The organism is Sphingobium boeckii (assembly GCF_014199215.1).
In the GTDB taxonomy this organism is placed as follows: Bacteria; Pseudomonadota; Alphaproteobacteria; order Sphingomonadales; family Sphingomonadaceae; genus Sphingobium_A; species Sphingobium_A boeckii.
Window position 1 is genome coordinate 1 of sequence record NZ_JACIJC010000001.1, and the last position, 222,271, is coordinate 222,271.

Annotated in this window: 234 protein-coding genes and 2 tRNA genes (1 of these 236 cut by a window edge); 120 read left to right on the forward strand and 116 right to left on the reverse strand. The window is 62.8% G+C overall.

The genetic code is table 11. The features are described from left to right. On the reverse strand, window positions 1-733 hold a 733-nt coding region (locus tag FHS49_RS00005), incomplete at its 3' end, for an ArdC family protein (protein ID WP_184014197.1). A gap of 595 nt (window positions 734-1,328) precedes the next feature. On the opposite strand from FHS49_RS00005, the gene FHS49_RS00010 reads away from it, so the two are divergent. After that, window positions 1,329-1,538: a helix-turn-helix transcriptional regulator gene (locus FHS49_RS00010; RefSeq protein ID WP_184014199.1), complete on the forward strand. Its 210-nt coding sequence runs from the start codon at window positions 1,329-1,331 to the stop codon at window positions 1,536-1,538. Window positions 1,539-1,732: 194 nt separating this feature from the next. Here FHS49_RS00010 and FHS49_RS00015 read toward each other — a convergent pair whose 3' ends face one another. From FHS49_RS00015 to FHS49_RS00030, 4 genes are all read right to left on the reverse strand, one after another. Beyond that, a complete protein-coding gene (locus FHS49_RS00015) occupies window positions 1,733-2,785 on the reverse strand; it encodes a nucleotidyl transferase AbiEii/AbiGii toxin family protein (protein WP_184014201.1) in 1,053 nt (350 codons plus the stop codon). After that, window positions 2,778-3,386 (reverse strand): DUF6088 family protein, encoded by a 609-nt coding sequence (locus tag FHS49_RS00020; protein ID WP_184014203.1) that lies wholly within the window; start codon window positions 3,384-3,386, stop codon window positions 2,778-2,780. The genes FHS49_RS00015 and FHS49_RS00020 overlap by 8 nt, the downstream gene beginning before the upstream one ends. Window positions 3,387-3,877: 491 nt before the next feature. Further along, on the reverse strand, window positions 3,878-5,077 hold the full coding sequence (locus FHS49_RS00025; RefSeq protein ID WP_425502665.1) for a tyrosine-type recombinase/integrase: 1,200 nt from the start codon (window positions 5,075-5,077) through the stop codon (window positions 3,878-3,880). A 233-nt stretch (window positions 5,078-5,310) separates the two neighbouring features. After that, window positions 5,311-5,397 (reverse strand) — tRNA-Leu (locus tag FHS49_RS00030). A 105-nt stretch (window positions 5,398-5,502) separates the two neighbouring features. Here FHS49_RS00030 and FHS49_RS00035 point away from each other — a divergent pair. The 5 genes from FHS49_RS00035 to gltB all read left to right on the forward strand — a co-directional run bounded on the left by FHS49_RS00035 (window position 5,503) and on the right by gltB (window position 14,166). Next, window positions 5,503-6,432, forward strand: a complete 930-nt coding sequence (locus tag FHS49_RS00035) for a complex I NDUFA9 subunit family protein (RefSeq protein WP_184014206.1) — start codon at window positions 5,503-5,505, stop codon at window positions 6,430-6,432. Window positions 6,433-6,465: 33 nt separating this feature from the next. Then, window positions 6,466-7,266 (forward strand): undecaprenyl-diphosphate phosphatase, encoded by an 801-nt coding sequence (locus FHS49_RS00040; RefSeq protein WP_184014208.1) that lies wholly within the window; start codon window positions 6,466-6,468, stop codon window positions 7,264-7,266. 167 nt (window positions 7,267-7,433) lie between these two features. Next, window positions 7,434-8,879 (forward strand): NAD(P)-dependent oxidoreductase, encoded by a 1,446-nt coding sequence (locus FHS49_RS00045; RefSeq protein ID WP_184014210.1) that lies wholly within the window; start codon window positions 7,434-7,436, stop codon window positions 8,877-8,879. Further along, a complete protein-coding gene (locus FHS49_RS00050) occupies window positions 8,876-9,640 on the forward strand; it encodes a DUF2059 domain-containing protein (RefSeq protein WP_184014212.1) in 765 nt (254 codons plus the stop codon). The genes FHS49_RS00045 and FHS49_RS00050 overlap by 4 nt, the downstream gene beginning before the upstream one ends. Beyond that, complete coding sequence (gltB, locus tag FHS49_RS00055; RefSeq protein WP_184014215.1) at window positions 9,637-14,166, forward strand: glutamate synthase large subunit; 4,530 nt, start codon at window positions 9,637-9,639, stop codon at window positions 14,164-14,166. The genes FHS49_RS00050 and gltB overlap by 4 nt, the downstream gene beginning before the upstream one ends. Window positions 14,167-14,265: 99 nt before the next feature. Here gltB and FHS49_RS00060 read toward each other — a convergent pair whose 3' ends face one another. Next, entirely contained in the window at window positions 14,266-15,108 is an 843-nt protein-coding gene (locus FHS49_RS00060; protein ID WP_184014217.1) for a hypothetical protein, read from the reverse strand. A gap of 136 nt (window positions 15,109-15,244) precedes the next feature. Here FHS49_RS00060 and FHS49_RS00065 point away from each other — a divergent pair, with 136 nt between their 5' ends. Together FHS49_RS00065 and FHS49_RS00070 are read left to right on the forward strand one after the other, a co-directional pair. Then, window positions 15,245-15,673, forward strand: a complete 429-nt coding sequence (locus tag FHS49_RS00065) for a hypothetical protein (protein ID WP_184014219.1) — start codon at window positions 15,245-15,247, stop codon at window positions 15,671-15,673. Between the two features lie 77 nt (window positions 15,674-15,750). Further along, window positions 15,751-16,422 carry a glutathione S-transferase family protein gene (locus tag FHS49_RS00070; protein WP_184014221.1) on the forward strand — a complete coding sequence of 224 codons (672 nt, stop codon included), beginning with the start codon at window positions 15,751-15,753 and terminating at the stop codon, window positions 16,420-16,422. 115 nt (window positions 16,423-16,537) lie between these two features. Here the strand turns inward: FHS49_RS00070 and ubiG are convergent, their stop codons facing one another. After that, entirely contained in the window at window positions 16,538-17,263 is a 726-nt protein-coding gene (gene ubiG, locus FHS49_RS00075) for a bifunctional 2-polyprenyl-6-hydroxyphenol methylase/3-demethylubiquinol 3-O-methyltransferase UbiG (RefSeq protein WP_184014223.1), read from the reverse strand. 79 nt (window positions 17,264-17,342) lie between these two features. Between ubiG and FHS49_RS00080 the strand changes: the two genes are divergently transcribed. The 9 genes from FHS49_RS00080 (at window position 17,343) to FHS49_RS00120 (ending at window position 28,721) form a co-directional block, all read left to right on the forward strand. Then, a complete protein-coding gene (locus FHS49_RS00080) occupies window positions 17,343-18,605 on the forward strand; it encodes an aspartate kinase (RefSeq protein WP_184014225.1) in 1,263 nt (420 codons plus the stop codon). 29 nt (window positions 18,606-18,634) lie between these two features. Then, window positions 18,635-19,624, forward strand: coding sequence for an NAD(P)H-dependent flavin oxidoreductase (locus FHS49_RS00085; protein ID WP_184015847.1), 990 nt, complete (start codon window positions 18,635-18,637; stop codon window positions 19,622-19,624). Between the two features lie 141 nt (window positions 19,625-19,765). Further along, window positions 19,766-20,569 (forward strand): PEPxxWA-CTERM sorting domain-containing protein, encoded by an 804-nt coding sequence (locus FHS49_RS19500; protein WP_246350158.1) that lies wholly within the window; start codon window positions 19,766-19,768, stop codon window positions 20,567-20,569. Between the two features lie 112 nt (window positions 20,570-20,681). Beyond that, window positions 20,682-22,958, forward strand: a complete 2,277-nt coding sequence (gene ptsP, locus FHS49_RS00095; RefSeq protein WP_184014227.1) for a phosphoenolpyruvate--protein phosphotransferase — start codon at window positions 20,682-20,684, stop codon at window positions 22,956-22,958. 109 nt (window positions 22,959-23,067) lie between these two features. Beyond that, entirely contained in the window at window positions 23,068-23,967 is a 900-nt protein-coding gene (locus FHS49_RS00100; protein ID WP_184014229.1) for a helix-turn-helix domain-containing protein, read from the forward strand. Between the two features lie 46 nt (window positions 23,968-24,013). After that, window positions 24,014-24,889, forward strand: a complete 876-nt coding sequence (locus tag FHS49_RS00105) for a tol-pal system YbgF family protein (protein WP_184014231.1) — start codon at window positions 24,014-24,016, stop codon at window positions 24,887-24,889. 227 nt (window positions 24,890-25,116) lie between these two features. Continuing rightward, entirely contained in the window at window positions 25,117-26,064 is a 948-nt protein-coding gene (gene tilS / locus FHS49_RS00110) for a tRNA lysidine(34) synthetase TilS (RefSeq protein WP_184014240.1), read from the forward strand. Between the two features lie 89 nt (window positions 26,065-26,153). Then, window positions 26,154-28,100, forward strand: a complete 1,947-nt coding sequence (ftsH, locus tag FHS49_RS00115) for an ATP-dependent zinc metalloprotease FtsH (RefSeq protein ID WP_184015849.1) — start codon at window positions 26,154-26,156, stop codon at window positions 28,098-28,100. Window positions 28,101-28,130: 30 nt separating this feature from the next. After that, entirely contained in the window at window positions 28,131-28,721 is a 591-nt protein-coding gene (locus tag FHS49_RS00120) for a DUF3800 domain-containing protein (RefSeq protein ID WP_184014242.1), read from the forward strand. 6 nt (window positions 28,722-28,727) lie between these two features. On the opposite strand, the gene FHS49_RS00125 is transcribed toward FHS49_RS00120, so the two are convergent. Then, on the reverse strand, window positions 28,728-29,279 hold the full coding sequence (locus tag FHS49_RS00125) for a hypothetical protein (RefSeq protein WP_184014244.1): 552 nt from the start codon (window positions 29,277-29,279) through the stop codon (window positions 28,728-28,730). Window positions 29,280-29,484: 205 nt separating this feature from the next. Next, window positions 29,485-29,715 carry a hypothetical protein gene (locus FHS49_RS00130; protein WP_184014246.1) on the reverse strand — a complete coding sequence of 77 codons (231 nt, stop codon included), beginning with the start codon at window positions 29,713-29,715 and terminating at the stop codon, window positions 29,485-29,487. 147 nt (window positions 29,716-29,862) lie between these two features. Between FHS49_RS00130 and FHS49_RS00135 the strand changes: the two genes are divergently transcribed. Beyond that, a complete protein-coding gene (locus FHS49_RS00135; protein ID WP_184014247.1) occupies window positions 29,863-30,978 on the forward strand; it encodes a sensor histidine kinase in 1,116 nt (371 codons plus the stop codon). A 22-nt stretch (window positions 30,979-31,000) separates the two neighbouring features. Further along, entirely contained in the window at window positions 31,001-31,735 is a 735-nt protein-coding gene (locus tag FHS49_RS00140) for a LytR/AlgR family response regulator transcription factor (RefSeq protein ID WP_184014249.1), read from the forward strand. A 94-nt stretch (window positions 31,736-31,829) separates the two neighbouring features. Here the strand turns inward: FHS49_RS00140 and FHS49_RS00145 are convergent, their stop codons facing one another. Then, the gene (locus tag FHS49_RS00145) at window positions 31,830-32,210 is read right to left on the reverse strand and encodes a UrcA family protein (protein WP_184014251.1); all 381 of its coding nucleotides are present in this window, start codon (window positions 32,208-32,210) and stop codon (window positions 31,830-31,832) included. Window positions 32,211-32,507: 297 nt separating this feature from the next. Further along, window positions 32,508-33,287: a transglutaminase-like domain-containing protein gene (locus FHS49_RS00150; protein ID WP_184014253.1), complete on the reverse strand. Its 780-nt coding sequence runs from the start codon at window positions 33,285-33,287 to the stop codon at window positions 32,508-32,510. An 87-nt stretch (window positions 33,288-33,374) separates the two neighbouring features. Between FHS49_RS00150 and FHS49_RS00155 the strand changes: the two genes are divergently transcribed. Both FHS49_RS00155 and FHS49_RS00160 read left to right on the forward strand, forming a co-directional pair. Then, on the forward strand, window positions 33,375-34,397 hold the full coding sequence (locus tag FHS49_RS00155) for a cupin-like domain-containing protein (RefSeq protein ID WP_184014255.1): 1,023 nt from the start codon (window positions 33,375-33,377) through the stop codon (window positions 34,395-34,397). A gap of 105 nt (window positions 34,398-34,502) precedes the next feature. After that, window positions 34,503-35,513, forward strand: a complete 1,011-nt coding sequence (locus tag FHS49_RS00160) for a cell wall hydrolase (RefSeq protein ID WP_184014256.1) — start codon at window positions 34,503-34,505, stop codon at window positions 35,511-35,513. An 18-nt stretch (window positions 35,514-35,531) separates the two neighbouring features. Here the strand turns inward: FHS49_RS00160 and gltX are convergent, their stop codons facing one another. Both gltX and FHS49_RS00170 read right to left on the reverse strand, forming a co-directional pair. Beyond that, complete coding sequence (gltX, locus tag FHS49_RS00165) at window positions 35,532-36,839, reverse strand: glutamate--tRNA ligase (protein ID WP_184014258.1); 1,308 nt, start codon at window positions 36,837-36,839, stop codon at window positions 35,532-35,534. Continuing rightward, the gene (locus FHS49_RS00170; protein ID WP_184014260.1) at window positions 36,836-38,491 is read right to left on the reverse strand and encodes an NAD+ synthase; all 1,656 of its coding nucleotides are present in this window, start codon (window positions 38,489-38,491) and stop codon (window positions 36,836-36,838) included. The genes gltX and FHS49_RS00170 overlap by 4 nt, the downstream gene beginning before the upstream one ends. Window positions 38,492-38,601: 110 nt before the next feature. On the opposite strand from FHS49_RS00170, the gene FHS49_RS00175 reads away from it, so the two are divergent. After that, window positions 38,602-39,537 carry a ribose-phosphate pyrophosphokinase gene (locus FHS49_RS00175; RefSeq protein ID WP_184014262.1) on the forward strand — a complete coding sequence of 312 codons (936 nt, stop codon included), beginning with the start codon at window positions 38,602-38,604 and terminating at the stop codon, window positions 39,535-39,537. Here FHS49_RS00175 and FHS49_RS00180 read toward each other — a convergent pair whose 3' ends face one another. After that, window positions 39,538-39,972, reverse strand: coding sequence for a VOC family protein (locus tag FHS49_RS00180; protein ID WP_184014263.1), 435 nt, complete (start codon window positions 39,970-39,972; stop codon window positions 39,538-39,540). 59 nt (window positions 39,973-40,031) lie between these two features. Here FHS49_RS00180 and hisN point away from each other — a divergent pair, with 59 nt between their 5' ends. Next, the gene (gene hisN, locus FHS49_RS00185) at window positions 40,032-40,808 is read left to right on the forward strand and encodes a histidinol-phosphatase (RefSeq protein WP_184015852.1); all 777 of its coding nucleotides are present in this window, start codon (window positions 40,032-40,034) and stop codon (window positions 40,806-40,808) included. A 108-nt stretch (window positions 40,809-40,916) separates the two neighbouring features. Here hisN and FHS49_RS00190 read toward each other — a convergent pair whose 3' ends face one another. Continuing rightward, a complete protein-coding gene (locus FHS49_RS00190) occupies window positions 40,917-43,052 on the reverse strand; it encodes an AsmA family protein (RefSeq protein ID WP_184014265.1) in 2,136 nt (711 codons plus the stop codon). A 169-nt stretch (window positions 43,053-43,221) separates the two neighbouring features. Between FHS49_RS00190 and rpmI the strand changes: the two genes are divergently transcribed. The 8 genes from rpmI (at window position 43,222) to FHS49_RS00230 (ending at window position 51,304) form a co-directional block, all read left to right on the forward strand. Further along, window positions 43,222-43,425, forward strand: coding sequence for a 50S ribosomal protein L35 (gene rpmI / locus FHS49_RS00195; protein ID WP_184014267.1), 204 nt, complete (start codon window positions 43,222-43,224; stop codon window positions 43,423-43,425). Between the two features lie 11 nt (window positions 43,426-43,436). Beyond that, complete coding sequence (gene rplT / locus FHS49_RS00200; protein WP_184014269.1) at window positions 43,437-43,802, forward strand: 50S ribosomal protein L20; 366 nt, start codon at window positions 43,437-43,439, stop codon at window positions 43,800-43,802. Window positions 43,803-43,949: 147 nt separating this feature from the next. Then, window positions 43,950-44,264, forward strand: coding sequence for a GIY-YIG nuclease family protein (locus FHS49_RS00205; protein WP_184014271.1), 315 nt, complete (start codon window positions 43,950-43,952; stop codon window positions 44,262-44,264). A gap of 130 nt (window positions 44,265-44,394) precedes the next feature. Continuing rightward, window positions 44,395-45,471: a phenylalanine--tRNA ligase subunit alpha gene (gene pheS / locus FHS49_RS00210; RefSeq protein WP_184014273.1), complete on the forward strand. Its 1,077-nt coding sequence runs from the start codon at window positions 44,395-44,397 to the stop codon at window positions 45,469-45,471. After that, window positions 45,468-47,831, forward strand: a complete 2,364-nt coding sequence (gene pheT, locus FHS49_RS00215) for a phenylalanine--tRNA ligase subunit beta (protein WP_184014274.1) — start codon at window positions 45,468-45,470, stop codon at window positions 47,829-47,831. Before pheS ends, pheT begins: the two co-directional genes overlap by 4 nt. Further along, on the forward strand, window positions 47,824-48,804 hold the full coding sequence (locus FHS49_RS00220) for a hypothetical protein (RefSeq protein WP_184014276.1): 981 nt from the start codon (window positions 47,824-47,826) through the stop codon (window positions 48,802-48,804). The genes pheT and FHS49_RS00220 overlap by 8 nt, the downstream gene beginning before the upstream one ends. Beyond that, window positions 48,797-49,678 (forward strand): aldose epimerase family protein, encoded by an 882-nt coding sequence (locus tag FHS49_RS00225; protein WP_184014278.1) that lies wholly within the window; start codon window positions 48,797-48,799, stop codon window positions 49,676-49,678. The genes FHS49_RS00220 and FHS49_RS00225 overlap by 8 nt, the downstream gene beginning before the upstream one ends. Window positions 49,679-49,732: 54 nt before the next feature. Continuing rightward, window positions 49,733-51,304 carry a peptide chain release factor 3 gene (locus FHS49_RS00230; protein WP_184014280.1) on the forward strand — a complete coding sequence of 524 codons (1,572 nt, stop codon included), beginning with the start codon at window positions 49,733-49,735 and terminating at the stop codon, window positions 51,302-51,304. Here FHS49_RS00230 and FHS49_RS00235 read toward each other — a convergent pair. Beyond that, window positions 51,301-52,503, reverse strand: a complete 1,203-nt coding sequence (locus FHS49_RS00235; protein WP_184015854.1) for a spinster family MFS transporter — start codon at window positions 52,501-52,503, stop codon at window positions 51,301-51,303. The two genes, FHS49_RS00230 and FHS49_RS00235, sit on opposite strands and share 4 nt — an antisense overlap. Window positions 52,504-52,612: 109 nt before the next feature. Further along, window positions 52,613-54,961, reverse strand: coding sequence for a TonB-dependent receptor (locus tag FHS49_RS00240; protein ID WP_425502666.1), 2,349 nt, complete (start codon window positions 54,959-54,961; stop codon window positions 52,613-52,615). A 116-nt stretch (window positions 54,962-55,077) separates the two neighbouring features. Here FHS49_RS00240 and FHS49_RS00245 point away from each other — a divergent pair, with 116 nt between their 5' ends. Continuing rightward, a complete protein-coding gene (locus tag FHS49_RS00245; RefSeq protein ID WP_184014284.1) occupies window positions 55,078-55,716 on the forward strand; it encodes a TetR family transcriptional regulator in 639 nt (212 codons plus the stop codon). Here the strand turns inward: FHS49_RS00245 and metW are convergent, their stop codons facing one another. Together metW and metX are read right to left on the reverse strand one after the other, a co-directional pair. Then, window positions 55,717-56,307: a methionine biosynthesis protein MetW gene (metW, locus tag FHS49_RS00250; protein WP_184014286.1), complete on the reverse strand. Its 591-nt coding sequence runs from the start codon at window positions 56,305-56,307 to the stop codon at window positions 55,717-55,719. Further along, window positions 56,304-57,428 (reverse strand): homoserine O-acetyltransferase MetX, encoded by a 1,125-nt coding sequence (gene metX, locus FHS49_RS00255; protein ID WP_184014288.1) that lies wholly within the window; start codon window positions 57,426-57,428, stop codon window positions 56,304-56,306. Before metX ends, metW begins: the two co-directional genes overlap by 4 nt. A 111-nt stretch (window positions 57,429-57,539) precedes the next feature. On the opposite strand from metX, the gene hisC reads away from it, so the two are divergent. Together hisC and FHS49_RS00265 are read left to right on the forward strand one after the other, a co-directional pair. Then, on the forward strand, window positions 57,540-58,652 hold the full coding sequence (hisC, locus tag FHS49_RS00260; RefSeq protein WP_184014290.1) for a histidinol-phosphate transaminase: 1,113 nt from the start codon (window positions 57,540-57,542) through the stop codon (window positions 58,650-58,652). Further along, window positions 58,652-59,560, forward strand: a complete 909-nt coding sequence (locus FHS49_RS00265) for a prephenate/arogenate dehydrogenase family protein (RefSeq protein ID WP_184014292.1) — start codon at window positions 58,652-58,654, stop codon at window positions 59,558-59,560. The genes hisC and FHS49_RS00265 overlap by 1 nt, the downstream gene beginning before the upstream one ends. A gap of 6 nt (window positions 59,561-59,566) precedes the next feature. Here the strand turns inward: FHS49_RS00265 and FHS49_RS00270 are convergent, their stop codons facing one another. From FHS49_RS00270 to ftsE, 4 genes are read right to left on the reverse strand one after another with little or no spacing between them, the layout of a single operon-like run. Continuing rightward, window positions 59,567-60,256, reverse strand: a complete 690-nt coding sequence (locus FHS49_RS00270) for a lysophospholipid acyltransferase family protein (RefSeq protein WP_343052860.1) — start codon at window positions 60,254-60,256, stop codon at window positions 59,567-59,569. A 10-nt stretch (window positions 60,257-60,266) separates the two neighbouring features. Further along, window positions 60,267-60,797, reverse strand: a complete 531-nt coding sequence (locus tag FHS49_RS00275) for an ElyC/SanA/YdcF family protein (RefSeq protein WP_184014296.1) — start codon at window positions 60,795-60,797, stop codon at window positions 60,267-60,269. After that, window positions 60,794-61,690, reverse strand: a complete 897-nt coding sequence (locus FHS49_RS00280; protein WP_184014298.1) for a cell division protein FtsX — start codon at window positions 61,688-61,690, stop codon at window positions 60,794-60,796. The genes FHS49_RS00275 and FHS49_RS00280 overlap by 4 nt, the downstream gene beginning before the upstream one ends. Then, the gene (gene ftsE, locus FHS49_RS00285) at window positions 61,687-62,406 is read right to left on the reverse strand and encodes a cell division ATP-binding protein FtsE (protein ID WP_184014300.1); all 720 of its coding nucleotides are present in this window, start codon (window positions 62,404-62,406) and stop codon (window positions 61,687-61,689) included. The genes FHS49_RS00280 and ftsE overlap by 4 nt, the downstream gene beginning before the upstream one ends. Window positions 62,407-62,598: 192 nt before the next feature. Here ftsE and FHS49_RS00290 point away from each other — a divergent pair, with 192 nt between their 5' ends. Next, window positions 62,599-63,354: a zinc-ribbon domain-containing protein gene (locus FHS49_RS00290; protein WP_184014302.1), complete on the forward strand. Its 756-nt coding sequence runs from the start codon at window positions 62,599-62,601 to the stop codon at window positions 63,352-63,354. Window positions 63,355-63,485: 131 nt separating this feature from the next. Beyond that, a tRNA-Leu gene (locus tag FHS49_RS00295) sits at window positions 63,486-63,572 on the forward strand. A 47-nt stretch (window positions 63,573-63,619) separates the two neighbouring features. Here FHS49_RS00295 and FHS49_RS00300 read toward each other — a convergent pair. The 4 genes from FHS49_RS00300 to FHS49_RS00315 all read right to left on the reverse strand — a co-directional run bounded on the left by FHS49_RS00300 (window position 63,620) and on the right by FHS49_RS00315 (window position 68,480). Beyond that, window positions 63,620-66,325 carry an MSCRAMM family protein gene (locus FHS49_RS00300; RefSeq protein ID WP_184014304.1) on the reverse strand — a complete coding sequence of 902 codons (2,706 nt, stop codon included), beginning with the start codon at window positions 66,323-66,325 and terminating at the stop codon, window positions 63,620-63,622. Between the two features lie 11 nt (window positions 66,326-66,336). After that, window positions 66,337-67,170, reverse strand: coding sequence for a fimbrial biogenesis chaperone (locus tag FHS49_RS00305; protein ID WP_184014306.1), 834 nt, complete (start codon window positions 67,168-67,170; stop codon window positions 66,337-66,339). A 204-nt stretch (window positions 67,171-67,374) separates the two neighbouring features. Further along, window positions 67,375-67,866 (reverse strand): DUF4402 domain-containing protein, encoded by a 492-nt coding sequence (locus FHS49_RS00310; RefSeq protein WP_184014308.1) that lies wholly within the window; start codon window positions 67,864-67,866, stop codon window positions 67,375-67,377. Between the two features lie 137 nt (window positions 67,867-68,003). Next, window positions 68,004-68,480, reverse strand: a complete 477-nt coding sequence (locus tag FHS49_RS00315) for a DUF4402 domain-containing protein (RefSeq protein ID WP_184014310.1) — start codon at window positions 68,478-68,480, stop codon at window positions 68,004-68,006. A 137-nt stretch (window positions 68,481-68,617) separates the two neighbouring features. Here FHS49_RS00315 and FHS49_RS00320 point away from each other — a divergent pair, with 137 nt between their 5' ends. The 4 genes from FHS49_RS00320 (at window position 68,618) to FHS49_RS00335 (ending at window position 73,663) form a co-directional block, all read left to right on the forward strand. After that, window positions 68,618-69,685 carry a type III polyketide synthase gene (locus tag FHS49_RS00320; protein ID WP_343052861.1) on the forward strand — a complete coding sequence of 356 codons (1,068 nt, stop codon included), beginning with the start codon at window positions 68,618-68,620 and terminating at the stop codon, window positions 69,683-69,685. Further along, window positions 69,682-70,374 carry a methyltransferase domain-containing protein gene (locus FHS49_RS00325; RefSeq protein WP_184014314.1) on the forward strand — a complete coding sequence of 231 codons (693 nt, stop codon included), beginning with the start codon at window positions 69,682-69,684 and terminating at the stop codon, window positions 70,372-70,374. Before FHS49_RS00320 ends, FHS49_RS00325 begins: the two co-directional genes overlap by 4 nt. After that, window positions 70,353-71,447, forward strand: a complete 1,095-nt coding sequence (locus FHS49_RS00330; protein WP_184014316.1) for an NAD(P)/FAD-dependent oxidoreductase — start codon at window positions 70,353-70,355, stop codon at window positions 71,445-71,447. Before FHS49_RS00325 ends, FHS49_RS00330 begins: the two co-directional genes overlap by 22 nt. A gap of 113 nt (window positions 71,448-71,560) precedes the next feature. Beyond that, window positions 71,561-73,663 carry a transglycosylase domain-containing protein gene (locus FHS49_RS00335; RefSeq protein WP_184014318.1) on the forward strand — a complete coding sequence of 701 codons (2,103 nt, stop codon included), beginning with the start codon at window positions 71,561-71,563 and terminating at the stop codon, window positions 73,661-73,663. On the opposite strand, the gene FHS49_RS00340 is transcribed toward FHS49_RS00335, so the two are convergent. Genes FHS49_RS00340 through FHS49_RS00350 form a run of 3 tightly spaced genes read right to left on the reverse strand, consistent with a single transcriptional unit; the run spans window position 73,639 to window position 75,390 of the window. Beyond that, window positions 73,639-74,355, reverse strand: a complete 717-nt coding sequence (locus FHS49_RS00340; RefSeq protein ID WP_246350160.1) for a M48 family metallopeptidase — start codon at window positions 74,353-74,355, stop codon at window positions 73,639-73,641. The genes FHS49_RS00335 and FHS49_RS00340 overlap by 25 nt on opposite strands. After that, window positions 74,336-74,779, reverse strand: coding sequence for a YcgN family cysteine cluster protein (locus FHS49_RS00345; RefSeq protein WP_184014322.1), 444 nt, complete (start codon window positions 74,777-74,779; stop codon window positions 74,336-74,338). The genes FHS49_RS00340 and FHS49_RS00345 overlap by 20 nt, the downstream gene beginning before the upstream one ends. Then, window positions 74,767-75,390, reverse strand: coding sequence for an SCO family protein (locus tag FHS49_RS00350; RefSeq protein WP_184014324.1), 624 nt, complete (start codon window positions 75,388-75,390; stop codon window positions 74,767-74,769). The genes FHS49_RS00345 and FHS49_RS00350 overlap by 13 nt, the downstream gene beginning before the upstream one ends. Before the next feature lie 47 nt (window positions 75,391-75,437). On the opposite strand from FHS49_RS00350, the gene FHS49_RS00355 reads away from it, so the two are divergent. Continuing rightward, the gene (locus FHS49_RS00355; protein WP_184014326.1) at window positions 75,438-76,070 is read left to right on the forward strand and encodes an ankyrin repeat domain-containing protein; all 633 of its coding nucleotides are present in this window, start codon (window positions 75,438-75,440) and stop codon (window positions 76,068-76,070) included. A gap of 9 nt (window positions 76,071-76,079) precedes the next feature. Here FHS49_RS00355 and FHS49_RS00360 read toward each other — a convergent pair whose 3' ends face one another. The 11 genes from FHS49_RS00360 to FHS49_RS00410 all read right to left on the reverse strand — a co-directional run bounded on the left by FHS49_RS00360 (window position 76,080) and on the right by FHS49_RS00410 (window position 83,005). Continuing rightward, window positions 76,080-76,565, reverse strand: coding sequence for an MmcB family DNA repair protein (locus tag FHS49_RS00360; protein ID WP_184014328.1), 486 nt, complete (start codon window positions 76,563-76,565; stop codon window positions 76,080-76,082). Window positions 76,566-76,654: 89 nt separating this feature from the next. After that, entirely contained in the window at window positions 76,655-77,281 is a 627-nt protein-coding gene (locus tag FHS49_RS00365; RefSeq protein ID WP_184014330.1) for a cell wall hydrolase, read from the reverse strand. 166 nt (window positions 77,282-77,447) lie between these two features. Further along, window positions 77,448-77,783, reverse strand: a complete 336-nt coding sequence (locus FHS49_RS00370; RefSeq protein WP_246350163.1) for a DUF1491 family protein — start codon at window positions 77,781-77,783, stop codon at window positions 77,448-77,450. Further along, a complete protein-coding gene (locus FHS49_RS00375; RefSeq protein ID WP_246350165.1) occupies window positions 77,783-78,283 on the reverse strand; it encodes a PaaI family thioesterase in 501 nt (166 codons plus the stop codon). The genes FHS49_RS00370 and FHS49_RS00375 overlap by 1 nt, the downstream gene beginning before the upstream one ends. Continuing rightward, complete coding sequence (ptsN, locus tag FHS49_RS00380) at window positions 78,273-78,740, reverse strand: PTS IIA-like nitrogen regulatory protein PtsN (protein WP_184014334.1); 468 nt, start codon at window positions 78,738-78,740, stop codon at window positions 78,273-78,275. Before ptsN ends, FHS49_RS00375 begins: the two co-directional genes overlap by 11 nt. A gap of 77 nt (window positions 78,741-78,817) precedes the next feature. Beyond that, the gene (gene hpf, locus FHS49_RS00385) at window positions 78,818-79,411 is read right to left on the reverse strand and encodes a ribosome hibernation-promoting factor, HPF/YfiA family (protein WP_184014336.1); all 594 of its coding nucleotides are present in this window, start codon (window positions 79,409-79,411) and stop codon (window positions 78,818-78,820) included. Window positions 79,412-79,466: 55 nt separating this feature from the next. Then, entirely contained in the window at window positions 79,467-80,177 is a 711-nt protein-coding gene (gene dnaQ / locus FHS49_RS00390) for a DNA polymerase III subunit epsilon (RefSeq protein WP_184014338.1), read from the reverse strand. An 8-nt stretch (window positions 80,178-80,185) separates the two neighbouring features. Next, a complete protein-coding gene (gene coaE / locus FHS49_RS00395; RefSeq protein WP_184014340.1) occupies window positions 80,186-80,779 on the reverse strand; it encodes a dephospho-CoA kinase in 594 nt (197 codons plus the stop codon). Next, a complete protein-coding gene (locus tag FHS49_RS00400; RefSeq protein WP_184014342.1) occupies window positions 80,776-81,591 on the reverse strand; it encodes a shikimate dehydrogenase family protein in 816 nt (271 codons plus the stop codon). The genes coaE and FHS49_RS00400 overlap by 4 nt, the downstream gene beginning before the upstream one ends. Next, window positions 81,588-82,184 (reverse strand): Maf family protein, encoded by a 597-nt coding sequence (locus FHS49_RS00405; RefSeq protein WP_184014344.1) that lies wholly within the window; start codon window positions 82,182-82,184, stop codon window positions 81,588-81,590. Before FHS49_RS00405 ends, FHS49_RS00400 begins: the two co-directional genes overlap by 4 nt. Further along, window positions 82,181-83,005 carry a pyruvate, water dikinase regulatory protein gene (locus tag FHS49_RS00410; RefSeq protein ID WP_184014346.1) on the reverse strand — a complete coding sequence of 275 codons (825 nt, stop codon included), beginning with the start codon at window positions 83,003-83,005 and terminating at the stop codon, window positions 82,181-82,183. Before FHS49_RS00410 ends, FHS49_RS00405 begins: the two co-directional genes overlap by 4 nt. A 307-nt stretch (window positions 83,006-83,312) precedes the next feature. Between FHS49_RS00410 and hemE the strand changes: the two genes are divergently transcribed. The 5 genes from hemE to FHS49_RS00435 all read left to right on the forward strand — a co-directional run bounded on the left by hemE (window position 83,313) and on the right by FHS49_RS00435 (window position 88,020). Further along, on the forward strand, window positions 83,313-84,329 hold the full coding sequence (gene hemE, locus FHS49_RS00415; protein ID WP_184014348.1) for a uroporphyrinogen decarboxylase: 1,017 nt from the start codon (window positions 83,313-83,315) through the stop codon (window positions 84,327-84,329). Window positions 84,330-84,335: 6 nt separating this feature from the next. Then, complete coding sequence (locus tag FHS49_RS00420) at window positions 84,336-84,776, forward strand: CopD family protein (RefSeq protein ID WP_184015858.1); 441 nt, start codon at window positions 84,336-84,338, stop codon at window positions 84,774-84,776. 148 nt (window positions 84,777-84,924) lie between these two features. Then, window positions 84,925-86,181, forward strand: a complete 1,257-nt coding sequence (gene rho, locus FHS49_RS00425) for a transcription termination factor Rho (protein WP_184014350.1) — start codon at window positions 84,925-84,927, stop codon at window positions 86,179-86,181. Window positions 86,182-86,203: 22 nt separating this feature from the next. After that, window positions 86,204-86,929, forward strand: a complete 726-nt coding sequence (locus FHS49_RS00430) for a YjbE family putative metal transport protein (RefSeq protein ID WP_184014352.1) — start codon at window positions 86,204-86,206, stop codon at window positions 86,927-86,929. A gap of 32 nt (window positions 86,930-86,961) precedes the next feature. Then, window positions 86,962-88,020 (forward strand): AI-2E family transporter, encoded by a 1,059-nt coding sequence (locus tag FHS49_RS00435; RefSeq protein ID WP_184014354.1) that lies wholly within the window; start codon window positions 86,962-86,964, stop codon window positions 88,018-88,020. A gap of 40 nt (window positions 88,021-88,060) precedes the next feature. Here the strand turns inward: FHS49_RS00435 and FHS49_RS00440 are convergent, their stop codons facing one another. Continuing rightward, window positions 88,061-88,759 (reverse strand): dienelactone hydrolase family protein, encoded by a 699-nt coding sequence (locus tag FHS49_RS00440; protein WP_184014355.1) that lies wholly within the window; start codon window positions 88,757-88,759, stop codon window positions 88,061-88,063. Window positions 88,760-88,769: 10 nt separating this feature from the next. Beyond that, window positions 88,770-89,243 carry a methylated-DNA--[protein]-cysteine S-methyltransferase gene (locus tag FHS49_RS00445; RefSeq protein ID WP_184014356.1) on the reverse strand — a complete coding sequence of 158 codons (474 nt, stop codon included), beginning with the start codon at window positions 89,241-89,243 and terminating at the stop codon, window positions 88,770-88,772. Window positions 89,244-89,292: 49 nt separating this feature from the next. Here FHS49_RS00445 and FHS49_RS00450 point away from each other — a divergent pair, with 49 nt between their 5' ends. The 6 genes from FHS49_RS00450 to FHS49_RS00475 are packed head-to-tail and all read left to right on the forward strand — an operon-like array spanning window position 89,293 to window position 95,051. Then, window positions 89,293-89,523, forward strand: a complete 231-nt coding sequence (locus FHS49_RS00450; RefSeq protein WP_184014357.1) for a DUF6489 family protein — start codon at window positions 89,293-89,295, stop codon at window positions 89,521-89,523. Window positions 89,524-89,539: 16 nt separating this feature from the next. Next, the gene (gene mnmE, locus FHS49_RS00455) at window positions 89,540-90,829 is read left to right on the forward strand and encodes a tRNA uridine-5-carboxymethylaminomethyl(34) synthesis GTPase MnmE (protein WP_184014358.1); all 1,290 of its coding nucleotides are present in this window, start codon (window positions 89,540-89,542) and stop codon (window positions 90,827-90,829) included. Between the two features lie 58 nt (window positions 90,830-90,887). Then, a complete protein-coding gene (mnmG, locus tag FHS49_RS00460) occupies window positions 90,888-92,744 on the forward strand; it encodes a tRNA uridine-5-carboxymethylaminomethyl(34) synthesis enzyme MnmG (protein ID WP_184014359.1) in 1,857 nt (618 codons plus the stop codon). Beyond that, window positions 92,744-93,379 carry a 16S rRNA (guanine(527)-N(7))-methyltransferase RsmG gene (locus FHS49_RS00465; RefSeq protein WP_184015865.1) on the forward strand — a complete coding sequence of 212 codons (636 nt, stop codon included), beginning with the start codon at window positions 92,744-92,746 and terminating at the stop codon, window positions 93,377-93,379. The genes mnmG and FHS49_RS00465 overlap by 1 nt, the downstream gene beginning before the upstream one ends. Further along, a complete protein-coding gene (locus FHS49_RS00470; RefSeq protein ID WP_184014360.1) occupies window positions 93,376-94,158 on the forward strand; it encodes a ParA family protein in 783 nt (260 codons plus the stop codon). Before FHS49_RS00465 ends, FHS49_RS00470 begins: the two co-directional genes overlap by 4 nt. Then, window positions 94,155-95,051, forward strand: a complete 897-nt coding sequence (locus FHS49_RS00475; protein ID WP_184014361.1) for a ParB/RepB/Spo0J family partition protein — start codon at window positions 94,155-94,157, stop codon at window positions 95,049-95,051. The genes FHS49_RS00470 and FHS49_RS00475 overlap by 4 nt, the downstream gene beginning before the upstream one ends. A 1-nt stretch (window position 95,052) precedes the next feature. Here FHS49_RS00475 and holA read toward each other — a convergent pair whose 3' ends face one another. Genes holA through FHS49_RS00495 form a run of 4 tightly spaced genes read right to left on the reverse strand, consistent with a single transcriptional unit; the run spans window position 95,053 to window position 99,651 of the window. After that, on the reverse strand, window positions 95,053-96,084 hold the full coding sequence (holA, locus tag FHS49_RS00480) for a DNA polymerase III subunit delta (RefSeq protein WP_184014362.1): 1,032 nt from the start codon (window positions 96,082-96,084) through the stop codon (window positions 95,053-95,055). Continuing rightward, the gene (lptE, locus tag FHS49_RS00485) at window positions 96,071-96,589 is read right to left on the reverse strand and encodes an LPS assembly lipoprotein LptE (protein ID WP_184014363.1); all 519 of its coding nucleotides are present in this window, start codon (window positions 96,587-96,589) and stop codon (window positions 96,071-96,073) included. Before lptE ends, holA begins: the two co-directional genes overlap by 14 nt. A 46-nt stretch (window positions 96,590-96,635) precedes the next feature. Next, window positions 96,636-99,158, reverse strand: a complete 2,523-nt coding sequence (gene leuS, locus FHS49_RS00490) for a leucine--tRNA ligase (protein ID WP_184014364.1) — start codon at window positions 99,156-99,158, stop codon at window positions 96,636-96,638. Between the two features lie 4 nt (window positions 99,159-99,162). Continuing rightward, window positions 99,163-99,651, reverse strand: a complete 489-nt coding sequence (locus FHS49_RS00495) for a DUF3576 domain-containing protein (protein ID WP_184014365.1) — start codon at window positions 99,649-99,651, stop codon at window positions 99,163-99,165. Between the two features lie 244 nt (window positions 99,652-99,895). Here FHS49_RS00495 and FHS49_RS00500 point away from each other — a divergent pair, with 244 nt between their 5' ends. Beyond that, complete coding sequence (locus tag FHS49_RS00500) at window positions 99,896-100,582, forward strand: porin (protein WP_343052862.1); 687 nt, start codon at window positions 99,896-99,898, stop codon at window positions 100,580-100,582. On the opposite strand, the gene FHS49_RS00505 is transcribed toward FHS49_RS00500, so the two are convergent. Beyond that, entirely contained in the window at window positions 100,572-101,096 is a 525-nt protein-coding gene (locus FHS49_RS00505) for a thiamine phosphate synthase (RefSeq protein ID WP_246350169.1), read from the reverse strand. The two genes, FHS49_RS00500 and FHS49_RS00505, sit on opposite strands and share 11 nt — an antisense overlap. A gap of 52 nt (window positions 101,097-101,148) precedes the next feature. Between FHS49_RS00505 and FHS49_RS00510 the strand changes: the two genes are divergently transcribed. Continuing rightward, window positions 101,149-101,829 carry a YggS family pyridoxal phosphate-dependent enzyme gene (locus tag FHS49_RS00510; protein WP_184015869.1) on the forward strand — a complete coding sequence of 227 codons (681 nt, stop codon included), beginning with the start codon at window positions 101,149-101,151 and terminating at the stop codon, window positions 101,827-101,829. Then, complete coding sequence (locus FHS49_RS00515) at window positions 101,826-102,488, forward strand: HAD family hydrolase (RefSeq protein ID WP_184014367.1); 663 nt, start codon at window positions 101,826-101,828, stop codon at window positions 102,486-102,488. The genes FHS49_RS00510 and FHS49_RS00515 overlap by 4 nt, the downstream gene beginning before the upstream one ends. Before the next feature lie 161 nt (window positions 102,489-102,649). Here the strand turns inward: FHS49_RS00515 and ribA are convergent, their stop codons facing one another. The 4 genes from ribA to FHS49_RS00535 all read right to left on the reverse strand — a co-directional run bounded on the left by ribA (window position 102,650) and on the right by FHS49_RS00535 (window position 107,781). Continuing rightward, the gene (gene ribA, locus FHS49_RS00520; protein WP_184014368.1) at window positions 102,650-103,708 is read right to left on the reverse strand and encodes a GTP cyclohydrolase II; all 1,059 of its coding nucleotides are present in this window, start codon (window positions 103,706-103,708) and stop codon (window positions 102,650-102,652) included. Next, window positions 103,705-104,499 carry an exodeoxyribonuclease III gene (locus FHS49_RS00525; protein ID WP_184014369.1) on the reverse strand — a complete coding sequence of 265 codons (795 nt, stop codon included), beginning with the start codon at window positions 104,497-104,499 and terminating at the stop codon, window positions 103,705-103,707. The genes ribA and FHS49_RS00525 overlap by 4 nt, the downstream gene beginning before the upstream one ends. Window positions 104,500-104,718: 219 nt before the next feature. Continuing rightward, window positions 104,719-105,348, reverse strand: coding sequence for a LolA family protein (locus FHS49_RS00530; protein WP_184014370.1), 630 nt, complete (start codon window positions 105,346-105,348; stop codon window positions 104,719-104,721). 99 nt (window positions 105,349-105,447) lie between these two features. Then, window positions 105,448-107,781 carry a DNA translocase FtsK gene (locus FHS49_RS00535; protein WP_184014371.1) on the reverse strand — a complete coding sequence of 778 codons (2,334 nt, stop codon included), beginning with the start codon at window positions 107,779-107,781 and terminating at the stop codon, window positions 105,448-105,450. A 151-nt stretch (window positions 107,782-107,932) separates the two neighbouring features. Here FHS49_RS00535 and FHS49_RS00540 point away from each other — a divergent pair, with 151 nt between their 5' ends. The 8 genes from FHS49_RS00540 (at window position 107,933) to FHS49_RS00575 (ending at window position 114,034) form a co-directional block, all read left to right on the forward strand. Further along, window positions 107,933-109,153: an FAD-dependent monooxygenase gene (locus tag FHS49_RS00540; protein WP_184014372.1), complete on the forward strand. Its 1,221-nt coding sequence runs from the start codon at window positions 107,933-107,935 to the stop codon at window positions 109,151-109,153. 56 nt (window positions 109,154-109,209) lie between these two features. After that, entirely contained in the window at window positions 109,210-110,079 is an 870-nt protein-coding gene (locus FHS49_RS00545; protein WP_184014373.1) for a 3-hydroxybutyryl-CoA dehydrogenase, read from the forward strand. A 245-nt stretch (window positions 110,080-110,324) separates the two neighbouring features. Beyond that, complete coding sequence (locus FHS49_RS00550; RefSeq protein ID WP_184014374.1) at window positions 110,325-110,963, forward strand: queuosine precursor transporter; 639 nt, start codon at window positions 110,325-110,327, stop codon at window positions 110,961-110,963. Beyond that, the gene (gene argB / locus FHS49_RS00555; protein WP_184014375.1) at window positions 110,960-111,862 is read left to right on the forward strand and encodes an acetylglutamate kinase; all 903 of its coding nucleotides are present in this window, start codon (window positions 110,960-110,962) and stop codon (window positions 111,860-111,862) included. The genes FHS49_RS00550 and argB overlap by 4 nt, the downstream gene beginning before the upstream one ends. Before the next feature lie 59 nt (window positions 111,863-111,921). After that, window positions 111,922-112,227 (forward strand): YggT family protein, encoded by a 306-nt coding sequence (locus FHS49_RS00560; protein ID WP_184014376.1) that lies wholly within the window; start codon window positions 111,922-111,924, stop codon window positions 112,225-112,227. A gap of 3 nt (window positions 112,228-112,230) precedes the next feature. Next, window positions 112,231-112,530 carry a DUF167 domain-containing protein gene (locus FHS49_RS00565; RefSeq protein WP_184014377.1) on the forward strand — a complete coding sequence of 100 codons (300 nt, stop codon included), beginning with the start codon at window positions 112,231-112,233 and terminating at the stop codon, window positions 112,528-112,530. Further along, window positions 112,527-113,417: a bifunctional methylenetetrahydrofolate dehydrogenase/methenyltetrahydrofolate cyclohydrolase FolD gene (gene folD, locus FHS49_RS00570; protein WP_184014378.1), complete on the forward strand. Its 891-nt coding sequence runs from the start codon at window positions 112,527-112,529 to the stop codon at window positions 113,415-113,417. The genes FHS49_RS00565 and folD overlap by 4 nt, the downstream gene beginning before the upstream one ends. Beyond that, window positions 113,414-114,034 (forward strand): MarC family protein, encoded by a 621-nt coding sequence (locus tag FHS49_RS00575; protein WP_184014379.1) that lies wholly within the window; start codon window positions 113,414-113,416, stop codon window positions 114,032-114,034. Before folD ends, FHS49_RS00575 begins: the two co-directional genes overlap by 4 nt. Here the strand turns inward: FHS49_RS00575 and FHS49_RS00580 are convergent. Further along, on the reverse strand, window positions 114,027-115,793 hold the full coding sequence (locus tag FHS49_RS00580) for an AcrB/AcrD/AcrF family protein (RefSeq protein WP_343052863.1): 1,767 nt from the start codon (window positions 115,791-115,793) through the stop codon (window positions 114,027-114,029). The two genes, FHS49_RS00575 and FHS49_RS00580, sit on opposite strands and share 8 nt — an antisense overlap. A 94-nt stretch (window positions 115,794-115,887) precedes the next feature. On the opposite strand from FHS49_RS00580, the gene FHS49_RS00585 reads away from it, so the two are divergent. From FHS49_RS00585 to FHS49_RS00600, 4 genes are read left to right on the forward strand one after another with little or no spacing between them, the layout of a single operon-like run. Beyond that, on the forward strand, window positions 115,888-116,292 hold the full coding sequence (locus FHS49_RS00585) for a GtrA family protein (RefSeq protein ID WP_184014380.1): 405 nt from the start codon (window positions 115,888-115,890) through the stop codon (window positions 116,290-116,292). 13 nt (window positions 116,293-116,305) lie between these two features. Continuing rightward, complete coding sequence (locus FHS49_RS00590) at window positions 116,306-117,004, forward strand: class I SAM-dependent methyltransferase (RefSeq protein WP_184014381.1); 699 nt, start codon at window positions 116,306-116,308, stop codon at window positions 117,002-117,004. A 5-nt stretch (window positions 117,005-117,009) separates the two neighbouring features. Continuing rightward, on the forward strand, window positions 117,010-118,209 hold the full coding sequence (locus tag FHS49_RS00595; protein WP_184014382.1) for a glycosyltransferase family 87 protein: 1,200 nt from the start codon (window positions 117,010-117,012) through the stop codon (window positions 118,207-118,209). Continuing rightward, window positions 118,131-119,420 (forward strand): glycosyltransferase family 87 protein, encoded by a 1,290-nt coding sequence (locus FHS49_RS00600; protein ID WP_184014383.1) that lies wholly within the window; start codon window positions 118,131-118,133, stop codon window positions 119,418-119,420. The genes FHS49_RS00595 and FHS49_RS00600 overlap by 79 nt, the downstream gene beginning before the upstream one ends. Here FHS49_RS00600 and FHS49_RS00605 read toward each other — a convergent pair. Continuing rightward, window positions 119,382-120,602 (reverse strand): argininosuccinate synthase, encoded by a 1,221-nt coding sequence (locus FHS49_RS00605; protein ID WP_184014384.1) that lies wholly within the window; start codon window positions 120,600-120,602, stop codon window positions 119,382-119,384. The genes FHS49_RS00600 and FHS49_RS00605 overlap by 39 nt on opposite strands. Before the next feature lie 38 nt (window positions 120,603-120,640). Beyond that, window positions 120,641-121,246 carry a TetR/AcrR family transcriptional regulator gene (locus tag FHS49_RS00610; protein ID WP_184014385.1) on the reverse strand — a complete coding sequence of 202 codons (606 nt, stop codon included), beginning with the start codon at window positions 121,244-121,246 and terminating at the stop codon, window positions 120,641-120,643. A 74-nt stretch (window positions 121,247-121,320) separates the two neighbouring features. Between FHS49_RS00610 and bdcA the strand changes: the two genes are divergently transcribed. After that, on the forward strand, window positions 121,321-122,034 hold the full coding sequence (bdcA, locus tag FHS49_RS00615) for an SDR family oxidoreductase (protein ID WP_184014386.1): 714 nt from the start codon (window positions 121,321-121,323) through the stop codon (window positions 122,032-122,034). A gap of 3 nt (window positions 122,035-122,037) precedes the next feature. Here the strand turns inward: bdcA and FHS49_RS00620 are convergent, their stop codons facing one another. The 4 genes from FHS49_RS00620 to FHS49_RS00635 form a co-directional block, all read right to left on the reverse strand. Beyond that, entirely contained in the window at window positions 122,038-123,270 is a 1,233-nt protein-coding gene (locus FHS49_RS00620) for an SAM-dependent methyltransferase (RefSeq protein WP_184014387.1), read from the reverse strand. 75 nt (window positions 123,271-123,345) lie between these two features. Continuing rightward, window positions 123,346-124,110, reverse strand: coding sequence for a molybdopterin-binding protein (locus tag FHS49_RS00625; RefSeq protein WP_184014388.1), 765 nt, complete (start codon window positions 124,108-124,110; stop codon window positions 123,346-123,348). After that, window positions 124,107-124,922 carry a cytochrome b/b6 domain-containing protein gene (locus FHS49_RS00630; RefSeq protein ID WP_184014389.1) on the reverse strand — a complete coding sequence of 272 codons (816 nt, stop codon included), beginning with the start codon at window positions 124,920-124,922 and terminating at the stop codon, window positions 124,107-124,109. Before FHS49_RS00630 ends, FHS49_RS00625 begins: the two co-directional genes overlap by 4 nt. 45 nt (window positions 124,923-124,967) lie before the next feature. Next, on the reverse strand, window positions 124,968-125,753 hold the full coding sequence (locus FHS49_RS00635) for a TSUP family transporter (RefSeq protein ID WP_184014390.1): 786 nt from the start codon (window positions 125,751-125,753) through the stop codon (window positions 124,968-124,970). Window positions 125,754-125,859: 106 nt separating this feature from the next. Here FHS49_RS00635 and FHS49_RS00640 point away from each other — a divergent pair, with 106 nt between their 5' ends. Next, window positions 125,860-126,636: an SDR family NAD(P)-dependent oxidoreductase gene (locus FHS49_RS00640; protein ID WP_184014391.1), complete on the forward strand. Its 777-nt coding sequence runs from the start codon at window positions 125,860-125,862 to the stop codon at window positions 126,634-126,636. Window positions 126,637-126,692: 56 nt separating this feature from the next. Here the strand turns inward: FHS49_RS00640 and rlmN are convergent, their stop codons facing one another. Next, window positions 126,693-127,877 (reverse strand): dual-specificity RNA methyltransferase RlmN, encoded by a 1,185-nt coding sequence (gene rlmN, locus FHS49_RS00645; protein WP_184015873.1) that lies wholly within the window; start codon window positions 127,875-127,877, stop codon window positions 126,693-126,695. A gap of 212 nt (window positions 127,878-128,089) precedes the next feature. On the opposite strand from rlmN, the gene FHS49_RS19780 reads away from it, so the two are divergent. After that, a complete protein-coding gene (locus tag FHS49_RS19780) occupies window positions 128,090-128,212 on the forward strand; it encodes a hypothetical protein (RefSeq protein WP_281397014.1) in 123 nt (40 codons plus the stop codon). A 30-nt stretch (window positions 128,213-128,242) separates the two neighbouring features. On the opposite strand, the gene FHS49_RS00650 is transcribed toward FHS49_RS19780, so the two are convergent. Genes FHS49_RS00650 through FHS49_RS00660 form a run of 3 tightly spaced genes read right to left on the reverse strand, consistent with a single transcriptional unit; the run spans window position 128,243 to window position 129,611 of the window. Beyond that, entirely contained in the window at window positions 128,243-128,482 is a 240-nt protein-coding gene (locus FHS49_RS00650) for a hypothetical protein (RefSeq protein WP_184014392.1), read from the reverse strand. Further along, window positions 128,479-128,967 carry an invasion associated locus B family protein gene (locus FHS49_RS00655; protein WP_184014393.1) on the reverse strand — a complete coding sequence of 163 codons (489 nt, stop codon included), beginning with the start codon at window positions 128,965-128,967 and terminating at the stop codon, window positions 128,479-128,481. Before FHS49_RS00655 ends, FHS49_RS00650 begins: the two co-directional genes overlap by 4 nt. After that, window positions 128,964-129,611, reverse strand: coding sequence for a histidine phosphatase family protein (locus FHS49_RS00660; protein ID WP_184014394.1), 648 nt, complete (start codon window positions 129,609-129,611; stop codon window positions 128,964-128,966). The genes FHS49_RS00655 and FHS49_RS00660 overlap by 4 nt, the downstream gene beginning before the upstream one ends. Window positions 129,612-129,745: 134 nt before the next feature. Between FHS49_RS00660 and FHS49_RS00665 the strand changes: the two genes are divergently transcribed. Further along, window positions 129,746-130,321 carry an outer membrane protein gene (locus FHS49_RS00665; protein WP_184014395.1) on the forward strand — a complete coding sequence of 192 codons (576 nt, stop codon included), beginning with the start codon at window positions 129,746-129,748 and terminating at the stop codon, window positions 130,319-130,321. Between the two features lie 201 nt (window positions 130,322-130,522). Beyond that, window positions 130,523-131,635, forward strand: coding sequence for a DNA polymerase III subunit beta (gene dnaN, locus FHS49_RS00670; protein ID WP_184014396.1), 1,113 nt, complete (start codon window positions 130,523-130,525; stop codon window positions 131,633-131,635). Between the two features lie 24 nt (window positions 131,636-131,659). On the opposite strand, the gene FHS49_RS00675 is transcribed toward dnaN, so the two are convergent. Beyond that, complete coding sequence (locus FHS49_RS00675) at window positions 131,660-132,556, reverse strand: hypothetical protein (RefSeq protein WP_184014397.1); 897 nt, start codon at window positions 132,554-132,556, stop codon at window positions 131,660-131,662. A gap of 65 nt (window positions 132,557-132,621) precedes the next feature. After that, on the reverse strand, window positions 132,622-133,080 hold the full coding sequence (locus FHS49_RS00680; protein ID WP_184014398.1) for a hypothetical protein: 459 nt from the start codon (window positions 133,078-133,080) through the stop codon (window positions 132,622-132,624). Between the two features lie 76 nt (window positions 133,081-133,156). On the opposite strand from FHS49_RS00680, the gene recF reads away from it, so the two are divergent. Both recF and FHS49_RS00690 read left to right on the forward strand, forming a co-directional pair. Further along, window positions 133,157-134,221, forward strand: coding sequence for a DNA replication/repair protein RecF (gene recF, locus FHS49_RS00685; protein ID WP_184014399.1), 1,065 nt, complete (start codon window positions 133,157-133,159; stop codon window positions 134,219-134,221). A gap of 215 nt (window positions 134,222-134,436) precedes the next feature. Beyond that, window positions 134,437-135,819 carry a methyl-accepting chemotaxis protein gene (locus tag FHS49_RS00690; protein ID WP_184014400.1) on the forward strand — a complete coding sequence of 461 codons (1,383 nt, stop codon included), beginning with the start codon at window positions 134,437-134,439 and terminating at the stop codon, window positions 135,817-135,819. Here FHS49_RS00690 and gluQRS read toward each other — a convergent pair. After that, window positions 135,730-136,584 (reverse strand): tRNA glutamyl-Q(34) synthetase GluQRS, encoded by an 855-nt coding sequence (gene gluQRS / locus FHS49_RS00695; RefSeq protein WP_184014401.1) that lies wholly within the window; start codon window positions 136,582-136,584, stop codon window positions 135,730-135,732. The genes FHS49_RS00690 and gluQRS overlap by 90 nt on opposite strands. Before the next feature lie 101 nt (window positions 136,585-136,685). Between gluQRS and FHS49_RS00700 the strand changes: the two genes are divergently transcribed. Then, complete coding sequence (locus tag FHS49_RS00700) at window positions 136,686-137,252, forward strand: HNH endonuclease (RefSeq protein ID WP_184015875.1); 567 nt, start codon at window positions 136,686-136,688, stop codon at window positions 137,250-137,252. Between the two features lie 93 nt (window positions 137,253-137,345). Further along, complete coding sequence (gene ppc / locus FHS49_RS00705) at window positions 137,346-140,021, forward strand: phosphoenolpyruvate carboxylase (protein WP_184014402.1); 2,676 nt, start codon at window positions 137,346-137,348, stop codon at window positions 140,019-140,021. Between the two features lie 133 nt (window positions 140,022-140,154). Here the strand turns inward: ppc and FHS49_RS00710 are convergent, their stop codons facing one another. The 6 genes from FHS49_RS00710 to FHS49_RS00735 all read right to left on the reverse strand — a co-directional run bounded on the left by FHS49_RS00710 (window position 140,155) and on the right by FHS49_RS00735 (window position 145,765). Next, on the reverse strand, window positions 140,155-140,850 hold the full coding sequence (locus tag FHS49_RS00710; protein ID WP_184014403.1) for a head GIN domain-containing protein: 696 nt from the start codon (window positions 140,848-140,850) through the stop codon (window positions 140,155-140,157). Between the two features lie 48 nt (window positions 140,851-140,898). Then, window positions 140,899-141,618: a head GIN domain-containing protein gene (locus FHS49_RS00715; protein ID WP_184014404.1), complete on the reverse strand. Its 720-nt coding sequence runs from the start codon at window positions 141,616-141,618 to the stop codon at window positions 140,899-140,901. Between the two features lie 122 nt (window positions 141,619-141,740). After that, window positions 141,741-142,271 carry a CarD family transcriptional regulator gene (locus FHS49_RS00720; protein ID WP_184014405.1) on the reverse strand — a complete coding sequence of 177 codons (531 nt, stop codon included), beginning with the start codon at window positions 142,269-142,271 and terminating at the stop codon, window positions 141,741-141,743. A 230-nt stretch (window positions 142,272-142,501) separates the two neighbouring features. Further along, window positions 142,502-142,840, reverse strand: a complete 339-nt coding sequence (fdxA, locus tag FHS49_RS00725; protein WP_184014406.1) for a ferredoxin FdxA — start codon at window positions 142,838-142,840, stop codon at window positions 142,502-142,504. 107 nt (window positions 142,841-142,947) lie between these two features. Continuing rightward, the gene (locus FHS49_RS00730; protein WP_184014407.1) at window positions 142,948-143,250 is read right to left on the reverse strand and encodes an RNA-binding S4 domain-containing protein; all 303 of its coding nucleotides are present in this window, start codon (window positions 143,248-143,250) and stop codon (window positions 142,948-142,950) included. Then, window positions 143,240-145,765, reverse strand: a complete 2,526-nt coding sequence (locus tag FHS49_RS00735; RefSeq protein WP_184014408.1) for a helicase-related protein — start codon at window positions 145,763-145,765, stop codon at window positions 143,240-143,242. The genes FHS49_RS00730 and FHS49_RS00735 overlap by 11 nt, the downstream gene beginning before the upstream one ends. Window positions 145,766-146,041: 276 nt before the next feature. On the opposite strand from FHS49_RS00735, the gene FHS49_RS00740 reads away from it, so the two are divergent. Beyond that, window positions 146,042-147,541: a M23 family metallopeptidase gene (locus FHS49_RS00740; protein ID WP_184014409.1), complete on the forward strand. Its 1,500-nt coding sequence runs from the start codon at window positions 146,042-146,044 to the stop codon at window positions 147,539-147,541. 87 nt (window positions 147,542-147,628) lie between these two features. Beyond that, window positions 147,629-148,441, forward strand: coding sequence for a pyrroline-5-carboxylate reductase family protein (locus tag FHS49_RS00745; protein WP_184014410.1), 813 nt, complete (start codon window positions 147,629-147,631; stop codon window positions 148,439-148,441). A 28-nt stretch (window positions 148,442-148,469) separates the two neighbouring features. Here the strand turns inward: FHS49_RS00745 and FHS49_RS00750 are convergent, their stop codons facing one another. The 3 genes from FHS49_RS00750 to FHS49_RS00760 form a co-directional block, all read right to left on the reverse strand. Beyond that, window positions 148,470-148,664, reverse strand: a complete 195-nt coding sequence (locus FHS49_RS00750) for a hypothetical protein (RefSeq protein ID WP_184014411.1) — start codon at window positions 148,662-148,664, stop codon at window positions 148,470-148,472. A gap of 26 nt (window positions 148,665-148,690) precedes the next feature. Continuing rightward, window positions 148,691-150,082, reverse strand: a complete 1,392-nt coding sequence (fumC, locus tag FHS49_RS00755; RefSeq protein WP_184014412.1) for a class II fumarate hydratase — start codon at window positions 150,080-150,082, stop codon at window positions 148,691-148,693. Window positions 150,083-150,243: 161 nt separating this feature from the next. Continuing rightward, complete coding sequence (locus tag FHS49_RS00760) at window positions 150,244-150,720, reverse strand: SspB family protein (RefSeq protein ID WP_184014413.1); 477 nt, start codon at window positions 150,718-150,720, stop codon at window positions 150,244-150,246. Between the two features lie 75 nt (window positions 150,721-150,795). Between FHS49_RS00760 and hisB the strand changes: the two genes are divergently transcribed. From hisB to FHS49_RS00800, 8 genes are all read left to right on the forward strand, one after another. Then, window positions 150,796-151,404: an imidazoleglycerol-phosphate dehydratase HisB gene (gene hisB, locus FHS49_RS00765; protein WP_184014414.1), complete on the forward strand. Its 609-nt coding sequence runs from the start codon at window positions 150,796-150,798 to the stop codon at window positions 151,402-151,404. Then, window positions 151,397-152,008, forward strand: a complete 612-nt coding sequence (gene hisH, locus FHS49_RS00770; RefSeq protein WP_184014415.1) for an imidazole glycerol phosphate synthase subunit HisH — start codon at window positions 151,397-151,399, stop codon at window positions 152,006-152,008. The genes hisB and hisH overlap by 8 nt, the downstream gene beginning before the upstream one ends. Next, window positions 152,005-152,736 (forward strand): 1-(5-phosphoribosyl)-5-[(5-phosphoribosylamino)methylideneamino]imidazole-4-carboxamide isomerase, encoded by a 732-nt coding sequence (hisA, locus tag FHS49_RS00775; protein WP_184014416.1) that lies wholly within the window; start codon window positions 152,005-152,007, stop codon window positions 152,734-152,736. The genes hisH and hisA overlap by 4 nt, the downstream gene beginning before the upstream one ends. A gap of 109 nt (window positions 152,737-152,845) precedes the next feature. After that, window positions 152,846-153,619, forward strand: coding sequence for an imidazole glycerol phosphate synthase subunit HisF (hisF, locus tag FHS49_RS00780; RefSeq protein WP_184014417.1), 774 nt, complete (start codon window positions 152,846-152,848; stop codon window positions 153,617-153,619). A gap of 155 nt (window positions 153,620-153,774) precedes the next feature. Beyond that, the gene (locus FHS49_RS00785; protein ID WP_184014418.1) at window positions 153,775-153,984 is read left to right on the forward strand and encodes a hypothetical protein; all 210 of its coding nucleotides are present in this window, start codon (window positions 153,775-153,777) and stop codon (window positions 153,982-153,984) included. Window positions 153,985-154,015: 31 nt separating this feature from the next. Then, a complete protein-coding gene (locus tag FHS49_RS00790; RefSeq protein WP_184014419.1) occupies window positions 154,016-154,336 on the forward strand; it encodes a phosphoribosyl-ATP diphosphatase in 321 nt (106 codons plus the stop codon). 4 nt (window positions 154,337-154,340) lie between these two features. Then, window positions 154,341-154,718 (forward strand): histidine triad nucleotide-binding protein, encoded by a 378-nt coding sequence (locus tag FHS49_RS00795; RefSeq protein ID WP_184014420.1) that lies wholly within the window; start codon window positions 154,341-154,343, stop codon window positions 154,716-154,718. Between the two features lie 93 nt (window positions 154,719-154,811). After that, window positions 154,812-156,353, forward strand: a complete 1,542-nt coding sequence (locus FHS49_RS00800; protein WP_184014421.1) for an amino acid permease — start codon at window positions 154,812-154,814, stop codon at window positions 156,351-156,353. 73 nt (window positions 156,354-156,426) lie between these two features. On the opposite strand, the gene FHS49_RS00805 is transcribed toward FHS49_RS00800, so the two are convergent. Then, window positions 156,427-157,428, reverse strand: coding sequence for an adenosine kinase (locus FHS49_RS00805; RefSeq protein ID WP_184014422.1), 1,002 nt, complete (start codon window positions 157,426-157,428; stop codon window positions 156,427-156,429). A gap of 106 nt (window positions 157,429-157,534) precedes the next feature. On the opposite strand from FHS49_RS00805, the gene FHS49_RS00810 reads away from it, so the two are divergent. Both FHS49_RS00810 and FHS49_RS00815 read left to right on the forward strand, forming a co-directional pair. Then, the gene (locus tag FHS49_RS00810) at window positions 157,535-158,215 is read left to right on the forward strand and encodes an EI24 domain-containing protein (protein ID WP_184014423.1); all 681 of its coding nucleotides are present in this window, start codon (window positions 157,535-157,537) and stop codon (window positions 158,213-158,215) included. Continuing rightward, entirely contained in the window at window positions 158,212-158,583 is a 372-nt protein-coding gene (locus FHS49_RS00815) for a YajG family lipoprotein (RefSeq protein ID WP_184014424.1), read from the forward strand. Before FHS49_RS00810 ends, FHS49_RS00815 begins: the two co-directional genes overlap by 4 nt. 108 nt (window positions 158,584-158,691) lie before the next feature. Here FHS49_RS00815 and queG read toward each other — a convergent pair whose 3' ends face one another. Then, window positions 158,692-159,738: a tRNA epoxyqueuosine(34) reductase QueG gene (gene queG / locus FHS49_RS00820; protein WP_184014425.1), complete on the reverse strand. Its 1,047-nt coding sequence runs from the start codon at window positions 159,736-159,738 to the stop codon at window positions 158,692-158,694. A gap of 97 nt (window positions 159,739-159,835) precedes the next feature. On the opposite strand from queG, the gene FHS49_RS00825 reads away from it, so the two are divergent. From FHS49_RS00825 to msrB, 4 genes are all read left to right on the forward strand, one after another. Next, a complete protein-coding gene (locus FHS49_RS00825) occupies window positions 159,836-160,753 on the forward strand; it encodes an ABC transporter ATP-binding protein (RefSeq protein WP_184014426.1) in 918 nt (305 codons plus the stop codon). Next, entirely contained in the window at window positions 160,750-162,006 is a 1,257-nt protein-coding gene (locus tag FHS49_RS00830; protein ID WP_184014427.1) for an ABC transporter permease, read from the forward strand. The genes FHS49_RS00825 and FHS49_RS00830 overlap by 4 nt, the downstream gene beginning before the upstream one ends. Before the next feature lie 75 nt (window positions 162,007-162,081). After that, complete coding sequence (locus FHS49_RS00835; protein ID WP_184014428.1) at window positions 162,082-163,329, forward strand: cytochrome P450; 1,248 nt, start codon at window positions 162,082-162,084, stop codon at window positions 163,327-163,329. Between the two features lie 54 nt (window positions 163,330-163,383). Beyond that, a complete protein-coding gene (gene msrB / locus FHS49_RS00840; RefSeq protein WP_184014429.1) occupies window positions 163,384-163,887 on the forward strand; it encodes a peptide-methionine (R)-S-oxide reductase MsrB in 504 nt (167 codons plus the stop codon). 21 nt (window positions 163,888-163,908) lie between these two features. On the opposite strand, the gene FHS49_RS00845 is transcribed toward msrB, so the two are convergent. Then, a complete protein-coding gene (locus FHS49_RS00845) occupies window positions 163,909-165,456 on the reverse strand; it encodes an ABC transporter permease/substrate-binding protein (RefSeq protein WP_184014430.1) in 1,548 nt (515 codons plus the stop codon). Then, a complete protein-coding gene (locus FHS49_RS00850) occupies window positions 165,453-166,214 on the reverse strand; it encodes an ATP-binding cassette domain-containing protein (protein WP_184014431.1) in 762 nt (253 codons plus the stop codon). Before FHS49_RS00850 ends, FHS49_RS00845 begins: the two co-directional genes overlap by 4 nt. Before the next feature lie 97 nt (window positions 166,215-166,311). Between FHS49_RS00850 and FHS49_RS00855 the strand changes: the two genes are divergently transcribed. Beyond that, a complete protein-coding gene (locus FHS49_RS00855; RefSeq protein WP_184014432.1) occupies window positions 166,312-167,109 on the forward strand; it encodes an SDR family oxidoreductase in 798 nt (265 codons plus the stop codon). Between the two features lie 6 nt (window positions 167,110-167,115). Here the strand turns inward: FHS49_RS00855 and FHS49_RS00860 are convergent, their stop codons facing one another. Further along, window positions 167,116-167,406, reverse strand: coding sequence for a 4a-hydroxytetrahydrobiopterin dehydratase (locus FHS49_RS00860; RefSeq protein ID WP_184014433.1), 291 nt, complete (start codon window positions 167,404-167,406; stop codon window positions 167,116-167,118). Between the two features lie 53 nt (window positions 167,407-167,459). Here FHS49_RS00860 and FHS49_RS00865 point away from each other — a divergent pair, with 53 nt between their 5' ends. From FHS49_RS00865 to ccmB, 3 genes are read left to right on the forward strand one after another with little or no spacing between them, the layout of a single operon-like run. Continuing rightward, window positions 167,460-167,864 carry a metallopeptidase family protein gene (locus tag FHS49_RS00865; protein ID WP_184014434.1) on the forward strand — a complete coding sequence of 135 codons (405 nt, stop codon included), beginning with the start codon at window positions 167,460-167,462 and terminating at the stop codon, window positions 167,862-167,864. After that, window positions 167,861-168,511, forward strand: coding sequence for a heme ABC exporter ATP-binding protein CcmA (gene ccmA / locus FHS49_RS00870; protein ID WP_184016037.1), 651 nt, complete (start codon window positions 167,861-167,863; stop codon window positions 168,509-168,511). The genes FHS49_RS00865 and ccmA overlap by 4 nt, the downstream gene beginning before the upstream one ends. Next, the gene (gene ccmB / locus FHS49_RS00875; RefSeq protein ID WP_184014435.1) at window positions 168,508-169,155 is read left to right on the forward strand and encodes a heme exporter protein CcmB; all 648 of its coding nucleotides are present in this window, start codon (window positions 168,508-168,510) and stop codon (window positions 169,153-169,155) included. Before ccmA ends, ccmB begins: the two co-directional genes overlap by 4 nt. Here ccmB and FHS49_RS00880 read toward each other — a convergent pair whose 3' ends face one another. The 10 genes from FHS49_RS00880 to coxB all read right to left on the reverse strand — a co-directional run bounded on the left by FHS49_RS00880 (window position 169,156) and on the right by coxB (window position 177,814). Continuing rightward, window positions 169,156-170,025 carry a class I SAM-dependent methyltransferase gene (locus FHS49_RS00880; protein WP_184014436.1) on the reverse strand — a complete coding sequence of 290 codons (870 nt, stop codon included), beginning with the start codon at window positions 170,023-170,025 and terminating at the stop codon, window positions 169,156-169,158. After that, window positions 170,022-171,425: a threonine synthase gene (gene thrC / locus FHS49_RS00885; protein ID WP_184014437.1), complete on the reverse strand. Its 1,404-nt coding sequence runs from the start codon at window positions 171,423-171,425 to the stop codon at window positions 170,022-170,024. Before thrC ends, FHS49_RS00880 begins: the two co-directional genes overlap by 4 nt. A gap of 41 nt (window positions 171,426-171,466) precedes the next feature. Continuing rightward, the gene (locus FHS49_RS00890) at window positions 171,467-172,087 is read right to left on the reverse strand and encodes an SURF1 family cytochrome oxidase biogenesis protein (protein WP_184014438.1); all 621 of its coding nucleotides are present in this window, start codon (window positions 172,085-172,087) and stop codon (window positions 171,467-171,469) included. Further along, window positions 172,084-172,455, reverse strand: coding sequence for a DUF983 domain-containing protein (locus FHS49_RS00895; RefSeq protein WP_184014439.1), 372 nt, complete (start codon window positions 172,453-172,455; stop codon window positions 172,084-172,086). Before FHS49_RS00895 ends, FHS49_RS00890 begins: the two co-directional genes overlap by 4 nt. Further along, window positions 172,455-173,333: a cytochrome c oxidase subunit 3 gene (locus FHS49_RS00900; RefSeq protein WP_184014440.1), complete on the reverse strand. Its 879-nt coding sequence runs from the start codon at window positions 173,331-173,333 to the stop codon at window positions 172,455-172,457. The genes FHS49_RS00895 and FHS49_RS00900 overlap by 1 nt, the downstream gene beginning before the upstream one ends. 39 nt (window positions 173,334-173,372) lie before the next feature. After that, window positions 173,373-173,936: a cytochrome c oxidase assembly protein gene (locus FHS49_RS00905; RefSeq protein WP_184014441.1), complete on the reverse strand. Its 564-nt coding sequence runs from the start codon at window positions 173,934-173,936 to the stop codon at window positions 173,373-173,375. Then, window positions 173,933-174,064, reverse strand: a complete 132-nt coding sequence (locus FHS49_RS19785) for a hypothetical protein (RefSeq protein ID WP_281397015.1) — start codon at window positions 174,062-174,064, stop codon at window positions 173,933-173,935. The genes FHS49_RS00905 and FHS49_RS19785 overlap by 4 nt, the downstream gene beginning before the upstream one ends. Further along, window positions 174,061-174,975, reverse strand: coding sequence for a heme o synthase (locus tag FHS49_RS00910; RefSeq protein ID WP_425502651.1), 915 nt, complete (start codon window positions 174,973-174,975; stop codon window positions 174,061-174,063). Before FHS49_RS00910 ends, FHS49_RS19785 begins: the two co-directional genes overlap by 4 nt. 117 nt (window positions 174,976-175,092) lie before the next feature. Beyond that, window positions 175,093-176,754, reverse strand: a complete 1,662-nt coding sequence (gene ctaD / locus FHS49_RS00915; RefSeq protein WP_184014443.1) for a cytochrome c oxidase subunit I — start codon at window positions 176,752-176,754, stop codon at window positions 175,093-175,095. A 4-nt stretch (window positions 176,755-176,758) separates the two neighbouring features. Beyond that, window positions 176,759-177,814 (reverse strand): cytochrome c oxidase subunit II, encoded by a 1,056-nt coding sequence (gene coxB / locus FHS49_RS00920; RefSeq protein WP_184014444.1) that lies wholly within the window; start codon window positions 177,812-177,814, stop codon window positions 176,759-176,761. Between the two features lie 190 nt (window positions 177,815-178,004). On the opposite strand from coxB, the gene pyrE reads away from it, so the two are divergent. From pyrE to FHS49_RS00945, 5 genes are read left to right on the forward strand one after another with little or no spacing between them, the layout of a single operon-like run. Continuing rightward, complete coding sequence (gene pyrE / locus FHS49_RS00925) at window positions 178,005-178,592, forward strand: orotate phosphoribosyltransferase (protein ID WP_184014445.1); 588 nt, start codon at window positions 178,005-178,007, stop codon at window positions 178,590-178,592. Next, a complete protein-coding gene (locus FHS49_RS00930) occupies window positions 178,589-179,335 on the forward strand; it encodes a pyridoxine 5'-phosphate synthase (protein WP_184014446.1) in 747 nt (248 codons plus the stop codon). The genes pyrE and FHS49_RS00930 overlap by 4 nt, the downstream gene beginning before the upstream one ends. Then, window positions 179,332-179,748: a holo-ACP synthase gene (gene acpS, locus FHS49_RS00935; RefSeq protein WP_184014447.1), complete on the forward strand. Its 417-nt coding sequence runs from the start codon at window positions 179,332-179,334 to the stop codon at window positions 179,746-179,748. Before FHS49_RS00930 ends, acpS begins: the two co-directional genes overlap by 4 nt. Beyond that, complete coding sequence (gene lepB, locus FHS49_RS00940; protein WP_184014448.1) at window positions 179,745-180,629, forward strand: signal peptidase I; 885 nt, start codon at window positions 179,745-179,747, stop codon at window positions 180,627-180,629. The genes acpS and lepB overlap by 4 nt, the downstream gene beginning before the upstream one ends. Beyond that, complete coding sequence (locus FHS49_RS00945; RefSeq protein ID WP_425502652.1) at window positions 180,626-181,711, forward strand: AI-2E family transporter; 1,086 nt, start codon at window positions 180,626-180,628, stop codon at window positions 181,709-181,711. The genes lepB and FHS49_RS00945 overlap by 4 nt, the downstream gene beginning before the upstream one ends. 141 nt (window positions 181,712-181,852) lie before the next feature. Here the strand turns inward: FHS49_RS00945 and FHS49_RS00950 are convergent, their stop codons facing one another. Continuing rightward, the gene (locus FHS49_RS00950) at window positions 181,853-182,479 is read right to left on the reverse strand and encodes an FKBP-type peptidyl-prolyl cis-trans isomerase (protein WP_184014449.1); all 627 of its coding nucleotides are present in this window, start codon (window positions 182,477-182,479) and stop codon (window positions 181,853-181,855) included. A gap of 45 nt (window positions 182,480-182,524) precedes the next feature. Further along, window positions 182,525-182,731: a 30S ribosomal protein S21 gene (rpsU, locus tag FHS49_RS00955; protein WP_184015879.1), complete on the reverse strand. Its 207-nt coding sequence runs from the start codon at window positions 182,729-182,731 to the stop codon at window positions 182,525-182,527. Window positions 182,732-182,974: 243 nt separating this feature from the next. Between rpsU and FHS49_RS00960 the strand changes: the two genes are divergently transcribed. After that, window positions 182,975-183,997: a hypothetical protein gene (locus tag FHS49_RS00960; protein WP_184014450.1), complete on the forward strand. Its 1,023-nt coding sequence runs from the start codon at window positions 182,975-182,977 to the stop codon at window positions 183,995-183,997. Between the two features lie 74 nt (window positions 183,998-184,071). Next, window positions 184,072-184,833, forward strand: a complete 762-nt coding sequence (locus tag FHS49_RS00965; protein WP_184014451.1) for a class II aldolase/adducin family protein — start codon at window positions 184,072-184,074, stop codon at window positions 184,831-184,833. Window positions 184,834-184,846: 13 nt separating this feature from the next. Here the strand turns inward: FHS49_RS00965 and FHS49_RS00970 are convergent, their stop codons facing one another. After that, the gene (locus tag FHS49_RS00970; RefSeq protein WP_184014452.1) at window positions 184,847-185,644 is read right to left on the reverse strand and encodes a DODA-type extradiol aromatic ring-opening family dioxygenase; all 798 of its coding nucleotides are present in this window, start codon (window positions 185,642-185,644) and stop codon (window positions 184,847-184,849) included. 80 nt (window positions 185,645-185,724) lie between these two features. Here FHS49_RS00970 and FHS49_RS00975 point away from each other — a divergent pair, with 80 nt between their 5' ends. Beyond that, a complete protein-coding gene (locus FHS49_RS00975; RefSeq protein ID WP_184014453.1) occupies window positions 185,725-186,279 on the forward strand; it encodes a (2Fe-2S)-binding protein in 555 nt (184 codons plus the stop codon). 112 nt (window positions 186,280-186,391) lie between these two features. After that, window positions 186,392-187,309, forward strand: a complete 918-nt coding sequence (locus tag FHS49_RS00980) for an RcnB family protein (RefSeq protein ID WP_184014454.1) — start codon at window positions 186,392-186,394, stop codon at window positions 187,307-187,309. Between the two features lie 254 nt (window positions 187,310-187,563). Here FHS49_RS00980 and FHS49_RS00985 read toward each other — a convergent pair whose 3' ends face one another. From FHS49_RS00985 to FHS49_RS00995, 3 genes are read right to left on the reverse strand one after another with little or no spacing between them, the layout of a single operon-like run. Next, complete coding sequence (locus FHS49_RS00985; RefSeq protein WP_184014455.1) at window positions 187,564-188,970, reverse strand: efflux transporter outer membrane subunit; 1,407 nt, start codon at window positions 188,968-188,970, stop codon at window positions 187,564-187,566. Then, complete coding sequence (locus FHS49_RS00990) at window positions 188,963-192,139, reverse strand: efflux RND transporter permease subunit (protein ID WP_184014456.1); 3,177 nt, start codon at window positions 192,137-192,139, stop codon at window positions 188,963-188,965. Before FHS49_RS00990 ends, FHS49_RS00985 begins: the two co-directional genes overlap by 8 nt. A 12-nt stretch (window positions 192,140-192,151) precedes the next feature. Then, window positions 192,152-193,306: an efflux RND transporter periplasmic adaptor subunit gene (locus FHS49_RS00995; RefSeq protein ID WP_184014457.1), complete on the reverse strand. Its 1,155-nt coding sequence runs from the start codon at window positions 193,304-193,306 to the stop codon at window positions 192,152-192,154. A 141-nt stretch (window positions 193,307-193,447) separates the two neighbouring features. Between FHS49_RS00995 and FHS49_RS01000 the strand changes: the two genes are divergently transcribed. Then, window positions 193,448-194,071: a TetR/AcrR family transcriptional regulator gene (locus FHS49_RS01000; RefSeq protein WP_184014458.1), complete on the forward strand. Its 624-nt coding sequence runs from the start codon at window positions 193,448-193,450 to the stop codon at window positions 194,069-194,071. Between the two features lie 6 nt (window positions 194,072-194,077). Here the strand turns inward: FHS49_RS01000 and dapD are convergent, their stop codons facing one another. Next, complete coding sequence (gene dapD, locus FHS49_RS01005) at window positions 194,078-194,917, reverse strand: 2,3,4,5-tetrahydropyridine-2,6-dicarboxylate N-succinyltransferase (RefSeq protein WP_184014459.1); 840 nt, start codon at window positions 194,915-194,917, stop codon at window positions 194,078-194,080. Beyond that, complete coding sequence (locus FHS49_RS01010) at window positions 194,914-195,588, reverse strand: pyrimidine 5'-nucleotidase (RefSeq protein ID WP_184014460.1); 675 nt, start codon at window positions 195,586-195,588, stop codon at window positions 194,914-194,916. The genes dapD and FHS49_RS01010 overlap by 4 nt, the downstream gene beginning before the upstream one ends. A 105-nt stretch (window positions 195,589-195,693) precedes the next feature. On the opposite strand from FHS49_RS01010, the gene FHS49_RS01015 reads away from it, so the two are divergent. After that, window positions 195,694-197,982 (forward strand): S8 family peptidase, encoded by a 2,289-nt coding sequence (locus FHS49_RS01015; protein WP_184014461.1) that lies wholly within the window; start codon window positions 195,694-195,696, stop codon window positions 197,980-197,982. Here the strand turns inward: FHS49_RS01015 and FHS49_RS01020 are convergent. The 9 genes from FHS49_RS01020 to FHS49_RS01060 form a co-directional block, all read right to left on the reverse strand. Then, entirely contained in the window at window positions 197,979-198,332 is a 354-nt protein-coding gene (locus FHS49_RS01020) for a HesB/IscA family protein (protein ID WP_184014462.1), read from the reverse strand. The genes FHS49_RS01015 and FHS49_RS01020 overlap by 4 nt on opposite strands. 112 nt (window positions 198,333-198,444) lie before the next feature. Then, the gene (locus FHS49_RS01025; protein WP_184014463.1) at window positions 198,445-198,921 is read right to left on the reverse strand and encodes an SUF system Fe-S cluster assembly protein; all 477 of its coding nucleotides are present in this window, start codon (window positions 198,919-198,921) and stop codon (window positions 198,445-198,447) included. After that, the gene (locus FHS49_RS01030) at window positions 198,918-200,129 is read right to left on the reverse strand and encodes a cysteine desulfurase (RefSeq protein WP_184015881.1); all 1,212 of its coding nucleotides are present in this window, start codon (window positions 200,127-200,129) and stop codon (window positions 198,918-198,920) included. The genes FHS49_RS01025 and FHS49_RS01030 overlap by 4 nt, the downstream gene beginning before the upstream one ends. A 97-nt stretch (window positions 200,130-200,226) precedes the next feature. Beyond that, window positions 200,227-200,979, reverse strand: a complete 753-nt coding sequence (locus FHS49_RS01035; RefSeq protein ID WP_184014464.1) for a SufD family Fe-S cluster assembly protein — start codon at window positions 200,977-200,979, stop codon at window positions 200,227-200,229. A gap of 118 nt (window positions 200,980-201,097) precedes the next feature. Beyond that, complete coding sequence (gene sufC / locus FHS49_RS01040; RefSeq protein WP_184014465.1) at window positions 201,098-201,841, reverse strand: Fe-S cluster assembly ATPase SufC; 744 nt, start codon at window positions 201,839-201,841, stop codon at window positions 201,098-201,100. Between the two features lie 97 nt (window positions 201,842-201,938). Continuing rightward, the gene (gene sufB, locus FHS49_RS01045) at window positions 201,939-203,420 is read right to left on the reverse strand and encodes a Fe-S cluster assembly protein SufB (protein ID WP_184014466.1); all 1,482 of its coding nucleotides are present in this window, start codon (window positions 203,418-203,420) and stop codon (window positions 201,939-201,941) included. Then, complete coding sequence (locus FHS49_RS01050; RefSeq protein ID WP_184014467.1) at window positions 203,420-203,827, reverse strand: RrF2 family transcriptional regulator; 408 nt, start codon at window positions 203,825-203,827, stop codon at window positions 203,420-203,422. Before FHS49_RS01050 ends, sufB begins: the two co-directional genes overlap by 1 nt. 168 nt (window positions 203,828-203,995) lie before the next feature. Beyond that, window positions 203,996-205,069, reverse strand: a complete 1,074-nt coding sequence (locus tag FHS49_RS01055) for an alkene reductase (RefSeq protein ID WP_184014468.1) — start codon at window positions 205,067-205,069, stop codon at window positions 203,996-203,998. A gap of 151 nt (window positions 205,070-205,220) precedes the next feature. Beyond that, entirely contained in the window at window positions 205,221-205,790 is a 570-nt protein-coding gene (locus FHS49_RS01060) for a urate hydroxylase PuuD (protein ID WP_184014469.1), read from the reverse strand. 158 nt (window positions 205,791-205,948) lie between these two features. On the opposite strand from FHS49_RS01060, the gene FHS49_RS01065 reads away from it, so the two are divergent. The 4 genes from FHS49_RS01065 to ssb all read left to right on the forward strand — a co-directional run bounded on the left by FHS49_RS01065 (window position 205,949) and on the right by ssb (window position 209,335). Beyond that, on the forward strand, window positions 205,949-206,611 hold the full coding sequence (locus FHS49_RS01065) for a COQ9 family protein (RefSeq protein WP_184015889.1): 663 nt from the start codon (window positions 205,949-205,951) through the stop codon (window positions 206,609-206,611). An 85-nt stretch (window positions 206,612-206,696) separates the two neighbouring features. Beyond that, entirely contained in the window at window positions 206,697-206,936 is a 240-nt protein-coding gene (locus FHS49_RS01070) for a FeoA domain-containing protein (RefSeq protein ID WP_184014470.1), read from the forward strand. Then, complete coding sequence (gene feoB / locus FHS49_RS01075; protein ID WP_184014471.1) at window positions 206,933-208,789, forward strand: FeoB small GTPase domain-containing protein; 1,857 nt, start codon at window positions 206,933-206,935, stop codon at window positions 208,787-208,789. Before FHS49_RS01070 ends, feoB begins: the two co-directional genes overlap by 4 nt. A 15-nt stretch (window positions 208,790-208,804) precedes the next feature. Further along, the gene (gene ssb, locus FHS49_RS01080) at window positions 208,805-209,335 is read left to right on the forward strand and encodes a single-stranded DNA-binding protein (protein WP_184014472.1); all 531 of its coding nucleotides are present in this window, start codon (window positions 208,805-208,807) and stop codon (window positions 209,333-209,335) included. Between the two features lie 150 nt (window positions 209,336-209,485). Here the strand turns inward: ssb and FHS49_RS01085 are convergent, their stop codons facing one another. Then, on the reverse strand, window positions 209,486-210,019 hold the full coding sequence (locus tag FHS49_RS01085) for a DUF177 domain-containing protein (RefSeq protein ID WP_184014473.1): 534 nt from the start codon (window positions 210,017-210,019) through the stop codon (window positions 209,486-209,488). After that, the gene (locus tag FHS49_RS01090) at window positions 210,016-210,594 is read right to left on the reverse strand and encodes a ubiquinol-cytochrome C chaperone family protein (protein WP_184014474.1); all 579 of its coding nucleotides are present in this window, start codon (window positions 210,592-210,594) and stop codon (window positions 210,016-210,018) included. The genes FHS49_RS01085 and FHS49_RS01090 overlap by 4 nt, the downstream gene beginning before the upstream one ends. A gap of 96 nt (window positions 210,595-210,690) precedes the next feature. Between FHS49_RS01090 and FHS49_RS01095 the strand changes: the two genes are divergently transcribed. Beyond that, window positions 210,691-211,161, forward strand: a complete 471-nt coding sequence (locus FHS49_RS01095; RefSeq protein ID WP_184014475.1) for an outer membrane protein assembly factor BamE — start codon at window positions 210,691-210,693, stop codon at window positions 211,159-211,161. A 148-nt stretch (window positions 211,162-211,309) separates the two neighbouring features. After that, the gene (locus FHS49_RS01100; RefSeq protein ID WP_184014476.1) at window positions 211,310-212,044 is read left to right on the forward strand and encodes a DUF72 domain-containing protein; all 735 of its coding nucleotides are present in this window, start codon (window positions 211,310-211,312) and stop codon (window positions 212,042-212,044) included. A gap of 3 nt (window positions 212,045-212,047) precedes the next feature. Here the strand turns inward: FHS49_RS01100 and FHS49_RS01105 are convergent, their stop codons facing one another. Further along, window positions 212,048-213,379: a dicarboxylate/amino acid:cation symporter gene (locus tag FHS49_RS01105; RefSeq protein WP_184014477.1), complete on the reverse strand. Its 1,332-nt coding sequence runs from the start codon at window positions 213,377-213,379 to the stop codon at window positions 212,048-212,050. Window positions 213,380-213,523: 144 nt separating this feature from the next. On the opposite strand from FHS49_RS01105, the gene FHS49_RS01110 reads away from it, so the two are divergent. The 5 genes from FHS49_RS01110 (at window position 213,524) to FHS49_RS01130 (ending at window position 216,430) form a co-directional block, all read left to right on the forward strand. Beyond that, complete coding sequence (locus FHS49_RS01110; protein WP_184014478.1) at window positions 213,524-214,372, forward strand: helix-turn-helix domain-containing protein; 849 nt, start codon at window positions 213,524-213,526, stop codon at window positions 214,370-214,372. A gap of 3 nt (window positions 214,373-214,375) precedes the next feature. Further along, complete coding sequence (locus tag FHS49_RS01115; protein ID WP_343052867.1) at window positions 214,376-214,813, forward strand: gamma-glutamylcyclotransferase family protein; 438 nt, start codon at window positions 214,376-214,378, stop codon at window positions 214,811-214,813. A 73-nt stretch (window positions 214,814-214,886) separates the two neighbouring features. Further along, window positions 214,887-215,462: a peptidase gene (locus tag FHS49_RS01120; RefSeq protein WP_184014479.1), complete on the forward strand. Its 576-nt coding sequence runs from the start codon at window positions 214,887-214,889 to the stop codon at window positions 215,460-215,462. Between the two features lie 116 nt (window positions 215,463-215,578). Beyond that, on the forward strand, window positions 215,579-216,031 hold the full coding sequence (locus tag FHS49_RS01125) for a hypothetical protein (protein WP_184014480.1): 453 nt from the start codon (window positions 215,579-215,581) through the stop codon (window positions 216,029-216,031). Window positions 216,032-216,082: 51 nt separating this feature from the next. After that, window positions 216,083-216,430, forward strand: coding sequence for a GFA family protein (locus FHS49_RS01130; protein ID WP_184014481.1), 348 nt, complete (start codon window positions 216,083-216,085; stop codon window positions 216,428-216,430). Here the strand turns inward: FHS49_RS01130 and FHS49_RS01135 are convergent. From FHS49_RS01135 to FHS49_RS01145, 4 genes are all read right to left on the reverse strand, one after another. Beyond that, window positions 216,427-216,963 (reverse strand): peroxiredoxin, encoded by a 537-nt coding sequence (locus tag FHS49_RS01135; RefSeq protein WP_184014482.1) that lies wholly within the window; start codon window positions 216,961-216,963, stop codon window positions 216,427-216,429. The two genes, FHS49_RS01130 and FHS49_RS01135, sit on opposite strands and share 4 nt — an antisense overlap. Before the next feature lie 70 nt (window positions 216,964-217,033). After that, window positions 217,034-217,219 carry a PspC domain-containing protein gene (locus FHS49_RS01140; RefSeq protein ID WP_184014483.1) on the reverse strand — a complete coding sequence of 62 codons (186 nt, stop codon included), beginning with the start codon at window positions 217,217-217,219 and terminating at the stop codon, window positions 217,034-217,036. Window positions 217,220-217,263: 44 nt separating this feature from the next. Continuing rightward, the gene (locus FHS49_RS19790; protein ID WP_281397016.1) at window positions 217,264-217,395 is read right to left on the reverse strand and encodes a hypothetical protein; all 132 of its coding nucleotides are present in this window, start codon (window positions 217,393-217,395) and stop codon (window positions 217,264-217,266) included. Window positions 217,396-217,597: 202 nt separating this feature from the next. Beyond that, a complete protein-coding gene (locus FHS49_RS01145) occupies window positions 217,598-217,834 on the reverse strand; it encodes a hypothetical protein (protein ID WP_184014484.1) in 237 nt (78 codons plus the stop codon). 128 nt (window positions 217,835-217,962) lie between these two features. On the opposite strand from FHS49_RS01145, the gene FHS49_RS01150 reads away from it, so the two are divergent. Then, a complete protein-coding gene (locus FHS49_RS01150; RefSeq protein ID WP_184014485.1) occupies window positions 217,963-218,913 on the forward strand; it encodes an isopenicillin N synthase family dioxygenase in 951 nt (316 codons plus the stop codon). 9 nt (window positions 218,914-218,922) lie between these two features. Here the strand turns inward: FHS49_RS01150 and FHS49_RS01155 are convergent, their stop codons facing one another. Further along, window positions 218,923-219,672, reverse strand: a complete 750-nt coding sequence (locus tag FHS49_RS01155; RefSeq protein ID WP_184015893.1) for a sulfite exporter TauE/SafE family protein — start codon at window positions 219,670-219,672, stop codon at window positions 218,923-218,925. A gap of 173 nt (window positions 219,673-219,845) precedes the next feature. Between FHS49_RS01155 and FHS49_RS01160 the strand changes: the two genes are divergently transcribed. After that, a complete protein-coding gene (locus tag FHS49_RS01160) occupies window positions 219,846-221,903 on the forward strand; it encodes a TonB-dependent receptor plug domain-containing protein (RefSeq protein WP_184014486.1) in 2,058 nt (685 codons plus the stop codon). Between the two features lies 1 nt (window position 221,904). Here the strand turns inward: FHS49_RS01160 and FHS49_RS01165 are convergent, their stop codons facing one another. Continuing rightward, window positions 221,905-222,271: the final stretch of a tetratricopeptide repeat protein gene (locus tag FHS49_RS01165; RefSeq protein WP_184014487.1), read on the reverse strand. It continues 1,388 nt past the right edge of the window; the window shows 367 of its 1,755 coding nt (coding positions 1,389-1,755); the start codon falls outside the window, past its right edge; its stop codon occupies window positions 221,905-221,907.

The following is a 222,271-nucleotide window of genomic DNA, read 5'->3' on the forward strand; positions in this document are numbered from 1 at the left end:
CTCTGATTATGCCGAACCGTCGCGCGGCCGATGGCCGGAAAACCAACCTCAACCAGAGACCGCGCGGCATAATCCGGGTCCCGGCATTATGCCCCAACTCATGGAAAGCCGTGCGATACCAATTGATCGGATCGGCAAAGGCAGCCTGTGGCGGCACGCGGATCAGATCGAGGTCGGGCATGTAAAAGGCTTCACTACCCCCGATCCGGAAATCCGCCTGTGTGGCAGTGATCAGGGCATCGGCTTCAGGGATGATGGTTTCATGCGGCCGTGGCGGCGGTGACAGCCGCACATCGTCGGGCAGATACTCGCATTGATCGACGTTGAAGACGGTAAATCGCTTCAGAAAGGCAAAGCGCCGGGCCTCATCACCGCTATCAGATGCCCGTTCCTGTTCCGAATTCGGCGTGAAGCGATCGGTATAGCAGATGATCGTGCCACGCTCTCCAGCCCGGACATTGCCACCCAGCGCCAAAGCCTGACGGTAAGTGAGCCAGCGCTGGCTGGAAAAGCGCCGCGCAATGACCGCGCTCCACAGGATCAGAATATTGATCCCCGAATAGCGGCGTTCCGTGCTCGCATTGAGCGGCATCCCGCAAGCACACGCCGAACTATCCCAGGGCTGAACCCAGGGCACGATCCCGGATTCCAGATCCGATATAATCCGCTGCGTCACCTCGCTGTAAAGGCTTACACGCGGAGTCTGATGATGTGATGCTGATGTCTTTCCCATGGCTCTTTCTCCCTTCACACCGCACCCCGGGCAGGCGGGGTGGGCGGCAAGAGCGAGACCGGCAGGCCCGCCATCAGTGGCGGGACGCATCCGAAGGACCGGAACAAGGAGGAGGACCTGAAGCGCAGCGCACAGGTTGCGGCACGCCGCGGCGGGCCTAGAGGAAGAGCGACGCCCGCACCGCTTGACCGGGGCTCTTCAACCAAATTCAGCGCATCAGCGCTGACCGCTTTCAGGCTGGCCGAAGACCGGCCGCGTCAGGGATCGTCATGGCAAAGCCGACGAGACGGCAAAGCGACAGCGCAATAGACCGCCATCGGCGAAGCCGTCGGACGTCAAATGCCAGAGATTTGAGATGAGATGCGCAGTCATGGTCCAGAGCGAGACGCCTTGAGACAAATCGACACCATTTCCGGTACCAAAAAATAAATTTGAACGCGCTAAGTGTACGCTGATGGACGCCGGAGCACGCTATGGGACGCCAAGATATCACATAGTTAAATGGCACTGTTTTGGCACCATCTTGCGAAAGGCGATCAAGATATCAAATATAGCTGAGTGCACCAACTGTCCTCATATAGCTGGAGTTCTTGATATGCCTGAAAACCACGATCGCATCATCCGCATTCGTACAGTTCTCGATCGCACGGGCCTGAGCCGTGCGACACTCTATCGCAAGATCGACAACGGTACTTTCCCCAAACAGTTCAAGATCAGCGACCGTTGCGCGGGGTGGCGGGAGTCAGCCGTCAGCGCCTGGATGCAAAACCCGATGTTTTACCATATCGATGATGACCTGATCTGATCGGGCCATGCCTTGCGTCCATTCCGTTCGATCACTGACGACTGGCCGTCGCAATGCCCCCGTGGGATTGGCCGGGTCGTTCCATTGCTCAGAAACTGAATTTCGTCGCGACGCCCCCTGGGAGGCGTCCGTCGATCATTGGCGAGAGACATTCAGGGTAAGACCCTTCACGCCGTTTTGGCGGTGGTCTCAAGCTATGCGATGTTGTTGATTGTCGCCTCGATCGCCGTCAGCCCATCCAGAAGACCCTCGAAGGCAGGCGGGGCGGTCATGAACATTTCACGCATAGCGCCATAGTCTTGTTCGAGCTGGTCGCGGATCGCGGCCGTTACAATCAGGCGCAGTGAGCCCTGAATGGCGGTTTCATAGGACGCCGTTTTGTCCGCGAACATGAGGCTCTTGTTGTGCACGACCTGGACGAGCAGTTCCGGTCTTGCCAGCGCTTGGTTTGTGATGCCCGCCTGGTCGAGCATCAACACATCATAATAGTGGCGCGACATACCATCGCGCAGCTTTCCATTGTGATGGATCGCATGAAGGATGGTGATCTTTTCCCAGAATGTGCGCTCGACCGCGAGCGTTGACACCTCGGCGACTGCATCGGGTAATTCCAGGGGAAAATCTTCTCCAAGGTAAGAAATGATTGGCCGCATTTCGAACGGTTCAGTGTCTCCCCGGGCGCCAAATTCGAGTTTTATGCGAGGCTTGACGTAGCCATTCTCCGCCGCGCCGCCATAGTTATTGCCATAGTCAAAGCCGTAGCCTGAGGTGCGTGGATAGTTAAAGAGCAGCGTCTGCTCCTCCTTGTCCTCGGGATCAAGGGTCAGATTCCAGCCGTCGACCGTACCGAGAGCTGCTTCGATCTCCCGTGCAAGCGTCGGCATCGCGACCGTGTCGACATAGGCTTTCGCTGCGGCCTTGAGCGTTTTGATGCGGCGCTCCCGTTCTTTACCGCTGATATCGTCGTCCATGGGTGAGGCGACATCCTTTAGAAGCGGTGCTGAACGGCTGATGGTGAGGTCAATATCTTCGGAGAAACGCTCGATGATACCATAAGCCTTCGACAGCGACGTGCCGCCCTTGAACGTCAGATGGCCAGCAAGATCGGCACACATCATCAGGCGGCGCAACGTCCAGCAGACCCAGAAATCCTTCTCGATGATGACTGGCGTCAGGTCGCGCCTCGCAGCTGATTCACCGATATAGGCCCGCCGGTCGTCGGCCAGCCTGCGCGCGAACTCATCCATAGCGCGCTGCGCCTATTTTGAGCACAATATCGCTCATCCATCCCGACATCTCTGGCCTGGCGTGGGTGAGTATCTTCATATCGCGATCGTCGAGGCGAGCCGCGAAGCGCATGATCTTGTCGCTATCGATATTGCCCTTTCCCAGATGCGCGAGCGCCTGCAGCACCGCGTTTACGGACTCCGGCGCATTGTCGATCACAGGTGCGCGGCTATGCCTGAGCGTGAGGCTGCGCCCGCCCGCCTTCTTGACCCGGGAGCGACCCGTCGTGGCATAGCTGGTCTTGGCCGGTACCTGCGTCGAAATTCCAAGGCTGTTCGCGGCCGCTGCACCCGAAGGCGCAAACCTGTCCCCGCTTTGCGTGGAGAGAGCTTTCGCGATGTTTGCCGGATCGGGGCTGAGGGCGCCAAGTTTCTCGTGCTGACGCGGATAGTCATAAAGTCCGCGACCGATGCGGCGAATATGGCCGGCCTGGGCCAGGCGAGACAGCGCCATATCAACCGATCCGCGCGTGCCGAAGTCGATGAAATGTTTGGGCGTGAAGACCCAGCCACGCCCTTTCCCCCGCACACGCTTCATAATTTGATCGACTACAGCAGACATTTCAATACGCTCCTATCTGTTAGATAATAGCATGTATTTTTCTAACAACCTATAGCCCCGAAAATTCATTAAGAAGCCTACAAATTATGGATAAATATGACCTTTCCGGATAGGCCTGCCTGTTACGTTCTGCGATTAATTATAAGTTCGCGGACAACCGAACTTCCGCTCCGGGGAAATCAGCTTTCAGAACCTCGGCCATTCCTGGTGCGATCCCTCGCGTCAGCGTGGAACTGACCTGGACCTGAAAGCTAGGCACCGATACCTTACACTGAGCTTCCCGATAGGTAAGTTTAAGGCCGATGGATGCCGCAAACAGAATATTACTTACCGTTTGGTAAGATCTCGCGAGGAAGGGCATCCTCACCCGCGACCAGGGCAGAGGTCGCAACACGGGTGTGCTGGTCCGCTAACGGACAGCGGGCCATGCCGAAACGCGAGGCGAGGACAATTGCAACTTTAGCAGACCAGCGCGTGGGACGTTCTGGCAGTTAACGGCAAGCAGTCGCGTTTTCGCGCAGGCTATCCAGATAATCGCTCCACCATTGGTGCATAGCGACACGTTCATCCCAATAGCGTCCACGATTATAGATTCCTCTGATTGGATCCTTGTCGGCATGCGCGAGCGAACGCTCGATCGCATCCGCACTCCATTTGCCGCTTTCGTTCAATAATGTGGACGCTGTTGTCCGCAAGCCATGCGCGGTGATTTCCCCAACGACATAACCCATGCGGCGAAAGGCCTGGTTGATCGTATTCTCGCTCTGCGGTCTCTTCGAGGTGTGGAAGGCGGGGAAGACGAAACCATCAGGCCCCGTCAAAGGCCGGAGTTCGGCCAGATAGGCCAGCACCTGTCGCGACAAGGGCACTTCGTGCGGACGACGCATCTTCATGCGCTCGGCAGGGATTCTCCACACGGCGTTGGCGAGGTCGATCTCCGACCACTCCGCCTTTCTGAGCTCTCCGGGACGGGCCATGAGATGCGGCGCAACCTGCATGGCGGTTCGCGTGAGAACATTTCCGCTATAGGCATCGATGGCCCTCAACAGTTCACCGACCGCGTCGGGCTCGAGCAAGGCGCTATGATGTTTTGCCTTGGGCGTGATGAGCGCGCCGCGCAGTACCGCGGTAGGGTCGGCTTCCGCGCGGCCGGTTGCAACGGCATAACGGAACACGCGGCTGGAAAACGATCGACACCGGCGCGCCGTCTCATGCTTCCCTTTTGCTTCAATGCGCTTGAGCGCCGCTAACACTTCGATTGGTTTCAAATCCGCCACCGCATTATTGGCGATTGGCCCGAGCTGCTCCAGAAGCCAATTGGCCTTGGTGGTTGTCGCATCGGCCCGGCCTTCGGCAACCATCTTATCGATATATTCTTTTGCAACCTCCCCGAACGTGTTTGCCGCCTTGTAGATTGCGATGAGTTTGTCGCGCTTGCGTTCGGCGAGAGGATCGACGCCCTCATGGAGCTTTCTCTTTGCGTCATCGCGTTTGCGCCTCGCTTCGGCGAGTCCGACTTCCGGATAACGCCCGAGCGCAATCCGCTTGTCCTTTCCCAGATGGCTGTATTTGTAGCGCCAGAGCTTGGAGCCGCTCGGATGCACCTCCAGGTAGAGACCACGATCATCGGTCCGCTTATAAACTTTGTCCGCCGCCTGAAGGGCGCGGATATCGAGGTCTTTCAGAGCCACCGCCATTCTCCTCACTGGATTCGGCTTCGGCTCCTGGCGTTGGCGGGTTTTTAGAGGCCATCTTCGGTCAAACGGGCCATGAAAAACGAGGGGCCATCAATGGCCCTCGTCATGGCCCGTTTTGCTGTGAGATGGCCCGAAATCTCCTCGGACGTCACGAAACAAAACCAAGGACAGAATGGCAGATTTCTGCCACTTTGTCGATGATTTTGGGATGTTCTGAAGAGAACAAATGGTGCCCAGAAGAGGACTCGAACCTCCACGCCCTTGCGAGCGCCAGCACCTGAAGCTGGTGCGTCTACCAATTCCGCCATCTGGGCACGGGGTAGGTGGGCGCGGATAGGTGGGGTGGGGGCGCTTGTCAACGCCGCTTGTCATCGGAGGCGCGGATTGGCATGGCGGGGCACACAACTTTTTAGGAATGTATGATGGACCGGCTGGTGGTGATGTTTGGCGGCAGCGGCTTTGTGGGCCGCTATATAGCGCAGGCGCTGCTGGCCCAAGGCGCGCGGGTGCGCTTTGCCGAGCGCGATCCCAAGCGCGCGTGGTTTCTGAAACCTCAGGGCAATCTCGGGCAGACGCAGTTCGTGGCTGCGGATATCGCCAAGCCGGACAGCGTGGCGCGTGCGGTGCAGGGTGCCGACGCGGTGATCAATCTGGTGGGCGTGCTCAAGGGCAATTTTCAGAAGCTTCATGTGGACGGCGCGCGCAATGTGGCGGAAGCCGCCGCGGCGGCGGGGGTGCCCGTGATGGTGCACATGTCCGCGATCGGGGCCGATCCGGCGTCGCCCTCGGTTTATGGCCGCTCCAAGGGCGAAGGCGAGGCCGCGGTGCGCAAGGCCTTTCCGGCAGCGACGATCCTGCGCCCCTCGATCATCTTCGGGCGCGAGGATCAGTTCGTGAACCGCTTCGCAGGCATGATCCGCGCAATGCCATTGCTGCCCGTGATCCGCAGCGATGTGAAATTCCAGCCCGTCTATGTGGGCGATGTAGCGCAGGCCGCGGTCAAGGCGCTGCTCGATCCGCAAGCCCATACCGGCAAGACCTATGAACTGGGCGGGCCGCAGATCCTGAGCATGGGGGCTCTCAACCAGTGGATCGCCACCGAGACGGGCCGCGCGCCCGCCATCGTGCCCGTGCCGGACGCTTTTGCGAAAATCCTCGCGCGGCTGCCCGGCGGCCCGATCACCTGGTATCAGTGGCTGATGCTCCAGCGCGACAATGTGGTAGCGAACGGCGCGGACGGCTTTGCAGCCTTGGGCATCATGCCCACCGCGCTCGCGGCGGTCGCGCCGGGCTGGCTGGTGCAATATCGTCGCCATGGGCGCTTCGGCGCTGTCGGCAAGACCGCCTGAATTCTCCGTTTCCTGTTATAAAGGCGTGCCTTCATGAGCACCGGTATCCTCACCTATATCCTCCTCGGTATCATCGAGGGGCTGACGGAATTCCTGCCGGTGTCATCGACGGGCCACCTCATCCTGGCCAGCGCGCTGCTGGGTTTCGAAGGCGATTCCTCGGTTGCATTCAAGATTGCCATCCAACTCGGGGCGATCCTCGCGGTGCTGGTGGCCTATTGGGACCGGTTCTGGAATGTGGGCAAGGGGCTGCTGGTGCGCGACACGGGTGCGATCGCCTTTACGCGCAATATCATCCTGGGTTTCCTGCCCGCCATGGTGATCGGCGTTTTGGCCTATGATGCGATCCGCGCGGCGATCCAGACTCCGATGATCGTGGCGTTCATGCTCGTGGCGGGCGGCGTCGTTATCCTGGTGATCGAGCGGATGGTGAAGCATGTGCGCTATGACAGCGCCGAGACCATCCCCACCAAGACCGCGCTCGGCATCGGCCTGGTACAGTGCCTGGCGATGGTGCCGGGCGTCAGCCGCTCTGGCGCGACGATCATGGGCGCGTTGCTGATGGGCGTGGAGCGCAAGACCGCGGCTGAGTTCAGCTTCTTTCTGGCCGTGCCGACGATGACGGCGGCCACCGCTTATGCGCTGTGGAAGGATCGCGCGCTGCTCAGCATGGACGATCTGGGCGCGATCGCCATCGGCTTCGTAACCGCTTTCATCGTGGCGCTGCTGATCGTGAAGGCGTTCGTCGCCGTGGTATCGCGTTATGGTTTTGCACCCTTTGCCTGGTATCGGATCGTGATCGGCACGATCGCCATCGCATGCCTGCTGGCATAAAAGACCGCATCGGACTTAATAATCAATCGCAATAAGGTTTGGCAGCCCGATCGCGCAACGATCCGGCCCGTAATAGGTCAGTTTAGCTGTCTTATATGCCAGAATCCCCGTGACTTCGGGGAAAATTCCGCTATGGGATTTTTCCGCTATCCGGAGAAGGGGATCCCATGGCCGATTCGCCAATGCTGAAATTCGTCGCACGGGATCAATCCTATCCCGAAAAACGTGCACCTGCTCTTCGCGCCGAGGATTTCCAGGAAATCTCCAACCGCTTCCCCGTGGAGAAGGCGGAGGATCAGGCCGGGCGCTGCTCACAATGCGGCGTGCCTTATTGCTCGGTGCATTGCCCGCTGCACAATCACATTCCGGACTGGTTGCGGCTAACCGCCGAAGGCCGGCTGCGCGAGGCTTATGAGCTGTCCAACAGCACCTCGACCATGCCCGAAATCTGCGGCCGCATCTGTCCGCAAGACCGCCTGTGCGAAGGCAATTGCGTGATCGAATTTTCCGGCCATGGCGCGGTCACCATCGGATCGGTGGAAAAGTTCATCACCGACACCGCCTGGGAAAATGGCTGGGTGGAGCCGCTTCATGTGGGCGCGCCGCGCGGTCAGTCGGTGGGTATCATCGGTGCCGGCCCTGCGGGCCTGACCGCGGCTGAATATCTCCGCGCGGGCGGCTATGACGTGCACATCTATGACCGGCATGACCGCGCGGGCGGCTTGCTGACCTATGGCATCCCCGGCTTCAAGCTGGAAAAGCCCGTGGTCATGCGCCGCGTGCAGCGCCTGAAGGATGGCGGGATCGTCTTCCATGAGGGCTTCGAAGTGGGCCGCGATGCCACGCTTGAAGACTTGCGCACCAGGCATGATGCGCTGCTGATCGCGACGGGAGTCTACAAGCCGCGCGAGATCAAGGCGCCCGGCGTCGGTGCGCCCGGCGTGGTCGAGGCGCTCGACTATCTCATCACGTCGAACCGCAAGAGCTTTGGCGACGCCGTGCCCGCGTTCGAGGATGGCAGCCTGAATGCCGAGGGCAAGAATGTGGTCGTGATCGGCGGCGGGGATACCGCGATGGATTGCGTGCGCACCGCGATCCGCCAGGGCGCGGCTTCGGTCAAATGCCTCTATCGCCGCGACAAGGCCAATATGCCCGGATCGCAGAATGAGGTGAAGAATGCCGAGGAAGAGGGCGTCGATTTCGTCTGGCTCTCCGCCCCCGAGGCTTTCGACGGCACCGAAAAGGTATCGGGCGTGCGCGCCGCCAAGATGCGGCTGGGCCAGCCCGATGCGTCGGGCCGCCGCGCGCCAGAGCCTGATCCCGGCAGCGAATTCCGCTTGGACGCCGATCTGGTGATCAAGGCCCTGGGCTATGATGCGGAAGATTTGCCGCACATGTTCGGCGCGGACGATCTCTCGGTCACGCGCTGGGGCACGTTGCGTGTGGATCATAAATCCATGCAGACCAATATCGAGGGCGTGTTTGCCGCAGGCGATATCGTGCGCGGCGCAAGCCTGGTCGTCTGGGCGATCCGCGACGGCCGCGACGTGGCCGATCATATGCACAAATTCCTGAAGACCAAGGCACGCGCCAAGCTGCTGGAGGCCGCATGACCATGAAACTGATCCGTGCCGCTTTGCTCGCCGTGACATGCGCTTTGACTACGCCTGCTTTGGCGCAGCCTGCTGTGCTCGTTCCGGCCCCTATCGCGCCCGCGCAGCTCGAGGCGGCCACGGTCGTCGTCGCCAAGGTGTTTCCCGATGGCACCTACAAAAGGATGTTGGGCGAGAATCTCAGCAAGATGATGGATGGTATGCTGGATGGCGCGGCCAAATTGCCGATGCGCAGCATCGCCGCCATGGGCAATCTGGATGAAGACCAGATCGCCGCGCTGGGCGACGCCACGCTGGCCGAGGTGATGGTGATCTACGATCCGCATTTCCGCGAACGTCTGCAGATCGGCACCCGCGCGATGATGGATTCGATGACGGATATGATGACCAGCATGGAGCCGCGCGTGCGCAGCGGGCTGAGCCGCGCTTATGCCCGTCGCTTCACCGCGCAGCAGCTTGGCGAATTGAACGCCTTCTTCTCCACGCCCACGGGCGGTGCCTATGCCGCCGAATCCATGTCGCTGTTCATGGACCCGGAAGTGATGACCGAAATGACGGCGATGATGCCGGAACTGATGACCAGGATGCCCGAGTTCATCAAGGCGATGGAAACCTCCACCGCCGGCCTGCCCAAGCCGCGCAAGATCGATGAACTGAGCAAGGCTGACAGGACGAAGCTCGCCAAATTGCTGGGCGTGAAGGAAAAGGATCTGCGCGATCCGCCGGCCGCCCCCACATTCGAACAGGAGAGCGGACTATGAACCGCATGGCATCTGAAGCCGAACGCGCCCGCATCGCCGAAGTCGGCATGTATCGCCCCGATATGGAATCCGATGCCTGTGGCGTCGGTCTGGTGGCGGCGACCGATGGCAAGGCGTCGCGGCGCGTGGTCGCCTCCGCAATCGATGCGCTGAAGGCGGTGTGGCATCGCGGCGCTGTGGATGCGGATGGCAAGACCGGCGATGGCGCGGGCATCCATGTCGATCTGCCCGCACGCTTCTTCGATGATGCGATTGCGGATTCGGGCCATCGCCCGATGCCGAACCGGCTGGCCGTGGGCATGATCTTCCTGCCGCGCACCGATCTGGGCGCGCAGGAGAATTGCCGCACGATCGTGGAAAGCGAAGTGATCGAGGCGGGCTACACCATCTATGGCTGGCGCCAGGTGCCGGTGGACGTCTCCGTGATCGGACCCAAGGCGCAGGAAACGCGCCCGGAAATCGAGCAGATCATGATCGCCGGCCCGATGCCGGACGATCTGGACGCCGCCGAGTTTGAAAAAGAACTCTATCTCGTCCGCCGCCGGATCGAGAAGAAGGTGATCGAAGCCCAGATATCGGGCTTCTACATCTGTTCGCTGTCCTGCCGGTCGATCATCTACAAGGGTCTGTTCCTCGCGGAATCGCTTTCGGTCTTCTATCCCGATCTGGTGGACGAACGGTTCGAGAGCCGCGTCGCGATGTTCCATCAGCGCTATTCGACCAACACTTTCCCGCAATGGTGGCTGGCCCAGCCCTTCCGCACGCTGGCTCACAATGGCGAGATCAACACGATCCGCGGCAATAAGAACTGGATGAAGAGCCACGAGATCAAGATGGCCTCGTTGGCCTTTGGCGAGCATTCGGAGGACATCAAGCCCGTGATCCCGGCGGGCGCTTCGGATACCGCCGCGCTCGATGCCGTGTTCGAAGCGATCTGTCGTTCGGGCCGCGACGCGCCGACCGCCAAGCTGATGCTTGTCCCCGAAGCGTGGCAGGACAATGAGGAAATGCCCGCATCGCACGATGCGATGTACCAATATTTCGCCTCCATGATGGAGCCGTGGGACGGCCCCGCCGCGCTGGCGATGACCGATGGCCGCTGGGTGGTCGCGGGCGTCGATCGCAATGCGCTCCGCCCGCTGCGCTACACGCGCACCGTGGACAATCTGCTGATCGTGGGTTCGGAAACGGGCATGGTCGTGGTGCCTGAATCCACCGTGCTGCAAAAGGGTCGCCTCGGGCCGGGCCAGATGATCGCGGTCGATCTGGACAGTGGCACGCTCTATGATGATCGCGGGATCAAGGATCGCATCGCCGCCGAGCGCCCTTATAAGGAGATGATCGGCAACTTTCTGACGCTGGACGATCTCGCGCCTGTCCAAGGCGATGCGATGCCGCTTTATGACCGTCGCGAACTGATGCTGCGCCAGATCGCCGCCGGGCAGACCATGGAGGATATGGAGTTGATCCTGTCGCCCATGGTGGAAGACGCCAAGGAAGCGATCGGATCGATGGGCGATGATACGCCGCTGGCGGTCATTTCGGACAAGCCCCGCCTGATCAGCCATTTCTTCCGCCAGAATTTCAGCCAGGTGACCAACCCGCCGATCGATTCCCTGCGCGAATCGCAGGTGATGAGCCTCAAGACCCGGTTCAGCAATCTCTCCAACATCCTGGACACTGGTGCCCAGAGCGACGGCGTGCTCGTGCTCGAATCGCCGGTGCTCACCTGTGCGCAATGGGCGCGGCTGAAAGCGCATTTCGCGTCTCAGGCGGCCGAGATCGATTGCACCTTCGACACCGGCGGCGGGCAGGAGAATCTGCGCGCCGCGATCCAGCGCATCCGCGCGGAGGCCGAACAGGCCGTGCGCGAGGGGCGTTCGGAACTGTTCCTGACCGACGAGCGCTCCGGCCCCGACCGCATCGCGATCGCCGGCGTGCTGGCGGCGGCCGCCGTGCACACGCATCTCGTGCGCAAGGGGCTGCGCTCCTACGCATCGGTGAACATCCGCACCGCGGAATGCCTCGACACGCATTATTTCGCCGTGCTGATCGGCGTCGGCGCCACCACGGTGAACGCCTATCTCGCCGAAGCGTCGATTGCGGACCGCCATGCGCGCGGCCTGTTTGGCGATCTTTCGCTCGCAGAATGCCTCAAGCGGCACAGCAAGGCGGTGAACGACGGTTTGCTCAAGATCATGAGCAAAATGGGAATCGCCGTGATCTCCAGCTATCGCGGCGGCTATAATTTCGAAGCCGTGGGCCTGTCGCGCGCGCTGGTGAACGATTTCTTCCCCGGTATGCCCGCCAAGATTTCCGGCGAAGGCTATAGCTCGCTCCATCTGAACGCGGCGCTGCGCCATGAAGCGGCCTATGACGCGCCGGTCAACAGTCTGCCGATCGGCGGCTTCTATCGCCAGCGGCATGGCGGCGAAGTTCACGCTTATTCCGCGCAGCTCATGCACCTGCTGCAGAATGCGGTCGCAACCGATAGCTATTCCTCTTATCTGCAATTCGCGCGCGGCGTGCGCGATCTGCCGCCGGTCTATCTGCGCGATCTGCTCGAATTCAATTATGCCCGCGAAGCGATCCCGATCGACAGCGTCGAGGCGATCACCGAGATCCGCAAGCGATTCGTGACGCCCGGCATGTCGCTGGGCGCGCTCAGCCCCGAAGCGCATGAGACGCTGGCGATCGCGATGAACCGGATCGGCGCGAAAGCCGTGTCAGGCGAAGGCGGCGAGGATTCGATCCGCTACACGCCCTATGAGAATGGCGACAATGCCAACTCAGTTATCAAGCAGATCGCCTCGGGCCGCTTCGGCGTGACCGCGGAATATCTGAACGCCTGCGAAGAGGTGGAGATCAAGGTCGCGCAGGGCGCCAAGCCCGGCGAGGGCGGACAATTGCCCGGCTTCAAGGTGACCGAGATGATCGCGCGGCTGCGGCATTCGACGCCGGGCGTGATGCTCATCTCCCCCCCGCCGCATCACGACATCTATTCGATCGAGGATCTGGCGCAGCTCATCTATGATCTGAAACAGATCAATCCGCGCGCGCGGGTCTGCGTGAAGCTGGTCTCCTCCGCCGGCATCGGCACGGTGGCGGCGGGCGTCGCCAAGGCTCATGCGGATGTGATCCTGGTCGCTGGCCATGTCGGCGGCACGGGCGCGTCTCCCCAGACGTCGGTCAAATATGCAGGCACACCATGGGAAATGGGGCTGACCGAGGTCAATCAGGTGCTCACGCTGAACGGCCTGCGTCACCGCGTGAAGCTGCGCACCGACGGCGGCCTCAAGACCGGGCGCGACATCGTCATCGCCGCGATCCTGGGTGCCGAGGAATTCGGCATCGGCACGCTCTCGCTCGTGGCCATGGGCTGCATCATGGTGCGCCAATGCCATTCGAACACCTGCCCGGTGGGCGTTTGCACACAGGACGATGCGCTTCGTCAGAAGTTCGTCGGCACGCCAGAGAAGGTGATCAATCTGATGACCTTCATCGCGGAGGAAGTGCGCGAGATCCTGGCGCGACTGGGCTATCGCTCGCTCGACGAGATCGTGGGCCGCACCGAGCTGCTCCGTCAGGTCAGCCGCGGCGCGGAGCATCTCGACGATCTCGATCTCAACCCGATCCTGGCGAAGGTGGATGCCGACGACGACAAGCGGCGTTTCAACATCGAGGGCTTCCGTAACGAAGTGCCGGACAGTCTAGACGCGCAGATGATCGCGGACGCGCAGGCGGTGTTCGAGCGCGGCGAGAAGATGCAACTCACCTATACCGTGCGCAATACGCACCGTGCGGTGGGAACGCGCCTCTCCTCCAAGATCACGCGCAAGTTCGGCATGTCCAAGCTGAATGACGGCCATGTGCAGGTGCGCCTGCGCGGATCGGCAGGGCAATCGCTCGGCGCGTTCCTGTGCAAGGGCGTGACGCTCGAAGTGTTCGGCGATGCGAATGATTATGTCGGCAAGGGCTTGTCTGGCGGGATCATCACCGTGCGTCCGATGGTCAGCTCGCCGCTCGATTCCAAGGCGAATACGATCATCGGCAATACGGTGCTTTACGGTGCAACCTCGGGGAAATTGTTCGCCGCGGGTCAGGCGGGCGAGCGGTTCGCGGTGCGCAATTCGGGCGCGACGGTGGTGGTCGAGGGCTGCGGCGCGAATGGCTGCGAATATATGACCGGCGGCACCGCGGTGATCCTAGGCGAAGTCGGCCAGAATTTCGGCGCTGGCATGACCGGCGGCATGGCCTTCATCTATGATGAGGCGGGCACCTTCGCCCGCCGCGCCAATCCGGACAGCATCGTGTGGCAGCGGATCGATTCGGCTTATTGGGAAGCGCGCGTGAAAGCGCTGATCGCCGAACATGCGGTGGCAACGGACAGCAAATGGTCCAATGCGATCTTGGATGACTGGGACCGGACCAGGGGCGCTTTCTGGCAGATATGCCCGAAGGAGATGCTCACGCGCCTCAGCCACCCCTTGAGCGATGCGGAAGCGGAGATGGTGGCGGCTGAGTGAATTTTCATTCCGTTTGTGTCGAGCGCCGTCGAGACACGGAGTGCCAGGCTCCAACGTCCCTCGACCTCGCTCGGGACAAACGGTTAGAGAAAGAGCGCGCTACCTGGCCGACAGATCTGCCAGCCTGGTCATATCGCTTTCCGACCAATCTTCCGGCATCAGCATCAAACTGCGCAGCGGCGGCATATACCAGAACAGCCGCTGCATCGCGTCCGCCACGTCCTGTTCGGATTCGTACTGGCTGCGTCTGATGCCGATCACCAGATTGCGCGTGGGGCGCAGCTTGGCATCCACCAGAAGTTGCACTCGGGGATCGGTGATCCCCAGCGTCCCGGTCATATAGCCGGCCAAGGCTTGCGCCACCGGCGGCGGCAGGAAGTCTGCCGACGGCGCGCCGGTCATGATGCGATGCGCCTCGGTCAAGATCGTCGCCCGATGTCCGCCCTGCAGGCCGGCGGACTCGGCCTCGTCGACGGGATCGCCATTCCAGCTATCATAGCGCAGCAGACTGTCGAGCTTGCCCAGCGAGAATACATATTGCGCGGCATCTGCGGGATCGTCGGGAGACGCGAAAAACGCGGCACCCGATCCGCGCTCAACACAGATGCGTGCCAGATTGGCAAGAGACTGCGACTCGAAAGGCGCATCGGGACGCGGCACGTTCAGCCGGAGATAGCGAAAGCCGTCCGGCCCCGTGAATTCCTGGGGATCGGCCAATTCCACCGAGGCATTCCACATCGTATCGAAAAAATCATCATGCCAGCCATCATCGCGCTGCGGCGCCGGAATATGGAACAGCGCCTCCAGCCTGCGGGTAAGCGACAGATCGAACATGCGTTCGCGCACAACGGGAAAGCGCGGACCATCGCTGCGCGGCGCACGGGGCGGCAGGGACGGGGGGACCGCAACCGTCTTGGGCCGCAGAAAATCGAACAATCCCATGGCATATCCCCCGATAACGCATCCGCCTTTTTGTTAAGCCCTGGAACGGGGCAGCGCAAATGGCGTTCAGCCAAGGATCAGACTCGCTTCTTTACGGATGGCGTGTTGCCCGCATTTCATGGGGCCGGAGATTGCTATGCGCCTGCTCATTCTCTCGCTTGCCGCCTTGTCGATGGCCACGCCCGCCTTGGCGCGTGAACCTCTGCCGGAGCAGCGTGTGGCGGATCGCATGAACGATCCGGCAGTGCAGAACCGCATCGAAAGCGGCGTTTCCGCAGCCCTCGCCGCGATCCTCGATCTGCGCATCGGCGCGATGGAGCGCGCGATTGATCCCCATTCGCGCGCGCATCCCGATGATACGCTGCGCGATCGCGCCGAGCGCGACGATCCCTATTTCGAAGACCGGATTGCAGATCAGACCCAACGCTCGACGCGGCAATTGGGCGCGATGGCGGGCGCGTTCGCGGTGGTGATGCCGCAATTGCGGACCATGGTGGCGGAGATGGAACGCCACATCGGGGATATCGGAATGCACGCTGATGGCGATGACGGCTGGAGCGATTGATATTGCCTGCAAGAAATCCGCGCTTGCCCCCCGCTAAGGGTGGACGCACCGGCGCGCGCCGCTAAAGTCGCCGCCGCATGTGGCAGCTCTTTCAATTCCCCCTTTGTCCCTTTTCACGCAAGGTCCGGCTTTTGCTGGGCGAGAAGGGCGTGGGCTATGAATTGGTGCGCGAATCGCCCTGGGAGCGGCGCGACGAGTTCATCGACATGAATCCCGCCGGGCAAACCCCGGTGATGGCGGAAACCGCCAAGGGGCTGTTGTTCATGGATTCGTCTGCGATCTGCGAATATTTCGAAGAGACGGTGGATAAAGCGCCGATGATCGGCGGCACGGCGGTTAACCGCGCCGAAGTGCGCCGGCTGGTGGCATGGCTTGATCAGCAATTCTATGGCGATGTCGTGGCGCCGCTGATGCACGAGCGGATGCGCAAGCGCCTCGTGCATCGCGCCACGCCCGACGCCAGCATGTTGCGCGAGGCAATGAAGAATGCGCACAGCCATTTCGATTATCTGGATTATCTGCTCGATCACCGGAGCTGGCTGGCCGGCCCGACGCTGAGCCTGGCCGATCTGACCGCGGCGGCGCATATCTCGGTGGCGGATTATCTCGGCGGGATCGATTTCAAGGGGCATGAGCCGATGAAGCGCTGGTATGCCGGGCTGAAATCGCGTCCCAGCTTCCGGCCCTTGCTTTCGGAGCGCATGGAAGTGATCAGCCCGCCCGAACATTATGACCGGGTGGATTTTTAGTTCGGTCTCCATGCGTCATGCTGAACTTGTTTCAGCATCTATTCGTCCGCCCGCACATGGGTCGCGACTTTGAAATGGACCCTGAAACGAGTTCAGGGTGACGGTTATTTCGCAATTATTGCGCCACCGCCGTCACCAGATAATTCAGCGCGCGATTCTCGCTCAGCGCAAAGCCGTGACCGACTGAAAAGCTGAGCCCCGTTACATCAGTCACCACCATTCCGGCGCCTTCCAGCAAAGCGGTCAGTTCCTCCGGTGTCAGGAATTTGTCCCAGTCATGCGTGCCCCTGGGGATCCGCCCCAGCCCTTCGCCGACCGTGATCATCGCAAGCCGCGAGACCGCCGTGCGGTTGGGCGTGGAGAGGATCATCAAGCCGCCGGGTGCGAGCGACGAAGCCAGCGCGCGCACGAACGCCGCAGGATCGGCGACATGCTCGATCACCTCCATGCTGGTGACCAGATCGAAGCGCTGACCCACCAGTTGCTCCACTTCGCCCGCGCGATAGTCGATCGCCAACCCTTGGCCCGCCGCATGAATCCGTGCGGCCGCGATATTTTCGGGCGCGGCATCCACACCCGTCACCGTGGCGCCAAGTCGCGCCAGCGGCTCGCACAGCAGCCCCGCGCCGCAGCCTAGATCAAGCGCGCTCTTGCCCGCCAGAGGCCGGCGCGCGGCGATGTCCGTATGCCAATGCCCATCGATCGCGGCGCGGATATAGCCGAGCCGCACCGGATTAAGGCGATGAAGCATCGCCGAACTGCCCTTGGGATCCCACCATTCCGCCGCCATTTTTCCGAAATGCGCTGCTTCTTTGGGGTCGATGGTTATTGCGTTTGCCATACCCCCTCTCTATCAGGGCCGCGCCCGCCGCCATAGTCCTTTGGCAGCAGGCTTTTCAGGGAATTTCCAAGGCGTTTCCATGGCCCGTATCGTGATGAAATTCGGCGGCACTTCAATGGCCGGCATCGAGCGCATTCGCAACGTCGCAGAGCGCGTCAAACGCGAGACCGAGCGCGGCAACGAGGTGGCCGTGGTCGTCTCCGCCATGGCGGGCGACACCGACCGGCTCGTCAACTTCTGCCGCGAAGCGAGTTCGCTTTACGATCCGCGCGAATATGACGTGGTGGTCGCGACCGGCGAACAGGTGACATCCGGGCTGCTGGCGATCGCGCTGCAATCGCTGGGCGTGAAGGCGCGTTCATGGCTGGGCTGGCAATTGCCGATCCGCACCAATGACGCTCATGCCTCCGCCCGCATCCAGGATATCGACACCGAAGCGCTGATCGCGGCGATGGCGGCGGGCGAAGTGGCGGTGATCCCCGGATTTCAGGGCATGGCGGAGAGCGGCCGGGTGACCACTCTGGGTCGCGGTGGTTCGGATACGTCTGCGGTGGCGATTGCGGCGGCGGTGAAGGCAGATCGCTGCGACATCTATACCGATGTGGACGGGGTTTATACCACCGACCCCCGCATCGTCCCGCGCGCGCGCAAGCTCGCCAAGGTGACCTATGAAGAGATGCTCGAACTGGCGAGCGTTGGAGCCAAGGTGCTTCAGACGCGCTCGGTGGGGCTGGCGATGAAGGAAGGTGTGCGCGTTCAAGTGCTCTCCTCCTTCGATGCGCCGACGGATGACGAAACGCCCGGCACGATGATCGTGGGCGACAATGAGATCGAGGAAAGCGAAATGGAACGGCAACGCATCACCGGCATCGCGCTGGACAAGAATGAGGCGAAGATCACGCTGACGGAAGTGCCCGATCGCCCCGGCGCGGTGGCCTCCATCTTTGCGCCGCTGGCCGACGCCAATATCAATGTGGACGTGATCGTGCAGAACATCGCACATGACACCGGATCGACCGACGTGACGTTTACCGTGCCCGGTGCCGAACTGGCGCGCGCGATCGACGTGCTTGAAAAGGCGCAGGGCAGCATCGGCTATGGCAATCTTCGCCATGACACGAAAATCTGCAAGGTCTCGGTGGTCGGCGTCGGGATGCGCAGCCATGCAGGTGTCGCCTCCACCATGTTTACCGCGCTGGCCGGCCGCGGCATCAATATTCAGGCGATCGCCACGTCGGAGATCAAGGTCTCCGTGCTGATCGAGGAAGATTATGCCGAACTCGCCGTGCGTGTGCTCCACACGGCTTACGGGCTGGACGCCCCCGAAGCGCTGGAAGCGTGACCATCGGACAAGAACGCCTCGCCCGCCGGATGGCGCGGGGCGCTGCATTCCTGGGCAGCGAGGTCGCCATATTGGGCGGCGCGATGAGCTGGATTTCCGAGCGCCATCTGGTCTCGGCCATTTCCAATGCGGGCGGCTTCGGCGTGATCGCGTGCGGCGCGATGTCGCCCGAATTGCTGGACGCCGAGATCGCCGCGACCAAGACACTGACGGCGAAGCCCTTCGGTGTGAATCTGATCACAATGCACCCGCAGTTGTTCGATCTGATCGCGGTCTGCACCCGGCATCAGGTGACCCATGTCGTTCTCGCCGGTGGCCTGCCGCCGACGGGTGCGCTCGACGCGATCAAGGCGGGTGGCGCGAAGGTGATCTGCTTTGCGCCGGCTCTCTCTTTGGCGAAGAAACTGATCCGGTCGGGGGTCGATGCGCTGGTGATCGAGGGGATGGAAGCGGGCGGCCATATCGGCCCCGTCTCCACCTCCGTTCTCGCGCAGGAAATCCTCCCCGAAATCGCCGATCAGGTGCCCGTGTTCATCGCGGGCGGGATCGGCAAGGGCCAGGCGATCGCCGGCTATCTCGATATGGGGGCGGCCGGGGTCCAGCTTGGTACGCGCTTCGTCTGCGCCACCGAGTGCATCGCGCATCCCCTGTTCAAGAAAGCCTTTATCCGCGCTTCGGCGCGCGATGCGATCACCAGCATCCAGGTCGATCCGCGCCTGCCCGTCATCCCGGTGCGCGCGCTGAAGAACAAGGAAACCGAGGCTTTTTCGGCAAAACAGCGCGATGTGGCGGCGCAGCTTGACGCGGGCACGATCGAAATGGGCGAGGCGCAGCTCCAGATCGAGCATTATTGGGCCGGCGCCTTGCGCCGCGCGGTGATCGACGGCGATGTGGAGAATGGGTCGGTGATGGCCGGGCAATCCGTGGGCATGGTGAAGGCCGAAGAACCCGTGGCGGATATTATTGCAACATTGATGGATGAGGCAGCGCAAGCGTTGAAAGCGCGGTTCGAAGGCTAAATCGCGGCCCTTGGTCACACGTTAATACATTCTTACATTTTGTCCCTCCGCGGGACGGTCATTTTTAACCCAAATTTCACACTTGAGGCCCGTCAGGATTCGCTGCACTGCAATAGGCGAAGAGTAATTCGGGGAAACATCATGACGATAGCACGCAAGGCCAAGGCGCTTCTGGCATCCGCCATTCTGACATGCGGGTTGGCGACAGGCGCAAATGCGGCGACGACGATCAATCTAAACTCAACTGCCCAGGGAAGCGTCTCCAGCAACGTAGGCACGTTTACCCAAGATGGCGTCACCGTGAAGATTACAGCTTGGACGCTTGGCCTCGATGGCAAAATCAGCCGGTCAGCCCTCGGCCAGTGGACCGGAGCCACCGCCGGTCTGGGCGTTACCTCCACCAGTGAGGACGGCAGCCTCAACACGCACACGGCCGACAACAACGCCGGCAAAGACTTCTTCATCTTCCAATTCAGCACGCTTGTAGACGTCACCTCGGCGCAATTGAACACCTACAGCGTTCTCAACAAGACCGCCGATAGCGATGCCACGGTTGGTTTTGGAAACAGCGGACTGGCCTATGGAACATTGCCCACCCTGACCAACCAAAGCTTGAGCGATCTTACCACGCTGATCAACGGCGGAGCGCTGTGGGATTCGGAAGGCGGGCCTTCCAGTCGCCCGCTATCGCTCGATCAGTCGCTTGCAACCGCTGGCAAGATTGGTGACATGTTGCTGATCGGCGCGGATTTTGATGGCTCTGATGGCAAGCTCAAAAACATCACCAGCATTGATGGCTTCAAGCTTGGCAGCATCACCTTCAACAAGGTGACGCCGCCCATTCCCGAGCCCGCCACCTGGGCGATGATGATCACCGGCTTCGGTTTCGTGGGCGGCTCGATGCGTCGTCGCCGCAACGCCGACGCGGCTGCGCAGACCGCCTGAACCCGGATTATTTTGCCCTGAGCGGGGCGTGAGCGGCAATGGATGAAACAATTCCCGCCTTTCGGGGCAGAATTGTGGAATCCGTTGCCGCTTTCTGTTAGCCGCTTGCACTATGGTTTCCTCCACCACCGCTTCCGCCCGCGAAATCCTGACCGGCCTTCACGATGTGATGGCATCGCGCACCAATGCGCAGGCCAAACTCAACAAGGTCGTCAACATCATTGGCGGGGCGCTCGATTCCGAAGTCTGCTCCATCTATCTGCTCCGCGATGGCGTGCTAGAACTGTTCGCGACCCGCGGGCTGAAGCAGGAAGCCGTCCATGTGACCAAGCTGGCGCTGGGCGAGGGCCTGGTCGGCACGATCGCCGAACATGTCGAGACGCTCAATCTGGACGAAGCCGCCAGCCACCCCGATTTCGCCTATAAACCCGAAACGGGCGAGGAACTGTTCCACAGCTTCGCCGGTGTCCCGATCGTGCGGCGCGAGGAAGCCGTGGGTGTGCTCTCGATCCAACATGCCGAGCCGCGCAAATATGATGATGTCGTCATCGAAGCGCTGCAGACCGTGGCCATGGTGCTGTCCGAATTGATCTCCAACGCCGGGCTGATCGACGAGACCGCCACCGCGGTCGGCCGTGTGAACAATACCGCGCCGATGCGCCTCACCGGGCTAAAACTGGTGGACGGCATGGCGCGCGGCCACGCCGTCTATCACCAGCCCCGCGTGACGATCGAACACACCGTGGCAGAAGATACCGAAGCCGAGCGCCACCGCGTCTATTCGGCGTTCGACAAGATGCGCGAACAGATCGAACGGATGGCGAGCCAGGCGGAGTTCGGCGGCGGCGGCGAGCATCAGGAGGTGCTCGAAATGTACCGGATGTTCGCTTACGATGAAGGCTGGAGCCGCCGGATCAACGAAGCGATCGACAGCGGCCTCACCGCGGAAGCCGCGATCGAGCGCGTGCAGCAGCGCACCCGGATGCGGATGCGCCAGATCGACGATCCCTTGCTGGCGGACCGGATGCACGATCTGGAGGATCTCTCCAACCGCTTGCTCCGCATCGTTTCGGGCCAGCTCGGCTCGGCGGCGCAATTGGGCCTGCGGCAGGATACGATCCTGATCGCGCGCAATCTGGGCCCGGCCGAACTGCTCGAATATGATCGTCGCCGCCTGAAGGGCGTGATCCTGGAGGAGGGATCGCTCACCTCGCACGTCACCATCGTCGCGCGCGCCATGGGGGTGCCGGTGCTCGGCCGCGTCGCGCATGTCCGCCGGATGATCGGCGAGGGCGATCTGCTGCTGCTGGATGGCAATGAAAGCACGGTCTATGTGCGCCCGAGCGATCCGATGGAGGAGAGCTTCGAGGGCAAATTGGCGATCAGCCAGAAGCGCCGCGCCGCTTTTGCGGCCTCGAAGAACGAACCGTCGATCACCAGGGACGGCACGAAGATCACGCTGATGGTGAACGCCGGCCTGCGCGATGACGTCAGCGCGCTCGACGTGACGGGCGCGGACGGCATTGGCCTGTTCCGCACCGAATTTCAGTTTCTCGTCTCCGCCACGTTGCCGCAGCGCGAAAAGCAGCAGCGGCTGTACCGCGAAGTGATGGAGGCCGCGGGCGATCGCCCCGTGGTGTTCCGCACCGTCGATATCGGTGGCGACAAGGCGCTGCCCTATATGCGGCTGGACGAAGAGGGGCAGGAGGAAAATCCGGCCATGGGCTGGCGCGCGCTCCGCGTGGCGCTGGAGCGCGAAGGCCTGATGAAGGCGCAGGCGCGCGCACTGATCGAAGCCGCCGCGGGACGCACGCTCAACGTGATGTTTCCCATGGTCTCCGAACCGTGGGAATTCGATCAGGCCAAGGCACTGTTCGAAGCACAGCGGGCGTGGCTGGCGTCGCGCAACCGGATGCCGCCGACTGCGATCCGCTATGGCGCGATGCTCGAAGTGCCCGCGCTGGCCGAATGCCTCGATATCCTGCTGCCCAATCTCGATTTTCTCTCGGTCGGCACCAATGATCTGACGCAATTCCTGTTCGCCGCCGACCGCGCACATCCCAAGCTGGCCGAACGCTATGACTGGCTTTCGCCCGCCATATTGCGCTTTCTGCGCCGCCTGGTCGCGCCGGTGCACGATGCCGGGGTTCAGCTTGCGGTCTGCGGTGAAATGGGCGGGCGTCCGCTGGAGGCGATGGCGCTGATCGGGCTGGGTATCAACCGGCTTTCGATCACGCCGGTGGCGATCGGCCCGGTCAAGGCGATGCTCCGTTCGCTCGACCGCGCGGCGCTCGCGCCCGTCATAAACGGGCTGCTGGATCGGCCCCCGGCGGACATGCGCGCAGCGCTACGCGACTGGGCGGTCCAAAATGGCGTCGAAATCGCATAATCTCTGTCTTTTCCAACGCATCCCGGCGAGACTGATCATTGACAGGCCGGTGCATCGGGTGAGACAAAGCCGCTCGACGTGTCGCCAAATCAGAAAGCCAGCATAGCGGATGACGGACCCTATTGAAGGCGCAGGCATGTTCCCCAAAAGCGTGGGAGAACGGCTGGCTGAGGCCCGCAAAAAGGCGAAGATCGATCTCGCCGATGTATCGTCGCGCACACGCATTCCCTTGCGTCATCTGGAAGCGATCGAAACCGGGCGTTACGCCGACCTTCCCTCCGCCACTTATGCGACGGGCTTCACCAAGGCCTATGCCCGTACTTTGGGGATGGATGAGGTCGAGATCGGCCGCGACGTGCGCGCAGAGCTTCAGGCGATCGGCGCCGGCTATAGCCAGCCGGACTATTTTGAACCCGCCGATCCCGCGCGCGTTCCACCGCGGGCGCTGGCCTGGACCGCAGCACTGGTCGCGATCCTGATCATCGGCGGCTTTGCCCTCTGGCGATCCGGGGTGATCGACGGGCTGGGCGGACGCGATCCCGCCGCCATCGCCGCCGGCACGGATGTGACAGAACAAGGCGGACCGGCGAGCGAAGCGACGATCAATCTTGCCGCCCCCGCGGCGACGCCTGCCGCCCCCCCCAGTGGCCAGGTGGTGCTCACCGCCAATGACGAAGTGTGGGTGCGCATTTATGACGCCGCCAACCAGCGTCTGCTGGAAAGCACGATGAAGCCGGGCGACCGCTTCGAAGTGCCCGCCGACGCCAATAATCCGCAGATCAACGTGGGCCGCCCCGAGGCGCTGACCGTCACGGTGGGCGGACAGCCTGTGCCCGCGCTCGGCATACCCGGTCGACCGATCCGTGATGTGGGCGTAAGCGCCGCGGCGCTGGCCGCCCGCCCGGCCCCTGCGCCCGATCCGTCCGCGCCGCCCACAGCGGCCACAGTCACACCGGCCGCAGCAGCGCCCGCCGCAAGCAACGCGGCCACACCGGCCGGGCAGCCCTGAACTTTCAAAAGAAATCGGTCCCGCAACAGACGGGAATGGAGAGATAATGCGTAAATTCCTGATCTTATCCCTGCTGCTTGCCGGCGGCGGTGCCGCGCCCCTGGCGGCGCAGGACAGCAGCGTCACGGGCCGGGTGACCAAGCTGGAAAAGGAAATGAAGGCCGTCCAGCGCAAGGTGTTTCCTGGCGGCACCGCGCAATTTGCTGAACCCGACATTCGCGCACCGGTCATCCCGCCGCCGGTGATCGGCGATCCAGCCTCCAATCCGGTTGCCGACCTTTCCGAGCGGGTGAGCGCACTGGAATCGCAGGTGCGCGAACTGACCGGGCAGAGCGAACAGAATGCGTTCAAATTGCGCCAGATCGAAGACGCCCAGACCCGCCTGGATGCCCGCCTGAAAGCCATCGAGATTCCCCAGGTTCAGCCACCCGCGATGGTGGAGGCACCCGGCGTCGGGGCCGCGCCCACACCGGGCGCGACATCCGATACGCGCAAGACAGAACTGGCGGCGATCCAGAAGCCCAAGACCGCCGATCCGGCTGATGACAGCTACACCTATGGCTATCGTCTGTGGGCCGCGAAATTCTATCCCGAGGCGCAGACCCAGCTTCGCCAGACGGTCGAAAAATATCCCAAATATAAGAAGATCAGCTCCGCGCGCTTCTGGCTGGGCCGCGCGCTGCTCGAAGACGGCAAGCCTGCCGCCGCCGCCAAGGAATTGGCCGCGAATTATGACCTTTCCCCCCAAGGGGAGCGTGCGCCCGATAGCGTCTATTATCTCGGCATCGCGCTGACCCGCTATGGCAGCCAGGCCGGTGCCTGCAAGGCATTCGCCACCTTCAACGACGTTTATGGCGCAACCGCGACCCCCACGCTGAAAGCCAGCGTCGCCAAGGGCCGCGCCGACGCCAAGTGCAAATGATGGTTTGCACGGCCTGTTGAACCCGTCTGCCCTACAGGGATTCATATGCTTGGCTGTACGCGGGCTCTCCCACATGGTTGAGCGGCGAGACCGGGTATGGCGTCCGGCATGAGCCAGACCGTTTTGGCAAGGCGGGACGATATGCGAATCCACTGTGAACTTTCGCCGAAATCCGCCGGTTCTGATCGCGCCATTTCCGCGAAATGAGATTGGCGGTAAGGCAGCCCATGCCTGTCGCCATCTCCCCCGATCTGATCGAACGCTTTCGTTCACCTTTGGCATGGATCGACGCCGCGACGGCGCGGATCGGTGTGGCGGTTTCTGGCGGACCTGACAGTCTTGCGCTGCTGATGCTGGCGCACGGGGCGTGGCCGGGTCGGGTGCACGCCGCCACCGTTGATCACGGGCTGCGTCCGGAGGCGGCCCATGAAGCCGCGTTCGTGGCCGGCCTGTGCGCCGCGCAGGGGATTGCGCATAGCACGCTCTCACCCACTTGCCCCATTACCGGATCGGTCCAGCAGGCGGCCCGCAGGGCGCGCTACGCGCTGCTCGAAGAATGGCGGACGACCCACGGCCTGATGTGCATCATGACCGCGCATCATGCCGATGATCAGGCTGAAACGCTGTTGATGCGACTCAACCGTGGCGCGGGTGTCGGCGGCCTCGCCGGCATCCGCGCGGAAAACGGCCATGTGATCCGCCCCCTGCTGGCGTGGCGGCGCGAAGACCTGGCCGCGATCGTGTCGAACTGCGGGCTGCATCATGTGAACGATCCCTCCAATGCCGACAGCCGGTTCGATCGCGTGCGGATGCGCACGGCGCTGCGCACTGCAGAGTGGATCGATATCCCGGCGCTCGCGCGAAGCGCAGCGCATCTGGCCGATGCCGAAGCCGCGCTCTCATGGGCGGCGGACCGGCTGGAAAGCGAGCATATTATCGAAGAAGAACAGCGACTTGTCTTTGATCCGGCGTCGCTTCCCGAAGAGCTGGTGCGGCGGCTCCTGTTGCGGGCCATCGCGCGGCTCGATCCATCTGCGGAGCCATCCGGTCCCGAACTGGATCGCGCGCTTGCGGCCCTGCGTTCAGGGAGGAAGACAAGCCTGGGTGCGCTGGTGCTGAGCGGCGGCAAACGCTGGCGGATCGCCCCTGCACCCCCGCGCCGCGCGGCGCATTAATCTGTTTCCGTCGCAAATGCGGCGAGCACACATTGTCTTTAAGCTTTTCCGGCCTATCTTGAAACGAATCCAGCATAGCGGAACCGATGATGAACGACGACGACAAGCAGCCTGAAGGCAATCCATGGATGAAGAGCCTGCTCATCTGGGTGGGCATCCTCGTGGGGCTGGCGTTGTTCGTCGCCTTGTTCGACGGCCCGACGCGCGCCACCGCGGGCGAAGGCATTGCATATTCCGAGTTCATCCAGAAGGTGGACGAGGGTGCCGTGCGCAAGGTGGATATCGCGGGCAAGGTTGCCACCGGCACCGTGGACGGGGACAAGACCTTCCGCGTCTATCTGCCCGATGATCCCTCGCTGTCGCAGCGCTTGCTCGAAAAGGGCGTCGTCCTGACGGTGAAGCCCGAGGAACAGCCGAGCATCTGGCAATATATTCTCGTTCAGTCGCTTCCGTTCCTGCTGATCATTGGCGTCGCCTTCTTCGTGATGCGCCAGATGCAGAAAAATGCCGGATCCGGCGCGATGGGCTTTGGCAAATCACGCGCCAAGATGCTGACGCAAAAGGAAGGCCGGATCACGTTCGCCGATGTGGCCGGCATCGATGAGGCGCGGGAAGAGCTTGAGGAAATCGTCGAATTTCTGAAGGATCCTTCCAAATTCGCGCGTCTGGGTGGCAAGATTCCCAAGGGCGCTTTGCTGGTCGGTTCGCCTGGCACCGGCAAGACTTTGCTCGCTCGTGCGATCGCCGGCGAAGCGGGCGTGCCCTTCTTCACCATTTCCGGCTCCGACTTCGTCGAAATGTTCGTCGGCGTCGGCGCGAGTCGTGTGCGTGACATGTTCGAACAGGCGAAGAAATCCGCACCCTGCATCGTCTTCATCGATGAAATCGACGCCGTGGGCCGCCATCGCGGCGCTGGCCTCGGCAACGGCAATGACGAGCGCGAACAGACGTTGAACCAGCTCCTGGTGGAGATGGACGGCTTTGAAGCCAATGAAGGCATCATCATCATCGCGGCCACCAACCGGCCCGATGTTCTCGATCCGGCTCTGCTGCGTCCTGGCCGTTTCGATCGCCAGGTCGTTGTGCCCCGTCCCGATATCGAGGGTCGTGTGAAAATTCTCGAAGTCCATATGAAAAAGGTGCCGCTGGCCCCTGACGTGGATCCGCGCACCATCGCGCGCGGCACACCCGGCTTTTCCGGTGCCGATCTCGCCAATCTGGTGAATGAAGCGGCGCTGACCGCGGCGCGCAAGGGCAAGCGGCTCGTGGCCAATGCCGAATTCGAGGAAGCCAAGGACAAGGTGATGATGGGGGCCGAACGCCGCTCCATGGTCATGACCGATGACGAGAAGAAGATGACCGCCTATCACGAGGCCGGCCATGCTATCGTCTCGGTTCACGAGGCGGCCTCCGATCCGATCCACAAGGCCACGATCATCCCGCGTGGCCGGGCGCTGGGCATGGTCATGCGTCTGCCGGAGCGGGATAATTACAGCTATCACCGTGACAAGATGTACGCGAACCTCTCCGTTTCGATGGGCGGGCGCGTCGCCGAGGAACTCATCTTCGGCTATGACAAGGTGTCTTCCGGCGCATCGTCGGACATCAGCTACGCCTCCGGTCTGGCGCGCGACATGGTGACCCGCTGGGGCATGTCCGAAGCGCTCGGTCCGCTGGAATATTCGGAGCCGGATGGCGAGACCTTCCTCGGCTATTCGTCCGCGCGCCCGATCCGCATGTCCAACCAGACCGCACAGCTCATCGATGATGAAGTGAAGCGCATCGTGCTGGGCGCGCATGAACGGGCGAAGGATGTGCTGACCGAGAATATCGATCAGCTTCATATCCTGGCCAAGGCGCTGCTAGAATATGAAACGCTGACCGGCGACGAGATCAAGCGCCTTATCGCGGGCGATGATATTGGCCGCGATCAGCCCAAGGGCGCACGGCCCGTGCCGCTGGGCACCGGTGGATCCTCGATCCCCAAGACCAAGCGTGGCGGCTTTTCCGGGGATCCCGCGCCGCAGGGCGCCTGATCACCTGAACCCGAATAGCCACCGCTCTTCATGCCGATTTATTGCGATGAGAGCGGTGGCCTTTCAGCCGGCGCGATGATCTTCGCCGCGGTGAAGATCGAGGCGGATGCGGCCGACGCCCTGCTGATGCGCTTCAAGGCGGTGGCCGGCCTGCGCGGCGAAATGAAGGGCAGCCGGATTTCGCTGGTCGAGCGCGGGCTATTCTTTGAATTTCTCGAACGCTTTGGCGGCCGCGCCATCATCGGCGAAGCGCGGCGGGAGCGGTTGGCCCCCGGCGTCCGCCCGGAAAAAGATCTCGATCTGAAAACCTATGCCGCCTTGCTGGAGCATGTGGTGGAGGCGTGGCTGCCCGAAGTGAACGGTTGCGCCGAAGTGGTGATCGACGATGGCCGCTATGATGCGGCCCGGCTCAGCTTGGTACGCCAGGATATCGCCGCCATGCTTGGCACCTGCGGACGGGCACGTCTCGAAGACAGCAAGAGATCGGCCGGCGTGCAGATCGCCGACGTGATCGCCAACTCGATGTTCAATCTGGCGATATCCTCGCCGCGAACCGAGCGTATCCGCCGCATCGCCGCGCCGTTCATCGACGCTTCCATTCTGCGGATCCGCCCGATCTGATCCCGCTCAGTTGGGCAGCGCGTCCGCGTCCACCTTTTCCACCCATTGCGGATAGAAGATCGGTTCGCGATTCGACCAGCCATGCGCGGTCGCCGCGGCCTCGCTGATCGATTGCAGCAACAGGCGGCGCTTTTCGGGATGCAGATGCGGCAGCGCCGCCGCCGCGCAGAAAGCACCCGGCAGCCAAGGCCGCGCCCCCGCGCCGATCAGCCGTTCATAGAGAAAGCGATAGGCGCCGAAGCTGACCAGCCGGTCCTGTCCGAGATCGAAAGCCGATACCGTGACCAGCGGGGCCATGAATGGCTCCATGGCGTCAAGACCGCTGTCGTCGGGCACCATCGCGCGGATTTCGTGCAACCGCTCGTAGACGCGGGTCTGGGCGTTGATGCTGGCGGCTTCCACCACGTCGCGGGACCAAAGGTCCATCGCGTCGATTCGATCCAGCCCGATATCGAGCGATCTGCGGATATAGCGCTGCGTCCCCGCCGGAAAACTCGCGAATTCCTTCATTTCCGCCAGCGTCAATGCGCCTTCTGCTGGCCGTGCACTTATGCCCATAACCCAGTCTCCAGACTTTTGTCCCGAAGCAGACCGTGCGCCCATTGTGGTTAGCAAAGGCTTAAGCTCGCGTTCGGCCCCGATTAAGCTATGGAATCAGTTTTAGGGTCGCAGCGCAACCGGCTTGCGACGAAATTATTGCGCTGCACAAAAAGCCGCGCAAACAGTGTCCGCGCGGCAACAGTGGGAGGCTGTAAATCAGGGTTTATTTGCAGCGCTGGCGCTCTTCCTCCGCATCATAACCCGAGGAGGGTGCAGGATCCGTGCCGTTGCCCGGCTGCGCGATCGAAGGTGGATCGGAGGCGTCCATCGATTCGTCTAGCCCATGATCGAGCTTGGCGTCCTCGTCGGCCGGATCCTGATCAAGCCGCTCTGCGATATCGGTATCGCGGCCTGCGTCGCCGCGCCTAGCCTTGGTTTCGGCTGAATTTGTCATGGCATCTCTCCCTTGAGCGGAGTCGATTCCGCAACCGAAACAACGGACGACACCGGATACGGGTTCCATTCGACCAAGCAGGGCCGCATTTCGACCAACGGCATAAGGGTTATGGCGTCTTTGGGACTTTGGCCGCTAAATGGCGTGATGGATTTCGAACAACACGAACCGGAACGGCATCGCGCGGTTAGGCCGATCGTCGCATTTTATTCGATCATCGGCTTCTGGCTTTTCTACACCGTAATCGTCACGGCGAGGGCGGCGGTCATGGATTTCCCTTCGCAGGGCGAAATGATCCAGCGACGCGTGTTCGTGACAGCGGCCGGCATCGTGCTGACGTGGCTGCTCTATCTGCTGCTGAGGCGATTCGACCGGCAACCCTTGTGGTTGCGGATCACGACCGCGTTCATTGGCGCGATGCCGTGTGCGATCGCGGTGGCACTGGTGAATTATTATGTGTTCAACATTTACGATCCGTCCAACCTGTTTGACGAGCATGATCTCAAGCAGAAGCAGGAAGAGATGAGCATGATGAAGGAGATTGCCGAACTGGCGATCTCCCGCTTTTTCTTTTTTGCGGCCTGGGCTGCGCTCTATCTCGCCATTTCCTATGCCGGGGAAGTCCGCGCCGCCGAGCGCCGCGCCGCCCAATATGCGCGCGCGGCGCAGCAGGCCGAGCTGCGGTCGCTGCGCTATCAGGTGAATCCGCATTTCCTGTTCAACACGCTGAACTCCCTCAGCTCGCTCGTGATGAAGGGCCAGCCGGTGGAAGCGGAGGCGATGATCATGAACCTCTCCACATTCTATCGCACATCGCTGTCCGGCGATCCGCTGGACGATGTCACATTGGAAGAAGAGGTGAAGCTCCAGCGGCTTTATCTCGATATCGAGGCCGTGCGCTTTCCCCAAAGGCTCAAGACCCGGTTCGAAATCCCGGACAAATTGCTCAAGGCGTGCGTGCCGGGCCTGATCCTTCAGCCGCTGGTGGAAAACGCGATCAAATACGGCGTCTCGCGCGCCAAAAAGCCGGTGACGATCGCGATCATGGCGCGCAGCGAATCGGGCCGGCTGATCGTGACGGTGACGGACAATGGCAATCCGATCGAAGACGCCTGCGAACATGGCAGCGGCATCGGGCTGGCCAATGTGCGGGACAGGCTGGCCGCGCGGTTCGGCGCTCAAGCCTCGATCGAATGGCTTGCGCCCGAAGGCGGCGGCTTCGTCGTCCGCCTGATCATGCCTGAAGTCTATCGTGGCTGCTGAAGACACGATACCATGCTGCGCCATGCGCACTTTGATCGTCGACGATGAACCGCTGGCGATCGAAAGGCTCCAGCTCATCTGCGCCAAGGAGCCGATGATCGAAGTGGTGGGCACGGCCTCGGACGGGGCCGCGGCGCTGCGGCTGGTCGAGGCGCTTCAACCCGATTTGCTGCTGCTGGATATCTCCATGCCCGAACTGGATGGCATCGGAGTGGCCCGCGCGCTCGTCCGTCGCCCCGGTCCGCGCCCCGCAATCATCTTCGTCACAGCCTTTGACGGCTTCGCGGTGGAGGCGTTCGATATCGAGGCGGTGGATTATGTGCTCAAGCCGGTCTCGCCCGAAAGGCTGGTGCGGGCCGTAGCGCGCGTTGCCGAGCGCAGCAGTCAGCAGGGAGATATAGACGCGCCGCCCGTCGTTGAATCGGCTTATGCCGATGAATTTTGGGTGCCGCACCGGGCCGAACTGATCCGGATCGCATCCCAGGATATCGAGCGGATCGAGGCGGAACGCGATTATATGCGGCTTCATGTGGGTGGCCGCAGCTTTCTGCTCCACCATACCATCGCATCGCTGGAGCAACGGCTTGATCCGGCCCGATTCATCCGGCTGCATCGCTCGCTGATCGTCAGACGCGATCGCATCCGCAAGCTGCGCCATGACGGCAGCGGGGTGTGGTTCGCCGATCTCGGCGATGATGGCGAAGTTCGGATCGGGCGCACGTATCTGACAGCCGCCAAATCCATCGCGGGTCGCTAGATAAAGAAACGCCTCCGGCCCAAGGGTAGGCCGGAGGCGTTTCCGTCATGAGCCGGTGTGGGGAAAACCGCTTAACCCCGCATCGGCTACGGGATCAGCGTTTGCTGACCCCGATGGCTTCGGTCGCGCCAAGGCTGGCCAGGCGGCTTCCGCTCGCCCGCTCTGCAATGGCGACCTGGATATCGGCACCGGCCTTTTCCAAGGCAGCGATCCGGCACGTCCGCGCATTCTGCATCGCACGCAGATCCCGGCTGTCGCGAACGCCGCAAATGCGGTTTGCGGCCGATTTCACACGCTGGTTGAGACGGCTTACGCCCTCGGCGGTGGAAAGGTTGAGATCGCGGAACGACACCTGCGTCGAGACCGATTCCTTGATAGTGCCGGCATGGGCCGGCGCCATGGCGGCGATCAGCGAGAGGCTGGCGGCGGTTGCGAATATGGCCGAATAAACGGCGCGTGCCTTGTGAGCATACATGGGACTATCCTTCCTGAAACAATGGGTCGCTTTGGCAGCCCCCTTAAGGGAAGGAGCAGCCGGGGTGCGGGCGGGCCGTTTCGGGTCTGGGAACACCGTCCGACCCGCCGCGCATCGTTCATCTACAAGCGACGTGAGACAGTTTCGCGTCCGCTTCGACCGGCGTCAGGCGCGGGTCTGCAAACGGAAAATAGCCCGACGAACAGCATAGAGCGTTCGACGAGCGGTTTTGCTTTATGAATGTTTCGTCAGGAAGGGCGCGTTTGTTTCAATAACATGACCCGAACACGAAACGAATCACGCGGTGCGTTTTACGTTCACGCTCTGGGCCATCATCTCCGCGGTGCCGAATATCGTCATGAAGGCGATATCGGTGGCATCGCGTCCCGTCGCGATCCTGGCGATCTCTCCTGGCAGCGCCATGTTCGTGGGGTCTACCAGATGCCAGCCATCCGCGAGCCAGATTTCCACCACGGCATGAAAATCCTGGGGCGTCACATCGGGTGCGTAAGCGGAGACCATCCTGGCAGGAATGCGCGCCGCCCGCGCCAGCGCGATAAGCAGATGCGCATAATCCCGACACACGCCCTGGCGCTGGACGAAGGTTGCCATAGCACTCGTCTCGCTATCGCTGGATCCGGGCACATACGCCATTTCACGGTTCATCCAATCCAGCATGGCCATAATCTTCTGGCCACCCATCGCATCGCCGAACCGCGATTCGACGAACGGCTCAAACCGATCCGCCTCCACATAGCGGCTGGGCATGATATAGGGCAGCACGAGCGAAGGCAGATCGCGCGGATCGGCCGCTTCCAGCCCATCCAGCGCGATGAGCGGACGATCGATATCCACCAGCGCGCTGTAAACCGCGTGAAACGTGCCTTGGCCGACAGCCCAGGTGCGCTGCCCGATCGATTCCTCGCCGGCCACCGGACGCAGCTTTTCGGGAGAGCTGACCGTCAATTTGTCGCCTATCAGACGCTGGTCCGCCATTTGCGCGACCTCGATCTGCAAAAGAACGTCCGCCGCTTCGGCAAACTGGTAATCGAGCATAACGTCTATTTCGAGCTGCATGTGACTGCCCTAGTCTTGTGGAGAACGCCCCGCCAGCGGGAAAGATTGTCATGGGAATGAAGCATTTGAATTCTAACCGGAGCGCATATGGCCAGCGGCAAACATAAATTCGCACGCAACGCGGCCCCAACGATCAATGATGATCTTCGGTTGCGGATCGCCGAAGATTTGTTGCTGGGCGCGGATCGCGACCTCGTGATCCAGCGGCTGGCATCCATGGGCATCAGCGGCCAACTGGCGCAGAGCGAAGTCGAGCGGGCCGAAAAAAGCCCCTATTTCAAGGCCGCAGGGCGACTATCCGCGCGGCTGAAGAAGCGGGACTGGCTGCTGGCCAATCAGGCGAAATTGGCAATGGGCGTGACCGAAGTGCCGCGCAGACATAAGCTGGCGGCCGCCGACTTCTTTCGCGATTTCTACCACGCGCACCGCCCAGTGCTGCTGAGCGGATTGATCGATCACTGGCCCGCGCGCGAAAAATGGTCGCTGGATCATTTGCACGCCCAACACGGCTTTGCGCTGATCCGCGCGCAATGGGAGCGGGAACGCGACCCTGATTACGAAGTGAATTCCACAGCGCATGGCGAGACGCGGCCTTTCGCGGAATTCCTGGCCAGGCTGCGCACGCCCAACAATGATGTCTATATGACTGCGAACAATCATGATCATAACCGGCAGGCGCTGGCGGCCTTATGGGAGGATGTGGGCGGCATCCCCGGCTATCTGTCCGATGAACCGGGCCGCGACGGCTTTCTGTGGATCGGCCCCAAGGGCACGATCACGCCCTGGCATCATGATCTGACCAACAATTTGCTCTTGCAGATTTCAGGCACCAAACGCGTCCTGCTCGCCGCCAGCCACGATATCGCACTGATGCGCAACAGCCGTCATTGCTTCAGCGACTGGGGCGGCGAGGCGTTGCCGCCCGGCCCCGCAACGGGTCAACGCCCTGCGATCCTGAGTGTGGATATCGCACCGGGCGACATCCTGTTCATCCCCGTGGGCTGGTGGCATCATGTAGAAGCATTGGATGTAACGATCGGCATGTCTTTCACCAATTTTGCCGCCGACAATGATTTCTACAGTCATTACGATAGCTATGGGGCGCATTGAGGCGCTGGGTTAACCAGTTAACATCCGGTTTCGGCACTGTGCCACGGCGGAACAGCGCAAAATCGGGGGCAGAAGCAATGCCCGAAGCGCGATAGACGCACACACATGAGCGCTCTGAATGCCATCATCCGCTGGAAAAAGGCGATCGTTCTCGGCGCTCTTCTGCTGGGCATAGCTTCCGGTCACGCAGGGCTTGACGCAGTGGCGGAGCGCGCGGGGCAAAAGCGTGCGATCGCTCCCATCATCGCCCAACGCTATGAAGCGCAACAGCATTTTCCCGGCAGCGCCACATTGTATATGGCCGAAGACGATGCCGCGCCTGCGCCCGGCGTGACGGGCACTGCCACGCTGCCGCCCTTGCCGGCGTTCGCAACGCTGCCATCGGGCGGCGATGGCAGCGTGATCGCGGCGGCATCCACGGTGTTTCACGGCCGCACCGCACTGGACGCCGCCCGCGCGCTCACCTGCCTGACGGCCGGCATCTATTATGAAGCCGCGAGCGAGAGCGACGAAGGGCAGCGCGCCGTGGCCCAGGTGATCCTCAATCGCGTGCGGCACCCCGCTTTTCCCGATAGCGTTTGCGGCGTGGTGTATCAGGGATCGGAGCGGCTCAGCGGCTGCCAGTTCAGCTTCAGTTGCGATGGCGCGATGGCGCGTGCCCCTTCACGCGCGGGATGGGCACGCGCGCAGCGGATTGCAGCGCACGCTTTGGCTGGATCGGTCTACGCGCCGGTTGGCCTGGCGACGCATTATCATACCTTTGCAGTCCGCCCGGCCTGGAACAGGAGCCTGGTGATGACCGATGCGATCGGCGCGCATTTCTTTCATCGCTGGCAAGGCTATTGGGGCACGCCCGCGGCCTTTGCCCAAGCCTATTCGGGGATGGAACCGGTGCCCGGCCCCAAGCGCCCCGTCGCTTTGCGCGCGGCGGCGATAGCGCCGGACGAAACCAGGCCGGTGACTATAGGCGTCACGTCTCCCGCCTTTGCGCGCATACAGCCTGAATACAGCACGAGCGGCGAAGCGCTTTCGGGCATGGCAACGGGCGATCCGGACTCGCAGATCGTGGAGAAATATCGCGATAGCGGGACGTGGATCGGCAGCCATAGCCAATAGTCTACGCCGCTTGGTTGACTAAGCGCGCAGCCTTTCAAGCGCCCGATCCCGGCCGATCAGCGGCAGCATCGCCGCCATATCCGGGCCATGCTCTAGTCCCGTCAGCGCGAGGCGAAGCGGCAGGAACAGCGCCTTGCCCTTGCGGCCAGTCCGTTCTTTCAAAGCGGCCGTGAGCGCCAGCCAGGGAGCGCTTGCCCAGTCGATTCCGGCCGCGATCTCCGCCGCCTCGGCCAGATAGGCGCGATCCTCGTCGGATAGCGTGGCGCGCGCGATCGGGCCTTCGACCACCGCCCACCAATCCGCCGCCTGGGCCACGGTCTCTAGATTGGGACGGATCGCTTCCCATCCCTTGTCATCCATCCCCGCGGGCAGACGATCCACGACATCGGCAAAGGGCAATTGATGGATGATGCGCGCATTGAGCGCCGCCAGTTCGGCCTCATCGAACCGCGCGGGTGCGCGACCGAATCGGGCGAAATCAAAGCTCTCGATCAGCGGCGCGGGATCGATCAGCGCTTCCACCGGATCACTGGTGCCGATCCGCGCCAGCTTGGCGATGACCGTGGCGGGTTCGATCCCCTGTTCGCGGAAATGCGCGACGCCGAGCGAACCAAGCCGTTTGGAGAGCTTGCCCTCGCTGCCCGTGAGCAGCGCCTCATGCGCAAAGGCGGGCGCGGGCGCGCCGAGCGCGGCGAACATCTGAAGTTGCGTGGCGGTGTTGGACACATGATCCTCCCCGCGCACGACATGGGTGATCCCCATATCCACATCGTCGATCGCGGACGGCAGCATATAGAGCCAGCTCCCGTCAGCGCGGCGGATGACGGGATCGGACAGCAGCTTCGGATCGAAACGCTGTTCACCGCGGATCAGATCGGTCCACACGATCGGCGCATCATGATCCAGCCTGAAACGCCAGTGCGGCGTGCGACCTTCCGGCACCGGCGCATCAACCGGCTGGCGCTCATAGACCGGCGGCAGGCCGCGCCCGAGCAATATCTTCCGGCGCAAATCCAGTTCTTCGGGCGTTTCGTAACAAGCATAAACCCGGCCCGCGGCCTTGAGCAGCTCGAACTTCGCTTCATAGAGCGCAAAGCGTTCGGACTGGCGCGCTTCACCATCCCAGTTCAGCCCCAGCCACGCCAGATCAGCGCGGATCGAGACGACATTTTCCTCCGTCGAGCGCTCGGCGTCGGTATCGTCGATCCGCAGCAGGAAGCGGCCGCCCTTCTTTTGCGCCCACATCCAATTGTGAAGTGCGGCGCGGATATTGCCGACATGAAGCCGCCCGGTGGGCGACGGCGCGAAGCGGGTGATGACTGTCATGATGTCCGGAAAGCGTTGGTGATGGGATAGCGACGGTCGCGGCCGAAATTGCGTTTGCCCAGTTTCACGCCGGGCGGTGCCTGACGCCTTTTATATTCGGCAAGATACAGCAGCCGTTCGATGCGAACGACCATCTCGCGGTCCAACCCCTGATCGACCAGCGCGGCGACGGACAATTCTTCCTCCACCAGGCCGTGCAGGATCCTGTCCAGCACCTCATAAGGCGGCAACGAATCCGAATCCTTCTGATCGTCGCGCAGTTCAGCGCTGGGGGGCTTGGTGATGATCCGTTCGGGCATCACCGGGCCGTCGGGGCCGAGGCCGATGCGTGGCCGGTGTTCATTGCGCCAGCGCGAGATCGCAAAGACGGTCATCTTATAGGCGTCCTTCAGCGGATTGTAGCCACCCGCCATATCGCCGTAGATCGTGGCATAGCCCACGGACATCTCGCTCTTGTTGCCGGTGGTCAGCAGCATCGGCCCGAATTTGTTGCTCAGTGCCATCAGCGTGACGCCGCGGATGCGCGACTGGATATTCTCTTCGGTGATATCGACATTCTTGTCGGCGAAACTGTCTGACAGCATGACGTCGAACGCCTCCACCGCAGGCGCGATCGCAATGGTATCGAGCCTGCACCCGATCATCCGCGCGCATTCCGCCGCATCGTCGAGGCTTTCCTGGCTGGTGAAGCGTGAAGGCATCATCACGCACCAGACGCGATCGGGGCCAAGCGCATCGGCGGCGATCGCGGCGCAGATCGCGGAATCGATGCCGCCGGACAGCCCCAGCACGACCCCGGGAAAGCGATTGCTGTCCACATAATCGCGCAGCCCCATCACCATCGCATGATAGACGTCGGACGGATTGGGTTCGAGCGTGGCGATCACCCCGGGTTCGCAACGCCAGCCCTTGTCACCCCGAGTCCAAACCGTCTGCACCAGCGCTTCTTCCCAATCGGGAAGCTGGTGCGCCAGGCCGCCATCGGCGTTGAGCACGAAACTGGCACCGTCGAACACCAGCTCATCCTGCCCGCCCACGCGATTGAGATAAGCGAGTGGCAGGCCCGTCTCGCTTACGCGGGCCGCGGCGATCGTGCTGCTGCGCAGATCGTCCTTGTCGATCTCATACGGGCTGCCATTGGGCGAGAGCAGGATTTCCGCACCCCGCGCCTTCAGATGCGCGCACACCGCGGGGAACCAGATATCCTCGCAGATCGGCAGGCCGAGTTTGACCCCGCGAAAATCCACCGGATCAGGCGCGGGTCCGGAGGCGAACAGCCGCTTCTCATCGAAGGTGCCATAATTGGGCAATTCATGTTTGCGCGTGATCGCGGCGATCTTGCCGCCATCGAGCAAGGCCAGCACATTATAGAGCCGCCCGGCTTCAAGCATCACACTGCCCACCAGCATCGCTGCGCCGCCATCCGCCGTGGCGGCGGCGAGGCGCTGCAATTCCATCCCGGCGCGTTCGATCAGCGCCGGCTTGAGCACCAGATCCTCCGGCGGATAACCGATGAGTTGAAGCTCCGGATACATGATCAGATCGGCATTTTTCGCTTTTGTCCGCCAAGCGAGCATGGCATCGGCATTGCCGGCCAGATCGCCAACCCTCTGGGAAAGCTGCGCGAGCGCGATTTTGAGACGGTCTGTCATGATGCTCAATCCATTAGGCAGCGGGGCCGCACGGGGCAATGCCCCCTTTACGAATGCGCACTGGGCACTAAAGGCAAGCGCACTGCGCACGATCAGCGGGAATGGCACACATGAAATTGATGACCGGCAATTCGAATCTGCCGCTGGCCAAGGCGATCGCGGAATATCTGGAAATTCCGTTGACCGATGCAAGCGTCCGCCGCTTTGCCGATGAAGAAGTTTTCGTGGAAATCCACGAGAATGTCCGCGGCGAAGATGTGTTCGTGCTGCAATCGACGGGCTTTCCCGCCAATGACAATCTGATGGAATTGCTGATCTGCATCGACGCGCTGAAACGCGCCTCGGCCAAGCGCATCACCGCCGTCATCCCTTATTTCGGGTATGCCCGCCAGGATCGCAAACCGGGGCCGCGCACGCCGATTTCCGCCAAATTGGTCGCCAATCTGATCACCGTCGCTGGCGCCGACCGCGTGCTTTCGATCGACCTGCACGCCGGGCAGATCCAGGGCTTTTTCGATATCCCGACAGACAATCTCTATGGCGCGCCCGTGATGTCAGCCGACATACAGGCGCGGTTCGGCGACAAGAAGATCATGGTCGTCTCGCCCGACGTGGGCGGCGTGGTGCGGGCTCGCGCGTTGGCCAAGCGGCTGGACAACGCCCCTCTGGCGATCGTCGACAAGCGCCGCGAGCGCGCGGGCGAAAGCGAAGTGATGAACATCATCGGCGATGTCGAAGGCCGCTTCTGCATCCTGATCGACGATATCGTCGATTCGGCCGGCACGCTATGCAACGCTGCCGCTGCGCTAAAGGCGGCGGGCGCTGAAGATGTGGTTGCCTATTGCACCCACGGCGTACTGTCCGGCGGTGCCGTCGCGCGCGTCGAGGGATCGGAACTGGCCGAACTGGTGATCACCGATTCGATCGGCAGCCACGATGTGATCAAAGACGCCAAGAAGATCCGCCACCTGACGATCGCCCCGCTCCTGGCCGAAGCCATCCGCCGCATCGCGGACGAAAGCTCGGTCTCCAGCCTGTTCGATTGATTACGGCTGGGTTTCGGCAAACGGATCGTAATTGCCGAAATTCCAGACATTGCCCTCGCTATCCCACACATCATAGGCACGGCCGGGATAGCCTTCATTGTCATACGGCCCCTTGATGATCCGCGCGCCGGCGGCCTTGGCGCGGGCGGCGTGGCTGTCGGGATCGTCGATCACGGCGCAGATGCTCATCGTGATGCCGCCCGCCTCGGCCGGGGTCTTCCATTGGTAGAGCCGCGCCGATTCGGAGCCGTTATTCGTGCTGCCGAGCATGATCATATTGCCGTCCAGCGTGAGCTGGGCGTGATGGACGATCGCGGGATTCATGTCGTCGGCATAAACGACATGCGGCACGAAGCCGAAGGCGTCGCCAAGGAAACGGATCGCGGCGGGCGCATCCTTATAGCGGAGACAGGGGATCAGGGCATTGCGGATCATTTACACGACTCCTTCGCTCTTGCCCCGGAAGCCTAGTGAACGCATGAGATGATGCAATGATGCTTTCCGATGATGATATCGCCCTGTCGCACGCCCTTGCCGATGTCGCAGGGCAGGCCATCCGTCCCTTTTTCCGCGCCCGCTTCGAAATCGACACCAAGAGCGACCAGTCGCCGGTGACCGAGGCGGATCGCGCGGCGGAAGCGGCGATGCGACGCCTGATCGAAGCCGAACGCCCGATGGATGGCATCATCGGCGAGGAATATGGAGAGAAACCGGGTGTCAGCGGCCGCATTTGGGTGCTCGATCCGATCGATGGCACACGCAGCTTCATCGCCGGACGCCCCATCTTCGGCACGCTGATCGCGATGCTGGGCGAAGGATGGCCATTGTTGGGCGTGATCGATCAACCGATTGGCAAGGAACGCTGGGCGGGTGCGGTGGGGCGCAAAACGACGTTCAATGGCAAGCCCGTAACCACGCGCGCCTGCACCGGGCTGGACAAGGCGATTCTCGCGACCACCGGCCCGCAATATTTCAGCCCGCACGCCGCCGAGCATTTCTCCGTGCTGGCAGCGCATTGCGGCGACACGCTGTTTGGCGGGGATTGCTATAATTACGGGCTCTGCGCCTCGGGGCATGTCGATCTGGTCGTCGAATCGGGCCTGAAGCTCTATGATTTTGCCGCGCTGGTGCCGATCGTGGAGGGCGCCGGCGGCCGGATGTGCGACTGGTCCGGCGAACCGCTGGATCAGGACAGCAAGGGCGATGTCATCGCCGCGGGCGATCCGGCGCGGGTGGAAGAGATTTGCGAGGCGCTCGCGCACCGGCATTGATTTAATGGATATCTAACCCCGCTTGTGTCGAGCGCAGTCGAGACATTTTCCGATATGTCCCCACGTCCCTCGACTAGGCTCGGGACAAACGGCCCAGCGGAGTTGGCCTCAGAAAATCCCCAGAAACTTCTTCTTCTGGCTCTTCTTCTCGTCTTTTGACGTCTTGCCGCTTTCGCTTTTCGCGGTGGTGCCCTTGCCCACATCGTCGCGCGGCTGGCCCTTGGTGGTGCGCTGAGACGCAGCATCGGCACCCGCCAGAACCGGGCCGCACGCCGCAGATTTCGCATCGCCAACATCGACGAACGCCAGCACGGCGGCAAGCGGGCTGGCAACGATTCCCAGTCCGAGAGCGGCACCAGCCCGGCCGACCAGTTCGGGGCTGATGATGTCCAGCTTCGGCGCCGCAAAATAGCCACCCAAGCCTACAGGCGACTGCCCCGAGAGAAAGCTGAATTTCTTGCCATCCGCCCTATAGGCCAGATCGAGCGATTCATTCTTGAAGCTGAACCCGCCGCGCCCGAGCATCACATTCTTCTTCGTATCGATCAGGATCGGGTCCGCCGCCGCAATGCCGTCGCGCACCGTGAACGCGATCACCCCGCAATTGATCTGGACCGGCTCCTTCAATTTGCCCTGAAACATCTTGGTGACGAAGGTGCCCACATCCAGCTCGCCAAGCTGGATGTTGCGCGTCCAGAAGCTGCCCTGCGGCAGGATCACGGCGATCCGGCCGTCGGCACTGGCAAGCGATTCGTGCACGGTATCGCCTTCACCGGTCATCTGCACCCTTGCTTTCAATGTGCCGGTCGTGCCGGACTCCTCCACGCCAAAGCCGGCCAGCAGCTTGCCCATCGGCGTGGGAGAAAGACGGATGTCATATGTCGTCCGCACGGGCACGCCTCGCGCATCGATGGCGATGTCCGAAGAAAGATGCCCGCCCGCTATATCGAAGGTGAGCGGAGAGAGTTTGAGCAGGCTTTTGTTGAGATCGAGTGTCAGTGCGATGTTGGATATCGGGAAGCTCTCGGCGCGCACGCGGGCAACGCTGTAATCCACATGGGCGTCGAATCGCTTGAGCGCGTCCACCCGGAGCGGCGCATCGGGCAGGATGCGCGGCGTGCCGCCCACCTGCGTGATCGCACCTTTGCCACCCTGGGCATCCAGTCGCTGCGGATCATAGCCGAAGAACGGCCCAGCATCGATGATGTCGAGCGTATCGGTCTTCAGATCGGCATCGATCATCAGCCGGTTTTCGGGCATGGATACGGTCATCAGGCCCGCGAGATCGCTTTCGCCGAACACGCCTTTCAGCCGGGTGAAGCGCCACGCGCCGCCCTTTTTGGTGAGATTGGAAACGAAGCGATAGGTTCGTGTATCGGGGATGGCGACACCGAGGAAATCGAACAACAGGCTGAGATTCGGGCCACGCACGCCCATCTTCAGATCGGCACCTTCGATTTCTGTCGCACCGGGCAAGGTGCCGGAAACCGCGAGCACTGTTGGGCCGGACCGCGCTTCGAAACGAAGCTGGTTCCTGCCCCCGACCACCGTCTGATTGGGCGACATCAGGCTACCCGCCAGCGTGAAAGGCTTGGCGCGCATCGTGCCATTGCCCGAAAACCGGATATCGTTGGCGAATTTCGTATCGGCCGCCTTGATGGTGTCGAGGGTGATATCGGCATTGAGCTGAAGCACCGGATCGCGGTAGCGGACATTGGTGCCCTGAATGATAGCCGCGCTGATCAACGGCAGTTCGAGCGGCTCGGCCTTCTTGTTCGGATCGCCGAAGGTCCAGGTGTTGCGTCTGGATTGCGCATCCCATTCAAGATCCACATTGCCATCGACCAGTTGCAGCCAGTTCACCCGGCGCTTGCCGAACAGCAGCGTCCAGGTGGCGATGTTGGTGTCGATCAACGTCGATTCGAAAAAATTGGGCTTACTCGCCCATTGCGGATTGGAAACGGTCATCCCCTCCGCCAGAAATTTCACGTCGAGCGGATTGAAATAGAGCTGGAAATCGCCAGCGACCTTCACCTCACGCAGCGTCATCGCACTCACAGTGCGTTCGAACGGCCTTTTGAGGAATCGCCCCTTGGTGACGTAAAGCACCAGCCAGGCGAGCAGGATCAGGCCTATGACTGTCGTCACGAACGAGACGACGGCAGCGATCGCAAGCCGAAGCGGATCACGCTGCTTGGCTGGATTGCCCGGGGGCGCGGCTTCTAGGGTAATCTGGCTGGCCATAGGGGAGGAAACCCGCGCCGCATCGATACGGTTCCGATTCGAGATGAATCCGCATGGTTGCAATATCGGCGACTCTCCTTTATGCGCCCCACTTTCCGCGATCTGAGGGACTGTCCGGCCACTAGGGCTGCCGCGACCGTCTGCAATCGTCGAACTTGAGGAGACGAAAATGCCCAAACTGAAGACCAAGAGCGGGGTCAAGAAGCGATTCAAGATCACCGCCACCGGCAAGGTGAAGCACGGCGTAGCCGGCAAGCGTCACCGTCTGTCGCATCACAATGCCAAGTACATCCGCCAGAACCGCGGCACCAGCGTGCTTTCCGAGGCCGATTGGGGCCATGTGAAGCTCTGGGCGCCCTACGGCCTGCGTTGAGGAGATACTGAATGGCACGCGTCAAACGTGGTGTAACCACCAAAGCAAAACATAAGCGGATTCTGGATCAGGCGAAGGGCTTTTACGGCCGTCGCAAGAACACCATCCGTATCGCCCGTCAGGCTGTCGAAAAGGCCGGACAATATGCGTATCGCGACCGCAAGGTTAAGAAGCGCACGTTCCGTGGCCTGTGGATCCAGCGCATCAATGCGGCTGTCCGCATGGAAGACCTGACCTATTCGCAGTTCATGAACGGCGTGAAGCTGGCGGGGATCGAACTCGATCGGAAGGTCATGGCGGATCTCGCCATGAACGAACCGGCGGCGTTCAGCGTCATCATCGCTCAGGTGAAGGCGGCTCTCCCCAAGGCCGCCTAAACCGGCCTGAGTGAGCGTTCTAAAGGGGCGCGGATGGTGAAAGCCATCCGCGCCCTTTGCTTTTGATGCTCCGTCATTCCCGCGCAGGCGGGAATCCATACGCGCCTGTGCTAGCAGAACGGTCCGGGGGCGTTCGAAGGGGCAGAAATGAAAGAGCGCGAACCTTGTGTCTACATTCTTTCCAATGGAAAGCATGGAACACTTTATGCGGGCGTCACTTCCGATTTGATCGCCCGGCTTTATCAGCATCGGACCGGCTTGATCAAAGGGTTCACAAGCCGCTACGGCGTTGCACGACTGGTTTATTTCGAGCGCTTCGAGGATATGCCCTCGGCGATCCTGCGCGAGAAGCAGCTTAAAAAGTGGAATCGCTCTTGGAAGATCAATCTGATCGAAGAAAATAATCCGGAATGGCTTGATCTGGCGATCGATCTCGGTTTCGAGCGCGTGAAAGCACGATAAGATTTGGTCCCAGTTCGTCAAAACTCGCTCAGACGGAAATCATCCGCAGCAGCGAATATATTGATGAATATTTCCGGACCGTTGAGTTTATGGATCCCCGCCTTCGCGGGGATGACGGAATAGGCGTAGAATGACCGATCTGACCAATTTGCAAGCCGAACTGATGGCGACGATCGCCGGTGCGACGACCACCGAAGCGATTGAGGATGTTCGCGTGAAGGCGCTGGGCAAGCAGGGCGCGATCACCGCGCTGCTGAAATCGCTGGGCGGGATGACGCCGGAGCAACGGCTGAGCGAAGGGCCGAAGATTCACGCGCTCCGCGAAGCGGTGACCCAGGCCATTGGCGATCGCAAGGCGGGTCTTGAACGCGCTGCGCTGGATGCGAAGCTGGCCGGGGAAACGCTGGACATGACGCTGCCGCCGCCGGCTGCCGTGCAGGGCAGCGTCCATCCCGTTTCGCAGGTGATGGACGAACTGGCGGAAATCTTCGCGGATCTCGGCTTCTCCGTGGCCACCGGGCCGGAGATCGAGGACGATTGGCATAATTTCACCGCGCTCAATATTCCCGAGACGCATCCCGCGCGCGCGATGCACGATACTTTCTATTTCCCCGATGAGGTAGATGGAAAGAAGATGCTTTTGCGCACGCACACGTCTCCGGTTCAGATTCGCACGATGATGAGCCAGGACGCGCCGATCCGCATCATCGCGCCGGGCCGCGTTTACCGTTCGGATTCGGATGCGACGCACACGCCGATGTTTCACCAGATCGAAGGCCTGGTGGTCGATCGCGGCATCCATATGGGGCACCTCAAATGGACGCTGGAAACCTTTCTCAAGGCGTTTTTCGAGCGTGACGACATCGTGCTCCGTCTGCGCCCCAGCTATTTCCCCTTCACCGAACCCTCGGTGGAAATCGACATCGGCTACACGATCGAAAAGGGCCGCCGCGTGCTCGGCGGTTCGGATGGATGGCTCGAAGTGCTGGGCAGCGGGATGGTGCATCCCAAGGTGATCGAAAATTGCGGGCTCGATCCCAAAGAGTGGCAGGGCTTCGCCTTCGGAACAGGCATCGACCGTCTCGCCATGCTCAAATACGGCATGGACGATCTGCGCCCCTTCTTTGACGGCGATCTACGCTGGCTGCGCCATTATGGCTTCGCAGCGCTCGACATACCCACGCTGAGCGGAGGAGTCGGCGCATGAAATTCACCCTCTCATGGCTGAAAGAGCATCTGGATACCGATGCCACGATCGACACGATCCTCGATACGCTGAACGCGATCGGGCTCGAAGTGGAAGGCGTGGAGAATCCGGCCGAGAAGCTGGCACCCTTCATCATCGCCAAAGTGCTGAGCGCCGCGCCGCATCCGCAGGCGGACAAGTTGCAGGTGCTTTCGGTGGACGCCGGCGACGGCCCGCTTCAAGTGGTCTGCGGCGCGCCCAATGCGCGTGCGGGCCTCGTCGGCGTGTTCGGTGCGCCGGGTGCCTATGTGCCGGGCAGCGACATCACGCTGAAAGTCGCCGCCATCCGCGGCGTCGAATCCAATGGCATGATGTGTTCGGTGCGCGAGCTTCAACTGGGCGAAGAGCATGACGGCATCATCGCGCTTCCCGAAGATGCCCCGATCGGCGCGGTTTATGCCGTCTGGGCCGGTCTCGATGATCCCGTGATCGATGTTTCGATCACGCCCAACCGACAGGATTGCATGGGCGTGCGGGGCATCGCGCGCGATCTCGCGGCCGCCGGGATCGGCACGCTGAAGACGCTCGACGTCACACCCGTGCCGGCCACAGGCGAAGGCCCGGATGTGCGGATCGAGGATGCGGAGGGTTGCCCGGCTTATTATGGCCAGTCGGTTTCCGGCGTGTCCAACGGTGCCAGCCCGGACTGGATGGCCAAACGGCTGAAGGCGATCGGGCAGAAGCCGATTTCCGCACTGGTCGATATTACCAATTATGTGATGTTCGATCTGGGACGCCCGCTTCATGTGTATGACCGGGCGAAGCTGACCGGCGCGCTGGTGGCGCGCAAAGCCCGGGATGGCGAGACGGCGCAGGCGTTGAACGGCAAGAGCTATGCGCTGGACGCGACCATGACCGTGATCGCGGATGACAGCCATGTGCACGACATCGGCGGCATCATGGGCGGCGCGGATTCGGGGGTGGAACTCACCACCACCGACGTACTGATCGAATGCGCTTATTTCACGCCCGACCATATCGCGCGCACGGGGCAGAAGCTGACATTGACCAGCGACGCGCGCAGCCGCTTCGAGCGCGGAGTGGATCCGGCCTTTTTGGAAGACGGTCTGGCGATCGCCACCCGGCTGGTCACGGAAATCTGCGGCGGCAGCCCGAGCGGGATCACGCGCGCAGGCGCAGCGCCCGTGTCGATGCCCGGCTTCGATTACGATCCGGCGCAGACCGAAACTTTGGCCGGCGTGGCCGTGCCCGCCGAGCGGCAGAAGGCGATTTTGGAGAGCCTCGGTTTCGCTGTGGATGCTGATTGGCGGGTCGGCGTGCCGACATGGCGTCGTGACGTCACGGGCACTGCGGACCTCGTGGAAGAGATAGTGCGCATCGTCGGTCTGGGCTCGGTGCCATCCACGCCGCTGCCGCGCATCGCCGGCGTTGCCACGCCAACCGCGACGCCCGAACAGCTTATGGAGCGCAAGGCGCGACGCGCAGCCGCCGCACGCGGCTTGAACGAAGCGGTAACCTGGAGCTTCGTATCCGAGAAGGACGCCGCGGCGTTCGGCGGTGGCGATTGGGTGCTCGCCAATCCGATTTCGGAAGACATGAAGGTGATGCGCCCCTCGCTGCTGCCCGGCCTGCTTTCGGCCGCCAAGCGCAATCAGGCGCGGGGGGCGGACAGCATTCGTCTGTTCGAGATCGGGCGGCGCTATTTCAAGGATTGCGAGCGGCTGACGCTGAGCTTCGTGCTGACGGGCGACCGGACGCCGCGCAACTGGCAGGCCGGCAAGGCGGCACCCTTCGATGCCTATGACGCCAAGGGCGAGGCGCTGGCGCTGCTCGCCGCAGCGGGCGCGCCGGTCGATAATCTGCAGAATTTCGGGGAAGCGGGCGATCATTATCATCCCGGTCAATCCGCCACCTTCCGCCTGGGACCGAAGACCGTGCTGGCCGCTTATGGCGTCTTGCATCCATTGACCGCCAAGGCGTTCGATCTGGATGGGACGGTGATCGCGGGTGAGATCTTCCTCGACGCACTTCCCGCCAAACGCACGAGCAGCCCGATGCGGACAGCTTATGCCCCCCCCGCGCTGCAGGCCGTGACGCGCGACTTCGCATTTCTGGTGCCGGTGGAAACGCCGGCCCATGTGCTGGTCCGTGCGGTCAAAGGATCGGACAAATCATCGATCGTGGACGTGCGTCTGTTCGACGTGTTTTCCGGCCAGGGCGTCACGGAGGGTCATAAATCGCTGGCCATCGAGGTCGTGATGCAGCCGGCGGACAAGAGCTTCACCGATGAGGAACTGACCGCGATTTCGACGAAGATCGTGCAGGCGGCCGAGAAGGCCGGCGGGAAGCTGCGTGGCTGATCCACGGTGCCTGCCGATCGCCATCGCCGGCGCGGCAATGGCGATGATGGGCGCTTCGGCATCGGCTGCGCCGCCAAGGCCGTGCGCCATGGCGGCGTCCGATCGCACATGGATCAATGGCGCGCTGGGCCATTGGCGGACGAGCGAGCGGACGCTCCTGAAACTGGACCAGCAGCCTTTGCCCACCATCTACGCGATCGATGCCCGTTGCACCTATAGGCGCCACGCGGGCACCGGCGCATGGCGCGGCGATCCCCATGGCGGATCGATCCGGCTGCCGGGGGCCCCCCCCCCCAAGGTCGGCCCGATCGCTTTTGCGTCCGCGCGCGGCGCGACCCGTTATTTCGCGATCGGACTCCCCTCCGTATGGCGCGCCGCTGGCGTCACGAGCACGATCGGGCTGGAGCGACTGATGGATGGCGTGATGCTGCACGAACTCGTCCACACGCGACAATTCCATTTCGCCAATCCCACGCTGAAAGCGATCAGCGCCCGCTACGGGCTGGGCGACGACATCGATGACGATTCGCTGCAGGCGCGGTTCGGCAAAGACCCCGCTTACCGGGCCGCCTATTTCAACGAGCGCGACATGCTGTTCGCCGCGGCGGCGGCGTCTTCCGATGCGGAGGCCCGCCGGCTCGCCGGAGAAGCGCTCAAAATGATGCGCGCGCGGCATCAGCGCTGGTTTGTCGGCGGCGATGCGCGTTGGGCGGCGCTGGACGACATTTTCCTGACGATGGAAGGGGCGGGGCAATGGCTCGCTTACGCCTGGCTGACATCGCCCGCGGGCGAGAAGCTGCCGCGCGCCACCGCGCTCCGGGGCGTGCGGCGGGATGGGAAACAATGGTCTCAGGATCAGGGACTGGCTTTATTCCTGACGATCGACCGGCTCGTTCCAGGATGGCAGAGACTGGCGTTTGCAAAACAGCCGCACCTCGCCACAGCGCTTCTGGAGCGCGCGGCCCGTGGATGAACTCGAGAGCGTCATCATCACGTCGAACGGGCTGACCGCGAAGATCGCGCGGCTGGGTGCCGAGCTTGTCAGCCTTCGCGACCCGCAACACCGCGAATTGATGAGCGACGGCGATCCTGCCTATTGGACCGGCCGCGCGCCGATCCTGTTTCCGATCGTCGGACGCCTGGATGGCGATCGCTACACGCTGGATGGCGACCGTTATGCCCTGCCCCAGCATGGCTTCGCGCGGCGGACCGAATTTGCGATCGCCGAGCAAGGCGAAAGTCATGTGCGCCTGCGGCTTACCGACAGCCCGGTGACCCGCGTCGCCTATCCCTTTGCCTTCGTGCTGGAAATGGATTTCCTTCTGGATGGCGCAACCCTGACGATGGCTGCCACGATCCGCAATCCGGGTTTGGTGCCGCTGCCGGCAAGCTTTGGCTATCACCCGGCCTTTGCCTGGCCATTGCCCTATGAAGCGGCGCGCACGGGTCACCGGATTGTTTTCGAAGCAGACGAGGCCGCCGATATCCTTGCGATTACATCGGATGGATTGATTGACGGCAAACGCCCAAGTCCCGTTGAAGGCGATACATTGCGGTTGTCCGATGATCTGTTCGCCCATGGCGCGCTGATCTGGAACACGCTCGACAGCCGCAGTCTGCGCTACGGCCCGCCTGCTGGCCCCGCGCTGGAAATGGACTTTCCCGATACCGAATGGCTGGGCGTCTGGACCAAGCCGGGTGCCGGCTTCGTCTGCATCGAACCCTGGGCTGGCATGGCCGACACGCTGGGCTATCACGGTGATTTCCGGGATCGGCCCGGTGTATTCGAGATCGCGCCGGGCAGCAGCCGGACCTTCCGGATGACCGTGCGGCTCGCCGAGAACTGACCGCTTTCGGTCCGACTGAGCCATTTCTACGAGAATTTTTCCGAAAGCAGTGCAATGACCCCTTCCTATCCCGATCGCCGTACCTTTGCGATCATCTCCCATCCTGACGCCGGCAAGACCACGCTCACCGAAAAGCTGCTGCTGTTCGGCGGCGCGATCCATCTCGCGGGCGAGGTGAAGGCGCGCGGTGCCAACCGCCGCGCCCGATCGGACTGGATGAAGATCGAGCAGCAGCGCGGCATCTCGGTCACATCCTCGGTGATGACATTCGAGCGTGAGGGGATCACCTTCAACCTGCTCGACACGCCGGGGCATGAGGATTTCTCCGAAGATACCTATCGCACGCTGACCGCGGTCGATTCCGCCGTGATGGTGATCGACGCCGCCAAGGGCATCGAGCCACAGACGCGCAAATTGTTCGAAGTCTGCCGCCTGCGCTCCGTGCCGATCATCACCTTCATCAACAAGGTGGACCGCGAGGGGCGCGATCCCTTCGAGCTGATGGACGAAGTGGCCGACATGCTCGCGCTTGACGTGACGCCGATGAGCTGGCCAGCGGGCATGGGTGGGCAATTCGAGGGCGTTTACGATTTGAAGGCGCATACGCTGATGCAGCCGACGGGGGACAGCCGCGCCTTCGAGGGGAAAGTGACCCAGCTTTCCGGCCTCGACGATCCCAAGCTGGCTGACGTGCTGAGCGCCGACGCGCTCAAGCGCCTTCATGACGAGACCGAACTGGCGGTGGGCGGCTATGACGCGTTCGACCCGGTGGCCTATCGCAATGGTGATCAGACCCCGGTCTATTTCGGATCGGCGCTGAAGGAATTCGGCGTGGGCGAACTGATCGACGCGCTGGCGAAATATGCGCCGCCGCCGCGCACACAACCCGCCGAACCCTTGCCCATCGGCCCCGAGCATGAGGGCGTGACCGGCTTCATCTTCAAGGTGCAGGCGAATATGGATCCCAATCATAGGGATCGCATCGCGTTCATGCGGCTCTGCTCGGGCCGATTCAAGCGCGGCATGAAGCTGACGCCTTCGGGCAGCGGCAAGCCGATTGCGGTGCACAGCCCGATCCTGTTCTTCGCGCAGAATCGCGAACTTGCCGACGAGGCGTTTCCCGGCGACATCATCGGCATTCCCAATCACGGCACGCTGCGCGTTGGCGATACGCTGACCGAAGGCGAGGCGATCCGCTTTACCGGACTGCCCAATTTCGCCCCCGAAATTCTGCGCCGTGTGGCGCTGATCGATTTCACCAAGACCAAGCAGCTCCGCAAGGCGCTGGACGATATGGCCGAAGAAGGCGTGACTCAGGTCTTCTATCCCGAGATCGGATCGAACTGGATCATCGGCGTGGTGGGTCAGTTGCAGCTCGAAGTGCTGCTGAGCCGGCTCGACGCCGAATATAAGGTTGCGGCCAAACTGGAGCCGTCGCCCTGGGATACCGCGCGGTGGATTTCGGGCGACGAGGCCGCGATGAAGGCATTCGCCGCCATCAATCAGAGTTCGCTCGCCAAGGATCGCGACGGCAATCTGGTCTATATGGCCAAGAGCGCGTGGGACGTGGGCTATGTGCAGGAGCGCAATCCGGACATTACATTCTCCGCGACGCGGGAGCGCTAATCCACCCAGTCTTGCCGCAAATGCCTGGCACCCAGCGCCATGAGCAGAGCGGCGAGCAGATAGAAGCCCAGGGCGATCAGCATCGAATAGCGCAGTGCCTGATCGCCCTGGCTGTGCGTCAGCGCATCGGACAATGCACCCAACACGAACGTACCGCCGCCGATGCCGACCAGATTGTTGATCAGCAAGAAGCTGGCCGACGCGGTGGCGCGCATATGCGGGGGCACGATATGCTGGACCGCGGTGATCACCGGGCCGAGCCAGATATAGGCCAGCGCCTGCGGAATGAGGAACAACGCGAACGCCGCGCCGACGGTATTGGACAGAATACCCGCGGCAAACAGCGGCACGGCGAGCACAAAGGCGATGGCGGGCATAAGCGCATAATTGGCGCGATCCTTTGCCCCCAGCCGATCGCCGATAAGACCGCCGCCCAGCACGCCCACCGTGCCGCCGAGCAACAACACGCCCCCGTAGAAATAGGATGTCTGCACCAGATCGAGCCCGAAACTGCGCTGGAGCAATTGGGGAAACCAAAAGGCGAAGCCATAGCCCAACATCGAACTAGACGCGGCACCCAGTGCGAGCAGCCAGAAGCTCTTCTTCGCCGCCAAGATCCCGAACACGGCGGACACGGGAGTCGTCTCAGACGACTTTGATGCGGGGCGCGCGGGCTCGCGCACGATCAGGCGGAACAGCGGAGCGATCATCACGCCGGCAAGGCCGACCGCGATGAACGCCGCGCGCCAGTCGACCGTCGCCGCAATATAGCCGCCGAAAATCACGCCCAAGGCCGCGCCGAGAGGAATGCCGAGCGAATAGATGGAGAGCGCCCGCGCGCGTTCGTCCGGCGGGAAATAATCCGAGATCAGCGCATAAGAGGGAGCCACCCCGCCGGCCTCTCCGACGCCGACACCCAATCGCGCCAGAAAGAGTTGCCAGAATCCGGTGGTGAGGCCGCATAGTGCGGTAAATCCGCTCCAGACCGCCAGCGATCCGGTGATCACCCAGGTCCGGCTGGTCTTGTCGGCTAGCAGGGCCAGCGGCACGGCGAGCGTTGAATAGAGCAGCGCAAAGGCAATGCCGCCCAGCAGGCCAAGCTGGGTATCACTCAATCCCAGCTCCGCCTTGATCGGCCCGGCGAGGATGCCGAGGATCTGGCGATCGACGAAATTGAACGTATAGACGAGCAGGAGCATCGCGAGAACGGCGAAGCGATAGCGCGATGGTCTCACCGCCGGAGACGTGGCCACCCTAACCCCTCCACGGTATCGTGGAGGGGGATGATCTGAAGGTGGCGCTGTTCATTCAGAACTTCACGCCAACGGTCGCGAACACCTGACGGGGATTGCCGTAAAAGGCGGTGACCACGCCTTCGCGGCCGAGCGTGGGCGTGATGTTGCCCGCGGGCGTCAGGACAGGCTGACCCGTGGTGGGATTGACCACGGCGAATTGATAGCCCGAGGTGATATACTGCTTATCGAGCAGATTCTTGCCATGCAGACCGATCGAATAGCGCTCGTCATCCGAAGTCCAGACCAGGCTGGCGTCGAGCAACGCATAGCCCTTCTGATCGAGATAGGGGCTTGGCGTTTCGAACTGGCTGGTCTTGCTGCGATAGGACAATGTGGTCGAAGCGTTGACCAGGCCCGATGCCGCCGGAATGGCGACGCCGAACGTGCCGGATGTCGTCCATTTCGGCGTGTTCTGGATCTTGCGGAAATCCGCGACGTCCACGCCCAGATTGTTGATGAAGCTGCGATATTGGCCGTCGATATAGCCCAGCGTCCCCGTAAAGGTGATGGCAGAGCCTGCACCTGCAAAATCACGCGCGAGCGCCGCGAAGGTCTCGAATTCAATGCCCTTCATCCGCGCCTTGGATGCGTTGGTGGTGACGCCCGCAAAGCTGTCGAACGTGCCGTCGCCATTGGTATCGACGCCGACGGAGCCGGGGATCTGCACATCCTTATAGTCCGCGTAGAATCCCGTCAGCGCGAGGCGCACACGGCGATCGAACAGCGATGCTTTCCAGCCGAGTTCGTAACTGTCCACCGTTTCGGGATCGAAAGAGAGGAAATCATAGATTTCCTGATAGCTGCGCACGCCATCGCGATTGGTGTCCGGTGCCGAGGTGGAAAGGCCGCGCGGATCGAAGCCGCCGCCCTTGAAGCCCTTGGAATAGGAGGCGTAAAGCGTGTGGTCTTCGGTCGGCTTGAAACTGATCGAGGCCCGCGGGGTGAATTCCTTGAACGTGGCATCGCCCAGGAAATCGGAGGTGGTGGCCAGGACAAGCGGGGTGCCGCCGAATTCGGCTGACGTGCCGATCTTGCTTTGCCGCAGGATTCGGGAATGACGACGATCAACCGTGTAACGCCCACCAACCGAAACCGCGATCTGGCTGGTGAGATCATAAGTGAAATCGCCGAAGGCCGACCATGTGTCAGTGCGCACATCGCCCGCGGTATAGGCGTTGAAGCCGGGTGAGGTGGTGGACAGCAGCACGTCGAAGCCAGTCGAAGCCTTGGCATCGAGATAATAAAAGCCGATCAAACCGTTCAGCTTGTCGCCCTCGTAAAGAAGCTGGAATTCCTGGCTGATCTGTTCGTTGCGATACACCGCCGGCACATCGACATCCACCGCGGGAAGCGCGTCGAAGTCGATCGGGGTGAAGCTGGTGTCTTTGCGCCATGCCGATATGCTGCGAAACGTGAATGTATCGGACAATTCAGCGGTGATGTTCATCGCCAGACCATAGGCCTTCACATCCTGCTTCGGATTGTTGAGCCCGGCGCGCGTATCATACACATCGTCCAGCACCGGCGCGCCGGATTGCAGGCCGGCAATCAAGCGATGGCCGTTGCGCGGATCGGACTTGTCACGCGTATAATCGCCCGAAATCCGAATGAGCATCCGATCGTCAGGCGAATTGAATTCGAGCGTGCCGCGCCCCGCCCAGACATCCTTATTATAGTTTTCGAGGCCGGGGACGGTCAGATTGTCGCCGAAGCCGCCGCGTGACAGGCGCGCGAGCGATCCACCGATGCGAAGCTGATCGCCAATAGGGGCGCTGGCGGAGATGATCCCGTCCGCCTGATTATAGCTGCCATAGGTGCCGCGCACCTTGAGCTGGAACGTGTCGGATAGGCGCTTGGTTACGTATTTGATGGCACCGCCGATGGTGTTGCGCCCATAAAGTGTCCCCTGCGGCCCGCGCAGAACCTCGATCCGCTCGACCTCATAGATATCGAGCACCGCCGCCTGCGGCCGGTTCAGATAGACGTCATCGAGATAGATGCCGACGCCGGCCTCGAATCCGGGGACGGGATCCTGCTGGCCGACGCCGCGGATGAAGGCGGTCAGCGTGTTGTTGGTGCCGCGTGAATTCTCCAGCGTGGTGTTCGGCGTGACATTGGAGATGTCGGTGATGTCGAGCGCGCCCTGCGCCTCAAGCTGCGCACCGGAAAACGCGGTGATGGCGATCGGCACATCGAGCAGGCTTTCCTCGCGACGGCGCGCCGTCACCACGATCGCGCCATAATCGTCTTCAGCAATTTCTTCCTCGAGCGGAGAATCCTGCGCTAAAAGCGGCTGGGCAGTGAAGGCGCACAGCGCGGCACCGAGATTGAGAATAGCGCGCGTCGAAAAACGGGGGCGTATCATGGCATTCCTCTCCAAAATTCAGGCTCAACCTCTGCTGGGTTGTGCCGCGTCGAAAGGCTCTATACTGAAACCTGAACCGGGTTTCAACTTCGGATCGACAGGAGAGTAAAATCGTGGCCGAGCGTAGCACGGATGCAACACTATCGGACCCGCCGCCGACCAGCGCCGCGAAAACCCCCCGCACCGAACGCGGCCGCAAGACGCTACGCGCGATCCTCGACGCGGCTGCGGTGGAATTTGGCGAAAAGGGATTTCACGACGGCTCGATCAGCGGCATCACCCAGCGCGCGGGGGTCGCACTCGGCAGCTTCTACACCTATTTCGATTCGAAGGATGAGGTGTTCCGCGCCTTGGTGCGCGACATGAGCGCGCAGGTCCGCGATCATGTCGGCCCGCATGTGCTGGCGGCGGCGGACGAACTGGCCGCGGAAAAGGCGGGTCTGAAGACCTTTCTGGAATTTGTGCGGCAGCATAAGGAAATCTACCGGATCATCGACGAATCCGAATTCGTCGATCAGGAGAGCTATCGTCAGCATTACGAAACATCCGTCCAGCGGATCGATGCCCGGCTGAAAGCGGGCGCGGCGCGCGGCGAGGTGCGCGCCGATGTGAACGAAGTTCATGCCTGGGCGATCATGGGGATGAATGTATTTCTCGGCTTGCGCTACGGCGTGTGGGACGAGAACACCCCGACCGAAGACGTGGCCGCGATCGCCAATGACATGCTCAGACGCGGGCTCGCGCCAGATTGATCAGCGCTGGAGCAGGAATACCGCATGTTCCGCGCGAAAATTTGCCGCAGCGGCGGTCGTCGCTTTGTCTCCGTTCAAAAACCATGCGCCTTCGACCGTGATCCCGCGCTCTTTCAGCAGCGCCCGGAAATCGTCGATCGTAACATGATGGATGTTGGGCGTTTCATACCAGGCGACCGGCAACAGCCGGGTCACGGGCATCCTTCCGCCCCATAATAATGACAGCCGCACGCGCCAATGCGCAAAATTGGGGAAGGACACGAAGGCCTGTCGCCCAATCCGCAGAAGCTGTTCGAGCACCAGATCAGGCCGCATCGTGGTCTGCAGCGTCTGGCTGAGGATCGCATAATCGAAGCTGTCATCGGGATAATCCACCAGATCGGCCTCGGCATTGCCCTGAATGACGGATAGTCCGCGCGCGACCGCCGACGATACATTTTCCGGATCGATTTCCAGCCCGCGCGCATCGACGCCCAGCCGATCGCGCAGCACCGCCATCAGCGCGCCATCGCCACAGCCGACATCGAGCACGCGCGCGCCCTGCGCGACATTGGCGGCGATCACCGCCAGATCGGGGCGCAAGTCGCTCATCGGCTTTCCCCAGCCCTCAAAAAACCATCCGCGATCCGGTTCAATTCGGGCGATTCCAGCAGGAATGCGTCATGGCCGAACGGACTCTTGAGTTCGACGAAGCTGACCGGCGCGCCCGCCGCATTCAGCGCATGGACGATCGCCCGCGATTCGGCGGTCGGATAAAGCCAGTCCGTATCGAAACTGATCAGGCAGAAACGCGCGCGGCTGGCTTTGAAGGCATGGGCCAGATGCCCGCCATGCTCTTCCGCCAGATCGAAATAATCCATGGCGCGGGTGATGTAGAGATAGGAATTGGCGTCGAACCTATCCGTGAAGCTCAATCCCTGATGACGCAAATAGCTTTCGATCTGGAAATCAGCATCGAATCCGAACGTCTTGGCATCCCGCCCCTGCAGCTTGCGCCCGAATTTCTCGGTCAGCCCCGCTTCGGACAGATAGGTGATGTGCGCGGCCATGCGCGCGACCGCAAGGCCCGCGCTGGGCGGATCGGCATCGGCGTAATAATCTCCGCCACGCCATTTGGGATCGGCCATGATCGCCTGACGCCCCACCTCGTGGAACGCGATGTTCTGCGCCGAATGCCGCGCGGTAGAGGCGATGACCAGCGCGGCCTCGACACGATCGGGATAGGTCGCCGGCCAGGACAGCGCCTGCATCCCGCCCATAGAGCCGCCGACGACCGCGTGGAGCCGATCGACGCCCAGATGATCGAGCAGCATCGCCTGCGCGCGCACCATATCCCTGATCGTGATCACGGGAAAACGCATTCCATAGGCCGTCAGGGAAGAGGGCTCGATCGCCGCCGGGCCGGATGACCCCATGCAGCTTCCCAGCACATTGGCGCAGATGATGAAATGCCGCGCCGGATCGATCGGCTTGCCGGGGCCGACCATCCGCGTCCACCAGCCGGGCTTGCCCGTGGTGGGGTGAACCGACGCCACATATTGATCCCCGGTCAGCGCGTGACAGATCAGGATCGCGTTCGATTTGTCTGCATTGAGCAGACCGTAGGTTTCATAAGCGATTTCGACAGGCGACAGTTTGGCACCGCTATCCAGCAAGAGCGGACCGGGCAGGGAAACGGTGCGGGAAAGCCCGAAACGGGCGTCGTCGATCATGCCATGCTGTTAGGGCCGCCGGGCGCGCGCTTCAAGCGGCACATTGCTTTACGTCCGGATTGCCATGATCCTTGGTTGCGCATCGGGCGTGTTTGGGCCATGCGCCAGCGCATGAACGCACCCGCTCCCGCTCCACAACCCAAGGACTGGATCATGGGCATCGCGCCCTATGTTCCAGGCCGATCGACCACCGATGACGGCCGCAAGGTCGCCAAGCTCTCGTCCAATGAAAACCCTCTGGGAACGAGTGCAAAAGCCGTCACCGCCTTCGACGCGGCGAACGTGTCGCTGTCCCGCTATCCCGATGCGAGCGCGGTGGATCTGCGTGCTGCAATTGGCGCGCAATATGGCCTTGATCCCGCGCGCGTGATCTATGGCACCGGATCGGACGAAATCCTGCATCTGGCCGCCGGTGCCTTTGCCGGGCAGGGCGATGAAGTGCTGTTCGTGCGCTATGGCTTTTCGGTCTACGAGATCGCCGCGCGGCGCGTGGGCGCGGTGCCGGTGATCGCGCCTGATCGGGATTACGCGACCGATGTCGATGCCCTGCTCGCGCTGGTCACGCCGCGCACGCGCGTGGTCTTCGTGGCCAATCCCAACAATCCCACGGGCACTTATTCGCCGCGTGAGGAGATCGCGCGACTGCACGCCGCTTTGCCCGCTGATGTGCTGCTGGTGGTGGATCAGGCCTATGCCGAATATCTGGACGTCACCGAATTGGATGGCGCGTTCGAACTGGCGATGACCGCATCCAATGTGCTGGTGACGCGCACTTTCTCCAAGATTTACGGGCTGGCGGCAGAGCGTATCGGCTGGGGCTATGCCTCCGCCGCGATCGTTGACGCGCTGCATCGCATTCGCGCGCCATTCAACGTGACCGCCGCCGGGCAGAATGCCGCGATCGCCGCGTTGGCGGATAGCGATTTCGTCGATCTCAGCCGCGCGCATAATGCGCAGTGGCTGGCCTGGTTCACCGATCAGGTGGGCGCAATGGGCAATTTCGGGCTGCGCGCCATTCCGTCGCGCGCGAATTTCCTGCTCGTGATCTTCGAAGGAAAGCTGACGGCCGAAAATGCCTATAAGGGGCTGATGGATCGCGGCTATATCGTCCGCTGGCTGCCGGGGCAGGGGCTTGGCCAGGGTCTGCGCATCACCATCGGCACTGAAGCCGAAATCCGTGGCGTGGCGACGGCGCTGCGCGCCATGGCGGAGGCGGCGGGCTGATGCTGCCCTTCGCGCGCGTCACCGTGATCGGCCTGGGCCTGATCGGATCCTCGATCCTGCGCGCAGTGCGCGTGCATATGCCGACCGTGCGGCTGACCGGGCACGACGTCGATCCTGATGTGCGCCAGACGGTGCGGGCGCTCGATCTGTGCGACGATGTGACCGATACAGCGGGCGCGGCGGTGATCGACGCCGATCTTGTCATCCTGTGCGTGCCGGTGGGCATCATGGGCGACGTCGCGGCGGGCTTTGCCGCCGATCTTCCTGCGGACGCGATCGTGAGCGACGTGGGATCCTGCAAGGCCAGTGTGCAGGCCGCATTGCGGGCGGCGTTGCCCGGTGCCATCGTCATCCCGGCGCATCCCGTCGCGGGCACGGAGCGCAGCGGTCCGGAAGCGGGTTTTTCCAGCCTGTTCCACAAGCGCTATTGCATCATCACGCCCGAAGAGGGCGCGGACGAAACCGCCATCGCGCGGCTGGAATCCTTCTGGGAAAAGCTGGGCGCAGACGTAGAGCGGATGGATGCCGCGCATCATGATCTGGTGCTCGCGGTCACCAGCCATCTGCCGCATCTGATCGCCTACACCATCGTCGGAACGGCATCCGATCTGGAAACCGTGACGCAGAGCGAGGTGATCAAATATTCCGCCGGCGGTTTCCGCGATTTCACGCGCATCGCCGCCTCCGATCCCACGATGTGGCGTGACGTGTTCCTAGCCAACAAGGATGCCGTGCTGGAGATGCTCCAGCGCTTTTCGGAGGATCTAAGCGCGCTGCAGCGGGCGATCCGCTGGGACAAGGGCGATGAATTGTTCGAACTGTTCAGCCGCACCCGCGCGGTGCGCCGCAGCATCATCGAGCAGGGGCAGGATGATGCCAGGGAAGATTTCGGGCGCACCCACGAATAAGCGGCGTCACGCGCCGTCGTTCAGCACATTGATCTCGCGGTGCACGATCGCTTCCGCCTCGGCCCGGTCCATGCCGGGCGGGATGACGTCCCCGAAGCGAAAGGTGATCACGCCGGGGCGCTTGACGAAACTGTGCCGGGGCGAGAGCCGGCCGCTATCCATCGCCACGGGCACCACCGGCAACCCGATCTGGCGATAGAGCCCCGCAAAGCCCGCGCGGAGCGGCGGGGATTCGCCATGTGGCACGCGCGTGCCTTCGGGAAAGATCACGAGCGAACGGCCCTCCGCCGCCGATGCCTTGGCCGCCTTGATCAGCAACCGCAGCGCCTTGGCCCCGCCATCGCGGTCGATCGGGATCACGCCATGCAAGGTGGCAACCCGGCCCCATAAGGGAATATCGGTCAGCTCCTTCTTCACCAGCACGGCGGGATCGCGGAATAGCACCAGCACTTCCACCGTCTCGAACATGGATTCATGCTTGATCGCATAGAGCACCGGATAATCCGGGATCACGCCCTCGACGCGAACCTCGATTTTCAGGATATGGCGCGCGCACCAATGATGGAGCTGCGCCCAGATTCTACCCGCATGGCGAACGCCTTTGGAGCCGAAAGGAGCAGCCACCAGCCCGTAAAAAATGGGTACAAGGCTGCCGATGTAGAACACCAGCGCAAACAGCGCGGACCGAACGGCCATTATCATCGGATCAAAGCCCCACCAGCGCAGCGATTCGGCTCAGCAGATATTTGTGATATTCCTTGAACAACACATAAAACCCCGGATCACTTTTCACTGCATCCCCCGTCACGTCCACCTGTCCATCCAGCACGCGCGCGAGCTCGAACCGGGCACGACGCATGTGCCAGTCGGTCGTCACCAGGCGGATGGTGCTGTATTTCTTCGCCTTGAGCCAGGCCGCGGTCTCCAGCGCGTTGGACCGGGTATCCACCGCTTCATGCCCCAGATCGATGCAGCAATCGTACAATGCGATCGGGGCGTTGGTGAGATTGGCCAATTCGCGCGGCTTCACATCGCGATTGACCCCGGACACCAGCATCGCCTCTGCCTTGCCGGCCTTGAGCATCGTCAGGCCGCGCTCGATCCGCCCCGGCCCGCCGGTGAGCACCACGATCGCATCCGTCTTTTCGCCATCCGCCGGGCGCGGCAGCCAGATGACGAAGGCGGCAAAGCCAAGCGCCCAGATCAGCGGCACGATCGAGAGGATACGTTTGATCACAGCATCTTCCGCAAAGTGCGGATCACAGTGATCCGCGCCGCAATGGTGGCGAGCAGTCCCCCCGCCAGCGGCAATATCAAGATAAGCGCCCAAGCCCGCAAACCAAGCCCGACCGATCCGAGCAATTCCGATCCGATCGCGTCCAGCCGGTGGCCAAGCACCAGCATCACGATCACCGCCAGCACGAGACCGATCGCACCGCCGAACAACGCATCCAGCGCGATCCGGCGCTGAAACAGGCGCGCGATCTGAACATCGGTGGCACCCATCAGGTGCATCACGTCAATCGTCGCCCGATGTGTGTTAAGCGCAGCGCGCGCCGCCAGCACTACGGCGGCAGCGGTGGCCATGGCCATCATCAGCACCAACGTCATCGACAACCATTGCAGCGATCCGATCAGTCCGGCGAGCGGCGCAAGCCATTGTGCATGACGATCGACCCGAGCGCCGGGGACCGCTTCGTGCACGGCCTGCTCGATATCGGCGATATCCTTGTCGCCCGTGCGTGACACCGTGACGTCGATCAGCGCGGGCACCGGGAGCGCGTCACCGCCAAGGCCTTCTCCACCCAGCCAAGGCGCGAGCAGCGCGTTCATTTCCTTTTCATCGAGCCGATCGACGGATTGCACCCCGGCAAGCCCATCCAGCGCCTCCATCACATCGCGCGCCTGCGCATCGCGGCGCTTGGCATTGGCTTCCACGATCTGCACCGTGAGCTTGCCCGCCAGATCGCGCCCCAGGCCGTCCGCCGCTTCACCCAGGCCAAGCCCGGCAGCGACGGCAAGCGCGGTGAGAAACATCATGATCGCGATCACCCAGGGCATCGGTCCTGCAAACCGCCCTTCCGGCAGCAGCCGGCGATCCGATGCGGAAGCACGCCATGAAAAGCTCATCTGTTCTGCCCGTCTTCCGGCGGGCGGGGTGGATAGCGCAATGCACCCGTCGGATCGGAGAGGCGACCGCGGTCGAGCCGCATCATGTTGGCATTCTGGATCCGGCTGAGCAGATGGATATCATGCGTCGCCACCACGATCGTCGTGCCGAGTTTGTTCAGCCCTTCGAACAGATGCAGCAGCCGCGCCGCCATATCCGGATCGACGTTGCCGGTCGGTTCGTCGGCCACCAGCAGGTCCGGCCGCCCAATCACCGCACGGGCGATGGCGACCCGCTGCTGTTCGCCGCCCGACAGCGTGGCGGGGCGCGCGCTGGCGCGATCGCCCAGCCCCACCCAGGACAGCATTTCATTCACCGGTGCCTGGATATCCTTATCTTCCATCCCGCCAATCCGCAGCGGCAACGCGATATTGTCGAATGCCGAAAGGTGCGGCACGAGCCGGAAATCCTGGAACACCACACCGATGCGACGGCGTAGCCCCGGCAGCCGCTTGCGCGGCAGCATCACGGCATCCTCGCCAAATAGCCGGATCAGACCACGGCTGGGGCGTTGGGAGAGATAAAGCAGCTTCAGCAGCGAGGTTTTCCCCGCGCCGGAAGGGCCGGTGAGGAAATAAAAGGAGCCGCGGGCCAGGCTGAAACTGACGTCGGACAGCGTTTCAGCGCCCGTGCCATAGCGCAGGCCGACATTTTCGAACTGCACGATGCTGGTCATGCGGCCCGATCCGCTCCCTTTGCCCCAAGGCCCGAATGCCCCTGAAGCGCCATCGCACAGCAAACTCGCCCCCGTAAAGCACATGTTATTGCCAAAATGCGCCTCCACCCCCCTCTTTGCTTGCAAGATGCGCAGCCAACGTGTTTAGAATGTTACAGTGAGTAGCGCGCGCGAGATGGACCCAAGGCCCAAATGATCCTCACATGCCCCGAATGCCGGACCCGATATCTCGTCCCAGACACTGCCATTGGCGGTACGGGACGCACGGTTCGCTGCGCTTCATGCCGTCATAGCTGGTTCCAGGAACCTGCGTTGCTCGATAGCCCCGCCTCAGCGGAAACGGCGGCGCTGCCGGCACCCGAACCGCAGCCATTCGCCGCATCACCCGCACCTTCGATGCCCGCGCCGCCGCCGTTGCCCGAGATCGATCGGCCGTCGTTGGCCGCATCGACAGCGCCACAAGCCGAAGAACCCGGTTATGATGCCTTTGCGCATGAGCCGCCGTTCAAGCCGCGCCGCAATCCCGCACGGCGCTGGACCTTCGCCGCCGCCGCCGCCGCCGTGGTGATGGTTGGCGGGCTGGGCGCGGTTCAGTTTTTCGGCACCCCTGGCCTGGCAAGCTGGTTGGGGCTGCAATCGGCCGAGGTGGATATTCCGCTGCAACTCGATGTGCCGCGCAAACCCATCCGCACACAGCAGCCTAGCGGCAACGAGCTGTTCGCGGTGTCCGGCCGCATCATCAATCCCACGGACCAGGCCCAGATCGTGCCCGATATTCTCGCCGAGCTGCGCGATTCATCGGGTCGTGTGGTGTATGGCTGGCGGATCACCCCGCCCGTCCGCCGTCTGCCGCCCAAGGGATCGGCCCCGTTCGATAGCGCGGAGATGGATGTCCCGCGCACCGCGGATTCGCTGAACCTGAGCTTTTCGGGCGCGCCCGCGGGCTGATCCGCGGCGGAAACGGCGTTAACGGGGCTGGTCTTGCACGATAGGCCTTTCCAAGCCCCGCCCGCTTTGCTAGAGGCCGCGCCTTACCAGACGCCGGGCCGCTTTTTGGGGCATCGGTGGACAAGATCAGTGCGGTCGTGGCGGAACTGGTAGACGCGCAACGTTGAGGTCGTTGTGGGCGAAAGCCCGTGGAAGTTCGAGTCTTCTCGACCGCACCAATTTTCTTCTGACATGGTGATCGGCAAAGTCGTCTGAGACGACTTTGCTACTCGCCCGCTGCGGTTCGCAATATCATCGGATCGACGGGCACCGCGCCCAGATTGACGCTCGGCTGCCGATCGCCGACCTGCGCGATTTTCGCGAGCAAAGGGCTCAACTTGGCGGCGTCCGCAGCGATTTTGCCGATGCGTAGCGTGTAGCGGCCGTAAGGCACGCCTTCGAACAGAAAATAGCCGTCGAATTCGCTGCGCGTAACCGCTGCGACACGCCCTTCCACGTCGATCAGTTCGATATCAACGCCTTCCAGCAGACCGCCACCCGCCCGGACCAGCGTGCCTTCGACCTCGCCGGCGCTGCGCAAGGGCAGATCGACCGCAATGGCAATGCCCGGCCGCGGCGTGACGACCACACCCGGCCCGGCCGGCTGCACGAGCGGATCGGGCAGAGACGATGCGTCCACCCCGATCAATACGGGCTGGAACGGGGTCAGCCCATCAACGATCACCTGTCCGCCCGCGTCGGTCAACGCATCGACCGGCACACGCCCCGCGGCGATCTGGACGTGCTTCTCCACCGGCTCATCCGCCTGGCGGATTCCGTCTCCGTTACGATCGCGATAGACCTGTGCGATCACCTGGCCCTGGCTGGCGAGCTTGGTCGTACTGATCCGCACGCCTGTTCCACGTGGATCACGGCCAAGGCTGAAGGCGAGATTGAGGCCGGCGGCCACCGACCCGTCGCTGGCGGCCTCCGCCGATGCAGACAGCGCAAAGCGTTTGAACCGCTTGCTATAGCCAAATCCGATCCGCGCGCGATCAAGCTCCCCATCATAGCCCAGCTCCGTGCGCCAGTCCGCGCGCGGCCCTGCGGCCCATTCGGCCACGGCGGTCGCGCTGCGAAACTGCGTTTCCGGGGCCATGCGGAACCGGGTTTCGCCACGCAGGCGCACACGGCCGATGCGGGCGTTGGTCAACAATGCGGCTTCCAACCGGCTCGCCGGGTCAGGCCCGACCCTGCGCCGGTCATCGAAATAATCGACTTGGCCGGTGAGCGAAAATCCACGGAAATTTGAAGAAACGCGCGCCGAACTCTCGAAAGAATTGTTGCCGTCCGCACGCGTCTTATAACGGGCATCGATATGGACGGGCATGAAGGCGCGGCCCAGCTTGATGCTGTGATCGAGTGAGACGACGTGCTGGCTGGTCACCAATGCCTCGATTCGTTCCGAACGGAAGCCGCCGCGCGCGAAGATCGATTCGGCGGAGAGATAACTGTTGCCGATCTGGCCGAGCATCTGCGCCCGCAGCGCGCTGGCCCCATTTGTCTCGAAGGAGGCCGAGATTTCGGTAATCGCAGGGCCGATCGCCCGGCGGACCAGCGCTTCGGCATAGCTGTGTCGATCGCCTTCGATCATCAGGCTGTGGACATAAGCGGCGATCGACGTGCGCGTGTCGATGCCGCGCTCCAGCCCGAAACTGCCGCGCCACCCGCGCGTGCGAAAGTCGCGGTAGCGCGTTAGGCCGATCAGATCGGCGTCGGCTTCGTTGATGCCCGCCCAATAATACGTCCTTTCAGCCGGGATGCTCTCAAGCCCCACCGAAACCATCTTTTCATCGCGGCGCACCTGCCCCTGCGGACCATAAAGCACCACTTCGAACCTGTTTTGTCCGTAAAGCAGCGGCACATCGAGAAAAGCATAGCGTCCATCCGAGCGATCGTTGGCGAAACCGAGCAATTGGCCATTGCGGTAAAGCTCGGCATCCCAGCCGGACGGCAATTCGCCACGAAAACTGGTGCGATCGAAGGTTTCGGGGCGGTCTACCGGCCGGTTAGTCACCGCAAACCCCCGCCCGATCGCGCTTTGCGACACCAGCGCGGTCGCGCTGCTGGTGACGTCGCCGATCGCGAAATGCGTAGCGTCGAGCGGACCGAGCAGACCGCCCTCCGGCGCGGTGCGATAAGCGCGGAGGCGCAGGTTTTCAGGAATGCCATTTCGATCGGACGATAATCGGGCGTCGAACGACGCCTTTCCGATCTCGCCCGCGGCATAAAGCTCATAGCGTGCGTCGATCCGCCCCGAGCTGCGCGTGTCGTTGAGACCACCGATGCTGACCACCGCATCCAGGGAGGGCGTGCGCCACCATTGGAACGGCGCATCCGCCTTGGGCAAGGTTTTCAGATCGAAGCTTCTGGCGGGCCGGATGGACGCGGCGCGGGCGCGACGCTCGGCGGCCAGCTCGACGGGTAGGCGCGTCTTGGAATCGATCAGCAGCAGCGCATTGCCCGTATCGGCCCGCAAACTGACGCCAAGCCATTGCGACAGCGCCGGGATCGAAACACACCAGCCCTCGGGCGCGTCGTGAATCGCATCTTCACTCAGATCGGTGGCCGTCTCTCCGATCTGCAGGCGATTCATCGCGCGATCGACCAGGATCGCGCGGCTTTCCGAAAATGCCCAGCCCGTGGCGCGGCCCAGGCGCTTGTCCAGCCGGATGGGCAAATCGAGCGCGAGAATGACATCGGCGAAATCGACGCAGACGCCCTGCGGCCCCTGATAACCGCGCACGCCTTCGCCCAGCCGATATTGACCCGACCGGACATCGAGCAACAGCGCGTCATCCGCATTGGGCGTCCATCCCGCGCGGGCATGAAGCGTCGGACCGGCCAGCAGCGCCAGCAGCGCTGCCGCGCCGGCGATGATAGACCGGAATGGACGGAAATGGGGCAGCCGCATGATGCGCGCGCCCGCCATTTACGCGCCTCTTACCGCAAGACCCCCTTCACCTCGGCCAGAAGACGGCCGCCGCTGTCGTTTTCCTCGACATATTGGATCGTGACCGGGCCAAGCATATTGGCGGCAACCGTTTCGGAAACGGGCAGGGTCACGGTGCGCTGGCCGATCTCGGCATAGACCGCCACGCCGCGTGCGGCGAACACCGGTTCGGCCTGGCCCGGCTTGAGCACACGGATCGCGCCATAAACCGATCGATCCCCGGCGCGGGTAAGCGTGAACGCCAGCGCCTTGCCCGCACCTACGGCCACCAGCTTCGGATCAGCAAGCGCGGCTGTCGCTTGCAAACTGCCCTGACGGACGATCACTGGAATCGTCACGCCGTAGATCGGGGTGAGGGCGATCGAGAAGCCACCCTTTGCCGGATCGGTTTCGGCGGCGGGCAGAGCATCGGGAATCGCGCGAAACAGCATGTGGACGCGATATTCGCCATCGGCCAGGCCTTCGGGCGCGCGAATGCCGATACGGATCGATTGCGGCTGATTGGGTGCCAGCGTGACGCGGCGGGGTGCATAGGTGACCATCTGCAAGGCCGCAGCTTCCCGCGCATCGGCGCTTTCGGGCGCTATATCCTCAAGCTGGCCATCTTCCTTCATCCGGCGCAGTTCAAGCGAGATGCGGTACGTGGCGGGTTTGGTGCCGATATTGTTCAGGATCACTTCGGTCCCGCGCGCGCCGTCGAGCACGACACGGGTCGGCGCGACGAGCAGATCCCCGGCGGCGGACGCAGGCGGCGGAGCCAGCCCGGCGCACAGCGCCAGGATTGCCGCTGCGATGCGCAGCGGACGGCGCAAAGCCATCGTCATGGAAGTCATCTCCGGTCTTCATCATCCGCCCCACGCGGATGCCCCACAAACGGCACCTTGATCGAACAAGGTTACCATCCAGCTAACCACGGCGTGACGCGCGCCACAAAAAAGGCCCGCCGGGCAAAGCGCGGCGGGCCTTCAGATGGGGAATGCTCCTGGCCGCCCCGCTAGCCGGAACGCGCATTCCCGTTCGTTATGCGATCACTGATAATTGACGGTCACCGCGAAGGTGCCAGAATAATTGCCGTCGGCCTGATTGGCACCCACGTTGAGCGTGCCGCCCACGGTGAAAGCAGAACCCGCGGCCAGCGTCAGCGTGGCGGTGCTGGCGGCGAGCGATGCCGTCATGCTGTTCGCGCCCGACGTGAGCGAAACCGAAGCGGGTGCCGACACGGTGACGATGGCACCATTGGTGCCGGCAACACCAAAATTCGCTGCGGTGGTCGTGCCCTGACAGGTCAGGCCCGCGCCGCACGTGACGGCACCGGCAGACGAAACCGCAACGGTCGAAGCCGAAGCGCCCGTTACGATCGTGCCGAAATTCAGGCTGGCGGTATTGGTGACAGTGATCTGCTGCAGAATGCGCGCCTGCGCCGTGGCGGTCGCGGTCGCGGCGTGCGCCGCTCCCGAACCCAGGCCAACGGCCAGAATCGCTGAAGAGGCCAGAACGGCCTTGAGCATACGGATTTTCATTGTGGTCTGGTCCCTTTCGAAGTGCATCCCCCACGGATGCTGAGCGGAATGTCCCCGCCGCTCATGTCATCGCTTTAGAATGCGCTCCGTTCAGGAAACCCTCGCAATGATGGTTAACGCTGCGTTCGTATCCGGCGTTATTCGTAATCCGCGCGAATGGCGATGCGTCCGCGTAAATCTCCGGAAACCTGGCCGTTCACGGTGAGGCGACCGCCGAATCGGAAGCTCAGCCGGCCATCGGGGCCAAGCCGCGGGGTCGGTTGAAGATCGGTAACGATATCGCGTAATTCGGCGATGGAGCCATCCGGCGCGGAGAGAATCGCGCTTTGGGGCATTTCGACTCGGATCAGCCGCCCCGGATCGCCCGACAGGCGCACCGTGCCGCTATATCCCATGCCTCCAAGATCGACCAGCGCGCCGCTGACCAGCCGGCCGCCGCTATGGGCGTCCAGAGCGACCACGCCTCCGCCCTGCCCGACGATGGCGACCCGGCTGAAATCGATGCCGGATTCGATCTCGATCGTCAGCGGGCGATCGGGTTGCGTCTGGTCCGAAAGTATCGCGGTCTCCGCCGGCCCGCAAAGCTGGCACTGCGCATATGACGCTCCGGGCATGGCCAGCGTCATGGCCAGCAGGAGAGTCAAAGATCGGCGAAGAACCATCGTGTACGAATAATACCGCACGGCTCAATATTTTGCTAATCCATCAGCCAAGCGCCGCCATCAGAGCCGACGCGCAAAGGAAAGTTCGCGTGCCAGGCTCCGTCACCGCCCATTTGAACGCCATCGGGACCGCAACGCCGCGCCACGATATCCACCGTGCCTTCGTCGATTGGGCCGCGCCAAGGCTGGAGCCGCGAACCGGCAAGATCTTCAGGCGAATGGTGGAGCGTGCCGAGATCGATCACCGCTGGTCCGTCTTGCCCGAAGCGCCCGGCGGCGGCTCGCCCGTGTCGCCAGGCGGTTTTTATGCCGACGCCATTCTGCCGCCCACATCAGCGCGGATGGCGCTTTACGCGCACGCCGCGCCCGCACTTGCGCTGGAAGCGATCGCAAATCTGGGAGAGGCTTTCGATCTGTCCCGGATCACGCATCTGGTCGTCGCGAGTTGCACCGGCTTTGTCGCGCCCGGCATCGATCAGATCATCGCACGAAGGCTGGGCCTGTCCGGCAGCGTGGAGCGGCTGCTGATCGGTTTCATGGGATGCTATGCCGCGGTGAATGCGTTGCGCAGCGCGCGGCACATCGTCCGCTCGGAACCGGATTCGCGCGTGCTGGTGGTGACGGTGGAGCTTTCCACGCTGCATCTGCAAGATGAACGGCAGATCGAGCCGCTGCTGGCGATGCTCCAATTCGGTGACGGCGCGGCGGCGGCGATCGTCAGCGCCGATGCGAAGGGACTGGCGATCGGCGAAGGTTTCGCGGCCACTTTGCCCGATTCGGATGCGCTCATCCGCTGGGATGTGGGCGACACCGGTTTCGCCATGCACCTTTCCGGCGAAGTGCCGGGGCGGATCGGTCTGGCGCTTGCCGATCCCGCAATTCGCGACGCACTCACCCGCGGTGCCGATATCCGCTATTGGGCCGTTCATGCCGGGGGTCGATCGATCCTCGATGCGGTCGAACACGGGCTGGGTCTGTCGGCTGACGCCCTGGCCGAATCGCGGTCGGTATTGCGGGAGAGCGGCAATATGTCGTCCGCCACATTGATGTTCGTGCTGGCCAGGTTAATCGGCAAGGGCGTGGAAGGGCCGGGGGTTGCGCTGGCCTTCGGGCCGGGGCTGGCCGCCGAAGGTTTCCGTTTCGGTCCCGCAGCATGAAGCGCCTGGCCATCCGTGCGCTGGAGGAAGAGCGGATGGATGCGGCGGACCTCGATCCCCAAATCTATGCCGTGGTGATGGCCGATCTGGCCAAGGTGAACCGCATCACCATGGCGGCGCGGCCGACACTGGCGTTTCTCAGGCGCGCGCTGAAGGGGCGGACGCATTTTCGCCTGCTCGATGTGGGTTTTGGCGACGGGGACATGCTGAGGACGATCGCGCGCTGGGCCGGTGCGCGCGGGCTGACGGCGCAATTGACGGGGATCGATCTCAATCCCAGCAGCGCGCCTGCGGCCCGCGCCCACACGCCGCCCGATCTGATGATCGAATGGCGTACCGGCGATTATGCCGATTTGGCAGGAGACGGTTTCGATTTCGTGATTTCCAGCCTGGTGGCGCATCACATGACGCGAGCACAATTGGTGGCCTTCCTGCATTTCATGGACGCAGAGGCTGCGACGGGCTGGTTCGTGAACGATCTTCATCGCCACGGTTTGGCCTGGCACGGCTTTCCGCTGCTCGCGCGCATCATGCGCTGGCACGAGATGGTGCGTCATGACGGCACGCTCTCGATCGCGCGCGCCTATCGTCCGCACGAGTGGCTGCCGATCCTGGCGGAGGCCGGCATTCCGGATGCCAAACCCTTCCGCGCTTTCCCTTTCAGATTATGCGTCGAACGGCTGCGCTGATCGCGGGCGGCGGGCCGGCGGGATCAGCCGCTGCGATCCGCTTGGCCCATAATGGTGCAAGGCCGCTGCTGATCGAGCGGACGCGCGAGACGGGGGATGCGTTGTGCGGCGGATTTCTAAGCTGGCGCACGCTGCAAAGCCTGGAGCTGCTGGGGCTATCAGCGGATGCGCTGGGCGGCCATGCGGTCAGCCGCGTGCGTGTCTTTGCCGAAGGCCGTGCCACCGAGGCGCATTTACCAGCGCCGGCCATCGGGCTTTCACGGCGCAGGCTTGATTCCCTGATGCTCGCCGCCGCCGCACGCGCCGGTGCAGGGATAGAGCGCGGCACCTCCATCAGCAGTGCCGCGGCGGGATCGGTGGCCTTGGCGGATGGCGCAGACATCGCGTGCGACAGTCTGTTTCTCGCCACCGGCAAGCATGATTGCCGGGGATTGCCCCGCCCGCGTCCTGCAACGGACGATCCCGCATTGGGCCTGCGGCTGCGCCTGCCCGCATCCCCCCAGCTCGCCAAACGCGTGGGCGACGCCATCGAACTGCATCTGTTCCGCGGCGGCTATGCCGGGCTGGTGCTGCAGGAGGATGGCAGCGGCAATCTGTGCCTGGCGGTGCGCAAATCGCTTTTGACCGAAAGCGGTGGCGATGCCTGGCATTTGCTGAAGACCCTGGCGTCCGCTTCGCCCGCCTTCGCCGGGCGCATGGCGTGTGCCGACTCTTCCGCCACCATCAATGCGATCGGATCGGTGCCCTATGGCTGGCGCGCGACCGCCGGCGTGGCGGGTCTGTTCCGTCTGGGCGATCAGGCCGCGGTGATCCCCTCGCTGGCGGGGGAAGGGATGGGCATTGCCATCGCCAGCGGGATGCGTTCCGCCGATGCCTGGCTGAAGCAGGGGCCGGCGGCCGCGATCGCGTTTCAAAGGGATCTCGCACGGCGCACCGCGGCACCCGTGCGGCTGGCGTCATGGCTTCGTAATGCCGCAGAAACGCGCTGGAGCCGCCGCATGGCCCCCGCGCTGATCGGGCATATGCCCCGGTTGCTGGCATGGGTGGCGCATCACACGCGGATCGAATCCTGACATCCTGTCTCCAGTCCGCATCGCGATCGATCGTGCAGCGCATAAGGATGGTTGATGCTTTTTTGATGCAGCCGCTTGGCACCGCCACGGATTGCACGTAAATCCCAAAAAACATGGCCACCCGTCGTTCCAAACCCGAGATATCCCGTTTCAGGGTCGTGGCCACAAGGATCGCGAAAATCTCCTTCTTCGCTGGCCTTGCCGGTCTGATCGCGCTCGTCGTCGCGGTCCTGATCCAGATGCAGAGCCTGCCCAGCTTTTCGGAGCTGAAGCGCGATCCCAACGGCCAGATGATCCGCGTCCACGCCGCCGACGGCACGGTGATCGTTTCGCTCGGCCCCAGTTTCGGTCAGTGGCTGGCGTATGAGGATATCCCCCCGATCATGGTGGACGCCATGATCGCGGTGGAGGACCGGCGCTATCGCTATCACCCCGGTGTCGATCCTGTGGGCGTTCTGCGCGGCATCCGGGTGAGCTTCCAGAAAAGCGGCAGCGTGCGCGGCGTTTCCACCATCACACAGCAGCTTGCCCGCAATGTGTTCCTCACCAACAGCCGGAGCTGGACCCGCAAGTTCAAGGAAGGGATTCTCGCGCTCGCGATGGAGCGCAAATTCTCCAAGGACGAGATCCTGGAGTTGTATCTCAACAAGGTGTATTTCGGCGGCGGTGCCTATGGCATCGATGCGGCTTCGCGCCGCTTCTTCGGCCATGAAGCGCGCCAATTGAGCACAGCCGAGGCCGCGATCATCGCGGGCCTGGTCAAGGCACCTTCCAGTTATTCGCCCACGGCTGACGCCGAAGCCGCCATCCAGCGTGCGCAGGTGGTGCTCACCTTGATGCGCAAGCAGGGCGTGATCACCGCGGCGGAAGCCGAGCAGGCCGATCTGGCCAATGTGAAACTCGCGCCCGAACCCAATCAGAATAGCGTGCGTTATTTCACGGACTGGGCACTGCCGCAGCTCGAAACGCTGGTGGAGGAAACCGAACGCCCGCTGGACGTGTGGACGACGCTGGATCTGAACATGCAGCGCGCCGCTGATTTCGCGATCAAGGGCAATACGCCCGCAGGTACGCAGGGCGCTTTGGTGTCGCTGGATCGCGACGGCGCGGTGCGCGCCATGGTGGGCGGCACCGATTATGTATCCTCCATCTATAACCGCTCGACCCAGGCCGTGCGCCAGCCGGGATCCGCATGGAAGCTGTTCGTCTATCTCGCCGCGCTCGAATCAGGCTATAAGCCGACCGATATGGTCGTGGACGAACCCGTGACCATCAACGGCTGGAGCCCGCGCAACAGTTCGGGCCGCAATGCGGGCGAAATGTCTGTACGGACGGCGTTTACTTATTCGGTCAACACCGTGGCGGCCAAGCTCGGCTCGGACGTCGGCTTTGCCACCGTCGCTGATATGGCGCGCCGCTTCGGCATCACCACGCCGATCAATACGCTGCCATCCATGGTGCTCGGCACATCCGACGTGCGCCTGATCGACATGACGCGCGCCTATGCTGCGGTGTCGAACAAGGGCGTGGCGGTGATCCCTTATGGGATCACCAAGGTGACCACGGACAATAATGAACTGCTCTATGAGCATAAGGTGGATCAATCGCGGGTGCTGGTGGCCCCCTGGGTCGCCGCGCAAATGACCGATCTGCTTCAGACCGCGGTTGCCGCGGGCACGGGCAAGGCCGCGCAGATCGGGCGGCCCGTGGCCGGCAAGACCGGCACGACCAGCTCCAACAAGGATGGCTGGTTCATGGGCTTTTCCAGCGGCCTCACCACCGGCGTCTGGATGGGGCGCGACGATGCAAAGCGCGTCGGCGGGCTGCAGGGCGGCACCGCGCCCGCCCGTGCCTTTGCGCAATATATGAAGATCGCCGTCGCCAAGCGCCCGATCGAGAATTTCGAGACCGACGTCACGCTGCCCGAATGGCAGCTCGAACCCGATGAAGAAGCCTATTATGGCGGGCCGGATGACACGCAGTTCGTCGATGAAGATGGCAATCCCGTCGAACGACCCGGCACCGGCATCGGCCCGGATGATCCCTCATCGCTGCCGCAGGACGACGAGGTGGAAGCACCGCAGAAGCTGGATCAGCAATGGCTGGACGAAGTGCTGGGTCGCAATCCGCCCAAGCCACGCGAAACGCAACCGACACAGCCGCGTGTAACCCCGCCCCAAGCGCAGCGGGCTCAGGAGCCCCGGCCCACCCAGTGAAGCGCGCTGCCTTCGCGTCGCAGCCAGGCGCGGGCGATAGCGGGATCGCTGCCCAGCAATTTTCTGGCCAGCGCATGAAAGGCCGGGCTGTGATCCATATGAACCCGATGCGCCACTTCGTGCGCCACGGTTGATCGCCGCACAAATGCGGGTGCCATGATCAGCCGCCAGCTATAGCGGATATCGCCATCCGCACTGCAACTGCCCCAGCGTGCGCGCGGATCCGCGATCGACACGCGCGCCACGCTGACTCCGGCCGACACGGCAATTTCCCGGGTCTCGCGCTCCAGCGTCTCGCGCGCCTGCCGTTTGAGCCAGGTCTGTACGCGCGACGAAATCGATTCGGATGGCCCGCCGAACACCAGCCGGCCGGGTTCGTGACGCACCGTGCGGGTGAGCGCGGGTTGCCAGTCGATCAACAGTGGTTCGCCTTCGAAAGGCACGCTGCCGCCCGGCAGGATAGGACGCTCCTCGGGCAGCTTGGCAAGCGCTGCGTCGATCCAGCCGCGATGCGCCTCGGCCCAATCCAGCGCCGGCCGCAGGCTGGCGCGTTGGGGCAAAGAGAGAATTACCGCGCCATCGCGCGGATCGACGCTCAGCCGCATCCGCCGCGCCTGTGGATTGCGGCGAATCTGGAGCGGGCGTTCCTGTCCGCCTGCGCCGAAGATCAGATCAGAGCGGTCGGTCGACAATGTGATTTTCCAGATCGCCGGCTTCATCTTCGGAAACGGTCCATCCCCGCACGGACATGCCCGCCTCGTGAATGGTCTCCCGGTCTCCGCTCACCAGATGGTGCCATTGGGGCAAAGGATATCCTTCGTCGATCAGGCGGTAGGAACAGCTATCGGGCAACCAGTCGATATCGCGCAACTTCGCGGGCGTGAGGCGGACGCATTCGGGCACATAGGCCTTGCGGTTCTTGTAATCGCTGCACTGTGCGCTGTGGCGATTGAGCAGGCGGCAGGCGACATTGGTGGCGTGAAGCTCACCTGTCTCCTCATCCTCCAGCTTGTGGATGCAGCATTTTCCGCATCCGTCGCACAGGCTTTCCCATTCGGCACGGCTCATTTCAGTGAGCGTCTTGGCCTCCCAGAACGGTTTGTTCAGCGCACCCATTTGGCCAGCTCGTCCGCAATGAGTTGCGGCTTCCCGTCCTGGGTCAGCAACGCCACCGGCTCGCCCGTCGGCCCCATCAGATAGGCCTGTCGCGTATGATTGACGAGATAGGCCTTGGGGTCCGCCGAATCCTGCTTCTGGAAAAGGACGATATAGGCCGAAGCCACCTGCCTGATCGCGTCGAGACTCCCCGTGAGTCCCATCAGGCGGGGATGGAAATTGGCCGTGAATTCCTTCAGAACCTGCGGCGTATCGCGCTCGGGATCGACCGTGATGAACAGCGGCTGCACCTTGGCGGCGGCTTCCGGATTCATCTTTTCGAACAGCTTGAACCCGGCCATCAGATTCTGGACGTCGACCGGGCACACGTCCGGGCAGAAGGTATATCCGAAATAGAGGATGCGATATTTGCCGGCAAAATCGGTATCGCGCACGGTCTTGCCATCCTGGCTGATCAGTGTGAACGGTCCGCCAATACGCGCACCGGCCAAAGGCGGCTCGCCCGGATCGGATGCGGCATTGCCGGCGGGGTTGCACGCGGCCAAAGCCAGCGCGCCGAACAGCGCCAACAGGCGCAGGATACGGAAATCGTTCATGGTGCGGCCAGCCATGCTTTGCTATGCGCTGGAACGCAAGCCAACAGGGATATCACGCTTACATGGTTTCACGTCTTTCGCTCCGCCATTTTGTCATGCTCTGCGGGCTCTCGCTCGCTTTGGTGGTGCCGATCGCAGCCCCAGCGCAGATCGGATCTGATAGCTATCAGTTTATCGAAGCGATCAAGAAAGTGGCCAAGGGCGATGATGGCGAACCCGCCAAAAAGGCTCAGGATTTCGTCAATGAACCGGGTTCGACGCTGATCAACACGCGGGAGCGCAGCACCAATCGCACCGCGCTGCATTATATGGCGGAATCGAACCGGCTGGATTGGGCTGGCTATCTTCTGGGACGCGGCGCAAAAACGGATTTCAAGGACAAGGACGGCAATACGCCCTTGATGCTCGCCACGTTGCGGCGCGGCTATGAAACCGCCGAACTGCTGCTGAAAGTGGGCGCGCGGGTGGACGAATCCAATAACAATGGCGAAACACCGCTGATCGCTGCAGTGCACGCCAGCGATGTGCGGCTCATGCGCATGTTGCTGGACAAGGGCGCCAATGCCGATCGCCCGGATACCTCTTCGGGCTATAGCGCGCGCGAACAGGCCGCCCGCAACACGCGCGCGCCACAATTGCTCCGCGCGATCGAAGAGAATGACAAGAAACCCAAAAAGGCGAAGATGGGGCCGTGAGCCCGGCGATCAAAGGCCTTCGGGCATCGTCAGTTCTGAATCCATCAAATTCATGACCCGCCCCGCGGCGCGCCGGGCGAAGCGGAGCGTTTCCGATTTGCGGCGGGCAGGCGAGAGTGGCACGAACGGCGCGGCGCGCAGGATCGCACCATCATAGCGATCCGCCACGATCACCCCGGTGCGTTCGGGCAGGAAAAATGCGCCGTCGAGCGGTGACGCATCAAATCCCGGCGGGAGCGCCCAGAAGAAGCGATCGCAATAATCCAGATAATCCGGCCATTTCATATCCCCGAGAAGATCGCCGCGCGCGACCTTGACCTCGACGATCGTCACGCGCCCCGTGGCGTCCAGCGCCATGATATCGGCACGACGGCCATTGCCGAGTGGCACTTCACAGAGAGCCGCCATGCCATGCGCCAGAAACAGGCGCGATACGCCACGGCACACGTCAGCGGCGCAGGCAAAACTCGCGATTCGGGGGGCGTTGGCGGTCATCACCGCTCATCATAGAACAATGAGGGAACAAAAGGAAAGGGGCGCAGCACCTGCGCGCTCCGCCCCTCCCGAATTCCCTGCAAGTGCCCTCAACGATAGAAGACGTGATTGCCCACCGTGGCGACGCGCTTCAGTCTCCAGCCCGGCGAAACGCGCGTGGCATGGAAGAATAGCGCCTTGGGGGCGGCGCTCTGCCAATCATCGTCCATCGCAACCCTCGCGACGGCGACAGCCTCGCGCCAATCGATGCTGGTACGGTTGATCGCCGGCATCCGGCCGCCACGCACGAAGCTGAACTGGCTCGGTTGATAGACCACGCCGCAGATCGATGAAGGAAACCGGCCGGATTCGGCACGGTTGATGACGACATCGGCCACGGCATGTTGGCCTTCCAGCGATTCGTTGCGCGATTCGAAATAGACGGCACCCGCGAGGCATTCTTCCTCGGCGCTCAGCGGCGCTTCGATATCCTCGGCGGCGACCAGCGCGCGGAGGGAAGACAAAACGGGCTCGGCCTCAACCGCATTCGACACCGGCTCGACAGCAATGGCTGGAACCTGGGCAGGGGCGGGGGCGCTATCGACCTTGAGTGTCTCTGCGCTCATGGGGGCCACTGATGTAGCGCCCGAAGCGAAAGATGGTGCGGCCTCTATAGCAGCGGCAAAAACGCAAAATGACACAGCCGCGAGGCTCGCGGCGCGTAACTTGGGACTCATTGATAATTCTGGCATTGCGGTGGACCGGCCGAACACAGGATGCCCAATACTCTGGCATCCCTGGCTTGTCCCCCGACTGCGTTACCGGCCGTGCTTCATGAGATGCAACCGGTCTGACGCGTTGGTGATGCAAGCCCTTTGTTATGCGAGCGCAATGGAGTCAAGCTTAACAAATCGTTTCAGCGGCGAACCGTTCTGCCTCTGCGATATCCAGTTCGATCACCCAGAGATCGGGATCCCGCCCCCGGCGGCGATCAATATAGTCCTGAATTTCAGATTGGTTATCAATATCTTGGGGACCACATTGGATCAGTTCCCAGCCGCCATTCATGGCAGGAGCGCGCTCTACCAGCTTGTGAATCCGTCCCTTTTCGGAACAGGCGATGACGATGGCACCTGCTGTTCGATCACCCTTGGCCAGCACCATGGCATGGCCACCGCCGCTTTCGGTTCGCCGGATCAGCGCGCCCACCAGCATGTCGCTGGACAGCCGCGGCTGCATCAAACCGCGCCTTTTTGCGCGTTCATCACCTCGGCATAGCCAGGCAGGGACGCCAGCGGGATGCGGGATCGCATGAACGTGCCGGTGCCGCGCGCGGCTTCTTCGCCATCGGCGTCGATCAGCCGCGCATCGGCGACATAGACCCGGCGCTTCCCGCTGATCCAGCGCCCCTCGGCGATGATCGGCCCGCGCTTGATCGGCCGCGTGAACAGCAGATTGAATGCGGTCGTCAGCAGGAAATGATCGGAAACCAGGCTGTTGGCGGCGTAAAAGGCGGCATCGTCGAGCATCTTGAAATAACTTGTGCCATGGACCGCGCCAGCGGCGTGATGCACGCTTTCATCCACATCGAAGCGGATGCGCGCAAAGCCGGCTTCGGTAATCGAAAGCTCGGACGGGAAAAGTCGATTGATCGGCGCGGTACGATAGAGCGATTCCAAGGCCCGGAAATGCGCCTCTTCCCCCGAGACTGGTCCCGCAGCCGCCGCTTCAGGCGGCATCGCGGTTTTCGACCGAGACGAGCAACGCATAAAGCGCGTCATCCGAACCCGCGCCGCGCAATTTGGCCAGATAGGGACGATCGCGAAGTGCGCGGCTCACCTTCGCCAGCGCCTTCAGATGCTCCGCACCCGCATCGGGCGGCGACAGGAGCATGAAGACGATATCGACGGGCATATCGTCGATCGCCTGGAAATCGATGGGCTGATCAAGGCGCGCGAAAACACCCACGACCTTGTTCAACCCCTCGATCTTGCCATGCGGGATGGCGACGCCGCCGCCAAATCCCGTCGAGCCCAGGCGCTCGCGCTCCTGGAGACGTTCGATCACCAGCTTTGAATCGATTCCGCCATGTTTTTCCGCAAGTTGCGCGATCTGCTGAAAAAGCGCTTTCTTGCTTGTCACAGGCAGCCCGGCAACCACCGTACCGGGCTGTAGAATCTCACTGAAATCCGTCATGTCATACCCGATTCAGCGGAAACCTTGCTTCCGCCAAAACCCCAAAAAAAGTTCGTAATTGGCTTATACTCAGCCACTTAGCCGGTCGCGCGCTGCGGTTCCACCCAGCCAATCGTGCCGTCGCCGCGGCGGTAAACCATATTATGCGCCCCAGTGCCACTGTTTTTGAAAAGCAGCGCGTTGGTGTTGCGCAAATCGAGCATCATCACGGCGTCCGAAACGCTCGCTTCGGGCACATCGACACGAGTTTCGGCGATGATAGGGGGGTTGTCCGCGGGTTCTTCTTCTTCGTCGACGGAAACGAACACGGTATAGCCCGCATCGCCGTTGAAGCTTTGCAGTTCGGCATTGGCAGCGGCCTGCTGGGCGGTGTGATGATCCTTCAGCCGGCGCTTGTAGCGGCGCAACTGCGTTTCGATCCGTTCGGCGGCAGCATCGAATGCGGGATGCGCATCCTGGCCCTGACCCGTGCCCTTCAGGACCACGCCCTGCATCACATGGGCGACGATATCGCAGCGAAAACCGTGATCATGCGGGCCTTTGCCCATGGTGACCTGCGCGGAAAGCGTGCGGGAGAAATATTTGTCCGCGATGCCATTCAGACGTTCCTCGACATGCGCCTTGAGAGCCTCGCCGGTATCGACCTGATGACCTGAAACACGGATATCCATAATGTTTTCTCCATTCTGACTGCGGCGCGCGCGAGACTGCGCGCGACCATGACGATCAGCCGATGGCGCTGCCCTGTCCCCAGAGCGGATCCTTCAGACGGCTGATGAACGCGGCGTGGCGGGCAAGTTCCTCCGGGCTTGCAGCATGAGGACGGGGCGCACGGGCCGGACGACCCATGGCAAGAACGCGCGAAGATTCCAATTGGCTCCCCGCGGATGGGAGAGGGGTTTCGGCCGCCAGCGACAGGCCGATCTGACGGCCGCCGGTCAACTCGACATAAAGTTGCGCCAGCAATTGCGCATCAAGCAATGCGCCGTGGAGAATGCGGTGGCTGCGGTCGATTCCGTAGCGTGTGCAGAGCGCATCAAGGCTGTGCTTGGCACCGGGATGCTTGGCGCGCGCCATTGCCAGCGTATCGATCATCCGATCGGGCAGGATGATCGCGCGGCCGCACTGGCCCAGCTCGTGATTGAGGAAGGAGAAATCGAACTGCGCGTTATGCGCGATCAGCGGCGTGTCACCGATGAAGTCGAGCAAGGCCTCCACGGTATCGGAGAACAGGGGCTTGTCGGACAGGAATGTGTCGCTCAGTCCATGGATCGCCTGCGCTTCGCTCGGCATCGCCCGTTCGGGATTGAAATAAGCGTGGAACACCTGCCCCGTTTCCACCCGGTTGAAAAGCTCGACGCATCCGATCTCGACAAGCCTGTCGCCGCGCTGGGCGCTTAGGCCGGTGGTCTCGGTATCGAACACAATTTCCCGCATTCCTGCTATTATCGGCGCGATTTGCCCTTGAGGCAAGTGACCAGATCAACGACTTGAGCCCGCGTTTCGCGCAGCCCGACCCCGGTATCGATCACCACGTCCGCGCGGCGACGTTTCTGCGCATCGGGCATCTGGAGATCGAGGATCTGGCGGAATTTCCGGGGGGTCATGCCGGGCCGCGCCAGCACGCGGCGGCGCTGTTTCCAGGCGGGTGCCGAAACCACCACGACCAGATCGACCTTGCCCGCTCCACCCCGTTCAAAAAGCAGGGGAATATCCAGCACCACCATCTGCCGCGATCGATGCCGCCGCAGAAATCTGCGGCGCGCCTCGCCCACAGCGGGGTGGACGATGCGCTCCAGCGCCTGGAGCGCCGCGGCGTTGCCAAACACCTGTTTTCCGATCGCGATCCGATCGAGTCCCGCGGGTCCGGTCGATCCCGGAAACAGCAATTCGAGCGCGGGCAGCAGCCGTCCGCCCGGCCCCTGAAGCCTGCGCACCGCCGCATCGGCATCGAACACCGGCACACCGAGCGACTCGAACATCGCGGCCACCGCCGATTTGCCCATGCCGATGGATCCGGTGAGTCCGATGACGATCATGCGATCAGCAAAGCCCTCAATGCCTCATCATGCTCACGCGGTGGCGCAGCGCCGAAAAACAGTTCGAACGCGACCGCCGCCTGGCCGACCAGCATTTCCAGCCCGTCGATCGTCGCCAGATCGCGCGCTTCCGCCGCCGCCAGCAGACCGGTCTGCAGCGGCGCATAAACGATGTCGTAGACGATGCAATCTTCCGGCTGGGCGGACAGATCAGGCACGAATGGCGGCATCGCCTTCATGCCGAGCGCGCTTGCGTTCACGATCAGCGCCGAAGGCGGGAGCATCGCATCCAGTGGCAACGCTTTCCCCTTCAACCCGAAGGCGGCGAGCAGCGACGCGCCTTTCAGCACGTTGCGGTTGAGGATGGTCACCGGCCCGACGCCGCAACGCGCCAAGGCGAACAGCACCGCGCGCGCACCGCCACCCGCGCCGATCACGGTCACCGGCTTACCCGCCAGATCGATCTCGGCCAGCGGTGCATAAAAGCCAGCCGCATCGGTGTTGGTGCCGATCAGCGCACCTTCCGGCGTGCGCAGAATGGTGTTCATCGCGCCGATGCTGGCGCGCACGCCGCCCCGATCCTCGGCAAAATCCATCACCGCCAATTTGTGCGGCACGGTGACGTTGCAGCCGCGCCACAGCGGATCCGCCTTGCGGCTCTCGAAATAGGCCGCCAGTTCCTCATTTTTAACATGGGCCGTGCGGAACGCCGCATCGATGCCGAGTTTTTTCAGCCAGAACCCGTGAATGAGCGGCGATTTGGAGTGCGCGATCGGATCGCCGATCACCTCGGCATAGGGCGTGTCGTTCATGTCTCGATAATCCCCCGAATCCTCAGATAATCCAGCAATGGCAGCAAAGGCAGACCGAGAATCGTGAACTGGCTGCCTTCGATCTTCGCAAAGAGTTGCACACCCGGCCCCTCGATCCGGTAACAACCCACGCACCCGGCGACATGCTCATATTCCGCGTCGAGATAGGCTTCGATGTAAGCGTCCGAGAGCGTCCGCACCGTCATCTTGACCCGATCCACATGCCGCCAGACGGCGCGACCATGCTCCGCGATCACTCCTGCGCTGTAGAGACTGTGCGTCCGCCCCGATAGCAGCCGAAGCTGCGCCGCGGCCTCAGCGCGATCCCCCGGCTTGTCGAGCATGGTGCCATCGTCGAGCACCAGGGTCTGGTCAGCGCCCAAAACGAGCGCACCGGGCAAACGCCCGGAAACGCGCACCGCCTTCAACTCCGCCAGCGCATCGGCCAGATCACGCGCGCTCAATCCATCGGCCCGCAGACTGGCCTTGGCCGCTTCTTCGTCCACGCCTGCCGCCATGGCGTCATGTGGCACACCGGCGGCGTCGAGCATGGCGCGCCGGGCGGCGCTTTGCGATGCCAGCACCAGGGTCATGCCGCGCCCTGCGCGCTATGGCGTTCGTTGAACAGGTTGATGATGGCCGCTGCGGTTTCCTCGATGGACCGTCGCGTCACATCGATCACCGGCCAGCCGTTATCGGCATAGATCCGTCGCGCGAACGCCACCTCGCGCGCAACAGCCTCTTGATCGACATAGTCGGTTTCGGGTGCCTGATTGAGCGAAAGCAGCCGGTTCCGCCGGATCTGCACCAGTCGGTCCGGACTGGTCGTCAGCCCCACGACAAGCGGGTTTTTGAGATTGTAGAGCGTGTCCGGCGGCGGCGATTCCAGCACGATCGGTATATTCGCGGTCTTGTAACCGCGATTGGCCAGATAGATGGATGTCGGGGTTTTGGAGCAACGCGATACGCCGGCAAGAACGATATCGGCCGCCTCCCAGTTTTCCCAGCCCACGCCATCGTCATGCGCGATGGTAAACTGAATCGCATCCACGCGCGCGAAATACGCCGCATCGAGGATATGCTGTCGGCCTGGCCGGGCCTTGGCTTCCTGGCCCAGCAGGTTTGACAGTGCATCGGTCACCGGATCAAGCGCGGCTACCATGGGCAGGCCCAGCGCCAGGCAGCGCGTTTCCAGCTTGCGTCGGGTTTCGGCATTGACCAGCGTGAAGAGCACCAGCCCGGGATTTTGCGCGATATCGATGAGGATTCGATCCAGATGGCCTTCGGAGCGCACCATCGGCCAGAAATGTTTGATGGTCTCCACCCCATCGAACTGGGCGAGCGCGGCCTTGGCGATATTCTCCAGCGTTTCGCCGGTGGAGTCCGAGAGCAAATGGAGGTGAAGCCGGGTCATTGCGCTTCTTTGTGGATAAAACCGGGATATTTCCAGCAAAAGACGCATCCGCGTCCCGATCGACGATTCCATCCCCGCTCGGATGGATTTCATCCACAGCTTGTCCCCGGTCGATCGTCAAAGTCCAATGCCTGTGGATAACGGGGATCAAGAACACGAATCCGAGCCTTTATGGAGCTTTTGCGCGGTCAAGCTGTTGGCAAAAATGCGGACAGCGAATAAGCCCCGTCATCCACGCGACCAACTACCACTCCAATCCAATTAAAGAATCTTTCTATTATAGAAGAGGGGACACGCTCTGTCCGAAATGCCGAAATTGCTCCGTGTGCTCAAAGGCGCGCAGGAAGAGGTTCCGCCCATCTGGCTCATGCGTCAGGCGGGCCGTTATCTGCCCGAATATCGCGCATTGCGTGCGGACAAGGGCGGGTTCCTGGCGCTGGTGAACGACAGCACCGCAGCGGCGGAAATCACGCTTCAGCCGATCAAGCGGTTTGGCTTTGACGGCGCGATCCTCTTTTCCGACATTCTGGTGATCCCGCACGCTTTGGGCCAGGATCTGCGTTTCGAAGCGGGTGAGGGGCCACGGCTTTCGCCGCCGCTGGTGGATCACGCGCTGGAGGCTTTGCAGGTTGTTCCTGAGCGGCTGGCACCGGTCTATGAGACGGTGCGGCAGGTTCGCGCAGCCTTGCCCCCCCAAACCACCTTTCTCGGCTTTGCAGGCAGCCCCTGGACCGTGGCGACCTATATGGTGGCGGGGCAGGGGAGCAAGGAGCAGGGCGAAACGCGGCGTTATGCCTATCGTGATCCCGCGGCTTTTCAGGCGATCATCGATGCGATTGCGACGGCCACGGTGGATTATCTCTCCGGCCAGATCGAGGCGGGGGTCGACGCGGTTCAGTTGTTCGACAGCTGGTCGGGCAGCCTTTCGCCCGCGCAATTCGAACAATGGGTGATCGCGCCGACGGTGAAGATCGTCCAGGCGCTCCGTGCACGGCATCCTGAAACCGTCATCATCGGCTTTCCAAAGGGTGCGGGTGGAAAGCTCCCCGCTTATGCCCGCGAAACCGGTGTGGATGCGATCGGCGTGGACGAGACGGTCGATCCCGCATGGGCACATGCCAATCTGCCGGCGGATATGCCCGTCCAGGGCAATCTCGATCCCCTGGCATTGATCACAGGTGGTGAGACATTGAAATCTGCAGCGCACCGCATCCTTGCGGCGTTCAAGGGACGTCCCCATATCTTCAATCTGGGCCACGGCATCCTGCCAGACACGCCGATCGCGCATGTCGAGCAATTGCTGTCCATCGTGCGGGATCGATAAGCAATGATCGGATTTCTGGGTGCTGCCTGGCTCTGGGTGAAGGCCGCTCACATCATCTTCGTCATCTTCTGGATGGCCGGGCTGTTCATGCTGCCGCGCTTCTTCGTCTATCATCAGGAATCTGTTGCCGGATCGTCCGAGGATGCTCGCTGGATCGAGCGTGAAACGCGGCTGATCAGGATCATCCTCAATCCTTCGATGATCATCGTCTGGCTGCTGGGATTGGCGCTGGCTTTGAATATCGGCGCTTTTTCGCAAGGCTGGTTTCATGCAAAGCTGCTCTTTGTCCTGGCGCTAAGCGGTTATCACGGCTGGATGTCGGGCTATGCGAAAAAGCTGGCACGGGGCGAACAGCCTTTGGCAGACAGGAAATTGCGGATGCTCAACGAAGTGCCGGGCGCCGCTGCCGCTGTCATCGTGATCCTAGCGGTCGTCCGCCCTTTCTGAACCATGTGGATTGACTTGGAAACCGCCGCCGCGTAATTCGTGCGACGACCATCCTCTGCCGTTCGCGCAAGAGAGACACCCATATTTTCGTACCGCTGTTTCAAGCGGACCCATCCAGACATCACCGAACACCAATCGGAATCTCATTATGCACCTTAAAGAACTCAAGAAAAAAGCGCCCGCCGAACTGGTCGAAATGGCCGAAGAGCTGGGCGTCGAAGGCGCGTCGACCCTGCGCAAGCAGGATCTGCTCTTCGCTATCCTCAAAGTGGAAGCCGAAAACGGCACCCAGATCATGGGCGAAGGCACGATCGAAGTGCTCCAGGATGGCTTCGGCTTCCTGCGCAGCCCCCAGGCCAATTATCTCGCCGGGCCGGACGATATCTATATTTCCCCCAATCAGGTCCGCAAATTCGGTTTGCGCACCGGGGACACCGTGGAAGGCGAAATCCGCGGCCCCAAGGATGGCGAACGCTATTTCGCGCTGACCAAGCTGGTGTCCGTCAATTTCGACGATCCCGATGCCGTGCGCCATCGTGTCAATTTCGACAATCTGACGCCGCTCTATCCCGAGCAGAAGCTCAACCTTGATACGCTCGATCCCACGGTGAAGGACAAGTCCGCCCGCGTGATCGATATCATCTCGCCGCAGGGCAAGGGCCAGCGCGCCTTGATCGTCGCACCGCCGCGTGTTGGTAAAACGGTTCTGCTCCAGAACATCGCCAAGGCCATTACGGACAATCATCCCGAAGTGTTCCTGATCGTACTTTTGATCGACGAACGTCCCGAAGAAGTGACCGATATGCAGCGCAGCGTGAAGGGTGAGGTGATTTCCTCCACCTTTGACGAACCGGCGCAGCGCCACGTCCAGGTCGCCGAAATGGTGATCGAAAAGGCCAAGCGTCTCGTCGAGCATAAGAAGGATGTCGTCATCCTGCTCGATTCGATCACCCGTCTCGGGCGTGCCTACAACACCGTGGTGCCTTCATCCGGCAAGGTGCTGACGGGCGGCGTGGACGCCAACGCGCTCCAGCGTCCGAAGCGTTTCTTCGGTGCTGCGCGCAATATCGAAGAAGGGGGTTCGCTCTCCATCATCGCGACGGCGCTGATCGATACCGGCAGCCGCATGGACGAAGTGATTTTCGAGGAATTCAAGGGCACGGGTAACTCCGAAATCGTGCTCGATCGCAAGGTGGCTGACAAGCGCATCTTCCCGGCGCTCGATGTGGGCAAGTCCGGCACGCGCAAGGAAGAGCTTCTGGTCGACAAGTCCAAGCTGTCCAAAATGTGGGTATTGCGCCGCATCCTCATGCAGATGGGCACCATCGATGCGATGGAGTTCCTGCTCGACAAGATGAAGGATTCGAAGACCAACGAAGACTTTTTCGATTCGATGAACCAGTAAACCGGAGCCGCGTTCAAACCTCATGATTGATCTGCTCGCCTTCGCGTCCGCCGCGATTTCCACGCCCGGCCTTGGCTCCCCCGCGGAGATCTGGGGTCATATCGTCAATGATTTCTCGAACATCTCCTCGCCCAGCCAGCTTGCTGCGTTCGGGCAGGTGCTGATGATCGATATCATGCTGGCGGGTGACAACGCCATCGTGGTCGGGGCGCTGGCGGCGGGCCTGCCCGCGGCGCAGCGCAAGAAGGTGATCCTGATCGGCATCATTGCCGCGCTCGTGTTGCGCATCGGCTTTGCCCTGGTGGTGAGCCAGCTCATGCAGATCGTCGGATTGATCCTGGCGGGCGGCCTGTTGCTATTGTGGGTTTCCTGGAAAATGTACCGCGAATTGCACCCGGCCGGCAGCAGCGCGGGTTCGGAAGAGATTGAAGGCGACGAACATAGCGGCGTAAAGCCTGCCAAGAGCTTTGCCGCTGCCGCATGGGCCGTGGCCGTGGCTGACGTATCGATGAGCCTGGACAATGTTTTGGCGGTCGCGGGTGCGGCGCGGGACCATCCCGGCATCCTGATCATCGGCCTGATCCTGTCCGTGGCCTTGATGGGCATCGCGGCCAACGTCATCGCCAAATATATCGAGCGCTTCCGCTGGATCGCCTATATCGGGCTTCTGGTGATCATCTATGTCGCCGGCAAGATGATCTATGAAGGCGTGATCGATCCCAATGTGGGCTTGATGACCCTGTTTTAGGCCAAGCATGGTCCGGCGGAGCGGGGGGCGAATTGCGCAATCTGGAAGACCGGACCTTTCTTGTCCTGATCGCGATCGTATCGCTGGCACTGGCCTGGGTGATTGCGCCGTTTTTCGGGGCAATCCTTTGGGGTCTGGTCGCCGCGATCCTGTTCGCGCCGCTCAATCGACGGCTGACGATCGCTTTCTCCGGCCGGCGCAATAGCGCAGCGGCGGTCACGTTGCTTGTGATCATCGCCATGATCATCCTGCCCGCCATTCTGCTGGGCATTTTCCTGCTTCAGGAGGCGGCGTCGATCTATGTCCGCATCCAGAGCGGACAGATCGATTTCGCGCATTATTTCCAGCAGATGCAGAGCATCTTGCCGGGATGGGCCACCGCATTGCTCCGCCGGCTGGGCCTGACCAATGTGGGCGAGGTCCGTGAAACGATCGCCGCGGGCATTACCGACAGGTTTCAGGCTCTGGCCGCCCAGGCCTTTATAATCGGTCAAAGCGCCTTCGTGTTTTTCGTCGCCTTGGGCGTCATGCTCTATCTGCTCTTCTTCCTGTTGCGTGATGGCGATGAGATCGAGGCGAAGGTGCGTCGCGCCATTCCCCTGCGGGCTGAACAAAGCGAAGCCTTGGCGGAAAAGTTCGTCGCGGTGATCCGTGCCACGATCAAGGGCAGTGTGATCGTGGCGATCATTCAGGGAACGATCGGGGGGCTGGTATTCTGGTCCATCGGCGTCGAGGGCGCGCTGATCTGGGGCGTGCTGATGGGGTTCTTCTCATTGCTGCCCGCGATCGGCACGGGCCTGGTCTGGGTGCCCGTCGCCATTTACATGTTTGTGACCGGGGCGGTGTGGGAAGGGGCCGTCCTGGTGGTCTGCGGGCTGTTCGTGATTGGCATGGTGGACAATATCCTGCGTCCGATCCTGGTCGGCCGCGAAGCCCGTATGCCCGATTATATCGTATTGGTCTCCACCCTGGGCGGTATCGAGGTGTTCGGCTTTCACGGCTTCATCATCGGCCCGGTGATTGCCGCGCTGTTCATGGCCGCCTGGGATATCCTGACCAATTTGCGCACGGCCGCTCCGCAACAGGGTTAGTCTGTCGTCTTTCCCGATGGTCAGGGGTGGGTTGTAACCCTTATTCCAGATGCTCCGCGAAAAAGGCAGCCGTGCGGCTATCCGCCAGCGCCGCACCGGCCGCGTCGCGGCGCTGGCCCATTTCTGCGGCAAAGCCGTGATCCAGGCCGTCATAGTCATAGATCGTCACTTTGGGATGGTCGTCCAGCCCCGCGTGCATCGCAGCTTGCGCTTCGGGAGAGACGAAATGATCGGCTTTGGGCACATGGAGCAGGACAGGATGAGCAATGGCGTGCTTCTCGCCCAATAACCCATCTATCCCCACGCCATAATAACCCACGCTGGCATTCACATCGGTGCGCGCGGCGGTCATGAAGGCCAGCCTTCCACCCAGACAGTAACCGACGCAGCCGACCTTGCCGCCGCCGATGAGCGCGCGGGCTTCATGGATGCTGGCTTCGATATCGGCGATGGCCAGAGTCTGGTCCATCTGGCCCATCAGCGCCAGTGCCGCCTGGAAATCCTCCGGCACGTCGGCATCCAGCTCCACGCCCGGCTTGATCCGCCAGAACAGATCGGGCGCGATGGCGAGATAGCCCGCCGCCGCCCAATCGTCGCATTTCTTGCGGATGCCCGGATTCACCCCGAAAATTTCCTGAATCACGATGATCGCCGCTTTCGCCGCGCCCGCGGGCTTCGCGCAATAAGCGGAAAACTGGCCGTCCTTCGCCAGCGTTTCGATCGAGATAGGGCTGCCCATGATATGCCTTTCAGATGTGACGGGATTCGTGATCGAGAAGCCATTGTTTCGTCAATGGCCCGTCGCCCGCGGAATATGCGCCCAGCGCGCCGCCCGAAGCCAGGATGCGGTGGCATGGGATGATCAGCGGGTAGGGGTTGCGCGCACACGCCTGGCCGATCGCGCGCGCACCCGAACCGATCGTGCGGGCGAGCGCGCCATAGCTCAGCGTCTGCCCATAACCCACGCTGGCAATGCCCTCGCGCAAGACATCGCCGCGTTCGCTCCGGATGGCGATCAGCGGCAGATCGAAATCCTTGAGCGCGCCGGCGAAATAGGCGCGGATCTGCGCCACGGCTTCCACCACGGCTTTCGACCGCCCTTGCTCTTCCGCCTGATCCTTCGAACCATCGATCAGCACGCGCCCAATCGCATCTTCATCACCTGAAATGCGGATCATGCCGATGGGCGTTGCGATCAGGGCGTGGTCAAGCGCATAAGCCATGGTCAGAGCCTAGCAGTGCTGCCAAGGCTTGCTCAAGGGGAGACTGGCCGTGAAGATCAATGTCGAAGTGGATTGCACGCCGGAAGAGGCGCGTCGCTTCATGGGGCTGCCAGATTTTTCGCCTGTGCATGAAAAATATATCGGTAACATACTGGAATCCATGGATAATGGTATAAATCCGGAATTCATGGAAAATCTGTTCAAGAATTGGGCGCCGATGGGAGAAGCCGGGGTGAAGATGTGGCGGCAGATGATGGAGAATATGGGCGGCCCAAAGTAACGCTGCACGACTTTTCATGACCGACACGATTTTCGCCCTTTCGAGCGGACAGCCGCCCGCCGCGGTCGCGATCATCCGGATCAGCGGCCCGCGTGCCGGAGCCGCGCTGGAAATGCTGTCCGGGCGATTGCCCGTCCCGCGCCGCGCAACACTGACGCGCCTGTTGGACCCCGTCACGGGTGAAGGTCTCGATCGCGCGCTGATGCTCTGGTTTCCCGGACCCGCCAGCGCGACGGGTGAGGATTTGGCGGAACTGCATCTCCATGGCGGTCGCGCGGTGGTTGCCCGCGTGATGCTCAGCCTGTCCGCGATCGAAAGTCTCGTCCTGGCTGAACCGGGCGCGTTCACGCGCCGCGCATTCGAGCATGGGCGGATGGATCTTGCGGAGGCGGAAGGGCTGTCCGATCTGCTTTTTGCGGAAACCGAATGGCAGCGGCGCAGCGCCTTGGTGATGGCCGAGGGTGGATTGAGCGCGCGGGTCAAGGGATGGCAAGACCGATTGCTCGGCCTGTCCGCAGAGGTGGAGGCGATGCTCGATTTCGCGGATGAAGGCGATGTCGAGGATCAGGGGGAGAGCGTCGCATCGCTCAATGCCCGCATTGCCATTTTGGCCGCGGATATCCGCGTCATGCTGGATCGCCCGTCAGGCGAGAGGCTGCGTGATGGTATCCGCGTCGTGCTGGCCGGGCCGCCCAATGCGGGCAAGTCGACTCTGCTTAATGCCTTGGCCGGTCGGGAAGCCGCTATCGTTTCGCCGCGGCCCGGCACCACGCGTGACACCATCGAAGTGCCGCTGGGGATCGCAGGGCGACCCTTTCTGTTTATCGACACCGCGGGGCTTCACGAAGGGACGGGGGACGAGATCGAAGCGATCGGAATGGACCGCGCCCATGCGGCGATCGGCGCTGCGGACGTCATACTCTGGCTTGATGAGACCAGCGAAAGCCCCGCGCCCGAGCGGACCATCGCCCTTTATCCGCGCGGTGATGCGGAGGGCCGGTCGATGTCCCCAAATGGGGACATGATCGTGGTTTCGGCGGCAAGCGGGGCAGGGCTGGATGCGCTTGTGGCGGCAATCCTGGAACGGGCCGATCATCTTCTGCCGCGCACGGGCGAAATCGCGCTCAATCGTCGGCAGCGCGAATGTCTCGCGTCATCCCATGCTGCGCTCCAAACGGACGATGATCTGTTGATCGTGGCGGAGAACCTCCGTGTCGCGCGCGCCGATCTTGATCGGCTGACGGGGCGGGCGGGGACAGAAGATATGCTCGACGCCCTGTTTGGCAAATTCTGCATCGGCAAATAGACTGTTCCACGTGGAACATTTTGACTTGGACGCCGCGCTGCCCTAGCGAAAATCCATCATGACAGACCGGTTCGACATCATTGTGGTGGGCGGGGGCCATGCGGGGTGCGAAGCGGCGGCCGCAGCGGCGCGCATGGGCGCGCGCGTGGCACTGGTCAGCTTTGCCCGCGATTCCATCGGTGCCATGTCCTGCAATCCCGCCATCGGCGGACTGGGCAAGGGTCATCTGGTCCGCGAGGTGGACGCGTTCGATGGGTTGATCGCGCGCGCCGCCGATCATGCCGCGATCCATTACCGGATGCTCAACGCCAGCAAGGGTGCTGCTGTCCAAGGGCCGCGTATCCAGGCGGATCGCAAGCGCTATAAGGACGCGATCCACACGCTGCTGGACGATCAGGCCGGCCTTCATATTGTCGAAGACGAAGCGCGCGCGCTGACATTAGATCATTCAGACAGCGTGACCGGTCTCGCGCTCGGTTCGGGCCGGATCTTGTCCGGCAAGGCCGTTGTATTGGCGACGGGTACGTTTCTCAACGCGCGGATGTTTTGCGGCGCTGATATAGCGGTCGGCGGGCGGGTCGGCGAGCGGGCAGCGCAGTCGCTCGGTGATCAGCTTCGCGCGCGCCATCTGCCGATCGGCCGGTTGAAGACGGGGACACCCCCGCGGCTGGACGGCCGCACCATCGACTGGGGCGTGCTTGAAGAGCAGCCGTCGGACGGCGGGGACTGGACGATGTCGCCCCTGGGACCGGGCCGCGCGGCACCCCAGCTTTTCTGCGCGATCACCCGAACCAACGCCCGGACCCATGAGATCATCCGCGCCGGACTGGATCGTTCGCCGCTTTACACCGGCGCGATCGGCGCGCAGGGGCCGCGCTACTGCCCCTCTATCGAGGATAAGGTGGTGCGTTTCGGCGATCGCGACGGCCATCAGATCTTCCTAGAGCCCGAAGGGCTGGACGATCCATTGGTCTATCCCAATGGCGTCTCGACCTCGCTGCCCGCCGACATTCAGACGGCGTTGATCCGCAGCATGGCGGGCCTTGAGCGCGCCGAGATCGTTCAACCGGGCTATGCGGTGGAGTATGATCATATCGATCCGCGCGCGCTCGATGCCAGTCTGGCGGTCCGTGCGATCCCCGGCCTGTATTGCGCGGGGCAGATCAACGGCACCACCGGCTATGAGGAGGCGGCCGCGCAAGGATTGATCGCCGGCATCAACGCCACGGCCTTCGCTGGCGGGCGCGCGCCGCTCATTCTTGACCGCGCAAGCAGCTATATGGGCGTCATGATCGACGATTTGGTGTTGCAGGGGATCACAGAACCCTATCGGATGCTGACTGCGCGGGCGGAATATCGTCTACGGCTGCGGGCGGACAATGCGTCCACCCGCTTGACCTCGATCGCGCAGGCTGTCGGCTGTCTAGGGTCTGCGCGAGCTGACTGGTTTAACAGCAGGATCCGCGTTCGCGAGGCTCTCCTGACGAAGCTGGAGAAAGAGTCGGTGTCGTCCGAAAGGTTTGCAGAGGCCGGGGTCGACGTCAGCCGTGATGGGTCGCGTCGTTCGCTGTTCGAATGGCTGCGCTTCCCGAACGTAGACGCTGCCGCCATTTCCCGCGTGTCGGACGTGTTCGATAATGTCGATCCAGCTTTGATCGCGGAGATCGCGGAGGATGCGCATTATGCGCCCTATCTCGCGCGGCAGGAGGCAGAAATCCGCGGCCTGCGCGCCAATGAATCCGTGCCGATCGATCCCGCCCTCGATTATCGCGCCATCGCCGGACTGTCCAACGAGATGACCGAGCGCCTCGAACGGGCTCGCCCCGAAACGCTGGCCGCTGCGGGTCGGATCCGCGGTATTACCCCGGCGGCTCTGTCCGCCATCCTCGTTCACGCCAAGCGCCGCGCCGCATGATGACGGAGGATGAGGCCAGGGCATGGTTGGCGGCTCAGCATGTTTCACGTGAAACAGTGGATTCCATCACGGCATTTGTCGATTTCCTGTTTCAGGAAGGGGAAAGCCAGAATCTGATTTCCGCATCGAGCCGCGCCCATGTGTGGGCGCGTCATATCGTCGATTCCGCGCAACTGGCGTTCATAGCCCAAGCGCAAGAGGCGCCTGATGGGCCGTGGCTGGATCTGGGTTCGGGTGCGGGATTTCCCGGACTGATCATCGCCGCCCTGATGCACCGCCCCGTGATTTTGGTGGAATCACGGCGTAAGCGCGCAGATTTCCTGATTGCCGCTGCTGATATCCTGGGCGTTTCGGATCATGTGAAGGTGGATGGACGCCGGCTGGAGTTGATCGAAACCCAAAAGGTGGGGGTTATCAGCGCCCGCGCTTTCGCGCCGCTGGAACGCCTGTTCCCTCTGGCCGAGCGATTTTCCCGTTCCGAGACGCTGTGGCTGCTGCCAAAAGGACGAAGTGCGCAAAGCGAACTGGCAGACGCACGAAAGACGTGGCAGGGTGCGTTTCACGTGGAACAGAGCGTTACCGACCCGGAAGCCGCGATCATCGTGGCCCGCGGGGTCCGGCGAGGGAAAAAATGATCCGGATCGCAATCGCAAATCAAAAGGGTGGGGTCGGCAAGACCACCACCGCCATCAATCTGGCCACAGCGCTCGCAGCAACAGGCTGGAAAGTCTTGCTGATTGATCTGGATCCACAGGGTAACGCTTCGACCGGGCTGGGGGTCTATCAGGCGCAGCGCGTTTATTCATCCTATGAGCTGCTCACGGGCAATTGCACGATGGATGACGCCGTGATCGCCACCAAGGTGCCGCGGCTTGATCTGATCGCTTCGACGCAGGATCTCTCAGGCGCGGAGATCGAACTCGTCGATTTCGAGAATCGCACGCATCTTCTGGAAAATGCGCTGAACAGCGCGCCTGGCCGATGGGATATCTGTCTGATCGATTGCCCGCCTTCGCTGGGCCTGCTGACAATCAACGCGATGGTCGCCGCACGATTGCTGCTCGTGCCGCTGCAATGCGAATTCTTTGCGCTGGAAGGGTTGAGCCAGTTGCTGACGACGGTCGATCGTATCCGGATGCGATTCAATCAGGGGCTGTCGATCATCGGCGTCGCGCTGACGATGTATGATCGCCGTAACCGCTTGACCGAGCAAGTCGCGCAGGATGTCCGCGCTGTGCTCGGCAAGGTCGTGTTCGATACGGTGATCCCGCGCAACGTCCGTCTGTCCGAAGCCCCGAGCCACGGGATGCCGGCCTTGATCTATGATATCCGCTGCGCCGGATCGGAAGCCTATATGGGCCTGGCGCGCGAGTTGCTTGGGCGCTTGCCCAAAAATGCGCAGGTTGCGGCATGAGTGAAGATTCAGCGCCTCGCAAGCAGCGGCCGGCAGCACTGGGCCGAGGTCTGAGCGCCTTGCTGGGGGATGTGGCCCGCGAAGAGCCGGTCGCGCCCGGCCAGTCGCGATCGGGCGGCGTGCAGATGATTTCGGTAACGGATATGAAGCCGCATCCGGGCCAGCCGCGTCGTCATTTCGATGCGGATGCGCTCGCCGAATTGGCGCTATCGATCGCCAAGCGCGGCGTGATCCAGCCGATCGTGGTCCGCCCCTTTGGCAGCGGCTATCAGATCGTGGCGGGCGAACGGCGCTGGCGCGCGGCGCAACAGGCGCAATTGCATCAAGTTCCTGTAATAATTAGAGAATTTGACGATTCCGAGACGCTGGAAATCGCGCTGATCGAGAATATCCAGCGTGAAGACCTCAATGCGATCGAAGAGGCCGAAGCCTATAAGAAGCTGGGCGCGGAATTTGGGCATAGTCAGGAAGCCTTGGCCAAGCTGGTCCATAAATCCCGCAGCCACGTCGCCAATCTCGTTCGGCTGCTCGATCTGCCGGCCAAGGTGCGGGAGCGTGTGGCGGATGGCAGCCTGTCGATGGGCCATGCGCGCGCGCTGATCACCGCGTCCGATCCCGCAGCGCTGGCCGAAGAGGTGATCAGCCGCGGCCTGTCCGTGCGCGAGACCGAAAAGCTCGCGCGGGGTGCCAAACCGGCTAGCGCGCGGCAGGCGCCGATGGAATATAAGGGCGGCAGCGCTGATATCTATGCGCTGGAGCGGCAATTGGGTGATCTGCTCGGGCTGAAAGTCAGCATCAAACATGCCGTGAAAAGCGGGACAGTAACGCTCGCTTATAATTCGCTCGATCAGCTCGACATGATCTGCCAGCGGCTGAGCGGCGAGAAGATCTAGTTTAGCGGCTCCGCGCGGCGGCGCGGCTGATCGCCAGCAATTCAGCCTCCGCGGCCACCGCGCCCAGCGATCCCGAGGATTTAACGGCGCGTTCTGCCGCCATCAGGCGCGACAGCGCGGTCGCCAGCCGGTCCGAGCGCCAGAGCCCGAGCTGGCGCTGCACGGTCGCCTTGTCCTTCCAGAAAAGGGATTTGCCCGCGGCGGCCAGCACGGCGTCGATCGAACTGCCCTGATCCACCTCCGCGCGATAGCCGGCAAGCTGTTGCGCACGCTTCATCACCGCGCGGAGCAGCGGAATGCCCTCGATTCCGACGCTGGCGAGCTTGCCCACTTCGTCGCTGACACCCGCCGGATTGCCGCCCATGACCGCATCGACCAGGCGGGCGGTATCGCCATCATCCGAATCCGCGCCCAGCGCATCAAGCGCCGCATGATCGAGTTCACCCGGACGATCGGGCGCGGCATCCAGATAGAGCGCGAATTTCTCGATCTCCTGCGCCAATATCGCGCGGTCTCCAGAGGCGGCAGCAGCAAGGCGCTTGCCCACATCGCTTCCGGACAGGCGCAGGCCGGCATCGCGCGCCATCGCCGTCGCCAGTCGATCGGCATCCTGTCCCTCGGGCACATAGCTGGCAAAGCTCATGATGGCGGGTTCAGACAGCGCATATTTGAGCAGGGCGCTGGTGCCGCGCAGCGTGCCCGCCATCGCCACGACGGGATTGCCCGCTTGCGGCGATTCGATCAGCGCCTGAATTGCCGCCAAAGCGTCTTCAGCACCCGCCAGAGCCAGCCGGATATGGCGCGCGCCGCCGAAGAGCGAGAGGGAGGCTGCTTCGTCCGCCAGGCGTGCAGGATCGCCTTTCAGCCCGGCGGAATCGAGATCGATCCGCTCCGCATCCGGCCCCATGGCGCGCTCCAGCCGATCGGCCAGCGCGCGCGATCCCGATTCATCGGGGCCGTGGAGCAGGAACATCCGGATATCGGCGGGCGGCGCATCGAGCGCGCGCTCGATCTGGCCCTTATTGGCCTTCATCCGGACCTTGCCCGGCAGAGCGCTGTGCGAAGAGGGCGATCCGGCTCACGATCTGATCGGCCACCACTTGGGAGAGATTTTCCAATGCGGTGTTTTCAGCCGCGATTGTGGCATATTCGGAGGAGACGATATCGATGCCCGCGTCCGATCCCGCCGTGGCATCAAGCACCACCGTGCTTTTGGTGGCCTCGATCAGCCGGTAACGCGCGCGCAGAGTGCGGCGTTCCCGCGTCACGGCGTCATCCGAACGGATGCCGAAGCCGGTGATCTGATCGTCCAGCTCCACTTCAAGGCGATAGATCGCCGCGCTCTTGCCCGCGCCCATGCGGTCGTTCAGCGCATTGCGCATCAGCCAGCCCGCCTTGCCCTCGATCGGCGCGACTTCGATCTGGCCGAGCGTCTGCGCCACCGCGCCTTTGGAGCCACCGCCATAAAGCGGCCGCAACCCGCAGCCCGAGAGCGCAAGCGTGGCGAGGATCAGAAGCGGGATGGAAAGTTTACGCATCAAGCCTGTCCCATACACCAATCTAACGGAAATTGGGTGCGACCCGTCATGCGACGATATTCACGAGGCGATCGGGCACCACGATGATCTTCTTGGGGGTTTCCCCATCGAGCTGACGCACCACATTGGGTGCTGCCAGCGCGAGCGCCTCCAGTTCGTCCTTGGGCATCCCCTTGGCCACGGTCAGCGTATCGCGCAGCTTGCCGTTGATCTGGACCGCGATGGTCACTTCATCGTCGATCAGCAGGGCGGGATCGGCGGTGGGCCATGCGGCGTCAGCCACCAGCCCGGTCTCGCCCAATGTCTCCCAGCCTTCTTCGGCCAGATGCGGCGCCATCGGCGCGACGAGGCGGACGAGCGTCCGGATCGCGGTCGCGCGCGAGGCGGAGGGTTTGGCCTTTTCGATCGCGCCGGTCAGCTCATAGAGCTTGGCGACCGCCTTGTTGAAGCCCAGCGCCTCGATATCGGTGGCGACACCCGCGATCGTCTTGTGCAGCTTGCGGTCAAGATCCTTGTCCTGGCCCTGCGCCGCGTCCTCGATCCCGTCGATCAGCCGCCACAGCCGGTTCACGAAGCGCCAGCAGCCTTCGATCCCCGCCTCGCTCCACGGCAGATCGCGCTCGGGCGGGCTATCAGACAGCATGAACCAGCGCACCGCATCCGCGCCATATTGATCGACGATCAGGTCCGGATCGACGACATTCTTCTTCGATTTGGACATCTTCTCGATGCGCCCGATCGTGACCTTCGCACCGCTGTCTTTCAACGTCGCGATCTGCCCATCGCTATTCACATCCTCGGGGCCATACCAGAGGATCTTGCCGTCGGCTTCCTTCTGGAAATAGGTGATGTGCGTCACCATCCCCTGCGTAAACAGCCCCTGGAACGGCTCCGCCACATCGATCTTGCCGATATGTTTCAGCGCGCGCGTCCAGAAGCGGGCATAGAGCAGATGCAGGATCGCATGTTCCACGCCGCCGATATATTGCCCCACGGGCAACCAGCTTTCGGCCACGGCTCTGTCGAATGGCTGATCATCGGGCTGGCTGGCGAAGCGGATGAAATACCAGCTCGAATCCACGAAGGTATCGAGTGTGTCGGTTTCACGCCGCGCCGGTTTTTGGCATTGCGGACAATCGACATGCTTCCAGGTCGGATGCCGGTCGAGCGGATTGCCGGGAATGTCGAAGCTGACATCCTCGGGCAGCTTCACGGGCAATTGGCTCTTGGGCACGGGCACCACGCCACACTCATCGCAATGAATGAACGGAATGGGTGTGCCCCAATAGCGCTGGCGCGATACGCCCCAGTCGCGCAGCCGCCAGACGGTGGTGCCGATGCCCCAGCCTTCATGCTGCGCGCGTGCCACGATCGCCGCTTTGGCGTCTTCCACGGCCATGCCGTTCAGGAAATGCGAGTTCACCAGCCTGCCGGGGCCGGTATAGGCCTCGCTGCCGATCGCCACGCCGTCCTCGCCTTCGGGCGCGACCACCCGCGTGACGGGCAGATCATATTTGCGCGCGAAATCGAGATCGCGCTGGTCATGCGCCGGGCAGCCGAAAACAGCGCCCGTGCCATAGTCCATCAGCACGAAATTCGCTACATAGAGCGGCAGATGCCAATTCGGGTCGAGCGGATGTGTCACGCGCAGACCGGTGTCGAAACCCTTTTTCTCCGCCGTTTCGATATCCGCTGCCGCGGTGCCGGTCGCCTGGCAATCGGCGATGAACGCCTGCAATTCCGGGCTGTTCCTGGCCAGTTCCTGCGCGATCGGATGCTCGGCGGCGATCGCGGTGAAGCTCGCGCCATAAAGCGTATCGGGCCGCGTGGTGAACACTTCGAACCCGCCCGGCGCGCCGGAGAAGTGGAAGGTCAGCCGCATCCCCTGGCTCTTGCCGATCCAGTTTTCCTGCATCAGCCGGACCTTTTCGGGCCAGTCCTTCAGATCGCCCAGACCCGCCAGCAAATCGTCCGCGAAATCGGTGATCTTCAAAAACCACTGGCTGAGCTTGCGCTTCTCGACCACCGCGCCGGAGCGCCAGCCCTTGCCGTCGATCACTTGCTCATTGGCAAGCACGGTCATGTCGACCGGATCCCAATTGACCGCGGATTCCTTGCGGTAGACCAGCCCCGATTTGTAGAGATCGAGGAACAGTGCCTGCTCATGGCCGTAATATTCGGGTTCGCAGGTGGCGAGTTCGCGGCTCCAGTCCAGCGCGAAGCCCAGCCGCTTCAATTGCTTTTTCATCGACTGGATATTGGCGCGGGTCCATGTGCCGGGATGCACCTTCTTCTCCATCGCCGCATTTTCGGCGGGCATACCAAAGGCGTCCCAGCCCATCGGATGCAGCACTTCATGGCCCGTCATCCGGCGAAAGCGCGCGAGCACGTCCCCCATGGTGTAATTGCGGACATGGCCCATGTGGATGCGGCCCGATGGATAGGGAAACATCTCGAGCACATAGGATTTTGGCTTGGCGCTGGCATCGTCCGCGCGGAAAGTCTCCCGCTCGTCCCAGATTTTTTGCCAGCGCGCATCGGCCGCAAGCGGATTGAAGCGCGTGTGCATCGGATCAGCCGTCGATGGCGCTGCGTCTCAGATCACGCGCCTTGGTGAGGATGATTTCCTCAAGCTTCTGGACGGTCGCGGCCTGAACGGCGCTATCGACCCACTGACCATTTTGATTCACCTGGCGCGCGGCGGAAACGCGCAACGCATCGGCGCGCAGATCCTGATCGAGGATGGTGACGGTCACCTTCATGCGCTCGCTCGGCGTATTGGGATTGGCATACCAGTCGGTCACGATCACGCCGCCGTTGGAATCGGTCTGCAGCAAGGGCATGAACGAAAGTGTGTCGAGGCTGGCGCGCCAGAGATAGGCGTTCACGCCGATGGTGGTCACCTTGGATGCCGCCAGATCCGCCTTCTGCGTGGAGGTCGCGCCATCGTCGCTGGCACCGATGCCGAAGAATCCCTTGCTGAGATCCTGCTTGATCGCATTGCAGGCTGGCAGGGTGGAAACAAGGGCCATCGCGACTGCGATGCGGAAACGGCGGGACATAGGTGCAATCCTTGGGAATACGGTCAATCGGCGTCGTTATAGATGCTCCGGCGCGCCTCGCAAGCGCGCGTTTTCCGGACGCTCGGGCGGATTCTGTGTGTGTTGTGCAACAGGCGGATAAAAATCGCGTGCAAGTGGGTTTATATTCCCGCGAACATCATGATATGGGCAGAGTGAAGCAAGGGGTTTTTGCGTGATGTTGGCGAGTCGGAAGACATGGGCATGGACGGGGGCGGCATTAGCCGTGCTCGCTATTGTCGCGTCTCCCACGATCAGCGCCGCGCAGCAGACATCGCTGGCTTCGGTCAAGGCGCGCATGACGGCAGCGCCGCGTTCGGGAATCGGTTCCTTCACGCCGGCTGCCGCCGATCCCAAGCTGGCCGCTTTGATGGCGCGCAGTGATCTGGCGGGGGCAGGCTTCCGCTTCACGCCAACGGGCGAAGCCGGGCGTAATCGCAAGGTCACCGTGGCGGTCCGGGCACGCACCAGCGCGCCGGCGCAGATATTCTCGTCCAGCCGCGGACTCGGCAATCCGCTGATCGCATCGCTGGGCATCACGCCTTCGGCTTATAATCTCGGCGCATCGATCGGCTGGAAGCGGTTTGCGCTTTCGGGTGATGTCGCGCGGATCGATACCGGCCTTCAGCCGGGCAGCAGCGAATCGGTGCGCGCCGGTGCCAGCTATAATGCACCGCGCTGGAGCGGCCGCGTGATGGTCGATGCCGAGCGTGGCCTGGGTGTCCAGCCGCGCGCGATCACGCCTGAAAAGAGCTATTCGGTCGATCTCGGCGGCAGTTACAAGCTGACCCGCAATCTGGATGTGACCGCGGGCGTGCGTTACAAGATGCAGGATCGCGATCGTCTGCAGACCGTGACCGACGATCGGCGTGACAGCCAGGCCGTCTATGTAGGCACCGCCTTCAAATTCTGATGCGGCCGGCGGGCGTCAGCCCGTCTATTCCTGCCCAGCCATAGGAATTGAGCGTTCTGATCGCGCGCGCGCGCCGGGCATTCATGCCGCCGAGTGCGACCACCTTCAATTGTGTCTGGCGGGCGATCATGCCGAATCGCAACGGTCCCAGCGGCGTGGCACCGGGATGTGATCGCGTGGCATGAACCGGAGAGAGCAGCACCAGGCCCGCGCCATTGCGCGCAGCGTTGCGCAGTTCCGGCAGATCATGCGCCGGTGCGGTGTGAAGCAGTTCGGGATAGGCGTGTCCGGGGCGACGCCCATGAAAGCCGTCCGCGTGCCACGCGCGCGCCAGTTGGGGCGGGCCGGCGAGGATCAGCATCAGGCCGCGCGCGCGCGCCACGCTCCTGATTCTTGCAAACATTGCCTTTCTGGCCGCGGGGCTGAGCGCATAATGCCGGACGATCACGCCCGCGCCGCGCGGGAGCGCGTGCAGCGCGTCCCAAAGCTCATTGCCTTGTCGTTCGTCGGTCATCAGCCAAAGGCGGGGGTAGCGGGGCGGCATCGTGCTGCCTATAGCAGCCGCAATGGATGGGCATGAAGCAGTTATCGACGCCGCCGCACGGCTGGCCGAAGTCAACGAACGCATCGCGCGCACCGCGAAGCTGGCGCGCCGCGCGCCGGCAGACGTGGCGCTGATCGCGATCTCCAAGACCAAGCCGGTGGAAGAGATTCGCCCGCTGATTGCCACGGGGCATAGGCTGTTCGGGGAGAATCGCGTGCAGGAGGCGGAGGCCAAATGGCCGGCGCTGCGCGCGGAGACGCCCGATATCGTGCTGCATCTGGTCGGCAGTCTGCAGTCCAACAAGGCGGAGGCTGCGGTTGCCTTGTTCGATGCGATCCATTCGGTGGATCGCTCGTCGCTGGTCAAGGCGCTTGCGCAGGCGATGGACAAGGCCGGGAAGCGCCCGGATTGCTTCATCCAGGTGAATATCGGCGAGGAAGATCAGAAGGGCGGTTGTGCCATCGCCGATCTCCCCGCGCTGCTGGCAGACGCCCGCGCCGCCCATCTGCCGGTCGTAGGGCTGATGTGCGTGCCCCCCGCCGATCTGGAGCCCGCGCCCTGGTTTGCCCTGCTCGCGAAGCTGGCGCGCGATCATGATCTGAACGGGCTCAGCATGGGCATGTCTGGCGATCTGGAGGCGGGCGTCATGCTCGGTGCCACGCATGTCCGCGTCGGCACCGCGCTGTTCGGCGCGCGTGGATGAAATTTGATGCGATCATCTTCGATTTCGACGGAGTCATCCTCGAAAGCGAATATGCCGGAAACCGTCATCTGGCCGAGACGCTGACGTCATTGGGCCATCCGGTCTCCGTCGACGAATCGATGGCGCATTTCATGGGGTTGGCCGGGCAGGATTTTCTCGACGCCATCGTCGCGCGGATCGGTCATCCGATTCCGCAGGGGTTTGCAGCGCTGCGGGCCGAGGAAGACCGGCGCGCGATCGAAGAGGGGATCGAGGCGGTGGCCGGGGCCGCCGATTTCGTGCGGAGCCTGCCGCGCACGCTGCCCCGCGCGATCGCCTCCTCCAGTGCGACCCGCTGGATCGAGGCGCATCTCGATCATCTCGACCTGCGCGCCTGTTTCGGGGCACACATTTATAGCGGGCGTGAACATGTCACCCGCGGCAAGCCCGCGCCGGATCTCTATCTCCATGCCGCCGATGCGCTGGGCATCGATATCGCGCGCTGCCTGATCATCGAAGACTCCCCCGTGGGCGTCACCGGGGCTGTTGCATCGGGTGCCCATGTGATCGGGCTGACGGCCGGGCAGCATTGCGGCCCTGGTCATGGCGCGCGATTGCTGGCGCTCGGTGTTCCCGAAGTGGCAGGATCGTTCGAGGAACTGGCGCGTCTGATCGCCTGAGAAGATCGGAGCATAATGCCTCTGTCCTACAGCGAAAACATCTGTTTAGATAAGATCGGCTCTTTGAGATCGTCGACCGCTCCACAGGGGCTTGAACCGAAAATTCAAACCGCGTTTCAGGTGCGACCCTAGTGTGACCTTAGGCAGCAATCCGCCACTCGCTAAAGCTGGTGCCCGGTCCGGTCCCGCTTGGCGTCCAGATAGCCGCGATTATGCACATTGGCCTCGATTCGGTGCGGCACGCGCTCGATCACATCCACGCCCAGAGACCGCAATTTTTCCACCTTGTTCGGATTGTTCGTCAGCAAACGGATGGTCGTCTGTCCGATCAGCGTGAGCATTCGCGCTGCCACCCCGAAATCGCGCGCGTCGATCGCAAAGCCCAGCCGCAGATTGGCGTCCACCGTATCGAAGCCCTGATCCTGAAGGCTGTAGGCGCGCAGCTTGTTGATCAGGCCGATGCCGCGGCCTTCCTGTCGCAGATAGAGCAATATCCCCCAATGCGCGGCGATCTCGTGCAGCGCGCCATGGAGTTGCGGGCCGCAATCGCATTTCAGCGATCCCAGCACATCCCCCGTCAGGCATTCGCTGTGCAGACGTACCAGCGGCGGCGTGCCATCGGGCTGACCGATGATCAGCGCAACATGCTCGCCCGATTGATCGGCGCTGCGAAACGCCACGATCTCGCTATTCTCGGCCACCGCGATCGGCAACCGGGCGCGCGCCGCGATCACCAGCTCGGCGGAATCGTCATAGGCGGCGATATCGTCCGGGGCGATGGTCACTTCAGGTAAGCCCGTGCCGCCGATGAAGAAAGCGGGCAGCAATCCAGCCAGCCGCGCCAGTTCCAGCGCCGCGCCAGCCGCATCGGCGTGCAAAACGGGCAGCGCGCGATATGGCCCCTTGAGCGGCGTCGCCAGATCCAGCGCCGGATCGGCCAGCGCCACCGCGCCGGAAAGATCGATCCACGGCGCACGCGCCACGATCACCGGCTTTTCAGGGTGTGCGGCGTCCATCTGATTGGCCAGTTTGAGCGTGACCGCCCGCGCCGCGGAGATCAGGATGGCGGCCTGTTGTGCGGGGTCGAAAGCCGCCAGCCGGCCCCCATCGGCGGTTTCGATCGCCAGCAGGGTCAGCGCGCCTTCGGCCCCCGCAATCGCGATCGGCCAGCCACGCCGGAGCGCGTCGATGGCGCGGGCGGCGGCGCGCGGGTCGCTCAAAAGCGAAACTCCGTGACGAGCGGCACATGATCGGATGGCTTGAGCCAGTTGCGGCAGGGTTCGCAGACCCGGTGCGCTATGGCTTTTTGGGCGATTTCCGGGCTGGCCCACATATGATCCAGCCGGCGGCCGCGATCGTTCACGGTCCAGTCCTTGGAACGATAGCTCCACCAGGTGTGGAGCCGTGCCGGGGCGGGATAGAAATGGCGGCCGAGATCGACCCAGTCATGCGCTGCCTGGAGCCGGCCCAGCGTTTCCACCTCGATCGGTGTGTGGCTCACCACGCCCAGCAATTGCTTATGGTTCCACACATCCGATTCCAGCGGCGCGATGTTGAAGTCGCCCACCAGCAAAGTCGGCACATCGAGCTTGCCTGACCAGTCGATCATGCGCTCGAGGAAGTCGAGCTTCTGGCCGAATTTGGGATTGGCATCGCGATCGGGAATATCGCCCCCGGCGGGAACATAGACATTCTCCAGACGCAGGCCGTTATCCAGCCGGACGCCCACATGCCGGGCCTCGCCATTGGCCTGCCAGTCCAGCCGGTCGTCCTCATGAATGGGGATCTTGCTGACGATGGCGACGCCATGGTGCATCCGCTGACCATGGAGAATCTGGTGCTTATAGCCCAATGCGCGGAAGGCGGCGGCGGGGAACGTGGCATCCTCGGTCTTGGTTTCCTGAAGGCACAGGATATCCGGTGCGTCCTCCCGCAGGAAGCGCTCCACGATTTCCATGCGGAAACGGACCGAATTGATGTTCCAGGAAGCGATTGTGAGCGTGTCGGCCATGAAGTCCTGTAGCCTCCGGGCTGACAGGGCCGCAAGGCCGGGGTTTCCGAAAAAGGAAAGGCCCCCGCTCCGGGGGCGTGGAGCGAGGGCCGACCTGGCGTTTCGTCACGCGAGGCGGGGCGTGAGGCCGATTGGGCAACAGGGGGAAATCCCGATCTGGCCCCACGTCCGCAAATTGGTTTTAGGCCTATGGACCTGTCGCCAATATGAACAGGATCGTCAGCGACCGCGATTTTGCGGGCGTGGGTCGCGCCATTTGAACGTGTTGTCGGACACGGCGACATTGAACTTCTGGTTCGATAGCCGGATCGACGTTCGATTATTCTGAGAATCGAGCGCCACCCAACCCTGCAGCATCAGACCGCCGGGCGCGCCGGCATTGCGCTGGAATGCCAGCGTCAGGGTGCCAAACTCGGGTTTCTTGGGATCGCGCGCTTCGACAAGAACAATCCGGTTGTCAGCCGTGGGCACCACTCTGGCCACACTCGCCAGATTGCCGGCCGGATTGAGCAATACGGCCAGCGGCGATTTGCCGATCGGCCAGCGCTGCACCTGATTCACCTGATAATCGATCATGGTCAGCGCCTTGCCATCGCCGACGATCAGCAAGGGCACACCCTTTTGATATTGGAACCGGATCTTGCCCGGCCGCTTCAGCGTGAGTTCGCCGGTGAGCACCTTGCCTGCGCGGTCGGTCTGCGTGAAGCCGGCCGTCATGCTGGCCACCGCTTGAAGGTGCGCCGAAACCCTGTCCAGATCGGCCGAAGGCGCAGCGGCCACGCCCGGCATGGCGATCCCGGTCAGAATCAGCGGCGCAGCGGCCAAAGCGAGGGCGTATCGGCGAAACATCGAAAACTCCTGAACTGTTCGGAAAGAGCCTATGGAGCCCATGGCTTGAATGCCAAGTGAACCCCGGCAGACCCGCGCCGGTTCCTTGGCACGGTCTCGCTAAAGCGGCCGTCCGTCCGTATCCATCAGAACTTCGCGGCGGCCGACATGATCGGGACGACCGACATGGCCTTCCTTTTCCATCCGTTCGATCAGGCGCGCGGCGCGGTTATAGCCGATGCGCAACTGCCGCTGGAGCCAGCTTGTGGAGGCCTTCTGGCTTTCGGCGACGAGCTGAACCGCCTTGCGATATTCCTGCTCTTCCGGGCTATCTTCGCCATCGGGCGCGCCATCCATCAGATAGCCGCCGTCCTCCGGTTCTTCGGTGACGGCCTGCACATATTCGGGGCTGCCCTGGCCACGCCAGTGATCCGCCACGCGCATCACCTCTTCATCCGAAACGAACGGGCCGTGGACACGCGCGATCTGCTTGCCGCCGGGCATATAGAGCATGTCGCCCTTGCCTAGAAGCTGTTCGGCACCCTGCTCGCCCAGAATGGTGCGCGAATCGATCTTGCTGGTGACGGAAAAGCTGATGCGTGTCGGCAGATTGGCCTTGATCACGCCGGTGATCACATCGACCGACGGGCGTTGCGTGGCCATGATCAGATGGATGCCCGCCGCGCGCGCCTTCTGGGCGAGTCGCTGGATCAGGAATTCGACTTCCTTGCCCGCGGTCATCATCAGATCGGCCAGCTCATCGACGATGACCACGATCTGGGGCAGCGGCTGATAATCGAGCTGCTCTTCCTCATAGATCGGCTGGCCGGTCTCGGCATCATAGCCCGTCTGGACGCGGCGGCCGAGCTTCTGCCCCTTCACCCGCGCCGCACGCACCTTGTCGTTAAAGCCGGCAAGCCCGCGCACGCCGACCGAAGCCATCATCCGATAGCGCTCCTCCATCTGCTCCACCGCCCATTTGAGCGCGCGCACCGCCTTCAATGGATCCGTCACCACGGGGGAGAGGAGATGGGGAATGCCCTCATAGCTCGAAAGCTCGAGATGCTTGGGATCGATCATGATCATCCGGCACTGATCCGGGCTGAGCCGATAGAGCAGCGACAGGATCATGCTGTTAAGCCCGACCGATTTGCCCGAGCCCGTGGTGCCCGCCACCAGCAGATGCGGCATCGGTGCCAGATCGGCGATCACCGGATCGCCTGCGATATTCTTGCCAAGGATCAGCGCCAGTTGTGCGGTCTGATCGGTGAATTGATGCGATGTCACCATTTCATGGAAGGACACCGCCTCGCGGATCTTGTTGGGCAGCTCGATGCCGATCACATTCCTACCGGGGATGGTGGCGACGCGGGCGGACTGGGCGGACATGTTGCGCGCGATATCGTCGGCCAATTGGATGACGCGGCTGGCCCTGATGCCCGGAGCCGGCTCAAGCTCATACATGGTGACGACCGGGCCGGGGCGGACCTCGACGATCGCGCCTTTCACATGGAAATCGTCCAGCACGGTCTCCAGCAGCCGGGCATTGCGCTCAAGCGTGGCCTTATCGAGCACTGGCGTGGTCGATGGTGGCGCGGGGATCAGCAAATCGGGCGACGGCATGGTATAGCGGTCGCGCAGATCGAACGCCGTCTGCACCGCGCCCTGCGGCTTCTTCTCCGGCTGCGGCTCCTTCTTGCCGGGCAGCGAGATGATCGGCGGTTTGCGATCTTCGGCGACCTGGATCTTGCGCGGCTCCGCCTGCACGTCCTCGCGCTTGGGCCGTGAAGGGGCTTCGAAGGCCAGTGGCTCATCCTCGGCATCGTCATGCGCATCGGCCCGATTGCGGCGACGGAATAGCCAGGCGCGTTCGCCGTCGTCCAGCCCAAGGCTCTTGGCCCAGATCACGATGCCCGCGCCGGCGAACAGCAACAGCGCCGCGATCTTCACCCAACCACGAATGTCCGCATGGCCGATAAAGGCCAACGCCCATTGCACCACGCCGGCGATGGCAATGCCCACCGCGCCCCCGAACCCGCCCGGCAGCGCAGGAACCGCGTTGGCACGGAACAGCGCCAGCGACGCACCGACCAGCGAAATGCCGAGCAGCGATCCCACCAACATGCTGCGCCAATGACCAACCTGAACCCCGCGGCAGAGCCTCAATCCGAACACCAGCGTCAGCGGCACGATCAAAACGATCGCCGGTCCGAACACCCAGAGCAGCAAATCAGCGGTCCACGCACCGCCGCCGCCGACCAGATTTCGCGCCGGACCAGCGGCGGCCGTCATCATCGAAGGATCACTTGGACGGTAGCTGGCGAGCGCCAGAATGAGCAAAAGCGTGAACACTATCAAAGCCATGCCGCCGAACAGCGCGCTGCTGCGCACAGCGCCGCGCTTCATCGATTCGCGCCATACCGGCTCCGTCTTGACCAGACTGCGGCTTGCCATGCTGTCCCCATTCGCTCCGAAACATGTGTCTCGTCACGGCACAATGCGCTTTAGCGGGAGTCTGCGTCAAGAGTCGGGCTTAAGAGACTGGATTCCCGCGATGAGTCGATGTGCTCTTTTGCTTGTGCGGCGATGGGTTTAGGAGCGGTTTATGGAACGCGCCGATGTGATCATATTGGGCGGCGGGCTGGTTGGCCTCACGCTCGCAATCGCGCTTGATGCGCATGGCCTTTCGAGCATCGTGATCGATGTGGCCAATCCCGAAACCCAGATTGCGCCAGGCTTCGACGGGCGGGCGTCCGCCGTGGCGAGCGCAAGCTGGAAGATGCTGGAAGCGATCGGCGTGGGCGCGCGGCTGGAGGGGCAGGGCTGCCCGATCCGCGAGATCCGCGTGAGCGATGGCCTTTCGAAAGGCACATTGAATTTTGCGCCCGATCCGGCCGAAGGGCCGCTCGGCATCATGTTCGAGAATCGCGCGCTCCGCCTGGCCTTGCGGGAGACCGCGCTGGCCGCGCAGAATATCACGCTGGTGATGCCCGCGCGCGCCGCCGATGTGCAGCGCGACGAGCACGGCGTGACCGTCACGCTGGAGGACGGCCGCATCTTCACCGGATCGCTGTTGATCGCTGCCGAAGGCCGCAAATCGCCGACGCGCGCCGCCGCCGGGATCAATATCGCGCACTGGACCTATGATCATGTCGCGATCATCTCGGCGCTCGCCCATGATGTGCCTCATGGCAATGTCGCCTATGAGATTTTCTATCCGGCCGGGCCTTTTGCATTGCTGCCGATGTTGCCCGGCGCAGATGGGTCACCGCGGTCCGCTATCGTGTGGACGGTGAAGGCATCCGACGCCCCCGCCATGCTGGCATTGTCCGATCGCGCCTTTCTGGCGGAGGCGGACAAGCGCATGGGCGGGATGCTGGGCGCATTGCGCGCCGCAGCACCGCGCTCCAGCTATCCGCTTGGCTTTCAGCATACCGCGAAGATCACGGCGCAGCGGCTCGCGCTGGTGGGCGATTCGGCGCACGGCATCCATCCGATCGCAGGGCAGGGGCTCAATCTGGGGTTCCGCGATGTGGGCGCGCTGGCGGAGGTGCTGATCGATGGCGTGCGGATCGGGCTCGATCCGGGCGATCCGCAATTGCTGGCGCGCTATGAACGCTGGCGTTCGCTCGACAGCCTGATGGTGGCCGCGTCCACCGACGGATTGACCCGGCTGTTTGGCGTGCCGGGCAAGACCGCGCTGGCGATCCGCCGTTTCGGCCTGGGTGCGGTCCAGCGTATCCCGGCGCTCAAGGCGCGTTTCATGGATGAGGCGCGGGGCGAATCGGGCGCATTGCCAAAGCTGCTGCAGGGTCTGACCGTCTAGCGCGTGCTCATTCGCGCGGCTATTGAGCGCGGTCACAGGCTTTGAAAGGATATCCAATGCAGGCGATTGGCGTGATCGGTGCGGGGCAGATGGGGGCCGGAATCGCCCAGGTTTCGGCGCAGGCCGGCTATCACGTCTATCTGGCCGATGCGAAGCTGGAGATTGCCGAGCGCGCGAAGGAGAGCATCGCCAAACAGCTCGGGCGCCTGGTCGAAAAGGAAAAGATCGCGGCGGAAGCGCGGGATCAGGCGCTGGCCCGGATCGAGCCGGTGGCGACGTTCGAGCCGATGGCCGCTGCCGGTCTGGTGATCGAGGCGGCCACCGAACGCGAAGAGGTGAAGCGCGCCATTTTTGCCGAGGTCGGCAAGATATTGGGGCATCAGGCGGTGCTGGCTTCCAACACATCGTCCATTCCGATCACGCGGCTGGCACAGGCTTCGCCTGATCCCAAGCGCTTCGTAGGCGTGCATTTCTTCAATCCCGTGCCGCTCATGGGATTGATCGAACTGATCCGCGGGCTGGCGACGTCAGACGAGACGGTGAAACTGGTCGAGACCTATGCCATCGCGTTGGGCAAGAAGGTGGTCCACGCCAATGATGCCCCTGGGTTCATCGTGAACCGCATCCTGCTGCCAATGCTCAACGAAGCGTGCTTTGCGCTGGGCGAGGGCGTGGCGACGGTGCGCGATATCGACACCGCGGTTCAGCTAGGCCTCAATCATCCCATGGGTCCGCTGACGCTGGCCGATTTCATCGGATTGGATACCTGCCTCGAAATCTGCCGTGTTCTGCAGGACGGCACGGGCGATCCCAAATACCGCCCGGCCCCCTTGCTGGTGAAATATGTGGAAGCCGGCTGGCTCGGCCGCAAGACGGGGCGCGGTTTCTACGATTATTCGGGCGACGAACCGGTGCCGACGCGCTGAGGATCGGGATCTATTGAGCGCTTTTGCTTCTCCACTTCCACGCCTTTGTGGAGGGGTTGGGGGTGGCCTTCTTCTGATTTCACCTGATTGAGAAGAAGAGAAACCACCCCCAGCCCCTCCAGCAAAGGCTGGAGGGGAGCAGGAAAGGCGCGGCCCGAATGGTTTCGGGACGCTTGAGCATTTGGGTTTCCGCATTCCGCACAAGGCGCTATGCGGGCCAATCCAGTCCGGGGCCGGGGAAATCCATGCCAGTCACGATATCACGTTCTCTGTTCGTATTTTCGGTGTTGTATGGCGGCATGACCTGCATCGCGGGCGTGCTGGGCGTGAAGCAGGTGGCGCTGGGGCCGCTGGCGGTGGAAGCGGGTATCTTCGGCTTTCTTCTGCTCGTGGTGATCAGCAGCGCGATCGCCGAACTGCACGGGCAGAAGACGGCGACGTCGCTCGTGCGGCTGGGCTTCATTCCGCTGATCGTCTCGGCATTGCTGATCCAGATCGTGCTCGCGCTGCCGCATGATTCAGGCATGTATCCGCCCGCCGTGGACGCCTTTCCGATCGTGGTGGGGCAAAGCGCGCGGATGATGATCGCCGGCCTGGTGTCCTACGGCATTTCGCAGACGCTCAACGTGCTGATCTTTTCGCGGCTTTCGCGCGGCGAAGGCAAATTGGTGTGGTTGCGTGGAATCATCGCCAGCGTCATATCGCAGGTGATCGATACATTGCTTTTCATCTCGATCTCGTTCCTCGGCGAAAGGCCGATCATGGCGCTGATGGCCGGGCAGATGCTCGCCAAGGTGGTGCTTTCGATCGTGCTGGTGCCGTTCCTTATCATGTTCTTTGTCGCCATCGGGAAGAAGCTCGATGCCGGAGTAAATACACAATGAATCTCGATCATCTTCCCGATCCCGCCATGCTTGCCAAAGCGGAAACGCTGACCGAGGCGCTGCCTTATCTGCAGCGCTACGCCGGCCAGACCTTTGTTGTAAAATATGGCGGCCATGCGATGGGCGATCCGGAGCTGGCGCGCGATTTCGCCGAGGATGTGGTGCTGCTGAAAGCGGTCGGCATCAATCCCGTGGTCGTGCATGGCGGCGGGCCGCAGATCGGCGCGATGCTGAAAAAACTGGGTGTCGAGACGCAATTCGTCAACGGCCTGCGCGTGACCGATGCGGAAACCGCCCGGATCGCGGAGATGGTGCTCGCCGGATCGATCAACAAGGAAATCGTAAGCTGGATTGCGGGTGCCGGCGGCCGGGCCACGGGCATCTCGGGCAAGGACGCCGGGCTGGTCACTGCGCGCAAGGTGGGCCGGGAGACGGCGGACCCGTTGCAAGGCATCGAACGGCACGTCGATCTGGGCTTCGTGGGCGAGCCCGTAGCGGTGGACCGGCGCATCCTTGATACGCTGTCCGCCGCCGGGATCATTCCCGTGGTCGCGCCGATCGCGATGGGGGCTGACGGGCACACTTATAATATCAATGCGGATACGATGGCCGGCGCGATCGCGGCCGAGCTGAAGGCGGCGCGCTTTTTCCTGCTGACCGATGTGGCGGGCGTTTTGGACAAATCCGGGGCGCTGGTGAGCGATCTCGATCCGGCGGGAATCGAGGCGCTGAAAGCCGACGGCACGATCTCCGGCGGGATGATCCCCAAGGTGGAGACCTGCGTGAATGCAGTGGAACAGGGCGTGGACGCCGCGGTCATCCTCGATGGCCGCATTCCCCATGCGATGCTGCTGGAAATCTTCACCCGTCAGGGCGCAGGCACGCTGGTGCATCGCTAGACCGCGAATTGCCGATCGGTTACAGGCTGCGATAACGCAATGAGGAAAAACACAGCGTCATGATCCTGCTTCTTCAGACCATCGATTTTCTGTTGATGATATTCACCTATATCATCGTCATCCAGGCGGTCCTGTCCTGGCTGGTCGCGTTCAACGTGATCAACATGCAGAGCCAGTTCGTCCGCAATCTGCTGGAGGCGCTGCACCGGATGACGGAGCCCTTCTACCGGCCGATCCGCAAGATCATGCCCGATCTGGGGATGCTCGATCTCTCGCCGCTGGTGGTGTTGCTGATCCTCATGTTCCTGCGCGGCACGCTGATCCCCTATCTGATCACGATGTTCGCCAATCAGGGGCTGGGCTGAGGCTTGCCGGCCTGGACCCGTCTTGACGACGGGATCCGGATCGCCGTCCGCGTGACGCCAAGGGCGTCGCGCGATGCGATTGCCGGCGGGGATGACTGGTTTCAGGTGAGGCTCCGCGCGCCTCCCGTGGAGGGCGCTGCCAATGAAGCGCTGGTGTATTTTCTGGCCAAGGCGTTCGATCTGGCGAAGCGCGATGTGACGCTGATCGCGGGGGAAACGGCGCGGTTGAAGCGTCTGCATTTGAAAGGCGATCCACAGCGGCTGGAAAGCTGCGCGCTTAGGCTTTACAGCGCGGTCCCATGACAGAAAATATCATCGACGGAAAAGCCTTTGCGGCGGGGCTCAGGGCGCGGATCGCGGATGGCGTTGCCGCCTTTGTGGCCAAGGCTGGTCGCGCACCTGGGCTCGCCGTTGTGCTGGTGGGCGAAAATCCCGCCAGCCAGGTCTATGTGCGCGCCAAGCACAAGGCGACGATCGAGGCCGGGATGGAAAGCTTCGAGCATCGCTTGTCTGCCGATACGACCCAAGCCGCGCTGCTGGCGCTGGTCGCACAGCTCAATGCCGATCCCGCGGTGGACGGCATCCTGGTGCAATTGCCTTTGCCCAGGCATATCGACGAAAATGCGGTGATCGCTGCGATCGATCCGGACAAGGATGTGGATGGCTTCCATCCGGTCAATGCCGGCCGACTGGCCACCGGGATCGAAGGGTTCGTGCCCTGCACGCCGCTGGGCTGCCTGATGCTGCTAAAAGACCGGTTGGGTGACCTTTCAGGGCTGAATGCGGTGGTCATCGGCCGCTCCAATATCGTCGGAAAACCGATGGCGCAGCTCCTGCTGGCCGAAAGCTGCACGGTCACGGTCGCACATTCACGCACACGCGATCTGCCCGCCGTGGTGCGCGCCGCCGATATCGTGGTGGCGGCCGTGGGTCGACCGGAAATGATCAGGGGCGATTGGCTGAAGCCCGGTGCCGCCGTGATCGACGTCGGGATCAACCGCATTCCCGCCGATGGCGGCAAGAGCCGGCTGGTGGGCGATGTGGATTTCGTCAGCGCCGCCGCGGTCGCAGGCGCGATCACGCCGGTGCCGGGCGGCGTCGGCCCCATGACGATCGCGGTGCTGCTCCGTAACACGCTGGTGGCGGCGCATCGCAATGCGGATGTGCCTTTCGAGGCGGTATCCCTGTGATCGAGCTGTTCGTCTCGGCCTTCATCACTTTTCTGGTGGTGATCGATCCGCCGGGTTGTGCGCCGATCTATGCGTCGCTCACGCATGGTGCCACCGCCGCGCATCGGCGCGCCATGGCGATCCGCGCGGTCGTCGTCGCGGCGATCATCCTGTTGATCTTCGCGCTGTTCGGCGAAAAGCTGCTGGGCGCGCTGGGAATCAGCCTCGACAGCTTTCGCATCGCCGGCGGCATCATGCTCTTTTTGATCGCGCTGGAGATGGTGTTCGAGAAACGCACCCAGCGACGGGAAGAGCGCGCCAAGGAGGTGATGGAAACGCCGCAGGTGGAGGATGTTTCGATCTTCCCCATGGCGATCCCGATGATCGCCGGGCCGGGCTCGATCGCCTCCACCATGCTGATGATGGCGCGCAGCCAAGGGATCGAACAGACCTTCGTCGTGCTCGCCGCGCTTGGTGCCGTGCTGGCGATAACGCTGATCGCGCTGCTGCTGGCAGGACCGCTGATGACGCTGATCGGCCATAAGGTGGAAACCGTCGTCACGCGTCTGCTCGGCGTCTTGCTCGCCGCGCTTGCCGCCCAATTCGTGATCGACGGGATCCGCGCCAGCTTTACCTGACGCGCCAGACCTTGAACGGCGATCCCTTGGGCAGCGTCACCGGATCGAGCCATGCGGGCACCGTGCCCGCTTCGATCTGCGCATAAAAGCCCTTGGGGCTGCGCGCCTTATAGACCGTGCCCTCCGCGAAATCCGGGCAGATCATCAGCAGCGTCGCTCCGTGCTTCTTCGCGATCGCGCGCGCCGCCTCCGGTGTGCCGTCGAACGCATGGTGCATGTCCAGGATCGCTTCGCCATTGCGGTGATATGGCCCCGCAATCGCATTATGATGCGTCAGCGTGATCAGCCGCGGCCCCAGATCGACCATCGTCATGATCGTCGCCCTGGGCAGCGTGTTCAATCCCGCCATGGACGGGATGGTGGAGCAGCGCGCGCCGGCCAGATTGACCTTTTTGTAAACCGGCTTTTCGGCCTTTTCGGGGATCGCCTGAATGCCAAGCTGGATGAACAGGCCCGATCCCACCAGGAACAGCGCGGGCGTGCCCAATACGCGCGCCAGCATATTCTTCTGCCCGCGCACCCAGGGCAGCGCAATCCACATCAAGGCAAGACCACCGGGCACGGCCAGCAATTGCGCCGCGGCCGTGGCGCGCGACTGGAAAAACATCATCCCCAGGCTCACCAGGCACAGCGTCGCCACGCCGCACCAGGCCATCAGCCGCTTTTGATCCCGCCTGTGGATCCACAGGCTGAGCAGGCTTCCGATCGCGCCGATCACCGGCAATGCGAGCATCGCCCACATCATCTTCCATTCCTGCCGGTAAACGGGTTTGACCTCGCGGATATTATCGAGCCACTTGGCCTGTAGTTCGGGAGATACGCCTTCAGGCCGGCCAAGGCATTGCGGCCAGAACAGGATGAAGAACCCACCGACAATGGCCGCCGCCACGATGCCCGCGCCCAGCCGCATCAGGCGTCCGCGCAAGGGCAGCCGCGCCAGCACGGTGAGCAGCGCGCCGGTCAGAACCATCGTCGACATCCACACCGGGGAGAGCACGTCGCATCGCGGCGCGGCATTGTCCCAGGATGCAAAGAGCGCATAGCCGAGCGCAGAGCCGCCCGCGAGCATCACGCCATAGGTCTGCAGGCGCGCAGCCTCTTCGCGCTCCCAGACCCAGAACAGCGCCATGATCGCACCGGCCAGTGCGAGATAGGGCATCATCTCGAATCCGATCACCAGCGACAGGACGCTTGCGCCGCCGACCAGCAGGCCGCCGCGCCGCCGATCCGGATTCGCGATCCCCGCCACAAGCAGCGCCATCATCGCCAACTGCCAGCCATGGTGATCGATCCGTGCCGGCTGGAACATGCCCATTGTGGACTGCGCGGTGAGCAGCAGCGCCGCCGCCAAGGCGAAACTGAGCGGCGCGACAAGACGCCGTGTGGTGAGCGCGACACCGAACAATGCGACGCCCAGTGGCAGCAACGGCGCGATCGCAATGGCAGCGCGCTCGGCGATCGCCGTCCCGAAAAACGGTTTGACCGCCAGGATGATGCCCGCGATCGGGATGTCCACCAGGCGTGACCAGTGAATGTTGAAGCCCTGGGGCGGGTTCAGTCGATATTGCCGCAGGTCATACCAGCCCTGACCATTCAGCCAGGCGCGCACTTCCATCAGCCGCATATTGTCATCGGTGTCGCCCAGCGCGAGCCAGTGAATCCGGCCCCAGCGCCATGCAATCAACCCTGCGGACGCAATCAGCCAGATCAGGATCAGCCACAATTTCCAGCGGTCCTTGCCCGCTCCGGTTTCGATCACGGCTTGAGCCCCAATATTCCCATGATGTTCACCGCTTGAATGGTCGAACGAATGCTTTAAGGCGACGGCGCTAAAGGGCAAGCATAGTGCATCAATGATCGATACTCTGGAAAAGCGTCAAACATTGGGCCAGTTGCTGCGCTATGGCCTGGCAGGTGGGGCGATCACCTTGCTTGGCGCGGTCACCTATTGGCTGTTCGTGGCACCGCTCGGCATGAGTCCGCGCATGGCGGTCACGCTCTCTTTCCTGCTCTGTCTTGCGTGCGGATTTGGCGTGCACAGCGGCTACAGTTTTCGCGATCACGGTGACCGGGATAATATGCGGCAGCGCATGATGATGTTCGTGGCGGTCAATCTGGTGGCTTTTGCGATGAACTGGCTGTGGGTTTTCGCGCTGGTCGAGCATTGGGCGCAACCCGATTGGGCACCGATGATTCCGATGATATTCGTTACGCCGCTGGCGAGCTTCGTCATGCACCGCCGCTGGACGTTCGGCTGACAGGACCGATTCAATGAAACGCGAAACCACCAACATGATCCGCACCGTGCTTGAAGAGGCGATCCCGCCCTTCATCCGCGATTCGGGTGCGATGCGCTGGCTGTTCCGTCGTCACTGGGGGCCGCTGGTCGACGACATCGAACGCTTCCGCGAACGCATTCCTTTCGTGACGGCGGAAGAATATCGCCATGTCTATGAACGGATGCCGCGGGTTCAGGACGAGACCGACAATTCGGCCGCGTGTCTTGAGCGGATCCAGACCGATGTCGTGGGAGAAGCGGTGCTCGATGTGGGTTGCGGCACGGGCTATCTGCTGGATTGGCTCAAGCACCGCCGTCCCGATCTGGCGCTGACCGGGACCGATTTCATCATCGAGGAGGGCACCCGCACGCGCCATCCCGATATCCGGTTCGTCGAGGGCCATGTCGAGCGTCTGCCGTTTGACGATGACAGCTTCGATACCGTCATCTGCACGCATGTTCTGGAGCATATTCTGGAATTTAGAACGGCGCTGACGGAGCTGCGTCGCGTGGCAAAAAAGCGGCTGATCGTGGTGGTGCCGCAGGAACGCGAATATCGCTTCACCTTCAATCCGCACCTCCACTTCTTTCCCTATCCGCACAGTCTGTTGCGCTATCTCACGCCCATTCCGGAAGGACATGCGATCGAGGGCATCGGACGGGACATCTATTATCGTGAGGACGGACTCTGAACGCGATGATGCGCGAATTGGGGCGGGGTTTCCTCAAGCTGGTCATGGTTTTCGGGCTTTGGGGCGTGGCTGTATGGCCGGCGACGGGATGGTATAGTTACAAGCTGATCCACAAGGAATTGACGGGAATGCAGGGTTTGCATGTCAATTCGCAGGCGCTGATCGGTCGTGATTTCATCAACATCTGGCATGGCGGACAGGAAGCTCTGCACCATGGCGCGGCGGGCGTTTATGACCGCGACATCTATCGCAAAACGCTGTTCGAGAAGGCCGGTTTCGCCGGGCTTTACGCCTATTCCTATCCGCCGCACATGCTTCTGCTCTCGCTGCCCTTCGGCATGACGGGCTATCTGGTCGCGCTGGCGGCCTGGCTGATCCTCACCTTCGGCCTGTTTTGCCACGCCGCGCGCCCGTGGCTCCGCGATCTTGGACTGCCGGGCTGGGCGGGGCTGATCCTGCCGGCAACGATCGTCAATATCTGGGCCGGGCATTTCGGTTTCCTGATCGGCGCGCTTGCGCTTTATGGCTGGCGGCGCGCGGAGAACAATCCGATGCGCAGCGGCCTCGCCTTCGCCGTGATGACCGTGAAACCGCATATGGGCATTTTGGTGCCGCTGGTGCTGGCGATGAAGCGGCAGTGGAAGACCGCTTATTGGGCGGCTGCGGGGACGGGCGCGCTCGTGGCGCTATCGATACTGGTTTTTGGATCTTGGTCCTGGACGACCTGGCTCAGTTCCACACTCAGCTTTCAGGCCGGCCTGATCGAGATCGTGCCGACCCAGCCCTATAGCTATATGATGCCCACATCGGGACGGATGCTGTATGCGCTGACCCGCGATCCGGGACTGGTCATGATCGGCCAGATCGTGATCGGGTTCTATGCGGTGGCGACTCTGATCTGGGCCCATAAGCGCAGTGTGCCGATCCGTGACCTCGGCCTGCTGAGCATCGTCGCGATCCCGCTGATCCTGCCCTATAGCTTCAATTATGACATGGTCGCGCTGTGCGTGGTGGCGCTGGTGTGTGCGGCGCGGTTCGGCGTGAAATGGTATAGCCCGGATCGGGCAGTCTATGCGGCGGCGTTCATGATTCCGCTGATCTTGGTGCCGCTGGCCAGGCTCAATCTATGGCCGTCACCGATTATATTGATGCTGTTTCTGGGATGTGCGGCTTGGCGGATGGTGCCGGGAAGAAACTCGATATGAATAGAAAGCGGAGGCAACCCTTTGGGGATTGGAGCTTCGTTATCGCTGCTACAATTTTAATTATGGGCTTTTCATTTTTGGTCCGCGACTTTCTAACGATCCATGATGGTCTTGCGATCAATCAATATATTCGACTAGGACGCGATTTTGTTAATGTCTGGCACGGCGGAACGCTTGCTCTGGCAGATCAATCTCGACTTATTTATGATCTAGACGCTTATCGAGAGACGCTATGGGCCGCGCTCGGCGTTAAAGGTATATATGCTTATTCCTATCCGCCTCACAGCTTGTTTCTGGCGGCGGCATTTTCTCTTTTGCCATATGGGCTCGCCTTGGCGGTATGGACTGCGTTGGGTCTCGCACTTTTCACACACGCGGCGAAGCCATATCTTGTTGCGTCAGATGTTCCGTGGTGGTGGGCTGCCCTTCTTCCCGCGGGTTTTGTAAACATCTGGGCGGCGCACTACGGCTTTCTGATCGGTGCGCTTGCGCTTTATGGCTGGCGTTGGCTCGATACTTTTCCAAAACGGGCGGGTTTTGCGTTCGCTGTCATGACCATCAAACCCCACATGGGGGTGTTGGTCTTCCTTGTCCTCGCATTGCGTCGAGAGGTAAAGGTTATGATATGGGCCACGACCTTCAGCATTTTATTGGGCGTGGTGGCAAGCCTGTTCTTTGGCGGACATTTATGGATTCTCTATGTCACCCAAACTCTGAGCTTTCAGGCTAGCCTGATTGATATGTCGGGCATGGCTTTCCTCTCGATGATGCCAACAACCACGGTTTCCATGCTTCAATTGGGTGCCACACGCATCCTAGCGAACGTTGCGCAGGCCATTTCCGCCATTGTCGCAATAACCATCGTCATTCGTGCAATTGCGATCCGCATTCCGATAATGGACATTGGGCTGCTCGCGGGCACAGCGATCTTTCTCGTTCTGCCTTATGCTTTTATCTATGATATGCCCGTTCAGTCTCTGGCTGCCCTGGTGTTCGCTGCGCGGGCAAACGGCTTGGACGCAAAAAGACAGAAAGCCATACTCGCTGCCGCATTCGTACTTCCATTTTTTCAAATGACGCTCGTCCAAGTTGGACTGCCCGTTGCGCCATTGATTTTGCTTGCAGCTTTGATCGAGCAAGATCGTATCGCACGTCGTCAATTAAAAGCGCATTCAGGCGTGGTCGCGGCGACCGAGCAGCCGCAGCCTTAGCGCGTTCAGCTTGATGAAGCCTTCCGCGTCGCGCTGGTCATAGGCACCCTGATCATCCTCGAAGGTGACGACTTTTTCCGAATAGAGCGAATGGGGCGATTTGCGGCCCGTGATCGAGACGCTGCCCTTGTAGAGCTTGAGGCGGACGGTGCCCGTCACCTTCTCCTGGCTATAGTCGATCGCCGCCTGGAGCATCTCGCGCTCGGGGCTGAACCAGAAGCCGTTGTAGAGCAGTTCGGCATAACGCGGCATCAGTTCGTCCTTGAGGTGCGCCGCGCCGCGATCCAGCGTCACCTGCTCCACGCCGCGATGCGCCAGATGCAGGATCGTCCCGCCGGGGGTTTCATACATGCCGCGTGATTTCATGCCGACGAAGCGGTTCTCGACCAGATCGAGCCGGCCGATGCCATGCGCGCGGCCAAGATCGTTGAGCTTCGCCAGCAATGTCGCGGGGCTCATCCCCTCGCCATTGATCGCCACCGCATCGCCGCGCTCGAAATCGACCGTGATCACTTGCGGAACGTCCGGCGCATCCTCGGGATTGACCGTTCGCGAATAGACGTAATCGGGGACCTCGTCCCACGGATCCTCGAGCACCTTGCCCTCGGACGAGGTGTGGAGGATGTTGGCGTCGGTCGAGAAGGGGCTTTCGCCGCGTTTGTCCTTGCTCACCGGGATCTGGTGCTGCTCGGCGAATTCGATCAGGCGGGTGCGGCTCGTGAGATCCCATTCGCGCCACGGCGCGATCACCTTAATGTCCGGAGCCAGCGCATAATAGCCCAGTTCGAAGCGGACCTGATCATTGCCCTTGCCGGTGGCACCGTGGCTGACCGCATCGGCATTGACCATCCGCGCGATCTCGATCTGGCGCTTGGCGATCAGCGGCCGCGCGATCGAGGTGCCCAGCAGATAAAGACCCTCATAGAGCGCATTGGCGCGCATCATCGGGTAGATGTAATCCTTGACGAATTCCTCGCGCAGATCGTCGACGAAGATATGCTCGGGCTTGACGCCCATCATTTCGGCCTTCGCACGCGCGGGCTCCAGCTCCTCGCCCTGACCCAGATCGGCCGTGAAGGTCACGACTTCGCAGCCATAGGTCTGCTGGAGCCATTTCAGGATCACGCTGGTATCCAGGCCACCGGAATAGGCCAGCACCACGCGGTTGATCTTTTCGCTCATTCCCGGTCCTTCATCTGCTCGAATTCACGTCAGCGCGCCTATGCGTTTCTCGCGTTTTGCGCAACCTCGTGCCTGAAGCCGCTGGCGGCCATCAGCGCGAAATTCTCGAGTGATGCCGCGCTGGCATTGTCGCGGGCGGCGGATGACATGCCCTTCATCGCAATCATCACCATTTCAGAGAGCGTTCTGGCGCGGTCCGGATAATCGCGGGCGATATAATCCTCTACCATCGCCCGTGACCGGTCCGTCATGCCGCCCGTGATCGTGCGCGCCTCGATATCGCTGCTGTTACGCGTGGAATCGAGCACGAGGCAGCCCGATTTCATGCCCTGGCGCGCATAGATATGCGCGGCGGTGAGCAGCAGCCGCTCAATGCCATCGACGACGCGACCATCGCCCGCCAGCGCCTCCGTGGTGAAGCGACCTTCTGTGTCAGCATAGCGCGCGATCACTTCGGCAAAGAGGCCCGCCTTGCTGCCGAAGGCGCTGTAAAAACTCGGCGGCTTGATCCCCATTGCGGTCCCGAGATTGGCGACGCTCACGCCATCATAGCCGTGTTCATGAAAAAGCTGCTGCGCGGTGGCGATGGCTGCGTCCTTGTCGAACGAGCGCGGCCGACCGCGCGGGGATGTTTTTGTAGTCATCGCTAATTTAATCCTTGCGATCCGCTCCACGAGCTTTATATAGCGTTCATTACATAAATCTCAAGGAGGTTTTGATGACCGATTTTACCGCCAGGAAAGTGCTCGTTTTAGGAGGAAGCCGCGGTATCGGTGCCGCCATCGTCAAGCGATTCGCAAGGGATGGTGCAGAGGTTACGTTCAGCTTTGCCGGATCGACCGATGCAGCCAAGGCATTGTCCGATGACACGGGTGCCAATGCCGTGCAGGCCGATAGCGCCGACCGCGACGCCTTGATTGCCGCGGTGGCGGCTCAAGGGGCGCTCGACGTGCTGGTCATCAACGCGGGAACGCTCGCACTGGGCGATCCGCTGACGATCGATCCCGATGCCATAGACAAGATGATCGATGTCAACGTGCGTGCGCCCTATCATGCCGCGGTGGAAGCCGCGCGCCGCATGAAGGACGGCGGCCGGATCATCGTGATCGGATCCACCAATGGCGATCGCATACCGTTTGAGGGCGGGGCCGCCTACGCGATGACCAAATCCGCCATGCAGGGCATGGTGCGCGGTCTCGCGCGTGACTTCGGAGACCGCCGGATTACGGTCAACAGCATCCAGCCGGGGCCGACCGATACCGACATGAATCCCGCCGAAGGCCCGATGGCCGAACTGATGCACAGCTTCATGGCGATCAAGCGCCACGTTCATGCCGATGAAATCGCGGGGCTGGCCGCCTATCTCGCCGGGCCTGAAGCCGGGATGATCACCGGATCGATGCAGACGATCGACGGCGGCTTCGGCGCCTGATCGTCAAGCCCGCGCGGCGATGCGTTTCTCCTCCACCGTGATCCAGTCGCGGGTGAGGGGGATCGCATCGCGCTTGCGGGTGTAGAGGATCTGGTAATTGCCCATGCCGCCGCTTTCGAACGTGGCGATCGCGCCGGCGAGATAGAAGAGCCACATCCGCAGGAAGCGCGCGTCATACATGGCGGTAATGGCGTCGGCCTTTTCCAAGGTGCGGCTATACCAATGGCGGACGGTCATGGCGTAATGCAGGCGCAGCGTTTCCACATCCGCTGCGATCAGCTTGCTCTTCTCGCTGGCCGCCAGCGTCTCGGACAGCGCCGGGATATAGCCACCGGGAAAGATGTATTTGCGGGTGAAGGCGTCCGTCGTTCCGGGACCGCCGAAACGGCCGATCGTATGGATCAGCATCACGCCGTCCTCAGTCAGAAGATTCCGGCATGTCTGGAAGAACTGGCGGAAGTGCGGCGGACCGACATGCTCGAACATGCCGACGGACACGATCCGATCGAACTGCCCCTCCAGATTGCGATAATCGATCAGCGCGAATTTCACATGATCCGAGACCCCGGTCGCGGCGGCGCGTTCGCGCGCGATCTTAAGCTGCTCTTCGGAGAGCGTGATGCCGAGGATATCCACGCCACAGGTCTTGTGGAGGAACAGCGCCATGCCGCCCCAGCCGCAACCGATATCAAGCACGCGCTGGCCCGGTTTCAGGCAGAGCTTGGCGGCGATATGCGCTTTCTTGTCCACCTGCGCCTGCTCCAGGCTGTTGGCAGGATCGGTGAAATAGGCGCAGCTATATTGCATGTCCGCATCGAGAAAGAGGCGGTAGAAGTCATTCCCCAGATCATAATGATGCGCCACATTCTGTTTGGAGCGCCCCTGCCAGTTCAGCCTGTCGAACTGACTGCCCCAACGGCTCAGCGTGCGGCGGATGGGATTGCGAATCTTCAGATCGCCGCCCTTCTCCCACGGCGCATTCTTGCGGATCAGCGTGATGAGATCGAGGATATCGCCGCGCTCGATGACCATCCGGCCATCCATATAGGCTTCCGCTGCGCCCAGCCGGGGGTGGCGCACCACATAATTTTCAGCGCCGGCGTCGGTGAAGCGAATGGTGACATCGCCATAGTCTGCGTCCGGCGTGCCGAACGTCCGGCTTCGCCCGGAGTGGTCGATCAGGGTCAGCGTCCCGCGTTTGACGATGCGGGTGAGAAAAGTATCGATCAGCGCCATTCGGCCTCCGTTCAAACCAGCCCCCCGGCTGCGCTCTCAATGAAAAGAGACGGCCGCGCGGTCAAGCCATCGGCTTCAGATCCCGGCATACCATTCATATCCGGCGCGATCCTCCCAGAAGCCACCCTTGCCGAGGCCGATGCCATCCAGACTGGCCACCGCTTCTATCCGCTGGACATATTTGGCGTGCTTATACCCCAGATGCCGCTCCACCCGGAGCCTGAGCGGCGCGCCATTGCGAATGGGCAGCACCGCGTCGTTGAGCGCCCAGGCCATGATCGTCTGGGGGTGAAAGGCGTCGATCAGATCGATCGATTCATAATATTGCGTGCCGCCCCCGCTATCGTCGGCACAGTGAAACACGATGTAGCGCGCGCCATCGCGCAGCCCGGCTTGATCGAGCAGCATTTTGAGCGGGACACCCGTCCATTTGCCGATCGCGCTCCACCCTTCCACACAATCATGTCGCGTGATCTGCGTCCGTTGCGGCATGGATCGGATCTGCGCCATGGACAGCGTCTCGGGGCGGCTCACCAGTCCGTCGATTGCCACGCGCCAATCGCTGAAATTGGCGGCGGCATGGGCCTGATAATTCGGATCCTGCGGGTTTTGCGATCCATTGCCACGGAAGAAGGGGGAAAGATCGCTCTGGTCAAACTCCCGCGCCAGTGCCTCACGATCGGTCAGCAGACGTTGGGCGTGGCGGTTCATCGCGTCGGCGGAAAACAGGATTTTGCGAAACCCCTCATTCTCGCCGAGCTTGTCGCAGCCTGCCAGCAAGCCACCTGCGCCCAGCGCTGCCCCGGTGATGAGCCGCCGCCGGGTGAGGATCGCGCTCATTGCGCCTTCTCCGCGGGCAGCCTGAACCAACCGGTGATCATGGAGCGGATGCCGTTCACCGGGCCGGAGAGCAGCACCAAGGCGAGGTGGACGATGATGAAGCCGACCAGAAGCCCCGCCACGATGAAATGGATCGAACGCGCCGACTGTCGCCCGCCGAACAGATCGAGCAGCCACGGCCAGGCGGCGTTCAGGCCCGGAGACATTGTGAGCCCGGTCAGGATCATCAGCGGCAGCAGGATGAAGATCACGCCGACATAGCTGAATTTCTGGAGAATATTGAACCGCGCATCCCCGTGGTGAAAGCGCAGTTTCAGATGATCCATGATATCGCGCCCGATCGCGGCGGGGCGGATATCCGTGCGGCCGATGGCCAGATCCTTGCGGATGTGCCCGTTCCACAGCGATCGGATCATGAAGAACAAAAGTCCGAATGCGAAGACCCAGGCGAAGGTCAGATGCCAGCGCCGGGCCATCGCCAGATTATAGGTGGAGGGGATCGTCGCCCATCCCGGGAAAGCGCCGCGGCCGACATTGCCCTGGCCATCCTTCCAATAGCCGAGCACGCCGGAGGTATCCCAGCGACGGTCGCCGATCTTGAGATAACCCTCGGTCCCGGTCGATCCGATCTCGAGCCAGGCGGAATCCGCATTGGCCCCATATTGCCCCCAATAGAGCCGGGGATGCGCGTTGAAGATCATCAGGCCACTCATCAGCAGCGTGACGAGCGCCACCACATTCACCCAATGCCAGAGGCGGGTGGAAAGCCGGTGGCGGAATACGGAGCGGGCGGGCGGGGCATCGATCACCATGCAGCGAACATCCCACTGTGCGCCGATCAAGTAAAGCGGCGCGCGTCAGTGATAGGCGCGGATGAAGAAGACGACCGTCATGCCCGCGGTGACCAGCAATGTGACGATGCGGATGATGTAGGGCGGCAGGATCCGGCCCAGCCTGGCACCCAATATGCCGCCCACGATCCCACCCAGCATCATCGGGACAGCGAATTGCCATACCACCATCGCGCTTGAGACGAAGATGGTCGCCGCCGCCGCATTGGCCATGGCCAGCATCAGCGTGCGCGGCGCGGCCAGATGATGGGGGGCATGGCCGGCGAGCAATCCCCAGGCGGCGGTCATCATCAGGCCCACGCCACCGCCGAAATAGCCGCCATAGATGCCGAGCAGGAACTGAACCACGATCAGCGTCCTCCGCCCGATGGCCACCCGGCTGTGCAGCGCATTGGAGGCATGTTTGCCGAATGCCAGCACCAGCGTGGCCATCAGCAGCAGCCAGGGGACGATGACGTCGAAGGTCCGCACGGGCGTCGCCACGAGCAGCAGGCTCCCGCCCAGCCCGCCGATGAAGGTGATGATCGTCAGCGCCCGCAAGCTGAGGCCACCAAGGGGTGCCAATCCGTCCCGATAGGTCCAGGCGCTGGCGATGGCACCGGGCTGGAGCGCGACATTGCTCGTGGCGTTGGCGATGGGCGACGGCAGGCCCAGCACGATCAGCGCGGGCATGGTGGCGAATGTGCCGCCGCCCGCCAGCGCGTTCATCGCGCCGCCGAGCAATCCTGCGCCTGCAGCCAGCGGAAGGAAGGAGATATCGTACACCCTGCGCCCATCGCCGGTGACGGCCATAATGTCGAGCAGAGAAGGCAATCCACGCCGCTGGCGGATTGACGAGCCTCGGCGCTAGGCCGATGATCAGTGAAAGGTCCGATGCCATGAGAAACGGATCGAGGGGATGATCAGCATGAACAAGAAGCTTGAAGGCAAGGTCGTTCTAGTGGCGGGCGCGGGCGGCATCGGCAATGCCTTGGCCATTCGATACGCCGAAGAAGGGGCCAAAATCGTGCTCGGTGATATCGAACTGGCAACGGCGGAGGAGGCGGCGCACCAGATTTCCGTCATGGGCGGCGAAGCGATCGCCTTGCGCCTGGACGGCGCGGATGAGGCGTCGGTGGCTTCGGCGGTCAGCACCTGCTGCGATACATTCGCCCGTCTAGACGGCGCTCATATCAATTTCGGATTCTTGGCCGACGGCAATCCGCAGATCGGCGTTCTCGAACTGCCCATCGAAATTTACGACGAAACCCAAAGGGTGAATGCTCGCGGCTTCTATCTATGCACCAGGGCAGTGCTGCCGCGGATGATCGAGGGCGGCGGCGGATCAATCGTGTATACCAGCTCGGCGGTCGCCGATGCACCCAGCCCGGCACAGGTCGCCTATGCCATGAGCAAGGCGGCGGGACATGCACTGATGCGTCATGTTGCGACCCGTTTTGGTGCGCAGGGCATCCGCGCCAACACGATTGCGCCAGCCATGACCATCCATGCGCGGATCGAGAAGCTGGTGCCCCCGGAGATGATCGAGTGGGCGCGATCGGCGGCCGCAATCAAAGCGAGGGTAGGCCGACCCGACGACATCGCCGCGATGGGCGCCCTGCTGCTGTCGGACGATGGATCCTATATCACCGGCCAGGTCATCAGCATCGACGGCGGCACCACGATGCGACCTTAAACCGCGGTCGCTCAGCCGATTCGCAATCCGAAGATTCGCGAGATCGGCGGTTCGTCTTACCCCAGCGCAGCCTGCTTTTCTTCGGCCAGCCGGTCCAGCTCGGCACGGCTCTTCTTTTCCGATGCGGTCTTGAGTTGCCCGCAGGCGGCGTCGATGTCTCGGCCGCGCGGGGTGCGCACCGGCGCTGAAATGCCCGCGCCGAAGACGATGCTGGAGAAGGCGCGGATGCGATCGGGCAGCGAGCATTCATAATCCGCGCCCGGCCAGGGATTGAACGGGATCAGATTGACCTTGGCGGGCAGATCGAATTTCTTGATCAGCCGCACCAGTTCGCGGGCATCGGCATCGCTGTCATTCTTGTCGCGGATCATCACATATTCGAAGGTGATCCGTCGGGCATTGTTGACGCCGGGATAATCGGCGCAGGCCTGAAGCACCTCCTCGATCCCGTATTTGCGGTTGAGCGGCACCAATTCGTCACGCACTTCCTTGGTGACACCGTGCAGCGACACCGCCAGATTGACGTTGATCTCGGCACCCGCGCGCGCCATCATCGGCACCACGCCGGAGGTGGAGAGCGTGATCCGGCGGCGCGAGAGCGAAATGCCTTCGCCGTCCATCACGATCTTCAAGGCGTCCCGCACATTGTCGAAATTATAGAGCGGCTCGCCCATGCCCATCAGCACGATATTGGTGAGCAGGCGCCCTTCGGAGAGGCTGGGCCATTCGCCCAGATTGTCGCGCGCCAGCATCACCTGGCCCACGATCTCACCAGGCGTCAGATTGCGCACCAGCCGCATCGTGCCGGTGTGGCAGAAGCGGCAATTGAGCGTGCAGCCGATCTGCGAGGAAACACACAGCGTGCCGCGGTCCGCATCTGGGATGAAGACCATTTCGTAATCCTGGCCGTCATCGGTGCGCAGCAGCCATTTGCGCGTGCCATCGGTCGAAACCTGCGCCTCGATCACCTCGGGTCGGCTGACCACGAAGCGCTGCGCGAGCCACGGCTGCATCGTCTTGGAGATATCGGTCATCAGCGCAAAATCGGTGACGCCGCGGTTATAGATCCAGTGCCAGAGCTGCTTGGCGCGCAATTTGGCCTGTTTGGGCTCAAGCTGCGACGTTTCCAGCGCCATGCGCAGATCGGCCTTGGACAGACCCAGCAGATCGATCCGCCCATCCCGGCGCGGCACGAGATCGCGCGGCACGGGCACAGGATCGATATGGCCGGGAATCGCCATGTTGAAATCGGAAGGTGCGGTCATGCGCGTTCCCATAGGGAAAAATGCCCGGATTTACCAGCGGGAACGGGGACGGGGTTGGCGTGGCGCTAAAGCGACAAAGGCAGCGCAGCGGCGGGGCGCAACTGTCGGTTTTGTTGCTTTAGGAGGAGGTGGATCTGGATTAGATCGTTCGGCTTGTTTCACCCGACTATGGTTTGGTGACGCAATGGATGCTGAAACAAGTTCAGCATGACGGCAAGGCCAGGCGCTTCACCAACGGCAAATCGCCTTTCGGATCACTGCCCATGCACCGCGCCAGCCCGATACCCAATCAGGCCCCATTTCTTCTTTGAGAAACGCCGCAGCAGCAATGACATCGAGTGTCAGCCGCCAAAAATATAAAAGAACCAGCCTCCAGTGCAGATAGCCCAGAACCACATTGCCCAGCCCCATATCCGGATCAGGCTATCGCTTCCCGGGCCGAGCATCAGAGGCCCGATCGCGACTGCAAGAGCCAGCGGCACGGCAAAGGCCAAGATCGGCAGGACCAGCGGCAAGGTTCGCCAATTAGCCTCCCAGTGCGGCTCGGCTGCCCAATCATAAATATGGCGGAAAGGGTTCACCGCCGCCGCGCACAGCCCAGCGCGGCCGCGTCGATGGCCGTTGCCGCACCGCGCAGGCGGTAGACGTCGGCGAAGGGCTGGCCGGCGGCGTCGCGGCTTTCCACGGACATGCTTGTGGCGCTGCGCATGGCGGCGACGATCGCGGCATCCGCACGCGCATCCTGCGCCCAGGCGTCAGCGCCGCCGGCGGTCAGGCGGAAGCGGCGGTCGCCAATGCTGAGCGTGACCGCGGCGTCAGCGGCGCGGGCGCGGCTCATGCGGATGTGGAGCTGGCTGCGGACCTCCTGCGCGGGCCAGTGCGACACGCTGGCGAACGGTTTCCATCCGGTCTTGGGGGTTTCGCGTGCGGGTTCGGCAATGGCGTAGCACCGTGCCGGGCGGGCATCGCGGAAGGCACCCCAATTTTCGAACACGCCCAGCGAATCGCGTGCCTGCACCGGCGATGCCGCCATGACGGCAAGCAGCGCGATCCCGCCGCGCTTCATGCGGGTGCCTGGCCGCCGCCGCGATGGACGAAGGTTTCCCGGCCATGCTGGATCATCACCATCGAACCCTGCGGCAGATTGCCCGCAAGGCCCGCGCCATAGGCGGGATCGATCGCCATGCCGGTCATCAGGCCGCGCAGCACGCGCGCGGACATGCCGTGCATGATGATCAGCCGGTCTCCGGCCTGATCGGTGGTGTCCGCCAACCATGAGGATAGCCGCGCCGCGATCGCATCATACCATTCGCCGCCGGGCGCGGCGCGATTGAACAGGCCGGTTTCCGGTTCGATCAGCGGGCCGCTTTCCGCGATGATATCCTGATAGGTCCGCCCGCTCCATGTGCCGACTTCGATTTCGCGCAGGCGCGGATCGGTGATCGCCTCATGCCAGTCCGCACCCACATGTTCGGCGACCACCGCCAGCGTCTGAAGCGCGCGGCCATAAGGCGATGCCCATAAGGTGAGCGGCGATCCATCGCCCGGATTGGCATCCAGCCAGCGTTTCAGGCCCGCGCCCATTTCATCGGCCTGGGCGAAACCGGCGCGGGTCAGCGGCGTGTGCACCTGATCCCCCTGAAGCCGGCCGGTCGCGTTGAAAACGGTCTCGCCATGCCGGGCGATGAAGAAGCGGGCCTTGGAATCCATGGCCCCGCTTTCAAGCCCCTGTGGCCAAATTGCAACGCATTTCCTTGTTGTCTGAGGTTCATGCAACGGAGATCGGTTTCGTGCACTGAGCCTCCCGTCCCCGGTTTGGGACCGTGAAGTAAATGGAGTTTATCATGCGTAATCTTGTTTTGGCATCGCTGCTGGCGACCGCTTTCGCTACCCCCGCTCTCGCTCAGGATGCCGATGCACCGTTCACCGGTCCCCGCGTCGAGGCGCTGGTCGGCTGGGATCGCATTCAGGGCGATGATTCGCACAGCGATGATGTCGGCTATGGCGTTGCAGCGGGCTATGACGTTCAGGCTGGCCGCGCCGTGATCGGTGCCGAAGTCGAATATTCCGATTCCGACAATCGCGCCTGTGCCGGAGCGACCACCGTCGCCAATCCGCGCCTGTGCCTGAAATCCGGTCGTGATCTTTATGTCGGCGGCCGCGTCGGCACCGCGATCACCCCGAGCACGCTGCTTTATGCCAAGGCCGGCTATACCAATGCGGGTGCCAAATTCACGTCTGACGACGGCGTGGACGAAGTGACGCTGGACAAGTCCAATCTGGACGGCGTTCGCGTGGGCGCGGGCATCGAGCAGAAGCTGGGCAGCAAGACCTACCTCAAGGGCGAATATCGCTATTCCAACTATGAGGCCGGTGTTGAGCGTCATCAGGCGATGGCCGGCGTCGGCATCCGCTTCTGATCGGATGAAGTGCTTCGTTCGCTGCGACGCCGGCGTCTCCACCTTCGGGACAGCATGGAGATTCGGACGATTGCAGGAATGACGAAAAGAGAGGGTCGGGGCGCTTGCTCCGGCCCTTTTTCTTGTTAAGGAAGGGTTTGAAATGATATGGTGCCGGGAGGTGTCTTCCCGGCTTGTTTTGAAGTCCCCGGGGGATTGTAAATGAAGGCGACGATCGAACGCGCAACGCTCCTCAAGAGCCTGAGCCATGTGCAATCCGTGGTCGAGCGGCGCAACACCATTCCGATCCTGTCCAATGTGCTGCTCGAAGCTTCGGCGGACGGCCGTATCCGCCTGATGGCAACCGATCTCGATCTCCAGGTCGTCGAAAGCATCGAGGCCGCGGTCGATCAGGCCGGCTCCACCACAGTATCCGCCCACACCTTGTTCGATATCGCTCGCAAGCTGCCCGAAGGCAGTCAGGTCGAATTGAACGCCGCCGATGGCAAGATGCAGGTGAATGCCGGCCGCGCGCGCTTCAACCTCTCCACGCTGCCACGCGATGATTTCCCGGTGATCGCAGAGGGCGAACTGCCCACCAAATTCGAACTGCCGTCTGAAACGCTCAAGCAGATCATCGACAAGACGCGCTTCGCGATCTCCACCGAAGAGACGCGCTATTATCTGAACGGCATCTTTTTCCACGTTTCGGACGAGGCGCAGCCCGTGCTGAAGGCCGCCGCCACCGACGGGCATCGCCTGGCGCGCGTTACCGTGCCGCGTCCCGAAGGTGCGGAGGGAATGCCCGATGTGATCATTCCCCGCAAATGTATCGCCGAATTGCGCAAGCTGCTCGACGAAGTGGATGGCTCGGTGGAAATCACGCTTTCCCCGACCAAGATCCGCTTCGGGCTGGGCAATGCGATCCTCACATCCAAGCTGATCGACGGCACCTTCCCGGATTACAGCCGCGTGATCCCGACGGGCAATGACAAGATGCTCAAGATCGATCCGCGCAGCTTCGAAGAGGGCGTGGACCGCGTGGCGACGATCGCCACCGAAAAGACCCGTGCGGTGAAGATGGCGCTGGAGCGCGACAAGATCACGCTGTCTGTCACCAGCCCGGAAAATGGCACGGCGGCGGAAGAGGTTTCGGGCGAATATACGTCGGAAGGCTTCGAGATCGGCTTCAACGCGCGCTATCTGCTCGATATTCTGGGCCAGATCGAAGGCGACACGGTCGAGGTCCATCTGGCCGATGCCGCCGCCCCCACGTTGATCCGCGAGAATGACAAGGCGCCGGCACTCTATGTGCTGATGCCGATGCGCGTCTGACCCGGCGGGTCTAGCGCCCGATCGTCAAAGCGACTGGGGTTCCAAGGGTTCGTCAACGATTTCCGCGGCATCCGTAGCGGCTTCCATGGCGTCCGCCGCGGCATCCATCGCCGCAGCCTCGGATTCGGGGTCGATCGCCATATCGTCTTCGGCGGCGTCCAGCGTGTCATCGGCGGCATCATCCATCGGCATCGCCTCCAGATCTTCTGGCGGAGCAGTCACGCTGCTCTTGCCCTGCTGGCTAAAGCTCGCTGCCAGCGCGTCGACGCTCATCGGTTCAGCGGGAAGCGTGAAATCGGCTGGCTTGGTGTCCACGGTTTCAACGGTGGTCAGAATGAATTTGCCATCGGCGTCCAGCGGGGTGCCAAGCGCGAACACCGTGTTCATGTCGGCCAGAATGCCGTCCATCATCGGGCCGAAGAGGATCGCGGCGGGGGCGGTGACGGCGGCCATATAGGCGGTCAAATTATCGCCAAAGGGCTTGAGCGCGGGATCCTCGCTCATCACGAAATCGGCCGTCTTCGTGCCGCTGAGACCCGAAATCGCATAGAGTTTGCCGGTGCGGCCGTTGATCGTCCGTTCGCCCTTCGGCGTGATCTTCAGATTGGTTTTGGGCACGCCCTTGCCGAGCTGGCCGAACAATTGCCGCATTTCGGAGGGTACGGCCTTTTTCGCTGCAGCGGAAAGATCGCTCGCGCGGGCGACAGTGGCGCCCGTTTCGGTTCTGGTCACGAGATAGAAGACGCCGCCGATCCGCAGGCCATATTCCTTTTCGTCCGTCCCTTCGATCCGCACATCGCCATTGTCGGCCAGCGTCACCATCAGCGCCTTGGGGTCATCCTTGGCGATGAAGGTCGCCCTTTGCCCCGCGAAAACGGCGCTGGGCGTGACGGCGAGGACAAGGGCGAGGATCAGGCGCATGGACAGGCTTTCGGCAAGAACGGGGCAAGGGCTGTATCCCCTGCTTTGATCCGGCCTGCAATCCTTCAGCGCGGCTTGCGCTTCGCCAGCCGCTTTGCGTTGGCGGTGGCCTTGGCATGAATCGGGGCGAGCGCGCGCCCGCCGCTGCCCATGGCGCGCACCAAGATCCGTTCGGACCGCTGCGCGATTGCATTTGCGGTTTGCGAGGAGGGCAAACGCCCGGTGGCCATGACTGCTGCCACGGCCCCCGCCTGCGCAAACATATCCATCTGCAATTTCATGATGTCCGTGGCCATGGCCATGCCCGCGCTGGCGAAGGCTTCCGTCTTCTCCGACATCATCAGCCCCAGTTCGGCATGATCGGCCGTCAGCGGATTGCGCATCGCCGCGTCGATCGTCTCGCCCCGATGCCGCACCACGCTGCCCGCCGCGACCAGCGTTTCGTTCATCCGCTGTCCGGTCGCCGCCATGTCCAGCCCGGCGGTCATCATGCGGGTCCACATATCGAAGGGGGATGCTGTCATGCCCCATCCATCACACGTCCGCCGGGGGATGACCAGCGCGCTTTTGCCTTGGCCGCGATTGGCTATAGGGAGGGTCATGGTCCTCACGCGGCTCAGCCTGTCCGATTTCCGTTCCTATGCCGATGCCCTGATCGTGCCGGGGCCGCGCTTCGTCGTGCTCACGGGTGAGAATGGCGCGGGCAAGACGAACATTCTGGAAGCGGTCTCTTTGCTCGCGCCCGGCCGTGGTCTCAGGCGCGCGGCTCTGTCCGAAATGGCGCGTGACGGCGGGGCGGGCGGCTTCGGAGTCGCGGCGCGGCTGGGCGATGTCGATCTGGGCACCGGTGCCACGGCGCTGGCGCCCGAACGCCGGCAGGTGCGGATCAACGGTGCGCCGGCAGCGGCCACCGCGCTATCCGAATGGCTCTCGATCGTGTGGCTGACCCCGGCGATGGATCGGCTTTTCATCGAAGGCGCGGCCAATCGTCGCCGCTTTCTCGATCGGCTCGTGCTGGCGCTGCATCCCGCCCATGCCGTCCACACCGCACGCTATGAGGCCGCGATGCGCGCGCGCAACAAGCTGCTCGCCGAAGAGGGGCGGCCCGATCCGGTCTGGCTCGGTGCGCTGGAAGCGCAGATGGGCGAGCATGGCAGCGCGCTGGCCGAGGCGCGCAATGATACGGTGACGGCGCTGGCGTCGCGGCTCACCGAAGCGCCGGAAGGTCCGTTCGCGCGCGCGGGACTGGTGCTGGATGGCTGGAGCCATGGCGATCTGGCGACCGAACTCGCGGCGTCACGCCCGCGCGATGCCGCTGCAGGCCGCACGCTGGTCGGCCCGCATCGGAGCGATCTGCTGGTCACTCATTTGGGCAAGGGGCAGGCCGCGGAACGCTGCTCCACCGGTGAACAGAAGGCGCTCTTGCTCGGGCTGGTGCTGGCCCATGCCGATCTGGTCGCCGAACGCGCGGATCGCCGGCCGGTCCTGTTGCTCGATGAAGTCGCCGCGCACCTCGATCCGTTGCGCCGCACCGCGCTGTTCGAACGGCTGGAAGCGGGCGGCGGGCAGGTCTGGATGACGGGAACGGAAGAGGCGTTGTTCGAAGGCGTGCCCCCCACCGCCCAGAGATTGCGAGTCGAGCGCGGCCTGATCGGGACGATCTGACGCGACGCCGCGGTGCAGGCGATTTGCTTTTTATACGAAGGTTTTTTGGTGGCGCCGCCCGGATCGCCGTCGCGCTTCATATAATGGTCCTCGACGCTTCATGCGCATACTGTTGTGTGCCGGCCCGCCAACGGCCGGCGTTCATGGATCGATCCGATCTCCGGGGTGGGCCTGGCGGCATGTCACATGGGTGTTCCACATGAGGAGACCAAGACATGTTGTGGTTCCAGGAAATCGCCCCGATCCGGCAAAAGATGATGGTCGCCTTTACCGGCATGACGTTGCTCGTGGCGCTGGCGGCGTTGACGACGCTGGGGGCTGCCGTGGCGGGTTATCCGGTGGTCGGGTTCATCTGCGGCGCGCTGGTGACGCTGGCCGCCGCCATATCGGGCGCGTGGATGCGCACGGCGGTGTGCGATCCCTATGTGTCCACCGTGGTGCGGATGGAGGGTCTTGCGGCCGGCGACCTCGAAACGCCCATCGCCCATACGGCCTATAAGGATTGCGTGGGCCGCATGACGCAGGCGATGTTCAGCTTCAAGGAAACGGCGATGGCCAATCGCACGCAGGCGGCCTCGCAAGAGCAACTGGTCTCCGTCCTGAGCTCGCATCTGGCAATATTGCGCGATGGTGATCTGACCGCAACGATCACAGCCGATTTCCCGCCGGAATATGCCGCGCTGAAGACAAATTATAACGATGCGCTGGATGCGATGCGTGCGTTGATCAGCGCAGTCTCCGAAAGCGCGATGACGATCCGCACGGGATCCGACGAGATCGCGCAGGCTTCGGAAAACCTGGCGCGCCGTACCGAAGGCAACGCCGCCAGTCTGGAAGAAACCGCGGCATCGGTGACGCAGATCGACGAGCGGGTGAAGGCGTCCGCCACGGCGGCCAGCCGCACGGTGGAGCGCGCCGACCGGGCGATCGCCACGGTGAGCGGCGGCCGCGCGGTGACGGACGAAGCGGTGCAGGCGATGGGCCGCGTCTCAGAAAGCGCCAAGGGCATCGACAGCGTGATCGAAGGGCTGGACAAGATCGCGTTCCAGACGCGCGTGCTCGCCATGAACGCCGCGGTCGAAGCGGGGCGTGCGGGCGATGCCGGCCGCGGTTTTGCTGTGGTGGCCGATCTGGTTTCCGCGCTTGCGATGCGCGCCGAAGAAGAGGCCAAACGCGCGCGCGATCAGCTCACCGTGACACAGACCGACATCGTGACCGCCGTGCAGGCGGTGGAAAAGGTGGATGGCGCGCTGGCGGATATTTCGGGCGATGTGGGCCAGGTGCACGATCTGCTGGCGACGATGGCGGCAGACAATCAGGCGCAATCGGCGGCGATCACGCAGATTTCGGCGGCGATCGGAACGATGGACCAATCGACCCAGCAGAATGCGGCCATGGTGGAGCAGACCTCAGCCGCGGCCCGCAATCTGGCCAGCGAAGTGGGCAATCTGGCCGAACAGTCCAGCCGCTTCAAGGTGACCGATGGCGGGACCAGGGGCCGTGCCGCGTCATCCACCCATCAGCCGATATCCATCCGGAAAGCGTCCGGCGCGCAAATCCGCCATGAAGCGCGCGGGGTCCACGCCGCGGTCTCTTAACCCGGCGATATCCGGCGCGCCGTTGCGCTTGGCCAGCCTTTCCCCATCGACCGTGGCGATCAAGGGGTGATGGATATAGGCCGGGCTGGCCAATCCAAGCAGATGCTGGAGCAGGCGGTGAACATGGGTGGCGGCGTACAAGTCTGCGCCGCGCACCACATGGGTGATGCCCTGATCGGCATCATCCACGGTGACGGCCAGGTGATAACTGACCGGCGCATCCTTGCGAGCGAGCACCACATCGCCATGGATTTCGGGGGTAGCGCGAACCGCGGTGCCATCGCCCGTGATCCATGCGAGCGGCCCAGCCGCTGCGATCGCCTTGGCCATATCCAGCCGCCAGCCATGCGGCGTGCCGGCCATGCGCGCTGCATCCGGCGGCAGATCGCGGCAGAGGCCCGGATAGAGCAAGCCATCGGGGCCATGCGGCGCCGAGGCGCTGGCGGCGATATCCTTGCGCGTGCAGAAGCAGGGGTAGACCAGGCCACGGGCCTTCAGATCTTCCAGCGCCATCGCATAAAGCGCGGTGCGTTCGGACTGGAACAGGATTTCCCCTTCCCAATCCAGCCCCAACCAGAGCAGATCCTCGATGATGCCCGACACATGCGCCGGGCGTGATCGGGTGACGTCTATATCCTCGATCCGCAGCAGAAAATGGCCGCCACGCGCGGTTGCCAGGTCGTGCGCCTGCAATGCGGACCAGGCATGGCCCAGATGAAGCCGCCCGGTGGGGCTCGGCGCAAAGCGGGTAACCGTCTCGCTCATGAAATTGACTCTTGACCGCGAGTCGCCTGAAATGCTGTCATACCCCGGTCATCTTCATCCGCGATGGGGGCGGTGACCGAAGGGGGAGCGAGCGTGACGCCATGTATCATCCCGATCTGATCCGCCATCCGGATAGCTGCCCCGCGCTCGTGCTCAACGCGGACTATAAGCCGCTGAGCTATTATCCGCTTTCTCTCTGGCCTTGGCAAACGGCGGTGAAAGCGGTGTTCCTCGATCGCGTGACGATCGTCGACGAATATCAGCGCGAGGTGCGAAGTCCCACCAGCGCGATCAAGCTGCCATCGGTGATCGCGCTCAAGCAATATGTGAAACCTTCCGAACATCCCGCCTTCACGCGCTTCAATCTGTTCCTGCGCGATCGCTTCTGCTGCCAATATTGCGGCATTTCCAGCGATCTGACCTTCGATCACGTCATCCCCCGCGCCCAGGGCGGGCGCACGACATGGGAAAATGTCGCCACGGCCTGCGCGCCCTGCAATCTGAAAAAGGGCGGACGGACGCCGCGGCAGGCGGGGATGCAGCTTCACATCACCCCGATCCGGCCGACGAGCTGGCATCTGCAGGAACATGGCCGCGCCTTTCCCCCTAATTATCTGCACGATACCTGGCGCGACTGGCTTTACTGGGACATCGAATTGCTGGCCTGAGCGCTACGGAAGCGAGTCAAAAAAAGCACGGCTTCGTTACGCCAGCGACCATAGGCCGTTGACCGCGTTCCTGCCGCAGTGCAGCATCGCATCATGGCTACATCACCCCCCATCACGCAAAATCCCGATATTCGCTTTCTTGGCAAATTGCTGGGCGACGTCATTCGCGCCTATGGCGGCGAGACGCTGTTCAAGCGCACCGAATATATCCGCGCGACATCGGTGGACCGGCATCGCGGCGTGGCGGGGGCGGATGGCATCGATACCGGGCTGGATGCGCTCAGCCTGGACGAGACGATCCAGTTCGTGCGCGGCTTCATGCTGTTTTCCATGCTCGCCAATCTGGCGGAGGATCGCCAGGGAATCGCCGCCGAACCCCAGGCCGATCTGGCCCATGCCATGGCGCGGCTGGCGAAGGAGGGGATAGACGGCAAGGCCGCGCTGGCGATGCTGTCCGATTCGCTGGTGGCCCCGGTGCTGACCGCACACCCCACCGAAGTCCGCCGCAAATCGATGATCGATCATCGCAACCGGATCGCCGAGCTGATGAAGCTGCGCGATGCGGGCTTGAGCGAGACACCCGATGGCGATCTGATCGACGAAGCGATCTTCCGGCAGATCGCCTTGCTGTGGCAGACGCGGACGCTGCGGCGTGAACGGCTGTTCGTGGCGGATGAAGTAGAGACCGCGCTTGCCTATCTGCGCGATACATTCCTGCCCGTCCTGCCCGCGCTTTATGCCCGGTGGGAGCGCGCGCTGGGACATCGCCCGGCGAGCTTCCTGCGGCCCGGAAGCTGGATCGGCGGGGATCGGGACGGCAATCCTTTCGTCACCGCCGAATCGCTCACGCTTGCGCTGTCGCGCTCCGCCGAAACCGTGATCGCCTGGTATCTGGATGCGCTGCATGGGCTGGGTGCCGAGCTTTCGATTTCGAGCGAGCTGGCGGAGGCGGGCGCTGAAGTGGCGGCGCTGGCTGAGGCGAGCGGCGACACCGCACCCAGCCGGCAGGACGAACCCTATCGCCGCGCGATCACAGGCATCTATGCGCGACTGAGCGCGACGCTGCAGCAGTTGACCGGCAAGGCGGCACCGCGCCCGTCCGCGATCAGGGGCAAGCCCTATGATGGGCCAGATGCGTTTCGCGCCGATCTCGTGGCCATCGCGCATGGCCTGGCGGCGGCGGGCAAGGGCGCGCTCAATTCGGGTGGCGCGCTGGGGCGGCTGATCCGCGCGGTCGAGACGTTCGGTTTTCATCTCGCTACGCTCGACATGCGGCAGAATAGCGCGGTGCATGAGCGCGTCGTGGCCGAACTCCTCCAGGTGGCGGGCGTTGAAGACGATTATCTGGCGCTGGACGAGGATGCGCGCGTGGCGCTGCTGCGGCGTGAGCTCATGACGCCGAGGCCGCTCTCCAGCCCGCATTTCTCCTATTCCGAAGAGACCGCGGGCGAACTCGCGATCGTGCGGGCGGCCGCGCAGGCGCACCGGCTCTACGGACCGGATTGCATCCAGAATTACATTGTCTCCATGGCGCAGAACGTCTCCGATCTGCTCGAAGTGAACATCCTGCTGAAAGAGGCGGGGCTGTACCGGCCGGGTGACGCTGCCGAAGCGGATATCATGGCGGTGCCTTTGTTCGAGACGATCGGCGATCTGGAGAATGCGCCGGACGTGATGGGCGCGTGGTTTGCTTTGCCGGAAATTGAGACGATCGCCGGGCGGCGTGGGCATCAGGAAGTGATGATCGGCTATTCGGATTCGAACAAGGATGGCGGCTATCTGACCTCCACCTGGGGACTGCATCAGGCGAGCCTCGCGCTGGCACCGGTGTTCGCGCAGGCGGGCGTGGGGATGCAATTGTTCCACGGGCGCGGCGGCGCGGTGGGGCGTGGTGGCGGATCGAGCTTTGCGGCGATCCTCGCCCAGCCGCGCGGCACGGTGCAGGGGCGCATCCGCATCACCGAACAGGGCGAAGTGATCGCCGCGAAATATGGCACCCGCGAAAGCGCGGCGAGCAATCTGGAGGCGATGGCCTCGGCCACATTGCTGGCGTCGCTCGAATCCGATCCGGTGCCTGAGAAGGAGCGCGCGCGCTTTGGTGCGGCGATGGACGAGATTTCGGGCGCGGCGTTCAAGGCCTATCGCGGGCTGGTGTATGAGACGGACGGATTTCGCACCTTTTTCCGCCAGATGACGCCGATCGCGGAGATCGCGACGCTCAAGATCGGATCGCGGCCGTCCAGCCGGAAGAAGACCGATGCGATCGAGGATCTGCGCGCGATTCCCTGGGTGTTTTCATGGGCGCAGGCGCGCGTGATGCTGCCGGGCTGGTATGGCGTGGGGCAGGCGCTGAAAGGCTATAAGGATCAGGGGCTGCTGCGCGAAATGGTGCAGAGCTGGCCGTTCCTTCAGGCCACGCTGGCCAATATGGAGATGGTGCTCGCCAAGTCCGACATGGCGATCGCCGCAAATTATGCGGCGCTGGTGGAAGACAAGGCGCTGGGCGATGCGATTTTCGGGCAGATCAGCGATGGCTGGAACGCTGCGCACGATGGCCTGCTCTCGATCACGCGGCAGACGCGATTGCTGGAGAAGAATCCGTCGCTCGATCAGTCGATCCGGCTCCGCCTGCCCTATATCGAGCCGCTCAATCTGCTGCAGGTGGAACTATTGAAGCGGCACCGCGCGGGCGAGGCGGATGAGAGGATCGCAGAAGGGATCCAGCTTTCGATCAATGCGATTGCGACCGCGCTGCGCAATAGCGGGTAAGGGGTGAAGCAGCATCAACGTCACCCTGAACTTGTTTCAGGGTCCATTTTGAAGTCCTGATCAATGGCGGGGCGGACGAATGGATGCTGAAACAAGTTCAGCATGACGGCGGTTTTGAGGGTGGCCCCAAAACCTAACCACACACCACTTCACCCGACCCCAGTGCATTCACCGTGCAGGCGGGTTTGCCGCCGATGGCGACGCCACCAGCCCCCGAAGACACCACTTTGGCGCTCAGTTTCGCGCCAAGCGTCACATTGCCCGCGCTCTCGCTGGTCACTGTCAGATCGTTGGCGATCAGGCCCGCGCCGTCGATCGTCGCTGCACCGCGCACTATGGCGGTGAGCGCCTTGGTGGCACCGGCGAGCGTGAGATTTCCAGATCCGGCCAAGCCGAGATCGAGCCTGTCCGTCTCCACCCGCCCGATGGTCATGCGTGCGGATCCTTCAACTGCCAGGCTGAGACGGGGGCCGCGCACCTTGTCGATCATCACGCTGCCGCTGCCGGAAATGGCAGCGCCACGCAATTCGCCCGTGGTGAGCCGGATGATGACCGGGCCGCCCTTCTCGTCATCCGGCCAGCCGCCCTGCCATGCGGTGCGGTTGGTGCGGATGGTGAGCAATGTGCCCTGGACGGCGATGTCCACCCGGTCGATCGCCGCGCGGTCGCCGCTGATCTTCGCCGAGGTTCCGCGCCCCGTCACGATTTCCACGCGATAGGGGCCATCCACGCGGATCCGGTCGAAGCTGGTGACGGTCGCAACGCGGTCGGCGGCGAGGGCCGGGCCGGGCAGCATCAACAGGGCGGCGATTAGGAAGCGCGGGGTCATCTCCGGATCATGACGGCAGCAACGGCGGCCTGCAAGCGGCGCGTGCCCTCAGCGGGTGCAGGTGACATCGCCCGATCCGATCTTCGAGACGCTGCACTTGGCTCCGCCGATGATCTCCACGTCGCCCGATCCGACGATCGAAACGCTGGCATGGCCGGTGGCGCCCGCCGTCACGCCGCCCGAACCCGCCACCGAGATATCGGCGTCTCCGGCGGTCAGCGTGCCAGCGTCAATCCCGCCGGAACCCGCGATCGAATATTGGGCGCGACCTGCCGTTCCCGCCAGTTTGGCATCACCCGATCCGGCGACATCAAGCGATAGCACGTCCGCCTTGATCTGGCGGATGTTCAGTCCGCCCGAACCCGCGATGGAGCCATCGAAGCTGGCCCCCGTCACGGCATCGATATCCATATCGCCCGATCCGGCGACCGACGCGGCCTTGATCGCGGGCAGGGCCACCGTCACGGTGGCCGCGCCCTTGCTGCCGCCCCAGCTTAGACCGGATGACTTATCGCGCCCGATCCTGAGCTGATTGCCGACGACTTCCACGGTGAGCCGCGCCAATATGCCGGTGTCGCCCGTCGCGGTGACCGACGGCGGCCCGCCGACGCGCACGATCACATTATCCGGCCCCGTGAGCGAGACCGAGTCGAAGCCCGAGACCGCAAAGCTGCGGGCACCCGACACGCCCGAGGGCTTGCTGCCCGCTTCGGAAGGGGAGCAGGCGGTGACGAACAGGAAAGGGATGGCTACAATGAGGGTGCGCATGATCAGGCTCCTAGCTGTATTGCTATAATAATACAGTTACGGGCGTGGCCTGTCCACCCCCAACAAAAAGGGCGGCCCCTGCGGACCGCCCCTTCTGGTTGTTTTCGATCGAAACGGCCGGATTATTCGGCCTTTTCCTTCACATGCAGCGGTGCCGCCTTGTTCAGGATTTCGAGGATCTTGGTCTGTGCGCCAACTTCGTCCGTCTCTTCCATCGCACCGAGTTCGCGGGCGAGGCGGCTGGTGGCCGCTTCGAAGATCTGGCGTTCGGAATAGCTCTGCTCGGGCTGATCGTCCGCGCGGAAGAGATCGCGGACCACTTCGGCGATCGACACGAGATCGCCCGAATTGATCTTGGCTTCATATTCCTGCGCGCGGCGCGACCACATGGTGCGCTTCACCTTGGGCTTGCCCTTGAGCGTTTCGAGCGCTTCCTTGAGCGTCTTGTCCGAAGACAATTTACGCATCCCGACGCTTTCGGCCTTGTTGGTGGGCACGCGGAGCGTCATCCGCTCCTTTTCGAAACGCAGCACGTAAAGTTCGAGCTGCATTCCTGCAATATCGGTACTCTGGAGTTCGATGACACGGCCAACGCCGTGCTTGGGGTAAACGACATAATCGCCGACGTCGAAGGACAGCGCCTTGGAAGCCATAGGTGATAGACCTTTCCATGGGAGAATTTGACCGGAAATGGGTCGCCTGCCTCTGTGGGCAAGATGACGAACGGCCATGTCCGGCGATCAGATAGGTGTGACTCTCCATCGCGGCGTGCAGGGAGCATCCGCGTTCGATGAGCGCCATTTAGCAGATTCGTAACAAAAATGCCAGCCCGCAGTCTTTTGTTGCGGACTGGTCTGGAAACCGTAGCGTCAGACGCGGCGGATCAGTCGCCCTGGCCGGGTTCCGGGGAGAAGTATTTTTCAAACTTGCCTTCGGTATTCTTGAACGAGTCCGCATCGTCCGGCGCGGGGCGGGCGCGCGTGATGTTTGGCCACTGCGCCGAGAAAGTGTTGTTCAGCTCCAGCCACTGCTCAAGCCCGCTCTCGGTATCGGGCAGGATCGCCTCGGCCGGGCATTCCGGCTCGCACACGCCGCAATCGATGCACTCGCTGGGATTGATCACCAGCATGTTGTCGCCCTCATAGAAGCAGTCCACGGGGCATACTTCCACGCAATCCATATATTTGCAGCGGATGCAGGCATCGGTGACGACATAGGTCATTGGGGCAGTCCTCCTAGAGTACGTCCCGATAAGCGGGGAAAACCGGATTTCCGGCCGGGACGTGCTTCAGATCAATGTCGCCCTGCTATTCCCGCCCTCGCGCTTCGTCAATCCGAGGATTTCTTTACCGGATCGATAGCCAGATCAACATACAGCGTGGCGGCTTCCACGGGCGGACCGCGCCGAACCGGCAGCCGGTCTATGCGGATCAGGCGGATGCCACCGGGCAAGGGCAGGGTGAGCACGCTACCGGTGCGCACCGGGCAATGCGCACGATCGATCCGGCGGCCATCAAGGCGGATATGCCCCTTCTCGCAAAGCGCCTGCGCCGCGCTGCGGCTTTTGCACAAACGCGCGAACCACAGAAAGCGGTCGATCCGCTGCGTTTCGCTTTCCCGCTCAGCCCCCATTCGCGACAAGCACTCCCAATTCGGCAAAGGCATTGCCGGGGTGAACGGCGCGGATCTCGCGCGGCCGGGTGCGCCCGCGATAACGCCAGCCCGCTTCGTGGGTTTCGAACCCCAGCAGCCGCATCAGCCGCGCGAGCGAGTCCGTCGAAAGACCCAGTGACGTGGCGAGCGAAGGATCGGGTAGGAACAGTTTGCGCCCGTCGCGCCCGTCATGCGCGGCGCGGGCGATCCGCTCGGCCAGATCGATCCGGAGCGATTGCGCGCCGAGCGTACGGAATTCGGGCAGCGCTGACGGATGCGCGAGGGTGACGACACCAGGCGCAGGCATGGGCGGCATCGCCGTGCCCTGTCGCACCGCGCGCAACGCCGCCCGCCATCGTATCGCCTCGGGCTTGAGCAATTGCGGGTTGAAGAGATCGAGCGCACCGATCACGAGCCCCAGCCTGCGGGCTTGATGGCGACCATCGCGATCGAGCGCGGCCAGCGCCTGGTCGAGCGGCGCACGGGGGGATAATCCGCCGGATTCAGCCAGCGGCGCCAGCAACGCCCGCAGCGGCGGCGTCATGGCGGCATCGCGCGCGGCATCGGCAATGCGCTGGAGCGGCTTCAGATGCCTGGCGAGCATCGCGGCCAGCCAGCGATCGAGCCGTTCGATCGCCGTGCGCCGCACGGGTTCGTCCAGCGCATCCAGCGCGCGATCCGGCTTCACCCGCGGCGCCAGCAGGGTTTTTCCAGGAGCGAGATGCGCGACCCTGAAGCCCGCCCATGCGATCGACAGGGGGCCGCTCGCCGCGGTATCGAGCGTGAAATCCTCATCCGGGGCGGCGGCGAGTGCGGCGGCGCGGCGGCTCAACTCCCGGCCCAGCCGCCGCTCGGCCACGGCCAGCAATTTGCGTCGGTCCGCCAGCCGGGCATCGGCGGCCACGGTGAAGCGGAATCCGTCGAGCCGCCCGATCGGCTCATCATCCACGCGGACTTCGCCATCCTCGGCGATGGTGACGGGGATCGAATCGGGATCGCTGCCAATCTCGCGCATCAGCACGGCGGTGCGGCGATCGACGAAACGCTGGGTGAGTTTTGCGTGCAGCGCGTCGGAAAGCTTTTCCTCCAACGCGCGCGTGCGCTCGGCCCAATGCGCGGGATCGGCCATCCAGTCCGGGCGGTGCGCGATATAGGCCCAGGTGCGCGTGGCGGCGAGCCGGCCCGCCAGCGTCTCCACATCGCCCTGCACCGAATCGAGCCGCGCGATCTCGTCGGCGAACCAGGGCACCGGCACATGCCCCGTGCCCTCGCTCAAATGCCGGAACACGCGGCCGGCGAGACGACTGTGGTGATCCGCGCCAGACTTGCGGAAATCGGGCAGACCCGATGCGGCCCAGAGGCGGCGGACCATCGCCGGATCGGTGGTGCGTTCGCGCACCCAGGGTTCGCCCGCCAGTCGCTTGAGCACCGCCAAGTCGATCGCTTCCGGCGCAGCGCGGAGCATCGGCTGGGTGGGGCGCGCCTCCAGCGCGCCGATCAGCGCATCGAGGCTCGACAGATCTGGGAGGCCATCGCGCCAAAAAAGATGGTCGAGCGGCGGGAAACGATGCTCCTCAATCCGCTCGATTTCCTCGGGTGTGAAGCGGATGCCGCCATCCTCCGCGCCCAGCGTGCCGAAAGTGCCGTCCTTTTGGTGCCGCCCGGCGCGGCCCGCGATCTGCGCCATCTCCGCCAGCGAGAGCCTGCGGCGGCGGCGGCCATCAAATTTGGCGAGGCCTGCGAAGGCAACATGCGCCACATCCATGTTCAGCCCCATGCCGATCGCGTCGGTGGCGACGAGATAATCGACCTCGCCCGCCTGGAACATATCCACCTGCGCATTGCGGGTGCGTGGGCTAAGCGCGCCCATCACGACCGCGGCACCGCCCTTCAGCCGGCGGAGCATCTCGGCTACGGCATAGACTTCTTCCGCGCTGAACGCGACGATGGCGGAGCGCGGCGGGAGCTTCGAGAGCTTCTTGGCTCCGGCATAGCTCAGCGTGGAAAAGCGCGGGCGGGTAATGATCTCAGCATCGGGGACGAGGTTTCGGATCAGGGGCTTGAGGCTTTCAGAGCCGAGAATCATCGTCTCTTCCCGCCCGCGCGCGCGCAGCAGCCGATCGGTGAAGACATGACCGCGTCCGGGGTCTGCGCCGATCTGCGCCTCGTCCAGCGCGACAAAGGCGACATCACGGTCCAGAGGTCCTTCGGCTTGCCGGCCAGGCCGGCCGCTCAGGACAGGCATGGATTCGGCGGTGCAGAGGAACCACCGCGCCTTGGGGGGCAGGATCTTTTCCTCGCCGGTGATCAGCGCGACCTGGTCCTTGCCCTTGATGCCGACCACGCGATCATAGACTTCGCGCGCCAGCAACCGCAGCGGAAAGCCGATCATGCCGGAGGAATGGCCGCACATGCGCTCCACCGCCAAATGGGTCTTGCCCGTATTGGTGGGGCCGAGGATGGCCGTGACCGGGCTTCGCGCGAACTGGCTCATGAAATGCAAGATCGGCAATCCGGACGCCGGGCGCAAGCATCATGCTGTTAAAATTAAGGTTCCATGCGCCAAACCGCTGAACGGCACGGCTCGTCGCGCTTTGGGGGGATGTTAACCATCTTAATTTGACTTTAACCAGATCGGTCCACAGACAAAGGGCCGGGTCGGTTCAAAAGAACCGCAGGGCAAGTATTTCACGGTTCCGGGGGGCGCACAGCCTTGTATCAGCGTAGTGACCATGGTTTTGGCGCAGGCGGAGCCACCGCAGCGCTGTCTATGGATCATGCACTGCCTGCGCCGGTCGCGCCCGCATTTGGGCGCAAAATTGCCAGGCTGACGCCATGGCAGCGTCTGGAAGCCGCATTCATCGATGTGGATCTCGTCCCCGATCTGGGTGCGCGCGTCGGATCGCGTGAATGGTTTCGCGGTCTCGTCACCTGCACGATCCTGTGTGCCTCAGCCATTTACATGTCTCCCGGCTTTGCGCCGCTGAACGCGGTCTCGCCGCCGGCCATGCCCGAAGCGCAATGGGATGAAGCGCGCGCCCAAGCCATCTCCCCGCTCGCCTTGGGCGGGGATACCGGGCGGCGCATGGCCGCGACCGATGCGGTGGTGCCGCTCACCGATATTCCCGAACGCCCCACGATGGAGCTGGTCGCAACATTGGGGCAGGGCGATGGCTTTGCGCGCGTGCTGACCCGCGCGGGCGTGGCCGAAGCCGAGGCAAGCCGCGTGGCGGAGCTTGTTTCCGGTGCGGTGGCACTCGGCGATATCAGGCCGGGCACGCGCATGGATGTGACGCTGGGCCGCCGCGCCAATCGCAGCCAGGCGCGGCCGCTCGATCTGCTGGCCTTCCGGGCGCGCTTCGATCTGCGGCTCGAAGTGACCCGCGTGAACGGCGCGCTGGCGCTGACGCGCATTCCGATCGCGGTGGATCATACGCCGCTGCGCATTCAGGGTGTGGCGGGATCGAGCCTTTATCGCTCGGCGCGCGCCGCGGGTGCGCCCGCCAAGGCGGTGGAAACCTATATTAAGGCGCTGGCCGGCAAGATGTCGATCGGCGACGTCGGCGCGAACGACCGGTTCGATATCATCGTGGAGCAGGCGCGCGCCGAAACCGGCGAGGTGGAAACCGGCGATCTGCTCTATGCCGGGCTGGACAGAGGCAAGCGCCAGGTCCGTCTGATGCAGTGGAGCGTGGACGGCCGCACCGAATGGTTCGAAGCATCCGGCGTCGGCCAGAAGCGCGGTGCGATGGCGCAGCCAGTCTCCTCATCGCGCGTGACATCGGGCTTCGGGATGCGCCGTCATCCGCTGCTGGGCTATTCGCGGTTCCACAAGGGCATGGATTTCGGATCGCCTTATGGCGCACCCATCTATGCCGCCACCGATGGCATTGTCGCCTTTGCGGGGCGGCATGGCGGGCATGGCAATTTCGTGAAGCTCAGCCATGCCGGCGGGATCGGCACGGCCTATGCGCATATGAGCCGGATCGCCGTGAGCGCAGGCGCGCGCGTGCGCCAGGGGCAGGTGATCGGCTATGTCGGCTCCACCGGGCTTTCGACCGGGCCGCATCTGCATTACGAGCTTTACAAGAATGGCGTGGCGATCAATCCGCGCTCGATTTCCTTCACCACGACCTCGCTGCTCAGCGGCTCCGACCTCGCCAATTTCAAGGCGAAGCTCAATGGATTGATGAGCGTACGGGCTGGCACGCCCGCGCCCATGGCCGGTCGCAGCGGATCGCCGGCGGGCGCTGTGAAGGCTTCGCGTTAAGCACAAGGCGCGCCGGTCCAGTGGACGACCCATTTTATACGACGCTGGCCCTTTGCGCCGCCGGCAAACTCGCTTAATCGGCGGCGGATGACACATTATCCCTTTTCGCCCACCCACCCACTCTGGCTGCTGGGTTGTGGCAATATGGCGGGCGCCATGCTCGCGCGCTGGCTGGAAACCGGTCTCGATCCGGCGGCGGTCACGGTGATCGATCCCAGCCGCACGGAGGCACCCGCCGGCGTCCGCCTGCTCGCGGCACCGCCGCAGGGCGAAGCGCCGCCCGCGGCGTTGTTGCTCGGGGTAAAGCCGCAGATTTTTGCAGCGGCGAGCGCGGGACTGTCCATCAAGGGCAGCGCGATCATCTCGATCATGGCCGGCGTGGATGGCGCGAGCCTTGCCGCCCGCTTGCCCGATGCGAGCGCGATCGTCCGGCTGATGCCCAATCTTCCCGCCGCACTCGGCAAGGGCGTCGCTTTGCTTCACGCCAGCAAGGGCGACGCAAAGGCGATGGCGGACGCGCTGGCCACGCCGCTCGGGCTGGCATTGTGGGTGGAGAGCGAGGCGCTGATCGACGCTGGCACTGCGGTCTCCGGATCAGGCCCGGCCTTCGTCTATCGCTTCATCGACGCCATGGCGGCAGGGGCCGAGAAACTGGGTTTCACCGCGGATCAAGCCCAGGCGCTGGCTTTGGCGACCGTGGAGGGGGCGGCGGCACTCGCCAGCGCATCGCCCGAATCGCCGGCAATATTGGCTGATCGCGTCGCCAGTCCGAAAGGAACGACGCGCGCGGGGCTGGATGTGCTGGATGAGGATGCCGCCATCTACACGCTGATCCATCGCACGCTGAAAGCGGCGGCGGATCGCGCGGGGGCGTTGGCGGAGGAAGCGCGGAACGGCTAGCTCGCCGCGATCACCATCCAACTTTAGGTCAGACGCTCCGGTTACGTCTACGATCCAGCGCCTTCTTGGCGACATAGGCACCGCCCAGGATCAGCCCCAATGGACCCAGCCGGCGCAATCCGCCTGCCGCCGCCGCACCGATCACAGCGCCCTTCAGGCCGCCTTGGCCATCGCGCTTGTCGATTTCGCGGCCAACCAATGCGCCGATCACCTTGCCGATCATGATAGTCTCCCTTGTTCGTCCATGGCTTAACGCCCGAGCATCGTTTCAGGACGCACGATCCGATCAAAAGTTTCCGAATCCACCAGCCCCAGCGCCAGGCCTGCTTGTTTCAACGTCAGCCCTTGCTCGTGGGCGTGCTTGGCGATCTTGGCAGCATTGTCATAACCGATTTCCGGGGCGAGCGCGGTGACCAGCATCAAGGAGCGGCTGACGAGATCGGCGATGCGTGCGCGATCCGGCTCCATGCCGTCCACGGTCCGTTCGGCGAAACTCTCCATCCCCACGCTCAGCAGATCGATCGAGCGCAGCACATTGGCACCGATCAGAGGCTTGAACACGTTCAACTCCAGATGCCCCTGCATCCCGCCGATCGTGACCGCCTGATGATTACCGATCACTTGCGCGGCCACCATCGTGAGCATCTCGCATTGGGTGGGGTTCACCTTGCCGGGCATGATCGAGCTGCCGGGCTCATTGGCCGGCAGGATCAATTCGCCAATGCCCGAGCGCGGGCCGGATCCGAGCAGGCGGATATCGTTGGCGATCTTGGTGAGCGCCACCGCCAGCGTGTTCAGCGTACCGGAAAGATGCACCAAAGGGTCGTTTGACGCCAAGGCCTCGAACTTGTTTTCCGCGGTGACGAAGGGCAGGCCGGTGAGGCTGGCGATTTCGGCGGCGAAGTCTTCACCGAACCCCGCGGGCGCATTCAGCCCGGTGCCCACCGCAGTGCCCCCCTGCGCAAGCTGCATCATGCCGTGCATCACGGCGGGATCGATCCGGTTGCGGCTGCGATAAAGCTGGTGGGCATAGCCGGAGAATTCCTGGCCCAGTGTCAGCGGCGTCGCATCCTGCAAATGCGTGCGGCCGATCTTCACGATATCCTCCCAAGCCTGCGACTTGGCTTCTAGCGCGCTGCGGAGCCGTTCGAGCGCTGGAAAAAGCTGATCGGTCGCGGCGCGCGCGGCGGCGATGTGTAGCGCGGTCGGGAAACTGTCGTTGGAGGATTGGCTCATATTGACGTGATCATTGGGATGTACCGGCGCTTTGCCGCCGCGCGTGCCGGCCAGCATTTCATTGGCGCGCCCGGCGATCACCTCGTTCACGTTCATGTTGGATTGGGTGCCGGAGCCGGTCTGCCAGATCACCAGCGGGAATTGATCGTCCAGCGCGCCCGAGACGATTTCGGCGGCGGCGGATTCGATGGCGTCGGCGATTTCGGGGGCCAGGCCATGTTTGCGATTCACCCGCGCCGCCGCCTGCTTCACCAAAGCCAGCGCATGGACGATGCCAATCGGCATCCGTTCCTGCGCAGCGAACGGGAAATTCTCGATCGACCGCTGGGTCTGTGCGCCCCAATAGACGTCCGACGCCACGTCGATCGGGCCGATGCTGTCGGTTTCAGTGCGGGTGTGAGTCATATCGCTCCATCGTCACCCTGAACTGATTTCAGGGTCCGTTTCAAAGTCCCGACCATCAGCGTGGCGACACAATGGATGCTGAAACAAGTTCAGCATGACGGCGGGTTTGTCGGCTAAAAACGCAAAAAGCCACCGTTCGGGGTGACGTCCCTAGCGAACCGTCATTTCTTGCGGCCGAAATCCACCGTCACCACGTTCGAACCGTCTTCGGCGGTGACCACCGGGCCGTCATTCTCCGCGCGATCGGGCTCGGCATGGTCGTCTTCGCCCTGCGCCTGGAATTGCAGCGCGAAATTGACGGCGGGATCGACGAAGCCGGTGACCGCGGAAAAAGGAATCACCAGATGCGCCGGAATCTGGTTGAAGCTCAGCTTCACCTCGAAACCATCGTCATTCACCTTCAGATCCCAGAATTTATTCTGGAGCACGATCGTCATCTCGTCCGGAAAGCGCTGGCTTAGATGCGTGGGGATCGCCACGCCGGGCGCGCCGGTCTTGAAGGTGATGTAGAAATGATGTTCGCCCGGAAGCCCGCCGGTGACCGCGATCTGCCCCAGCACGCGACCGACCACGGCGCGCAGCGCTTCCTGGACGATCTCGTCATAGGGAATCAGGCTGTCAGGGGCGTCTTCGCTCATGTCGGCCTAGGTGAACGTATGCGCCGTGCGGGTCAAGACATTGCGCCAGCTTTCCGGCGCGCTATAGGAGCCGCCATGCGCACCGCCACGATCAGCCGCAAGACCAAGGAAACCTCGATCGACGTTTCCCTGAACCTCGATGGAACCGGAATTTATTCGGTCTCCACGGGCATTGGTTTCCTCGATCACATGCTTGAGCAGCTTTCACGCCATTCTCTCATCGATCTCGATGTGAAGATTGCGGGGGATCTGCACATCGATCAGCATCACACGACCGAGGATTCGGGGATCGCGATCGGCGAGGCGTTCAGCCAGGCGCTGGGCGACCGGCGCGGGATCACGCGATTCGGCGCGGCCTATTCGCCGATGGACGAGACTCTGACCCGCGTGGCAATCGACATTTCGGGACGTCCCTTCCTCGTCTGGAAGGCGGCGTTCAGCCAGCCGCGGCTGGGCGAGATGGATACCGAATTGTTCGAACACTGGTTTCATGCGTTCACGGGATCGGCCGGCATCACGCTGCATGTCGAGAATCTCTACGGCCGCAACAATCATCACATCATCGAAAGCGCGTTCAAGGGGCTGGCCCGCGCGTTGCGTCAGGCGATCGAGATCGATCCGCGCAAGGCGGATAGCATCCCCTCGACCAAGGGCACGCTGGGCGGCGCTGGCACGGATGTCTGATAACATCGCGCTGATCGATTATGGCGCGGGCAATCTCCATTCGGTCCATAATGCGCTGAAAGCGGCGGGAGCCAGTGCGATTGACGTCACCGCCGATCCCGCAATCGTTCGCCGCGCGGGACGGATCGTGTTGCCCGGCGTCGGCGCCTTCGCTGCCTGCGCCAATGCGTTGCGCGCGATTTCGGGCATGACTGATGCGCTCGATGCGGCCGTGATCGAGGGCGGCACGCCCTTCCTCGGTATCTGCGTCGGAATGCAGCTCATGGCGGGCGAGGGCGAGGAACATGGCGCGCATCCCGGCCTTGGCTGGATCGCCGGACGCGTGACCGCGCTGCAGTCGCATGATCCCGCAGTCAAGATTCCGCATATGGGCTGGAACGATGTCGTGCCCGCCGTCGATCATCCGCTGATCGCGCCTGGCGAAGCCTATTTCCTGCACAGTTTCGCCTATGAAGGCACCGACATCCTGGCAGTCACCGATCATGGCGGCCCCGTGACCGCCGCGATCGGCCGTGCGAACATGCTGGGTGTTCAGTTTCATCCCGAAAAGAGCCAGCGTTACGGGCTCGATTTCCTTGCCCGTTTTCTGGAGTGGCGGCCATGAGCCTTATCGTTTTCCCGGCCATCGATCTGAAGGCCGGTCAGGTCGTGCGTCTTGCCGAAGGCGATATGGAACGCGCGACCGTTTATGGGGATGATCCCGCCGCACAGGCGATGCTGTTTGCCGAGGCGGGGGCCGAATACCTTCATGTCGTCGATCTGGACGGTGCCTTTGCGGGCGCTTCGGTCAATGGCGAAGCGGTGAAGGCCATCGTGGCGCGTTTTCCCGGCCATGTGCAATTGGGTGGCGGCATCCGCAACCGTGAGGCGATCGAGGGCTGGTTCGATCTGGGTGTGGCGCGCGTCGTGATCGGCACGGCGGCGCTCAAGGATCCCGATTTCGTGAAAGCGGCGGCACAAGACTTTCCCGGTGGCATCGTCGTCGCCGTGGATGCGCGCGATGGCATGGTGGCGACCGAGGGCTGGGCCGATGTGTCCGATGTGACCGTCACGGATATGGCGCGGCGCTTCGAGGATGCGGGCGTGGCGGCATTGCTGTTTACCGATGTGGGCCGCGATGGATTGCTCAAGGGCTGCAATGTGCAGGCCACGGTCGATCTGGCGCGTGCCACCGATATTCCGGTGATCGCCAGCGGCGGCGTGGCGGGCATCGGCGATATCCATATGCTCTCGATCCACGCGCGCGACGGAATCGAAGGCGTGATCACGGGCCGGGCGCTGTATGACGGGCGGCTGGATCTGGCGGCAGCGCTGGCAGTGGCGGCGCAGTGAGGGGCTACCAGAATCCGTTTGTGTCGAGCGCAGTCGAAACACGTTCCGATGTTTCCCCACGTCCCTCGACTACGCTCGGGGCAAACGGTTTATTCAACGGCATAGTCCAATGACCGTCCGCGCGCGGATCATCCCCTGCCTCGACGTCCGTGACGGGCGCGTGGTGAAGGGTGTCAATTTCGTCGATCTGCGCGATGCCGGCGATCCGGTGGAGGCGGCGCGGGCCTATGATGCGGCGGGGGCGGACGAGCTTTGCTTTCTCGATATCTCGGCCACGCATGAAGGTCGCGGCACCTTGCTCGATATGGTGCGGCGCACCGCGGAAGTGTGTTTCATGCCGCTCACCGTGGGCGGCGGCGTGCGCACGCCCGATGATGCCCGCGCTTTGCTGCTGGCGGGGGCGGACAAGGTGGCGGTGAACAGCGCCGCCGTCGCGCGGCCTGAACTGGTGGCGGATATGGCGGCGCGTTTCGGCAGCCAGTGCGTGGTCGCCTCGGTGGACGCGCGCAAGGTGGCCGAGGGGCGTTGGGAGATCTTCACCCATGGCGGCCGCCGCGAAACCGGAATCGATGCGGTGGAACATGCGATCCGACTGGCCGATCTGGGCGCGGGCGAATTGCTGGTCACTTCGATGGATCGCGATGGCACGCGCGACGGCTATGATCTGGTGCTCACGCGCACGATCGCCGATGCGGTGTCCGTTCCAGTGGTCGCCAGCGGCGGGGTGGGCAAGCTGGGCCATCTGGTGGAAGGCATATTGCAGGGCCATGCCAGTGCGGTGCTGGCCGCCTCCATTTTCCATTTCGGGGAGGCGAGCATCGGCGATGCGCATGGCGCGCTCGCCGATGCCGGCATCGCGGTCAGGGTTCCCGTCGCCCGCTGATGGTTAATGTCGGCGCGGCTTACATTAACCAGAATATCGTTTCGGGCATTAACTATCGATGCGGTCCCAGATCGGCGAATCTGGTGATACTGGCAGGGCGCTTGCGTAGCGCCCGGGCATGACCGCCTTTGCGGTTGCGTTATCGGGGTAAGGGCATGGGCATGGTCAAAGCGTGGCATATGATCGCGGCCGCAGCACTGGCGGTCTCGATGATCGCCCTATTGGGCCATGCCGAATGGTGGAACGCCGAACAGCTTTCCGAACATGGCAATCTCAGCCTGTTCGTGGCGGGTATCGCCGGGGTTGCGATCGGCCGCCGCTCCAGCCGCATCCGCCGCAGCCACAAGCCCGATACAAGCGCTTGACGCTCCCCGGTCACCCGCGGCACATGGCGCGATGGCCGGAACACTCGAAACGCTGCAATCCACGATCCGCGACCGCCGTTCAGGCGATCCCGCATCCTCCTATGTTGCCAGGCTGACCGCCAAGGGCCGCGCCAAGATCGCGCAGAAATTGGGTGAGGAGGCGGTGGAAACCGTGATCGCCGCGATGGAGGGCGATCGCGCGGGCGTCACATCAGAGGCGGCCGATCTGCTGTTTCACCTGGGCGTGCTGCTGGCGGACATGGATCTCGGCTTCGAAGACGTGTTTGCCGAGCTGGAGCGCCGCGAAGGCGTGTCCGGACTGGATGAAAAAGCCGCCAGGCCACAGGATTGAAGCCATGCCGATCGATGCCACCCAGCCTTATGACGACCAAAATATCTTTGCGAAGATCCTGCGCGGGGATATCCCCAACAGCACCGTGTATGAAGACGCTTTCGCATTGGCCTTTCACGACATCAATCCGCAGGCGCCGCATCATATCCTGGTGATCCCCAAGGGGGCCTATGTATCCTGGGACGATTTCTCCGCGCGCGCCGATGATGCAGAGATCGCGGGCTTCGTCCGTGCGGTGGGCAACGTCGCCCGCGAGGCCGGTATGGTCGCGCCGGGATACCGGTTGCTCGCCAATATCGGACAGGACGGGCATCAGGAAGTGCCGCACCTCCACGTCCACATCTTTGCGGGTAGACCGCTTGGCCCGATGCTGGCGCGATAGGGGATTGCGCTCCTCCACATAGCGGCTAGGTTCCCCGCATCACAGTTCGCGGGCAGGCGGCAACCGCCCCCGCGCACCAAGGGGAAATCATAGATGATATTCGGGCGCATCAAGCCACTCGACGCCATTTTAGCCACCGCCGAGAAAAAATCACTGACCCGCTCTCTGGGCGCATTCCAGCTTACCATGCTGGGCATCGGTGCCGTGATCGGCACCGGCATCTTCGTTCTGACCGCAGAGGCCGCGCAAAAAGCCGGGCCAGGCATGATGCTGTCGTTCATCATCGCCGGCTTCGTCTGCGCCGTCGCCGCGCTCTGCTACGCCGAAATGGCCGCGATGGTCCCCGTATCGGGTTCCGCTTATACCTATAGCTATGCCGTGATGGGCGAGCTTATCGCATGGATGGTCGGCTGGGCGCTGATCCTGGAATATGCGGTGGCGGCGGGCGCGGTTTCGGTGGGCTGGTCCGGCTATGTGGTCGGCCTGCTCGAAAACGCATTTTCGATCGATATTCCCGATCTGCTGGTGCGCGGCCCTTATGATGGCGGGATCGTCAATCTGCCCGCCATGGCGATTGCGGGCCTGGTCACCTGGCTTCTGGTAATCGGCACCAAGGAAAGTGCGGCGGTCAATGCGGTGCTGGTGGCGATCAAGGTCGCCGCGCTGACATTGTTCATCATCCTGGCAGTGCCGGTGATGAAGATGGAGAATTTCACGCCCTTCTCGCCTTTGGGCTTTGCGGGCGTCTCGGCGGCTGCAGCGTCGATCTTCTTTGCTTATGTCGGTTTCGACGCGGTTTCGACTGCAGCCGAGGAAACCAAGAATCCGCAGCGCAACATGCCGATCGGCCTGATCGGCTCGCTCGCCATCTGCACCATCTTCTATATCCTCGTCGCGGCCGGCGTGATCGGCAGCGTGGGCGCACAGCCGATGCTCGGCCCCGATGGCGCAGCGCTGCCTCCCGGCAGCACCCAATTGGCGCAGGCTTGCGCCAACAGCATCGCATCCACCGGCCACGACGCCGTGGTCTGTTCCAAGGAAGCACTGGCCTGGACGCTGCGCGAAATCGGCTGGCCCCAGATCGGCAATCTGATCGGCCTGGCCGCTGGCCTTGCGCTGCCGTCGGTCATCCTGATGATGATGTTCGGCCAGACCCGCATTTTCTTCGTGATGAGCCGCGATGGTCTGCTCCCCGCGGTCTTTTCCAAGATCCACCCCAAATTCCATACGCCGCATGTGATCACGATCCTGACCGGCATCTTCGTGGCGATGTTCGCGGCCTTCTTCCCGGTCGGCAAATTGGCGGATATTTCCAACAGCGGCACGCTGTTCGCCTTTGCCGCCGTGTCGATCGCGGTGCTGGTGCTGCGTCGCACCGATCCAAGCCGCAAGCGTCCTTTCCGGACCCCGGCGATCATGATCACTGCGCCGATCGCGGTGGCGGGCTGCATCTATCTGTTTTTCAGCCTCGGCACGGAAACCAAGCTGATGTTCGTCGGCTGGGCTGCCATCGGCCTCGTGGTCTATTTCCTCTATGGCTATCGCAAGAGCCATGTCGGTCTGGGCCATGTCGAAGTGCATGAGACGGATACCGACGCGCCGCCGCAGCCGGTGCCGCCCGTACCCGATCTCTGATCGCGCGCGACAAGCGCAAAGAAAAAGGGGAGGCGTCGGCCTCCCCTTTTTTGTGTCCGTCAGAGGGCCGGAGTCAGCCGAAGCGCTGGGCGATGACGGCCTTCAGATCGGCCTCGGGTCGCGCGCCATAATGGGAGATGATCTCCGCGGCGCAGATCGCGCCCATGGTCAGACTGTCCTCGACCGAACGGTCCTGCGCCTGACCGGCCAGGAAACCGGCCGCGAAGAGATCGCCCGCGCCCGTGGTATCGACCACGGCGTCGATCGGCTCGGCGGGCACGGCGAAACGCGCGCCATCCTTCACCGCGATCGCGCCCTGCTCCGAACGGGTGACCACCAGCAGCGGCACCTGCGCTGCGATCCGGCTTACGGCGGCCTCGAAATCGTCCAATTCGGTGAGCGACAGGATTTCGGCTTCATTGGCGAACAGGATATCCACATCGCCATCCGCGATCAGCTTCAGGAAATCGCCGCGATGGCGCGAGATGCAGAATGTGTCGGACAGGGTGAAAGCCACCTTGCGGCCCGCGCCGCGCGCGATCGCGATCGCCTCCCGCATCGCACCGCGGGGCTCTTCGGGATCCCAGAGATAGCCTTCGAGATAGAGGATCGCCCCGCTGGCGATCATGGTCTTGTCCAGCGCGGCGGCGGGCAGGAATTGCGATGCGCCGAGAAAGGTGTTCATCGTGCGCTGGCCATCGGGGGTGACGAGGATCAGGCAGCGCGCGGTGGGCGGTTCGGCTTCGATCCGTGCTTCGGTGGTGAAGGTCACCCCCAGCGCGCGAATGTCATGGGCGAATACATTGCCGAGCTGGTCCTTGGCGACCTGGCCGATGAAGCCGCATGTGCCGCCAAGCGCCGCGATGCCAGCGACCGTATTGGCGGCCGATCCGCCACTGGCTTCGATGCCCGCCGCCATCTTGGCATAGAGCGCTTCGGCCTCTTCGGTGGTGAAGAGCAATTGCATCGAGCCCTTGTTCAGCCCCTCCTGCGCGATAAAGGCGTCGTCGGCCTTGGCGATGACGTCGACGATGGCGTTGCCGATGGCGACGATATCATAAGTGGCTGCGCTCAAATGCTGGCTCCTCGCATATCTGGATATGATCGCCGCCTAGTGCGCAAGGGCGGTGGGCGCAACCGGGCGATTGACGTCCGGGCGGCGGGCGCGCAATCACGGGCGGATGATCCGTGCCTTCTTCCTCTCCCTCGGCCAGCTTTCCGATCCTGCGATCCTGAAGGTGCTGGCCAAGGTCATCGCCCTCACCCTGCTCATCTTCATCCTGCTCGGCGCCTTGCTCTGGTTCGGGGTGTCACGCTGGATCGGCACCGATTTCTGGGCGGGAGAAAGCGATTTGTACGGATTGGCGGCGTTGACCGGGCTGGCCGTGTTCGGCGGCACCTGGCTGTTTTTCCGCGCGGTCGCGGTGGCGGTGATGGGGCTGTTCGCCGATGGCGTGGTCGCCGCGGTGGAGCGGCGGCATTATCCGGCGGTGGCTTCGGACGCACGCAATCCTTCCATGTCATTGTCACTGCGCATGGGGCTGGCGTCAATGCTGCGCGCGATCCTGTTCAATCTGCTCGCGCTGCCGCTCTATGTGTTGCTGCTGGTGACGGGCGTGGGCACGATCGCCCTGTTCGCATTGGTCAATGCGTTGCTGCTGGGCCGCGATCTGGGGGAGATGGTCGCGGTGCGCCATATGGATGCCGGGGCGGTCCGGGGCTGGCTTGAGACGACCCGCACGCAAAGGCTGGTCCTCGGGCTTGTGGTGACCGGCCTGTTTGTGGTTCCGTTCGTCAACCTGCTCGCGCCCGTGATCGGCGCGGCGATGGCGACGCATCTGTACCACGGGAAACGCATATGAAAGCCGTATTGTTCACCCTCTCCACCGCGCTGTTGCTGGCGGGCTGCGGCAGCAATGGGCCGCGGCCGCAAGCCGCGGCGCGCGCGCCCGATCCGATCGTGCCGCGCAAGGTGAGCCGCGGTGGCGCGCAGGATGCCGTGATCGGACGCGATGCGCGGGCGCTGACGGGCCTGTTCGGTCGTCCGGCTCAGGATGTGCGCGAGGCCAATGGCCGCAAACTGCAGTTCGGCAATGGCGTGTGTGTGCTCGACGCCTATCTCTATGCACGCAAAAGCGGGGCGGAGCCGGTGGTGACCTATGTCGATACGCGCAAGCCCGATGGCGCGGATGTGGACCGGGCGAGTTGCGTGGCGGCTTTGGCGCGGTAGGGAATACTGAAAATATCCGTTTGTCCCGAGCGCAGTCGAGGGACGTAGCGCTTGGTCCTGAGTGTCTCGACTGCGCTCGGGACAAACGGATATTTTGAGCATTTTCCGTTAATCCAATCGCGCCAGCGCCCAGCCTGCCGCCTCGCTAACCACATCGGACTCATCCTCCAGCAACGGCTCCAGCCGCGCGCGCAGTGACCGGTCCCCGCTGTTCCCCGCAGCGATGGCGGCATTGCGGACCATGCGGTTCCGCCCGATCCGCTTGATCGGCGATCCTGCGAACACCTGCCGGAAACCGGCGTCGTCGAGCGCGAGAATATCGCCGATTGCCGGTGCGGTCAGCTCGGCGCGCGGGGCGAAGGCGAGGTTTGCCGCGGCCTTGACCGCGAATTTGTTCCAGGGGCAGACCGCCAGGCAATCGTCGCAGCCATAGATGCGATTGCCGATCGCTTCCCGAAATTCCAGCGGGATCGGCCCTTTCAACTCGATCGTGAGATAGGAAATGCAGCGCCGTGCATCGACCCGATAGGGCGCGGGAAAGGCATCCGTGGGGCAGGCGCGCTGACAGGCGTCGCACGATCCGCAATTGTCCCGTCCCGGCTCATCGGGTTCGAGGTCGAGTGTGGTGTAAATCGATCCCAGGAACAGCCAACTCCCGTGATCGCGGCTCACCAGATTGCTGTGTTTACCCTGCCAGCCCAGCCCGGCCGCTTCGGCCAGCGGCTTTTCCATGACCGGCGCGGTATCCACGAACACCTTCAGATCGCCGCCCGCTTGCCCCACCAGCCAGCGCGCAAGCTCCTTCAGCTTGCGCTTCAGGATATCGTGATAATCGCCGCCCTGCGCATAGACCGAGATGCGCCCGATCCCGCCTTCCTTCTCCAGCGCAAGCGGATCCACTGCGGGCGCATAGCTCAGTCCCAGCATGATGACCGAGCGGACTTGGGGCCAGAGCCCCGCCGGGCTGCCGCGCTGGCCCGCGCGTTCCTCCATCCAGATCATCTCCCCATGGCAGCCCTCGTCCAGCCACTGGTTGAGCCGTACCGCGCTGAGCGGAGCCGCATCGGCGGGCGCGATCCGGCAATCGGCAAAGCCGATGCGGCGCGCTTCCTGCTTGAGTGCAGTGGAGAGAGAGGGGGATGGCGTGTTTGTCATTCCGAAATCTATTGTTACTAGGATCGGCCGGTCATGTCGCGGCTGAGAGCATCGGAAACCAGTTTCATGCAAGCGTATCTGTGTAGCCGGGGCGTCGATGGCGGATGATCTGGTGGTCCGGGCCTCCGGACTCTGCAAATATTTCGGCGACCGGCTGGTGGTCGACGGCGTCGATCTGGAGGTGCCGCAGGGCCGCATCTATGGCGTGCTCGGCCCCAATGGCGCGGGCAAGACGACCACGCTGCGGATGCTGCTGGGCATATTGGAGCCTGATCGCGGATCGCGCACCATCTTCGGCCATGCCAATCCCCGCGCCGTGGGGGACAGGATCGGTTATCTGCCTGAGGAGCGCGGGCTCTATCCGGCGATGAAATGTCGGGAAGCGATCGCCTTCATGGGCGCGCTGCGCGGTCTGGACTGGAAGGAAGGGCGTGCACGCGCCGGCGATCTGCTGGAGGCGGCGGGACTGGGCCATGCGGTGGACGACAAGATCCGCAAACTTTCCAAAGGGATGGCACAGCTCGTGCAATTGCTGGGCTCCATCGTCCACCGGCCCGATCTGATCGTGCTCGATGAGCCCTTTTCGGGGCTGGACCCCGTGAATCAGGAGCGGCTGGAAGCGCTGATCCGCGCCGAACAGGAGCGCGGCGCGACGATCGTCTTTTCAACCCATGTGATGGCTCATGCAGAGCGGCTATGCGACCGGCTGGCGATCATCGCGGGCGGCAGGAGACGCTTCGAAGGCACGGTGGACGATGCTCGCGCGAAGCTGCCGATGCACGCGCTATATACGCCGCGCGTAGCGGGCAATGGCCTGGCGGCTCTGCTTCCGGCCGATGCGGTGCCGGCGGGGGACGGGTTTCGCTTCCTGTTGCCCGCAGACGGGATCGAGCCGGTGCTGGAGCGCGTGATGAAAGGCGGGCATGGTATTGCCGGCCTTTCGATCGAGCGGCCCAGTCTGCATGATGCGTTCGTGCGCATCGTTGGCCGGGACAATATGGGGGATGTGGAATGAAGCGCCTTGTCCGCCAGACGCTGGTCATCGCGCGCCGCGATTTTATCGCGACGGTGTTCACGCCCACCTTCCTGCTATTCCTGCTGGCGCCGTTTTTCATGATCGGTTTCGCGACGATCGGCGGCCTGGGCGCACGCCAGATGGTGACCAGCACCAAAGGCAATGTCTCGATCCTGTTCATCGCCAATGCCGCCGATGGCGCTAAGATCGCGGCTGTCGATGGGCAGTTGCGCAAGAGTTTCAGCATGGCGGAGCGCCCGGCCGATCTGATGATCATCAAGCCCGATGGCCGCGGCGAAGCGCAGGCGCGCGCGCTGTTCGCGCAGGGCAAGCATGATGTCTATGCCGTCGCCTTCGGGCCGCTGGAACGGCTGACGATCCTTCGAAGCGGCGGCAGCGATCGGTCCGCCGCCTATCTGGCCGAACTGGCCGAGCAGGTGCTGCGCGATGGCAAGGCAGGTCTCGCGACGGGACAGCGGCTCACCGACTCCCGCGTGATCCCGATCGAACGCGAGACGCCCACCCAGGGCGGACGGCAAGGCATCGGCTTTGCCGCAGTGTTCATCATCTTCTTCCTCACGCTGCTGCTGGCGGGCCAGGCCGTGGGGATGCTGGCCGAGGAAAAGGGCAATAAGGTGATTGAGATCCTCGCCGCCGCCGTGCCGCTCGAATCGGTGTTCCTCGGCAAATTGATCGGCATGTTCGGCGTGGCTTTGCTGTTCGTGGCGTTCTGGGGATTGCTCGCGACGCAGGGGCTGAATTATTTTCCCACCAATGGCCTTTCGCTCGCCACGCTGCAGCCTGCGATCGGCCTCCCGCTGTTTTTCGTGTTCGGCGCGGCCTATTTCACCATGGCCTATCTGCTGCTCGGTGCCGTGTTTCTCGGCGTCGGCGCGCAGGCGTCCACGGTGCGCGAAATCCAGATGCTGTCGCTGCCGATCACCATCTTCCAGGTCGCGATGTTCGGCCTTTCCTCCTCCGCCGCCTCGCAGCCCGGCACCGATATGGCGCTGTTTGCGGAAATCTTCCCGTTCAGCAGCCCCTTCTCCATGGCTGCACGCGGGGCGACCGATCCCCGCATCTGGCCGCATCTGCTGGCGCTGGGCTGGCAATTGACCTGGGTGGCGCTCACCATCTTCGTCGCCGCACGGATGTTTCGCAGGGGCGTGCTGAAATCAGGGTCGGGTGGATTGAAAAGGCTATTTGGCAGGCAGAAATCCGTCCCGGCCGCGGGGTTGGAGCCGCGCAGTTGACACTCATGTAAATAGTGGCATTCTGCAACTGACTCGAAGCGCCGGACACAGGCGCGACAGTTCCAGGAGACACTTATGGCCACGCTTGCTCCCGCGCCCGACGCCGTCGTTGCGCATGATCCGCTCGATGTCAGCCGTGCCGCGCTGTATCGGGATCATCTGTGGGAAGAGCCGTTCCGCCGGCTGCGGGCCGAAGCGCCAATCTATCGCTGCGAGGATTCGACCTTCGGACCCTATTGGTCGGTTTCGACCTATAAGCCGATCGTCCATGTCGAATCCTTGCCGGAGCTTTATTCCTCATCCTGGGAATATGGCGGGATCACGCTGGCTGATCCGGTGGATCAGGCGAGCGAATTCATCATGCCGATGTTCATTGCGATGGACCGGCCCAAGCACACCGATCAGCGCCGCACGGTCGCGCCGGCCTTTACGCCGAGTGAGATGACAAGGCTGAGCGAATCGATGCGGGCGCGGACGTCTGCCCTGCTGGATGAGTTGCCGATAGGCCAGCACTTCGATTGGGTGGATCGCGTTTCGGTCGAGCTGACCACGCAAATGCTGGCGATCCTGTTCGATTTCCCCTGGGAAGACCGGCGCAAGCTGCCTTATTGGTCTGACTGGGCGGGCAATATCGAGTTGGTGCACAATGAGGAGACGCGCAAGCAGCGGCTCGAAATCCTCTTCGAAATGGGCAGCTATTTCCAGACATTGTGGAATGCACGCGCCCATGCCGCCCCCGCGCCCGATCTCATTTCGATGATGATCCATTCCGAAGCGATGAGCGGGATGAGTCAGAATGAATTCATGGGCAATCTCGTGCTGCTGATCGTGGGCGGCAATGACACCACGCGCAACACCATGAGCGGGCTGGTCTATGGCCTCGACAAATTTCCCGACGAGCGCGCGAAGCTGGAGGCCGATCCGGGCCTCATCGCGAATACGGCGTCGGAAGCGATCCGTTGGCAGACGCCGCTGGCGCACATGCGTCGCACCGCGACCGCCGATGCCGATCTGTTTGGCCACCCAATCGCCAAGGGCGATAAATTGGCGCTCTGGTATATCTCGGGCAATCGCGACGAAAGCGTGTTTGCGGATGCGGACCGTTTCAAGGTGGACCGCGACAATGCGCGGCGGCATCTGGCTTTCGGCTATGGCATCCATCGCTGTGTCGGGGCGCGGCTGGCCGAATTGCAGATCACGATTCTCCTGGCGGAAATGGCCAAGCGCCGGATGCGCGTGAATGTTCTGGAGGAACCGCAGCGCGTCGCCGCCTGTTTCGTGAACGGCTATACCGCGATGCCGGTGGAGATCACCCGCTATTGATGGCATATCCGCTTTTGCCGGGCAGCGCATGTCCGGGCGTCAGGAGTTTGCAGGATGAGCGTCAATCGCCGCACATTGATCACCACCGCCGCACTGGGCACGGGCGTGGCAGGTTTTCTCGGTTTGCGCTTGCTGACCGCGTCGGAGCCGGCCGCGGCCAAGAATTTCGAGATCAATTATAGCGATGCCGAATGGCAGAAGCGGCTGTCGCCGGCGCAATATAAGGTTTTGCGCAAGGCCGAGACCGAATATCCGGGCACAAGCCCGTTGAACAAGGAAAAGCGCAAGGGCATCTTCGCCTGCGCAGGCTGTGCGCTGCCGCTGTTTTCATCCACCACGAAATTCGAAAGCGGCACGGGCTGGCCCAGTTTTTTTCGGCCGCTCAACAATGCCGTGGCCACCAGCATGGATCGCTCGATGATGTCGGTGCGCACCGAAGTGCATTGCCGCCGCTGCGGCGGGCATCTGGGGCATGTTTTCGACGATGGACCAAAGCCCACCGGCAAACGCTATTGCATGAACGGTGTGGCGATGACCTTCGTGCCGGGCCAGGCGTAAGCCGCGCCTGCTCCATTTGCCTTATCGATTCGGTTTCGCGCGTTCGATACGGCCATCGAGCCAGCGTGCCGCGGATTCGGGGCTTTGCTTGTCCGCATCGCGATCGACCTGGTAATTCGCCTCGCGCATGGCTTCCACCGGGATGGCGTCGATCAGCGGCCAGAGCGCATCGAGGAGCGTGGAATCCCGGCTGACATGGGGCGAGACCAGCAGCACGGCGTCATAGCCGGGAAGCGCCCCCCTTGGGTCGGCCAGCACCTTCAAATTCATCGCCGCAATCCGCCCGTCTGACGAGAAGGCGGAGATCGCATCGGCCTGCCGGCTCTCCAGCGCGCGATACATGAACGTGGGGCTGTAAGCACGAGAGGCGGCGAAGCGGAGGCCATAAGCGCTTTTGAGCGCGGCCCATTCGGGACGTTCGAGAAATTCGAGATCGCTGCCTAGGGTCATCCCCGGCGCGGCGCGCCCCAGATCGTCCAGCGTCTCCAGCTTCAGCCGTGCCGCATCGTCGCCGCGCACCGCAATGGCATAGGCATTTTCGAAACCCAGCGGCCCCATCATGGTCACGCGGTGCGCGCCCGCCGCCCAGTTTTTGAGAGCAGCCAGCATGGCGGCGCGGGACGGGGTATCAGACCGCTTCATCTCATTGGCCCATAATGTCCCCGAATAATCGACGTAAACGTGGATATCGCCCGCCGCGAGCGCGCGGAAGATGACCGCCGACCCGAGTCCCTCGCGATATTGGACCGCATAGCCCGCGCGCTCCAGCCGCTGGCCGATCAGACGGGCGAGGATATATTGCTCGGAGAAATTCTTGGCACCGATCACCACGGTTTTTTGCGATGCGGGATTGACGGCAAGCGAAGGGAGCGCCGCGGCGAGTATCCCGATCGCGATTGACGCCAGCCCGATCCAGACAAGGATCTTGTGTCGCCTGGCAATCCCGAACGCGACGAGTCCGAGCAGAGCATCCACCGCAAGCGCGAGCGCCGCAGAGGCGATGCAGCCGGTGAGCACCAGCGTCCAATCCTGCGTCTGGAGACCGGCGAAGATCAGATCGCCAAGACTCGGCTGGCCGACGGTGGTGGCGAGCGTCGCCGCGCCGATCGTCCAGACGGCGGCGGTGCGGATGCCGGCCATCATCACCGGCGCGGCAAGGGGCGCTTCGACGAGGCGGAGTTTCTGTCCCGCGGTCATGCCCACGCCGTCCGCCGCCTCGATCAGCGCGGGATCCAGGCCGGTCAGCCCCGTCACCGCGTTGCGCAGGATGGGGAGGATGGCATAAAGCGTGAGTGCAAGCAGCGAGGGCAGAAAGCCGAGCGCCGGGATGCCGCCGCCCACCAGCGCAGACAGCGCGAGCAGCATGGGATAGAAAAGGGCAAGCAGCGCCAGCGCGGGGATCGTCTGGATCAGGCTTGCCGCGCCCAGCGCGGCGCGTGCCAATGCCGGCCGGCGGGATGCGGCGACCGCGAGCGGCAGGCTGATCGCCAGACCCAGCAGCAATGCCGCGGCGGAGAGCAGCACATGCGAGGCCAGCAGATCGGGCAGCCGGGCGAGCGCGCCGGTCATGCGCCGTGCTCCAGCCGCAGCAGGCGTTCGGCTTGGGCGCGGGGCACGGCGACGAGCGCATCCGCCGCACGTCCCGCTTTACCTGTCAGCACGTCATGCGGCGTGGCATCGGCCACGATCCGTCCGGCCTGCATCACCAGCAAGCGGTCCGCGAGCAGCAACGCCTCCGCCATGTCATGCGTCACCATGATCGTGGTCAGCGCCAGCCGGTCATGCAGCGCGCGATAGGCGGTGCCGATCTGATCGCGGGTAACGGGATCGAGCGCGCCGAACGGCTCGTCCATCAGCATCAGTTGCGGTGCCAGCGCCAGCGCGCGCGCGACGCCGACGCGCTGGCGCTGGCCGCCGGAGAGCGCATCCGGCATTCGTGCGGCATGATCGCGCGGCAGATCGACCAGATCGAGCAATTCGGCAACGCGATCTCCTTGATCCTGGCTTTCGAGCCGCAGGCCGATCGCGATATTTTCCGCCACGGTCATGTGCGGAAACAGCCCGATCGACTGGAACACATAGCCGATCCGGCGGCGCAGGACGTGGGGCGCCATCGCATCCGCCCTGGCCTCGCCGATCAGGACAGCGCCCGAATCGGGTTCCACCAGCCGGTTGATCATCTTGAGCAGGGTCGATTTGCCCGATCCCGACGTACCGACCAGCGCCACGAAGCTGCCGGACGCGATCGCCAGGCTGACCGAATCGACCGCCAGGGCTCCCGCATAGGATTTGGACACACCTTCGAAGTGGATTGCGGAAACCTTCATGCGCGCACCTTATGCACAGAATTGGCCGACGTCATTTCCGCTTTCACAGGGAAAGCGGACGTGGTTTGGTCAAAAAAATAAAAAGAGGGTCAGCACGATGCGCAAGGCGATTTTCATTACGGGGGGCGGTTCGGGAATCGGGCGGGCGACGGCGCAGCTTTTCGCGGCGCGCGACTGGTTCGTGGGTGTAGCGGACGTGGATGCGGCGGGGATGGCGGGGACTATGGCGCTGCTGCCGGCCGGGCAGGCGAGTATGCACCGGATGGACGTGACCGATCGGGGCCAATGGGCGTCCGCATTGTCCGATTTCGTGATGGTCAGCGGCGGGCGGCTGGACGTGCTATTCAACAATGCGGGGATCGGATCGGGCGGACCGCTGGCACAAACCGATTTCGCCGAATTGGATCGGGTGGTGGCGATCAATTTCATGGGCGTGCTGAATGGCGCGCGGATCGGCCATGCCTATCTTGCGAAAACGCCAGGATCGTGTCTGCTCAACACGGCTTCGGCCAGCGCCATTTACGGCTCTTCCGGTCTGGCCACCTATTCGGCCACCAAATTCGCGGTGCGCGCGCTGACCGAGGCGCTGGACGGCGAATGGTTTGGCGATGGCATCAAGGTGCGCGCGATCGTGCCGAGCTTCATCGAGACGCCGCTGTTGAACGCCAGCCCCGTCGGGTCGAACGAGACTATCCGCGATCGCGTAACCGCCGCCGGACTCGAACTGACGCCGGTCGATCAGGTCGCCGAAGCCGCCTGGGCGGCTGTGCATGGCGAGACCATCCACACCTATGTCGGCAAGACCGCGCATCGTATGGCCGTTGCCGCACGCTGGCTGCCGGGCAAATTGCGCAAGATGGGGCGGCGGGGTGTGACCCGGAAAACGCCTGCTTGAAATCCCCTAATCCACCAGCGCGTCGATCGCTTCGGCCATCTCGATATCCCGCTCCGAGAGGCCGCCGGCATCATGCGTGGTGAGCAGGATTTCGACGCGATTATACACGTTGGACCATTCGGGATGATGATCAGCCGATTCGGCGAGCAGCGCTACGCGGGTCATGAAGGCGAAGGCTTCGGAAAAGTCGACGAAGGTGAAGATGCGCGTGATCGAATCGCGCGCTTCGTCATGATCCCAGTCGGGCAGGCCGTCCAGCGCATCGGCGCGTTCGGCTTCGCTCAATTGATCGACCATGGCTTGCTTCCCCTTCACTGGCGCATATCGCACAATTTGCCTATGTCGCAGCGATGACGGGGACAGGTCAACCGCGGCGTTACGCGCCCACCGCCGCCGAGATCGAGGCGCTGGCGCGTGACGCCATGGCGCGCTTGCCGGAGGAATTCCGCGCGCTGCTATCCGGCGTGCTGCTGATCGTCGAGGATTTTGCGGAGGGCGCGATCCTCATGGACATGGGGATAGAGGATCCGTTCGAGCTGACCGGCCTCTATAGCGGCCGCCCGATCGGGGAGCCCGTCGCCACGGGAGACATGCCCGCCACCATCCACCTCTACCGTCGTCCTTTGCTCGATGAATGGGTCGATACCGGCGTGTCGCTGGAGGCGCTGATCACGCATGTGCTGATCCACGAGGTCGGCCATCATATCGGGCTTTCGGACGACGATATGCACGCGCTGGAAGATCAGGCCGGGTGAGTGGCATCCGGTTTCACGATGTAGGCTGTATCCGCGGCGGGCGCCTGCTGTTCGAAGGGCTGAGCTTTGCGCTGACGCCGGGGGAGGCCGGCCTGGTCACTGGTCCCAATGGCGTGGGCAAATCCAGCCTGTTGCGGCTCGCGGCCGGTTTGCTGGAGCCGCGCGCGGGGGTGATCGCGCGGACCGACCGTGTGGCGCTGGCGGACGAGAATGCCGCGCTGGACCGGGAAGCGACGCTCGGCGCGGCGCTCGGTTTCTGGGCCGGCTTCGAGGGCGGCGATGTGGCGCGCGGGCTGGATGCCATGGGGCTCGCGCATCTGGCGGCGATCCCCGTGCGGATGCTTTCCACCGGGCAACGCAAGCGCGCGACGCTGGCGCGGGTGATCGCGGGCAATGCGCCGATCTGGCTGCTGGATGAGCCGGGCAACGGACTGGATGCGGACTCGCTGGCGCGGCTTGAGACGGCGATCGCGGCGCACCGGGCGGGCGGCGGGATCGTGCTGGCAGCCTCGCATCAGCCGCTGGGCATGGCGGGGGCAATATTGCTGGACATCAAGCCGTTCGTTCCGAGCGCCGTCGAAGGACGTGGAGGCGAAGACAAGCCTGTCTCGACTACGCTCGATACAAACGGATATTTTGACGCATGAACGCTATGCTGCTCATCATCCGGCGCGATCTGGCGGCCAGCTTCCGCGCAGGCGGCGCTTTGCTCCCCGTCGCGTTCTTTCTGCTGGTCGCGACGCTCTTTCCCTTTGCCGTGGGGCCAGACGCCCAATTGCTCGCGCGCACGGGCGGCGGGGTGCTGTGGGTCGCCGCTTTGCTGGCGGCGCTGTTGCCGGTGGAGCGGGTGATCGCGCCCGATCGCGATTCGGGGGTGCTGGATCAGATTGCGCTGCGCGGCGTGAGCGACGAGATGCTCGCGCTGGCCAAAATGATCGCGCACTGGCTGGGCTTCGGCCCGCCGCTGATGATCGCCACCTTGCCCGCCGCTGCCCTGCTCAATCTCTCCGGCGAGACGCTGGGGCGGCTTGAGGCGGGTCTGGCGATCGGCACGCCGGGGCTGGCCGCGCTGGGGGTGATCATCAGCGCGATCACGGCGGGGCTGCGCGGTGCGGGGGCGTTGGCTGGATTGCTGATGCTGCCACTCGCGGTGCCGCTCGTCATCTTCGGCGCAGGATCGCTCGGCGAATTCGGCGGGGGCGGACTGAAGCTGCTCGCGGCTTCCAGCCTGTTGCTGGTCGCGATCGCGCCCTTTGCGGCGGGCGCTGCGATCAGGGCCGGGCGGGAATAATTATTGCCGCCAGCGTGCGAAGATCGCGGTGGGCAGCAGCAGCCCGCGGCGTTCCTCGCGCACCGCGAGTTCGCCGGCTTCCACGTCACCGGGCAGATCAGCCATCGCCTGCTTCATCAATTCGCCGATCGCGAGCGCAGACATGCGCACCGCGTAGACGGTGAGGAAGCAAAAGCGGGAATTCTCGTCGAGCAGCCCGCGGCAGCTCGCGATCAGGCCCGGCAGACCTTCTTCCAGTTTCCAGATCTCGCCTTCGGGGCCGCGGCCATATTTGGGCGGATCAAGCAATATGCCGTCATAGCGGCGGCCGCGACGGACCTCGCGGGCGGCGAATTTGGCGGCATCGTCCACGATCCAGCGCACCGGCTTTTCCGCCATGCCGGAGAGCTTGGCATTGGCGCGTGCGGCCTCGACCGATTTCTTCGAGGCGTCGACATGGACCAGTTCGCCGCCCTTCGCGGCCATCGCCAGCGTGCCGACCCCGGTATAGCCGAACAAATTCATGATCGATGGGGTTTCCATCCCCTCGGTCCGTTCGCGCATCCAGCTCCAGACGGGGCTCATATCCGGGAAAAAGCCGAGATGGCGGAAGGGGGTGCATTGGGCAGTGAAGTTCACCTGATCCCAGGTCAGCGGCCAGCCTTCGCGCGGCACCTCGCGGTGGAATTCCCAGCGGCCACCACCGTCTTCGTCCGATCCGGGCACGAATTCGCCATCCGCATCCCAATCCTCGGAGGCGGGCGCCCACATCGCCTGCGGCTCGGGCCGGATGAAGCGGAAACCGCCATAGCGTTCCAGCTTGCGGCCATGGCCCGAATCGATGAGGCCATAATCGGCCCAGGGTTCGGCGATCAGGGTGGAAAGGATCATGCCTTGGGCGTGGCGCGCTCGCCGATCCAGGCGGTCACGGCCTCGAGCGTCGCGGGCAGCACGGTGAAGCGCTCCTCGCGCTCGAACAGCGAACCGATGCGGGAGGGGATGGGCGGGCGCATACCGGTGGCGCGCTCCACTGCATCACGGAATTTGGCGGGATGCGCGGTCGCGAGCGTGACGATGGGCACGTCAGCGGGCAGATCCTCCGCACGCGCGGCGGCGGCAAGGCCGATGGCGGTATGCGGATCGATGATCTGGCCGGCGCGCTCGCTCGCCCAGCGCATCGCCATCTGCATGTCATCCGCGTCGATGCGTTCACTGGTGAAAAGGCCGGCCGCGCCTTCGCGCTGCGCATTGGTGAGTTGCAGCGCGCGATGGGCTTCGAATTCGCGCATCGATTCGCCCATGGCAAAGCCGTTACGCCCGCCCAGATCGAACAGCAGACGCTCGAAATTGGAGCTGACCTGGATATCCATCGACGGCGTCGCCGTGGCCACTACGGTCCCTTGCGAATAATCGCCGGTGGAAAGCGCGCGGTGCAGGATGTCATTGACGTTGGTCGCCACGATCAGCCGCTCGACCGGCAGACCCATGCGCGCAGCCACATAGCCAGCAAACACATCGCCGAAATTGCCGGTGGGAACGGCGAAAGCCACCTTGCGGCCCGGTGCACCCAGGCGGACGGCGGCGTAGAAATAATAGACCACCTGCGCCATCAGCCGCGCCCAATTGATCGAATTGACCGCGGAGAGCGTGAAGCGCGAGGAAAAATCCCTGTCTGCGAACATCGCCTTCACCAGCGCCTGCGCCTGATCGAAATCACCCTTGATCGCGATGTTGTGGACGTTGGGGGCCAGCACGGTCGTCATTTGCCGGCGCTGCACATCGGAGACGCGGCCTTCGGGATGGAGCATGAAGATATCCACCTTGGCACGGCCCGCCAAGGCGTCGATCGCCGCCGATCCGGTATCGCCCGACGTCGCACCGACTACGGTCAGGTGCGTATCGCGGCCGGAGAGGAATTTTTCGAAGAGCAGCCCGACAAGCTGCAGCGCGACATCCTTGAACGCGAGCGTGGGGCCGTGGAACAGCTCGAGCAGCCAGTGGCGGTGATCGATCTGGACAAGTGGCGTCACGGCGTCATGCGCGAAGCGGCCATAGGCTTCGGTGCACAGCGCGCGCAGTTCGTCTTCGGTCAGCGACGTTCCGATGAATGGCATCATCACCCGCACCGCGGTCTCCACATAGGAAAGCCCCGCCATGTCCGCGATCTCGCGCTCCGAGAAGGACGGCCAATGTTCGGGAATATAAAGCCCGCCATCGGATGCGAGCCCTGCCAGCGTGACCGCCTCGAAATCGAGCGCCGGTGCGCTCCCCCTGGTGCTGATATATTTCATGTCGTGCCGGGGATTAGCGACGCTTGGCCGCCCCCGCAAGGCTATGCGCCGCCGCGGCGTTTCAGTGCAATCGCATAGATGATCCCGGCGATCCCGGCGAACAGGAACCATTGCACCGCATAGGCGAGATGATTGTTGGGAATATCGCCCACGCCGGGCGGCTGGGTCGGCTCCAGTCCGGGTGCGGGTGCGGCGGAAATCAGCAGGGCGCGCGCCACCGGGGGTGTGGAAAACAGACGCCCCAGCAGGCTGCCGTGTTCGGGTTCGGAGGCGATCCAGCCACTGACGGGGCCGCCCGTCCAGGAAGGTTTGAAAGCGGGATCCTGCGTGACGCCCAGATCGACCAGCAGCCCCGGACCTTCAGCACCGGTGCGGCAGCTTGCGATCTGGCGGTAACCGGTGCCCCCCGAAAGCGCGCGGCCGCCCTCTATGCGCCAGCCCGTGACTTCGAGGCAGGTGGCGGCTGACCTGCGGAACATGGCTTCATCGGGCACAGGTGCCATCGCGGGAAACGCCATTTCCGGCTTTCGCAGATTGGCGGCATAAAGCGCGAGCAGCGCTTCCTTCTCGCCTTTGCGCTGGATCTGCCACACGCCCATGGCGATCATGATGGCCATCGCCAGCCCGACGAGAATGGTGGGGATGAGGGGAATGCGCTTCATGGCACCAGCCGGCCTTCGCGCGCGCGATTTCTGTATTCCAGTGTGATCAGTGCGGCTTTCGCGACGCGAAGCAGGGCAATCACGAGGACAGCGCTGACGGGAACCCAGATCAGGATATGGATCCAGAAGGGCGGCTCGCTCGAAAGCTGGAGCATCACCGCGCCGAGGGTGACCAGGGCACCAACGATCAGGATCAGGAAAGCGGCGGGGCCGTCTCCCACGTTGAACTGGCCGAAATCGAGATGGCAGGCAGAACAGCGCGGCGCGAAACCCAGCAGGCTGGCATAGAGGGTCTTCGCGCCACAGCGCGGGCAAAGGCCCCCGAACGCCGCCTGCGCGGTGCCGGGAGCCTTATGCAGATCGTTCATCAACCGTGGACCGGTGCGCCCCAGCCGCCCCAGACATAGATGGCAATGAAGAGGAACAGCCACACCACGTCGACAAAGTGCCAATACCAGGCGGCGGCTTCGAAGCCGAAATGCTGCCGCGGGGTGAAATGGCCCTTATAGGTGCGTACCAGGCAGACGATCAGGAAGATCGTGCCGATGATCACATGGAAGCCATGGAAACCCGTCGCCATGTAAAAAGCCGAAGTATAGTTCAGGCCTTTGAAGGCGAAGGGCGCATGAGCATATTCATAGGCCTGAATGCCGGAAAACAGCAGGCCGAGAATGATTGTCAGCCAGAGACCTTTTTTCAGGCCATCACGATCGCCGTGGATCAGCGCGTGATGCGCCCAGGTGATCGTGGTGCCCGAGCAGAGCAGGATCAGCGTGTTGAGCAAAGGCAGCGAGAAGGCATCGATGACATGCAGACCCTTGGCAGGGAATTGCGCGACAACGCCGGCCTGGCCGGTGAGATTCTCGACCTGTCCATCCACCACCTGAAGCGCGACGGGGAAGAGCGAGAAATCGAAAAAGGCCCAGAACCAGCCGACGAAGAACATCACTTCGGAAGCGATGAACAGGATCATGCCATAGCGCAGGTGGAGCGAGACCACGGGGGTGTGATCACCCGCATGAGCTTCCTTCACCACATCGGCCCACCAGCTATAGAAGGTGAACAGCACGCCTGCGAGGCCCATCAGGAAGATCCAGCCGCCGCCATTGGCCTGATCAGCCGCCACATGGCTGCCGTGCATCCACATCACGCCGCCAGCGGCCATCGCCAGCGCCGAAAAGGATCCGATCAACGGCCACGCGCTCGGCGGCAGGATATGATAGTCGTGGTTCTTTGCTCCGGCCATCTTGGCTTCCCTTACCCTTGTTTGTTCAAGTCCCTAACCTCAACCTTTTTCCGGGTCTACCGGGAAGAAGGTGTAGGAGAGGGTGATTTCGCTGATATCGTTCGCATCCGGATCGTTCAGGATCGCGGGATCGACGAAGAAGATAACCGGCATACGGACTTCTTCGCCGGGCTTGAGCGTCTGTTCGGTAAAACAGAAGCACTCGATCTTGGTGAAATATTTGCCGGCCTGAGACGGGCTGACATTATAGCTGGCGATGCCCTTGACTGGTTCGTCGGACAGATTCTTCGCGCGGAAAAACGCCATGTCCCGCGCCCCGATCGTGATCGTCTCGCGATGCTTTTCGGGCGTGAACTCCCAGGGGAGATCGGGCCGGTGATTCGCGTCGAAGCGGATCGAGATGGTCTTGCCCGCAACCGCACCGGGAACGGCCGAAGCGTCGGCGCGCTGGGTGGTGCCGCCAAAGCCCGTTACTTTGCAGAACATGTCGTAAAGCGGAACCGACGCATAGCCGAGGCACACCATGCCCACCACCATCATCGCGGCGGACAAGGCCGTCCGCCGCTTGGCGCGGTCCAGATCCGTGGCGACCGGGGTCGTCATGATCCGGCGGCAATCTTGGCGATGGAGATGCCATAGATCAGCAGCACGAATGCGCCGAGCATCAGGGCGACGATCAGCGCGCGCGACTTCTGGCGCTTGCGGACGATCTGTTCTTCCTGAGGTGTCATAGGGCCATCATCCAGTGATCGGCGAGGAGAATGCCGAAGAGAAGAAAGAGATAGAGGATCGAAAAGGCAAAGAGCCGCTTTTCGGGCTTCATGCCGTCGTCCTCGACTGCGGTGCGGATGCCCACCTTCGCCGCGAGATAGAGGAACCACGCGGTCAGCACGGCGGCGGTGACGCCATAGAGATTGCCGGTCAGCCCCATCGCCCAGGGCGCGATCGCCGCCGCCGCCATGGGGATGCTGTAGAGGAAGATCTGGCGGCGCGTGGTGCGTTCGCCTGCAACGACCGGCAGCATCGGGATGCCCGCGGCGGCGTAGTCGGGGCGAACCCACAAGGCCAGTGCCCAGAAATGCGGCGGGGTCCACAGGAAGATGATCAGGAACAGCAGCACCGGCAGCGGCGCGACATGGCCCGTGGCCGCGATCCAGCCGATCAGCGGCGGAAAGGCGCCGGCAGCACCGCCGATTACGATGTTCTGCGGCGTGCGCGGCTTCAGCCACATGGTATAGATGATCACATAGAACAGGATCGATCCGGCGAGCATGACGGCGGCGAACCAATTGGTCGCAAAGCCCATCAGCAGCACGGAGAAAAACGAGAGGCCAACGCCGAAATGCAGCGCGGATTGCCGGTCCATCCGGCCGGCGGGCAGAGGCCGCTTTTCGGTGCGCTTCATCAGTGCGTCGATATCGGCCTCATACCATTGATTGAGCGCGCCCGATGCACCCGCGGCCAGCGCGATGCAAAGGATCGCCGTAAAGCCCAGCACCGGATTGATCCCGCCGGGTGCCACCAGCATTCCGCACAGCCCGGTGAACACGACCAGTCGCATGACGGACGGCTTGGTCAGCGCCAGGAAGTCCCGCCAGTCGGCGGGAAGGATGTTCGGTGTTGTGGCGACGTTGCTGGCCATGATCATTTCACTTCAAATCCGTCGGTCCCGAGCCTGTCGAAGGACCGTCTTCTTCCTTGAAGAAGAAGACAGGGGCTTCGACAGGCTCAGCCCAAACGGATCATGTAACGCGTACCGTCAGTCAACCTTGGGCAAGGTTTCGAACTGATGGAAAGGCGGCGGGCTCGAAAGCGTCCATTCGAGCGTCGTCGCTCCTTCGCCCCACGGGCTGTCCCCGGCCTTGCGGCCAGCCGCCAGCGAGATGATCAAATTCACGAAGAAGAAGATCATGCTGACCGCCATGATGACATAGCCCAGAGACGCGATGTGGTTCCAATAGGCAAAAGCGTCAGGATAATCCGGATAACGGCGCGGCATCCCCTGGAGACCCAGGAAGTGCATCGGGAAGAACAAGACGTTCACGCCGAGGAAGAAGGTCCAGAAATGCAACTGGCCGAGGAACTCGTTGTACATCTTGCCCGACATTTTCGGGAACCAGTAATAGAAACCGGCGAACAGCGAGAAGACGGCACCCAGCGACAGCACATAATGGAAATGCGCCACCACATAATAGGTATCGTGCATGTAATTATCGATGCCGCCATTGGCGAGCAGAACGCCGGTCACGCCACCCACGGTGAACATGAAGATAAAGCCCAGAGACCACATCATCGGCGTCTTGAACGAGAGCGAACCGCCCCACATCGTCGCGATCCAGGAGAAGATCTTGATGCCGGTCGGCACCGCGATCACCATCGTCGCCGCGGTGAAATACATCTTGGTGTTCACGCTCATGCCGGTCGTGAACATGTGGTGCGCCCACACGACGAAGCCGACCACGCCGATCGCGACCATGGCATAGGCCATACCGAGATAGCCAAAGACGGGCTTTTTCGAGAAGGTGGAGATGATCTGGCTGACGATGCCGAAGCCCGGCAGGATCATGATGTAGACTTCGGGGTGGCCGAAGAACCAGAACAGATGCTGGTAGAGCACCGGATCGCCGCCGCCTGCCGCATCGAAGAATGCGGTGCCGAAATTACGATCGGTGAGCAGCATGGTGATGGCGGCTGCGAGCACGGGAAGCGAAAGCAGCAGCAGGAAAGCGGTGACGAGAACCGACCATACGAACAGCGGCATCTTGTGGAGGGTCATCCCCGGCGCGCGCATGTTGAAGATGGTGGTGATGAAGTTGATCGCGCCCAGGATCGAGCTGGCGCCCGCAAGGTGCAGCGACAGGATCGCCATATCCGTGGCCGGCCCGGGGCTGCCGCTGGTGGAAAGCGGCGCGTAGACCGTCCAGCCCGTGCCTGAACCGCTGCCTGAACCGCCCGACACGAAGGCCGAGCCGAGCAGCATGGTGAAGGCGGGGACGAGCAACCAGAAGGAGATGTTGTTCATGCGCGGGAACGCCATATCCGGCGCGCCGATCATGATCGGCACGAACCAGTTGCCGAAACCGCCGATCATGGCGGGCATGACCATGAAGAACACCATGATCAGGCCGTGCGCGGTGATGAGGGCATTCCACAGATGGAGATGGTCCCCACCCTGAAGTTCGGCCCAGCCATGGAGATATTGGATGCCAGGTGCGGCCAGTTCGGCACGCATCAGCCCGGAAATGGCACCGCCGATGATCCCCGCGAAAATCGCGAAGATCAGATAGAGCGTGCCGATATCCTTGTGGTTGGTGGACATGAACCAGCGGGCGAAAAAGCCCGGCTTGTGATCTGCATCGTGATGATGATCGTCATGGCCATGGGCCTGGAATTCGGACGGGGTGGCTGCGATATCTGTCATGATCTCAGTTTCCGGTAGCGGCGGTGGCCGCGTTGGTTGCATTCGCGGCAGGGGCTGCTGCATTGTCGGCGACGGGAGCGGTTGCACCCGTCGCCGCGGGTGCCGCAGGGGCCACCGCTGCAGCGACGGGTTCGCTGCCCGGCATCTTGCCGCCCTTGAACTTCACCCATTCCGCAAAGCGCGCGGGGCTCACCGCTTCGACGACGATCGGCATATAAGCGTGCTTGTCGCCGCAAAGCTCCGAACATTGCCCGAAATACACGCCGGGCTTCTCGATGGTGAAGCTGGTTTCGTTGGTGCGGCCGGGGACGGCGTCCATCTTGATCCAGAATGCGGGCATCGCCCAGCTATGGATCACGTCCGACGCGGTGGTCAGCAGCTTGATGGGCACGCCGACGGGCAGGATGATGCGGTTATCGGCCGCCAGGAGACGGGGGCCGTCCGCATCGGTGCGGAATGCGGTGCCGGGAGCGGCTTCGTCCTTTTCAGGCAGCATGTTGGCCGTGAACTCGATCCCGTGATCGGGATATTCATACGACCAGTTCCACTGATTGCCCGTGGCTTTCAGCGTGATCGCCTCCTTGGGAGCGGGCTTATATTGTTTCGCGAGCAGGCTGATCGAGGGAATGGCGATGCCCACCAGGATGAGAACGGGCAGAAGCGTCCAGATCACCTCGATCGCGGTGTTGTGCGAGGTCTTGGATGCGATCGGGTTCGCCTTGGCGCGATAGCGCGCCGCGATCCAGAACAGCAGACCGAGCACGAGCAGCGAGATGATGACCATCACGGGCATCAGGATGATATCGTGCATCCACAGCGCTTCTTCGCCCAACTTGGTCACCTGCGGCTGAATGCCGATGGCGCCGTTCACGGGCTGGCCGATCCCGGCGACGGGGGGCGTCACGGGCCATACCGGCGCAGCGGCATTGGCCACGGCGTCAGCGGGGGCCGCAGCGTTTGCCGCTACGGCAGCGGGGGCCGTGGCCCCCGGAGTGGCCATCGCCGCAGATGGCGCGAGCATCAGGCCGAATGCCAGAATCGCGGTTTTCAGGATGTTCATAAGCGTCTCGATTTCACCCTTCGTAAAGCTCCGGTCCCGCTCTGATTCCCGCAGGCGCGCCGGTCATTTTGGGCGGCTTATAGGCACGGTTTCTCGCGGTCTCAAGCGGAAGTGACGATTATTTGAGACCATTGTCCCCGCGCGACGAAAAGCTATAAGGCGCGTCGCTCACACAGGCGGAGGAAAAGTGGTGACGGACGAGGAGATACTGGCGGAATTCCGGGCGGCGGATGCGCTTCTGGAGGGCCATTTCATCCTGTCTTCGGGCTTGCGAAGCCCGCGCTATCTGCAATGCGCGCGGGTGCTGATGGATCCGATGCGTGGTGCAAGGCTTGCGTCGGCGCTGGCTGCGCGCATTCCGCGCGATATTCGTTCCGCGATTAATATCGTGGTTTCGCCTGCAATGGGCGGCGTGATCATCGGGCATGAGATGGGGCGGGCGCTGGGCGTGGAGGCGGTCTTTCTGGAGCGTCCCGAGGGCGTTTTCGAATTGCGCCGGGGCTTTGCGCTCAAGCCGGGTCAGAAAGTGCTGATGATGGAGGATGTGGTCACCACCGGGCTTTCGTCACGCGAAGCGATGAAATCGATCGCGGCCGCAGGGGGCGAGGTTATTGCCGCCGGCGCGCTGGTGGATCGTTCGAATGGGGCGGCGACGTTCGATGTGCCGTTCTTCCCGCTCATCGAGCTGGCGGTGCCCACCTATGATCCCGATTCGCTCCCGCCCGAGCTTGCCGCGATTCCCGCGGTGAAGCCGGGGAGCCGCAAGGGCGCGGCATGACGCGGCACCGTGCGGATGAGCGCCGGCTCCGCCTCGGGGTCAATATCGATCACGTCGCCACCGTGCGCAACGCGCGGGGCGCGGGCTATCCCGATCCCGTGCGGGCAGCGCTCGTGGCTGCCAAAGCCGGGGCCGACGGCATCACCGCCCATCTGCGCGAAGACCGGCGACATATCACCGATGATGATATCGCCCGGCTTGCGGCGGCCCTGACCATTCCGTTGAACTTCGAAATGGCGGCGACCGACGAGATGCTGGGCATTGCGCTCCGCCATCGGCCGCACGCCGCGTGCATCGTGCCGGAGAAACGTGAAGAGCGGACCACCGAGGGCGGTCTCGATGCGGCGGGGCATTACGATCATCTCGCGCCGCTCGTGCGCCGATTGGCGGCCGCGGATATCCGTGTTTCCCTGTTCATCGAGCCCGATGCGCGCCAGATCGAGGCCGCGCTCCGGCTGGGCGCGCCTGTCGTCGAACTGCACACCGGCCTTTATGCCGAACTCGAAGGGGAGGCGCAGGTGGCCGAACTGCGCCGACTGTCCGATACCGCCGCGCTGGCCGCGAAGAATGGAATCGAGGTGCACGCCGGGCACGGCCTTACCTATGATAATGTCACCCCGATCGCCGCCATCCCCCAGGTGGCGGAGTTGAATATCGGGCATTTCCTCATTGGCGAGGCGATCTTCACGGGCCTCGAGGCCAGCGTGAGCCGGATGCGCGAGTTGATGGACCTGGCCCGATGATCGTCGGCCTGGGCTCCGATCTCTGCAATATCGAGCGGATCCAGGCCTCGCTTGAGCGGTTTGGCGATCGTTTCGAACAGCGCGTCTTTACCGAGACCGAGCGGAAAAAGGCGGCACGCCGGCCTTTCACCAAAGCGGGGACGCTCGCCAAGCGATTCGCGGCGAAGGAGGCCTTTTCCAAGGCGGTGGGGACGGGTTTCAAGGCGGGCGTGTTTATGAAGGACATCGGCGTGGTCAATGCGCCCAGCGGCGCGCCGACGCTGGCGCTGGCGGGCGGCGCGAAAGCGAGGCTTGACGCAATGACCCCGGCGGGCCACGCCATGCGTGTGCATCTGACGCTGACCGACGATCATCCATGGGCCCAGGCGTTCGTCATCCTGGAAGCTATACCCCTTGAGGAGCCCCGCATTTGAGCGATTCCCTGAACGAGGCCACGCCAGCCGACGCGGAGCCGGTGACGGTCGATTCGAAAAAGGCGGGGCAGACCGACTGGTGGGGCGAGGTCCGCGGCATATTCTGGCTGATTCTGGCTGTGCTCGGATTTCACAGCTTCATCGCCAAGCCTTTTTACATCCCCAGCGAATCGATGATGCCCGGCCTTTTGACGGGGGATCGGCTGGTCGTTTCCAAATATCCCTATGGCTGGTCATGGGTCTCCCCCAGCTTTCATATCCTGCCCTTCATCCAGGGGCGCGCGCTGGGCCATCTGCCCGAACGCGGCGATGTCGTCATCGCGGTGCCGCCGGGCGAACGCGAGGATTATATCAAGCGCGCAATCGGCCTTCCGGGCGATCGGCTGGAAGTGCGTGGCGGAATCGTGATCCTCAACAATGTGCCGGTAAAGCGCAGCGCGGGTTTTGCCGTGCGGATCCCGGTAGACGTCAATTCGCCTTGCAATGATTATCCCGGCGCGCTCCGCAGCGGGCCGGACGGCAAGGACTATTGCGAATTGCCGGCTTACCGCGAAACCCTGCCCAATGGCCGCAGCTACACCGTGCTCGACACTGGCTGGTCCAGCGGAGACGATTATGCCGCGATCACGGTGCCGGAAAACACCGTATTCCTGATGGGCGACAATCGCGATCATTCGGCGGACAGCCGCTATTCCCTGGAAAGCCAGGGGCTGGGCGGCCCGGTGCCGTGGGAGAATATCGGTGGGCGCGCCGAATTCATCACCTTCTCGCTGGATGGCACGGCCAATTGGTGGAATCCGATTAGCTGGTTCACCGCGATGCGCAGCGGACGCGCCTGGACCAGCCTTCACCCCGATCGTACAACCGCCGGAGATCAATGATCATGGCCGTCCGCGCGCCGAAGCATGTTCAGGAGCCTGGCCCCAGCGAGGTGCGCGATCCGGAGATGCGGCTGGAAATCAAGCGCGCGTTCGTCTGGCTGAGCATGGCGAGTGCGCTGGCGCTGGTGGTATTGCTGATCCAGCCGCTGTTGCTGATTCTGGGCGGCGTGATCTTTGCGGTGATGCTGGATGGCGGCGCAAGGCTTTTGGGACGCGCACTCCCGATCGGGCGCGGATGGCGTTTGCTGATCGTGGTGATCGGCACGATCGCCTTCATCGTCGGCACATTCTACATGACGGGTGTCGAAATCGCCCAGCAGGCCAGCGAATTGCGCGCCACGATGGAAGCGCAGGGCAATCGGCTGCTCGAATATCTGACCGACAGCGGACTCATGCCCGGCCGGGAAGACATGACCAGCATGGCGCGTGAGGCGGTGGGCAGCATCGGGCGGCTGACATCCTTCCTCGGCACCGCCTTTGGCGCAATCACCAGCCTGTTCATGATCATGGTGATCGGCCTGTTCCTGGCGATGGAACCGCGAATCTACGAACGCGGGCTGCAATGGATGATGCCGCAGGACAAGCGTGGCGATTTCAAGATCACGTTCGATCGGATGGGTTTCACGATGCGTCGCCTGATGGCCGGGCGCTTGCTGGGCATGTTATTCGAAGGCGTGCTGACCTGGGTGGCGCTCAGCCTGTGCGGCGTCCCAATGGCACTGATCCTGGGGATCATCACCGGCTTGCTGGCCTTCATTCCCAATATCGGCGCGTTCATCAGCGGAGCGTTGATGGTCGCCGTCGGCTTCAGCGCAGGGGTGGATACCGGCTTGCTGGCCATCTTGGTCTATCTCGTGGTGCAGACGTTCGACGGCTATGTGCTGATCCCGATCGTCGCGAAGAAGACGGTGGATATGCCGCCTGCGCTTACCCTGGGCACGCAGATCCTGCTCGGCACATTGTTCGGTATCTACGGGCTGGCGCTCGCCGATCCGATCGTGGCGATGATCAAGGTCGCGCTGGAGCGGCGGGCGGAACAGAATATGCCGGCCAAGAGCGGCGCGAGAAACGCGCCCGGTTAGATCCGAGGGATCAGCCAGATCCGTTCAGGCTGAGGCTATCGAAGTCCTTCCTTCTTCCACATCGGGAAGCAGAAAACCCTTTCGGCAAACCCTGGGTAAACCGGAATGCTTCAAGCGAGGCGCTCGGCCTCTGCGCGGCGCTTACTGCCCCGGCATCCCTTGCGGCATTTCGCCAGGAGGCATGGCACCCGGGGGCATCCCGCCGCCCTGCTGCTGGCGCATCATCTGCTCTTGCATCTGCATCGCCTGTAATTCCGCCTTGGACCGGAAATCAATGAGATCGAGGTCGAACACAAGCACTGAATTGGCCGGAATGCCCGTGGCGGCGTCGCCCTTGGCTTCGGCACCATAGCCGAGCGCGGGCGGGATCCAGATCTGATATTTCGCGCCGGGCGACATCAGCTTGAGCGCTTCCGAAAAGCCAGGGACCACGCCGCTGACTTCCATCGGAACCTGCTGATTCTGATCGAATACGCGGCCGTCGGTCAACGTGCCCTTATAGTTCACCAGAACCACATCGGCATCGGTTGGCTTGCCGCCCTTGCCGGGCGCGATCACCTTATATTGCAGACCCGAAGGCGTGGTGATCACGCCTGTCGCGCTGCCATTTTTCGCGAGAAACCCGTCCGCCGAATTGGCGATCGGCCCGGTCGATGTGCCGGCCCATGCCAGGCCCGCCGCCACGGTGACGGCAAGCGCGCCGCCGATCCATAGTTTCGCAAGGCTGCCCTTTTTGATGGGGCGCAGCGGAACGGCGGTTACCGACATGAGGTCAGCCTTTCGAACGGAAACAGGGGAAACGCGCGAATCGTCTTACTTGACGCCGTCGCGCTCCATGCGCTTGCGCTCCATCTTGCGGGCGCGGCGAATCGCGGCAGCACGCTCGCGCGCACGCTTTTCCGAGGGTTTCTCGTAATGACGGCGCAGCTTCATCTCGCGATAAACGCCTTCGCGCTGCAGCTTCTTCTTGAGCGCGCGCAGCGCCTGATCGACGTTATTGTCGCGAACGAGGATTTGCATAAGGCCGTGTAACTCCAGACAAAAATGGGTTCGCGGCAACTTGCCTTCCGCCAGAAACCCGAACCAATAAATAGGGATCGCCGAAGCCATAGCCCCGTCGGTTGAAGCGCGCCTAACAGCGAAACTACGGGAATTCAAGCCGATTCGGGTTGCAGCGGGGCGCAGGCGCGGCCAAAGATCACGGGGTGTGACAAAGAGCACACTCGGCACTCAACGAACGCGATAGGCCGATTCAGGATGGAATTGGAGATATTGCGTATGGTGGTGCGAGGAATCGCGTGGAAATGGCTATGTGCGGTGCCGTTGATCGGCAGCGTCGCCTCCCCCGGGATGGCGCAGGATTCGATCGCGCCCGTGCCGGTGGCGGTTGCACCGCCCCTGGCCCCTCCCATTGCCATCATTCCCGCTGCGCCTGCCGAGTCGCCGGCAGCCGATACCCTGTCGTCCTTCTTTCGTCCGATCAATCCGCTGCTGGTTATGGATGCCGATTTCCTGCGGCATCGCGATCCGGCGCTGTGGGCGGGGCTTGCGGTGGCCGAGACGCGATTCGTGGAAAATGGCTTTGCCTGGCATTTCTTCCGCATCACCAACAGCGTCAAGCCGGATGGCCCTTTCTGGGCGGTGCCCCATGATGACGAGAATGCCGCCTTTTCGGTCGCGCTCGATGGCGTGCGCACGCATGGGGGCGTTGCGATGATCGTGAGCACCACTGCGGACGAGGAAAGCGCTGCGGCGCGCTATAATCTGGCGCTGGATGGCAGCGGCCGAATCGATCCGAACCGCAATTTCACGGGTGCTTCGCCCCGCTTCATCCATAATTTCCTGTCTGCGCCGGATATCGAAAAGCGGCTTGTGCTTTCGGTGCACACCAATTCGCCGGGTTATAGCTCCGGCGAGAATAATTGCGGACCATCAAGCGACGGGGGGAAGGGCAATATCTCTATCCGGGTGTGTGATCCGGTGATGCAGCCCTATCCATCGTTCGCGCGGGCCTTTCCGTTCAATGACGATGATACGCTGACGATCGTGCCCATTCGTCCGTTTGCGGGCCTCTCCGCCTGTGGCAAGATCCTGCGAGCGGCGGACTATAATGTGGTGGCTGAAAATATCTGGGCGACGGATGGCTCGCTGTCCAACTATCTGATGCTGCGCAATCCGGCGGTCCGTTATGTCACGCTGGAAGCGCCGCATGAGACACCGGGCAATGGCGAGACTCGCGCGCGTTTGAAGGCGATGGCTGAAGGCGTGATCGCGCGCTGTCCCTAGCGTATTTGCATCGGCCCGCCGGCCTATGCGATACTGGCCCGCATCATCGGAACCATACCGAAGGGAGAGCCGCCATGGCGACTGCGATCAGGCGCAATTCACAGGTGGGCGAGGCCGAATGGGCCGCGCGCCAGGAACTGGCAGCCTGTTACCGCGTCTTCGATATGCTCGGCTGGTCCGAGATGATCTACAATCATATCACCGTGAAGGTGCCGGGCGAGGAGGATGCGTTCCTGATCAATCCGTTCGGCCTGCACTTCAGTGAAGTGACGGCCTCCAATCTGGTGAAGATCGATATCGACGGCAACAAACTGGACGACAATCCCTATCCCGTGAACATGGCCGGCTTCGTCCAGCACAGCGTCTTCCACCGCCATCTGCCCGATGCGCATTGCATCATGCACACGCATACGACGGCGGGGATGGCGGTCAGTTCGGTCGAGGGCGGGCTGCGTCCCGCCAATTTCTATGCGTGCAACTTTGCCGGCCAGATCGCCTATCATGATTTCGAGGGCGTCACCGTGCGCAGTGAAGAGGGCGAGCGACTGATCCAGAGCCTGGGCGACAAGCGCGTGATGCTGCTCAAGAATCACGGCATATTGGTGATGGGCAAGACGCTGCCCGAGGCCTTTATCAAGCATTGGGCCTTGCAGCGCGCCTGCGAAATTCAGATCGCCACCGCATCCATGGGGAACATGCTGGAAGTCTCTCCTGCGGTGGTCGCCGTGCACCAGCGCGACCTTTATATGGCGCAGGCGTCAGCCAAGCCGGGCCAAGCCGATTTCGACGCGATGGTGCGCAAGGTGGACAGGATCGATCCGAATTGGCGGGATTAGATCGGACCTCCGATCAGCCGAAGCGATAGCCCGAGACCGTCCAGCCCATCACATGGGCCGTGAAATCGCAGGAAGCCGGATCATCGCCGCCCGCGCCGAGCGCGACCATCAGAGGAATCAGATGCTCCTCGCGCGGATGGGCGAAGCGCGCAAAGGGCATCTCGCTCCACCGGGCGACGCGATCGGCGCGCGCGGCCGGATCGGGATCGGTCACGGCGGCGGTCAGCGCGTCATCCCAGGCATCAGCACGCGCCGTGACATGCGCGCCGCGTTCACGCAGATTGTGGAAGCTCATGCCCGATCCCACGATCAGCACGCCTTCGTCACGCAACGGCGCCAGGGCGCGGCCAGCGGCGATGTGCGCTGTCGGATCGAGATCGGCGCGCATGGAGAGCTGGGCGAGCGGAATGTCCGCGTCGGGCACGCTCACCATCATCGGAATGAACACGCCATGGTCCCAGCCGCGGGCCAGTTCCGCGCCGGTGGGAAAGCCCGCAGCGCTCAGCAGCGTCGCGGCGCGATGCGCCAGTGCAGGCGCGCCCGGCGCATCCCAGCGGAGCTGATAGGTATGGGGCGGAAAATTATGATAGTCGAACAGCAGATCCGGCCGGTTACCCATATGCACGGTGAATTGCGCTTCCTCCCAATGACCGGAAACCAGCAGGATCGCCTTGGGGCGTTCGGGAAGGTCTGCGATCAGCGCCTCCAGATATGATTCCATCGGTCGCCACATGGGATCGGGCCGAGCGCCGGGATTCATGAAGAAGCAGGGTCCGCCGCCATGCGGAATGAACAGGCTGGGAAGTTTCATCCTTGCCATATCGGCCCCGGGCGCGCCCGCATCAATCGCCGCTATTGGAAAAGCATCGTTTCCGGTCCTAGAAGAACCGCATGACCAAGCTCACCGTAAACAACCAGCCCGTTCAATATCGCATGGATCCGGCGACGCCCCTGCTCTGGGCGCTGCGGGACGCCTCCAATCTGACCGGCACGAAATATGGCTGCGGGCGCGGCGATTGCGGGGCGTGTACGGTGGAGATCGATGGTGAGGCGGTGCGCAGTTGCCGGATGACGCTGGCGGAGGCGGAGGGCCGGTTCGTCACCACGATCGAGGCGCTGTCGCGCGATCGTAGTCATCCTGTGCAGCAGGCGTGGGTGGCCGAAGGGGTGCCGCAATGCGGCTTCTGTCAATCGGGAATGATCATGGCGGCGGCGGTGTTGCTCAAGAAGAATCCCAATCCGGCGGATGCTGATATCGACGCGGCCATCACCAATATCTGCCGTTGTGGCACCTATCCCCGGATCCGCGCCGCGATCCGCCATGCCGCGCGCGTCAATGCAGGAGCCGAGCCGATCGCCGCCGCGCCGCCGCCGGGGATCGATCCGGCGGATGCGGCGCGCGCCGTGCCCGCGCTCACCCCGCCACCCGCCAAGCCGGGCTCATAGGTTACCGAATCCTTTCAGCCAGCTTTCACCCCGGTTCAGCAATGCGTCAGCCGCTCGGGCCGATACCGCATGGGTTGGCGGCCGACGGCGTCGCCCCTGGAGTATCTGGGACATGAGAAAGTTTTTGATCCTGACGCTGATGGCGGCCACGGCGGCCACGCCTGCGCTCGCACAGCGGGACCGTGGTGAACGCGGCGAGCGTGCACCCCGCGCCGAATCGCGCGGCGATGGCGGCTATCGCGGCAATCCGGGCGCGGGCGTTCGCGCACCCCGCGCCGAACGCGCGCCGCAGGTCCGCGCGGAGCCGCGTCAGCAGCCGCAAGCTCAATCCGCGCCGCAACGCGGTTTCAGACAGGACCGCCCCACCAATGGCAGCGGCGATCAGGGCTGGCGCGGCAACCGCGGTGGACAGCCGGGGCGCGCGGAGCGTGCCACGCCGTCGGTCCGTCCGCAGGCCACGCCCGACGTGCGGCGTGGCGAGCGCGGCGTTCGGGTCCAGCGCGAAACCGTCGGCACGCCACGCGCAGGCTGGCAGGGCAATCGCCCGGACACACGCCGCGATGATCGGCAGAGCGTCCGCAACGGCGGTCGCGACGATCGCCAGACCTGGCAGGATCGTTCCAATCGTGATCGCGGCGATTATCGCCAGGGCAATCGCAACGGTGCCCGCAACGATCGCGCGGATCGCGGCAATGATCGGCGATGGCAGGGCAGCGCTCGCTGGAATCGCGATTGGCGCAATGACCGTCGCTATGACTGGCGGAGCTATCGCAACCAATATCGCAACATCTACCGCGCGCCGCGCTATTACGGGCCTTCCGGCTGGAATTATGGTTATCAACGCTTCTCGATCGGCCTGTATCTGAATTCGCTGCTGTTCAGCTCGAATTACTGGCTCGACGATCCCTGGCAATATCGCCTCCCGCCCGCCGAATATGGCACGCAATGGGTCCGTTATTATAACGATGTGCTGTTGGTCGACGTCGACTCGGGTGAAGTGGTCGATGTGATTTACGACTTCTTCTACTGATCGCGCTCACGGGAAAAGGGCGTCGTCGCACGAGCGGTGACGCCCTTTTTGCGCACACACGAGAAAGCTGCAAATATCATTTGCAAATCATTCTCAATAGCGTTAGTGAGGATGCAGACCTGAACGGATATTCCCGCCCCACGCCCTCCCTTCACGTGGCACGCGGATGCTGGGCTGGCGCACCGAGTTTGGGTTTTCAAAAAAATGCGCCAGCCCCTTTTCCGTGACGGACATTTCCTTCAGCGCCGCCTCGGCTAGCCCTCGATCAGCCCGCCGCCCAATGCGACATAAAGCGTGACGAGATTATCGGCCTGTGCACGGCGGAGCTGGATCAGCGCCTGCTCGGCCGAGAAGAGATTGCGTTCGGCGTCGAGCACCTCGAGATAGCCGGCCACGCCTTCGCGATATCGCGTGCGGGCCAGATCGGCGATGCGGCGGGTCGCCAGTGTGCCCCGTTCCTGCGCCTCCACCTGATCCGCCAGATAGCGCCGTCCCGCGAGCGCATCGGCGACTTCGCGGAAAGCACCCTGCACGGTGCGTTCATAGCTGGCGACCGCGATATCACCGCGCGCCTCGGCCACGGAAAGATTGCCCTTGGTCCGCCCGAAATCGAAGATCGGGAGGCTGATCGAAGGGCCGAAGCTCCAGCTCAGGCCATTGTCCCCCACCAGATCACCCAGCGTGGACGACGCGAAGCCGAGGCTTCCCGTCAGCGAAATGGAAGGGAAAAACGCCGCCCGCGCTGCACCGATATTGGCACGCGCCGCGCGAAGCTGCTCTTCCGCCGCCAGGATATCCGGGCGCTTGACCATCAAATCCGATGGCAATCCCGCCGCCAATGCAGGCGTTTGGGTCTGCTGCGCCAGCGGCAGCGCGGCGGGCAGGGGTTCGCTCACCGGCCCGCCGGTCAAAACCGCCAGAAAATTGTCGCTCTGCGCCCGCGTCAGGCGCAAGGCCGCGAGTTCGGTTTCGGCCTGGGTGAGCAATGTCTCGGACTGGCGATAATCGAGCGCCGATGTGACGCCCGCATCCAGACGCCGCTGCGCGATTCGCAACCCATCCAACCGGCTTTTCACCGTCGCTTCGGCCAGCGCGATTCGTTCGGCGGCTTCTCGTGCGGCAAAATAGGTGGAGGCCACATCCCGCACCAGCGTAAGGCGAAACGCCCGTTCGGCTTCCACCGTCGCCAGATACTGGCTGCGCGCGGCTTCGGACAGATTGCGCACCCGGCCCCAGAAATCGACTTCGAAGGCGGACACGCCGACACCGATCGAATAGCGGTTGGCGGTAATCGATCCCGTGCTTCCGGCATTGATGGTGCTGAGCGGTGTGCGAGTGCGGGTGGCATCTCCGCTGGCCGCCAATGTGGGCAAGCGATCGGCATTCTGGACGCGATACAGGCCGCGCGCTTCCTCGATCTGCGCCACCGCAACGGCCAGATCGCGATTGCGCGCCAGCGCCTGGGTGACCAGCGCCTCCAGTTGCGGATCGGCGAAAAAGGATCGCCACCCGATGTCGCTTGCGCGCTGGCCGATCGTGACATCGCCGGCAAAGTCTGCGGGATAATCGGCTGCAGTGGGCAATGCCGGTCGCTCATGCGGCGGGGCCATGTTGCAGCCCGCCAGCAAGGCCGAAAGCATGATCGCGAACGCCTTACGCATGGCTCGTCTCCGTATCGCTGCCGGGCGCGGGTTCATTGGCGGCATGGGGGCGTGCCTTCGAAAGCCACCTGCGGATCGCGAGATAGAAAAGCGGAATGAAGAAGATACCGAGCAATGTCGCCGCGATCATCCCGCCGACCACGCCGGTGCCCACCGCGACCCGGCCGGCCGCGCCCGCGCCGGTGGCGATGAACAGCGGGATCATGCCGCCCACAAAGGCAAGCGAGGTCATGATGATCGGCCGGAGCCGGAGCTTGACCGCTTCGAGTGTGGCATCGAGCGGGCTCATCCCCTCGGCTTCCTTCTCGATCGCGAATTCCACGATCAGGATCGCATTCTTCGCTGCCAGCCCGATGATCGTGATCAGCCCGACGTTGAAATACACGTCGGCGGAAAGCCCGCGCATCATCGTGAACAGAATTGATCCCAGCATACCGAGCGGCACGACCAGCAGAACCGCCACGGGCACCGCCCAGCTTTCATACAGCGCCGCCAGCAGCAGAAAAACCACGATCAGCGAAAGGCCCAGCAGCATTCCGATCTGTCCGCCGGACTGCTTTTCCTCATAGGAAACGCCGGTCCATTCAAACGCGAATCCGGGCGGAAGTTCGGCGGCAAGCCTTTCCATTTCATTCATGGCCTCGCCCGTCGAACGACCGGGTGCGCCCATTCCGGAAATGGTCATGGAAGGATAGCCATTATAGCGTTGAAGCTGCTGCGCGCCCGAGGCCCAATCGACCTGGGTGAACGCGCCGAACGGCACCATTTCGCCCTCCGCATTGCGCACTTTGAGATCGAGCACGTCCTGCGGCGTCATGCGATAGGGTGAGTCGGCCTGCAGCAAAACGCGCAGGATGCGGCCATCCCGGCTGAAGTCATTCGCATAAGCGCTGCCAAAGGCGATCGCGAGCGTGCCATTCACGTCACCGATCGAGAGACCCAGTGCACGCGCCTTGATCCGATCGATCAGCACGCGAAGCTGCGGCGCATCCTCCTGGCCTTCGGGGCGGACGCCCGCGAGAATTGGGCTCTGGCTGGCCGCGCCGAGCAATTGATTGCGCGCCTGCACCAGCGCGGCATTGCCATTGCCGCCCACATCTTCGAGCTTGAAGGTGAAGCCGCTGGCGATGCCCAGTTCGGCGATGGCAGGCGGATTGAGCGCAAACACCATGGCTTCCTTGATGCCCATGAAGGTGCCCATCGCCTTGCCGACCAGCGTATCCGAGCTGTTTTCCTTGCCCGGCCGCTCTTCCCACGGCTTAAGCGTGGCGAACATCATCCCGTTGGACTGGCCCTGACCGAAAAAGCTGAAGCCGCGGATAACGAAGAGATTTTCCAGGATCGTCTGCTGACCATAGAATTGCTTGACCTGTTCGATCGCGGTTTCGGTGCGGGCCTTTGTGGAGCCCGGCGGTGCCTGAACCACCGTGATCACCGTCCCCTGATCTTCGGCCGGCAGGAAGCCGCCAGGCAGGCGCGTGAACAGGATCGCGGTCACCCCGACCATCGCCACGAAGATGAACAGCCAGCGCACGGGACGGGATAGAATCTTCCCGACCACGCCCTGATAACGATCCGTGGTCCGGCCAAACCAGCGATTGAATCCGCCGAAGAATCGGCTGGAGACGCGGTTGAGGCGGGTATCCTCGCGCTCGCTTTCCGGTGTGTGCGGCTGAAGGAAGGTGGCGCATAAGGCGGGCGTCAGCGTGAGCGCCAATATGGCGGAAAAGCCGATCGAGACGATCAGGGTGACCGAGAACTGCCGATAGATCGCACCGGTCGAGCCCGGGAAAAAGGCCATGGGAACGAACACCGCCATCAGCACCAGCGTGATGCCCACGATGGCGCTGGTGATCTGGCTCATCGCCTTCACCGTCGCGTCATGAGGGGACAGATGCTCTTCGGCCATGATCCGTTCGACATTCTCGATCACCACGATGGCGTCATCCACGAGGATGCCAATGGCGAGCACCATCGCGAAGAGCGACAGCACATTGATCGAAAACCCGAAAATCCACAGGCCGAGGCACGCGCCGGCGATTGCGATGGGCACCACGATGGTGGGGATGATCGTCGCGCGCCAATTCTGCAGAAACAGGAACATGACGAGGAACACGAGCACCATGGCTTCGATCAGTGTCTTTACCACTTCGCTGATCGAGGTCGTGATGAACGGCGTGGTGTCATAGGGAATGGACCAGCTTATATCCTGCGGAAAGCTCTTGCCGAGCTCGGCCATGCGATCCCTGATGCCCTGGGCGGTGGCCAGCGCATTGGAGCCCGGCGTCAATTGCACCGCGATGCCGGCCACCGGTTTTCCGTTCAGCTCCGTATCGAAGAGATAGCTTTGCGCGCCGAGTTCGACGCGCGCGACATCGCCCAATGTCACCGCGGAGCCGTCAGAATTGGCGCGCAGGATGATTCCGGCAAATTGCTCGGGCGTGCTGAAACGGCTCTGGGTGAGAATGGTGGCGTTGATTTCCGAACCGCCCGAGATCGGCAAATCCGCAATCTGTCCGCCGGGGCTCTGGCTATTCTGCTCCTGAACCGCCGCCAGCGCTTCCGCCGCGGACAGCTTGTAATTGGCCAGCTTCTGGGGATCGAGCCAGATCCTCATCGCATAGGATGAACCAAACACCTGGATATTGCCGACGCCGTTCACGCGCCGCAATTCGTCCACCACGCGGCTGCTCGCAAAATTGCCCAGTTCGAGCTGGCCGGTCTGACCCGATTTCGAACCCAGCGCGATCACCATGAGGAAGCTTGAATTGGCTTCCTGCACGGGAATGCCCTGACGCCGGACCTCTTCGGGCAGACGCTGTTCGACCAGCGTCAGCCGATTCTGGACATCCATCTGCGCCTTGTCGATATCGGTGCCGTTCTTGAACGTGACGTTGATCGAGGCGGTGCCGTTCGAATTGCTGGTGGAGGCCATGTAGAGAAAGCCCTCGACCCCGTTAAGCTCCTGCTCGATCACCTGGGTGACATTCTGCTCCAGCGTGGCGGCGTCAGCACCCGGATAGGTCGCGCTGATGGTGAGCGATGGCGGCGCCACCGAAGGATATTGCTCGATCGGCAAGGCCTGCAGCGTCAATAGTCCGGCCAGCGCGATGCACAGCGCAACCACCCAGGCGAATATGGGCCGGTCGATAAAGAAGCGGGGGCTCATGTTTGGCCGTCCTTAACGCGAGGGGGCCGGTTGGGCTTTGGCGGCGGCTGGCTTTGCGATGCGGACGGCCTGACCCGGCGCAACCTTTTGCAGGCCCGCCACGATCACGCGGTCCCCCGGCTTCAGCCCATCGAGAATGACCCATTTATCGCCCTGGAGATCGCCCAGCCTGACTGGCTTGGCGAGCACCTTGCCGTCGGGGCCGACCACCATCACCGAGGCCGCCTGCCCCGTGATCTGCACCGCGCGCTGCGGGATCAATATGCCGTCCGGGCGGGTGCCGGCATGGATGCGTGCGCGCACGAACTGGCCCGGGAGCAGTGTCTGCCCCGGATTGGCGAATTCGGCGCGGAGGGCGGCGGTGCCGGTGGCCTCGTCGATCGAGAGATCGAGAAAATCGAGATGACCCACGACGGGCGAAGGTGTGCCATCTTCCAGCACGAGCTGGACCTCGACCCGGCCGAGCGTGGGTATGGAGAGCTTGCCGGACGCCATGTTCCGCCGGATTTCCAGCAGGTCCGAGCTGGATTGGGAGAAGTTCACATAGATGCGGTCGATCTGTTCGATCGTGGTGAGCAATGTGCCGCCCGATGCGCTGACCAAAGCGCCCTCGGTGACCTGCGCGCGGCCGACGCGTCCGGAAATGGGGGCCGTCACGGTCGAATAACCGAGGTTCAGCCGCGCCGATTCGAGCTGCGCGCGCGCCAGCGATACGTCAGCCTGAGCGGTGCGCTGCTGCGCGACTGCGGCGTCATATTCCTGCTTGCTGATCGCCTGATCCGCCACCAGCCCCTGATAGCGGCTGACCACTTGCCCAGCGTTGGCGGCGGTTGCCTGCGCGCGTTCAAGCTGCGCCAGCACGGCGTTTGAACTGGCGCGCAACTGGCGCGGGTCGATCTGGAACAGCCCCTTGCCCGCCGCGACGTCACTGCCTTCATCATACAGCCGCGCCTCGATGATACCATCAACGCGCGCGCGCACTTCGGATGTGCGATAGGCTTGGATGCGCCCCGGCAATTCGATCACATTGGGAATGGATTGCGCCTGCACGGTGACAATCCCCACCTCGGGCGGCGGGGGCGCTGCGGGGGGTTCCGCTCCGCAGGCCGCCAGCACGAGGGGCAAGGCACAAATTGCCGAAAGGGCGAGACGGCGAACGCGGCTCATAGATTTCATGTTCCTTGGCACCGGCGCGCAGAATTGCTGCACCGCAACAGTGAATGGACTTGGCGTGTAATGTAACGTACATTACAGTCAAGGTTGAAAAGAAGAAATCGGCCGGGAGGGGCAAAGTTGGAATTGAACATCATGGTCGAACCAATCTCAGCCGAGCCAGCGGATAGCCGCCGGGAAGATCGCCGCCTGGCGATTATCGACGCTGCCGAAGCCCTGTTTATCGAGCAGGGGTTCGAACGTACCAGCGTGGCCGCAATTATCAAGAAATCGGGCGGCTCGCTCGCGACGGTCTATGATCTTTTTGGCAACAAGCACGGCCTGCTGCGGGCGGTTGCCCAACACCGGCGCAAAGGCGCGATGGATCAGATCGGGTGCATCGCCTGCGAGATGGACTCCTGCGCGGCGATGCTCACCCTCTATGCGCATCGGCTCTATGAGCATCTCACCGCACCGCGCTCGCTGGCCCTGATCAGGATGGCGATCACCGAATCGCTGCGCGATCCCGAATTCGGCCGTGAATTCCATCGCGAGGTGCATATGACCGTGGTGCACGAGCTTGCCGCCGCCTTCGCGGCCTGGGTCCGCGAAGGCCGGGCGGAAATAGATGATCCGGAAGCCGCCGCCGAACTGTTCCTGGCGACGGTCATCGGCGATGCTTTGTTCAGGGCCATGGCCGACGTTGAATCCGCATCGATGAATGCAGACCAGCTCGATTGGCGACTCGCCCCTTTCCTGAGCTATTTCAAGCTGCGCTGATCGCGCTCAATCCCGCAGAAGATCGTTGATTGAGGTCTTTGAGCGGGTCTGCGCATCGACGCGCTTCACGATCACCGCGCAGGACAGGCTTGGTCCCGGCGTGCCATCGGGCAGCGGTTTGCCGGGCAGCGCGCCGGGCACGACGACGGAATAAGGCGGCACATGCCCGGTGAAGATCTCGCCGGTGGCACGATCGACGATCTTGGTGGTGGATGTGATGAACACGCCCATCGACAGGACCGATCCCTGCCCCACGATCACGCCTTCCACCACTTCGGACCGCGCGCCGATGAAGCAGTCATCCTCGATGATCACCGGATTGCCCTGAAGCGGTTCGAGCACGCCGCCAAGGCCAACGCCGCCCGAAAGATGCACATTCTTGCCGACCTGCGCGCAACTGCCCACGGTGACCCAGGTATCGACCATCGTGCCTTCGCCCACATAGGCACCGATGTTGACGAAGCTCGGCATCAGGATCGCGCCCTTGGCGATGAACGAACCCCGGCGCACGACGCTGCCCGGCACGGCGCGAAAGCCTGCGGCGCGAAACTGCGCTTCATCCCAGCCGGTGAATTTCGAAGGCACCTTGTCCCACCAGCTCGTGCCGCCCGGTCCGCCGGGGATCATCGCATTGTCGTTCAGCCGGAAAGACAGCAGAACGGCTTTTTTCAGCCACTGGTTCACCGTCCAGGAATCGCCCTGCTTTTCGGCGACCCGGGCGTCGCCCGAATCAAGCGCCAGCAGCGCCGTTTCCACCGCATCGCGGATTTCGCCCTTGGTGTCGAAACCCAGCGTGTCGCGCGCATCCCATGCTGCCTCGATCACAGTCTGCAATTGCGCGCTCATGCTTCTTCCTTTTCCTGAATCAGTCTCAGCCAGGCGCCGAGTTCGGCAGCCTCATAGTCAATCATGTCGCTCTGAACACCCTCGGTGCCCAATTCGGATCCATTGTTGATCCATACGGTGGCCATGCCGATCCTTTTGGCAGGGACCAGATTGCGCGCCATATCTTCCACAAACAGCGATTCCGCAGGATCGATCTCCAGCACCTCGCACATCCGCGCATAACCTGCTTCCAGCGGCTTGGGCCGGTAATCCAGCCTGTGGATGTCGTAGATCGTGTCGAACAGGCCGTGCAGGCCCAGCGCTTCCAGCACGCGGGCGGCATAGCTCGCGTCGCCATTGGTGAAAACGATGCGCCGCCCCGGCAGCCGTTCGATGCGCGCGATCATCTCCAGATCCGGAGAGAGCCGATCGAGCGGGATATCATGCACGAAATCGAGAAAATGATGCGGATCGACGCCATGTTCGGCCATCAAGCCCGCCAGCGTGGTGCCATGGTGACGGAAATAATCCTTCTGCACTTTGCGCGCCGCAACGGCATCCAGCGTGAGCAGATCGGCGATATAGGCACCCATCTTCTCATCGATCAGCGCGAACAGATTTGCGCCGGGCGGATAGAGTGTATTGTCCAGATCGAAAATCCAGTTACGGATGTGGGCGAGTGCGTCGATCATGGCTCAAAGCCTGTATCGGCAGAGAAAAAATTCGGCAATGCTTCGAATGTTAACCACGTTATAAGCTGCGCCGGATATGGCCGGACATTGCCAAAAGGCGGGTCGATGAAGTCGCGTAAAACAAGGGTGGCGATATTGGGAGCGGTGGCTCCGCTTGCGCTGTCGCTCGCAGCCTGCGGCGGCGGAGGGGGCGGCGTGAACAGCACACCGACACCCACGCCTACGCCTACGCCCACCCCCACTCCGACTCCGACACCCACCCCCACGCCGACCTCGGATAATTTCGTGACGGCGGAATATAGCCGCTCCAATGGCGTGACCAGCGCCAAGGCGATTGCGGCCTATCAGGCGGGCGCGACCGGCGCCGGGGTGACCGCAGCCGTGATCGACAGCGGAATCAATCCCGCCAGCCCGGAATTCACGGGACGTATTCTGGCCGCGTCTACCGATACGGCGGGATCGCGCGGCCTGGGTGATGACGATGGCCATGGCACCGCGGTCGCGGCGACGATCGCCGCGGCCAAGAATGACAGCGGAATGCACGGCGTCGCTTTCAACGCCAGCCTCCTGATCGCACGGTCAGACACGCCGGGAAGCTGCACCGACACCAGCGGTCCTGTGGACGAGCAAGGTTGCCAGCATCCCGATAGCGCGATCGCGCGCGGCGTCGATCTGGCGGTGACGAACAATGCGCGGGTCATCAATATTTCCCTCGGGGGCTCGGCCGCGAACGCCCAGTTGCGGGCCGCGATCAGCCGCGCCACGGCGGCAGGGATCGTGATCGTGATTTCCGCGGGCAATGATTCCGATCCCAATCCCGATCCTTTGGCTGCGGTGGCACTGGATTCGGTGGCGCGCGGGCTTGTGATCATCGCGGGCGCGGTGGATGGCAATGATCAGATCGCCAGCTTCAGCAATCGTGCAGGCACGGGCGCCAGCCAATATCTGGCGGCGCTGGGCGTGCGGGTGCGCACCGTGGACAATGTGGAGCAGCAGGTGCTCTATACGGGCACGTCCTTCTCCGCGCCGATCATCTCGGGCGCAGTCGCGCTGCTGGCCGAAGCGTTTCCCAATCTCACCGGCGCGCAGATCGTGCAATTGCTGTTCGCCAGCGCGCGTGACGCGGGCGATGCGGGCGTGGATGCAATCTATGGCCGGGGGTTGCTCGATATCGCGCGCGCGTTTCAGCCGCAGGGCCAGTTGTCGCTTGCGGGCAGCGCAATCATCGTGGCCGATGGCGTCAACGGCACCACATCAGCGCCGATGGGTGATGGCGGGCAGGGTGTCGCCGTCAACGCCGTGGTGCTGGACGATTATGATCGCGCCTATGACGTCGATCTTTCGCGCACCGTCGGCCGATCCGCCCCCGGCTTTGCTCTGGGCGCTGCGCTTCAGCAACGTGGGCGTCATTTCGGCGCGGCCGGACCCGCCATGACGGTCTCGCTCTCGGTGGCTGACAATCGCTTTGCCCCCAATGCCGCGCCCCTGTTGCTCGATCCTAGGGAGGCGCGCGTCGCGCGGGCGACGGCGGGCTATATCGCCAGCCGGATCGATCCGGCCACGCAGATCGCACTGGGCCTCTCCACCAGCGCCGGGACGATCGCGGGGCAATTGAAGGGCGAGACCGCGCCGTCTTTCCTCGTCGCCGACGATCCGGGCCGCACGATGGGGTTTCAGCGTGACGCCAAGACGGCATTCGCTATTCGGCATGAGATTGCCGGCTTCGGCATCACCGCTACGGCCGAGAATGGCGAGGCTTTGCTGTTTGAGGCGGACAGCCTGGGCGCGCTGCGCAACCGCTTCAGCCGTTATGGCTATGATCGCATGTCGCTGGGCGTCGATCGGCGATGGGGTCGCCTGGCGCTGGGACTGGAAGCCAGCCGACTGGCGGAGAATAACAGCGTGTTGGGCGCGCATTTCAGCCCGGCGCTGGGTGGCAATGGCGCGACGAGCTGGTTTCTCGACTTGTCGGCCAGGGTTGAGGCCGGGCGCGGCTGGAGCGCGGGGGCCATGATGCGCCAGGGGACCACGCGGCCGCGCGCGGGCGGGGCGCTCCGCACCAATGCGTTTTCGCTGGATATCGCCAAGGCGGCGGTCTTTTCGCTGAAGGACAGTGTCGCGCTGCGCCTGGCCCAGCCGCTGCGCGTGTCGCATGGCGGGCTCGATCTGATGCTGCCGGTGGCCTATGATTATGAAACGCTGGTGACCACCTATGGCATCCAGCGGCTCAATCTCGCGCCCAGTGGCCAGGAATTGAATGCCGAAGCGGCTTATACCCGCCCATGGGGTCGCGGTTGGATGACGGCCAATCTCTACTATCGCCGCGAACCCGGAAACCTTTATTATGCGCTCGACGATGTAGGCGCTGCACTCCGCTTCACGATGGGGTTTTAGACCGTAAAGCTCTCGCCGCAGCCGCACGCGCCCTTGGCGTTGGGATTGGTGAAGACGAACCCGGCCGTGAAATCATCCTCCACCCAGTCCATTGTCGATCCGATGAGATAGAGGATCGATCCGCCATCCACGAAGAATGTGCCGCCCGGCGTTTCGATCTTTTCGTCGAACGCCACGGCCTCGGTGACATAATCCACCGAATAGGCGAGGCCGGAGCAGCCGCGCCGCGGCGTGGAGAGCTTCACGCCGATCGCGTCGGCGGGTGCCTTCGTCATCAGATCGGCAATGCGCTGCTCGGCCGAGGGGGTCAGCGTCAGCGCGGCGGGGCGGGTGCGGGTGGTCGTGTTCATATCGCTCTATCCTATCCCGTTTGTCCCGAGCGAAGTCGAGGGACGTTGGAACTGTCACCACGTCCCTCGACTTCGTTCGAGACAAACGGCTAAATATCAGCTCGATGATGCTCTAGAGCATTCCCAGTTCGAGCTTGGCGTCGTCCGACATCTTCTGCGGATCCCAGGGCGGATCCCAGACAAGGTTCACCTCGGCAGACCCCACCCCGGGGACGGCGCCGACGCGCAATTCTACCTCGCCGGGCATGGATTCCGCCACCGGGCAGTGCGGCGTGGTGAGCGTCATCGTCACCACCGCATGATCGTCCGCGATATCGACGCCATAGATCAGGCCCAGATCATAGATATTCACCGGAATTTCGGGATCGAAAATGTCCTTCAATGCCGCGATCACGCCCTCATAGAGATCACCGCCGGGCTCGCCCGCCAGCGTCTCTGTCGGCTTCTGTTGCAGGAAGCCTTCGAGATAATCCCGTTTGCGCTCCAGCTTTTCGCCGGCGCTTTCAGGCGCAGCGTCTTCCACCCGCACCTTGGGCGGCTTTTCGGCTTCGGTCACTTCTTCGACCATAATCTTGCGTTCCTCGTTCACCCGAAGATCCTCGTCACTCGTTCGATCCCTTTGACCAGCGCCGCGACATCGGCTTCGCTGTTGTAAACGCCGAAGCTCGCCCGCGCGGTCGCGTCCACGCCCAGATGCGCCATCAGCGGCTGCGCGCAATGATGCCCTGCGCGGATCGCCACCTGCGCTTCATCCAATATGGTGCCGATGTCGTGCGGATGCACCCCCTCGATCGCGAAGCTGACGATCCCGGCCGAATCCTCGGGGCCGAACAGCGTGACGCTGTTGATCGCGGAGAGGGCATCGCGCGTGGCCTTCACCAGCGCGGTTTCATGCGCGTGGATTGCTTCCAGCCCGATGCTTTCCACATAATCGATCGCCGCATGGAGTCCCAGCACGCCCACGATATGCGGCGTACCCGCCTCGAACCGCGCGGGGGCGGGAAGATAGGTCGTCTTTTCAAACGTCACCTTGTCGATCATCGCGCCACCGCCCTGCCAGGGGGGCATGGATGCGAGAATCTCGGGCCGCGCCCAGAGGATTCCGATGCCGGTGGGGCCATAGAGTTTGTGGCCCGAAAAAACGTAGAAATCGCAATCGAGAGCGGCCACGTCCACGGGCAGGCGCGGCACCGCCTGGCAGCCATCGAGCAGCAGCTTCGCGCCGACCTTATGCGCCAGCGCGGCAGCGCGCTTCGCATCGAGCACCGATCCGAGCACGTTAGAGACATGCGCGAGCGCCACCAATTTATGCGCGGGCGTCAGCATCGCTTCCACCGCGTCGAGATCGATCCGGCCGTCTGCGGTCAGCGGCGCGACATCGATCTGGACGCCCGTGCGATCGCGCAAAAGCTGCCACGGCACGATATTGCTGTGATGCTCCAGCGTGGAGAGCAGGATGCGGTCACCGGCCTTGAGGTTCATCTGCCCCCAGGTCTGCGCCACGAGATTGATCGCCTCGGTCGCGCCGCGCACGAATATGATTTCGTCGGGAGAGCCTGCGCCGATGAATTGTGCCACGCGATCACGGCCGCGTTCATAGGCGACCGTCATGTCGGCCGAGCGCGCATAGACGCCGCGGTGCACGGTGGCGTAATCCTGCGCATAGCCGCGCGTGATCGCCTCGATCACCGGGCGGGGTTTTTGCGCGGTGGCGGCGGTGTCGAGATAGGCCCAGCCGAAGGGGATCGCAGGGAAGTCCGCGAGGGTATCGAGAGGGCGGGTGAGAACGGTCGTCATCATGAGAATCCGTTTGTGTCGAGCGCAGTCGAGACACGTCTGTCGTGGCCACTACGCCCCTCGACTGCGCTCGGGACGGACGGTGAGATAGAAAGCATCACAGCAATTTCTCTAGCGCCGCAATCGCCGCCGTTTCCACGCGCTCGCGTTCCGCATCGTCCGCGATCTTGGCAAACGCGCCCGCGATGAACGCTTGCAGCATCAGCGCCTTGGCCTGTGGCGGCGGAAGCCCACGGCTGGCGAGATAGAACAGCGCCTGCTTGTCCAGTTCGCCCACGGTCGCGCCATGCGCGCATTTCACGTCATCGGCATAGATTTCGAGTTCGGGCTTGGCGTTGGCGGTCGCGGTGCGATCGAGCAGCATGGCCTTCACCGACTGACCGGCATCGGTCTTTTGCGCATCGCGCGCGACCATCACCTTGCCGAGATAGCTGCCCGTCGCGCGGCCCGCGAGCACCGAGCGGACGATCTGGTTGCTCGTGGCATTGGGGTGCGCATGGTTGACCGTGGTCACGATCTCCAGCGTCTGCGTGCCCGATCCCAGAATCGCGCCGCCCAGTTCGAAATGCGCGCCTTCTTCCAGCGTCACGTCGACCGCGATACGGCCATAATCGCCGCCGGTGTTCAATATATGCACGATCGCGGTGGCATCGCGGCCGATGGTGATCTCGATATGCCGGATCGCCACTTCACTTGATGCAGCGTCCTGCACGATGATCCGCGAGAAGGTCTCGCCCGCGGAAACGACGATCCGCTCCGCAGCGTCCACGGGCCAGACGCGCGCGAGCGCATCCAGATCGCCATAACGCCAGGATTCATCCCGCCGGGTAGGAAGAGGCAGTGCACTCATGGCGCATTCCTCTCCGCGTCTCCGCGTCTCCGCGTGAACCAAACCTTGTTATGTTCACGCGGAGGCGCGGAGACGCGAAGAAAGAGAGAGGGATGGGTGCCTCCGGCACGGAAAGATCTCACGCCGCCAGCTCCCGATATCCCTCGCGCTCAAGCTCCAGCGCCAGTTCTGCGCCGCCGGTGCGCGTGATGCGGCCATCCGCCAACACATGGACGAAATCCGGTTTCACATAATCGAGCAGCCTCTGATAATGCGTGATCAGCAGCACGGCGCGATCGGGCTTGCGCATGATCGTGTTGATCCCCGCGCCCACGATCTTGAGCGCATCGATATCGAGGCCACTGTCGGTCTCGTCGAGGATCGCCAGCTTGGGATCGAGGATGCCCATCTGCACCATCTCGGCGCGCTTTTTCTCGCCGCCGGAAAAGCCGACGTTCACCGGGCGTTTGAGCATCTCCATATCCATGCCGAGCAACGCGGCCTTTTCCTTGGCGAGCTTGATGAATTCGCCCCCCGAAAGCGGTGCTTCGGCGCGCGCCCTGCGCTGGCTGTTCAGGCTTTCGCGCAGGAATTGCAGATTGGAGACGCCGGGGATTTCCACGGGATATTGAAAGCCCAGGAACAGCCCCGCCGCGGCGCGCTCATGCGGCGCCATTTCGAGCAGATTCGCTCCGTCCATCTCAGCCGTTCCGCCGGTCACGTCATAACCGGGTCGTCCACCCAGCGTATAGGCGAGCGTCGATTTGCCCGCGCCATTCGGCCCCATGATCGCATGGATTTCGCCCGCATTGATGCTGAGCGACAGACCCTTGAGGATGGCCTTGCCGTCGATTTCGTTGGTGAGGTTATCAATTTTCAGCATTCAAATTCTCTCAAAAACCGTTTGTGTCGAGCGCAGTCGAGACACGTTTGTCGCTTCCCCACGTCCCTCGACTACGCTCGGGACAAACGGGCAGGCGTTATCCAACCGAACCCTCAAGCGAGATCCCCAGCAATTTCTGCGCTTCCACCGCGAACTCCATCGGCAATTGCTGCAGCACTTCCTTCGCAAAACCATTCACGATCAGGCTCACCGCGGCTTCCTGATCCAGCCCGCGCTGCATCGCATAGAACATCTGGTCGTCGCTGATCTTGCTGGTGGTCGCCTCATGCTCGATCTGCGCACTGGGGTTTTTCACCTCGATATAGGGCACCGTATGCGCGCCGCATTTGTCACCCAGCAGAAGTGAATCGCACTGCGTAAAATTGCGGACGTTCTCCGCCGTCGCGCCCACGCGGACGAGGCCGCGATAGGTGTTGTTGGAGACGCCCGCGCTGATCCCCTTGGAGACGATCGTCGAGCGGCTGCCCTTGCCCAGATGGATCATCTTCGTGCCGGTATCGGCCTGCTGGTGATTGTTGGTCACCGCCACCGAATAGAATTCGCCGATGCTATTTTCGCCCGCCAGCACGCAGCTTGGATATTTCCAGGTGATAGCAGAACCGGTTTCCACCTGGGTCCAACTCACCTTGCTGTTCCTGCCCTGGCAGAGTGCGCGCTTGGTGACGAAATTATAGATGCCGCCCTTGCCATTTTCATCGCCCGGATACCAATTCTGCACGGTCGAATATTTGATCTCGGCATCGTCCAGCGCGACCAGCTCGACCACGGCGGCGTGGAGCTGGTTCTCGTCGCGCATCGGCGCGGTGCAGCCTTCGAGATAGCTGACGTAACTGCCCTTTTCAGCGATGATCAGGGTGCGTTCGAACTGCCCTGTATTCTCCGCATTGATGCGGAAATAGGTGGAAAGCTCCATCGGGCAGCGCACGCCTTCGGGGATGTAGACGAAGGTGCCGTCCGAAAAGACCGCGCAATTGAGCGTCGCGAAGAAATTGTCGTGCATCGGCACGATCTTGCCGAGCCATTTCTTCACCAGCTCGGGAAATTCGCGCACCGCCTCGCTGATCGAACGGAAGATGACGCCGGCTTCCTCAAGCTCCTTGCGGAAGGTGGTGGCGACCGAGACGCTGTCGAACACGGCGTCGACCGCGATCTTGCGCGCGCCTTCCACCCCGGCGAGCACCTTCTGCTCCTCGATCGGAATGCCCAGCTTTTCATAGACGCGCAGGATTTCGGGATCGACCTCGTCCAGCGAACCCAGCTTGGGCTTCGCCTTGGGCTCGGCGTAATAATAAGCATCTTGATAGTCGATCGGCTCGACATTCAATTTGGCCCAATCGGGCATCTCCATCGTCAACCAGTGACGATAGGCCTTCAGCCGCCAAGCGAGCATCCATTCGGGCTCATTCTTCTTGGCGGAGATGAATCGGACGGTGTCTTCGGTAAGACCCTTGGGCGCGAAATCCTGCTCGATGTCGCTGGAAAAGCCCCATTCATAGGTCTTGTTGACCGCCGCGTGAGCGTCTGCATTGCGGGGCGCTTCGAGATTCTTGCTGGCCATTACGCGGCTCCTGAAAGACTGGCGAGGCTCACGCCCGCAAGCGCGCCGCGCACGGCGGTGTTGGCGATGTTCATATGCGGCTTCACGCGGCAATCGCCTTCCAAGGCGCAATCATGCGCGCCGCTGTCCGCGCAGGGCGTGAGCGCGATCGGGCCTTCCACGGCCTCGACGACATCGGCGAGCGTGATCATCGCGGGTGGCCGCGCCAGGCGGACGCCGCCGCCGGTGCCGCGGCTTGATTCGAGCAGGCCGGCGGAAGAAAGACGGCTCACCAATTTCTGCGCGGTGGGGAGCGGAATGCCTGTCTCCGCGCTCAGCGTGGTTGCGTTCACCTTGGCATGGCCGCAATGGCGCGCGGCCGCCGACATCATCACGACGGCATAATCGGCAAGGCTCGACAGGCGCATATTGCGAATGACTCTCAAATCGGATGGATTCGTTCCGATTGGGCATATGGCGGCGTTTCACCCGGAAAACAACCCTCGAACCGGTCGTCATTGCGAGCAAGGCGAAGCAATCCATGTCGTCGAGTGGATTGCCGCGCCGCGCTCGCAATGACAGAGGGGGCGGGCCGTTTACGCCGCCGGATAGTCGATATAGCCTTCCGGACCCTGGCTATACCATGTCGCCATCGGGGCTTCGGCCAGCGGGAGTTTCTTCGAGAAGCGGACGGGCAGATCGGGATTGGCGATGAACGGGCGGCCAAAGGCGATCGCATCTGCCACACCTTCATCCAGCGTCGCCTGTCCATCGGTGAAGCCGTAATCCGAATTCAGCACCAATGGTCCCTTGAACACTTTGCGGATCGCGGGCGAGACCTTGGGCTGGTCGGTGCGGCCGAACGTGCCTTGCGGGCCGGGTTCGCGCAGTTCGAGAAAGGCGATGCCCAAATCGGAGAGCGCCTGGGCTGCGGGCACGAACACGCTTTCGGGATCGCTATCGATCGTGCCCTGCGTATTGCCATTGGGGGAGAGACGGACCGAGGTCCGGTCCGCGCCGATTTCGCCCGCCACGGCGGCGGCGACTTCGCTCAAAAGGCGGATGCGGTTTGCCGGGCTGCCGCCATAAATATCGTCTCTGAAATTGTCGCTGTCGCGCAGAAACTGGTCGATCAGATAGCCATTGGCCGCGTGGATCTGCACGCCATCGAAGCCGGCGGCAATCGCGTTGCGCGTGGCTTTTACATAATCGTCCAGCAGCGCCGGGATTTCTTCCAGCGTGAGCGCGCGCGCCTCGGCATAGGGCTTTTTGCCATCATAGGTATGGGCGCTGTCGGGCGCTGTGGTGGCCGAGGACGAGACCGGTTGAGCGCCGCCGAGAAAATCGGGATGAACGATCCGCCCCATGTGCCAGAGCTGCGCCACGATCCGCCCGCCGGCCTTGTGCACGGCATCGGTCACGGGCTTCCAGGCTTCGGTCTGTTCGTCCGTCCACAATCCGGGCGCATAGGGCCAGCCCAAGCCTTGCTGGCTGATCCCGGTGGCTTCGCTGATGATCAGCCCGGCCCCGGCGCGCTGCGCATAATAGGTCTGCATGATCTCGGTCGGCACATGGCCGCGGGTGGAGCGACCGCGCGTGAGCGGGGCCATCAGGATCCGATTGGGGGCGTGGATCGCGCCAAGCTGGATGGGATCGAACAGGCTGGGCATATTTCAGTTCCTTTTTGAAACGGGACTGAAGCCAGATAGGGCGGAGAGGGGCGACATGCACCGCCAACCGCTGAAACATTTTCTTCCCGGATGGAAAATCCAGCGCGGGTGATGGCCGAGGCGGCCGGATATCCGGCCGCCTCGGTATCGATCAATAGCCGGATTCGGCGGTGATCATGCAATAGAGCATGGCGATGGACAGCAAGGTGTTGGTCCGTGAAAAGATCATGGCGGTGGTTGCCGCCTTGGCTTTCACGTCCGCTTCGGCCTCGACGATGCCAAGCGCCTTTTTCTGCGCGGGCCAGATGATGAACCACACGTTGAACGCCATGATCAGCGCCAGCCACATGCCGATGCCGATCGTGCGGTGGGGTGATTGTAGCGTGAGCGCCTTATGCCCATAACCCTCTTGAAACATCACGAACAGGCCGGTGGCGACGGTGGCTGCGGCACCCCAGCGGAACCAGAACAGCGCTACCGGCGCGATATATTTGGTCACGCCCGGCTTCAGTTCGGCCGGCACCTTGGGCATGGTCGGGATCTGGGTGAAGTTGAAATAATAGAGATGGCCGATCCACATGATCCCGCAGATCACATGAAGCCAGCGAAAGAAGAATCTAAAATCGCTGTCGAACGCGTCCTGCACGCCAAAAGCGACGGCGAGCAGCAGCAGAAAGCCGACCCCCAATACCGCATTGAGATTACCGAAAAACTTGGCCATTGTGCCCTCCCTGTTTTGCGCCCCGCTGCATGACTTTGGTCCACATTCGAAACGCTGAAACCGACCGATATCATGCACGACTCGCCGTGTCACCGCCCTTGCGGTTGCCCGGATGCGGGCGCATGAAATGCCGAGCTTTCCGAATGGAGATGAAGACGATGCCTGCCCTGCCGCCCGATCCCACGCTTGACGAAATCCGTGCGGCGCTCGGTCCAGTAATCCCTGTTCATGCCGGGTTTGATGGCTGGTCCGATACCGCGCTGGTGCGCGCGGCCGAACAGATCGGGGTGGACCCCGGAATCGCACGGCTGGCCTTGCCCGATGGCGCACCGGGGATGATCGACGCCTGGTTTGCGGCGATCGATGCGGAGATGGCGCAAAGATTGCCGCCCGAATTGCTGGGTGCGATGAAGATCCGTGACCGGATCACGGCGCTGGTCGATAGCAGGATCGCGATCGCCGCGCCCAATCGCGAAGCGCTGCGTCGCGCGCTCGCGATCTTGGCCATGCCCCAGAATCTGGCATTGGGCGTCCGCCTCGGCTGGCGGGCGGCAGACGTCATGTGGCAATTGGCGGGCGATGTGGCCACGGATTACAATCATTATACCAAGCGCACCCTGCTGGCCGGGGTCTATGGCGCGACGATGCTCGTGTTGCTCGATGATCAGAGCGAAGGGCTGGCGGATACGCGGGACTTCCTGAACCGTCGGATCGAAGGTGTCATGCGGTTCGAAAAAGTGAAGTCGCAATTCCTCGCGCGGCGTGAACGGATGCCCAGCCTGTCGCGCTTCATCGGGCGGCTGCGCTATCCCGCGGTTTGAGGAGCGGCGGGCTGAGGTAAGGCTGGCGTTTGCGACGGGTTATTGATAATCAATCGCATGATCTGATTGCGAAAACGGAATTAACGTGCGGCTTGATGAATTGCCTCTGCGCCAGAGCGCGGAAATCCTGACTGTGGACTGGGATGTCTTGCCGCCGGCCGAAGCGCGCCGCCTGCGGGAATTCGGCTTTGCCGAAGGTGTGATCATCCAGGTGCGCCACCGCAGCGGTCTCTTCAAGCGCGGTCCGCTGGCCTGTCAGGTCGGCCGGATGCTGGTTGCGCTGCGCCGGACTCACGCCGCCGCAATCTCGGTTTCCGCATCGTGAACCCGGCCCCCCTGGTGGCGCTGGTCGGCAATCCCAATGCCGGCAAATCCGCGTTGTTCAATGCGCTCACGGGCGCGCGGCAGAAGGTGGGTAATTATCCCGGCGTCACGGTGGAGCGCAAATCGGGACGGATGACGCTGGCCGATGGCCGCCCGGTAGAGTTGGTCGATCTTCCCGGTGCCTACAGCCTTGATCCCGGCAGTCCGGATGAAGCCGTCACGCGCGATGTGGTGATGGGATCGCAAAGCCATGAGCGGCTTCCCTCCGCGCTGATCGTGGTGCTGGATGCGGGCAATCTGGACAATCACCTGCGCTTCGCCTTTCAGCTCATCGCATTGGGCCTGCCCGTGATCGTGGCGCTCAACATGATCGACATGGCGGAACGGGACGGGCTGAAACTCGATCCGGAAGTGCTGTCGCGCGCGCTGGGTGTGCCCGTGGTTTCCACGGTGGCCGTGCGCAAGCGCGGACTGGATGAACTGAAGGCGGCGCTTTCCACCGTGCTTGGCGATGGCGTGATCAAGGTGCGGCCCAGTGCGGATGTGCCCGAAGATATCGTCCTCCTCCAGCGGCGTGCGCGCCAGCTCTCTATGGCGGCCACCATCTCTGAAACGCCGGTGCGGCGGATCACGCATCTGATCGATACGGTGGTGCTTCATCCCGTGGGTGGGTTGCTGCTGCTGATCGCGCTGTTCTTCGTGATTTTCCAGGCCGTGTTCGCCTGGTCCGAAGCGCCGATCGGCTGGATCGAAGCGCTGTTTGCCCAGATGCAGGGGGGCGTGACAGCCCTGCTGCCCGAAGGCTTCTTCCGTTCGCTGCTGGTGGACGGCATCATCGCCGGCGTCGGTTCGGTGGTGGTGTTCTTGCCGCAGATCCTGATTCTGTTCTTCTTCATCCTGCTGCTCGAAGCCTCGGGCTATATGGCGCGCGCGGCCTTCCTGATGGACCGGCTGATGGCGAGCGTGGGGCTGAACGGCCGCGCCTTCATTCCCCTGCTCTCCTCCTTCGCCTGCGCGATTCCCGGCATCATGGCCACGCGCACGATCGACGATCCCAAGCAGCGGCTGACCACGATTCTGATCGCCCCGCTGATGACCTGTTCGGCGCGGCTTCCGGTCTATTCGGTGATCATCGGCGCGTTCATTCCGGCGCGTGATCTGGGCTATGGCGTGGGGCTGCAGGGGCTGGTGTGGTTTGCGCTCTATCTGGCCGGAATCCTTGGCGCGATGATCGTCGCCTTCGTTTTCCGCCACACCATCGCCAAGGGCGCGAACAGCGGCTTCCTGATGGAGATGCCGCGCTATCAGATGCCGCATATCAAGGATGTGGCGATCGGCCTGTGGCAGCGCGCCTGGGTGTTTCTCCGTCGCGCCGGCACGATCATCATGATGGTCACGGTGGTGCTGTGGCTGCTGCTGAGCTTTCCCAAGGCCCCAGAGGGACAGAGCCAGGTGGAATATTCGATCGCCGGCAGGATCGCTTCGGGGCTTGAGGTGATCGTCCGCCCGATCGGCTTCAATCATGAAATGGCGCTGGCCGTGATCCCGGCGATGGCGGCGCGCGAAGTCGCGGTATCGGCGCTCGCCACGGTTTATTCGATCGAAGCGACCGGCGACGATGCGGAGACGGAGAAGTCACTGGGCGAAAGGCTCCAGGGCCGTTGGTCCCTCCCCACCGCGCTCGCCTTCCTGATGTGGTTCGTCTTCGCGCCCCAATGCCTCTCTACCATTGCCGTCATCCGGCGCGAGACCAATGGGTGGAAATGGCCTATCTTTGCCTTGGCATATCTCTTCGGCCTCGCTTATGTGGCGGCAGGCGCAACCTTCTGGGGCGCGACAGCACTCGGATTATAGAAGAGGAATTGGGGCGTGGCAGGCTCGGTAAACAAGGTCATATTGGTCGGCAATCTGGGCGCCGATCCCGAAGCGCGCTCGTTCAGCAATGGCGGCGAAGTCGTCAATCTCTCGATCGCGACTTCGGAAAGCTGGACCGACAAGGCCAGCGGCGAAAAGAAGGACAAGACCGAGTGGCATCGGGTGGTGATCTTCAACGAAAATCTCGGCCGGGTCGCGAAGCAATATCTGAAAAAGGGTTCGAGCGTCTATCTCGAAGGCCAGCTTCAGACGCGCAAATGGCAGGATAATAACGGCCAGGAAAAATATTCCACCGAGGTGGTGCTCCAGCGCTTCCGCGGAGAACTCGTTCTGCTCGGCGGTCGTGACAGCGGCGGCGGTGGTGGCGGCGGTTCCAGCGATGGCTGGGGCGGCGGCGCTTCGTCGGGCGGCGGCAATCGCGGCGGCGGCTATGGCGGCGGGAACAACAACAATCAGGGCGGCGGTGCCAGCCGTGGCGGACCGTCAGCCTTTGACAGCGATCTGGACGACGACGTTCCGTTCTGATCGGTCTCAGGTCAATCCCAAACACCATTCGGGCTGAGCCTGTCGAAGCCTTTTCCTTTCTTCTGTATCAAAGAAGGGAAGGGCTTCGACAGGCTCAGCCCGAATGGATTAGGTCAATATTATTTTTGGAAGGAAAGGTTCGGACAGCCTTTATTCCCGCTTCTTCTCCAACGCCTGCTTCAATCCCGCCAGCGCGCCCAGGGGCCGGGCCTCTTCCTCGCTGATCACCCCCGCGGCGCGCAATTTGGCGTCCGCCTCGGGGTGGCGCGGGAACGGATCGATCGTCAGCGCGACCGTCTGCGCCAGCGCCTCGCCGATATCGACGGCCTGTCCATCAAAATCGATGATGTCGAGATCTTCGGCATCCAGCTCCAGCTCTTCGGCATCGCTGGTTTCTTCCACGAACAGCAGTTCGAACGGCGCGTCGATCGTTTCGGGAACGGGATCACCCGTCGCCACGCAGAATTGCGTGAGCGCCGCGCGTATCCGGCCCTTGGCGACAATGCCGCGCAAGGTTCTGGCCAGCGTCATCGTTCCTGACAGGTGGTCGATGGCGTCAAAGCCGAAGCGCCGGGCCAGCGCAGTGCGCTCCGTGGCATCCGCCATGATCTCGATGGTCTGGCTCACCTCGCCGATCGTATCCACGCGGATGGGGCGGCTGAATTCGGGGGGCGGGAGGGTCATGGCCGGGGGAACTCCGCGGCCAGCAATTGTTTCAGGCTGAGCGTTGCCAATGCGCCATGAATGGCGCGGATCCGTGCCGCAGTGAACGCCATCGCCGCGGGAGCGGGCGCTTCGCCGCGATAGAGATTGCGCAGCAACGCCTCGTCCAGATCTGCTTCGCCGGCAAAGGCCGCGCGATAGGCGCCGATCCGTCCGCCCAGCGCCGCCATCATCCGGCCGATATGCTTGCCCACCACGATATCGCCGATTCCGTCCTGACGAAGCTGGCCATCCATGTCGTCGACGAAGATTTCCGCGAGCAGGGCGGATGGACCGGCCCCCGCTTCGCCCTCGGCTTCGAGCCGGATCAACACCAGCGACAGCAGCCCTGCGACCATATCGAAGCGGCCATCGACCGTATCGCCGACGCCGCCCTCCACATACCAGGCGGGATCACGCGCGCCCGATACGATCGCGTTGTAAAGCGGCACGAGCGCGCTGCGCCCGCTGTCCCGCCCGAAAATGCGGCTTAGAAACGATAACACCCGTTGCTCCTGTTTGCCTGCAAATCGCCGAACCGCCTTGTGCGGCGGCATGGCTGCGCATATTGAGGCAGCGCGCGCTCCTTGCAATGGCCTTGGTCCATGGGCAAGGGCGTTCAGCAAGCGTTTCGCGTTCAAGGAGAAGGCCGGATGGGTACCACGTTGAGGACAGGGATGATCATGGCGGCAAGCCTGGTCGCGCTTGTCGCGACGAGCGGCTGCACCCGCGTCCGCGGCAATCAGGGCTATCTTCTCGATCAGCAGTTCGTGCAGGGCATCCAGCCCGGTGTGGACAATCGCGATTCGGTGGAAGCCACGCTTGGCCGCCCGAGCTTCACTGGCCAGTTCGGCACCAAGGATTGGTATTATTTCTCGCGCACCACGCAGGCTCTGGCCTTTGCGATGCCGCGCGCCAAGGAGCAGACGCTGCTCCACATTCAGTTTGACGATGCCGGTAATGTTTCCACCGTCCAGAAGACGGGCGTCGAGACGATCGCCTCCATTTCGCCCATGGGCGACACCACCCCGACGCTTGGCCGTCACCGCGGATTCTTCCAGGAGCTGTTTGGCAATATCGGCGCGGTCGGCTCCGGCATGGGCGGCGGCGCGCCTCAGCAATAACGCGCGGGTTTCCCATAACGTCATGCCGGCCCCGGCATGATGCGGCTCGCAGAATTGCGCTTCCGTCAGCGCTGTTTCAGGCTAAACTCCGCGCCATGATGAGCAAGGTGACCGAAGATTCTGCGCCACGCGGCGGCGGTGACGCCCGATGATCCGGGTGGGCATTGGGGGATGGACGTTCGAGCCATGGCGCGGCGTGTTTTATCCTGCCGGCCTGCCGCAGGCGCGCGAACTGGAATATGCGGCCTCGCAGATGACCGCGATCGAAGTGAATGGCACCTATTACAGCGGGTTCAAGCCAGAGACCTTCCGCAAATGGGCCGACGCCGCTCCCGATGGGTTCGTCTACACGGTGAAGGCGTCGCGCTTCGCCACCAACCGAAAGCGGCTGAGCGAGGGTGCCGAATCGGTCGATCGTTTTCTGGGGCAGGGCATTACGGAACTGGGCGACAAGCTCGGCCCGATCCTGTGGCAATTCATGCCGACCAAAACATTCGATCGTGAGGATTTCGGCGCGTTCCTGAAGCTGCTTCCGGCCAAGCGCGATGGCGTGGTGCTGCGCCATGCGCTTGAGGTGCGGCACGCCAGTTTCGAGGATCCCGCCTTCATCGATCTGGCGCGCGACGCCGGCGCGGCGATCGTCTTTTCGGACAAGCCCGGTTTTCCTTCGATCGACGCGGCGACCGCCGATTTCACCTATGCGCGGCTTCAGGATGCGCAGGAGGAGATTGAGACGGGCTATACGCCCGCAGCGCTGGCCGATTGGACGGAACGGGCGCAGACATGGAGCGCGGGCGGCCGTGACGTTTTCATGTTCATGATCAATGGCGCGAAGGTGCGTGCGCCGGCCGCCGCCAAGGCGCTGATCGCGCGATTGGCGTAAAGCTCAGGCGATGACGTCGCTTTGCCCTTCCGCTTGCAGGGCATCGCTCTCCTGCGGCGTGAAATCCCCGCCCTTGCCCGCGAAGGCGGCGCGAAGCTGATCCAGATCGACCGCGCCTTCCCAGCGCGAGACGACGATCGTCGCCACGGCATTGCCGATGAAATTCGTGAGCGCGCGGCATTCGCTCATGAACCGGTCCACACCCAGGATCAGCGCCATGCCCGCCACGGGTACGGATGGCACGACGGAGAGCGTGGCAGCCAGCACGATGAAGCCGGATCCTGTGACGCCCGCGGCCCCCTTGGAACTGAGGATCGCCACCGCCATCAGCAGCAATTGCTCCTCGAAAGACAGATCGATCCCGCAGGCCTGCGCGATGAACAACGCGGCAAGCGACATATAGATGTTGGTGCCATCCAGATTGAACGAATAGCCGGTGGGCACCACCAGCCCGACGATCGATTTCGGGCAGCCGGCGCGCTCCAGTTTCTCCATCAGCAGCGGCATCGCGCTTTCCGATGACGACGTGCCGAGCACCAGGAAAAGCTCGTCCTTGATATACCGCAGCAGCCCGAAGAGCGAGAAGCCCGCGGCGCGCGCCACCAGCCCCAGCACCACGATGACGAACAGCAGCGAGGTGACATAAAAGGCCGCGATCAACCCCGCGAGATTGGCGAGCGTGCCGATGCCATATTCGCCAATGGTGAAGGCCATCGCGCCAAAGGCACCGATGGGCGCGGCATACATCAGAATATGCACCATGCGGAAGACGATGGCGGTCAGCGTCTTGAGCGTGGCCGTCAATTTGTCGCCCCGCGATCCGATCAGCGCCAGCGCCACGCCGAACAGAATGGCGATAAAGAGCACTTGGAGAATCTGGCCCGATGTAAAGGCGCTGATCGCGGTGTCGGGAATGATGTTCAGCACGAAATCGGTGATCGTCTGATCATGCGCCGCCTTCACATAGCCGGAGACCTGGCTGGTATCGAGCTTGTTAGGGTCGACATTCAGTCCCGCGCCGGGCTGGGTGAGATTGCCCACGATCAGCCCGATGGCGAGGGCCAGCGTGGAGAAGGTGAGGAAATAGGCCATGGCCTTCGCCCCGACGCGGCCGAACGCCTTCAGATCCGCCATGCCGGCGATGCCGGTGACCACGGTGAGGAAAATCACCGGCGTGATGATCATCTTCACCAGCTTGATGAAGCCATCCCCCAGCGGCTTGAGCGCCTGGCCGAGCGCCGGGTTCAGCCACCCCGTCAGAATGCCAAGGGCGATGCCGAGCAACACCTGGAAATAAAGCGTTTTCCAGAATGGTTTGCGCGGGCTGATCATCATCTCTCCGATTTTCTCGTGGCTCCGCTGACTTAGCCTGTGCTCCGGAAAATGGAAACGCGGCCGGGGGCGCTTGCCGCAATCGGTTTAACGCCCTAGTCCCGTTGCAGGGTCGCGAGCCAGAACGCTCTTAAAGGGCAAACCGCAATGCTGTTATCGCGCAATTATGCGCCCTCCGTGGCGTTGGCACCGTTTATCGCGCGCCACTATGTTTTTTCCGCGGCGCTACCGGCCGATTTCGAATTGGTGGATCGCCTGCTCGCCGAAACCGCCTTCGTGCGAATCCTGATCCAGGGCGACTGGGCGGCGGAGACTGCGCCGGGCGTGTGGAGCCAGGCCGGGCAAGTGGTGTTCTTCGGTTCCAATTCCCGTCCGTTTCAGGTGCGTTGTCGCGGCCCTTTCCATGTCGTCGGCATCGCCTTTCGGCCGTGCGGCTGGCGCGCGCTATTTGCCGAACGCGCGAGCTTGCTGGCCGATACGATGCTACCTCTGGCAGAGCTGTGGGGTGACGCCGCGCGCGCTTTGCTCGATGCGGTCGCGCCGCTCACCCACGACGCGGCGATCGTCGCCGCGTGCGAGGCGGCGGTCATCGCCCGGCTTGATGCGCTCGGCACCTGGGCGGTGGACGCGCCGATGCGCGCGTTCGAGCATATCGCCCGCAATGACAGTACGATCATGGTGAAGGATGTGAGCCGGCAATTGGGGCTGGCCGAACGTCAGCTTGAGCGGCATTGCATGGCCGGCTTTGGCCATATGCCCAAAACGGTCCTGCGCCGAAGCCGCTTTCTGGACATGGCAGCCGTGATGCGCGGCCGCGGCAGCCCGAGCGATGATGAGCTTGCGGGGCTGCGTTATTTCGATCAGTCGCATCGCAATCGCGAATTTCGGCGCTTTATCGGCATGACGCCCAGCCAGTTCCTGAAGACGCCCACCCCGTTGCTCGATGCCGGGCTGGAACTGCGCCAGTTGCGCAAGGCCGAAATGCCGGAGGATTGATGGGTGGCGGAAGCGGATTGGCTGTTCGTTTACGGATCACTGCGCAAGGGTGCGCCCTTTGAACAGGCGTCCATGTTGGAAGGGCGCGCGGACTATCGCGGCGCAGGTCATGCGATGGGGCGGCTGTATCGGATCGACTGGTATCCAGGCTTTGTGCGCGGCGACGATCCGACAGAACAGGTACGGGGCGATCTGTTTGCGGTGCGCGATGCAGCTTTGTTTGCCGCACTGGACGCCTATGAAGGCTGCGCGCCCGGCGATCCGCATCCACAGGAATATCGCCGCGAAAAGATCGCGATCCGCATGGCGCGGGGCCATGTCGAGGCGTGGACCTATGTCTATAACTGGCCGGTCGCGGATCATATGTTGATCCCTGGTGGCGATTTTCTGGCGCTGTCGCCGCCGGAACCGCCCCCGCGAGCGGACGTTGAGGATGGATAAGGGTTAACCCCTGGTTCAAGCCCGCTGGATCACTCTGTTTCGCCTGCTTTCGAGTCTAATTCGGAGAGTATCGATGTTTATCGCCCGTTTCCGCACCGCCGCCCTGATCGTGGGCACCGCCATCGGCTTGAGCGCCTGCACGGGCTATGATGACGGTTATGGCTATGGCGGCGTCTCCGTCGGCTATGGCGCGCCTTACTATGACGATGGCTATTACGGCTCCAATTATTACGGGGGCTATGGCGGCGGCTGGTATGACAATTTCTATTATCCGGGGTCAGGCTATTATGTGTTCGATCGGGCCGGCAAGCGGCACCGGTGGAATGATCGCCAGCAACGCTATTGGCAGGACCGGCGCGGCGATCGGCGTGACTATCGGCAGGAGCGCAGGGAAGATCGTCGCGATGTTCGGCAGGGGCGCGTCACCCGACCCGAATTTCGGGACGATCGTCGAGACGACCGCCGGGATTTCCGTCAGGAGCGGCGTGAAGATCGGCGCGGCTTTCGTCAGGGCAATGATGGAGCGCGGCCCCAGGCGGCGCGCCCACAACGCGCTGCGCCTCAGCGGGCTGTCCCGCAGACGCGCCCTCAGGTGGACCGGTCGGAGCGTGCGCCGGGGCAACGCGGCGAGCGGCGGCCGCGGCAATAAGTCGTCTGAAGATCAGGGCTTTACTGGCCAGCCGCTGCCTGTGATCATCTGAAACTCACCGCGAGAAAGGACCGCATGTGCGAGCTGGATGGATGCTGGGATATGGGGCGCTCGCGATGCTGACAGCGTGTCAGGATCGCAATCCAGGCGACAATTTTGCCGAGACGAATGCCGCCGATGTGCGCCCGATCGAGGATCTCGCGCGTCCGCCTGAAGATCTGCGCAATGAAGTGGACGCCGCGTCTGACGATTCGGAGGCGGCTCCGTCTTCCGCACTGGAAACGATCCCGGTGGCATTCCAGGGGCGCTGGGCCGTGGACCGCGCCCGGTGTGGCGATGGCCAGGAACTGGGATTGACGGTGACGCCGACGCTGCTCCGCTTCTATGAAAGCGAAGCGAAGGTGAAACAGATCCAGGCCGCGGGGCCGCGCGCGATCACGGTCACCAGCGATTTCAGCGGCGAAGGCCAGAGCTGGGAAGACAGTCAGCGCCTCTCATTGTCCGCAGATGGCCAGATGCTGACCATTGCGGTGAAGAAGACGGCGACCCGGCGCGTTAAATGTTCTTGATATGTTCTATAGGCGGCGCTAGGGCTTTCATGACAGAATAAGGAGCGTGCCATGGCCCATCGCGGCAGTTGTCATTGCGGCAATATCGGTTTCTCGGTCGATGCGCCGCTGGACGAGGCGATCGCGTGCAATTGCTCGCATTGCTTGCGCAAGGGTTATGTGCTGGCGTTCCTGCCGCGATCGGTGCTCACACTGGATCCGGTGGATGGCGAAATCGGCACGTATCGTTTCAACACGCACAAGATTGCGCACCATTTCTGCATGACCTGCGGCTGCGCGCCCTATGCGGAAGGCATTTCCCCCGACGGCGGCGAAACCGCGGCGATCAATCTGCGCTGCATCGAGGGGATTGATCTGGCCGCGGTCAAGATCACCGAGGTGGATGGGCGCGCTTACTAGCGCTTGCCGCCCATCTGCTCCACGGCCGCCAAAGTCTTGGCGACATGATCCTTATAATCCAGATCCGAATGGACATAGGTGATCCGGCCATTCTTCGCGATCACATAGGATGTGCGATCCGACAGTTCGGGCTTCCCCCTGAATGACACATCATAGGCACCGATCACTTTCGGCGTTGCCGAGACCACGGCGAATTTATCGCGGCAGGCTTCGCGCGAGAAACGCTTCAGTTCCTCGATCCCGTCACCCGAGACGCCGACCACCGTGGCCCCCGCCTTGCGGAATGCGTCCACCTTGTCGGCAAAGGCGTGCGCTTCCAATGTGCAGCCCTGGGTGAAGGCCTTGGGGTAAAAATAGAGGACCACCGGGCCTTTTTTAAGCGTTTTGGCGAGCGAGAAGGCAAAGCTCTTCCCGGCGATCGCGCCTTCGGTTGTGAAATCGGGTGCCTTGGCTCCCACGGCGAGCGCCGCCAGGGCTGGCTGGGCGGTCAGCAGCATCAGCGCTGCAGTCAGGGCAAAGGGGGCAATCTTCATCGGCGCGATCCTTACAAGCGGGGATCGCGCCACTCTAGCGGGCAATCGCGCGGCGCGCCATCCGTGCGTGTCAGTCTGCGTTGGCGATCAGGCCGATCGCCAGATAGACGAGGATGGTCGATCCGAAGCCCAGCAGCGTCAGCGCTACGGCGACGATCCGGACGATCGTGACATCGACATTCATCCAGCGCGCCAGGCCTGAGCACACGCCCATGATCTTGCCATGGGACTTATCGAGGGCGAAACGGGCGGTCATGATGTTGGTCCTTTGATCAGCGGTTTGTGATAAAAGCCGGTCGCTCAGGCGACCGGCGCAACGGCTACAACGGTTTCGGAAGGCACGACGGCGCTGCCGACGAACACGGTGGCGAGGAAAAGAGCGCCGACCAGCGAGAAGGCTGCGCGCTGCAGAGCGTCGAGATTGAAGGTCATGATTGAAACTCCCTGTGATGTTCGCTTCGATCGACCATCGACCGAAGATGAACCCTCGATTGCAGGGAGCGTGCCAAATCGCAATTTTGGCGGAAATCCATCGAAAAAGTCTTTTAGCGCGATCGGCCTGTCGAGATTCTTCCTCTTAAGCGGGAATTGTCGCCGCTATTTGGTGATTTTTACCACATCGATAGCGATGAACTTAGCCCGAATAAGGCGTATCGGCTTTCATCTGATAGGACGCGGGCTTGCGGGTTTTGCGGCAATCCACCTTGATCATGGGAAAATCGAGATCCGTATTGGCTAGCAGCACGTTGCCCGCATCTGCGCGGCAATGCGCCGCGCTTCGATAGATGGGGGTCGCGATGCGCTGCTGGGCGCAGCCCGTGCCGGCGTCGCCGCATCCCAATATTGCCATCACGTAGATCAACGGTTCCATGGTGGATCGCTCCCTTGCCTGGCCGGTCTTTGCCACCTCCCGCGCCGCCGCGCTGTGGCGGGGATCACAGCATGGCTTCAATCGGCGTTGGTGATGGTTTAGGAACGCACCGGAAAGAGAGTCGCTCCATGCTTGATGATTATGTCATGTCCGTACCGCCCTTGTCGCTCGCGTTGGAGGGCGATCATCCCGCTGATTTCGCGGCGGCCTTTGGTGGATCATTTGAACGATTCGGCTTCGCCATCATCACAGATCACGGGATCGATCCGGCGTTGATCGAGCGCGCCTGGGCGCTGACCAAGGCGTTTTTCGAGCAGCCGGTGGCCTGGAAGAGCCAATTTCATATTCCCGGAAAAGGCGGTGCGCGGGGGTATACCGCGTTCGGAACGGAGATCGCCAAGGACGCCACCGCGCATGATTTGAAGGAGTTCTGGCACGTCGGTCGCGAGCTTCCGGCGGGACATATTTATCGCGAGACGATGCCTGACAACCTCTGGCCTGAAACGCCGGAGGGCTTTCGAGAGACGTTTCTGGAGCTGTTTTCGGAATTTGATCGGGTGGGCGCGCGCCTGCTGTCTGCGATCGCGCGCTATCTCGATCTCCCCTCAAGCTGGTTCATCGATCCGGTGGAAAACGGAAATAGCGTTCTGCGACTGCTGCATTATCCCCCGATTTCTGCCGATACACCGGGCGTCCGGGCGGGCGCGCATGAAGATATCAACCTCATCACCCTGCTGCTGGGCGCTGAAGAGGCCGGGCTGGAACTGCTCGATCGGGACGGGCATTGGCTGTCCATCGATCCCCCCAAGGGCGCACTTGTGGTGAATGTGGGCGATATGCTCCAGCGGTTGACCAATCATGTGCTGCCATCGACCACGCACCGGGTGGTCAACCCACCGGTGGACCGGCGCGGCAAGGCCCGCTATTCCATGCCTTTCTTCTTGCATCTGCGGCCCGATTTCGAGATCAGGACATTGCCGGGCTGCGTGTCTGCGGAAAATCCGGATCGGTATCCGGACTCGATCACCGCCGATGACTATCTGTTCCAGCGTCTGCGTGAGATCGGGCTGCTCAAATAGGGTGACCGCTCAGGCGAGTGCATCCCAGAGCAGTTTGGCACCCACAAAGATCATCAGCAGATAGATGACGGTGTAAAAGCGGGTGCCGGTCACCCGGCGGACGAGCACGACGCCTGCAAAGGTGGAGCCGATGGCCAGTGGCAGCAAAGCCGCGGCCGTCAACATATTCTCCCGCGTGAATTGCCCGAGCGCCATATAGGCAGGCACTTTCATCCAATTGACGATTGCGAAGAAGATCGCCGCGGTGCCGGCAAAGGTCAGATGATCGAGCCGCTTGGGGATCACCCACATCTGGAACGGCGGGGCACCCGCATGGGCGATCTGGCTGGTGAAGCCGGACACCACGCCGAGCAGCGTCCCGATCCAGGGCGGCGAACTGGCCGAGGCGGCGATGCGCCCGCCCCGCTCCACCCAGAGTCGCTGCAGCGCGAACAGGATGGAGATCGCGCCCAGCGCGGCCATCACCGCATTGGCCGAAACCTGCGCTGCCAGAAGCCAGCCCAGCACTATGCCAGCCACCGCACCGGGCAGCATCACCCACAAGACATTGCCATCCCAGGTTTTGCGGAACGACCAGACGCCAACCACGTCCTGGACGATCATGATCGGGAGCATGATCGCGGCGGCCTGAACCGGCGACATCGTCAGCGCCAGCAACGGCAGAGCGGCCGAGCCGAACCCCGAAAAACCGCCTTTTCCCAGCCCGAGCAGGATGATGGCGGGAATGGCGAGCGCATAGAAAACGGGATCGGTCAGCATCATCCGCCTCTTGCATGGCCGCGGGCGTGCTGTCTCGTCCGAATGTCGTTGGTCGAAGCCTGTCGGTTGATTGCCGTTGAGTGCGTGCGTTACAGCGCTGTCCGATCAACGCGGAGATGAGGATCGCGCGCGCGTCTGGCGCGCGATTGATCGAGGGGGGGATGCGGGTGCTCATGTCCGTTCGATGCGCGATGCTCTGTGGCGCTGCTCTGGCACTGCCCGCCACGGCCCAGGCCCAGGCCCAAGGTGCACCCACGCCTGCGCTCACCAGTGGCGTGCTGACCTATCTTCCCGCCGATTTCGCGCGGTTCGCGCCGCAGAATGCGCTCGATATGGTCCGCCAGGTGCCCGGCTTCGTGATTGAAACCGCCGAGGAGCGCCGCGGCCTGGGCCAGGCGACGCAGAATGTGTTGATCGACGGCAAACGGATTTCCGGCAAATCCAACGACGCCGAGGCGGCGCTTGGCCGCATCAACGCCCGCGACGTCCTTCGCATCGAAATCCTCGATGGCGCGACGCTCGATGTCCCCGGCCTCTCCGGCCAGGTGGCGAACATCCTGACGGCGGTCAAAGGCCTCACGGGCAATTTCCGCTACAATCCGCAGATCCGCGCGCGTCGCACCGAGGCACGTCTGCTGGATGGCGAGATATCCCTGAGCGGCAAGAGCGGCGCTTTCGATTACACGCTCAGCCTGAGCGATGAACAACAGCGGGGCGGCAATGCGGGGCCGGAGCGCGTGACCGATGGCGCTGGCCGATTGATCGATCTGCGCCATGAGGTTTTGATCGCCAATGAGGATTCGCCGCGGCTCTCGGGCGCGCTGAAATATCAGGGGGCGGGGGGCGGCATCGGCAATCTGAACGCGTCGATCGCGCAATCGCATAGTCTGGTGGCTGAAAATTCGCGGCAGGGTTTCCCCGGCACGGTCGATCGCCGCCGGGACTATCGCGAAACCGAAAAGGAATGGAATTACGAGATCGGCGGCGATTATGAATTTGGGCTTGGCGGTGGACGGCTGAAGCTGATCGGTCTGCGCCGGTTCGAGCATAGTCCGTCGCTCACGCGTGTCTTCTTCGAATATGGCGATGGCCGCCCCGATACCTGCGATCTGTTCGCGCGGACCGCGGATGAGAGCGAGGCGATCGCGCGCACGGAATATCGCTGGAAAGGCGGCGTGGCCGATTGGCAGGTATCGTTGGAAGGTGCCTTCAATACGCTCGATAACCGCTCCACCCTGGCCGTGCTTGACACCGCGGGCGTGTATCAGCCCGTCCCACTGGAGGGTGGCAATGCCAAGGTGAAGGAAAAGCGCGTGGAGATTGCGCTGAGCTATGGCCGTCCGTTATCCGGGGCGTTGACGCTGCAAAGCGCGATCGGCGCCGAATATTCCAACATCACGCAAAATGGTGCCGGGGGGCTGAACCGCAATTTCTTGCGCCCCAAGGGGTTCGTCTCCCTCGCGTGGAAGGCGTCGCCCCGCTTCGATATCAGCGCCAAGATCGAGCGCGAGGTGGGCCAGCTCGACTTCTATGACTTTGTGGCTTCGGTGAATTTGGCGGGTGGCAATGGCAATGCGGGCAACCCCGATCTGCGCCCGCCGCAGAGCTGGAATGTCGAGCTGACGGCCAATCGCAATCTGGGCGCATGGGGCTCGATCAAGCTCAAGACATTCGCCAAATTCATTGCCGACGCCGTGGCGCAGGTGCCGATCGGCGCGACGGGCGAAGCGCCCGGGAATATCAGCAAGGCCCGGCTCGTCGGACTGGATCTGACCGGCACGATCAATCTGGATCCGGCGGGCTGGCGGGGCGCGCGGGTCGATATCAACACCATCTTCCGCAAAAGTCGTCTGCATGATCCGCTGACCGATGAAATTCGGGAATTGAGCGAGCAGGACAAATCAACGATCGACGTCAATTTCCGTCATGATATCCCCGGCAGCGACCTGGCATGGGGCGTGGATTACAGCCGCTATATCCAGACCGCGGGCTTCCGGCTCGATCAGACGTCGCAATATGTCGAGAAACCGGGCGATCTAGGCGCCTATCTGGAGCATAAGGACGTCTTCGGGCTGAAATTGCGCGGTGGCCTGTCTAATCTTCTGGGGATGAACGAGCGCTTCTATCGCTCTGTCTATGAAGGCCGCCGCACCGACCCGATCGCGTTTACGGAGGATCGCTCGCGCTATTTCGGGCCGGTGTTCGATGTCCGGATCAGCGGCAGCTTTTGAATCATCGCGGGGTGGGCGCGGGGATCACGCCTTTGGGGGCGAGATACGCAATGACCTTCGCGCGCAATTTAGGTGAAAACATGAACCGCCCGATCACCGAATCGGGGGTGCCGTCATTCCGGCCGGAAGCAGTGATCACCGCCTGCCATTGACGCTGCGCTTCGGGCATATCGCCGCGCGCGGCGCTCGCGATGGTCTGACTCAAGGCATATTGCCCCGCCATCCCCGGCCCCGGCGGACGCATCCGATCGGCGACCATCAGCGCTTCCTCCTTCTTGCCATGTTCCAGCAAGGAAAGAATGAGCGCGATATGATAAAAGGTCGGCATATCGGGATCGAGTGATTGGGCGGTGCTCATCAACGCTCCC

Bases quoted from the DNA above. Each gene is read 5' to 3' on its own strand.
- rlmN (WP_184015873.1), bottom strand. From the start codon at position 127,877: ATGGCGATTCCCGGCCATATCGATCCTGTGCCCGTGCCGCGCGATCTC.
- FHS49_RS01060 (WP_184014469.1), bottom strand. From the start codon at position 205,790: ATGGCCAAGTTTTTCGGTAATCTCAATGCGGTATTGGGGGTCGGCTTT.
- coaE (WP_184014340.1), bottom strand. From the start codon at position 80,779: ATGATCGTCATCGGACTCACCGGATCCATCGGCATGGGCAAATCGGCG.
- bdcA (WP_184014386.1), top strand. From the start codon at position 121,321: ATGACCGATTTTACCGCCAGGAAAGTGCTCGTTTTAGGAGGAAGCCGC.
- hisF (WP_184014417.1), top strand. From the start codon at position 152,846: ATGACCGTCCGCGCGCGGATCATCCCCTGCCTCGACGTCCGTGACGGG.
- FHS49_RS00035 (WP_184014206.1), top strand. From the start codon at position 5,503: ATGATGGACCGGCTGGTGGTGATGTTTGGCGGCAGCGGCTTTGTGGGC.
- FHS49_RS00880 (WP_184014436.1), bottom strand. From the start codon at position 170,025: ATGATCCTTTCCACCCTGATCGCCGAACCCTGGGCCGATTATGGCCTC.
- ftsH (WP_184015849.1), top strand. From the start codon at position 26,154: ATGAACGACGACGACAAGCAGCCTGAAGGCAATCCATGGATGAAGAGC.
- FHS49_RS00810 (WP_184014423.1), top strand. From the start codon at position 157,535: ATGATCCGTGCCTTCTTCCTCTCCCTCGGCCAGCTTTCCGATCCTGCG.
- ftsE (WP_184014300.1), bottom strand. From the start codon at position 62,406: ATGACCAGCATCGTGCAGTTCGAAAATGTCGGCCTGCGCTATGGCACG.
- FHS49_RS00730 (WP_184014407.1), bottom strand. From the start codon at position 143,250: ATGGGGGCTGAGCGGGAAAGCGAAACGCAGCGGATCGACCGCTTTCTG.
- FHS49_RS00635 (WP_184014390.1), bottom strand. From the start codon at position 125,753: ATGGCCGTCACCGGCGATGGGCGCAGGGTGTACGATATCTCCTTCCTT.
- FHS49_RS00125 (WP_184014244.1), bottom strand. From the start codon at position 29,279: ATGGGCATAAGTGCACGGCCAGCAGAAGGCGCATTGACGCTGGCGGAA.
- FHS49_RS00970 (WP_184014452.1), bottom strand. From the start codon at position 185,644: ATGAAACTTCCCAGCCTGTTCATTCCGCATGGCGGCGGACCCTGCTTC.
- FHS49_RS00510 (WP_184015869.1), top strand. From the start codon at position 101,149: ATGGATGGGCATGAAGCAGTTATCGACGCCGCCGCACGGCTGGCCGAA.
- FHS49_RS01105 (WP_184014477.1), bottom strand. From the start codon at position 213,379: ATGATGATCAGCCCGCGCAAACCATTCTGGAAAACGCTTTATTTCCAG.
- FHS49_RS00310 (WP_184014308.1), bottom strand. From the start codon at position 67,866: ATGAAAATCCGTATGCTCAAGGCCGTTCTGGCCTCTTCAGCGATTCTG.
- FHS49_RS00895 (WP_184014439.1), bottom strand. From the start codon at position 172,455: ATGAACGATCTGCATAAGGCTCCCGGCACCGCGCAGGCGGCGTTCGGG.
- mnmG (WP_184014359.1), top strand. From the start codon at position 90,888: ATGACAGACCGGTTCGACATCATTGTGGTGGGCGGGGGCCATGCGGGG.
- FHS49_RS00690 (WP_184014400.1), top strand. From the start codon at position 134,437: ATGTTGTGGTTCCAGGAAATCGCCCCGATCCGGCAAAAGATGATGGTC.
- FHS49_RS00675 (WP_184014397.1), bottom strand. From the start codon at position 132,556: ATGCGCCTGATCCTCGCCCTTGTCCTCGCCGTCACGCCCAGCGCCGTT.
- queG (WP_184014425.1), bottom strand. From the start codon at position 159,738: ATGACAAACACGCCATCCCCCTCTCTCTCCACTGCACTCAAGCAGGAA.
- FHS49_RS00400 (WP_184014342.1), bottom strand. From the start codon at position 81,591: ATGAACGACACGCCCTATGCCGAGGTGATCGGCGATCCGATCGCGCAC.
- FHS49_RS00465 (WP_184015865.1), top strand. From the start codon at position 92,744: ATGACGGAGGATGAGGCCAGGGCATGGTTGGCGGCTCAGCATGTTTCA.
- FHS49_RS00720 (WP_184014405.1), bottom strand. From the start codon at position 142,271: ATGGCTTCCAAGGCGCTGTCCTTCGACGTCGGCGATTATGTCGTTTAC.
- FHS49_RS00625 (WP_184014388.1), bottom strand. From the start codon at position 124,110: ATGAGCGCGATCCTCACCCGGCGGCGGCTCATCACCGGGGCAGCGCTG.
- FHS49_RS00600 (WP_184014383.1), top strand. From the start codon at position 118,131: ATGGCCGTCACCGATTATATTGATGCTGTTTCTGGGATGTGCGGCTTG.
- FHS49_RS00370 (WP_246350163.1), bottom strand. From the start codon at position 77,783: ATGCAGCCGCGGCTGTCCAGCGACATGCTGGTGGGCGCGCTGATCCGG.
- FHS49_RS19790 (WP_281397016.1), bottom strand. From the start codon at position 217,395: ATGACCTTCAATCTCGACGCTCTGCAGCGCGCAGCCTTCTCGCTGGTC.
- FHS49_RS00595 (WP_184014382.1), top strand. From the start codon at position 117,010: ATGATGCGCGAATTGGGGCGGGGTTTCCTCAAGCTGGTCATGGTTTTC.
- FHS49_RS01150 (WP_184014485.1), top strand. From the start codon at position 217,963: ATGCTTGATGATTATGTCATGTCCGTACCGCCCTTGTCGCTCGCGTTG.
- FHS49_RS01090 (WP_184014474.1), bottom strand. From the start codon at position 210,594: ATGCCGCCGCACAAGGCGGTTCGGCGATTTGCAGGCAAACAGGAGCAA.
- thrC (WP_184014437.1), bottom strand. From the start codon at position 171,425: ATGAAATATATCAGCACCAGGGGGAGCGCACCGGCGCTCGATTTCGAG.
- FHS49_RS00990 (WP_184014456.1), bottom strand. From the start codon at position 192,139: ATGAGCCCCCGCTTCTTTATCGACCGGCCCATATTCGCCTGGGTGGTT.
- ptsP (WP_184014227.1), top strand. From the start codon at position 20,682: ATGGTTTCCTCCACCACCGCTTCCGCCCGCGAAATCCTGACCGGCCTT.
- FHS49_RS00710 (WP_184014403.1), bottom strand. From the start codon at position 140,850: ATGACCCCGCGCTTCCTAATCGCCGCCCTGTTGATGCTGCCCGGCCCG.
- FHS49_RS00330 (WP_184014316.1), top strand. From the start codon at position 70,353: ATGCGTCGAACGGCTGCGCTGATCGCGGGCGGCGGGCCGGCGGGATCA.
- FHS49_RS00825 (WP_184014426.1), top strand. From the start codon at position 159,836: ATGGCGGATGATCTGGTGGTCCGGGCCTCCGGACTCTGCAAATATTTC.
- FHS49_RS00515 (WP_184014367.1), top strand. From the start codon at position 101,826: ATGAAATTTGATGCGATCATCTTCGATTTCGACGGAGTCATCCTCGAA.
- FHS49_RS01155 (WP_184015893.1), bottom strand. From the start codon at position 219,672: ATGCTGACCGATCCCGTTTTCTATGCGCTCGCCATTCCCGCCATCATC.
- FHS49_RS00700 (WP_184015875.1), top strand. From the start codon at position 136,686: ATGTATCATCCCGATCTGATCCGCCATCCGGATAGCTGCCCCGCGCTC.
- argB (WP_184014375.1), top strand. From the start codon at position 110,960: ATGAATCTCGATCATCTTCCCGATCCCGCCATGCTTGCCAAAGCGGAA.
- FHS49_RS00850 (WP_184014431.1), bottom strand. From the start codon at position 166,214: ATGAAGGTTTCCGCAATCCACTTCGAAGGTGTGTCCAAATCCTATGCG.
- FHS49_RS00665 (WP_184014395.1), top strand. From the start codon at position 129,746: ATGCGTAATCTTGTTTTGGCATCGCTGCTGGCGACCGCTTTCGCTACC.
- FHS49_RS00360 (WP_184014328.1), bottom strand. From the start codon at position 76,565: ATGACCGCCAACGCCCCCCGAATCGCGAGTTTTGCCTGCGCCGCTGAC.
- FHS49_RS00560 (WP_184014376.1), top strand. From the start codon at position 111,922: ATGATCCTGCTTCTTCAGACCATCGATTTTCTGTTGATGATATTCACC.
- tilS (WP_184014240.1), top strand. From the start codon at position 25,117: ATGCCTGTCGCCATCTCCCCCGATCTGATCGAACGCTTTCGTTCACCT.
- FHS49_RS01010 (WP_184014460.1), bottom strand. From the start codon at position 195,588: ATGATCGACGCACTCGCCCACATCCGTAACTGGATTTTCGATCTGGAC.
- FHS49_RS01065 (WP_184015889.1), top strand. From the start codon at position 205,949: ATGCCTGCCCTGCCGCCCGATCCCACGCTTGACGAAATCCGTGCGGCG.
- FHS49_RS00070 (WP_184014221.1), top strand. From the start codon at position 15,751: ATGTGGCAGCTCTTTCAATTCCCCCTTTGTCCCTTTTCACGCAAGGTC.
- metW (WP_184014286.1), bottom strand. From the start codon at position 56,307: ATGAGCGACTTGCGCCCCGATCTGGCGGTGATCGCCGCCAATGTCGCG.
- FHS49_RS00410 (WP_184014346.1), bottom strand. From the start codon at position 83,005: ATGACCCGGCTTCACCTCCATTTGCTCTCGGACTCCACCGGCGAAACG.
- FHS49_RS00900 (WP_184014440.1), bottom strand. From the start codon at position 173,333: ATGGCCGGAGCAAAGAACCACGACTATCATATCCTGCCGCCGAGCGCG.
- hisN (WP_184015852.1), top strand. From the start codon at position 40,032: ATGCTTTCCGATGATGATATCGCCCTGTCGCACGCCCTTGCCGATGTC.
- FHS49_RS00375 (WP_246350165.1), bottom strand. From the start codon at position 78,283: ATGCCGCCTGAAGCGGCGGCTGCGGGACCAGTCTCGGGGGAAGAGGCG.
- FHS49_RS00365 (WP_184014330.1), bottom strand. From the start codon at position 77,281: ATGAGTCCCAAGTTACGCGCCGCGAGCCTCGCGGCTGTGTCATTTTGC.
- dnaQ (WP_184014338.1), bottom strand. From the start codon at position 80,177: ATGCGGGAAATTGTGTTCGATACCGAGACCACCGGCCTAAGCGCCCAG.
- FHS49_RS00585 (WP_184014380.1), top strand. From the start codon at position 115,888: ATGATCGATACTCTGGAAAAGCGTCAAACATTGGGCCAGTTGCTGCGC.
- FHS49_RS00020 (WP_184014203.1), bottom strand. From the start codon at position 3,386: ATGTCTGCTGTAGTCGATCAAATTATGAAGCGTGTGCGGGGGAAAGGG.
- FHS49_RS00305 (WP_184014306.1), bottom strand. From the start codon at position 67,170: ATGACGATGGCTTTGCGCCGTCCGCTGCGCATCGCAGCGGCAATCCTG.
- FHS49_RS00060 (WP_184014217.1), bottom strand. From the start codon at position 15,108: ATGGGATTGTTCGATTTTCTGCGGCCCAAGACGGTTGCGGTCCCCCCG.
- FHS49_RS01120 (WP_184014479.1), top strand. From the start codon at position 214,887: ATGTTTATCGCCCGTTTCCGCACCGCCGCCCTGATCGTGGGCACCGCC.
- FHS49_RS00190 (WP_184014265.1), bottom strand. From the start codon at position 43,052: ATGGCCAGCCAGATTACCCTAGAAGCCGCGCCCCCGGGCAATCCAGCC.
- ptsN (WP_184014334.1), bottom strand. From the start codon at position 78,740: ATGACGGATTTCAGTGAGATTCTACAGCCCGGTACGGTGGTTGCCGGG.
- rho (WP_184014350.1), top strand. From the start codon at position 84,925: ATGCACCTTAAAGAACTCAAGAAAAAAGCGCCCGCCGAACTGGTCGAA.
- mnmE (WP_184014358.1), top strand. From the start codon at position 89,540: ATGACCGACACGATTTTCGCCCTTTCGAGCGGACAGCCGCCCGCCGCG.
- FHS49_RS00405 (WP_184014344.1), bottom strand. From the start codon at position 82,184: ATGACCCTGGTGCTGGCATCGCAAAGCGCCGCCCGGCGCGCCATGCTC.
- FHS49_RS00995 (WP_184014457.1), bottom strand. From the start codon at position 193,306: ATGAGCCGCGTTCGCCGTCTCGCCCTTTCGGCAATTTGTGCCTTGCCC.
- FHS49_RS01055 (WP_184014468.1), bottom strand. From the start codon at position 205,069: ATGCCCAGCCTGTTCGATCCCATCCAGCTTGGCGCGATCCACGCCCCC.
- FHS49_RS00065 (WP_184014219.1), top strand. From the start codon at position 15,245: ATGCGCCTGCTCATTCTCTCGCTTGCCGCCTTGTCGATGGCCACGCCC.
- FHS49_RS01035 (WP_184014464.1), bottom strand. From the start codon at position 200,979: ATGAGTGCACTGCCTCTTCCTACCCGGCGGGATGAATCCTGGCGTTAT.
- FHS49_RS00280 (WP_184014298.1), bottom strand. From the start codon at position 61,690: ATGAGCTTTTCATGGCGTGCTTCCGCATCGGATCGCCGGCTGCTGCCG.
- hisA (WP_184014416.1), top strand. From the start codon at position 152,005: ATGAGCCTTATCGTTTTCCCGGCCATCGATCTGAAGGCCGGTCAGGTC.
- FHS49_RS01125 (WP_184014480.1), top strand. From the start codon at position 215,579: ATGCTGACAGCGTGTCAGGATCGCAATCCAGGCGACAATTTTGCCGAG.
- FHS49_RS00865 (WP_184014434.1), top strand. From the start codon at position 167,460: ATGACGGGGACAGGTCAACCGCGGCGTTACGCGCCCACCGCCGCCGAG.
- FHS49_RS00830 (WP_184014427.1), top strand. From the start codon at position 160,750: ATGAAGCGCCTTGTCCGCCAGACGCTGGTCATCGCGCGCCGCGATTTT.
- FHS49_RS00205 (WP_184014271.1), top strand. From the start codon at position 43,950: ATGAAAGAGCGCGAACCTTGTGTCTACATTCTTTCCAATGGAAAGCAT.
- FHS49_RS00930 (WP_184014446.1), top strand. From the start codon at position 178,589: ATGACGCGGCACCGTGCGGATGAGCGCCGGCTCCGCCTCGGGGTCAAT.
- FHS49_RS00745 (WP_184014410.1), top strand. From the start codon at position 147,629: ATGACACATTATCCCTTTTCGCCCACCCACCCACTCTGGCTGCTGGGT.
- FHS49_RS00170 (WP_184014260.1), bottom strand. From the start codon at position 38,491: ATGACAGACCGTCTCAAAATCGCGCTCGCGCAGCTTTCCCAGAGGGTT.
- FHS49_RS01160 (WP_184014486.1), top strand. From the start codon at position 219,846: ATGTCCGTTCGATGCGCGATGCTCTGTGGCGCTGCTCTGGCACTGCCC.
- FHS49_RS00630 (WP_184014389.1), bottom strand. From the start codon at position 124,922: ATGGTGATCGATGCCCCGCCCGCCCGCTCCGTATTCCGCCACCGGCTT.
- pheT (WP_184014274.1), top strand. From the start codon at position 45,468: ATGAAATTCACCCTCTCATGGCTGAAAGAGCATCTGGATACCGATGCC.
- FHS49_RS00040 (WP_184014208.1), top strand. From the start codon at position 6,466: ATGAGCACCGGTATCCTCACCTATATCCTCCTCGGTATCATCGAGGGG.
- FHS49_RS00760 (WP_184014413.1), bottom strand. From the start codon at position 150,720: ATGAGCGAAGACGCCCCTGACAGCCTGATTCCCTATGACGAGATCGTC.
- dapD (WP_184014459.1), bottom strand. From the start codon at position 194,917: ATGAGCGCGCAATTGCAGACTGTGATCGAGGCAGCATGGGATGCGCGC.
- ubiG (WP_184014223.1), bottom strand. From the start codon at position 17,263: ATGGCAAACGCAATAACCATCGACCCCAAAGAAGCAGCGCATTTCGGA.
- FHS49_RS00430 (WP_184014352.1), top strand. From the start codon at position 86,204: ATGATTGATCTGCTCGCCTTCGCGTCCGCCGCGATTTCCACGCCCGGC.
- FHS49_RS00605 (WP_184014384.1), bottom strand. From the start codon at position 120,602: ATGAGCGAAAAGATCAACCGCGTGGTGCTGGCCTATTCCGGTGGCCTG.
- FHS49_RS00530 (WP_184014370.1), bottom strand. From the start codon at position 105,348: ATGTTTCGCCGATACGCCCTCGCTTTGGCCGCTGCGCCGCTGATTCTG.
- FHS49_RS00475 (WP_184014361.1), top strand. From the start codon at position 94,155: ATGAGTGAAGATTCAGCGCCTCGCAAGCAGCGGCCGGCAGCACTGGGC.
- FHS49_RS00795 (WP_184014420.1), top strand. From the start codon at position 154,341: ATGCCGATCGATGCCACCCAGCCTTATGACGACCAAAATATCTTTGCG.
- FHS49_RS00325 (WP_184014314.1), top strand. From the start codon at position 69,682: ATGAAGCGCCTGGCCATCCGTGCGCTGGAGGAAGAGCGGATGGATGCG.
- FHS49_RS00235 (WP_184015854.1), bottom strand. From the start codon at position 52,503: ATGCTCCTGCTCGTCTATACGTTCAATTTCGTCGATCGCCAGATCCTC.
- FHS49_RS00135 (WP_184014247.1), top strand. From the start codon at position 29,863: ATGGATTTCGAACAACACGAACCGGAACGGCATCGCGCGGTTAGGCCG.
- FHS49_RS01130 (WP_184014481.1), top strand. From the start codon at position 216,083: ATGGCCCATCGCGGCAGTTGTCATTGCGGCAATATCGGTTTCTCGGTC.
- rplT (WP_184014269.1), top strand. From the start codon at position 43,437: ATGGCACGCGTCAAACGTGGTGTAACCACCAAAGCAAAACATAAGCGG.
- FHS49_RS19780 (WP_281397014.1), top strand. From the start codon at position 128,090: ATGCTGAAACAAGTTCAGCATGACGGCAAGGCCAGGCGCTTCACCAAC.
- FHS49_RS00680 (WP_184014398.1), bottom strand. From the start codon at position 133,080: ATGACAGCATCCCCCTTCGATATGTGGACCCGCATGATGACCGCCGGG.
- FHS49_RS00270 (WP_343052860.1), bottom strand. From the start codon at position 60,256: ATGGCCGTTCGGTCCGCGCTGTTTGCGCTGGTGTTCTACATCGGCAGC.
- ctaD (WP_184014443.1), bottom strand. From the start codon at position 176,754: ATGACAGATATCGCAGCCACCCCGTCCGAATTCCAGGCCCATGGCCAT.
- FHS49_RS00505 (WP_246350169.1), bottom strand. From the start codon at position 101,096: ATGACCGACGAACGACAAGGCAATGAGCTTTGGGACGCGCTGCACGCG.
- FHS49_RS00145 (WP_184014251.1), bottom strand. From the start codon at position 32,210: ATGTATGCTCACAAGGCACGCGCCGTTTATTCGGCCATATTCGCAACC.
- FHS49_RS00945 (WP_425502652.1), top strand. From the start codon at position 180,626: ATGATCATGGCCGTCCGCGCGCCGAAGCATGTTCAGGAGCCTGGCCCC.
- FHS49_RS01110 (WP_184014478.1), top strand. From the start codon at position 213,524: ATGCTGTTATCGCGCAATTATGCGCCCTCCGTGGCGTTGGCACCGTTT.
- fdxA (WP_184014406.1), bottom strand. From the start codon at position 142,840: ATGACCTATGTCGTCACCGATGCCTGCATCCGCTGCAAATATATGGAT.
- FHS49_RS19785 (WP_281397015.1), bottom strand. From the start codon at position 174,064: ATGACACCTCAGGAAGAACAGATCGTCCGCAAGCGCCAGAAGTCGCGC.
- gltX (WP_184014258.1), bottom strand. From the start codon at position 36,839: ATGACAGTCATCACCCGCTTCGCGCCGTCGCCCACCGGGCGGCTTCAT.
- FHS49_RS00975 (WP_184014453.1), top strand. From the start codon at position 185,725: ATGACCAAGCTCACCGTAAACAACCAGCCCGTTCAATATCGCATGGAT.
- FHS49_RS00015 (WP_184014201.1), bottom strand. From the start codon at position 2,785: ATGGATGAGTTCGCGCGCAGGCTGGCCGACGACCGGCGGGCCTATATC.
- FHS49_RS00855 (WP_184014432.1), top strand. From the start codon at position 166,312: ATGCGCAAGGCGATTTTCATTACGGGGGGCGGTTCGGGAATCGGGCGG.
- hemE (WP_184014348.1), top strand. From the start codon at position 83,313: ATGCCGAAATTGCTCCGTGTGCTCAAAGGCGCGCAGGAAGAGGTTCCG.
- FHS49_RS00160 (WP_184014256.1), top strand. From the start codon at position 34,503: ATGAGCGCTCTGAATGCCATCATCCGCTGGAAAAAGGCGATCGTTCTC.
- gltB (WP_184014215.1), top strand. From the start codon at position 9,637: ATGAACCGCATGGCATCTGAAGCCGAACGCGCCCGCATCGCCGAAGTC.
- msrB (WP_184014429.1), top strand. From the start codon at position 163,384: ATGAGCGTCAATCGCCGCACATTGATCACCACCGCCGCACTGGGCACG.
- FHS49_RS00350 (WP_184014324.1), bottom strand. From the start codon at position 75,390: ATGGCTGGCCGCACCATGAACGATTTCCGTATCCTGCGCCTGTTGGCG.
- FHS49_RS01030 (WP_184015881.1), bottom strand. From the start codon at position 200,129: ATGACGACCGTTCTCACCCGCCCTCTCGATACCCTCGCGGACTTCCCT.
- FHS49_RS00910 (WP_425502651.1), bottom strand. From the start codon at position 174,975: ATGGCCAGCAACGTCGCCACAACACCGAACATCCTTCCCGCCGACTGG.
- FHS49_RS00180 (WP_184014263.1), bottom strand. From the start codon at position 39,972: ATGATCCGCAATGCCCTGATCCCCTGTCTCCGCTATAAGGATGCGCCC.
- FHS49_RS00980 (WP_184014454.1), top strand. From the start codon at position 186,392: ATGAGAAAGTTTTTGATCCTGACGCTGATGGCGGCCACGGCGGCCACG.
- ccmB (WP_184014435.1), top strand. From the start codon at position 168,508: ATGAACGCTATGCTGCTCATCATCCGGCGCGATCTGGCGGCCAGCTTC.
- FHS49_RS00790 (WP_184014419.1), top strand. From the start codon at position 154,016: ATGGCCGGAACACTCGAAACGCTGCAATCCACGATCCGCGACCGCCGT.
- recF (WP_184014399.1), top strand. From the start codon at position 133,157: ATGGTCCTCACGCGGCTCAGCCTGTCCGATTTCCGTTCCTATGCCGAT.
- FHS49_RS00495 (WP_184014365.1), bottom strand. From the start codon at position 99,651: ATGTCCCGCCGTTTCCGCATCGCAGTCGCGATGGCCCTTGTTTCCACC.
- FHS49_RS00335 (WP_184014318.1), top strand. From the start codon at position 71,561: ATGGCCACCCGTCGTTCCAAACCCGAGATATCCCGTTTCAGGGTCGTG.
- hisH (WP_184014415.1), top strand. From the start codon at position 151,397: ATGTCTGATAACATCGCGCTGATCGATTATGGCGCGGGCAATCTCCAT.
- hpf (WP_184014336.1), bottom strand. From the start codon at position 79,411: ATGGATATCCGTGTTTCAGGTCATCAGGTCGATACCGGCGAGGCTCTC.
- FHS49_RS00835 (WP_184014428.1), top strand. From the start codon at position 162,082: ATGGCCACGCTTGCTCCCGCGCCCGACGCCGTCGTTGCGCATGATCCG.
- FHS49_RS00080 (WP_184014225.1), top strand. From the start codon at position 17,343: ATGGCCCGTATCGTGATGAAATTCGGCGGCACTTCAATGGCCGGCATC.
- FHS49_RS00470 (WP_184014360.1), top strand. From the start codon at position 93,376: ATGATCCGGATCGCAATCGCAAATCAAAAGGGTGGGGTCGGCAAGACC.
- FHS49_RS00105 (WP_184014231.1), top strand. From the start codon at position 24,014: ATGCGTAAATTCCTGATCTTATCCCTGCTGCTTGCCGGCGGCGGTGCC.
- FHS49_RS00100 (WP_184014229.1), top strand. From the start codon at position 23,068: ATGACGGACCCTATTGAAGGCGCAGGCATGTTCCCCAAAAGCGTGGGA.
- lptE (WP_184014363.1), bottom strand. From the start codon at position 96,589: ATGCGTAAACTTTCCATCCCGCTTCTGATCCTCGCCACGCTTGCGCTC.
- FHS49_RS00265 (WP_184014292.1), top strand. From the start codon at position 58,652: ATGCTGCCCTTCGCGCGCGTCACCGTGATCGGCCTGGGCCTGATCGGA.
- FHS49_RS00085 (WP_184015847.1), top strand. From the start codon at position 18,635: ATGGCGCGGGGCGCTGCATTCCTGGGCAGCGAGGTCGCCATATTGGGC.
- FHS49_RS00300 (WP_184014304.1), bottom strand. From the start codon at position 66,325: ATGGCGGGCGCGCGCATCATGCGGCTGCCCCATTTCCGTCCATTCCGG.
- FHS49_RS01145 (WP_184014484.1), bottom strand. From the start codon at position 217,834: ATGGAACCGTTGATCTACGTGATGGCAATATTGGGATGCGGCGACGCC.
- holA (WP_184014362.1), bottom strand. From the start codon at position 96,084: ATGAAGGCCAATAAGGGCCAGATCGAGCGCGCGCTCGATGCGCCGCCC.
- acpS (WP_184014447.1), top strand. From the start codon at position 179,332: ATGATCGTCGGCCTGGGCTCCGATCTCTGCAATATCGAGCGGATCCAG.
- FHS49_RS00740 (WP_184014409.1), top strand. From the start codon at position 146,042: ATGGATCATGCACTGCCTGCGCCGGTCGCGCCCGCATTTGGGCGCAAA.
- FHS49_RS00845 (WP_184014430.1), bottom strand. From the start codon at position 165,456: ATGACCGGCGCGCTCGCCCGGCTGCCCGATCTGCTGGCCTCGCATGTG.
- FHS49_RS00785 (WP_184014418.1), top strand. From the start codon at position 153,775: ATGGGCATGGTCAAAGCGTGGCATATGATCGCGGCCGCAGCACTGGCG.
- FHS49_RS00715 (WP_184014404.1), bottom strand. From the start codon at position 141,618: ATGCGCACCCTCATTGTAGCCATCCCTTTCCTGTTCGTCACCGCCTGC.
- hisB (WP_184014414.1), top strand. From the start codon at position 150,796: ATGCGCACCGCCACGATCAGCCGCAAGACCAAGGAAACCTCGATCGAC.
- FHS49_RS00345 (WP_184014322.1), bottom strand. From the start codon at position 74,779: ATGGGTGCGCTGAACAAACCGTTCTGGGAGGCCAAGACGCTCACTGAA.
- FHS49_RS00660 (WP_184014394.1), bottom strand. From the start codon at position 129,611: ATGGATTCCAAGGCCCGCTTCTTCATCGCCCGGCATGGCGAGACCGTT.
- FHS49_RS01050 (WP_184014467.1), bottom strand. From the start codon at position 203,827: ATGCGCCTGTCGAGCCTTGCCGATTATGCCGTCGTGATGATGTCGGCG.
- FHS49_RS00620 (WP_184014387.1), bottom strand. From the start codon at position 123,270: ATGGCGCTGATCGATACTTTTCTCACCCGCATCGTCAAACGCGGGACG.
- FHS49_RS00050 (WP_184014212.1), top strand. From the start codon at position 8,876: ATGACCATGAAACTGATCCGTGCCGCTTTGCTCGCCGTGACATGCGCT.
- FHS49_RS00130 (WP_184014246.1), bottom strand. From the start codon at position 29,715: ATGACAAATTCAGCCGAAACCAAGGCTAGGCGCGGCGACGCAGGCCGC.
- FHS49_RS00230 (WP_184014280.1), top strand. From the start codon at position 49,733: ATGACCCCTTCCTATCCCGATCGCCGTACCTTTGCGATCATCTCCCAT.
- FHS49_RS00045 (WP_184014210.1), top strand. From the start codon at position 7,434: ATGGCCGATTCGCCAATGCTGAAATTCGTCGCACGGGATCAATCCTAT.
- FHS49_RS00290 (WP_184014302.1), top strand. From the start codon at position 62,599: ATGATCCTCACATGCCCCGAATGCCGGACCCGATATCTCGTCCCAGAC.
- coxB (WP_184014444.1), bottom strand. From the start codon at position 177,814: ATGAACATCCTGAAAACCGCGATTCTGGCATTCGGCCTGATGCTCGCG.
- FHS49_RS00550 (WP_184014374.1), top strand. From the start codon at position 110,325: ATGCCAGTCACGATATCACGTTCTCTGTTCGTATTTTCGGTGTTGTAT.
- FHS49_RS00655 (WP_184014393.1), bottom strand. From the start codon at position 128,967: ATGAAGCGCGGCGGGATCGCGCTGCTTGCCGTCATGGCGGCATCGCCG.
- fumC (WP_184014412.1), bottom strand. From the start codon at position 150,082: ATGACTCACACCCGCACTGAAACCGACAGCATCGGCCCGATCGACGTG.
- FHS49_RS00355 (WP_184014326.1), top strand. From the start codon at position 75,438: ATGGTTTCACGTCTTTCGCTCCGCCATTTTGTCATGCTCTGCGGGCTC.
- FHS49_RS01085 (WP_184014473.1), bottom strand. From the start codon at position 210,019: ATGACCCTCCCGCCCCCCGAATTCAGCCGCCCCATCCGCGTGGATACG.
- FHS49_RS00010 (WP_184014199.1), top strand. From the start codon at position 1,329: ATGCCTGAAAACCACGATCGCATCATCCGCATTCGTACAGTTCTCGAT.
- leuS (WP_184014364.1), bottom strand. From the start codon at position 99,158: ATGCACACGCGCTTCAATCCGCTTGCGGCCGATGCGCGCTGGCAAAAA.
- FHS49_RS19500 (WP_246350158.1), top strand. From the start codon at position 19,766: ATGACGATAGCACGCAAGGCCAAGGCGCTTCTGGCATCCGCCATTCTG.
- FHS49_RS00525 (WP_184014369.1), bottom strand. From the start codon at position 104,499: ATGGCCGACACGCTCACAATCGCTTCCTGGAACATCAATTCGGTCCGT.
- FHS49_RS00440 (WP_184014355.1), bottom strand. From the start codon at position 88,759: ATGGGCAGCCCTATCTCGATCGAAACGCTGGCGAAGGACGGCCAGTTT.
- FHS49_RS00540 (WP_184014372.1), top strand. From the start codon at position 107,933: ATGGAACGCGCCGATGTGATCATATTGGGCGGCGGGCTGGTTGGCCTC.
- FHS49_RS00150 (WP_184014253.1), bottom strand. From the start codon at position 33,287: ATGCAGCTCGAAATAGACGTTATGCTCGATTACCAGTTTGCCGAAGCG.
- sufB (WP_184014466.1), bottom strand. From the start codon at position 203,420: ATGGCCAGCAAGAATCTCGAAGCGCCCCGCAATGCAGACGCTCACGCG.
- FHS49_RS00950 (WP_184014449.1), bottom strand. From the start codon at position 182,479: ATGTCGGTAACCGCCGTTCCGCTGCGCCCCATCAAAAAGGGCAGCCTT.
- FHS49_RS01000 (WP_184014458.1), top strand. From the start codon at position 193,448: ATGGTCGAACCAATCTCAGCCGAGCCAGCGGATAGCCGCCGGGAAGAT.
- FHS49_RS01135 (WP_184014482.1), bottom strand. From the start codon at position 216,963: ATGAAGATTGCCCCCTTTGCCCTGACTGCAGCGCTGATGCTGCTGACC.
- FHS49_RS01015 (WP_184014461.1), top strand. From the start codon at position 195,694: ATGAAGTCGCGTAAAACAAGGGTGGCGATATTGGGAGCGGTGGCTCCG.
- rpmI (WP_184014267.1), top strand. From the start codon at position 43,222: ATGCCCAAACTGAAGACCAAGAGCGGGGTCAAGAAGCGATTCAAGATC.
- FHS49_RS00140 (WP_184014249.1), top strand. From the start codon at position 31,001: ATGCGCACTTTGATCGTCGACGATGAACCGCTGGCGATCGAAAGGCTC.
- FHS49_RS00815 (WP_184014424.1), top strand. From the start codon at position 158,212: ATGAAAGCCGTATTGTTCACCCTCTCCACCGCGCTGTTGCTGGCGGGC.
- metX (WP_184014288.1), bottom strand. From the start codon at position 57,428: ATGATCGACGACGCCCGTTTCGGGCTTTCCCGCACCGTTTCCCTGCCC.
- FHS49_RS00860 (WP_184014433.1), bottom strand. From the start codon at position 167,406: ATGGTCGATCAATTGAGCGAAGCCGAACGCGCCGATGCGCTGGACGGC.
- FHS49_RS01140 (WP_184014483.1), bottom strand. From the start codon at position 217,219: ATGACCGCCCGTTTCGCCCTCGATAAGTCCCATGGCAAGATCATGGGC.
- rpsU (WP_184015879.1), bottom strand. From the start codon at position 182,731: ATGCAAATCCTCGTTCGCGACAATAACGTCGATCAGGCGCTGCGCGCG.
- FHS49_RS00735 (WP_184014408.1), bottom strand. From the start codon at position 145,765: ATGAGCCAGTTCGCGCGAAGCCCGGTCACGGCCATCCTCGGCCCCACC.
- dnaN (WP_184014396.1), top strand. From the start codon at position 130,523: ATGAAGGCGACGATCGAACGCGCAACGCTCCTCAAGAGCCTGAGCCAT.
- hisC (WP_184014290.1), top strand. From the start codon at position 57,540: ATGAACGCACCCGCTCCCGCTCCACAACCCAAGGACTGGATCATGGGC.
- FHS49_RS00800 (WP_184014421.1), top strand. From the start codon at position 154,812: ATGATATTCGGGCGCATCAAGCCACTCGACGCCATTTTAGCCACCGCC.
- FHS49_RS00535 (WP_184014371.1), bottom strand. From the start codon at position 107,781: ATGGCAAGCCGCAGTCTGGTCAAGACGGAGCCGGTATGGCGCGAATCG.
- gluQRS (WP_184014401.1), bottom strand. From the start codon at position 136,584: ATGAGCGAGACGGTTACCCGCTTTGCGCCGAGCCCCACCGGGCGGCTT.
- FHS49_RS00545 (WP_184014373.1), top strand. From the start codon at position 109,210: ATGCAGGCGATTGGCGTGATCGGTGCGGGGCAGATGGGGGCCGGAATC.
- FHS49_RS00590 (WP_184014381.1), top strand. From the start codon at position 116,306: ATGAAACGCGAAACCACCAACATGATCCGCACCGTGCTTGAAGAGGCG.
- FHS49_RS00750 (WP_184014411.1), bottom strand. From the start codon at position 148,664: ATGATCGGCAAGGTGATCGGCGCATTGGTTGGCCGCGAAATCGACAAG.
- FHS49_RS00120 (WP_184014242.1), top strand. From the start codon at position 28,131: ATGCCGATTTATTGCGATGAGAGCGGTGGCCTTTCAGCCGGCGCGATG.
- FHS49_RS00965 (WP_184014451.1), top strand. From the start codon at position 184,072: ATGGCGACTGCGATCAGGCGCAATTCACAGGTGGGCGAGGCCGAATGG.
- FHS49_RS01100 (WP_184014476.1), top strand. From the start codon at position 211,310: ATGATCCGGGTGGGCATTGGGGGATGGACGTTCGAGCCATGGCGCGGC.
- FHS49_RS01095 (WP_184014475.1), top strand. From the start codon at position 210,691: ATGGGTACCACGTTGAGGACAGGGATGATCATGGCGGCAAGCCTGGTC.
- folD (WP_184014378.1), top strand. From the start codon at position 112,527: ATGACAGAAAATATCATCGACGGAAAAGCCTTTGCGGCGGGGCTCAGG.
- FHS49_RS00640 (WP_184014391.1), top strand. From the start codon at position 125,860: ATGATCAGCATGAACAAGAAGCTTGAAGGCAAGGTCGTTCTAGTGGCG.
- ppc (WP_184014402.1), top strand. From the start codon at position 137,346: ATGGCTACATCACCCCCCATCACGCAAAATCCCGATATTCGCTTTCTT.
- pheS (WP_184014273.1), top strand. From the start codon at position 44,395: ATGACCGATCTGACCAATTTGCAAGCCGAACTGATGGCGACGATCGCC.
- FHS49_RS00315 (WP_184014310.1), bottom strand. From the start codon at position 68,480: ATGCCCGGAGCGTCATATGCGCAGTGCCAGCTTTGCGGGCCGGCGGAG.
- FHS49_RS00890 (WP_184014438.1), bottom strand. From the start codon at position 172,087: ATGAAGCGCATTCCCCTCATCCCCACCATTCTCGTCGGGCTGGCGATG.
- FHS49_RS00445 (WP_184014356.1), bottom strand. From the start codon at position 89,243: ATGGCTTATGCGCTTGACCACGCCCTGATCGCAACGCCCATCGGCATG.
- FHS49_RS00905 (WP_184014441.1), bottom strand. From the start codon at position 173,936: ATGACGACCCCGGTCGCCACGGATCTGGACCGCGCCAAGCGGCGGACG.
- FHS49_RS01020 (WP_184014462.1), bottom strand. From the start codon at position 198,332: ATGAACACGACCACCCGCACCCGCCCCGCCGCGCTGACGCTGACCCCC.
- FHS49_RS00985 (WP_184014455.1), bottom strand. From the start codon at position 188,970: ATGCGTAAGGCGTTCGCGATCATGCTTTCGGCCTTGCTGGCGGGCTGC.
- sufC (WP_184014465.1), bottom strand. From the start codon at position 201,841: ATGCTGAAAATTGATAACCTCACCAACGAAATCGACGGCAAGGCCATC.
- FHS49_RS00610 (WP_184014385.1), bottom strand. From the start codon at position 121,246: ATGACTACAAAAACATCCCCGCGCGGTCGGCCGCGCTCGTTCGACAAG.
- FHS49_RS00155 (WP_184014255.1), top strand. From the start codon at position 33,375: ATGGCCAGCGGCAAACATAAATTCGCACGCAACGCGGCCCCAACGATC.
- FHS49_RS00175 (WP_184014262.1), top strand. From the start codon at position 38,602: ATGAAATTGATGACCGGCAATTCGAATCTGCCGCTGGCCAAGGCGATC.